The 230686-nt window shown below is 46.3% G+C and carries 215 protein-coding genes, 4 tRNA genes, 1 rRNA gene and 4 pseudogenes (1 of these 224 cut by a window edge); 99 read left to right on the top strand and 125 right to left on the bottom strand.

The features are described from left to right. Positions 1–594, top strand: the end of a protein-coding gene (locus BMX14_RS01115; protein WP_092671512.1) for an MFS transporter. 786 nt of this gene lie to the left of the window's left edge; 594 of the gene's 1380 nt are visible here — the last part of the coding sequence; its start codon lies off the left edge, out of view; its stop codon occupies positions 592–594. A gap of 52 nt (positions 595–646) precedes the next feature. Here BMX14_RS01115 and BMX14_RS01110 read toward each other — a convergent pair whose 3' ends face one another. Genes BMX14_RS01110 through BMX14_RS01100 form a run of 3 tightly spaced genes read right to left on the bottom strand, consistent with a single transcriptional unit; the run spans position 647 to position 4495 of the window. Continuing rightward, complete coding sequence (locus BMX14_RS01110) at positions 647–1963, bottom strand: c-type cytochrome (protein WP_092671509.1); 1317 nt, start codon at positions 1961–1963, stop codon at positions 647–649. Positions 1964–1973: 10 nt separating this feature from the next. Continuing rightward, the gene (locus tag BMX14_RS01105; protein WP_092671506.1) at positions 1974–3758 is read right to left on the bottom strand and encodes a GMC family oxidoreductase; all 1785 of its coding nucleotides are present in this window, start codon (positions 3756–3758) and stop codon (positions 1974–1976) included. A gap of 2 nt (positions 3759–3760) precedes the next feature. Next, positions 3761–4495, bottom strand: a complete 735-nt coding sequence (locus tag BMX14_RS01100) for a gluconate 2-dehydrogenase subunit 3 family protein (RefSeq protein WP_092671503.1) — start codon at positions 4493–4495, stop codon at positions 3761–3763. Positions 4496–4771: 276 nt separating this feature from the next. Here BMX14_RS01100 and sbmA point away from each other — a divergent pair, with 276 nt between their 5' ends. Together sbmA and BMX14_RS01090 are read left to right on the top strand one after the other, a co-directional pair. Then, positions 4772–6007 carry a peptide antibiotic transporter SbmA gene (gene sbmA, locus BMX14_RS01095; protein ID WP_092671500.1) on the top strand — a complete coding sequence of 412 codons (1236 nt, stop codon included), beginning with the start codon at positions 4772–4774 and terminating at the stop codon, positions 6005–6007. A gap of 64 nt (positions 6008–6071) precedes the next feature. Continuing rightward, positions 6072–6971 carry a ParB/Srx family N-terminal domain-containing protein gene (locus BMX14_RS01090; RefSeq protein WP_177173063.1) on the top strand — a complete coding sequence of 300 codons (900 nt, stop codon included), beginning with the start codon at positions 6072–6074 and terminating at the stop codon, positions 6969–6971. A gap of 36 nt (positions 6972–7007) precedes the next feature. Here BMX14_RS01090 and yncE read toward each other — a convergent pair whose 3' ends face one another. The 3 genes from yncE to gltP form a co-directional block, all read right to left on the bottom strand. After that, positions 7008–8045 carry a 7-bladed beta-propeller protein YncE gene (gene yncE / locus BMX14_RS01085; RefSeq protein WP_230527206.1) on the bottom strand — a complete coding sequence of 346 codons (1038 nt, stop codon included), beginning with the start codon at positions 8043–8045 and terminating at the stop codon, positions 7008–7010. A gap of 115 nt (positions 8046–8160) precedes the next feature. Then, positions 8161–9072, bottom strand: coding sequence for an N-acetylmuramic acid 6-phosphate etherase (murQ, locus tag BMX14_RS01080; RefSeq protein WP_092671491.1), 912 nt, complete (start codon positions 9070–9072; stop codon positions 8161–8163). Positions 9073–9164: 92 nt separating this feature from the next. Beyond that, positions 9165–10469, bottom strand: a complete 1305-nt coding sequence (gene gltP, locus BMX14_RS01075) for a glutamate/aspartate:proton symporter GltP (protein WP_092671488.1) — start codon at positions 10467–10469, stop codon at positions 9165–9167. A 493-nt stretch (positions 10470–10962) separates the two neighbouring features. Here gltP and acs point away from each other — a divergent pair, with 493 nt between their 5' ends. Next, entirely contained in the window at positions 10963–12918 is a 1956-nt protein-coding gene (gene acs / locus BMX14_RS01070) for an acetate--CoA ligase (RefSeq protein WP_092671485.1), read from the top strand. Positions 12919–12953: 35 nt separating this feature from the next. On the opposite strand, the gene BMX14_RS01065 is transcribed toward acs, so the two are convergent. From BMX14_RS01065 to soxR, 4 genes are all read right to left on the bottom strand, one after another. Beyond that, a complete protein-coding gene (locus BMX14_RS01065) occupies positions 12954–13640 on the bottom strand; it encodes an LrgB family protein (RefSeq protein ID WP_092671482.1) in 687 nt (228 codons plus the stop codon). Then, on the bottom strand, positions 13633–14067 hold the full coding sequence (locus BMX14_RS01060) for a CidA/LrgA family protein (protein ID WP_092671479.1): 435 nt from the start codon (positions 14065–14067) through the stop codon (positions 13633–13635). Before BMX14_RS01060 ends, BMX14_RS01065 begins: the two co-directional genes overlap by 8 nt. 127 nt (positions 14068–14194) lie before the next feature. Then, positions 14195–15844 (bottom strand): Na+/H+ antiporter, encoded by a 1650-nt coding sequence (locus BMX14_RS01055; protein ID WP_092671476.1) that lies wholly within the window; start codon positions 15842–15844, stop codon positions 14195–14197. A 147-nt stretch (positions 15845–15991) separates the two neighbouring features. After that, positions 15992–16513: a redox-sensitive transcriptional activator SoxR gene (soxR, locus tag BMX14_RS01050; protein ID WP_092671473.1), complete on the bottom strand. Its 522-nt coding sequence runs from the start codon at positions 16511–16513 to the stop codon at positions 15992–15994. 95 nt (positions 16514–16608) lie between these two features. On the opposite strand from soxR, the gene soxS reads away from it, so the two are divergent. Together soxS and BMX14_RS01040 are read left to right on the top strand one after the other, a co-directional pair. After that, complete coding sequence (soxS, locus tag BMX14_RS01045) at positions 16609–16974, top strand: superoxide response transcriptional regulator SoxS (RefSeq protein WP_092671470.1); 366 nt, start codon at positions 16609–16611, stop codon at positions 16972–16974. A 200-nt stretch (positions 16975–17174) separates the two neighbouring features. Beyond that, positions 17175–17462, top strand: coding sequence for a YjcB family protein (locus tag BMX14_RS01040; protein WP_092671467.1), 288 nt, complete (start codon positions 17175–17177; stop codon positions 17460–17462). 172 nt (positions 17463–17634) lie between these two features. Here the strand turns inward: BMX14_RS01040 and BMX14_RS01035 are convergent, their stop codons facing one another. Then, positions 17635–20010: a glucose/quinate/shikimate family membrane-bound PQQ-dependent dehydrogenase gene (locus tag BMX14_RS01035; protein ID WP_092671464.1), complete on the bottom strand. Its 2376-nt coding sequence runs from the start codon at positions 20008–20010 to the stop codon at positions 17635–17637. 321 nt (positions 20011–20331) lie between these two features. Here BMX14_RS01035 and BMX14_RS01030 point away from each other — a divergent pair, with 321 nt between their 5' ends. Next, the gene (locus tag BMX14_RS01030) at positions 20332–21351 is read left to right on the top strand and encodes an alpha/beta hydrolase (protein ID WP_092671461.1); all 1020 of its coding nucleotides are present in this window, start codon (positions 20332–20334) and stop codon (positions 21349–21351) included. 18 nt (positions 21352–21369) lie between these two features. Here BMX14_RS01030 and BMX14_RS01025 read toward each other — a convergent pair whose 3' ends face one another. Further along, positions 21370–21795 carry a GFA family protein gene (locus tag BMX14_RS01025; RefSeq protein ID WP_092671458.1) on the bottom strand — a complete coding sequence of 142 codons (426 nt, stop codon included), beginning with the start codon at positions 21793–21795 and terminating at the stop codon, positions 21370–21372. Positions 21796–22023: 228 nt separating this feature from the next. Between BMX14_RS01025 and yddG the strand changes: the two genes are divergently transcribed. Then, a complete protein-coding gene (yddG, locus tag BMX14_RS01020) occupies positions 22024–22908 on the top strand; it encodes an aromatic amino acid DMT transporter YddG (RefSeq protein ID WP_092671455.1) in 885 nt (294 codons plus the stop codon). Between the two features lie 502 nt (positions 22909–23410). On the opposite strand, the gene BMX14_RS01015 is transcribed toward yddG, so the two are convergent. Further along, complete coding sequence (locus tag BMX14_RS01015; RefSeq protein ID WP_092671452.1) at positions 23411–25693, bottom strand: glycosyltransferase; 2283 nt, start codon at positions 25691–25693, stop codon at positions 23411–23413. An 84-nt stretch (positions 25694–25777) separates the two neighbouring features. On the opposite strand from BMX14_RS01015, the gene BMX14_RS01010 reads away from it, so the two are divergent. Continuing rightward, positions 25778–26584, top strand: a complete 807-nt coding sequence (locus BMX14_RS01010; protein ID WP_092671450.1) for a polysaccharide pyruvyl transferase family protein — start codon at positions 25778–25780, stop codon at positions 26582–26584. A 31-nt stretch (positions 26585–26615) separates the two neighbouring features. Here BMX14_RS01010 and BMX14_RS16735 read toward each other — a convergent pair whose 3' ends face one another. From BMX14_RS16735 to BMX14_RS00960, 10 genes are all read right to left on the bottom strand, one after another. Continuing rightward, positions 26616–27248, bottom strand: coding sequence for a hypothetical protein (locus BMX14_RS16735; protein ID WP_230527204.1), 633 nt, complete (start codon positions 27246–27248; stop codon positions 26616–26618). An 829-nt stretch (positions 27249–28077) separates the two neighbouring features. Beyond that, positions 28078–29205, bottom strand: coding sequence for a glycosyltransferase family 4 protein (locus BMX14_RS01000; RefSeq protein ID WP_092671447.1), 1128 nt, complete (start codon positions 29203–29205; stop codon positions 28078–28080). After that, complete coding sequence (locus tag BMX14_RS00995) at positions 29202–30107, bottom strand: glycosyltransferase (protein ID WP_092671444.1); 906 nt, start codon at positions 30105–30107, stop codon at positions 29202–29204. The genes BMX14_RS01000 and BMX14_RS00995 overlap by 4 nt, the downstream gene beginning before the upstream one ends. Continuing rightward, positions 30104–31261 (bottom strand): UDP-galactopyranose mutase, encoded by a 1158-nt coding sequence (gene glf, locus BMX14_RS00990; RefSeq protein WP_092671441.1) that lies wholly within the window; start codon positions 31259–31261, stop codon positions 30104–30106. Before glf ends, BMX14_RS00995 begins: the two co-directional genes overlap by 4 nt. Before the next feature lie 6 nt (positions 31262–31267). Then, positions 31268–33166, bottom strand: a complete 1899-nt coding sequence (locus BMX14_RS00985) for a DUF4422 domain-containing protein (protein WP_092671438.1) — start codon at positions 33164–33166, stop codon at positions 31268–31270. Positions 33167–33174: 8 nt separating this feature from the next. Then, positions 33175–33915 carry an ABC transporter ATP-binding protein gene (locus BMX14_RS00980; RefSeq protein WP_092671435.1) on the bottom strand — a complete coding sequence of 247 codons (741 nt, stop codon included), beginning with the start codon at positions 33913–33915 and terminating at the stop codon, positions 33175–33177. Beyond that, complete coding sequence (locus BMX14_RS00975) at positions 33912–34679, bottom strand: ABC transporter permease (protein ID WP_092671432.1); 768 nt, start codon at positions 34677–34679, stop codon at positions 33912–33914. The genes BMX14_RS00980 and BMX14_RS00975 overlap by 4 nt, the downstream gene beginning before the upstream one ends. A gap of 692 nt (positions 34680–35371) precedes the next feature. Further along, positions 35372–36691, bottom strand: coding sequence for a gluconate:H+ symporter (locus tag BMX14_RS00970; protein ID WP_092671429.1), 1320 nt, complete (start codon positions 36689–36691; stop codon positions 35372–35374). 93 nt (positions 36692–36784) lie between these two features. Then, entirely contained in the window at positions 36785–37813 is a 1029-nt protein-coding gene (idnD, locus tag BMX14_RS00965; protein WP_092671426.1) for an L-idonate 5-dehydrogenase, read from the bottom strand. Positions 37814–38286: 473 nt separating this feature from the next. Then, positions 38287–38898, bottom strand: a complete 612-nt coding sequence (locus tag BMX14_RS00960; RefSeq protein WP_092671423.1) for an NAD(P)-dependent oxidoreductase — start codon at positions 38896–38898, stop codon at positions 38287–38289. Positions 38899–39046: 148 nt separating this feature from the next. On the opposite strand from BMX14_RS00960, the gene BMX14_RS00955 reads away from it, so the two are divergent. After that, positions 39047–39418: a winged helix-turn-helix transcriptional regulator gene (locus BMX14_RS00955; RefSeq protein WP_092671420.1), complete on the top strand. Its 372-nt coding sequence runs from the start codon at positions 39047–39049 to the stop codon at positions 39416–39418. Here BMX14_RS00955 and BMX14_RS00950 read toward each other — a convergent pair. After that, the gene (locus BMX14_RS00950) at positions 39408–40139 is read right to left on the bottom strand and encodes a GNAT family N-acetyltransferase (protein WP_092671416.1); all 732 of its coding nucleotides are present in this window, start codon (positions 40137–40139) and stop codon (positions 39408–39410) included. The genes BMX14_RS00955 and BMX14_RS00950 overlap by 11 nt on opposite strands. A 403-nt stretch (positions 40140–40542) precedes the next feature. Between BMX14_RS00950 and BMX14_RS00945 the strand changes: the two genes are divergently transcribed. From BMX14_RS00945 to BMX14_RS17085, 8 genes are all read left to right on the top strand, one after another. Then, complete coding sequence (locus BMX14_RS00945; RefSeq protein ID WP_092671413.1) at positions 40543–40725, top strand: type II toxin-antitoxin system HicA family toxin; 183 nt, start codon at positions 40543–40545, stop codon at positions 40723–40725. Between the two features lie 25 nt (positions 40726–40750). Then, on the top strand, positions 40751–41200 hold the full coding sequence (locus BMX14_RS00940; protein ID WP_092671410.1) for a type II toxin-antitoxin system HicB family antitoxin: 450 nt from the start codon (positions 40751–40753) through the stop codon (positions 41198–41200). Between the two features lie 453 nt (positions 41201–41653). Continuing rightward, positions 41654–42634, top strand: coding sequence for a DUF1852 domain-containing protein (locus BMX14_RS00935; protein ID WP_092671408.1), 981 nt, complete (start codon positions 41654–41656; stop codon positions 42632–42634). A gap of 27 nt (positions 42635–42661) precedes the next feature. After that, complete coding sequence (locus tag BMX14_RS00930; protein ID WP_092671405.1) at positions 42662–43693, top strand: methionine synthase; 1032 nt, start codon at positions 42662–42664, stop codon at positions 43691–43693. A gap of 179 nt (positions 43694–43872) precedes the next feature. After that, positions 43873–44016 (top strand): hypothetical protein, encoded by a 144-nt coding sequence (locus BMX14_RS16505; protein ID WP_230527203.1) that lies wholly within the window; start codon positions 43873–43875, stop codon positions 44014–44016. 241 nt (positions 44017–44257) lie between these two features. Next, a complete protein-coding gene (locus BMX14_RS00925; protein ID WP_092671402.1) occupies positions 44258–44623 on the top strand; it encodes a tlde1 domain-containing protein in 366 nt (121 codons plus the stop codon). Then, a complete protein-coding gene (locus tag BMX14_RS00920; protein WP_092671399.1) occupies positions 44623–45057 on the top strand; it encodes a hypothetical protein in 435 nt (144 codons plus the stop codon). The genes BMX14_RS00925 and BMX14_RS00920 overlap by 1 nt, the downstream gene beginning before the upstream one ends. 515 nt (positions 45058–45572) lie before the next feature. Next, positions 45573–45662 (top strand): ogr/Delta-like zinc finger family protein, encoded by a 90-nt coding sequence (locus BMX14_RS17085; RefSeq protein ID WP_329957783.1) that lies wholly within the window; start codon positions 45573–45575, stop codon positions 45660–45662. A gap of 946 nt (positions 45663–46608) precedes the next feature. On the opposite strand, the gene BMX14_RS00910 is transcribed toward BMX14_RS17085, so the two are convergent. From BMX14_RS00910 to BMX14_RS00865, 10 genes and pseudogenes are all read right to left on the bottom strand, one after another. After that, positions 46609–46962 (bottom strand): hypothetical protein, encoded by a 354-nt coding sequence (locus BMX14_RS00910; RefSeq protein ID WP_092671396.1) that lies wholly within the window; start codon positions 46960–46962, stop codon positions 46609–46611. After that, positions 46949–47596 carry a lysozyme family protein gene (locus BMX14_RS00905; RefSeq protein WP_092671393.1) on the bottom strand — a complete coding sequence of 216 codons (648 nt, stop codon included), beginning with the start codon at positions 47594–47596 and terminating at the stop codon, positions 46949–46951. The genes BMX14_RS00910 and BMX14_RS00905 overlap by 14 nt, the downstream gene beginning before the upstream one ends. 195 nt (positions 47597–47791) lie before the next feature. Next, positions 47792–48019, bottom strand: a pseudogene (locus tag BMX14_RS16730) (phage portal protein); the annotation flags it as partial. Between the two features lie 143 nt (positions 48020–48162). Then, positions 48163–49420: pseudogene (locus tag BMX14_RS00895) on the bottom strand (tyrosine-type recombinase/integrase). 502 nt (positions 49421–49922) lie between these two features. Then, positions 49923–52250 carry a primase-like DNA-binding domain-containing protein gene (locus tag BMX14_RS00890; protein ID WP_092671390.1) on the bottom strand — a complete coding sequence of 776 codons (2328 nt, stop codon included), beginning with the start codon at positions 52248–52250 and terminating at the stop codon, positions 49923–49925. Between the two features lie 11 nt (positions 52251–52261). Continuing rightward, complete coding sequence (locus tag BMX14_RS00885) at positions 52262–52588, bottom strand: DUF5375 family protein (protein ID WP_092671387.1); 327 nt, start codon at positions 52586–52588, stop codon at positions 52262–52264. Next, positions 52585–52809 (bottom strand): hypothetical protein, encoded by a 225-nt coding sequence (locus BMX14_RS00880; protein ID WP_092671384.1) that lies wholly within the window; start codon positions 52807–52809, stop codon positions 52585–52587. The genes BMX14_RS00885 and BMX14_RS00880 overlap by 4 nt, the downstream gene beginning before the upstream one ends. After that, on the bottom strand, positions 52806–53342 hold the full coding sequence (locus tag BMX14_RS00875; RefSeq protein WP_092671381.1) for a host cell division inhibitor Icd-like protein: 537 nt from the start codon (positions 53340–53342) through the stop codon (positions 52806–52808). Before BMX14_RS00875 ends, BMX14_RS00880 begins: the two co-directional genes overlap by 4 nt. 7 nt (positions 53343–53349) lie before the next feature. Continuing rightward, the gene (locus BMX14_RS00870; RefSeq protein ID WP_092671378.1) at positions 53350–53553 is read right to left on the bottom strand and encodes a hypothetical protein; all 204 of its coding nucleotides are present in this window, start codon (positions 53551–53553) and stop codon (positions 53350–53352) included. Next, entirely contained in the window at positions 53550–53813 is a 264-nt protein-coding gene (locus tag BMX14_RS00865; RefSeq protein WP_092671376.1) for a helix-turn-helix transcriptional regulator, read from the bottom strand. Before BMX14_RS00865 ends, BMX14_RS00870 begins: the two co-directional genes overlap by 4 nt. A 563-nt stretch (positions 53814–54376) precedes the next feature. Between BMX14_RS00865 and BMX14_RS00860 the strand changes: the two genes are divergently transcribed. Then, a complete protein-coding gene (locus tag BMX14_RS00860; RefSeq protein WP_092671373.1) occupies positions 54377–55090 on the top strand; it encodes a phage polarity suppression protein in 714 nt (237 codons plus the stop codon). Continuing rightward, complete coding sequence (locus BMX14_RS00855; RefSeq protein ID WP_092671370.1) at positions 55090–55365, top strand: ogr/Delta-like zinc finger family protein; 276 nt, start codon at positions 55090–55092, stop codon at positions 55363–55365. The genes BMX14_RS00860 and BMX14_RS00855 overlap by 1 nt, the downstream gene beginning before the upstream one ends. A 293-nt stretch (positions 55366–55658) precedes the next feature. Here BMX14_RS00855 and BMX14_RS00850 read toward each other — a convergent pair whose 3' ends face one another. The 4 genes from BMX14_RS00850 to BMX14_RS00835 all read right to left on the bottom strand — a co-directional run bounded on the left by BMX14_RS00850 (position 55659) and on the right by BMX14_RS00835 (position 59972). Continuing rightward, a complete protein-coding gene (locus BMX14_RS00850; RefSeq protein ID WP_092671367.1) occupies positions 55659–56312 on the bottom strand; it encodes a DUF2290 domain-containing protein in 654 nt (217 codons plus the stop codon). A gap of 3 nt (positions 56313–56315) precedes the next feature. Then, positions 56316–58412, bottom strand: a complete 2097-nt coding sequence (locus BMX14_RS00845; RefSeq protein ID WP_092671364.1) for a DEAD/DEAH box helicase — start codon at positions 58410–58412, stop codon at positions 56316–56318. Between the two features lie 57 nt (positions 58413–58469). Next, positions 58470–59723, bottom strand: a complete 1254-nt coding sequence (locus BMX14_RS00840; RefSeq protein WP_092671361.1) for a tyrosine-type recombinase/integrase — start codon at positions 59721–59723, stop codon at positions 58470–58472. 163 nt (positions 59724–59886) lie between these two features. Continuing rightward, positions 59887–59972, bottom strand: a tRNA-Leu gene (locus BMX14_RS00835). Positions 59973–60217: 245 nt separating this feature from the next. Here BMX14_RS00835 and BMX14_RS00830 point away from each other — a divergent pair. From BMX14_RS00830 to BMX14_RS00815, 4 genes are all read left to right on the top strand, one after another. Continuing rightward, the gene (locus tag BMX14_RS00830) at positions 60218–60757 is read left to right on the top strand and encodes a DUF2501 domain-containing protein (protein ID WP_092671358.1); all 540 of its coding nucleotides are present in this window, start codon (positions 60218–60220) and stop codon (positions 60755–60757) included. Between the two features lie 129 nt (positions 60758–60886). Continuing rightward, positions 60887–61564 (top strand): MarC family NAAT transporter, encoded by a 678-nt coding sequence (locus BMX14_RS00825; RefSeq protein ID WP_092671355.1) that lies wholly within the window; start codon positions 60887–60889, stop codon positions 61562–61564. 86 nt (positions 61565–61650) lie between these two features. Then, positions 61651–63153 (top strand): helicase HerA-like C-terminal domain-containing protein, encoded by a 1503-nt coding sequence (locus BMX14_RS00820; protein ID WP_092672426.1) that lies wholly within the window; start codon positions 61651–61653, stop codon positions 63151–63153. A 57-nt stretch (positions 63154–63210) separates the two neighbouring features. Further along, positions 63211–64485, top strand: a complete 1275-nt coding sequence (locus BMX14_RS00815) for a DUF445 domain-containing protein (protein ID WP_092671352.1) — start codon at positions 63211–63213, stop codon at positions 64483–64485. 46 nt (positions 64486–64531) lie between these two features. Here the strand turns inward: BMX14_RS00815 and lptG are convergent, their stop codons facing one another. Next, positions 64532–65608: an LPS export ABC transporter permease LptG gene (lptG, locus tag BMX14_RS00810; protein WP_092671349.1), complete on the bottom strand. Its 1077-nt coding sequence runs from the start codon at positions 65606–65608 to the stop codon at positions 64532–64534. Then, positions 65608–66708: an LPS export ABC transporter permease LptF gene (lptF, locus tag BMX14_RS00805; protein ID WP_092671346.1), complete on the bottom strand. Its 1101-nt coding sequence runs from the start codon at positions 66706–66708 to the stop codon at positions 65608–65610. Before lptF ends, lptG begins: the two co-directional genes overlap by 1 nt. 263 nt (positions 66709–66971) lie before the next feature. On the opposite strand from lptF, the gene pepA reads away from it, so the two are divergent. From pepA to glnQ, 7 genes are all read left to right on the top strand, one after another. After that, on the top strand, positions 66972–68483 hold the full coding sequence (gene pepA, locus BMX14_RS00800) for a leucyl aminopeptidase (protein WP_092671343.1): 1512 nt from the start codon (positions 66972–66974) through the stop codon (positions 68481–68483). A 69-nt stretch (positions 68484–68552) separates the two neighbouring features. After that, the gene (locus BMX14_RS00795) at positions 68553–69002 is read left to right on the top strand and encodes a DNA polymerase III subunit chi (RefSeq protein WP_092671340.1); all 450 of its coding nucleotides are present in this window, start codon (positions 68553–68555) and stop codon (positions 69000–69002) included. A gap of 5 nt (positions 69003–69007) precedes the next feature. Continuing rightward, positions 69008–71863: a valine--tRNA ligase gene (locus BMX14_RS00790; RefSeq protein ID WP_092671337.1), complete on the top strand. Its 2856-nt coding sequence runs from the start codon at positions 69008–69010 to the stop codon at positions 71861–71863. Between the two features lie 77 nt (positions 71864–71940). Further along, on the top strand, positions 71941–72792 hold the full coding sequence (locus BMX14_RS00785) for a MurR/RpiR family transcriptional regulator (protein WP_092671334.1): 852 nt from the start codon (positions 71941–71943) through the stop codon (positions 72790–72792). Between the two features lie 374 nt (positions 72793–73166). Then, the gene (glnH, locus tag BMX14_RS00780; protein ID WP_092671331.1) at positions 73167–73919 is read left to right on the top strand and encodes a glutamine ABC transporter substrate-binding protein GlnH; all 753 of its coding nucleotides are present in this window, start codon (positions 73167–73169) and stop codon (positions 73917–73919) included. Between the two features lie 56 nt (positions 73920–73975). Further along, positions 73976–74632 (top strand): glutamine ABC transporter permease GlnP, encoded by a 657-nt coding sequence (glnP, locus tag BMX14_RS00775; protein WP_092671328.1) that lies wholly within the window; start codon positions 73976–73978, stop codon positions 74630–74632. A 2-nt stretch (positions 74633–74634) separates the two neighbouring features. Then, positions 74635–75360, top strand: coding sequence for a glutamine ABC transporter ATP-binding protein GlnQ (gene glnQ / locus BMX14_RS00770; protein WP_092672424.1), 726 nt, complete (start codon positions 74635–74637; stop codon positions 75358–75360). A 39-nt stretch (positions 75361–75399) separates the two neighbouring features. On the opposite strand, the gene miaE is transcribed toward glnQ, so the two are convergent. Beyond that, complete coding sequence (gene miaE, locus BMX14_RS00765) at positions 75400–76167, bottom strand: tRNA isopentenyl-2-thiomethyl-A-37 hydroxylase MiaE (protein WP_092671325.1); 768 nt, start codon at positions 76165–76167, stop codon at positions 75400–75402. A gap of 54 nt (positions 76168–76221) precedes the next feature. Then, positions 76222–76644: a ribonuclease E inhibitor RraB gene (gene rraB / locus BMX14_RS00760; RefSeq protein WP_092671322.1), complete on the bottom strand. Its 423-nt coding sequence runs from the start codon at positions 76642–76644 to the stop codon at positions 76222–76224. A 155-nt stretch (positions 76645–76799) separates the two neighbouring features. On the opposite strand from rraB, the gene argF (BMX14_RS00755) reads away from it, so the two are divergent. The 9 genes from argF (BMX14_RS00755) to BMX14_RS00715 all read left to right on the top strand — a co-directional run bounded on the left by argF (BMX14_RS00755) (position 76800) and on the right by BMX14_RS00715 (position 85567). Continuing rightward, the gene (gene argF, locus BMX14_RS00755) at positions 76800–77810 is read left to right on the top strand and encodes an ornithine carbamoyltransferase (RefSeq protein WP_092671319.1); all 1011 of its coding nucleotides are present in this window, start codon (positions 76800–76802) and stop codon (positions 77808–77810) included. 580 nt (positions 77811–78390) lie between these two features. Further along, a complete protein-coding gene (gene arcA / locus BMX14_RS00750; RefSeq protein ID WP_092671316.1) occupies positions 78391–79626 on the top strand; it encodes an arginine deiminase in 1236 nt (411 codons plus the stop codon). Beyond that, positions 79623–80540, top strand: a complete 918-nt coding sequence (arcC, locus tag BMX14_RS00745; RefSeq protein ID WP_092671313.1) for a carbamate kinase — start codon at positions 79623–79625, stop codon at positions 80538–80540. Before arcA ends, arcC begins: the two co-directional genes overlap by 4 nt. Before the next feature lie 10 nt (positions 80541–80550). Next, on the top strand, positions 80551–81555 hold the full coding sequence (argF, locus tag BMX14_RS00740) for an ornithine carbamoyltransferase (protein ID WP_092671310.1): 1005 nt from the start codon (positions 80551–80553) through the stop codon (positions 81553–81555). Between the two features lie 42 nt (positions 81556–81597). After that, positions 81598–82992: a YfcC family protein gene (locus tag BMX14_RS00735; protein WP_092671307.1), complete on the top strand. Its 1395-nt coding sequence runs from the start codon at positions 81598–81600 to the stop codon at positions 82990–82992. Between the two features lie 29 nt (positions 82993–83021). Further along, a complete protein-coding gene (locus BMX14_RS00730) occupies positions 83022–83498 on the top strand; it encodes an arginine repressor (protein WP_092671304.1) in 477 nt (158 codons plus the stop codon). 219 nt (positions 83499–83717) lie between these two features. Beyond that, a complete protein-coding gene (gene pyrB, locus BMX14_RS00725) occupies positions 83718–84662 on the top strand; it encodes an aspartate carbamoyltransferase (protein WP_092671301.1) in 945 nt (314 codons plus the stop codon). Beyond that, on the top strand, positions 84659–85120 hold the full coding sequence (pyrI, locus tag BMX14_RS00720; RefSeq protein WP_092671298.1) for an aspartate carbamoyltransferase regulatory subunit: 462 nt from the start codon (positions 84659–84661) through the stop codon (positions 85118–85120). Before pyrB ends, pyrI begins: the two co-directional genes overlap by 4 nt. Before the next feature lie 60 nt (positions 85121–85180). Then, on the top strand, positions 85181–85567 hold the full coding sequence (locus BMX14_RS00715) for a RidA family protein (protein ID WP_092671295.1): 387 nt from the start codon (positions 85181–85183) through the stop codon (positions 85565–85567). Positions 85568–85590: 23 nt separating this feature from the next. On the opposite strand, the gene BMX14_RS00710 is transcribed toward BMX14_RS00715, so the two are convergent. Then, the gene (locus BMX14_RS00710; RefSeq protein ID WP_092671292.1) at positions 85591–86016 is read right to left on the bottom strand and encodes a YhbP family protein; all 426 of its coding nucleotides are present in this window, start codon (positions 86014–86016) and stop codon (positions 85591–85593) included. 15 nt (positions 86017–86031) lie between these two features. On the opposite strand from BMX14_RS00710, the gene BMX14_RS00705 reads away from it, so the two are divergent. After that, complete coding sequence (locus tag BMX14_RS00705; protein WP_092671289.1) at positions 86032–86352, top strand: GIY-YIG nuclease family protein; 321 nt, start codon at positions 86032–86034, stop codon at positions 86350–86352. On the opposite strand, the gene BMX14_RS00700 is transcribed toward BMX14_RS00705, so the two are convergent. Next, a complete protein-coding gene (locus tag BMX14_RS00700; protein WP_092671283.1) occupies positions 86318–86824 on the bottom strand; it encodes a GNAT family N-acetyltransferase in 507 nt (168 codons plus the stop codon). The two genes, BMX14_RS00705 and BMX14_RS00700, sit on opposite strands and share 35 nt — an antisense overlap. Before the next feature lie 260 nt (positions 86825–87084). Between BMX14_RS00700 and BMX14_RS00695 the strand changes: the two genes are divergently transcribed. After that, positions 87085–88110: a luciferase-like monooxygenase gene (locus tag BMX14_RS00695; protein WP_092671281.1), complete on the top strand. Its 1026-nt coding sequence runs from the start codon at positions 87085–87087 to the stop codon at positions 88108–88110. A gap of 45 nt (positions 88111–88155) precedes the next feature. Here the strand turns inward: BMX14_RS00695 and BMX14_RS00690 are convergent, their stop codons facing one another. The 12 genes from BMX14_RS00690 to BMX14_RS00640 all read right to left on the bottom strand — a co-directional run bounded on the left by BMX14_RS00690 (position 88156) and on the right by BMX14_RS00640 (position 100433). Continuing rightward, a complete protein-coding gene (locus tag BMX14_RS00690) occupies positions 88156–90009 on the bottom strand; it encodes a DEAD/DEAH family ATP-dependent RNA helicase (RefSeq protein WP_143056369.1) in 1854 nt (617 codons plus the stop codon). Next, positions 90002–90082 (bottom strand): protein YrbN, encoded by an 81-nt coding sequence (gene yrbN / locus BMX14_RS17130; RefSeq protein ID WP_099822905.1) that lies wholly within the window; start codon positions 90080–90082, stop codon positions 90002–90004. Before yrbN ends, BMX14_RS00690 begins: the two co-directional genes overlap by 8 nt. Before the next feature lie 104 nt (positions 90083–90186). Beyond that, positions 90187–91071, bottom strand: coding sequence for a lipoprotein NlpI (gene nlpI, locus BMX14_RS00685; RefSeq protein WP_092671275.1), 885 nt, complete (start codon positions 91069–91071; stop codon positions 90187–90189). 116 nt (positions 91072–91187) lie between these two features. Continuing rightward, complete coding sequence (pnp, locus tag BMX14_RS00680) at positions 91188–93326, bottom strand: polyribonucleotide nucleotidyltransferase (protein WP_092671272.1); 2139 nt, start codon at positions 93324–93326, stop codon at positions 91188–91190. 301 nt (positions 93327–93627) lie between these two features. Then, positions 93628–93897, bottom strand: a complete 270-nt coding sequence (gene rpsO, locus BMX14_RS00675; RefSeq protein WP_048911407.1) for a 30S ribosomal protein S15 — start codon at positions 93895–93897, stop codon at positions 93628–93630. A 106-nt stretch (positions 93898–94003) separates the two neighbouring features. Next, positions 94004–94948 (bottom strand): tRNA pseudouridine(55) synthase TruB, encoded by a 945-nt coding sequence (gene truB, locus BMX14_RS00670; RefSeq protein WP_092671269.1) that lies wholly within the window; start codon positions 94946–94948, stop codon positions 94004–94006. Continuing rightward, the gene (gene rbfA, locus BMX14_RS00665) at positions 94948–95352 is read right to left on the bottom strand and encodes a 30S ribosome-binding factor RbfA (protein WP_048911405.1); all 405 of its coding nucleotides are present in this window, start codon (positions 95350–95352) and stop codon (positions 94948–94950) included. Before rbfA ends, truB begins: the two co-directional genes overlap by 1 nt. 66 nt (positions 95353–95418) lie before the next feature. After that, positions 95419–98076, bottom strand: a complete 2658-nt coding sequence (gene infB, locus BMX14_RS00660) for a translation initiation factor IF-2 (RefSeq protein WP_092671266.1) — start codon at positions 98074–98076, stop codon at positions 95419–95421. An 18-nt stretch (positions 98077–98094) separates the two neighbouring features. Continuing rightward, positions 98095–99582, bottom strand: a complete 1488-nt coding sequence (gene nusA / locus BMX14_RS00655) for a transcription termination factor NusA (RefSeq protein ID WP_092671264.1) — start codon at positions 99580–99582, stop codon at positions 98095–98097. A gap of 24 nt (positions 99583–99606) precedes the next feature. Further along, positions 99607–100059 (bottom strand): ribosome maturation factor RimP, encoded by a 453-nt coding sequence (gene rimP / locus BMX14_RS00650; RefSeq protein WP_048911402.1) that lies wholly within the window; start codon positions 100057–100059, stop codon positions 99607–99609. Positions 100060–100254: 195 nt separating this feature from the next. Continuing rightward, a tRNA-Met gene (locus BMX14_RS00645) sits at positions 100255–100331 on the bottom strand. 25 nt (positions 100332–100356) lie between these two features. Further along, positions 100357–100433: transfer RNA gene (locus BMX14_RS00640), tRNA-Met, on the bottom strand. A gap of 406 nt (positions 100434–100839) precedes the next feature. Here BMX14_RS00640 and BMX14_RS00635 point away from each other — a divergent pair. From BMX14_RS00635 to BMX14_RS00605, 7 genes are read left to right on the top strand one after another with little or no spacing between them, the layout of a single operon-like run. Beyond that, positions 100840–101976 (top strand): aminotransferase class I/II-fold pyridoxal phosphate-dependent enzyme, encoded by a 1137-nt coding sequence (locus tag BMX14_RS00635; RefSeq protein ID WP_092671258.1) that lies wholly within the window; start codon positions 100840–100842, stop codon positions 101974–101976. Positions 101977–101980: 4 nt separating this feature from the next. After that, positions 101981–102940 carry an undecaprenyl-phosphate 4-deoxy-4-formamido-L-arabinose transferase gene (arnC, locus tag BMX14_RS00630; RefSeq protein WP_092671255.1) on the top strand — a complete coding sequence of 320 codons (960 nt, stop codon included), beginning with the start codon at positions 101981–101983 and terminating at the stop codon, positions 102938–102940. 20 nt (positions 102941–102960) lie between these two features. Further along, a complete protein-coding gene (gene arnA / locus BMX14_RS00625; RefSeq protein ID WP_092671252.1) occupies positions 102961–104943 on the top strand; it encodes a bifunctional UDP-4-amino-4-deoxy-L-arabinose formyltransferase/UDP-glucuronic acid oxidase ArnA in 1983 nt (660 codons plus the stop codon). A gap of 1 nt (position 104944) precedes the next feature. After that, complete coding sequence (gene arnD / locus BMX14_RS00620) at positions 104945–105847, top strand: 4-deoxy-4-formamido-L-arabinose-phosphoundecaprenol deformylase (RefSeq protein ID WP_092671249.1); 903 nt, start codon at positions 104945–104947, stop codon at positions 105845–105847. After that, entirely contained in the window at positions 105844–107490 is a 1647-nt protein-coding gene (gene arnT / locus BMX14_RS00615; RefSeq protein WP_092671246.1) for a lipid IV(A) 4-amino-4-deoxy-L-arabinosyltransferase, read from the top strand. Before arnD ends, arnT begins: the two co-directional genes overlap by 4 nt. Beyond that, a complete protein-coding gene (locus BMX14_RS00610; protein WP_092671243.1) occupies positions 107487–107813 on the top strand; it encodes an EamA family transporter in 327 nt (108 codons plus the stop codon). Before arnT ends, BMX14_RS00610 begins: the two co-directional genes overlap by 4 nt. After that, positions 107810–108178 carry a DMT family transporter gene (locus tag BMX14_RS00605; protein WP_092671240.1) on the top strand — a complete coding sequence of 123 codons (369 nt, stop codon included), beginning with the start codon at positions 107810–107812 and terminating at the stop codon, positions 108176–108178. The genes BMX14_RS00610 and BMX14_RS00605 overlap by 4 nt, the downstream gene beginning before the upstream one ends. A gap of 151 nt (positions 108179–108329) precedes the next feature. Here the strand turns inward: BMX14_RS00605 and BMX14_RS00600 are convergent. The 6 genes from BMX14_RS00600 to rlmE form a co-directional block, all read right to left on the bottom strand. Further along, a tRNA-Leu gene (locus BMX14_RS00600) sits at positions 108330–108416 on the bottom strand. A 27-nt stretch (positions 108417–108443) separates the two neighbouring features. After that, positions 108444–108779, bottom strand: a complete 336-nt coding sequence (gene secG, locus BMX14_RS00595) for a preprotein translocase subunit SecG (protein ID WP_092671237.1) — start codon at positions 108777–108779, stop codon at positions 108444–108446. A gap of 250 nt (positions 108780–109029) precedes the next feature. Then, positions 109030–110364 carry a phosphoglucosamine mutase gene (glmM, locus tag BMX14_RS00590; RefSeq protein ID WP_092671234.1) on the bottom strand — a complete coding sequence of 445 codons (1335 nt, stop codon included), beginning with the start codon at positions 110362–110364 and terminating at the stop codon, positions 109030–109032. Between the two features lie 3 nt (positions 110365–110367). Further along, complete coding sequence (folP, locus tag BMX14_RS00585) at positions 110368–111201, bottom strand: dihydropteroate synthase (protein WP_092671231.1); 834 nt, start codon at positions 111199–111201, stop codon at positions 110368–110370. A gap of 107 nt (positions 111202–111308) precedes the next feature. Further along, positions 111309–113219: an ATP-dependent zinc metalloprotease FtsH gene (gene ftsH / locus BMX14_RS00580; RefSeq protein ID WP_092671228.1), complete on the bottom strand. Its 1911-nt coding sequence runs from the start codon at positions 113217–113219 to the stop codon at positions 111309–111311. A gap of 56 nt (positions 113220–113275) precedes the next feature. Next, positions 113276–113905: a 23S rRNA (uridine(2552)-2'-O)-methyltransferase RlmE gene (gene rlmE / locus BMX14_RS00575; RefSeq protein WP_092671225.1), complete on the bottom strand. Its 630-nt coding sequence runs from the start codon at positions 113903–113905 to the stop codon at positions 113276–113278. A gap of 125 nt (positions 113906–114030) precedes the next feature. Between rlmE and yhbY the strand changes: the two genes are divergently transcribed. After that, complete coding sequence (gene yhbY / locus BMX14_RS00570; RefSeq protein WP_062812063.1) at positions 114031–114324, top strand: ribosome assembly RNA-binding protein YhbY; 294 nt, start codon at positions 114031–114033, stop codon at positions 114322–114324. 155 nt (positions 114325–114479) lie between these two features. On the opposite strand, the gene greA is transcribed toward yhbY, so the two are convergent. Beyond that, positions 114480–114956, bottom strand: coding sequence for a transcription elongation factor GreA (gene greA / locus BMX14_RS00565; RefSeq protein WP_092671222.1), 477 nt, complete (start codon positions 114954–114956; stop codon positions 114480–114482). 240 nt (positions 114957–115196) lie between these two features. On the opposite strand from greA, the gene dacB reads away from it, so the two are divergent. Then, positions 115197–116630: a serine-type D-Ala-D-Ala carboxypeptidase gene (gene dacB, locus BMX14_RS00560; protein WP_092671219.1), complete on the top strand. Its 1434-nt coding sequence runs from the start codon at positions 115197–115199 to the stop codon at positions 116628–116630. Between the two features lie 30 nt (positions 116631–116660). Here the strand turns inward: dacB and BMX14_RS00555 are convergent, their stop codons facing one another. Then, complete coding sequence (locus BMX14_RS00555; protein WP_092671216.1) at positions 116661–118994, bottom strand: TonB-dependent siderophore receptor; 2334 nt, start codon at positions 118992–118994, stop codon at positions 116661–116663. A 218-nt stretch (positions 118995–119212) separates the two neighbouring features. Between BMX14_RS00555 and fes the strand changes: the two genes are divergently transcribed. Both fes and BMX14_RS00545 read left to right on the top strand, forming a co-directional pair. After that, on the top strand, positions 119213–120433 hold the full coding sequence (fes, locus tag BMX14_RS00550; protein ID WP_092671213.1) for an enterochelin esterase: 1221 nt from the start codon (positions 119213–119215) through the stop codon (positions 120431–120433). Positions 120434–120437: 4 nt separating this feature from the next. Beyond that, positions 120438–124403 (top strand): non-ribosomal peptide synthetase, encoded by a 3966-nt coding sequence (locus tag BMX14_RS00545; protein ID WP_092672421.1) that lies wholly within the window; start codon positions 120438–120440, stop codon positions 124401–124403. 22 nt (positions 124404–124425) lie between these two features. Here the strand turns inward: BMX14_RS00545 and BMX14_RS00540 are convergent, their stop codons facing one another. From BMX14_RS00540 to fepB, 4 genes are read right to left on the bottom strand one after another with little or no spacing between them, the layout of a single operon-like run. Further along, a complete protein-coding gene (locus BMX14_RS00540; RefSeq protein WP_092671210.1) occupies positions 124426–125217 on the bottom strand; it encodes an ABC transporter ATP-binding protein in 792 nt (263 codons plus the stop codon). After that, the gene (locus BMX14_RS00535) at positions 125214–126197 is read right to left on the bottom strand and encodes an iron chelate uptake ABC transporter family permease subunit (protein ID WP_092671208.1); all 984 of its coding nucleotides are present in this window, start codon (positions 126195–126197) and stop codon (positions 125214–125216) included. Before BMX14_RS00535 ends, BMX14_RS00540 begins: the two co-directional genes overlap by 4 nt. Continuing rightward, the gene (locus BMX14_RS00530; protein WP_230527198.1) at positions 126197–127216 is read right to left on the bottom strand and encodes an iron chelate uptake ABC transporter family permease subunit; all 1020 of its coding nucleotides are present in this window, start codon (positions 127214–127216) and stop codon (positions 126197–126199) included. Before BMX14_RS00530 ends, BMX14_RS00535 begins: the two co-directional genes overlap by 1 nt. 1 nt (position 127217) lies before the next feature. Continuing rightward, positions 127218–128177, bottom strand: a complete 960-nt coding sequence (gene fepB / locus BMX14_RS00525; protein ID WP_092671205.1) for a Fe2+-enterobactin ABC transporter substrate-binding protein — start codon at positions 128175–128177, stop codon at positions 127218–127220. A 165-nt stretch (positions 128178–128342) separates the two neighbouring features. Here fepB and BMX14_RS00520 point away from each other — a divergent pair, with 165 nt between their 5' ends. From BMX14_RS00520 to BMX14_RS00500, 5 genes are read left to right on the top strand one after another with little or no spacing between them, the layout of a single operon-like run. Then, on the top strand, positions 128343–129533 hold the full coding sequence (locus BMX14_RS00520; RefSeq protein WP_092671202.1) for an isochorismate synthase: 1191 nt from the start codon (positions 128343–128345) through the stop codon (positions 129531–129533). A 16-nt stretch (positions 129534–129549) separates the two neighbouring features. After that, a complete protein-coding gene (locus BMX14_RS00515; RefSeq protein ID WP_092671199.1) occupies positions 129550–131169 on the top strand; it encodes a (2,3-dihydroxybenzoyl)adenylate synthase in 1620 nt (539 codons plus the stop codon). A 37-nt stretch (positions 131170–131206) separates the two neighbouring features. Beyond that, on the top strand, positions 131207–132055 hold the full coding sequence (locus BMX14_RS00510; protein WP_092671197.1) for an isochorismatase family protein: 849 nt from the start codon (positions 131207–131209) through the stop codon (positions 132053–132055). 6 nt (positions 132056–132061) lie between these two features. Then, the gene (gene dhbA, locus BMX14_RS00505; RefSeq protein ID WP_177173061.1) at positions 132062–132814 is read left to right on the top strand and encodes a 2,3-dihydro-2,3-dihydroxybenzoate dehydrogenase; all 753 of its coding nucleotides are present in this window, start codon (positions 132062–132064) and stop codon (positions 132812–132814) included. Between the two features lie 3 nt (positions 132815–132817). Then, a complete protein-coding gene (locus tag BMX14_RS00500) occupies positions 132818–133237 on the top strand; it encodes a hotdog fold thioesterase (RefSeq protein ID WP_092671191.1) in 420 nt (139 codons plus the stop codon). 35 nt (positions 133238–133272) lie between these two features. On the opposite strand, the gene cgtA is transcribed toward BMX14_RS00500, so the two are convergent. The 3 genes from cgtA to rplU all read right to left on the bottom strand — a co-directional run bounded on the left by cgtA (position 133273) and on the right by rplU (position 135273). Next, complete coding sequence (gene cgtA, locus BMX14_RS00495) at positions 133273–134448, bottom strand: Obg family GTPase CgtA (RefSeq protein ID WP_092671189.1); 1176 nt, start codon at positions 134446–134448, stop codon at positions 133273–133275. A gap of 240 nt (positions 134449–134688) precedes the next feature. Continuing rightward, positions 134689–134946, bottom strand: a complete 258-nt coding sequence (gene rpmA / locus BMX14_RS00490; RefSeq protein ID WP_048911377.1) for a 50S ribosomal protein L27 — start codon at positions 134944–134946, stop codon at positions 134689–134691. A 15-nt stretch (positions 134947–134961) separates the two neighbouring features. Next, positions 134962–135273 carry a 50S ribosomal protein L21 gene (rplU, locus tag BMX14_RS00485; protein ID WP_029686306.1) on the bottom strand — a complete coding sequence of 104 codons (312 nt, stop codon included), beginning with the start codon at positions 135271–135273 and terminating at the stop codon, positions 134962–134964. Positions 135274–135603: 330 nt separating this feature from the next. Between rplU and ispB the strand changes: the two genes are divergently transcribed. After that, on the top strand, positions 135604–136575 hold the full coding sequence (gene ispB, locus BMX14_RS00480; protein ID WP_092671186.1) for an octaprenyl diphosphate synthase: 972 nt from the start codon (positions 135604–135606) through the stop codon (positions 136573–136575). A gap of 19 nt (positions 136576–136594) precedes the next feature. On the opposite strand, the gene BMX14_RS00475 is transcribed toward ispB, so the two are convergent. Next, positions 136595–137203 (bottom strand): fumarylacetoacetate hydrolase family protein, encoded by a 609-nt coding sequence (locus tag BMX14_RS00475; protein ID WP_092671183.1) that lies wholly within the window; start codon positions 137201–137203, stop codon positions 136595–136597. A 298-nt stretch (positions 137204–137501) separates the two neighbouring features. Here BMX14_RS00475 and BMX14_RS00470 point away from each other — a divergent pair, with 298 nt between their 5' ends. Further along, complete coding sequence (locus tag BMX14_RS00470; protein WP_092671180.1) at positions 137502–137801, top strand: helix-turn-helix domain-containing protein; 300 nt, start codon at positions 137502–137504, stop codon at positions 137799–137801. A 74-nt stretch (positions 137802–137875) separates the two neighbouring features. On the opposite strand, the gene murA is transcribed toward BMX14_RS00470, so the two are convergent. The 7 genes from murA to mlaF all read right to left on the bottom strand — a co-directional run bounded on the left by murA (position 137876) and on the right by mlaF (position 142683). After that, on the bottom strand, positions 137876–139144 hold the full coding sequence (gene murA, locus BMX14_RS00465) for a UDP-N-acetylglucosamine 1-carboxyvinyltransferase (protein ID WP_092671177.1): 1269 nt from the start codon (positions 139142–139144) through the stop codon (positions 137876–137878). Positions 139145–139212: 68 nt separating this feature from the next. Beyond that, entirely contained in the window at positions 139213–139467 is a 255-nt protein-coding gene (gene ibaG, locus BMX14_RS00460; RefSeq protein ID WP_092671174.1) for a BolA family iron metabolism protein IbaG, read from the bottom strand. Positions 139468–139567: 100 nt separating this feature from the next. After that, positions 139568–139867 (bottom strand): lipid asymmetry maintenance protein MlaB, encoded by a 300-nt coding sequence (mlaB, locus tag BMX14_RS00455; protein WP_092671172.1) that lies wholly within the window; start codon positions 139865–139867, stop codon positions 139568–139570. Further along, a complete protein-coding gene (gene mlaC, locus BMX14_RS00450; RefSeq protein ID WP_092671169.1) occupies positions 139864–140529 on the bottom strand; it encodes a phospholipid-binding protein MlaC in 666 nt (221 codons plus the stop codon). Before mlaC ends, mlaB begins: the two co-directional genes overlap by 4 nt. An 11-nt stretch (positions 140530–140540) precedes the next feature. Then, on the bottom strand, positions 140541–141077 hold the full coding sequence (mlaD, locus tag BMX14_RS00445; RefSeq protein WP_092671166.1) for an outer membrane lipid asymmetry maintenance protein MlaD: 537 nt from the start codon (positions 141075–141077) through the stop codon (positions 140541–140543). Between the two features lie 4 nt (positions 141078–141081). Next, positions 141082–141864, bottom strand: a complete 783-nt coding sequence (gene mlaE / locus BMX14_RS00440; RefSeq protein WP_092671163.1) for a lipid asymmetry maintenance ABC transporter permease subunit MlaE — start codon at positions 141862–141864, stop codon at positions 141082–141084. 3 nt (positions 141865–141867) lie between these two features. Beyond that, positions 141868–142683, bottom strand: a complete 816-nt coding sequence (gene mlaF / locus BMX14_RS00435) for a phospholipid ABC transporter ATP-binding protein MlaF (RefSeq protein WP_092671160.1) — start codon at positions 142681–142683, stop codon at positions 141868–141870. A gap of 203 nt (positions 142684–142886) precedes the next feature. On the opposite strand from mlaF, the gene BMX14_RS00430 reads away from it, so the two are divergent. From BMX14_RS00430 to npr, 10 genes are all read left to right on the top strand, one after another. Beyond that, a complete protein-coding gene (locus BMX14_RS00430; protein WP_092671157.1) occupies positions 142887–143870 on the top strand; it encodes a calcium/sodium antiporter in 984 nt (327 codons plus the stop codon). A 10-nt stretch (positions 143871–143880) separates the two neighbouring features. After that, positions 143881–144867 carry an arabinose-5-phosphate isomerase KdsD gene (kdsD, locus tag BMX14_RS00425; RefSeq protein ID WP_092671154.1) on the top strand — a complete coding sequence of 329 codons (987 nt, stop codon included), beginning with the start codon at positions 143881–143883 and terminating at the stop codon, positions 144865–144867. A 17-nt stretch (positions 144868–144884) separates the two neighbouring features. Next, positions 144885–145448 carry a 3-deoxy-manno-octulosonate-8-phosphatase KdsC gene (gene kdsC, locus BMX14_RS00420; protein WP_092671151.1) on the top strand — a complete coding sequence of 188 codons (564 nt, stop codon included), beginning with the start codon at positions 144885–144887 and terminating at the stop codon, positions 145446–145448. Further along, entirely contained in the window at positions 145445–146008 is a 564-nt protein-coding gene (gene lptC / locus BMX14_RS00415) for an LPS export ABC transporter periplasmic protein LptC (RefSeq protein ID WP_092671148.1), read from the top strand. The genes kdsC and lptC overlap by 4 nt, the downstream gene beginning before the upstream one ends. Continuing rightward, entirely contained in the window at positions 145992–146543 is a 552-nt protein-coding gene (gene lptA / locus BMX14_RS00410) for a lipopolysaccharide ABC transporter substrate-binding protein LptA (protein ID WP_092671145.1), read from the top strand. Before lptC ends, lptA begins: the two co-directional genes overlap by 17 nt. 5 nt (positions 146544–146548) lie before the next feature. Beyond that, positions 146549–147274, top strand: coding sequence for an LPS export ABC transporter ATP-binding protein (lptB, locus tag BMX14_RS00405; RefSeq protein ID WP_092671142.1), 726 nt, complete (start codon positions 146549–146551; stop codon positions 147272–147274). A gap of 43 nt (positions 147275–147317) precedes the next feature. Beyond that, the gene (gene rpoN / locus BMX14_RS00400; RefSeq protein WP_092672415.1) at positions 147318–148751 is read left to right on the top strand and encodes an RNA polymerase factor sigma-54; all 1434 of its coding nucleotides are present in this window, start codon (positions 147318–147320) and stop codon (positions 148749–148751) included. Between the two features lie 159 nt (positions 148752–148910). After that, positions 148911–149393: a PTS IIA-like nitrogen regulatory protein PtsN gene (gene ptsN, locus BMX14_RS00395; RefSeq protein ID WP_092671139.1), complete on the top strand. Its 483-nt coding sequence runs from the start codon at positions 148911–148913 to the stop codon at positions 149391–149393. Between the two features lie 50 nt (positions 149394–149443). Then, on the top strand, positions 149444–150304 hold the full coding sequence (gene rapZ / locus BMX14_RS00390; RefSeq protein ID WP_092671136.1) for an RNase adapter RapZ: 861 nt from the start codon (positions 149444–149446) through the stop codon (positions 150302–150304). Further along, positions 150294–150566 (top strand): PTS phosphocarrier protein NPr, encoded by a 273-nt coding sequence (npr, locus tag BMX14_RS00385; RefSeq protein WP_092671134.1) that lies wholly within the window; start codon positions 150294–150296, stop codon positions 150564–150566. The genes rapZ and npr overlap by 11 nt, the downstream gene beginning before the upstream one ends. Before the next feature lie 4 nt (positions 150567–150570). Here npr and mtgA read toward each other — a convergent pair whose 3' ends face one another. Continuing rightward, the gene (gene mtgA, locus BMX14_RS00380) at positions 150571–151293 is read right to left on the bottom strand and encodes a monofunctional biosynthetic peptidoglycan transglycosylase (protein ID WP_092671131.1); all 723 of its coding nucleotides are present in this window, start codon (positions 151291–151293) and stop codon (positions 150571–150573) included. A 734-nt stretch (positions 151294–152027) separates the two neighbouring features. Further along, on the bottom strand, positions 152028–154355 hold the full coding sequence (arcB, locus tag BMX14_RS00375) for an aerobic respiration two-component sensor histidine kinase ArcB (RefSeq protein ID WP_092671128.1): 2328 nt from the start codon (positions 154353–154355) through the stop codon (positions 152028–152030). A gap of 629 nt (positions 154356–154984) precedes the next feature. Here arcB and gltB point away from each other — a divergent pair. Together gltB and BMX14_RS00365 are read left to right on the top strand one after the other, a co-directional pair. After that, positions 154985–159451, top strand: coding sequence for a glutamate synthase large subunit (gene gltB, locus BMX14_RS00370; RefSeq protein WP_092671125.1), 4467 nt, complete (start codon positions 154985–154987; stop codon positions 159449–159451). 9 nt (positions 159452–159460) lie between these two features. After that, positions 159461–160879 carry an FAD-dependent oxidoreductase gene (locus tag BMX14_RS00365; RefSeq protein WP_092671122.1) on the top strand — a complete coding sequence of 473 codons (1419 nt, stop codon included), beginning with the start codon at positions 159461–159463 and terminating at the stop codon, positions 160877–160879. 44 nt (positions 160880–160923) lie between these two features. Here BMX14_RS00365 and sspB read toward each other — a convergent pair whose 3' ends face one another. The 5 genes from sspB to zapE all read right to left on the bottom strand — a co-directional run bounded on the left by sspB (position 160924) and on the right by zapE (position 164547). After that, entirely contained in the window at positions 160924–161403 is a 480-nt protein-coding gene (gene sspB, locus BMX14_RS00360) for a ClpXP protease specificity-enhancing factor (protein WP_092671119.1), read from the bottom strand. 15 nt (positions 161404–161418) lie between these two features. Beyond that, a complete protein-coding gene (gene sspA, locus BMX14_RS00355) occupies positions 161419–162048 on the bottom strand; it encodes a stringent starvation protein SspA (RefSeq protein ID WP_092671116.1) in 630 nt (209 codons plus the stop codon). A gap of 287 nt (positions 162049–162335) precedes the next feature. After that, positions 162336–162728 (bottom strand): 30S ribosomal protein S9, encoded by a 393-nt coding sequence (rpsI, locus tag BMX14_RS00350; RefSeq protein WP_048911352.1) that lies wholly within the window; start codon positions 162726–162728, stop codon positions 162336–162338. Positions 162729–162743: 15 nt separating this feature from the next. Then, a complete protein-coding gene (gene rplM, locus BMX14_RS00345) occupies positions 162744–163172 on the bottom strand; it encodes a 50S ribosomal protein L13 (RefSeq protein WP_048911351.1) in 429 nt (142 codons plus the stop codon). Between the two features lie 238 nt (positions 163173–163410). Then, the gene (gene zapE / locus BMX14_RS00340; protein WP_092671113.1) at positions 163411–164547 is read right to left on the bottom strand and encodes a cell division protein ZapE; all 1137 of its coding nucleotides are present in this window, start codon (positions 164545–164547) and stop codon (positions 163411–163413) included. A gap of 199 nt (positions 164548–164746) precedes the next feature. Between zapE and zapG the strand changes: the two genes are divergently transcribed. From zapG to argR, 4 genes are all read left to right on the top strand, one after another. Then, the gene (gene zapG / locus BMX14_RS00335; protein ID WP_092671110.1) at positions 164747–165145 is read left to right on the top strand and encodes a Z-ring associated protein ZapG; all 399 of its coding nucleotides are present in this window, start codon (positions 164747–164749) and stop codon (positions 165143–165145) included. Positions 165146–165161: 16 nt separating this feature from the next. Further along, positions 165162–166535: a Do family serine endopeptidase gene (locus tag BMX14_RS00330; protein WP_092671107.1), complete on the top strand. Its 1374-nt coding sequence runs from the start codon at positions 165162–165164 to the stop codon at positions 166533–166535. Positions 166536–166619: 84 nt separating this feature from the next. Then, positions 166620–167681 (top strand): outer membrane-stress sensor serine endopeptidase DegS, encoded by a 1062-nt coding sequence (gene degS, locus BMX14_RS00325; protein ID WP_092671104.1) that lies wholly within the window; start codon positions 166620–166622, stop codon positions 167679–167681. Between the two features lie 269 nt (positions 167682–167950). Continuing rightward, positions 167951–168421, top strand: coding sequence for a transcriptional regulator ArgR (gene argR / locus BMX14_RS00320; RefSeq protein ID WP_092671101.1), 471 nt, complete (start codon positions 167951–167953; stop codon positions 168419–168421). A gap of 56 nt (positions 168422–168477) precedes the next feature. Here the strand turns inward: argR and aaeB are convergent, their stop codons facing one another. From aaeB to aaeX, 3 genes are read right to left on the bottom strand one after another with little or no spacing between them, the layout of a single operon-like run. After that, positions 168478–170433, bottom strand: coding sequence for a p-hydroxybenzoic acid efflux pump subunit AaeB (gene aaeB / locus BMX14_RS00315; protein ID WP_092671098.1), 1956 nt, complete (start codon positions 170431–170433; stop codon positions 168478–168480). 12 nt (positions 170434–170445) lie between these two features. Then, positions 170446–171378: a p-hydroxybenzoic acid efflux pump subunit AaeA gene (aaeA, locus tag BMX14_RS00310; protein ID WP_092671095.1), complete on the bottom strand. Its 933-nt coding sequence runs from the start codon at positions 171376–171378 to the stop codon at positions 170446–170448. A gap of 7 nt (positions 171379–171385) precedes the next feature. Next, positions 171386–171589 (bottom strand): p-hydroxybenzoic acid efflux pump operon protein AaeX, encoded by a 204-nt coding sequence (gene aaeX, locus BMX14_RS00305; RefSeq protein WP_048912810.1) that lies wholly within the window; start codon positions 171587–171589, stop codon positions 171386–171388. A gap of 265 nt (positions 171590–171854) precedes the next feature. On the opposite strand from aaeX, the gene aaeR reads away from it, so the two are divergent. Continuing rightward, positions 171855–172775 (top strand): HTH-type transcriptional activator AaeR, encoded by a 921-nt coding sequence (aaeR, locus tag BMX14_RS00300; RefSeq protein WP_092671092.1) that lies wholly within the window; start codon positions 171855–171857, stop codon positions 172773–172775. A 23-nt stretch (positions 172776–172798) separates the two neighbouring features. Here the strand turns inward: aaeR and tldD are convergent, their stop codons facing one another. The 7 genes from tldD to mreB form a co-directional block, all read right to left on the bottom strand. Next, positions 172799–174244, bottom strand: a complete 1446-nt coding sequence (tldD, locus tag BMX14_RS00295; RefSeq protein WP_092671089.1) for a metalloprotease TldD — start codon at positions 174242–174244, stop codon at positions 172799–172801. Between the two features lie 60 nt (positions 174245–174304). Beyond that, entirely contained in the window at positions 174305–178135 is a 3831-nt protein-coding gene (yhdP, locus tag BMX14_RS00290; protein ID WP_177173060.1) for an AsmA2 domain-containing protein YhdP, read from the bottom strand. Positions 178136–178167: 32 nt separating this feature from the next. Then, on the bottom strand, positions 178168–179637 hold the full coding sequence (gene rng, locus BMX14_RS00285; protein WP_092671083.1) for a ribonuclease G: 1470 nt from the start codon (positions 179635–179637) through the stop codon (positions 178168–178170). 15 nt (positions 179638–179652) lie between these two features. After that, the gene (locus BMX14_RS00280) at positions 179653–180216 is read right to left on the bottom strand and encodes a Maf family protein (protein WP_092671080.1); all 564 of its coding nucleotides are present in this window, start codon (positions 180214–180216) and stop codon (positions 179653–179655) included. An 8-nt stretch (positions 180217–180224) separates the two neighbouring features. Next, positions 180225–180713 carry a rod shape-determining protein MreD gene (mreD, locus tag BMX14_RS00275; RefSeq protein WP_092671077.1) on the bottom strand — a complete coding sequence of 163 codons (489 nt, stop codon included), beginning with the start codon at positions 180711–180713 and terminating at the stop codon, positions 180225–180227. Beyond that, entirely contained in the window at positions 180710–181741 is a 1032-nt protein-coding gene (gene mreC / locus BMX14_RS00270; RefSeq protein ID WP_092671075.1) for a rod shape-determining protein MreC, read from the bottom strand. Before mreC ends, mreD begins: the two co-directional genes overlap by 4 nt. Before the next feature lie 121 nt (positions 181742–181862). Further along, the gene (gene mreB, locus BMX14_RS00265; protein WP_071433528.1) at positions 181863–182906 is read right to left on the bottom strand and encodes a rod shape-determining protein MreB; all 1044 of its coding nucleotides are present in this window, start codon (positions 182904–182906) and stop codon (positions 181863–181865) included. 637 nt (positions 182907–183543) lie between these two features. Here mreB and aroQ point away from each other — a divergent pair. The 9 genes from aroQ to fis all read left to right on the top strand — a co-directional run bounded on the left by aroQ (position 183544) and on the right by fis (position 190871). Then, on the top strand, positions 183544–183996 hold the full coding sequence (aroQ, locus tag BMX14_RS00260) for a type II 3-dehydroquinate dehydratase (protein WP_048912819.1): 453 nt from the start codon (positions 183544–183546) through the stop codon (positions 183994–183996). Between the two features lie 20 nt (positions 183997–184016). After that, positions 184017–184493 (top strand): acetyl-CoA carboxylase biotin carboxyl carrier protein, encoded by a 477-nt coding sequence (gene accB / locus BMX14_RS00255; protein ID WP_092671072.1) that lies wholly within the window; start codon positions 184017–184019, stop codon positions 184491–184493. Positions 184494–184503: 10 nt separating this feature from the next. Beyond that, positions 184504–185853, top strand: a complete 1350-nt coding sequence (gene accC / locus BMX14_RS00250; RefSeq protein ID WP_092671069.1) for an acetyl-CoA carboxylase biotin carboxylase subunit — start codon at positions 184504–184506, stop codon at positions 185851–185853. A 68-nt stretch (positions 185854–185921) separates the two neighbouring features. Beyond that, positions 185922–186152, top strand: a complete 231-nt coding sequence (locus BMX14_RS00245) for a DUF997 family protein (RefSeq protein WP_092671066.1) — start codon at positions 185922–185924, stop codon at positions 186150–186152. Positions 186153–186156: 4 nt separating this feature from the next. Beyond that, on the top strand, positions 186157–187602 hold the full coding sequence (panF, locus tag BMX14_RS00240) for a sodium/pantothenate symporter (RefSeq protein WP_092671063.1): 1446 nt from the start codon (positions 186157–186159) through the stop codon (positions 187600–187602). A gap of 13 nt (positions 187603–187615) precedes the next feature. Next, entirely contained in the window at positions 187616–188503 is an 888-nt protein-coding gene (gene prmA, locus BMX14_RS00235) for a 50S ribosomal protein L11 methyltransferase (RefSeq protein ID WP_092671060.1), read from the top strand. A gap of 110 nt (positions 188504–188613) precedes the next feature. Beyond that, positions 188614–189342 (top strand): carbonic anhydrase, encoded by a 729-nt coding sequence (locus tag BMX14_RS00230; protein WP_092671057.1) that lies wholly within the window; start codon positions 188614–188616, stop codon positions 189340–189342. Between the two features lie 242 nt (positions 189343–189584). After that, a complete protein-coding gene (gene dusB, locus BMX14_RS00225) occupies positions 189585–190550 on the top strand; it encodes a tRNA dihydrouridine synthase DusB (RefSeq protein WP_092671054.1) in 966 nt (321 codons plus the stop codon). A 24-nt stretch (positions 190551–190574) separates the two neighbouring features. Next, entirely contained in the window at positions 190575–190871 is a 297-nt protein-coding gene (fis, locus tag BMX14_RS00220) for a DNA-binding transcriptional regulator Fis (RefSeq protein ID WP_048912826.1), read from the top strand. A 186-nt stretch (positions 190872–191057) separates the two neighbouring features. Here fis and BMX14_RS00215 read toward each other — a convergent pair whose 3' ends face one another. The 9 genes from BMX14_RS00215 to BMX14_RS00170 all read right to left on the bottom strand — a co-directional run bounded on the left by BMX14_RS00215 (position 191058) and on the right by BMX14_RS00170 (position 197833). After that, positions 191058–191249: a hypothetical protein gene (locus BMX14_RS00215; RefSeq protein ID WP_092671051.1), complete on the bottom strand. Its 192-nt coding sequence runs from the start codon at positions 191247–191249 to the stop codon at positions 191058–191060. A 245-nt stretch (positions 191250–191494) separates the two neighbouring features. Continuing rightward, positions 191495–193156 carry a terminase large subunit gene (locus BMX14_RS00210; protein WP_092671048.1) on the bottom strand — a complete coding sequence of 554 codons (1662 nt, stop codon included), beginning with the start codon at positions 193154–193156 and terminating at the stop codon, positions 191495–191497. After that, the gene (locus BMX14_RS00205; protein ID WP_092671045.1) at positions 193140–193496 is read right to left on the bottom strand and encodes a phage terminase small subunit P27 family; all 357 of its coding nucleotides are present in this window, start codon (positions 193494–193496) and stop codon (positions 193140–193142) included. Before BMX14_RS00205 ends, BMX14_RS00210 begins: the two co-directional genes overlap by 17 nt. A 274-nt stretch (positions 193497–193770) precedes the next feature. Continuing rightward, positions 193771–194199, bottom strand: a complete 429-nt coding sequence (locus BMX14_RS00195; protein ID WP_092671042.1) for an HNH endonuclease signature motif containing protein — start codon at positions 194197–194199, stop codon at positions 193771–193773. After that, a complete protein-coding gene (locus BMX14_RS00190; protein WP_092671039.1) occupies positions 194199–194501 on the bottom strand; it encodes a head-tail connector protein in 303 nt (100 codons plus the stop codon). The genes BMX14_RS00195 and BMX14_RS00190 overlap by 1 nt, the downstream gene beginning before the upstream one ends. After that, positions 194494–194820, bottom strand: a complete 327-nt coding sequence (locus tag BMX14_RS00185; protein WP_230527177.1) for a phage head closure protein — start codon at positions 194818–194820, stop codon at positions 194494–194496. Before BMX14_RS00185 ends, BMX14_RS00190 begins: the two co-directional genes overlap by 8 nt. A gap of 11 nt (positions 194821–194831) precedes the next feature. Further along, positions 194832–196049, bottom strand: a complete 1218-nt coding sequence (locus BMX14_RS00180; protein WP_092671034.1) for a phage portal protein — start codon at positions 196047–196049, stop codon at positions 194832–194834. 1 nt (position 196050) lies between these two features. Next, positions 196051–196614, bottom strand: a complete 564-nt coding sequence (locus BMX14_RS00175) for an HK97 family phage prohead protease (protein WP_092671031.1) — start codon at positions 196612–196614, stop codon at positions 196051–196053. 46 nt (positions 196615–196660) lie between these two features. Beyond that, entirely contained in the window at positions 196661–197833 is a 1173-nt protein-coding gene (locus BMX14_RS00170) for a phage major capsid protein (RefSeq protein ID WP_092671028.1), read from the bottom strand. A gap of 258 nt (positions 197834–198091) precedes the next feature. Between BMX14_RS00170 and BMX14_RS00165 the strand changes: the two genes are divergently transcribed. Continuing rightward, on the top strand, positions 198092–198610 hold the full coding sequence (locus BMX14_RS00165) for a hypothetical protein (RefSeq protein WP_092671025.1): 519 nt from the start codon (positions 198092–198094) through the stop codon (positions 198608–198610). A 79-nt stretch (positions 198611–198689) separates the two neighbouring features. Here the strand turns inward: BMX14_RS00165 and BMX14_RS00160 are convergent, their stop codons facing one another. The 11 genes from BMX14_RS00160 to BMX14_RS16325 all read right to left on the bottom strand — a co-directional run bounded on the left by BMX14_RS00160 (position 198690) and on the right by BMX14_RS16325 (position 205890). Continuing rightward, entirely contained in the window at positions 198690–199031 is a 342-nt protein-coding gene (locus BMX14_RS00160) for a hypothetical protein (RefSeq protein ID WP_092671022.1), read from the bottom strand. A gap of 238 nt (positions 199032–199269) precedes the next feature. After that, positions 199270–200646, bottom strand: coding sequence for a helicase RepA family protein (locus tag BMX14_RS00155; RefSeq protein ID WP_092671019.1), 1377 nt, complete (start codon positions 200644–200646; stop codon positions 199270–199272). Further along, a complete protein-coding gene (locus BMX14_RS00150; protein ID WP_092671016.1) occupies positions 200643–201011 on the bottom strand; it encodes a hypothetical protein in 369 nt (122 codons plus the stop codon). The genes BMX14_RS00155 and BMX14_RS00150 overlap by 4 nt, the downstream gene beginning before the upstream one ends. Continuing rightward, positions 201008–201316, bottom strand: a complete 309-nt coding sequence (locus BMX14_RS00145) for a hypothetical protein (RefSeq protein ID WP_092671013.1) — start codon at positions 201314–201316, stop codon at positions 201008–201010. The genes BMX14_RS00150 and BMX14_RS00145 overlap by 4 nt, the downstream gene beginning before the upstream one ends. Further along, positions 201309–201500, bottom strand: coding sequence for a hypothetical protein (locus BMX14_RS00140; protein WP_092671010.1), 192 nt, complete (start codon positions 201498–201500; stop codon positions 201309–201311). Before BMX14_RS00140 ends, BMX14_RS00145 begins: the two co-directional genes overlap by 8 nt. Then, positions 201493–202245, bottom strand: coding sequence for a host cell division inhibitor Icd-like protein (locus tag BMX14_RS17235; protein ID WP_143056368.1), 753 nt, complete (start codon positions 202243–202245; stop codon positions 201493–201495). The genes BMX14_RS00140 and BMX14_RS17235 overlap by 8 nt, the downstream gene beginning before the upstream one ends. Beyond that, positions 202235–202816: a Rha family transcriptional regulator gene (locus BMX14_RS00125; protein WP_408011854.1), complete on the bottom strand. Its 582-nt coding sequence runs from the start codon at positions 202814–202816 to the stop codon at positions 202235–202237. Before BMX14_RS00125 ends, BMX14_RS17235 begins: the two co-directional genes overlap by 11 nt. A gap of 144 nt (positions 202817–202960) precedes the next feature. Beyond that, a complete protein-coding gene (locus BMX14_RS00120; RefSeq protein ID WP_092671001.1) occupies positions 202961–203245 on the bottom strand; it encodes a helix-turn-helix transcriptional regulator in 285 nt (94 codons plus the stop codon). A gap of 141 nt (positions 203246–203386) precedes the next feature. After that, positions 203387–204226, bottom strand: coding sequence for a hypothetical protein (locus BMX14_RS00115; protein ID WP_092670998.1), 840 nt, complete (start codon positions 204224–204226; stop codon positions 203387–203389). Further along, the gene (locus tag BMX14_RS00110) at positions 204219–205451 is read right to left on the bottom strand and encodes a tyrosine-type recombinase/integrase (protein ID WP_092672409.1); all 1233 of its coding nucleotides are present in this window, start codon (positions 205449–205451) and stop codon (positions 204219–204221) included. The genes BMX14_RS00115 and BMX14_RS00110 overlap by 8 nt, the downstream gene beginning before the upstream one ends. A 307-nt stretch (positions 205452–205758) precedes the next feature. Continuing rightward, positions 205759–205890 carry an IS1 family transposase gene (locus BMX14_RS16325; RefSeq protein ID WP_092670995.1) on the bottom strand — a complete coding sequence of 44 codons (132 nt, stop codon included), beginning with the start codon at positions 205888–205890 and terminating at the stop codon, positions 205759–205761. Positions 205891–206138: 248 nt separating this feature from the next. Here BMX14_RS16325 and hsdR point away from each other — a divergent pair, with 248 nt between their 5' ends. The 3 genes from hsdR (at position 206139) to BMX14_RS00090 (ending at position 212641) form a co-directional block, all read left to right on the top strand. Next, positions 206139–209663: a type I restriction-modification system endonuclease gene (gene hsdR / locus BMX14_RS00100; RefSeq protein ID WP_092670992.1), complete on the top strand. Its 3525-nt coding sequence runs from the start codon at positions 206139–206141 to the stop codon at positions 209661–209663. A 66-nt stretch (positions 209664–209729) separates the two neighbouring features. Beyond that, entirely contained in the window at positions 209730–211349 is a 1620-nt protein-coding gene (locus BMX14_RS00095) for a class I SAM-dependent DNA methyltransferase (RefSeq protein WP_092670989.1), read from the top strand. Next, positions 211349–212641 carry a restriction endonuclease subunit S gene (locus BMX14_RS00090; protein ID WP_092670986.1) on the top strand — a complete coding sequence of 431 codons (1293 nt, stop codon included), beginning with the start codon at positions 211349–211351 and terminating at the stop codon, positions 212639–212641. The genes BMX14_RS00095 and BMX14_RS00090 overlap by 1 nt, the downstream gene beginning before the upstream one ends. A gap of 49 nt (positions 212642–212690) precedes the next feature. Here the strand turns inward: BMX14_RS00090 and BMX14_RS00085 are convergent, their stop codons facing one another. The 4 genes and pseudogenes from BMX14_RS00085 to BMX14_RS00070 form a co-directional block, all read right to left on the bottom strand. Then, positions 212691–213608 carry a restriction endonuclease gene (locus BMX14_RS00085; protein WP_092670983.1) on the bottom strand — a complete coding sequence of 306 codons (918 nt, stop codon included), beginning with the start codon at positions 213606–213608 and terminating at the stop codon, positions 212691–212693. Between the two features lie 267 nt (positions 213609–213875). Continuing rightward, positions 213876–213986 (bottom strand): annotated as a pseudogene (locus BMX14_RS16715) (acyl-CoA dehydrogenase); the annotation flags it as partial. 165 nt (positions 213987–214151) lie between these two features. Continuing rightward, on the bottom strand, positions 214152–215552 hold the full coding sequence (locus tag BMX14_RS00075) for an APC family permease (protein WP_092672404.1): 1401 nt from the start codon (positions 215550–215552) through the stop codon (positions 214152–214154). Between the two features lie 137 nt (positions 215553–215689). Then, the gene (locus tag BMX14_RS00070) at positions 215690–216526 is read right to left on the bottom strand and encodes a helix-turn-helix domain-containing protein (protein ID WP_408011853.1); all 837 of its coding nucleotides are present in this window, start codon (positions 216524–216526) and stop codon (positions 215690–215692) included. Positions 216527–216720: 194 nt separating this feature from the next. Between BMX14_RS00070 and BMX14_RS00065 the strand changes: the two genes are divergently transcribed. The 3 genes from BMX14_RS00065 to BMX14_RS00055 are packed head-to-tail and all read left to right on the top strand — an operon-like array spanning position 216721 to position 219622. After that, on the top strand, positions 216721–217860 hold the full coding sequence (locus tag BMX14_RS00065; protein WP_092670980.1) for a tyramine oxidase subunit B: 1140 nt from the start codon (positions 216721–216723) through the stop codon (positions 217858–217860). A gap of 21 nt (positions 217861–217881) precedes the next feature. Then, on the top strand, positions 217882–218304 hold the full coding sequence (locus tag BMX14_RS00060) for a RidA family protein (RefSeq protein ID WP_092670977.1): 423 nt from the start codon (positions 217882–217884) through the stop codon (positions 218302–218304). Positions 218305–218326: 22 nt separating this feature from the next. Beyond that, positions 218327–219622 (top strand): NAD(P)/FAD-dependent oxidoreductase, encoded by a 1296-nt coding sequence (locus BMX14_RS00055; RefSeq protein WP_092670974.1) that lies wholly within the window; start codon positions 218327–218329, stop codon positions 219620–219622. Between the two features lie 223 nt (positions 219623–219845). Here the strand turns inward: BMX14_RS00055 and BMX14_RS00050 are convergent, their stop codons facing one another. Then, positions 219846–220085, bottom strand: a complete 240-nt coding sequence (locus BMX14_RS00050; RefSeq protein ID WP_092670971.1) for a DUF1471 domain-containing protein — start codon at positions 220083–220085, stop codon at positions 219846–219848. Between the two features lie 859 nt (positions 220086–220944). On the opposite strand from BMX14_RS00050, the gene BMX14_RS00045 reads away from it, so the two are divergent. From BMX14_RS00045 to BMX14_RS00030, 5 genes and pseudogenes are all read left to right on the top strand, one after another. Then, positions 220945–222087 carry a porin gene (locus BMX14_RS00045; RefSeq protein WP_408011852.1) on the top strand — a complete coding sequence of 381 codons (1143 nt, stop codon included), beginning with the start codon at positions 220945–220947 and terminating at the stop codon, positions 222085–222087. A gap of 440 nt (positions 222088–222527) precedes the next feature. Continuing rightward, a complete protein-coding gene (gene proP, locus BMX14_RS00040; RefSeq protein WP_092670968.1) occupies positions 222528–223994 on the top strand; it encodes a glycine betaine/L-proline transporter ProP in 1467 nt (488 codons plus the stop codon). A 373-nt stretch (positions 223995–224367) separates the two neighbouring features. After that, a complete protein-coding gene (gene fimA, locus BMX14_RS00035) occupies positions 224368–224931 on the top strand; it encodes a type 1 fimbrial major subunit FimA (RefSeq protein ID WP_092670965.1) in 564 nt (187 codons plus the stop codon). Between the two features lie 96 nt (positions 224932–225027). Next, positions 225028–225240, top strand: a pseudogene (locus BMX14_RS17005) (fimbrial protein); the annotation flags it as partial. A gap of 33 nt (positions 225241–225273) precedes the next feature. Continuing rightward, the gene (locus BMX14_RS00030; RefSeq protein WP_230527230.1) at positions 225274–225657 is read left to right on the top strand and encodes a fimbrial protein; all 384 of its coding nucleotides are present in this window, start codon (positions 225274–225276) and stop codon (positions 225655–225657) included. Between the two features lie 441 nt (positions 225658–226098). On the opposite strand, the gene BMX14_RS00025 is transcribed toward BMX14_RS00030, so the two are convergent. Beyond that, positions 226099–227487, bottom strand: coding sequence for a sugar porter family MFS transporter (locus tag BMX14_RS00025; protein ID WP_092670959.1), 1389 nt, complete (start codon positions 227485–227487; stop codon positions 226099–226101). Positions 227488–227516: 29 nt separating this feature from the next. Next, a complete protein-coding gene (locus tag BMX14_RS00020) occupies positions 227517–228134 on the bottom strand; it encodes a nucleoside/nucleotide kinase family protein (RefSeq protein WP_092670956.1) in 618 nt (205 codons plus the stop codon). A gap of 243 nt (positions 228135–228377) precedes the next feature. On the opposite strand from BMX14_RS00020, the gene BMX14_RS00015 reads away from it, so the two are divergent. Continuing rightward, on the top strand, positions 228378–229037 hold the full coding sequence (locus BMX14_RS00015; RefSeq protein ID WP_408011851.1) for an HAD family hydrolase: 660 nt from the start codon (positions 228378–228380) through the stop codon (positions 229035–229037). 81 nt (positions 229038–229118) lie between these two features. On the opposite strand, the gene BMX14_RS00010 is transcribed toward BMX14_RS00015, so the two are convergent. Beyond that, positions 229119–230036, bottom strand: coding sequence for a polysaccharide deacetylase family protein (locus BMX14_RS00010; protein WP_092670950.1), 918 nt, complete (start codon positions 230034–230036; stop codon positions 229119–229121). 331 nt (positions 230037–230367) lie between these two features. Continuing rightward, a 5S ribosomal RNA gene (gene rrf, locus BMX14_RS00005) occupies positions 230368–230483 on the bottom strand. Between the last annotated feature and the right edge of the window lie 203 nt (positions 230484–230686).

Genomic DNA, 230686 nt, shown 5'->3' with positions numbered 1-230686 from the left:
TTTCGCGATATTTGGTCACCGAAATGGCGTAAACGTACCGTCATGTTAATGGTGATGAACTTCTTTCAAGCCATCGGCTTTTTTGGCTTTGGTAACTGGTTACCTACGCTGTTATCGGGCAAGGGTGCCTCGCTGTCACACAGTTTAGGGTATGCATTCTTAATTACTCTAGCCTATCCGCTAGGCTCACTACTTTGCACACTCTATGCCGATAAATTTGAAAATAAATGGCAGATTGTCGGGGCTTCGTTGATGACGGTGGTATGTGGGACAGGTTTCGCGCTCACTCAGCAACCTTGGATGATGATCGTCTGTGGTTTCCTCATCACCTATTCCAACGCATGGTTGACCTATAGCTATCACGCCTATCAAACAGAGATCTTTCCGACGGCGATTCGCGCTCGCGCAGTCGGTTTTTGCTACTCCTTTAGCCGCCTTTCTACCGCCCTCAGTAGCATACTTATTGGCGTTATTCTGACGTCTGCCGGAAGTCGCGCCGTGGTCCTATTTATCGTCTTTAGTATGTTAATGGTCGTGCTATCTGTCGCGATTTGCGGCCCCACCACCCGCGGTAAAGACCTCGAAGATATTTAAAAAAAACGCGGTAACCCTTAGGATTACCGCGCTGTTCTGATAAGAAAAACGATTACTGACGTTTTTCTAGCGTTTCAATGCTATGACTACCTTGCTGACCTTTAACGTCGTCCTGTTCGCGAATTTTCGCGACATCACTGGCCGATACCGTCGAAGACTGGGTATTCCCCCAACTGCTGCGCACAAAATTAACCAGGTCCGCGACCTGCTGATCATTCATCCGCCAACCAAAGGCAGGCATAGTGATCGCAGTAGGTGCCCCAGCCACGGCCGGTAAACGTGCACCCGTTAAGATGATGTGAATCAGCGAGGTAGGATCGTCGGCCAAGACGACTGGGTTACCTTTTAACTGCGGGAAGAAACGCTTGTAGCCAGTTCCATCCGTCTTGTGGCAAGCCGCACAGCTGTCAACATATTCACTTGCACCCGCTTGCTGGTCGTCCCCTTTCCACAGAGCCTTCGCGACAGTATCGTTGGCAGTGAACGGCGGTTGATGGGGATCTTGTGGGGCCAGAGTTTTCAAATAGCGTGCAATCGCCGTGATATCAGCATCGGTCAGGTATTGCAGACTATGCTCGACCACATCAGTCATGCCACCGAAGACGGCGGTTTGGTCATTGCGGCCATAACGCAAGAACTGCTCAAGTTCTTGCTGGCTCCAACGGCCTAAGCCATCGCGATTATCGCCACGCAGGTTACTGGCGGTCCATCCATCAATCGGTGAGCTGCTGCCTGCAAGATAAGTTGTATTATCTTGCCCATTAAGGACTTTCTCTTGCATGGTAATGCTACGTGGTGTGTGGCAAGCGCCACAGTGTGCTAACCCTTCAACCAAATAACGCCCACGGTTAACACTTTCGTCATCCTGAGTGGTGGGTTCAAAAGGTTTTACCTCTGGTGCAAACATTTTACGCCAGATCGCCAGCGGCCAGCGCATTGACAACGGCCATGGGATATCGGTCGCTTTATTCTCTTGATTGATTGCCGGAACACCCTGCATAAAGTAGGCATACAGCGCATGCATATCTTCATCGCTCACGACTGCATAGGAAGGATAAGGCATAGCCGGATAGAGCGTATCGCCGGTTTTCGCAATTCCCTGGCGCACGGCCTTTTGGAAATCATCGTAGCTATAATCACCAATCCCAGTCTGCTTATCAGGCGTAATATTGGTACTGTAAATCGTGCCAATCGGTGTTGCCATCGCTAAACCACCGGCAAAAGGTTTACCCCCTTTCGCGGTATGGCAGGCGACACAGTCCCCTGCGCGCGCTAAGTACTCGCCACGTTTGACCAGCTCCCCCGAGGTTTCGGCTAATGCACCAAAAGAGACCAACGCTAACACTAGGGTTAAAAAAGTCTTTTTCATTCGCCTCTCCTTATGCCTGAACCAGTGGGCCTGGGTTCTTGAGGTACACCTCACGGATGGTTTTAGCCGACCAATACGTCAGGGCCGCCACCAGTCCGGTCGGGTTATAGCCAAGCCCCTGTGGGAACGCTGACGCTCCCGGCACGAAGACGTTATGCACGTCCCAACTTTGCAGATAACGGTTAATAGCACTGGTCGACGGGTTTTCACCCATGATTGCGCCGCCGTTCATATGGGTTGTCTGATAAGAGGTGGTATCGAAATGCGCGCCCTCTTTTTTTGCTGCCCCTAAAATCGCTTTAGGATTCATCGCTTCGGCAATTTTATGCATCTTAGACACCATAAACTGTGCCATTTTAATGTCGTTCTCTTGCCAATCGAATGTCATCCGGAGCAGCGGCTGCCCATGAATGTCTTTGTAGTTGGGATCGAGATCTAAATAGTTATTACGGTATGACTGATGGGCGCCATGAGCATCCATCGAGACATGATGGGTATAAGTGTCTGCAACGGCGGCTTTCCACTCACTTCCCCACGCTGGCGTGCCAGCAGGCACAGGAAGCCCAGAAATGGGTTTCACGCCTGCTTGGTTTACCCAGAGGGGTGACCCACCGACAAAACCATGCGGACCATGGTCAAAGTTGTCCGCGTTAAAGTCATCCACGGCAACACCGGCTCCGCCGGCTCCGATAAACGGGTTGGTGGTGGTATTTTTATCGAACAAGGCTTTAAGGGTCGACATGTTCTGGTAGGCAAAGTTACGACCGACCACCCCTTCATTGGTAATCGGGTTGTACGGCTTACCGATTCCAGATAACAACATTAGGTGGACGTTATGGAATTGGAATGCCGAGAGGATCACTAAATCTGCTGGTTGGATCTGTTCCCGACCTTGTGCATCCACGTAGGTGACACCTGTTGCGCGCTTTTTATCGTCCGTCAGGTTTACTTTCAGCACATAGGAATCGTTTCGCAGTTCAAATTTAGGCTCTTGGCGAAGCGCCGGTAGAATATTAACGTTCGGCGAAGCCTTAGAATACATGTAACAGGCGTAACCACTGCAATAACCGCAGAAGTTACACGGCCCCATTTGCGCCCCATAAGTATTGGTATAAGGTCCAGAGGTATTAGCTGAAGGCAGATCGTAGGGATGATAACCAACCGCTTGTGCGGCCTTATAGAACAATTGTGCAGAATAGGTTCTTTTCTGGGCAGGGAGCGGAAAGTCTTGCGAGCGATCACCCGCATAAGGGTTACCCCCTTTATCTTTACCCACAACATTGCCTTTGATCGACCAGGCGGTGCCTGAGGTACCAAACACTTTTTCTGATTGATCAAAGAACGGTTCGAGTTCGTCGTAAGTTACGCCGAAATCTTGGATCGTCATCCCTTCTGGAATAAAGTTTTTCCCATAACGCTCTTCGTAATGGCTACGCAGACGCAATTCAGCTGGGTCAACGCGCAAGTGGACGCCCGACCAGTGTAATCCTGCGCCACCTGTACCCGTACCCGGTAAGAATGCGGCAAGCTGGCGGTAAGGGACGGCAGTTTGCGCAGGGTTGTGTCGAATGGTTACGGTACTTTTAGACAGATCTTGGAAAAGTTTTTTTCGAACGTTATACGTTAATTCGTCGATCGATTGTGGGTAGGCCCCATCGGGGTATGTATCACGATGGGGACCACGCTCTAGCGCGACCACTGTCAGGCCCGCTTCGGTTAACTCTTTTGCCATAATCGCACCCGCCCAACCGAAGCCGACGATTACCGCATCTACTTTTTTCTGTTCATTAGCCATAATTAGCTTCTCTCACCCCGAATCGATACTGGTGGTAATGGGTAACGTTCACCACGCTCCACCCAATCCATAAAGTCTGCACGCGCGCCTGGGAAATTAATCAATTTCCACCCCACTAATCCTTGGTTACCACCGTGGATAGGGTCGCTAAAGAAGCCTTCGCGAGTATTTTGCAGGAGGAATGAGAAGAAGGTTTTTGACGGCAGCTGTTGGAAATTCACTTTGCCGCTTTCCAAGGACTTAAGAAATTCAACTTGTTGTGCCGCGTTAAGATCCGCAAAAATCTTACCGTATTGCTGCTGACTTTGATGATTCGCCTCGGCAATTCCCAATCGATAAATTTGCTGCGGGACTAATGGCAGCTGATAACCAAACGCTTTATCAACATCAGGCGTGAATGGCCCCTGCATATACCAGTTTGCACCGGTCGCATAAGGCGTATTCATTTGACGGTCTATATACTCAGGAACCCCCGCCTCCAGTGCACCTGGGCCACGCTCATCTTTCGGGATCAGTTGCGTTACGGCGGCAGTAATGAATGCAAATTCTTCAGCCGTAAACCAAGAGGGTTGGTAATCTCTCGCCTGAGAATGGGCAGAACGGGTGCTGTCTGCGGCCAAGACACTTCGACTCTCTAGCGCCCCTATCCCTGCCGTCCCAACAGCCATGGCTGGCGCGATGGCGATAGTTTTCAGCAGAAAATCACGGCGTGACTGGCCGTTTTTTTGTTCTGACATGACATTGCCTTAACACTGCAAATAATGCAGCATGAATAATTGAAAGATAGCGTGACAGTGTTGTTCGGTAACGCTGTCGTATTTTTATAGGCCTGTTACCGGTAACAATTAAATTGTAACACAGTTGAGTAACATCAAAAATCATATCTACTTATTTTTTGTGACGAGATTTAACATCTTTTCATCAGAATATGTTTTTTAATCGCCAGTAAAATCCTTCTCCAGCCGGTTAATTTAGTATAGTCACCGCCGAAGTTAATTTTTCAGGGAGTTATCATGTTTAAGTGCTATTTCCCACGCCCACTGCTCTTTTTCATTAGTGCAGCCGTTTGGAGTTTGGTCGTGGTCCTTTTTTGGTTCGGTGTCGCCGCACAGCTGCCGGCCCATTTTCCGTCACTCGCCAAGACTTTTCTGGCACCGCTACCAACAACCGTCGCGCGGTTTTGGCAACTCAGTTATCTCTGGTTCTACCTCTATTTCTGGGCCGCCGTGACGATCTTCGCCGTCGTGTGGCGTTTGATTGATCACCATCCTTGGCAACGCTGGTCTGTCTGGGGATTGGCCCTCATCATTTTTTCAACGTGGTTTGGCGTTCAAGTTGGCGTCGCGATAAATGCCTGGTATGCGCCCTTTGGCGACCTTATCCAAAAAGCCCTCGGCAAAGCAGGATCGGTAAAAATCGAAGATTTTTATCAACAAATCTACGCGTTTCTCGGCATTGCTTTAGTCGCCGTAGTAGTGGGTGTGTTAAATAATTTCTTCGTCAGCCACTGGGTATTTCGTTGGCGTACGGCGATGAATAACTTCTTTATGGCGAATTGGGGACAGTTACGTCATGTCGAAGGGGCCTCTCAGCGGGTGCAAGAAGATACGATGCGCTTCGCCGATACCTTGGAAAGCTGGGGCGTTAGCTTGCTGCAAGCGATTATGACGTTGATCGCGTTTCTACCGATCTTGGCACAGCTTTCCGTACACGTAAAATCGGTGCCGATTATTGGCGATATCCCTTATGCTCTGGTTATCATTGCCATTGTCTGGTCACTATTTGGGACGGCTTTGTTAGCGGTTGTTGGGATTAAACTACCGGGTCTATCCTTTAAAAATCAACGGGTAGAGGCAGCCTATCGTAAAGAGTTAGTCTATGGTGAGGATGATGCAAATCGGGCTGCGCCACCGACCGTGAAAGCGCTCTATAACCAAGTGCGCTATAACTATTTTCGTCTCTACTTCCATTATCTCTACTTTAATATTACACGTATTCTGTATCTGCAAGTCGATAATATCTTTGGGTTATTTGTTCTCTTCCCAGCCATCGTCGCAGGAACCATTACCTTAGGATTAATGAATCAAATCTCCAACGTATTTGATCAAGTGCGCTCATCGTTCCAATATTTGATCAATTCATGGTCCACGTTAGTTGAATTGATGTCAATCTATAAGCGTCTTCATAGTTTTGAGATGATCCTCAAGGATAAGTCCCACCACGACTTAATCAATGATGCCTCAGACTGATGAATGATAGAGGAAAGGTGAGGCAACTCACCTTTTTTTATCCCCCATTATGAGGAAGAAGATAATGAAACGCGTTACCCCGGTTCTACTTGCTTCGTTAATCACAGCGGGCTTATCGTGCAGCCCCCTCTCTTTCGCCCAGACGGTTAAAACACTCAATGTCAGCGAGATCCGCCCCACTCAACCGGCGATTGGTGCCGATGAAGTTAACTATAAAGTGGCTACATTACAAGGCGATCGACAGGAGCTGTTTGACGATTTCTGTGAAGATATTGGAGCGAAAGGGGTAAAAACATTCGATAGCCAATCCTCTCTCGCACAGCCCACCAGTTTTACCTGTCTTGCTGCGGTTGGGACTGAGCCGGACGACGTGAAAAGTGCAGTCATTGCGCCGGACCATCATATCTATCTTACCGATGGCCACCACACGGTATCGACCTATCGGGCGCTAGCCAATAATCAGGATTTTCCCTTTGCGGTACGCATCACCAATGATTTCAGCCAGCTCGCTTCAATGGATCAGTTCTGGAGTACCATGCAACAACAGCATTTAACCTGGCTGGAAGATCCACAAGGTAAACCGGTTAGCCCTGCGCAGTTACCCCAGCAAGTGAGTCTGCAGACCATGCAGAACGATCCTTATCGCTCAATTGTCTATTTCTTACGGGGCATCGCCTACGATAAGCCAGACCAAGCACCGCCGTTCTTAGAGTTTTACCTAGGTAGCTGGCTGCGCACCCAACAGCCCGTAAACGCTCAGCAGCTCTCGACCAAAGCAGGCTATATGGCCTATCTACAGCAGGCAGCTGCAACCTTGGTCGCCGCACAAGGTAGCCAACATTCCACTGATAAAGCCGACTCCCCGACCTTATCGCAATTGGGGCAACGTAAAACCGTCAATGAGAAGAAGCTAGCCAAATTAGCCGAACCGGGCGGGAAATTATCAATCTTGTTTAAAGAGTGATAACGGAAAAAGGCCTCATAATGAGGCCTTTTTTTATTATAAGGTGATGCGTAAGACAGTGTCTGGCTGGGTCGCTTCTTTCTCACGAGAAGAAGGTTGCTTAACGCTGACATACAGCACATCCCCCTTATCGGATAACGCTAGGCTATTCGGCATACCGTCCGTTTTAACCGTACGTTTTACCTGATAGGTTTTCGTATCGACAATACTGACTGTACCGGCCTTACGATGCGTCACATAAAGCTCTTGGCGCTGCGCATTGAACAGTACTCCTAGCGATTCCGGAACCTTAATGCTCGTCAAAACTTTGTTTGTTTGGGTATCAATAACCACAACTTGCGGCTGTTTAAAATCAGCAATAAAGGCACGATGACCCGCCGTATCCAAGCTGATGTTTAACAGCATATGGTCACCCGGTAAATCCAGTTTTGTCCGTTTGACAATGCTATGAGTTTGCGTGTCAATGTTAATCCATTCTGCATCAGCATTGGAGAGATAGAGCGCATGCTGCTTAGCATCTATCGCAAGTCCCGTCGCCATTTTACCCACGCCAGAAATGGTTTTGATCACTTTCAGTGATTTACCGTCCAATACCCACACCACGCTATCAGCCCCTACCCCGGTGGCATAAACCTGATGCGTAGTGGGATCGACCGCAATTTCACGAACTTGTGGTGGTCTAAAAGACTCGGTACGTTGACGTGTTTCAACCACCTGTTGAGCGATGACTTTTTGGGTTTGTAAGTCAATCGCAGTAATCGAGCCATCGCGCGTATTACCGGTATAAAGAATGTGCTGGGTATTATCGATGGCAACGCCGAAAGGCTTAAGCGGTTCTTTAATGACTTGCTCGGTTTTCAAGCTTTGTGGGTTAAGCACATACACCGCGCCGCCGGTTTCTTGTCGGCTACCCGCACTCGCGACATATAATTGCTGAGAAGATTGGCCATACGCCAGTTCGTAAAGTCCTTTCGAAACGGGTTGAGTCAGCGTTTGTGCTTCCTCGGCAAATACACTCGCTGAAAATAGCGCTGTCACCAGTAACAATGGACGGAAAAGAGAATTGCGTTGCATAGTCATTACCTCTGTCATTGCGCAGTGGACCGTCAAACAGAGCCCTTAGCGCTGATCATGTTGAGAAACGCTAAGAGTGTAATGGATTTTTCAAATGATAAATATAATCATTTCGTTATTTATTCCCGGATGCTATCAGCGCGGAACGAATAAACCCTTTGTGTTCGATTAACAGCGCTTGAGCCTGCTCAGCCGTTAACTCCGCCAAGAGCATGAGTATTGCGGTTTTACACTGTCCATTACAGGCCTTAAGGGCCAGTTCGGCCTCCTCCGTGGAGCAGCCAGTGGCATCGATAACGATATTTTTCTGGCGTTGAATGAGCTTCTGATTGGTGGCTTCAACATCCACCATCAAATTCCCAAACACTTTGCCGCTGCGGATCATTGCCCCCGTCGTCAACATATTCAGAATCATCTTTTGGGCGGTCCCCGCCTTTAGCCGAGATGAGCCCGTTACGACTTCTGGCCCCACTACCGCACTGAGCGCAATATCGGCACACTCCGCCATCGGACTTTGCGCATTGCAACTGATTGCTATAGTGACCGCACCACGCTGTTTAGCCCATCCCAAGGCTCCCAAGACATAAGGAGTACGACCGCTGGCGGCGATACCCACTAAAATATCTTGTGCGCTAAAGTCAATAATCTGTAAGTCTCTAGCCCCTTGCTCTGCATTATCTTCTGCATTCTCAACAGCTTGTAAAATCGCCTTATGCCCGCCGGCAATCAGTCCAATCACCTGCTCAGGCGAAGTCCCAAACGTTGGTGGGCATTCACTAGCATCCAGAACACCTAGCCGACCTGAAGTCCCCGCGCCGCTATAGATTAACCGCCCACCTTGTGCGAAAGCCGCGGTGATCGCCTCTACTGCCTGAGTGATTTCCGGTAAAATCGCCTCAACTGCAAGGGCAACTTTTTTATCCTCATCATTAATAACTTTCAACATCTCAGCCGTCGATAACTGATCGATATTTTCACTGGCGATATTGCGACCTTCGGTCACGAGACGATGGAGAGTAAGGGACATAATCAAGCCTTATTTTGGACAAAAAAAACGGGAGTGATGAACGGTATTGACCCGTATCATGCACTCCCGACTGATTAATGATCAATAGTCAGTTATTTAGCACGCGACGTCCCCAACATTTGTTGTTCGTAAGCCCGCGCTTTATTCACATCAAACTGTTTTTCCCAGCAAGAGATAACCAGTACAGCTAAGGCATTACCCACCACATTTAATGCAGTACGTGCCATATCCATAATACGGTCGACCCCGGCGATAAAGGCCAAACCTTCTAGTGGGATCCCTACGCTACCCAGCGTTGCCAGTAGTACCACGAAGGAGACACCTGGAACCCCTGCGATACCTTTGGACGTCACCATCAAGGTGAGGACTAAAACGATCTGATGCGTCAAGGTAAGCTCGATACCGTAAAGTTGAGCAATGAAAATTGCCGCAATACTTTGATAGAGGGTGGAGCCATCTAAGTTAAACGAATAACCCGTCGGTACCACGAAGCTAGTGATAGACTTTGGTGCACCATAAGCTTCCATCTTTTCCATGATACGTGGAAGAACGGTCTCTGAACTGGAGGTGGAATAGGAGAGGATCAGCTCGTCTTTGAGTAAGCGTATCAGTGTCCAGATATTTAAACCACATAGCTTCGCGACACCACCCAAGATAACGAAAGCAAACAGTAGGATAGCGGCATAGACCAAGATGACTAACTTCGCCAGTGGGTAAAGCGAAGCAAAACCAAAGTTCGCCACGGTCACGGTTAACAGTGCAAACACCCCGACTGGCGCATAACGCATGATCATGTTGGTCACTTTGAACATGGTTTCCGCCGTCGAGCGGAAAACAGAGACCAGCGGATCGCGGTGTTCGGCGGGCAGCGAGGATAAGCCTAAACCAAATAATACTGAGAAGAAGATAATCGCCAACATGTCACCATTCGCAAAGGACACAAAGATGTTTTGCGGAATGACCGACAGGATAGTGGCCACTAAACTGTGTGGTCCATTCTGTACCTGTTGCGTGGTGGCTTCGTATTTTGAAATATCGGTAGTGGTTAACACAGACATATCAATACCGGTTCCTGGATGGAACACGTTGGCTAATGTCAGGCCAACCACGATAGCAATGGTGGTGATCACCTCAAAATAAATGATTGTTTTAAGGCCGATACGCCCCAATTTCTTCGCGTCACCGACACCGGCAATACCGACAATCAACGACGAGACAACAATCGGAATGACAATCATTTTGATCAAATGAATAAAGATGTCACCCGCAGGTTTTAAAATGTTGACCACCAGCCAATCGCGGCTATCTGGTGCATTGTGAAGGATGCTTCCGGCAACAATACCTAAAATCAGTGCAATTAGGATTTGCCAAGCGAGAGTGATTTTGAAGCCTTTCATAGAATAGTGGTTTCCTCAGTCAAACTGCCTTTCACTCTTCAGTGACAAGAGAAGTACGCAGAAATAAAAATGCCAAAAATAAAACGGGCAAGTCTTTTGATGTTTGTGTGCTAAAACCGCCTCCTGCGATTTTGTGTGCTATGTATTACCATTTTCTGTCTGCCGAGCGCAAGCTTTGATAAACATCGGATAATTCCCTTTCAATAATCAATTATCTTATATAGAGGCTCGTTTTTTATAACCCTATCTTCTAAAAGAATAAATTTCACTGCAAAAAAAGCGCACGTTTTGAAAAAAAATTTTTCTAGACCCTGCTAGCAGCTAGGCAATCATGGCTGATTTTGCCAGAATGGCTGAGGATACCGATAAATTCGACTCGTCGGTAAATAACGATGCAATCCCGTGATCTCTGGCACATAACCTAAACAAATCACCGGCTCGGTCTTTTATCATTCACCATTTCACATAAAATCAACAAAAAAGGAGACCTGTCATGAGCCAACCCATTACCCACCCCATTATGGATGCCATTGCTGCCAACACACTGATAAACGAAGAGCAGTATGCTGCGCTCTATCAACAATCCGTAGACGACCCCACTGCATTCTGGCAGGAACACGCACAGATCATTGATTGGATTACCCCTTTTAATACTGTTAAAAACACCCGATTTGAACCAGGTAACATCGACATTCGTTGGTTCGAAGATGGCCAGCTTAACTTAGCCGCTAACTGTTTAGACCGCCATCTGGCCCAACATGCCGATAAAAAGGCGATTATCTGGGAAAGCGATGACGGTACCGAAAGTCGAACCCTGACCTACCGAGAATTACATCAACAAGTTTGTCAGTTCGCGAATGTGCTGACGTCAATGGGGATTAAACCTCAAGACGTCGTCGCTCTCTACATGCCAATGGTCCCCGAAGCCGCGGTCGCAATGCTGGCCTGTGCACGAATTGGTGCCATTCACTCAGTGATTTTTGGTGGCTTCTCACCGGATGCCGTAGCGGGGCGGATTATCGATAGCCAAGCCAAGTTAGTGGTCACCGCCGACCAAGGCTTACGTGCCGGACGACCGATTCCGTTGAAGAAGAATGTCGATGATGCCTTAGCCAATCCTGCCGTGACCAGCGTGAAAAACGTCATCGTCTATTCCCGTACCGGTCAATCACCTAGTTGGCATGCGCCCCGCGATTGCTGGTGGCATGAACTGATGGCCGACGCCCCGATTGAACACCAACCCGTGTCGATGAACGCCGAAGATCCTTTATTTATTCTTTATACCTCTGGGTCTACCGGACAGCCAAAGGGGGTGTTACACACCACGGGCGGTTATTTAGTTTATGCCGCAACCACCTTCAAATATGTCTTTGATTATCAGCCAGATGATATCTATTGGTGTACCGCGGATGTCGGCTGGATCACAGGACACAGCTATTTGCTTTATGGACCACTGGCGTGCGGCGCGACAACCGTTATGTTCGAAGGCGTTCCAAACTGGCCAACCGCCTCGCGGATGGCAGAAGTGGTCGACAAATATCAGGTCACCATCCTCTATACTGCGCCAACAGCCATCCGTGCGTTGATGGCAGAAGGCGATAAAGCGATCCAAGGTACCGATCGCAGTTCACTGCGTGTGCTGGGATCGGTCGGTGAGCCGATCAACCCTGAAGCGTGGGAGTGGTTTTTCAGCAAAATGGGCAATAGTCGCTGTCCCATTGTCGACACTTGGTGGCAAACCGAGACTGGCGGTTTTATGATTGCCCCCTTACCGGGAGCAACACCTTTGAAACCTGGTTCGGCAACCCGTCCTTTCTTCGGGGTGAAACCCGCCTTAGTCGATAATGAAGGGGTCATTCAAGAAGGCGTTTGCGAAGGTAATTTAGTGATCACCGACTCATGGCCGGGCCAAGCACGTACGCTGTTTGGGGATCATCAACGTTTTGAACAAACCTACTTCTCCACCTTCCAAAACAGCTATTTTAGCGGTGATGGCGCTCGTCGTGATGCAGATGGCTACTATTGGATCACCGGCCGGGTAGATGATGTGTTAAACGTTTCAGGCCACCGTTTAGGCACCGCCGAAATCGAGTCCGCATTAGTCTCACATCCTAAAATCGCTGAAGCGGCAGTGGTCGGTATTCCGCACTCCATTAAAGGCCAAGCTATCTACGCTTATGTCACGCTTAATAGCGGTGAAGAGCCGAGTAGCGAGCTATATAGCGAGGTTCGTCAATGGGTACGTAAAGAAATAGGCCCCATCGCGACCCCTGACGTTCTGCACTGGGCAGAGATGCTACCTAAGACACGTTCCGGTAAGATTATGCGCCGTATTTTGCGAAAAATCGCGGCAGGCGATACCTCTAACTTTGGCGATACGTCGACATTAGCGGATCCGGGTGTGGTTGAGAAATTATTAGAAGAAAAGCAGAGTATTAAGCAGCCTTAAGCCTCAAGGGTCACTGCCATGCAGTGACCCGCTTCTTAAAAAAGTAAGCGAATAAAAGGCGCTAACAGCACCGTCATTATGCCCGCCAGCATCATCACTAAACTGGACACCACCCCCTCTTCTGGCCCCAATTGATAGGCTTTCGCGGTACCAGCTCCATGAGAAGCCGCGCCCAAGCTCGCGCCTTTCGCAATGCTCTGTTTAATCATTAATCGCAGGAAAAGAAAGTCTCCAATGGCCATACCAAAGACCCCAGTAATCACTACAAATAAAGCGACTAAATCGGGTTGCCCCCCTACTTGTTTAGCCGCAGCCAACGCAAAAGGAGTTGTGATGGATCGTACCGAGAGACTGCGCTCAACCATTTCTGGTAACGAGAATAGACGGGCCAGCCAGACAGAGCTTAACACGGCCACCACTACCGCCGTCAGCACTCCTGCCCCGAGAGACATCCAATGTCTTCGAATCAGGCCAAGGTTTTCATAGACCGGAATCGCAAAGGCCAGTGTCGCCGGACCTAGCAACCAGATCAACCAATGGTTGTCGCCGATATAGTTTTCCCAAGAGATATGGGTGGTTAGCAGTAAAATAATTAATACTAATGGTGTGAAGACCAAGGGCATCAGCAGTAGTAAGCGCCAACGTCGATAAAGACGTTTATTAAGATAGTAGACAACGACGGTCAGCACTAAGCAGCTAAGATTCGCGAGCATATTACTCATCATTAGCCCCTAACTTACGTTGGGCTCGAGCTATTTCGTAACGGAATACTCGTTCGACCACCAAACCGGTAGCGCCTAGTACCAATAGGGTACTCAACCCTATCACTGCCACAATTTTCCACCCTTCACTGCGCAATAGCGGGCCATAATTGACCACCGCTACGACGGCGGGAATAAAGAAAAGTAGCATCTCTGCTAATAGCCAGTTTCCACCCGCGCGGATCCACTTAACCGGAACGATACGCAACATAATGAGCAGCAGCAAAATACTTAAACCGATAACATTTGCTGGGAGGGGGAGATGGAAAAGAGTCACCAATAAGCCGGCTAACAGGTATAACCAGATATAGATACAGAGCTGCAGCGGGACTTGCCACAGAGAATCGGTTACCAACTTCTGGCGTATGCTGCGCCATAAAGTGGACATACGGGTGCCTCGTAATTGTCTCAATAAGGATTAAGTATATAGCGAGGCGATCCGACAGTGAAATGAATAAAAATTATCGACCTATGCTAAGGTGACTGGCCCCATCCTTGCAGGATGGGGCCAAGAACTACTCTTCTTTTTCGATAAGCAGTGCTTCAAGAAGGTCTAAATCACGAAGGAGCTTACGCATTGATTCATCAGAGATCTGTTTGGTCGCCCGTAAGTGGTAAACCTCTGCTCGTTCGGCACGCAATGCATTGAGCCGCAACCGTCTCTCCAGATTCTCCATAAACATGGCTTGTTCGACATCGTCTTTATCGTCGAGCCGCCGACGTAACTGCCCGATAACCCGAGAACTGACCTCCTTCAATATTTCCGGATCGATATTCTCATTGGTATCTTTTGCCAAGCGCTCTTCCATTTTATACAAGCTATCAATACCCGATTTCGCCATGATAGAGCGGGCATTACGTAGTTCTCGTCCTGTCTCGCCTTTGTCGATCCCGGAAACGCCTTTAAGTAATACCGGCAAAATGACGACACCCGCCAATAGCGAAAAGAGGATAACCCCAGTGGCTAAAAATACCAATTCGTAACGCGCCGGGAAATTTTCCCCATTCGGTAAAAATAAAGGGATTGATAAGACGCCCGCCAGTGTTACCGCACCACGAACGCCCGCAAAGGTCGCCACTAACAACTCGCGTAGAGAGTAGTTGCTGAACTCCATTGGACGCTTCTTAAGTAAGCGTTTACTAATCCTTTGCATCAGCAATAACCAGCCAAAACGTACCACGATTAACGCCAAATAGATCATCGCCACCGCGAACAATAGGATCCAAATATTAACGTTGTTATCAACTTCTGCTTCGGTGAGAGTGGTTTCTAATATCCCTGGTAACTGTAAACCCAGCATTAAGAACACCATACCGTTAAACACGAATTCAAGCATTTGCCAGACACTATTAGCCCGTAGACGCATCGCCAGCGGCGCTTGGCGAATAATACCGGAACGACTAATGGTCATCCCTGCGGCGACAGCGGCCAAGATGCCTGAGGTACCGAGGTGCTCAGCGATAAGATAAGAGGCGAAAGGGAGTAACATTAACAGTACGGTTTGTGTAGCGGGATCGTCACCACTCCAGCGACTGAACAAACGAAGCGATTTACCGTAGAGCCAACAAATCACTACACCGGCCAGTAAGCCCCCCAATGAGACTTTTAAGAATTCCAGCGAGGCGCCTGACCAAGTAAACACCATGGACCCCATGGCAACCGCGATGGCGAAATTCAGGGAGACTAGACCGGATGCATCGTTCATCAAGGCTTCGCCTTGAACAATCGACATGATTTTTTTCGGAATACGCCCCTCACCCACGATACCGGATAGCGCAACGGCATCCGTGGGTGAGAGTACTGCGGCTAAGGCAAAAGCTGGGATTAACGGTACACCGGGTATCGTCCAGTGGATCAGATAACCAATACCCACCACCGTGATCAGCACTAGCACCAGCGCTAAACCAATGATTTCCCGGCCATGATGCAGGAATTCATTGATCGGTGTTTTCCAACCATCTGAAAACAGTAACGGTGGGATAAACAGTACTAAGAATAGTTCAGGGTCAAAATTGACATGTAATCCAAAACTTGGCCAACCCAACAACGCACCGGCAATGATTTGCACAAGCGGTAAGGGAATTTGAAAGGGAATAATTCGCGCAGCAACGCCGGATAGTGATACCACCAGCGTCATGATCAATATGGTGAAAAAAATTTCCATGCTTTCCTTGTAACCTTTCCAGAAGACAATAAAACCTATTGGCTGCAACAGGCTCACTCATTTAACTAAAATACACCGAACACCTTCAATGCGGCGTAAAAAACGTGCTCAATTAGTAGGGTCTGTATGATTTCTTATTATTATCGGTCACAACTTGGTTGAGCCTAACAGCTCATCAGACAAAACCCCAGCTGAAAGCTCTGGATCGTTCGAATCTTGTTCCAATAAGACCGCGCCTTTACCTTGCTCAGCCAAGTGGTCGTCCGCATTACGTAGAGGGCAATCACGCATAGAGAGGCATCCACAACCGATGCAACCATTGAGGTCGTCCCGTAAGCGGATCAAGGTTTCGATACGTTTATCCAACTCATCGCGCCACTGCGCAGTGAGTTGCTCCCACTCCTTTACTGAAATACGTTTATCCGGTGGGTAACTTGCCAGATGCTCGCTGAGGGTCGCCAAGGGTAAGCCAATACGCTGCGCAATTTTAATGATCGCCACGCGCCGTAGCACGTCACGACTATAGCGCCTTTGGTTGGCGGCATTACGGCTGCTAGCAATTAGCCCTTTTGACTCGTAAAAGTGCAGCGCAGAGACTGCAACCCCGCTTCGCTTCGCGACCTCCCCTGGGGAAAGTCTTGATTTTAATTGAGATCGTTCTTTTTTCATTTTTAAGCTTTACCTCAAGTTAACTTGAGGAATTATACTTTAAAAACTTGTTCGAGATCACATTATGTGATGACTAAACAGAGGAATGACATCAGATGCAAAAAGAAATCATCATTTCACTCACTGAGTGGATCGATCAAAATCTCGGGAATAACCTTTCGATTGATGAAGTTGCCGCCAAATCCGGATATTCCAAGTGGCACTTACAAAGAATGTTCCGTGCAATGACGCGCCAAACACTCGGCGACTACATCCGTGACCGACGCTTAGCAAAAGCAGCAGAAGCCTTATGCGTCAGTCAACGCCCAGTCTTTGACATCGCGTTACAATATGGCTACGAATCTCAGCAGACTTTCTCTCGCGTGTTCCGCCGCAAGTTTGACCTGACCCCCACGGCTTATCGCCACTCCCAACGCTGTCGCCCCGTGCCCGCATTCAGTAATGTTGGGTCACTGTCCTAGTGTTAATAAGACTTATTTGCCCCATTTTCTGCTAAGGCTCGTTAACAATGGCGAGCCAAAAAATACAAATTATTTAACATACTCTTCAAATTCCGGCCACCTTTGTCTATAATGCGAGCTAAATCACACTTTATGATATCTTCTCATTGTTCGTTAACTCAACAATGTGTAAACCTTTGGTCAAAAAATGAGGATTGAAGATGAGCGCTCTCGCAACAAGCTTGATCGTTATGCGTTGGGGTTTGTTAAGTGCAGGACTGATGTACATGGCAAGCATGATGAAAATTAAGTGCCAACAAAATAGCCTTAAAACGGCAAGTGCCGTCTTTATAGGACTTGGGCTTTTCACCTCTTGCTGGTTTGTGACTGGACTTCTTGGAATCGATTTCAGTTCGCAAAATTGGCAATCTATGGCAGATATCGCGACCGATGCCTTCAACTATGCGTTACAACAATCCCCTGATATTTTTGTTCCAAACAGTTTTTAAGCTTTGCTGATGAGCATGGGAAGCAACACCTTATCTTTGTTTGGGTAACGCTCCCCCGGTGCCTCCCCTCTTACCTTTTATTCACCCTCATAAAAAAACCCCGAATAAATCCCTTTATTCGAGGCTTTTTATAGTAAGTAGACATCACCACAAGCTGGGTGATGCCAACCTATTACTTCGTGTCAGGAAGTTTATACGCAATGATGTAATCGCCCATGGTCGATCCGAATGAACCATGACCACCAGCATTAATCACCACATATTGCTTGCCATCCACTTCATACGTCATCGGGGTCGCTTGTCCACCAGCAGGTAGACGCGCTTGCCATAACAATTTACCGTCATGCACGCTATAAGCACGCAGGTAGTTATCTAATGTTGCGGCAATGAAGAAGACGTTACCGGCTGTAGTAATCGGTGCACCCAACATTGGGGTACCCACTTTCAGCGGCAGAGGAATCGGCGAGCTATCACGGATGGTGCCAATACGTTTCTTCCAGATAATTTCTTGGTTTTGCAGATTAACCGCAGAAACGAAGCCCCATGAAGGTTCCATACATGGCAGACCAAATGGTGACAGGAACGGATTGAGCTCTACGCCAAACTTCGCGCCGTATTGGTGTTGCAGACCCGCTTCGCTACCTGACCCTTTAGCGCCATTCTCATCCGGCTCCATTGGGTTGTTAGGACCACGAGGGATCAGTTTAGAGACAAACGGCAGTTGCATTGGGTTAGTAATAGCAAACTGTTTATCAGTGTTAACGGAGATACCACCCCATTCAAACATCCCTAAGTTACCTGGGAATACTAAGGTACCTTGAACGGAAGGAGGGGTAAATGGACCTTCATAACGCAGACGGTGGAACATGATACGACAGATCATCTGGTCGAACATGGTCGCGCCCCACATCTTCTTATCTGTCAGGTGCGCGGTTGGCCGATAGCTGAATTCAGAGTAAGGTTGGGTCGGCGAAAGGTGGTCACCTTCTGCTGCACCTTGTGGTACCGGATGTTCATTTGCCGGCACAACAGGTTTACCTGTGACGCGGTTCAGAACAAAAATATCACCCGTTTTCGCTGGCGCATAGATAACCGGTACAGTATTACCTTGTTGATCTTTGATATCCGCTAAGGTGGGTTGTGCCGGAACGTCCATATCCCACAGATCGTGGTGTACCGTTTGGTAGAACCAAGCCAGTTTACCCGTTGACGCATGCAGCGCAAGAATACCGTTCGCAAACTTCTCTTGATCTGGCGTACGGTTACCGCCCCAAATATCTGGCGTACTCACACCCATTGGGATGTAAACGATATCTAATTTCGCGTCATAAGCTGATGGCGCCCATGAGTTCGGTGAGTTAGGCGTGTAGCTTTCACCGTCTGCAGGAATAGCGTTAGGATCTTTAGCACCTGGATCGAAGGCCCAAAGCAGTTGCCCCGTATTGACATCATATCCACGAATCACCCCTGAAGGTTCTTTCATTGATAAGTTATCAGTGACTGCTCCCGCAATAATAATCACCTTATCGGTGATGATTGGCGGAGAGGTTGGCTCATAGCCACCTGGGAAAGCATGAGGTTGCTTATGTTGTAAGTCGATTTCGCCATTGTTCGCGAAGTCTTTACAGACTTGACCGTTTTCTGCGTCAACCGCAAACAGACGGCCATCGTTTACCGGTAATAAAATACGGCGTGAACACGCAGCAGGTTGGCTACCGTTGGTAGGCGTAGCGGACACTTCGTGGTAGGAAACGCCACGACACGTCATATGCTGGAAAGTCGAATCGTATTTGAGTTTTGGATCAAAACGCCACTTTTCTTTACCCGTTGCGGCATCCAGAGCGATAAGGATCTGGTGCGCAGTACAGGTATAGAGCATGTTGCCGACTTTAATCGGGGTAGATTCGTTGGTGATCTCACCTGGATCATCAGCACGCTTAAGGTCACCTGTACGGAATGTCCAAGCAACCTGTAAGTCTTTGACGTTCTGCTCATTAATTTGCGTTAATGGCGAGTAACGTACACCGTCTTGCGTCCGAGCGTATGCTGGCCAGTCTTGCGCCGCTACACTTGGCGCCGCTGGCGCTTCGTTATTAACGTGTAATGTGCCATCGATTTCTTGCGGGTCTTTGACCACAAAACTCGCACCGACCATCAGCAGGTTAACGATAACACCGACTGCCATCGCAGTACGTGGCGTGTTACCTGCGTTAGGACGAGAAATTTGGCGATAAACTGGCGGGAGTAGCATCCAGATACCGAACAATGTCCAGATACCTAAACGTGGCGCTAGTGCCCAGAAGTCAATACCACACTCAACGTAGGACCAAATCGCGGTCGCGATAAGGATTAAGGCGTAGACGAAAAACGCGCCGCCTTTACGTTTAGCCAGTTGCGCGGTGAAAAGCGCCATGACGAGACCGGTAATCAGATAGTAGCTGCTACCACCGATTGCCAACAAGTATCCGCCACCAATGACTAACCATAAGCAGCAGAAGAGAGAGAATAATAACGTAATGAGACGTAAGCCTCTGCGTTCCCTAGACATCGAAATCTACCTTAAATAAACCGCTGTTTTAAAATGTAAAAATCGGAGCAATAAGACCGCCCTAAAGCAGGAAATTTATAATTTTAATTACTCACGTCGGATGAAGCTTGCCGCACCAATCTCCGATTTTCTACATTCGCCTGAGATGAAAAATTCGCCAACATGTAACCAGTTTTTACGAATATTCCATAACGATAGTTAGTATGGCTTATAAATAAAAAATTTCTATACAAAATATGACTAATTGCACAGTTCGTTGACAATTTTTATGAAGCTACCACTGTATATTTAACAATAACTCTACAAACAGGGAGGTAAAGTATGAAAAAACCGCTTTTTATAGCGCTAAGTTCTAAAGGACTCAGGTTACTCGCCATGAGCTTCGTGTTATCGGGTTGCCAGTCTTTCGCCATTTCGTTAACGCATGGTGCGATGGAAAATGAAACCACGAGAAAGAATGTTCAAGCATTAGCTGCCTATGCAGATAAAAATGTTCAGAATGACTTGAGGATCACCACCGATTATCGTTATGGTGAGTTACCGAGTTCAAGAATGGATATTGTGACCCCTAGTATCCGGCCCGAACAACACTATCCAGTCATCGTATTAGTGCACGGCGGTGGCTGGGTGGCGGGTAATAAAGAGAGTATGTTGGCCTATGCAAGGCTCTTAGCCGACCGAGGATTTGCGGTAGTCAATGTTGAGTATAGTCTGGTACCTACCGGAGCCTTCCCAACCCAACTCAAGCAGCTTAACCGAGCCTTACAGGCACTCGGTACCTTGCACGATTTGCCGCTAGACCTTAATCGCCTCTTTCTCAGTGGTGACTCTGCCGGTGCGAATATTGTCAGTAACTATGCCGCTCTACTTAACTCCCCCATCTTACAACAACAGCTGGCGATTACACCTGCGATTCAACCTCAACAGCTCAAAGGCCTAGTCGTGCACAGCGGCGTCTACGATATCGCGAGTTTATATCAAAGTGGCCAGAAACTTCCTTGGACTACGCGCTGGATCATGCAAGAGGTGTTAGGAGCTTATAGCGGAGAAAAACCCCCTAGCCTGAGAAAACTTTATGCTATGTCTGCAACACCTTGGCTGACGACCCACTATCCTCCTGTTTGGATCAGCGCGAGCGATAATGATTTACTGACCCGAGGACAATCACGTCCCTTTATCGAGCGCTTAAAAACACTCAATGTTCCTGTTGAGGCACATATCTATCCTAAGCAATGGCCTGAGCCACTTAACCACGACTTTGAGTTCAGTATGCAGTATCGTGCCAGTCAGCAAGTGTTCGATAATTCAGTCGACTTTATCCGCCGATACTCAGGAGAGTAGTAAATACTAACTAACTCTCTATACCAACTGGAGCAAGCTAAGCAGCTGCTCCAGTGATTGGACTGGCTCATGGTAAGATTGAATCTCAGAGGAACAAGAGGGTGAGGCCGAGCGTTGCAGACAGAAATCAGCAACACATCGATAATGCTCTACCCCTTCCACTAGACCCAAGGGAACCCAAAAGTAAGGAACTTGCGCTAACAGGTTAGGCACTGTACTCCCGCAATGCTGACAAAAATCATTACGATAACCCGACTCTTTCCTCCAAGAGTGAATACTTGCTTCGCCTTCAGACCAGTTAAAATGCAGACTATGGACTAGCGTCGCATAATTGGATTCGGTACCTGTTTGACGACGACACAAGGAGCAATGGCAACGATCGAAAGTGGTTGGGCTATAGGGTAAGGTGAATTTAACTGAAGCACATAAACAGGAGCCTTGCATAGTCTGCTCATCGTGAAGGGTTAAGGGTTAAGGGTTAAGGGTTAAGGGTTAAGGGTTAAGGGTTAAGGGTTAAGGGTTAGCAATATACCTAAAAAAATGTGTAGATCCAGTATGGAGATTGTGTGGAGCCAATACTCATAGAGAGTCTATTGGTAGCGAGTACTAACGTACATTTCCCTGCGGAATGTGTAAAACTCTGACTGACGTATAACAGGCTAAGGATTAATCATGACCTCACCACGTGCCACCTTACTGGGTATCTCAGCGATTTTACTGTGGAGCACCATCGTAGGCCTTATGCGTCAGGTAACGTTTTACTTCGGCCCTATAGGAGGCTCAGCACTTGTCTATTCAGCTGCAAGCCTATTGTTAGTACTTACTATCGGATTCCCTAAATTAAAAACTTTCCCCAAGGCTTATCTGTATCTAGGCACCCTACTATTCGTCGCCTACGAGATCTGTTTATCGCTGTCGTTGGGTTTCTCTACCTCAAATATCCAGGCGATACAGATTGGCCTAATTAACTATCTCTGGCCAAGTATGACCCTACTTCTGGCAGTGCTACTAAATGGACAGCGCCCCAGATTTTTAATGTTACTCGGTATAGCAATTAGCATGCTAGGCATTAGCCAAGTACTCGGACAAGGACAGGGGAATTTATGGCAATCGATGCTAGCCAATCTTACTGCAAATCCATTGAGCTTCACCCTCGCCTTCTCCGGCGCAATAATCTGGAGTCTGTACTGTGTGTTAACCAAAAGACTTGCTAACGGCTGCAACGGTATCACCCTTTACTTTATACTTACCGCCATCGCCCTATGGAGTGGCTTCTTACTCACGACCCAACCCAGTCTACACGTTACCGCGACAGGCTTCGGTGCACTATGCTTACTCGCTTGTGCGATGGGTCTGGGTTACGCGGCGTGGAATATGGGTATCTTGCACGGCAATATCACCCTCCTTGCCACCCTTAGCTACTTTATCCCCGTAGTGTCGAGCCTATTTTCAAGTATTTGGTTAGGGCAACCGTTGACTGGGATATTTTGGATCGGGGCGCTGTTGGTCTGTGGAGGATCGTTGGTGTGCTGGGTGGGGGGATTTGATTTCCGATAAAGGCACTACGCACTATATGAGCTAAGAGTTTCTCGCTAACTGCTCAAGGGTTATTCTCTTTAATACCACTCAACCTAAATTATTAATCACCACAACTTACAAATCTCCCCTAGAACTGAGTTTTAGCTATTTTATCAAAGATTACTCAAGCTTAAAGTGTAAGCAGAACTTCAGGATGTCAAATGAATACAGATAGTTAATTTATTTAATAACTAAAATCTCGTCGTAAGATACTGAAATTATTTTATTAGTAATAATTAAAAACATTAACAACAATGGTTATTTGAGAGAGAATTTTATAACTATTTTAGCGTAGAATTATATTTAAATAGCGAACCTCCCAGGGAAATTATAATGTAACGCCAAAAAAAACGACAAAGATCAAATTTCATGTATAGTTTTTAGTATTTAATAACTACAATTTGAATTAATTTTCAATATAAAAGACATAACCATAAAAAATTCTTTATAAAAAAACGGGCTTAAAAGCCCGTTAATTATACTATTTAAGTAAATTCTTTAACTTCCTAATTATTTTAGAGAAAGCCCCACTATTGTTTTGCTCTGTACTATTCAATTTATTAAATAACACTTCGAATCTATCGTGAGCCCATCCTTCTCGTTGCTGAGAGGTTAGATGATCCAATTGCTCAGACAATATAGTAAAGCGATCGTGTGCCCACCCCTCTCTTTGTTGAGAAATCAATAAATCAACTTTACTACTAATAGTATTAATCTGGTTACTGAGAGAACCCATTCCATTCACATTTTTTAAACGCTGGTTCTCTTCTTCAAGTGTATGGATTTTTTCCAAATATGACGGAATCAGGCTTGTACCATAATTATAGTTTACTCGTTGCGCGAGAAATGGACGTAAACTTCTATAATTATTTTTTTTCTTATTACCCGTTAATAACATTCCAGTATTGGCAACTCTATACCAGAATAATGATTCTGGTACAACTTGTAATTTATACCCTGCCAGTGAAGCTTTAAGAAAAAATTCCCAATCTTCATGACCCAGGCCATAATCCTCAGTAAACCCACCAACTATATCGAAGACGGATTTTTTGACCATTGCATTAGCATCACCAAAACAATTATTAAAACCGGCAATATTCAAATCTGGGCCAAGCGGAAGCCAGCAGTTAGTCATTTTTCTGAATGGAGACGGGAACTCTTCGCCAAATATTAAATCGCTTGGCGTAGTAAGTATATCTGCACCAGAATTTAATGCAGCAATGACAAATGTTTCAATTTCAAAAGGTTTAGCAACATTGTCATCATCCATGAAGAGTAAAAAATCACCACTCGCATGTCTAGCTGCTAAATTTCTTGCCGCACCGAGATAATTATTTGAACTCTTTATGATTTTCCAGTTTCTTAACAAGAAATCATTTTCAATTAAATCAAGATACTGTTTCGATTCTAGAGCTGAGCTCCCATCATCTACAAGGATGACTTCAACGTTTTTATAACTTTGTGTTTTTAATGAAGCAATTGCTTGTTGCAATAAATGATGCCGGTCATGATGCACGAGGCATACACTGACTAAGGGTTGTTGTGACGAATCTATTTTTATAAATCGAGTTGTAGACTTTGCTTCAACAGAATTTTTCCATGAAGCCGTAATCGTATCTTGTTCTGAAATTAACCCAGGCTTACAGCTAAGATTATTGAGACGAGAATGAATTTTACCATGTAGTTCAACAGGATTTGGTGAGAATAAAATATCAACATGTGTCTCTTTAGGTATCAGCTCTGGAATACCACCAACATTAGATGAAATAAAATCTATATCATTAATTAAACATTCATAGACTGTATAAGGTGAGTTTTCTACTAGAGAGGGTATCACAACTAATACATTTTCTTTTTTTAGATAAGCATTCGAACTTGTTCTATCGAGGCCATTGATTATTTTTATTACAGTATTAATTTTTCTTGTACTGCTTTTTATTAATGTACTCGAGTTGGTACCACATAAATTAACATCTTTACCTATAAAGGTTATTCCAGTTAACTTTTCAATATCATTTTCATTAAGTTTATTGATTGATTTGAGGAAGATATCTAGACCTTTTCTTGTCTCCAAACGACCAAAGAAAACAAGCTCAATCCCACTGACATCGGCACCACTATTTGAAACTTTATTTTTTTGGGGTTTAAAACCATTAAACGGAGCGCAATTAAGAATAACCTTACTATTCTCAGGTAGTTGCCATCCTTTTTCTTGCATCCAATCAAGAAGGTATTGAGATGGACTAACCACTTCGTCTGCCATTTCAACGACGGACTTTTCCATATAATAAAGTTCTAGGTGATTTTGATCATCTGGAAGGTGATAGTTTCCTTCATCAGCCCACAAAGTCGAGCCATGCGTATTTACAATGAATTTTATATTTTCAAAATTAGTTCCATTACTTTTACTCAATAAAGAGTAATATAAATCGGCTTGCCACTCACAAGCTATTACTGTGTCATAATCTTGATTTTGTATCAGCCAATTAAAAAGTGCATAACTTTTTTTTCTAAAATAAGGAGCATCAATATTAAATTCTAATTTTAAATATAATTGGAGTAGTCTAACGCCGAATGTGCTATAAAGATTACTCCACTCCGAAAATGATTCGGAGGACTCAGAGTAATCACCACTAGTGTAAAGTATATCCACCTCAATGGATTTACTCGCCAAAGCTGTTGCAAGTGCAGTGAACGCCGTTCCGATTCCGCCGTTTCTTACAGGGCCTTCAATATCCGGAGTGATTATGAGAACTTTCTTCATTGTATTTATTCCTTAACAGCATAAAGTGTGACATAGCAACTTAAAAGATACGAGCACTGATCTTCACTGAGCTAGGCGGACAATATGAGTAATAACGGTTTCGACTTGAGAATTTTACTTGAATCTTATCATTCAAGCCATAAACTTGTCTATAAAGCTAATCCGGGAAACGCTGGTGACGGTGTAATAGCATCTGCGTCTTATGATTTTTTCGATAGGAATGATCTACTTCTTTCAAAATACAATAAAGATGAAGTGTACTCATCCGATCAACACGTTTTAATTTTTGGTGGAGGTGGAAATCTGATTGAAGGACTTTACAGTGAGGGAAAAGAGTTTATTGAGAATAATATTAATAAATTCCATAGAGTAATTATTATGCCCTCAACAATAAAGGGATATGAATATTTTTTCAGGGAAAATATTGATAAGTTGATTGTTTTGTGTAGAGAAAGTATTAGCTTAGAATATTTTAAATCAATTGGATACAATGAAGGCAATAATTTATCACTTACTGATGATATGGCTTTTTATCTTGAAATTAGTAACTATATGTCTTTTGTTGATCCCATAAAGGATACAGCAAATTGTTTTAGAAAAGATTCTGAGTCCTTAAATGGCGAATATAAAGAAAATAATCATGATATTTCTTTAACATGGAATGGTAATTTTTGGGATAATATCTTTCTATCTCGTAATTCTACAAGATGTATGATCAACTTCCTTGAAGAGTACACTATAGTAAATACCGACAGGCTTCATGTAGCAATATTGGCATCACTATTAGGTAAAGAAGTTAATTTCTACCCAAACTCATACTATAAGAATGAAGCAGTTTATAATTACTCACTATTTGATCATTATCCAAAAACAACATTCATTAAAAGTTAATCACTAAGCAGCGCAAAGCGCTGCTTAGTATTCATAAAACTTGCAGAGCTTCTTTAATGACGTTATCCCAACCATTTTTGGAGAGATCATCCGCCTTATGGTATTCTGCAAATCTATCTATATAAGTAACATATAGATTTTCGGTTATTCTCTCTATTCCTTTATTATAGGTAACATCATCACTCTTAACATAGATAAGTTTAGCATCACCATATTTTATTATCTCTTTAGATAGCGCAAGTGCAAAATCATCTAAATTGTTTTCATTATTTTTTATTATGAATATCTTATCTTTATTAGCTAAGCTTAACTTGAATTTTTTTATTAGATAATTAATTTTACCCTTTTCTTCAGCATATATTTCACTAAGCTCGCTCTGCGTTTTAGTCCAGACCCATTTTTCATCAATAAGTTCGCTGTACATTTTCGTATGAAAGCCAAGGTCAAATTTTGTATCAATTACCATATCCTGCCACGATGGCTGTAAATTCTCGAATTCGTATAGACATTGAAAGTCTGTTTCTAATAGTTTTAAGAGTGACCAATAGTTCTTAATTAGTGTCCAGCGGAACAAACTCCCTACATCCATCCCTGATGAACGTAAGTAAAATGCAAATTCACAGTTATCACCAAGACTCTCAAAGCGGCCTATTTCATCATTCATAAATTTCACCTTAATATATTAACTATAAATCCTTAACTTAGCTTTAGGATTCTACATTACCTACCATTGTTTCAGATATATTAAATAATATGCAAGTCGATATACTTATAATAACAAAAAAAGAGTAGAATCCTTATTAAGACCCAAAGTAAGAATTGACTATGTTAAGATATTATCTAAACTGAGTCAACTATGCAGTAATTCAATAAGTAAAAAATATCCCCTTAAACCACAATACGTTTATCCACTACTATTCATCTGCAGAAAAAAAACCATATTAAATTAATAATAACAATATACTCCTATCAATTTATATTGAACTAGTGGCAGATAATTTCATATGAAATAAAACTCAAAACCATATTAGGAAGAACAACCCTTAAATATAATAACTAATATATCGAAATTATGAATTATGAATTATGAATTATGAATTATGAATTATGAATTATGAATTATGAGTTATTAGTTATTTACCTACCATTTCTTAGTAAAATCTTATACATCATAATAAACAGATGAAATAACGTGAAGCTTTGATCACCTTATAAGGATTGAGATTAACTCATTATTTTCACCAAGTATTGATAAAGTTAAAACGTTATCAGTAAATGGTAGAGTGCCTAGGTTAATGTTACTAAAAAGGAAAAAAATTGAGGGGATACCTATGAAAATATTTTTATATAACCGCTAGTTATCTTTTTGGATAAAAAAGTATGTAATGAAATTCTAGCGGTGCGTGATACAGGAATTAGCCTAGAGTTAGCGTAAAGATTATTTTAAAAAATTATTTTTTATTAAAAACCCACCGATAAAATTACGATAAGAATTATAATAACTGATTGTAAATTTCCAGAGTTTTATTAATTACTTTATTGGATGAAAATCTATCAATGACCAGTTTTCTGCCATTAATCCCCATATTGACTCTTAGCTCGTAACTGTTGATAAGACTAATCATTTTTTCTTTGAGTAAAGCGTAGTTATTTTTTTCAACTAAATACCCTGTCACGCGGTCCTTAACAATACTTTTACAACCACCACTATCGTAAGCTATACATGCTCTACCTATAGCGCTCGCTTCAATCAATATTCTCGGAACACCTTCAGGATAAGTGGTCGGTAAAGCGATAATATTACTCTCAGCAATCAATTGATGGATATCTTTCCGCATCCCCAGCCATACTATATCGCCATTTTCACACCATTCTTTTAACAAATGCGATGGAATAGCCTGAGGATCATCATTGACTTCAATTCCAGCCACGACTAGGTTAAAGTTAACATTGTCTTTCTTTAGTTCTCTTCTTAATTTTACTAATGTATTTAATCCTTTATTCTTTAGCATTCTCCCTGCAAAGAATACCACTGGTACAATATTTTTATTTTCACATTGATAGCTGAATAGTGTTGTGTCCACTCCAGCACCATCAATAACAACAAACTGATCATTTTTAAATTTAAGATATTCTTTTAGAATATTTTTATCTTCTTCATGCTCAAAAATAAACCTTGAGTTATTATTAGATAGAATAAATTTATAAATGCCAAGTGTTATTTTTTTAAGAATACTAAAAATGATTCCCTTAGAATCGAATACTCTTCCTAAGCCAACGATATTGGCAACAAAGGAACAGGATGAATTTTTTGCGTAAATCCCTCCCAATAGAATTGGCTTTATAGTTATACTATGGAGAATGTCTGGTTTAATCTGGTTAAGGATTTGAAAAATACTTACAGAACTACTTAAAAATCCAAAAGGGTTCATTGCACGTTCTTTTAACGATATAGGATGGCAGATAAACCCTAGCTTAGAAAATTTATCTAAAAAATCCTGTTCAGTAAACCTTGCAATGATATGTACTTGATAATTATGCCTTTTTGAAGCAAGAGCTCTTTCTAACCAATGAAGGTCAAAATACCAATCCGAGTTAATAAAATAACAAATTATCTTCATAATGTCTTATTATTTAAGGGAGTACGATTATCAAGCAACCCATCCTTAATTGCTTTAAATAATAAACTAATTGAATAGATTGTATTGGGGTTTTTTAAAGCTATAAATAAATACTTTGCTATTCTAAAAAATATAGCACTGGTGCTAAAAAAAGAATTATTTTTGAAAATGATTCTTGAAAGCAACATATTACGTACTAGATAATAGCTTTTCCAAGCGGGAAAATTTCCTGTTGAACGTCCACCAATATCATGGATCATCACCAATTCTGGTTGATAATGGAGTGAAAATCCTTGGAGATAGAGGTAATAACCATAATACACATCATCAAAATAGATGAATAATTCACGATGAATATGGTCATAGGTTTTACTGAGAATCGTTGCATGGACCACACATCCTACGAAAGAGCAGCTGATCACAGCACAAGAATTCAGAGCATCAACCGTAAATTTTTCTGGATGACGAATATATTCTAGATTATCTCTAAAGGTGATAGTTCGTTGTCGCCAAGGAAGATTCATCTGGCATAGGTTACCCTGACAATCAATCACTCTCGCACATACTACTGCGGGCTCAGCAAGTCCCAGCAGACTAAACTTTTCAATGAAATTACTTTCAGGCCACGCGTCGTCGTCATAAAACACGACCCATTCCGTATCAATATTTTTAGCAATATATTCGCTTCCTAGGTAAAACCCCTCAGCTCCTCCTAAGTTACTAGTAGCACGGACTATATGTAGCCGAGGGTCAGTCAAGCTCTTCAACCAACTATCGGTTCCGTCAGAAGAGCCATTATCAACAATAATAACGTGTTGAAAAGGCAACGCTAGGGTTGCCTTCAAAGACTGTTGAAGCTGAGTTAGACGGTTCCACGTCACGATCAGCGCTGTAATATTCATCGAACATTTACCGTAAATACTGGCATTTCTGATTCATTAGCAACAGAAGTAAGATAAGTACGAGCCATTACTAAAGCTTCAGCGATAGTGACATCCATATCTAAATAACGATAGGTACCAAGACGGCCAGCAAAACTAATATGCTTTTCTTGTTCCGCTAGGCTCAAATACTTATTGAGAAGCTCCATCTCACCCATTTGTCGAATAGGATAATAAGGTGTGTCTTCCGGCGTGCAAGTACGGCTAAATTCTCGGTAGCACACTGACCCTTCATGTTGCTCCCAAGGTGCGAAATATTTATGATCAGTTATACGAGTAAAAGGGACTTTCTCTTCGCCGTAATTCATCACAGCAGTGCCTTGGAAATCTTCTTGCGTATGGAACTTCTCAAAATCTAAGGTTCTGTATCCCAGCCGTCCAAATCTATAGTCGTACCAGGAATCTATTGGACCAGTGAAAAAAAGATGGTCAATACCTTGACTGTCATCCTCTTGATACGGGTGTTCTAACTCCACTCTAATATTTGGATGATTGAGGATATTTTCTACGATGGGTGTATAGCCATCTTTTGGCATACCTTGGTACTTATGACTGAAGTAATTATCATCATAATTAAATCGCACCGGTAAGCGCTTAAGAATAGAAGCGGGAAGTTCGCTCGGAGACATCCCCCACTGCTTGATGGTATAACCTTTAAAAAAGGCTTCATACAGTTCTTTTCCAACAAAACGTAATGCCTGTTCTTCAAAAGTTTTTGGGTGCGTTATACTCTGATCGCTTTTACTCTCAATTAAAGTGCAAGCCTCACTCGGAGAACAGGTAGTATCGAAAAACTGGTTGATCGTATGCAGATTAATAGGCAATGAGAAGACTTTCCCATTGACTGTCGTTTTGACTCGATTTACATAGGGCATCATTTCTGTGAAGCGATTTAGGTATTCCCATACTTCTTGATTATCTGTATGAAAAATGTGTGGCCCATAGGTATGAACCATAATTCCGGTCTCTTCATCGCGTTCACTGTAGCAGTTACCTGCTACATGAGAACGGCTATCAATAATACGTACTTGATGTCCTTGCTCTGCAAGTTCGCGGCCAATAACTGCTCCAGTAAATCCAGCACCTACAATGAGAATATTTTTTGAATTATCCACAGACTTTTATCCCAAAATCTTACGTCTAACAATATAGTAGTATTTAATTAAAAAATTACGACGCGGAGACCCTGTAGGCGCAAAGCGGTCTATCATCGGCATTAGTCGTGTTTTTATCCGCGTTTGTAATAATTTTGTTTGTGCGACAGATCTCACTGATGCCACTGAACCTACAACGCTACCCGATAAGTTTTGATACAGTTGATATTGCCAAGGCGTATTGACTAAATTTTTAGCAAAATTATCGAAAAAATCGACTCGGCTAGTATTCCAAGGCTTATTTTCTCCGGCATAATGAATCATCTTCGGTTTTAACCGAGCGCATAAAAATTCGGTATAGGTTGATAAAATCAGATTTGGGAAAAAATCATCGGTATTCCCGTTACCATGGTAAACATTCCATTCAAGCGGCAAATCATAGACTCGATCGTAAAAAACTTTATTCATAATATCTTGATCAAGGAACCAGTACTGGCCACTTTTCATTTCAACCATGAGTTGCTGATATATACCTTCTTTGTTCATTTGTGCAATATTGAATACAATAATACCCGCTTGGAAATATTTTTCAGGTTTATTCATTGCTAGTACTTTATGTAAATATTGCTTCGCTGGCATTATGCCAAAAGAGCTACTCGACATAGCACCGAATTTAACAAAACCTTCCATCACAATATCGCGGACTGCAGCAACCAAATTAGTGCCTAATTCGAACTCATAAAGTTGTGCAATATCATGCTCAACAACAGTGTCTGCATCAATAAAAATTACCTTTGAGTAATCCTTCAATAACCTAGGGATAAAGAGTCGTGCGTAAGTGGCAGCCGTAAAGTGCCCTCTAACGTGAACATCATTAAGTTCTGTAAAAGTATTAACATCAAAAAATCTCAGCGAGAAGTTTTTCTTACCAGAAAATAAATTGATTAATCTTGATTTATTTAATGTGGATATTCTATTTTCAAAAACTATCAGATCATAATTAAAATCATCTTGAGAATTTTTTATTATAGAATTAATTAACGCAGCACCAGAGATAGTATAGTTATCGTCAAAACAAATAACCACAGGGATACTATCATTTTTAAACGCGGGCATTAATTTGCCATTAAATGTTTCTTTTTTAATAAATGTACGCTGTACTTCTTTTATTTTTATTTCAGGATTAACTTCTAGCTCGTGTAAGATAAAAATGTTTAGCAAACGCTCAGAGATATGACCAATAACTCTTTTCTCTTGTGAGTTATAATTGTCAAATGAAATCTTTGACTCAAGTTTCTCGCTGATATCAAATAACCATTGAGAATAACGATCAAATAAATTATATTTCATTACAAACATATTCGTATAATATCCCTCAGAAGAAGCATTGAACTTTTCTGCGGCAGAGATATATTCCGGATAGTCGTTAGCGATGATATTCAACGCTTCATCATAATGCTCAATATGCAAGTATTCACTACGCATGTAATGGCTATAATTAGACCTATTGCCTGCTTGTGTGACAGACCATTTTTTGGGTAAAATTAAATCACAATTTTCTAATGCTGAATTGATCTGCTCAGATGTCAGACCAAATTCTGTCTCGTAGGAAGCATCAAGTTCCTCCGCATTTATTACACCCCAATTATCTTCAGCAACTAACTGATTATCAGAAAAATTGAGATGTCTGCGATAATGCATGAAACCAACAAAATCTGTTGGTTTTTGATTTTTCCACACCCAATAATGGGCAGTAAGCTCACAGTAAAATGGATTTTTGAAAGAGATATTATCACCAGTATCATCACCGATGCAGCCGATATCATTTAAATTTAGAGCTTTTCCCACATGAATTGGCTCAATTAAACTCGATGATAAAAAGGCGCTAGCCTTATGATGACAAGTATATATTTTTACAGTGCTCATAATAATCTCTATACCATCTGTGCACGATACTTGGGGATAACCTGACTGGCAGGACCAATTTCTTTTAAGTTATGATTTTCAATCCAGATAACTTTGTCACAAATTTTTTCTACATCAGATGTGTTATGGCTTACAAAAAGAATAGTCACCCCATTCTCTTTGAATGCACGTATTGTATCGATACATTTTTTTTGGAAGGCTATATCCCCAACGGCTAATACTTCGTCGATGATAAGGATATCCGGTTCCACTTGACTGATAACTGAAAAGCCAAGTTTAGCTAACATTCCGCTTGAGTAAACGCGAATAGGCTCGTCAATAAAATCGCCTAACTCAGAAAACTCAATAATAGCGTCGAGCTTTTCCATCACTAGTTTTTTACGCAATCCCATTAAGGTTGCATTCATGATGATATTTTCGCGACCTGTTAACTCCGAATGAAACCCACCGCCTAGTTCCAACATTGATGCAATTCGTCCAACAGTGGTTACTTTTCCTTGACTTGGCTTAATGACTCCTGTCACCAAGCCAAGAGAAGTACTTTTACCTGCTCCGTTACGACCAATTAAGGCTGCTGCTTCACCCTTTTCAATAGTAAAGCTAATATTTTCAATCGCTTTATACTGCTTACCCTTGAGTAACTTCATCGCTCTATAAGGGTGAAAAATAAGGTCCTTTACCCCTGAGCCAATGTGATGATAGAGAGGATAAGATTTCGTAACGTTTATAAATTCGATAACAGTCATCACAGAATCTCCGCAAAACGGAATTTTAGTTTGTTAAAAATAAAGGTCCCTAAAAGTAAAACTGGAATGGCAATGGCATACATCGTCAACAAGTCAGTAGTTCGTAACACTCCATGCATAAAGAGATCACGCCAAGCTAAAATAATGACTGACATCGGGTTACCAGTAATGAGCCAATGGTACTCTTTAGGGATCAAGTCCGCCGAATAGAGAATTGGTGTACAATAAAACATCAACATTAAAATGAGCGGCACAAAACGCTCCAGATCTCGGAAAAAAAGATTTAGCGATGAAAGCATCAATGATAATCCGAAAATGAGAATCATTTGCGCCATACCGATCAATGGGATACCCCATAACCAGCTCCAGGAGGGCGACATACCATAGATATAAAGAAAAACCACAATGACCGGTATGGTACAAAGGAAATGCAGAAATTCCATAAACGTATTACAAAAGGGGATAATCGAACGTGGAAAAGTGGTTTTTTTTATTATCTGCGCATTCGCAATGTAGGAAAACAATGAGTTGCCTACTGCACTCGTAAACCATTGCCATGGGAACAGGGCAGTTATCAGGAAAAGCGTATAGTTCGGAATTTGAACCCGCATCACCAACTTAAATATGAAGTAGTAGATCATTGCAAAAAGCAATGGATTGGCCATCGACCAGAGGTAACCGAGGAAACTACTTTTATACCTGACCTTCAACTCTTTCTCAGTAATAACTGATATTAAATCAATAAGATACCCTAAAGTTAACTTCATTACTCACTCATCTTAACCGTGAAAATTATTCGCCAGTATAACTACCGACACTTGTTCGCCATCATATCACGTATTGAAAAAAAAAAAGATGGGGTACAAACAATTCAAGAAAAAATCTTATAGAAATGACCGTTTTTGAGGTAGTGTCAATGTCAAGATTTCCTTCCTCTGGATATTCACATTCAGAAAGAAATCTTCCATCTCGAATTTTTATCCAAGTTTTATTTATCAAAAAATTTAATTATTTTTATTTTTTATCAATAACATAATCCCCAACTTTTTCCCCTAGGAATGAAACACCCCCTCTCAAGCTAAAACAGCATGAATATCAATTTTCTATAAAACTAACCGAAATTTATAACCTAGCCCCTTTGATAGGGAACGGCATATCAAATAACCTCTTTAAAATATAAAAATATATTTATCCTTATCGATGAGAAAATCTGTACGCCGTACTATTATCGAGGTTATTACTGCCTATTTTTATTAATAGTTCATAATTTAACTCATTGATAAGTAGTGATTGATTATCATTAATATTTACTACAATAGTATATAAGGATTTAAGCCTATTTTTTCTTACCATCTTTCTAGACTGCCTAGCAGTAACACTCTATTTATCTCGTGGTGCGCTGTTCCATTGACCCGTAAACCATCGCGAGAAGCCAGCCACGCCTCGCGATGTCTCTTTTCTATGTCACAATGACTTCAAGAATTAACACGCCCGCTAACCCAACAACTGAGATAATAGTTTCCATCACTGTCCATGTTTTCAGGGTTTCCACTACACTCAGGTTAAAATACCCTTTGAATAGCCAAAATCCTGGATCGTTAACATGCGATGCGATGACGCTGCCAGCACCGACTGCGAGTACCATTAAGGCTGGATCGGTATGGGTTACCGCAATAATCGGGGTCACAATTCCCGCTGTCGTAATGGCAGCAACGGTGGCGGATCCCAGAGCAATACGTAACATAGCCGCGACGGTCCAACACATCAGTAGTGGTGAAAGCGAAGAATTACGCATCATCTGCGCGATATATTCACCCACCCCGCTATCGACCAATACCTGTTTGAATGCCCCACCCCCCGCGATAATGAACACGATCATGGCGATCGCCGCAATCGACGAGCCGCACATCTCCATCACCTCGTCAATCTTACGTCCATTGCGTAGGCCAAGTGTCACCACGGCAATAATGACCGAGATAAATAATGCCACGGCAGGATTGCCAATAAATTCAAAAAACTGACGAACCGGATTCTCTTTAGCCACCGTCAACTCGAATACGGCGGCCAAGGCCATAAGTACAACAGGGATCACCGCAGCAAAAATACTGGTCCAGAATCCTGGCATCTCAACATCGGTAAATATCTTGGTATTATAGAGCCCCTCTGGTGGTGACTTTTCAAATTTCTTAAGAAATTTAGAGAAGACCGGTCCAGCAATGATGACGGTAGGAAGCGTTAAAATTATGCCATAGAGTAACGTTATGCCTAGATTAGCACCAAAAATGGTGGCTATCGCAGTCGGGCCGGGATGGGGGGGAAGAAAACAGTGTGTCACGGATAAAGCCGCGACCATAGGAACGCCAACGTACAGGAGTGGGATACCTGCTGCTACCACCACGGTATAAACCAGCGGCAGCAATAAAACGAAACCTATTTCATAAAACATTGCCAGACCGACAATAAGTCCCGTCACCATCATCGCCCACTGAACGCGCTGTTTACCAAAGGCATCGATCAAGGTCATCGCAACACGTTGCGCAGCACCGGTATCAGAAACCAATTTACCCAGCATGGCGCCGAAGCCTAAAATCATCGCTAATCCACCCAAGGTACTGCCTACGCCTTTTTGAATAGAAGCAATGACTTGCAGTGGCGTCATCCCTTCAGCGATCCCGACGACGGCAGAGACAAAGATTAACGCAAGAAAACCATTCACCTTAAAGACAATCATTAATACGAGTAACAGTAAAACACCCAGGGCAATGATGGTAATAGGCATATAACCTACCTTATTAAATTATTATTTTGGTGGAATGCGGGGGCGCGATGGCCTTTAGCTTAAGCCTTTAGTCGTCCCGACACGGTGTTAACATCAGAAAACTAACTGGACCTTCGATGCGCGTTGTTTATCCCCGGCGAATTGCAGGGCTTCGTCGACCTCTCGATAGCTATACTCACCGCTAAACAGGGCTAGGGGATTAATTGTGCCACTCGCCAGCCATTCAACTGCCGTGGTAAATTCATGTGTAAAACGAAAGGTCCCGACGATACGCAACGCTTTAGCGATAACTGTCATCATCGGAAATTGTGGGATATCGCCACCCATACCGACTTGGACAATACAACCTTTTGCCCGGGTCACATCGATACAGCGAGTTAAAGCACTGGGATGGCCTGACGCTTCAAAGCTCACGTCGAAGAACCCTTTTTGAGCACGATAAAACATCATCTCATCGTCAGCCAATAAGGTTACAGATGCCCCCAAATTTTCAGCTAACGCCAGCGCACGAGCACTAATATCGCTGCAGATAATCTCTTTAGCACCACTCGCCTTCGCCGCCGCGACCAGTAAACATCCAATTGGCCCCACACCGGATACAAAAACACGCTTATCCGCAACGCCACCGGCCTGATTCAGTGCATGCAGGCAAACTGCTAAAGGCTCAGCGAACACCATGATCCGGTCGTCGAGCGAAGACTCGAAGGGAACACACTGCGCGCTGTCGACAATTTTATATTGGGTGCCCCCCCCATCGACATCTGGACACATCATTGCACTTCCGAAAAAGCGCATCGCTAGGCACTGATTCGTGTCATCGGCTAAACAGTATTGGCATTCACCACAGGCTTTTGACGGATTGATCGCGACTTTTTGTCCAAGCTTAAGTACAGAGATGTTGGTTTTCTCTACCGTTCCGATCACTTCATGGCCAAGGATCATCGGCATCTGAATGGCATAGTTGCCGACCTTCCCATGCTGATAATAGTGCAGATCTGAACCACAAATTACACCACGCGAAATTTTTACCAAGGTTCCTTCTCCTTGATAAGTCACTCTCTGACTAATAACTTCGACCTCATGTTTTCCTTTCACTACGCAGGAGTGAGTAGACAGCGTCATGCTTGCCACCTTATTGAAATGAATAAGGGAGTTATCAAATAGGGAATTTCCATTTTAATCTGTCGATTAGCGCACTAAACCGAAATATCGATGATGAAGATTCTTCACACTGTGACTAAGCCAGAATTTTAACGAGCCGCCAAATCTTGCTACCGACCTCTTAAAACTGATTTTTTTAATTGAACGATTAATCAAATAAACCCATAATCGCCGAAAGTTAAATTAATGTTTCATTTTTGTTTAAAAATTGACTCAGGAAAATGTATGGCGCGACTCAATCCCCCTGTTAAATCGACCTCCCCCGTACGCGTGAATCTCCCTGTATTCTTGTGTTCATCGCTACTGATCCTACTAATGGGGCTCGTTACCATCCTCTACCCTACCGCGAGCCAATTATGGTTAGCTCGGGCACAAACGTCGGTCACTGCCGTCAGGAGTAACGTTTTAGCTTTATGAATAATGATGCCCCTAACTTAATAACCGACAGTAAAACGTTGACGCGAATGTGCTGGGTGTTCAATTTCATCGACGAGAGCGGTTGCATAATCTTCGTACGAGATACGACTACCCTGTTCATTACTTAATAATGTATCCCGGCCTAAACGGAAGTTGCCCGTTCTCTCCCCCGCCTCGAACAACGCCGACGGCGAGATAAAAGTCCAATCCAATGTTTTTTCTTCACGTAAACGATTCAAAAAATCGAGTCCGGCGCGGGCTTCCTGCCGATAGGCTTCGGGGAAATTAGGTTGGTCGATAAGCAACTGGCCTGGTGCCACTTCGAGACTTCCGGCACCGCCGACCACCAGATAACGCGATACACCAGAGGCTTTTACCGCATCGATCAGCGTTTCCGGTGACACCTGGGCAAACTTCACTGCACTGACCACAACCTCATGCCCCGCTAACGTGTCAATAAAGACTTGGGTATCAGTAATATCTCCTTTTACCACCGAGACGTTCGGCAAGTTTGGAATAGACTCAGGCTGACGAGCGATTGCCGTCACCTTGTGGCCGCGTTGTGATAATTCTTTAACAATACGTGAACCTACCTGACCTGACGCCCCAACGACTGCTACAGAAACCATGATAACCCCCTTGATAGAATGAAGACCAGGTCTTAATTGTAGACCAGATAAATTAATGCTACTGTGCCGCTGAAATCTTTGCAAGAGGTTGCCCTCTTGACCCTAAGTCAGGGTAAACTGACTGCCTCAGCAGAAGGAAGGTAGTGTTATGGCAAATAAGTATGCGGAATTTGGACATCCTTGCCCGATTCGTGATGTATTAGATCGTATTGGTGACCAGTGGAGTTTACTGATCTTGGAATCCTTGGCGAATGAAACGTATCGCTTTAATGCGCTGCATCGCGAAATTGGCGATATCTCACGGCAGATGCTGACGGTAACCTTAAAAAGGTTAGAGTTTGACGGCTACATTTCCCGCACCGTTTTCGCAGAGGTGCCGACACGGGTCGAGTATCGGCTCACTGCACTGGGTGAATCTTTCCTACAGCCTCTGCGACAACTGGTTGAATGGGCAGATACCCATCACGAAGCGATTTGCTTCGCGCGAAAAACCAATGGCGATAGCTCACTCACGGGTTAATTGCGGCACGACGCTGAGTTTCGATTAACTCGCCAAGCTTCTGTCGCTGTTGCCCTTGCTTATCTAAATTTTCTGGTGCCAGCCACTGCTGGTAAGCCACCTGTAAGGCGGGAAAATCGCTATCGATAATAGAATACCAAGTGGTATCACGGTTGTGGCCCCGTGCCACCATGGCTTGTCGAAAAAGCCCTTCGTAACTAAAGCCTAATCGCAATGCTGCAGCACGTGACGGATGGTTATGAGCGTTACATTTCCATTCCACACGCCGGTAACCGAGTTCGCCCAAGGTGTAATGCAACAATAGGCTGATAGCCTCTGTCGCTAATCGCGTACGTTTAAGCTGCGGTGAATATGTAACATGACCAATTTCAATCACACCTTGCTGAGCATCAATACGCATCAGCGCAATACTTCCCACCGCTTGTTGCGTACTTAAATCGACAATCGCGTAATGCAAAGGGTCATTGAGTGTTTCCAAACGAGCCAGATAGGTTTGATACTCCGCCAGATCACGAAAAGGTCCAGAGAGTAAATAGGTCCAATCCCGTTCATCCTCTGCTTGCCTCAATGCGTCGAACAGTTCTTGGCTATGTGCGGCGACACTAATCGGTTCGAGCCGACAGTAGTGGCCATCGATCACTGTCTTACTCGGGAGTTGCGCCCCTTGCCAATTCTCTACCGGTTCACCAATCGGTTGCTGAAATACGTTAACTCGCGTCATGTTGGTCCTTAACATTAACTATTTTGATGGAGATAACACTCATTGCGCGGGGTCACTGATGAGGTCACTCGTCACACCTGCGATTTCGTTACGGCCACATTATGAATGTCTACTACGCTATGCTTTCGCTGCTATTGAGGGCTTACCCTACTCACACTATTGATAACACATTAAAAGTTATCAGTGCATCTGTGAGTAACCGCTCAGCGGCAATAGCCAGATGCAGTTCTCGCCGGAATTCAGCCATCCGTTGATGCTAAAAATAAAACTGTGAACACCCTCTGAATTAGACAGTAACCACTTTGCTAGACGCTCAGACAATCTTGATCCTACACATAAAATCAGTCAAAACACTTTTTATACACACATATGTGTGTATACTCATTAAGAGTAGGGAGAAGAAATGAAATCCGCTGAGCTAATAAAGGAATTAATGACAGTGGGGTGTAAGCTGAAACGACATAACGGTGGAAGTCATCAGATTTGGTGGTCTCCGATAACCGGGAAAACGTTCCCAGTGCCGCATCCAAAGAAAAATCTCCCGCCAGGAACAATCAACTCAATCAGAAGAATGGCAGGCATTTAATCCCTGTAATCAATGGAGGTAAAAGATGTTTTTTACAGTCGGTATCGAAACACCTCACGAAGCAAATACTGCATATGGCCTGTCTATTCCCACTTTCGATAAGTACGGCTACGGTTGCGTCTCTGCTGCCGATGAACAAGCGGATATTCCGGTTATGGCAAGAGAAGCTATCCTGACTATTATCGAAGAAATAATGCTAGCAGGCACCTATTCCATCGAGGAGATTACCGATGATGGCGTAGCATCTTATTCAAAATCTGTCGATTACCGTCACTGCGAGACATGGTTTATGCTCGACATCGACTTATCTCTTTTCGAAGGCAAGCAGCAGCGACTTAATATTACGCTACCCGATATTCTCGTAAAACGTATCGACGGTTTTGTTGCCGGACATCGTTTAGATTATAAAGATAGAAGCCATTTTCTTGCTCAAGCAGCAAGACGTGAGTTGGCTAACCGCATAGTGAAAGCATAGAACCCTCGCACCGCCAGAAATACACTGCCCACTTAACCATCTCTATCGCGAGGTATTCTGGCTTATTCTCAACATGAAGCGTCGTCATGATACTTTTTTACAGAAACCGGCCCGGGTAGAGGCTGTTGCGATGAGCTGAGTAGTCGGACCGCCTAGGGTGGTGGCTGACGCATGAACTATTCTCATACGGTAAAAAAACCATAATAAACTTTAAGAACAGAGAGTTATATCAGTTCAACACACCACAATCCTCTTATCCCCTTCTAAACATGCAACAACATGAAGATGACTCATACAGAAGTGAAATTAAGTCACTTCCCCTGTCGTCTCGACTCTGGCATAAATAAGTCATTGGCGACAGACAGTATGTTTCACTGAACTCAACGCGCTTAGAAAATAATTATAGTCAGCGTGCGAATCAGGCATCACAACAGAATTAGGATACCAATAATAATGAATAACGCATTTTCCTTCAGTATCAGTAGCCTTAAGTTAGATGAGCATTACAATCCCTCAGCAAGTACGCGTATCACCACCAATTTCGCTAACCTTGCCCGCGGCGAAAAACGCCAGCAGAATCTTCGTAATGCATTAACGATGATTAATAACCGTTTTAATTCATTGGCGACATGGGATAACCCAAAGTCAGACCGTTACACGGTTGAGCTGGAAATTGTTTCAGTCGGCATGAAAATCAATGCCAGCAGTCAAGAGAGTTTCCCGGTGATCGAGATTTTAAAAACCACAGTTGTGGACACCGAAACCGGACAGCGTATTGAAGGCATTGTAGGGAATAACTTCTCTTCCTATGTGCGCGACTACGATTTTAGCGTCGTACTGCCAGAATTTAATAAAGACAAAGCCCAGTTCTCAATTCCCGAGAATTACGGTGTGTTGCACGGTAATATTTTTAAAGCATTCGTTAATTCTGACACCTATTCGCAGCATTTTAGTAAACAACCCGTTATCTGTTTAAGTGTTTCCAGTAAGAATGTTTATCACCGTACCGGTAATATTCACCCCATACTAGGAATCGAGTACCAACAAGATAACCCGTCGTTAACCGATGATTACTTCGGCAAGATGGGGCTGAAGGTGCGTTATTTTATGCCTGCCAACAGCGTTGCGCCACTGGCTTTCTATTTCCACGGTGACTTACTCAGCGATTACAGCAACGTTGAGCTTATTAGTACCATTAGCACCATGGAAACGTTCCAGAAAATTTATCGCCCAGAAATTTATAATGCCAATTCACCGGCAGGGTTATGCTATCAACCGGCATTGAATCATCAAGATCACTCATTAACGGTGATTGAATATGACCGTGAAGAACGTACGCGTTTGGCGACCGAGCAAGGTAAATTTACTGAAGAACATTTTATTAAACCTAACCAAGCACAACTCGAACAATGGTCAGCTCAGCAAGCTTACTAATAAATCAAAACGATAAGGTCACCTGTTATGAAAATTTTATTACCTACCTCCACAGCGGGCAGCTTACCAAAACCGTCTTGGATTGCTGAGCCAGAAAAATTATGGTCGCCTTGGAAGCTAGAAGGCCAAGAGCTGGTTGATGGTAAAAATGATGCGTTACGCCTGTGTTTAGATGACCAAGTGCGCGCTGGTATTGATATTGTCAGTGATGGCGAACAAACGCGCCAACACTTCGTGACGACCTTTATCGAACACTTAGACGGCGTTGATTTTGAAAAACGCGAAATCGTCAAAATCCGTAACCGCTACGAAGCGAGCGTTCCTTCCGTGGTCGGCCCCGTTTCTCGTCCTAAATCGGTATTTGTTGAAGATGCGAAACGCTTACGTCAGCTGACTGATAAGCCGATTAAATGGGCACTCCCTGGTCCAATGACCATGATTGATACCCTCTATGATGGGCATTACAAGAGCCGTGAAAAATTGGCATGGGAATTCGCAAAGATTCTGAATCAAGAAGCGAAAGAACTGGAAGCGGCGGGTATCGATATCATCCAGTTCGATGAACCTGCGTTTAACGTGTTCTTCGATGAAGTCAACGAGTGGGGTATTGCCGCGTTGGAGAAAGCGATCGAAGGCTTACAATGCGAGACGGCGGTCCACATTTGCTATGGCTACGGTATTAAGGCAAATACCGATTGGAAAAAGACTCTCGGTGAAGAATGGCGTCAATACGAAGAGATTTTTCCAAAGTTACAACAATCGAATATCGATATCGTCTCTCTGGAATGTCAGAACTCCCGAGTACCGATGGAGTTAATCGAATTAATTCGTGGTAAGAAAGTAATGGTCGGCGCCATTGATGTCGCGACTAATACTATCGAGACGCCAGAAGAAGTGGCCGAAACACTGCGTAAAGCCCTACAATTTGTTGATGCAGATAAGCTTTACCCTAGCACCAACTGCGGAATGACGCCTCTGTCTCGTGACGTCGCCAATGCGAAGTTACGTGCGTTAAGTGCCGGTGCGGCTATTGTGCGTAATGAGTTATTGAATAAATAAGTTACCCACTTATCGCCCAGTGAAGTCAGTCATCATGGCTTATATTTACTGGGCGATACTTCACCCACAATCTTTACCCCTTCCCTGATCGTTTTATCCAAAAAATTTATCTTATCGATAAACGTCCTATCGATAAATTCTTCATTACTCTCTATAGTGAACGAAGTCAGGGGATTATGATGAAGCAATTCTCTTTTTTTCAGCCAGCAATGTTGCCCATTGAAGGAGCAGGTTATTTGCAGGGTGGATACTCAGTTACTATTAATATTGAAGAAAAAAACATAGATACTGGGAAGAACATATACTTGTCAGCAGTAGGTTAAATAACGAAAGAAGCTCAAGATATCATCGAATGGATAAACAGGATTTTTTGAAGACTTTCTATCCTTGATCTATATAGATAACTATCTCACTTACACTACTTTCCGAGATTAATAGCAATAACATTTTAGCTATTAAGATTAAGTCCAATAAATAATCGTACTTCGAAAATATTCAAATATACAATAGTACATCTACGCTATATAACACCCTGATGATACCCCAAATGATAGGGATAACGTTATGGCATGGTTATATCGAGTCAGTACTAAGCAGTTTTTTCTTAATGGATATTACCGGTTTTCAGCAAGATATTCAGGCCGTCCCGGCTACCAAGATAATAGTGACAACCAATGTGTGAAAGCAAAAGGCCCCATTCCTAAAGGCACTTATACCATTGGTAAACCTTTCCATCACCCCAAAACAGGCCGTTTGACGTTGAGACTGACGCCTTCACCCTCCAATCAGATGTGTGGTCGAAGCGGTTTTATGATTCACGGTGACAGTCAAAAACATCCTGGCGAAGCTTCGGAGGGGTGTATTATTTTGGATTTTGCTTTTAGAAAATTATTAACTGACAGTAATGATAATTTATTAGAGGTTGAGTAATGAATAAATTTATTGGGCTGCTTTTAGTAATGTTATCCACCCAATCAGTCGCCAGTAACAATGTTGGCTGCGCTAAAATCGGTGCCTCGATGTATATAGGGTTAACCGACGCAATCGTTGAGGATATGAATATTAGTAGAGATCAGATTATCCAGAAAAATGTCAGCGTTGAGGTTATTTCAGTATCACCTATCACGAAAATTTATGCTGAGCAACTGGCCAAAGAGGACTATAAAAAACTGAACACTCATATACTCAGTCTTAATAATTATATCGAAGGTTACTCTACAGACAATACCGAAGTAATCATTGCAAAATATATCTATAGAAATGAAAAAAATCAAAAAAACACTTTCATTACTTCTAGCCTACAAAATAAATATGAGTGCTCTGTAAGGTTCAATGGGTACTTGATTGTTGAGAGAGAGTTTTGAGGGATTGTTTAAACTTATCAATATCATCGTTATTATTAATAAGTAAACTGTCCTATACGTCGCTCACTACTGAAAAAAGGATTACTCACTGGTATCTATCAACGATAGCATTGAGTGATTAAACTATAAAAAGACGACATTTTCACTATTGTGTTATTCCATGAGTTTTTCAAGTTGACTACCTTGCTCTTTTGCTCTGGGAGATTTGCAATTGTCTCTTGTATTTTTTTCTTCTAACAGGCGTTTAGAATCTTTAGCTTCCTTAATGTATTTTTGGTTTATTCCTGCCAATTGACTTAATTCAGGATCAGTAAAAGCGCGTTAACCAATTTTGTTAATAGTAAAATTTTGTCACGAGCCTTTGGTAACGACGAGTTACCAAACGACCCTGCGTTTACCTTAGTAGGCCACTACCCTGAGTCAGCTTCTCATTATGACTTTCATAAAGGGGGAACACCTGCTGCAAGAAGTAGAATCAAGACTCGCAGAGCAATGAAGAAGCAAGGAGGCAAATAATGGCGATAAAGTGCCCTTTTTGTTTACAGATGGCGCATTGCCGTTCAAGCCAGTATCTATCTGATTCAGTGAAGCGGATTTATTACTAATGCACAAATTTCGATTGTTCTTGCACGTTTAAGGCTTTGGAAAATGTAGAGAAAATTATCAGCAAGCCTGAACGGCTAACGGAGGAGAAAACAGTCGAGGAAACGAAAATGCAGATGCGCAAAGGCCAATCATTAGGCCGTTACGGGTCATCATTCAATTTACCTGACCGACACGCTCAAACCTAATCTAATGGGTATCAATTCTGACTCTCATTCTCTCCTCAAGCCCAAATAAATTGGGCTTTTTTACACCTCCTTTCTCTGGCTAGCATTTTTTTCGTGAGTGCATGTCTACGCTGCATGAAAACGCATGAGTCTCATGCACTCAAATTCTCTCTATAACCCTTGGTATATGGGCTTTAGCATAAAAACGCATTATTAAGTGAAGTGCGCAGGCGGGCGGGCGCAGAGGGGTAAAGCGCCGGATTTGACGCTCCGCAGAAAACGCAGGTGTAAGGCCATATTATAGTTTGATATTTTGTTGTCATACAGTTATGGAATCAGCGGCTACTCAGTTGGATATATAACGATTCATGGCATCAGAATTCATCTAAGTCATTTTTAGCGGTTTTAAGAGCGGAAGACGTATAGTTATAATGGATTACGCATATAATCTTTTATAAAGCATTTGGGCGGTACTTGTAATATATTTAAATGGCCTTCCAGATATCTTAGGTATTTAAACAGTTTTCCTGTTATTCATCTAATCCCCCACACTCGAATTTAGATTAAAAGAAATGCCGTTACCAACTATGATTTGTCTGTTTAGTTTTAAAACCACCTATCCTGATAGTGTATCCAATCTGATGATGTCCATTTATCGAAGCTCGATAACCTTTTCCATCGAAAACCTAACAATAACCTATTACACCCTGACAGCATTGAGAAAGTAAGTGGTATTTTTACAAAAATCATGAGATGTTTTTCACGCACCTCACATTGTCAATTAATAATTCAAACCGTCAAAGAAATCCGCTTCTAATTTGTATTCAGAGTATAAACATAAGTTTTCCTCTGCTATTTCTGCGTCTGTATTTATTGACTCAAATATTGAAAGCTTACATTTTTTATTAATGGTTTCGCTCCATGATTTATTCAGGTCAATTATTTTATTCTTTTGTTCTGGGAGGTTTTTTATTGTTTTTATTATGATCAATTCGAGATTTTTTTTCTCCCTTTTTGTTTTTTCAATGGAATTTTTATTTATCTCTGCTAATTGACTCATTTCTGGTTCTGTAAAAGCTGCACAAACATTAAACGAATATATTAACAAAAAGAGAATCGCATTATTCATTTTCATAAAAATCAATCCTTCTTTTGAACCTGTCATACGGAACTTCAACCCAAACTTTCCTATCTGAGATCACTTTCCCGAATCCTTTTATGTCTCCATCGTATGCCAATTTTTGTATGTACTTTCTGGTTCTTTTGCTGTAGTCACCACGGAAGCGTAAGTCTACTAGTACTTCTTTTATTTTATCTGGGATGTTACCCCAGGCTTCAGCTGGTGATGTATTAGGTTTTGAGTGGTACTTTTGTATTGTGAATATACTTTTACATATTCTCTCAACGTCTTTTCTTGATTCATTGTAGTTTATAATTAATAAATTTAATTGCTGCCTTTCCGTAATTTCATTAATAGCATTCCTTTGGTTAGCAACAAAGTTATTAGCTAAACATCCTTTTAATTTCGCACCTTCAGCTATGAATTCTGCTTTTTCTTTTTCTATCCCCGCTTTTTTTAAAATTATTAATGCCTCTACCTTTGTTCTATCACCAAGATCAAACCCTCTACCAATAGTGACCCCTGAGTTATTCTTTTTGCATGATAATGAGCTTCCAGGCCAGTGTATGATTCTTGAATAATCCCTACTTGATTTTAAATTATTGCCTTCAGCCTTGAATGTCAGCATTCCTTTTTCTGGTCCTAGCATTTTTTCATCCTTTATCTATTCAGAGTCAAACATACTACGAACTTTTTTTGGCACTTCATTGATTTTGATCGGGAATTTGAAGGTTTTTTTTAAAAAAATTAATAGGCATCTTGAAATCTTTTTTCTAGGCATAATCTCCTTTCATGTGAAAAAATTCTAAAGGCTGGTTAGTTAGTCCGATTAAAATATTACGTTTACTTGAATCGGTGAGCTGTGATGCACGGCGCTGCGGAATGTGCGGGCTAACCAGTCAAAACTGATAGGTGGCTCATACCAATGCTCATATCGCCCGCATTCGACGTAATCAAGTAACTCTCTTCTGTCGAGTACTGGAATGGGATCACCAAATGTAAAGCACTCCGTAGCGCTAACACCCTCGACAAGGGCGGAAGCGTCAGGAACGCCATTGAGGGTTTTGCTCATATAATTTCTCACTGTGAATAAGAATAAGCGTTAATTGTGCCGCGGTCAGGACAAAACTAACGCCTTTACTTACCTAATTCATGCCCTAGGGCTTGTAGGATTATCTACACAATAATAAACTGAAAAGGACGGTACAAAACCAGTTACGCGCTTTTTTTTGCAAATTCGTAAGGCGTTAAGTATTTATTTGTAATACTGGATAAATAATCAGCCCACCACTGCACCATTAAACGCGTTCTTCTAAATGCTCAGAAGTATGAATATAAGCCGCTCTAACATTATTGCGTTCCGTATGGCTGAGTTGCCTCTCTATAGCGTCACCAGTCCATAAACCTGATTCCCCTATAGCTCCTCTCGCCATAGTTCTAAAACCGTGTCCGCAAACTTCGGTTTTGGTGTCGTAACCCATTGTATGAGGCGCAGTATTAACCGTATTTTCGCTCATCACTTTTCTTGCATCATGATCCCCCGAAAATAAACGAGGGTTATCACCACTAATCTGTCTAAGCTCATAGAGTATAGCGAGGGCCTGTGTGCTAAGAGGGACTATATGCTCTTCCTTCATTTTCATCCCACGGTGAGAATGGCGAATACCCTCCACTTCTTCACGCTTTGCAGGAATGCGCCATAACGCACGCTCTAAATCGAATTCAGACCAACAAGCAAATCTAAGCTCGCTAGACCTTACAAAGGTTAGAAGTGATAGCTGAACTGCAATACGAGTTATCTTGCGACCTCTGTATCGGGCAAGCCTCTCTAAAAACTCTGGGAATCTGTGGAAGGGTAAAGCTGGATAGTGGCGAGCCTTGGTTGTAGTCAATGCGCCAGCCATGTCCATTGCAGGGTTTGAATCGATATAGTCATTCTGTACTGCATAGCGCATTATTGCCGTCACTCTTTGCTGTAAACGCTGTGCGACATCATGTTTACCACTGGCATCAACTTTTTTATTGGCGCTAATAAATGGCTTGTCTTGAGTAGGCGTACATCTTCATTGCCGATAAACGGAAAAATGTATAACTCTAAATATCGCAAAACGCGGGCGCTATGGCCACTGCTCCATCACTTATTATTGGCATGCCACTCTCGGGCAATAGTCTCAAACTTATACGCACCAGAGTTTTCAGATTGAGCCTCTTTCTGTTCTGCTTGGGGATCAATACCCTGACTGATTAATTTTTTAGCTTCATCTCGTTTCGCTCGTGCTTGCGCGAACGTAATAACAGGCCACACCCCAAAAGCTAAGCGATCTTCTTTTTTATCAGTTGGGCGGCGATACTTCATACACCAATATTTAGAACCTTTCGCTGATACCTCAAGATATAGCCCTCCACCATCAGCTAATTTATAAACCTTATCTTTTGGCTTTGCAGTCTCTACCTGTCTGGCGTTCAGCTTCATTTGGGGGCACATTTGCCATCGAAGTTAATATGCCCCCAGAAGGGTCTGGATTGCAACGGAACTTCTCGGACATACTCAGGCGAGGAACTGATGATAATATATGATTTAAAATGATTTTTTTGACTTTCTCGGACGTTGCCGGAAGAGTGATTGGTGCGAAGGCCGGACTCATAAAACAGGTTAAGTATATGTATTTAACCGATTTTAATTTCTTTTTATTTTTATATGCCCCTTAATGTGCCCCCTGCAATTTTCTTATAACAAATGTGACCTATTAGCTTGAATCCCATTTGAGAAGACAATTTCAAATACCGGATATGTGTTTTGATAGAAAAAATAAAAAAATTAGTTTTTTTTATGAAAAATCCTACACACTGTTCACCTTTGGTGATTTATTCATATTTTTCATGACGTTAAAGGGTGAACAATGAGGTGAAGAGTGAACAATCATCCTACACCTTTTAAAGCAGGTAAAAAAAACCGGCTTTCGCCGGTTCAGATACTACAACATGGGTTCATCGCATTTCGGCAGCCAATCGCCGTTGCTCTCTTCTTTCAGGTCTAAATTCGTCTGTATACCGTTCTTTGTCCGGCGACTAACATACTTAAACCCATATTCGCGCAAGATACTCTCTAATGCTTGGCTAAAACTCTTCATACTTAACGGATTACGAAAGTTATTCGCTTCCATAAAGGTTAAGTAAGCGTGATAGAGGTAGCGTCTTGGCTGCATCGGTCTAATACTCGCATTGCCCATATAAAGCCCAGTTGCTTCCGGCGTAGAAAAGAGGTAGCCGCAAAAATCAGCCATTGGATCGGCTTCACGCTTAATGCCTATCGCCTCCGGTGAGTTTTGGTGATTCTGTAACAGGGTTTTTGCTTGATTGGGATCAGCAAAACGTTTCATTAGCTGGCGAACGATGATAGGTAGCTCTTCACGGATTTTGTCGGCGAGTTGGTGATCGCGTTCGCGGGCAGGAATTATCTGTGCGAAATGTAATATCACTCGACGGCGTGAAATACCTCCGCTGCGATCGGTAAATCGCATCGGGTTATTATTACTGGCGATGATAACCGCTGGAATGTGAGCGGAATACGCATCTTTATATTTAGGGTCAACCGACACGGCATCGCCCCCTGTTATCGCTTTAATCCCTGCGCCATCACCTGACCATTTCTCTTGGTCAGGTAACAGTATGAGTGAACGCCCCACGATTGGCGCACGTTCGCGCGATAGCTCCAAGTTTTCGATTTTTGCTGAGAAGGTGTTGTCATTACCTGCCAGCATAGTGGCTATTTCACTTAACAGGCTTTTACCCGTGCCGCCTGGTCCCGTTATCTCAAGGAATAACTGCCAATCATAGCGGTTAGCGAGCACCATAAATAAGGCCGCTAAAATAACATCACGCTTAACTGTGTTGTTTGCGGCGGCGAAGTTTAACCATTTCCAAAAATGAGGCGCATTACTTTCTATCGACTCTTCGGGTAATGGCGTGGTGTAGGCGACATTATTGACGGTACGCAACCAGTTTTGACGCTGATGCGGTTTGAATGTGCCGGATTGGGTATCAAGGACACCATTAAGAAAGCCAATCAGTTGGCGTGAAGGGGCTTTCTGCTGAGGTAGAATGAGTTTTAGCGTACTAATCAACGCAGAAATTTTACCTGCTGAGAACGATGCGCCAATCGCTTGATAGAGTTGCACAACATCGCGTTCAAATTGATTTCCGGTAATCACTTTCCATGCGCCCCCTTCATAGCGGCTGAGTATCTCGCCACTTTCATCAATCGCAAGGTTATTGTGGTAATGCTCTGCAATGGCTGTGGCTTTCGCATCAACACTCATCGCAGTAAACTCCGAAGAACTCATGACTTCAAAAGGGCTTTGCTTTTGAGTGAGAATAGCCTGACGTAATGCCTGTGTCGTCCTCTCAGCACCGTTCTCAATATAGGCATCATTCCAATCACCAAATAACGGTGGCAATGCCAGCATAGCGTTAAACTCGTCCGCCACCTTTTGAGCCTTCTGCTGTCCTACCTCGTTCAAGTCTCTGTCAGCGGCAATAATCAGCGGTAGCGTTGGGTGCTTTTCTTTAATGCAGCTAGCCAGAGAAAGGAAGTTGGCAGACGAGAACGCGACCCACACTTGTTCGCCTGTGAGCTTGTGCACGGTTAACGCCGTTGCATAGCCCTCAGCCAGCCAAATACGTTTTGCGGGCTTGTCGGCACCTAAGATGTGGCTTGCGGCTTTAATTTGACCGCCTTTTAAGGTGCGTTTTTCACCTTCAGTGTTAATCAACTGAACATTAACTAGCTCACCGTCCATATTGTGCAGAGGGATAATCAAATCCCCTCGACGATACTGGGTGAGGGCGATTTTTTGCGCTTTAGTCAATGTTAAACTGACGACTGATTGCCAGCCTTTGCGCGTTAAATAAGCGCTATTCTCCGACTCAATAGCACTACTCACAATCTCCTGCGCTATCGTTGCCGCTTGCGCCTGTAATTGCGCTTTATCGTGAGTAGGTGTGGGCATTATGGTTGTAGGATTAGCTTCACACTCACCAATAACCTCTCTCACTCGGCGGGCAGCTTCGGTAATATTAACACTCAGGTATTTAGAGGCTAATTCCAGCCCATCGCCCGCACCGCACTGATTACAAATCCACGTTCCACGCTCGCCTTCATCATCAAAACGAAAGCGGTCTTTACCGCCACATAACGGGCATTCAGTATGGCGATTTTTAATAAGATTTAAGCCCAACGCAGGGAAAACCTGCGCCCAGCTACCCCGTGCCGCACTCGCGGTTTCCGATACAAAGTTTTTCATCTGTCTTCTCCTTAGTGAACGGTCACAGGTGCAGGGTTAATGCGGCTGCTTAACTCATCCATCACAACATTGCCAAGAAAACTCAGGCAGGGCGTAGCGTTAACAGGCGTTGTCACCAGTAAATCATTCAAGAACGCACAGGCAATCTCTTGGCCTTGTTCCACGCCGTATTGACGCAGATAGAAGTTCTCGAGTTCCATTTCAATGTAAGACTCAAGACGCACAAGGGTAAGGCGAAGATAGCGCTGTTGTTCATGACAAACAGTTAACCACGCACAGGCCACGGCACGACGGGTTAACGCCAGTTGTAATGCTGTATTAGGAGATTGTGCTTTCATGATTTCACCTCTTCATTCATCCAATTATCATGGCAGCGCGTCACCACGCCATTTAACTGTTCAGTCATAAGGAAAATGAGCGAGGCCAGTTGGCTACGCTGTAACGGGGAAGAGATTTGCTGGGCTTCTTGCTCGACGATACTTTCGTTAATAAAGCGCCCTGCATTGCGGATATGCTCAAGGCACACTAAATCACGAGTAGAGAGGATGTGCTGACTCATGCGATACCTCCCGATAAAGGCAAACGGGCGGCCAACGACAGAACGTATTCACGCACAAGCTGCATACGGGCGCTACGTTCATCACAGGCAGTAATGCGAAGCATACAGACGCGAGCTTGGGTATCGATTCGACGAATAGCGGCAAAGACAAAGATAAAATTCGGGTGTGATAATACGGAAGGGTTAGCCATAGCGACAATCTCCATTGAGTAGCGATTATTGCCACCACCGGAGTTCCTACGCTCATTGGTGGTGACTCGAACGGGGGTAGGAATACCGGCCTCAATGGATACCGGCCAGTCCGAAGACTGCCCCGCCCGAGCCACCATAATTTTGCTCAGACAGCAGTTTACTTGCGGTCTAAAAATAAGGTGCGCTAAGGCATAGACACAAAAAAAGACGCATGGCGCGTCTGGTGTCACCAATGAGTTACACGGGTTCCTACGCCCGACTATCGATTTTGCGACAGTGAAAATACTGTAGCAGAGAACATCCTCGGCGTGCAAGCCGAGGAATGAAATCAATGAGGTCATTGCTACCTCAACAGTTCGTTAAGTCAGTTGAGTCCGGCATTGCGGATGCCTCGACATCCTTAGAGCGTTTGACGGAAAAACGGTGTGATTGAGTATTAAAGGTTTGAACGCCGCCAGTACCATCTACCTCATGGGCAATTGATAAGGCGAGATTTTTTGCTTCTTCAAGCGACAATTTGTGTGTCTGGTTATCAATAAATAACGTAATCATTGCGTGCCTCCTTGAGTGCGTGCAGCCATACGCGTTTTTACCCACGCATTGATTTCGCTTTCAGGCCAAGCAACATTGCGACCGCCGAGCGATACGTTTTGCGGGAAAGCGTCTTTGCGCATTAACTCGTAAATCGTGGCACGAGAAAGGCCGCTGACACGGATAACTTCGGGTAAACGCATGAAGCGTTCTTGCACGGGTGAAGGCAAGGGAATTGCAGGTAATGGAGTTGAAAATGACGGCGATGATTGTCCTAACATGAGCTACCTCGTAATCGTCTAGTAAGTGCTAAGGACATCTCCCTAGCATCTGGTAGCTCTTTATTTTCAGCATATTTAAAGGGAAAGCAACAAGGTCGGATTGTGTGAGTCACTAGAAAAAAACACTTGAAAAAAACTGATTTTGGCCTGAGGTTTTATGAGGTTTCCAAAGGTTTGACAGTGTTTGCCAAATCGCTGACATTACGGAAAAATCTAATGATATAAAGTGATTAATATTGATTTTTATATAAGAAAAAAGATTAAAAATAATTCCTTTACCCAAAGCAATGAAAATAATTGAGGGTGAAGAGTGGTGAACAATGGGTGAAGGATTATTTTTAATTGTTCACCCTATAACTATATGTATTTAATATCTTTTCTTTAAAGGTGAACAATGGTGAACAATTATAGTTAAACTTTAAATTGATTAAGCCCTTGAGCACCTTCTTTTGGCTAGCCAGAAAGGGAATTGTTTTATCGATGATACAATTTCATCTGCTCGAACCTTTGTGCCTGCTCCAGCACAATTAACTTACACAAAGTAAACTGACTGGAGCATGACCATGAGCACCCCACAAAACGACCTCATTAATTATTTACCCGCCGCGACACAAAACGCCATTGCAGATGTTGAAAAGACAAAGAGCGCATGGTTAGCCGCCCGAGCAATTGAAAGTAAAGCGACTGCCCGCGTGGACACAATTAAAGCCCGTCGTAATGAGGCGGCTGCGAATGCTGAGGCGCAAAACAAACGCTGGCATGAGTTGTTCCGCGCCAACGAAGGTGAAATGACAAAAGAAATGCGAGCACTCCGCTCGGAGGTAGCCTTAGATCGCGAATCGTTAGAGGTATTTGACGAACTTATTTCAACTACTGAGGAAGAAATCGAGACTATCCCTTGGGATACTGCCGATAGAGCATTCGAATATATTGGTGCACACAGACATTTTAAACGAATTCGGGCCAACCAGCTCTGGGCCGAGTTTATGAGTCAGCATGGGGCGCAATTAACACAGCTACTCACTCTAATGAATGAGACGTTACGGGATTCGACTGAAAACCATTATGACGAGAAAACCGCATTGACTAATTTCGTCAAAAATGAAGTTTTATCACGAGTATTTAGTAATGACGAGTTACCAAATGACCCTGCGTTTACCTTAGTAGGTCATTACCCCGCATCCGCTTCGCATTATGACTATCGTAAGGGCGGAACGCCTGCGGCAAGAAGTAAAATCAGAGCTCGTAGAGAAGCGAAGAAGCAAGGTGGCAAATAATGGCGATAAAGTGCCCCTTTTGTTTACAAATATCGCATTGCCGATCAAGTCAGTATCTATCTGATTCGGTGAAGCGGATTTATTACCAATGCAAAAACCTCGATTGCTCCTGCACATTTACGGCTTTAGAAAATGTAGAGAAAATTATCAGCAAACCAGAACGGCTAATAGAGGAGCAAACAGTCGAGGAAACAAAAATGCAGATGCGTAAAGGTCAATCATTACGCCGTTATGGCTCATCATTCACGTTGCCCGACCGACACGCTCAAACCTAATTAATGAGCCTCCAGCCTGCCTCTCACTATCTTCCACGCCCAATTAAGTTGGGCTTTTTTACACCTCCTTTTTCTGGCTAGCGTTCTTTTTCTTGAGTGCATGTCTATGCTGCATGAAAATGCATGAGTCTCATGCACTCAAATTCTCTCTATAGCCCTTGATATATGGGCTTTAGCATAAAATCACAGGTGCATGAAAAATGCATTGTTAAGTGAAGTGCGCAGGCGGGCGGGCGTGTGCACTGCACACTCTTAATCTCAACATGCAACGAATAGTCAATTTGATATGTATGTTATTCAATTGACAAATGGAGCACATTTCTTTCACTTGGAAAGATGGTATGGTCATATAGATGATGCGATAAAGAAAATTTGCTTTCAAAAAAAGCTGCACCATAGAATGAACTTAAAATAAACTTCATAAATGTCACAGGACATAAAGGAGAAGTCATCGGTATCCTACAATTTTTATACTGTCCTAAAGTAAGATGTGAAATAGGATGAATTATCTCCTTACCATCATCAGGTGCAAAATCTACTCTAATAGGTACTGGTAAAATCGATCTATTGACAACATCAGCATACATATTTCCTTCATCAAGATATAACTCTGGATCATTCTGAAATGGTTCAAAGTTAGGCGCAGGAAAGTAGCATAGGCGTTGTTTAGAAAAACCTGTTGATTTATCGAAAGTGTAGAGTAAATGAACTAATGCACCATCAATTAGCTTGAAATTATATTGATTATTCTCGTCTAAATAATCATATATTTCAGTATAATCAATATTTTTTAAAGACTTTGAAATATCTGAAAACCCCGAGTAATCAACATAAAAATTCCTATTATCTTCTAAAAGCCGAGGGTAATTCTGGCTATCACTAAAACCTTCCCTAATCAAATAAGATGAAATTTTATTGATAGACATCACAGTTTCTCTAGGTGTCATACATTATCCACCAGTTAGCTTTCTAATTAAGGCGTTCCTCAAGTCTTCAGGAATGTCTTCAATTTTGACTTGCCCATCAAGTAAGTTACTAAGATTTTGAGCATTCAACTTAGCTGCACTTACCCTTTTCCTTTCATGAACAGTCATATCCCTATTAACGACTTTCATTTTATCGCGTTCTTCTGCAGTTGGATAACGAAAGTCCAATGAGAAGTTTTTATTTCTAACCGTCTCGAATTCTGTTACCAAACCATCGAAAAATTGACCTATTCCACAGACTCTCAACCATGCCTTTGTTCTAGTCATCGCCGTGAAAAGGATATTTCTTCTCTTTGATAGTTCATAGTCAACGTTACAATAATCAGCATCCATTATATAAACCATAGCTGCTTCATTACCTTTAGCTCTAAATATTGAAGTAAATGTTACAGAGTTATCAGAGAAAAACTCATCAGGTGAGCTAGTTATACCTGCAATAGAGTTATTAATACCATTATTAAAAAGGAGATCTCTTAAATAACCAACTTCCTTACGCATCCGCATAGTATCGGGGTGAATAACGACAATATCACTTGGTAAGAGCTCTTCTTCTTTTATATTTTTTATAATTTGCTGAGCAATCCAATTAGATTGATCAATTTTATTAACAAACTTATTAAAATTAATCATTTCATCAATTGAATTATGCGAACTTAATAAAGATGGGCTTGATTCTTGAGTTCTTGAAAGAATTACATCCTTGCCCTCAACCAATTCACCATCAATTTTTTGATAACCTATTTCTGTCCACAACCCCTCAAAATCAAACATTTGGATCATAGGAGTATGGTAGATACCAAATCCTAAGGCATGAGCTGTAGTAAGAATAGGTCCAGGATTTCGGTAACAAATATCTAAAGTTATGTCTTGTTCTTCAGAAGTGAATGAGACTACTGGTGTACCATCTTCTTTCTTACCCCATATTTGTTCAGGAGATGGCATGGATTGGTCACCTAAGTTTTGTAATTCATCATAAGCATAGACTAATCTTTTTTCATCTTTTAAAAGGCTGTAACAGATTCTTAGGAATTCTACAGAAAAATCTTGTGCCTCATCCACTAATATAAAATCATATAATGGTATATCTTCTTTTTTAGCTTCTAGAAAATTCCTGCAAACAGCTTGAAATGGAGTATCACCTTCTTCCATTAAACTTTTAGATTCGCCAAAATCATAAAAAGGTACATTATGCAGAAGGCATGCTTTATAATACATACCATGTATTTTTGTTCCTCCCCAAGCATGTATTATCTCAACGTTATCCCAATCAACTCCATCTTCACCTGAAAATGCTGTTATCAAAAATTTTAATTGTTCTTTTAGCGATCTACTGTTGAACGTTACAGCTATTTTCCAATCAGGATTTTGTGAATGGATATGTGCTATTTTTCTAGCTAGAACAATTGTTTTTCCTGAACCCGCCAGCCCTCTAATTCTCTGGACACCATCTATATTAACAAGAACAGCAGTTGTTTGACTGGAGTCCAGTGTTGCAAGGGAACTATCTAACCTTTTTAACACACTTCCCTTCGAATCATTTTTCTTGACATAAAACCGTTTTTTCTTAGACTTCAACTTAGATAATGATTGGATGTTGGATAATAAGGTTTCTAATAACCCACCATCCCCCCAATTAATTGAACTCATAAATTCTGAAATAACTTCTGCTCTATCTGATAAAAAAAGTCCTTCATCAAAATCGATATTTTCGTGGTTACTAGAGTTAGGGCAAAAAACTATACTGTTTAAAGGAAGGTTCAACATTCTATTTTTTGTTAATGATTTTACTTCTGAAATCTTAGATATAAATTTCATATGAATTTCATCGATAGACTCAATGTAATCATCAGTTATTTCACTTTCCTCTGTGAAATGAAATATAATTAACCCATGTTTTTCGGAGCATAATATTCCATCTAAAGATATTCCGCTATCAGAGAGGGATATAACAGGAAACCCCCTATAGTAATATCCTTTGGTACCCTCTATTTTACTTATCTCTTCCTCAATCATATTACCTAAGTAATGATTCCTAGGTTTCATTCCCAATATTTCGATCATAGATACTTTCCTAATTTTAAAAATTTTCAATTAATATTTTAATTATCAATATTTTTTCTATGGATGAGAGAATTCATACGGACTTATATACTCATCAATATTCTTATCTAAATAATTGGCCCACCACTGTACCATTAGACGGCGTTCTTCTAAATGTTCAGATGTATGAATATAGGCCGCTCTAACGTTATTACGTTCCGTATGACTAAGTTGTCTCTCTATAGCGTCATCACTCCATAGGCTCGACTCACCTAAAGCCCCTCTGGCCATAGTTCTAAAACCGTGTCCACAAACTTCGGTTTTGGTATCGTAACCCATTTTTCTTAGAGCAGCATTCACCGTATTTTCGCTCATCACTTTTCTTGCATCATGATCCCCCGGAAATAAACGATGGTTATCACCACTAATCTGTCTAAGCTCATAGAGTATGGCGAGTGCCTGTGAACTAAGAGGGACTATATGCTCTTCCTTCATTTTCATTCCTCTGTGGGAATGGCGAATACCCTCCACTTCTTTACGCTTAGCAGGAATACGCCATAATGCACGTTCTAAATCGAATTCAGACCAACAAGCAAATCTAAGCTCGCTAGACCTTACAAAGGTTAAAAGTGATAGCTGAACTGCAATACGAGTTATCTTGCGACCTCTGTATCGGGCAAGCCTCTCTAAAAACTCTGGGAATCTGTGAAAGGGTAAAGCTGGATAGTGGCGAGCCTTGGTCGTAGTCAATGCGCCAGCCATATCCATTGCGGGGTTCGAATCGATATAATCATTCTGTACTGCATAGCGCATTATTGCCGTCACTCTTTGCTGTAAACGCTGTGCGACATCATGCTTACCACTGGCATCAACTTTTTTTATTGGCGCTAGTAAGTTACTTGTCTTGAGTAGACGTATATCTTCACCACCGATAAACGGAAAAATATATAACTCTAAATATCGCAGAACGCGGGCGCTATGGTCACTGCTCCATCGCTTATTATTGGCATGCCACTCTCGAGCAATGGTCTCAAACTTATAGGCACCGGAGTTTTCAGATTGAGCCTCTCTCTGCTCTGCTTTGGGATCAATACCCTGACTAATTAATTTTTTAGCTTCGTCTCGTCTCGCTCGTGCTTGCGCCAACGTAACAATAGGCCACACCCCAAAAGCTAAGCGATCTTCTTTCTTATCAGTTGGGCGGCGATACTTCATTCGCCAATATTTAGATCCTTTCGCTGATACCTCAAGATATAGCCCTCCACCATCAGCTAATTTATAAGTCTTATCTTTTGGCTTCGCAGTCTCTACCTGTCTGGCGTTCAGCTTCATTTGGGGGCACATTTTCCATCGAAGTTAATATGCCCCCAATTATGCCCCCAGAAGGGTCTGGATTGCAACGGAACTTCTCGGACGTCCTCGGACGCTAAAATGATGGTAATGTATGATTTAAAAGGATTTTTCAGACTTTCTCGGACGTTGCCGGAAGAGTGATTGGTGCCGAAGGCCGGACTTGAACCGGCACACCCAAAGGGCGGTTGATTTTGAATCAACTGCGTCTACCGATTTCGCCACTTCGGCACTGAAGGGGATGTGTAAACGTGGCCGATTATACCCGCCTTACTCGCAGGCGCAAGGGGATTCACACTAAGTCGTGTTTGATTGCTGAAAAAAACGGCGAATCGTTTTTAACGCACTCTGGGTAGAAGGATGGTTAGACAGATAAATCCGATAGGACTAGGCTTAGGTTAGAAATTCTGAACTTAATTTGCTACAACGGCCCTAATCACTATTGGACTTACTCTCTACTGCAATGAGGCAACATTATGCGTTCTCCATCTAAAACTCTTCTCGCCCTAGGCTTTGCTGCTGCTGCCTTCACCTCTTTCGCGCAAGCGTCAAGCTGGCAAGATAAGCTTAGCAGTACCGCTTCAGACCTGATGAATAACTCAGGGAATAGCCAAACCAGCACATCGGGTACGGCAGCAAATGGTGGCCTATCGCTCGGCTCGATCACTCAGCTGCTAGGTGGTGGAAATAGTGCGGTCAGCGCCAACAGCATGTCGAACGTTACTGGGATCCTGCAATATTGTGCGAAAAACAATATCGTTGATAACAATGTCAGCTCGGTAACGGATCAACTAAAAAGTAAATTGGGCTTGACGGATACCGCCAGCCAATCAACGCAAACAGCAGGCTCGCAGCAAGAAAACGGCTACCTGCAAGGGCTACAAGGATTACTGACCACCGGTAATAACCAGAAAATCGACCTAAAATCCTTGAGTAATACCCAAATGGGTAAAAAGCTTAAAACTAAAGCCTGTAACGTGGTGCTAGACCAAGGTAAGAAATACCTCGGGATGTAAAGACTGGGTGGCGAGCGCCCGCTCGCCACACTAAACCGCCGTTTTGTGCCTAATCTTTTTACCCCTTATTGTAACTGCCCTCCTGGCGTTCTAGGCTTACTTAACCTGTTCTCTCGTTAAGGATTGACTATGATGACGCTGCTCGATGCTATCGGCTGGGGACTCCTGATCCTTTTGCCGCTGGCTAACCCATTGACTGCGGTGGCGATGTTTCTCAGTCTCGCCGATGACATGAATTTCCAACAACGTAATCGTCAGGCCTTACAGTCGGCAATCTATGTTTTCCTCATTATGCTTATCACCTGGTTTGCGGGCAGTGCGGTATTGAATACCTTTGGTATCTCGATTCCTGGGTTACGTATTGCTGGCGGGATGATTGTGGCCTTTATTGGTTTTCGTATGCTGTTTCCGGTACAGCAAGTACATGAAGCGCCTGAAGTCCAGCATAAACAAGACGAATTGGATGCTACGCCGCATAGCCCTCAGACCGTCAATATCGCCTTTGTGCCGATCGCCATGCCGGGCACTGCGGGTCCGGGGACCATCGCGGTGATTATCAGTACCGCGGCGTCGGTAAAATCGGGAATCGACTATCCAGCCTGGATCCTGATGGTCGCGCCCGTCATCTGTTTCCTCCTGGTGGCCATCATGCTCTGGTTAGCGCTGCGCTGTTCCGGTTCGATCATGCGATTAGTAGGTAAAGGCGGGATCGAAGCGCTCTCTCGCTTAATGGGATTTTTGTTGGTCTGTATGGGCATACAATTTGTGATCAATGGCATCGTCGACGTTGCCACTCATTTACATTGATAAGTCTTGGTTACAGATCCTACTGATTGACACCTACCTCGAGATCATTGCATGCTTAGGATTTGTCCATGGATGAGATCCTAATTATGACAGAACCGCTACGTATTGCATGCACCAACACGCTATCGCTCGACTTACTGCCAGCCCTTGCCAACCGCCACGGACTTATTACTGGCGCGACGGGGACAGGCAAAACCGTTACCCTGCAAAAATTAGCTGAGTCCTTTTCATCAATTGGTGTTCCCGTCTTTATGGCTGATGTGAAAGGCGATCTAAGCGGGGTGGCAACAGCAGGCAAAGCTTCAGAAAAACTCACCAAACGGTTAGAGGCGATTGGGGTCACTGACTGGCAGCCCGTTACTAATCCGGCCGTTTTTTGGGATATCTTCGGTGAGAAGGGTCACCCCGTTCGTGCAACGGTCACCGACTTAGGCCCTTTACTGCTTGCTCGCTTGCTTAACCTTAACGAGATCCAAACCGGTGTCCTTAATATCATCTTCCGTATTGCCGATGAGCAAGGACTATTACTGCTCGATTTTAAAGATCTGCGTGCGTTAACACAGTACGTTGGGGATAACGCGAAATCGTTTACGACTGAATACGGCAATATCAATAGTGCGTCGGTCGGAGCCATCCAGCGAGGATTATTAAGTTTAGAGCAACAAGGCGCTGAATACTTTTTTGGCGAGCCTATGCTGGACATTAAAGATTGGATGCGGACCGACGATCGAGGCAAAGGTGTCATCAATATTCTTGCCTCAGAAAAGCTCTATCAAATGCCTAAACTCTACGCCACCAGCTTGTTGTGGATGCTCTCTGAACTCTATGAGCAGCTGCCTGAAGTGGGTGATGTCGAGAAGCCGAAACTCGTATTCTTCTTCGATGAAGCACACCTACTCTTCAATGGTGCCCCAGACGTCCTGCTTGAGAAGATTGAGCAAGTGATGCGCTTGATCCGTTCAAAAGGCGTCGGGGTCTACTTTGTCAGCCAAAGCCCGTCCGATATTCCCGATAATATCTTAGGACAACTCGGTAATCGGGTGCAGCATGCCCTACGTGCCTTCACCCCTCGCGATCAGAAAGCCGTTAAAGCGGCGGCCAACACTATGCGGGCGAACCCTGAGTTTAATACTGAAGAAGCGATTCAATCCCTCGCGACAGGTGAAGCGCTTATTTCATTTCTTGATGAAAAAGGTAGTCCAAGCGTCGTGCAGCGCGCCATGGTGATTGCGCCGGGTTCACGTATGGGACCACTGACCAGTGATGAACGTAATGACCTGATTAATCATTCGCCGCTGTACGGTAAATATGATGAGGCGGTCGATCGAGAATCAGCCTTCGAAATGCTCCAAAAAGGCGTTGCGAACAGTGATGCCCAGCAGTCGTCTAGTGCATCAGCGCCACGGTCTGAAGTCAAAGAAGAAGGCGGTATCATGGATGAAGTGAAAAAAGTCGTGTTCGGTTACACCGGGCCGCGTGGCGGACGCCATGACGGTGTCGTTCAAGGGATGGCAAAAAGTGCAGGCCGACAAGTCGCGAACCAGATCCTTCGTGGAGTGTTAGGGAGTCTGTTCGGAGGTCGTAAGTAGGTTATTTTTCAGGTGGCAGCCGGCCGGTTGCCACCGCTCATCGACTAAGCAGGTGCTATGCAAAAATCTCATGCACTCCGTCGTACTAAGCGAATCGCCCTATCCCTTCTGCTTTGTGCGACAGGACTCTTTATTCTCAGTCTATTCCTGCCCCCCACATTGGGTTCGCAAGCCCTTAAGTCCGTCGCTGAGGCGGCCATGGTGGGTGGCTTAGCCGACTGGTTTGCGGTCAGTGCGTTGTTTCGACGCATCCCTATTCCGTTTATTAGTCGGCATACCGCCATTGTGCCGCGTAATAAGCAGCGTATTGCCGATAACTTAGGCGTATTTGTTGAAGAGCGTTTCCTCAATGCAGAGGCTCTTTCTCGCTTGGTGAAACAGCACGATCTTTCACAAAAAATGGCCGATTGGCTGACGTTACCTGCAAACCAGCAACGTTTCGCCCAAGCCCTAAAGGCCGTCCTACGCGGGTTACTGACCGCCAGTAATGACGATGCAATCAACCGATTTATTCGTCAAGCGGTGAATCGCGCCATTGATCAGGTCGATTTTCGTCATAGCGCAATTATCTTACTGGAGAGCCTAACCCGTGAGAATCGCCACCAAGCGGTCCTCGATACCGTCATCAGACAGGTGGTTAAGCTACTTGAAAAACCCAAGACCCGCCAATTTGTTGCTAGCCAGATAGCGGCTTGGTTTCAACGAGAATACCCAACTATTTCGCGAGTTGTCTCCAGCGAATGGCTAGGCGAAAAAGGGGCTGTCAAAGTCGCCAAACTCACCGATCAGATTTTACTAGACGTTGCCCGTGATCCAGATCACCAGCTACGCAGGACGTTTAATCGTGCCGTACAGCTGTTCATTCACAACCTGCAGCATGACCCGAAGATGACCGAGCGTATGGTGCGTATGAAGACATGGTTGAAAGAAGATGAGCACTTCGCCCTTTATATTGGTCAGATTTGGCAAGATCTTCGTAGCTGGTTAACTAACGATTTAGATCAAGAAGATTCACGTATCGGCGTACAGCTACAACGCGCTGCTGGATGGATGGGGGAGACGCTCAGCCGTGATCCGCAGCTACGTCAGGCGTTTAATCAACATATCGAACAGACTGTACGCACGGTCGGTCCAGAAAGCGCCCGTTTCTTAACCCGCCATATCAGCGACACGATTAAAGGCTGGGACGATAAATTACTAGTGGAACAGATCGAGATGAATATCGGTAAGGATCTACAGTTTATTCGTATCAACGGAACGGTGGTGGGTGGGTTAATTGGATTAGTACTTTTTGCTCTATCGCAGTTACCTTGGTTAATTCAACTACTCTAGTTTCTTATCCCTCAATGTAAAAAGCCCCGACGACGGGGCTTTTTTTCTATTTCCGTTTAATGAGTAACACTAAACTCAATGCAAGAAACACTGCACTCGGCACAATCGCGCCAAGCATTGGCGGTAAGCCTTTTACTAAGCTTAATTGGCCGAAAATTTTATCCAATACATAAAAGACAAAACCAAAGCTTATCCCTGTTACTACTCGCTGACCCATGGAGACACTGCGTAACGGCCCAAAGATAAAGGAGAGCGCCATCAGCATCATCACGGCAACCGATAAGGGTTGTACAATCTTACTCCACATATTCAGGCGATAAATATCTGATTTCTGTCCGGTCTGGTCGAGATATTGAATGTAGTCATGTAACCCGCGAATCGATAGCGAGTCCGGATCGAGCGCCACGACTTGTAACTTATCCGGGGTGAGCGCCGTTTTCCAAATACTACTGACTTGTTGGCTACCCGTAATTTGCTCTGGATTGGAGAGATTCGACTCATCGATTTGCGATAAATTCCACTCTTTACGACGCTTATCCCATTGAGCACTCGCTGCATAGCGTACGCTCTCAAGTCGACGTTGATCATTGAAATGGTAGACTGTTACACCGTTTAAATGACGCTCATCTTGTAATTTTTGGATAAAGATAAAATCATTACCGTCCTTCGCCCATAAGCCACCTTGCGCTGCCAGAAGCGAACTGCCATCGATCTGTTCTGAACGGTAATTATGCGCCAGTTGATCACCGGCAGGAGCTAAGAACTCACCGACCGCCATTGATAAAAAGACTAAAGGAATAGCGGTTTTCATCACCGATGCCGCGACTTGTAAACGCGTAAAACCTGCTGCTTGCATTACAACAAGCTCACTGCGCTGGGCTAAGTTACCGAGGCCTAATAATGCACCAAGTAATGCCGCCATCGGGAAAAACAGCTCTAAGTCAGTCGGAACACTGAGAAGTGTGAAATAGCCCGCATCCCAGACGCTATAAGCCCCTTTCCCCGTCTTTCTTAACTGTTCAACGAATTTAATAATGCCGGATAACGACACGAGTAAAAACAGTGTCGTCATGATGGTATTGAAGATGGTTTTACCAATGTAGCGGTCTAATACGCCAAACATTACGCGACTCCTTTTCGGCTAATTTTCGCGCGTAGCCGACGGACAGGTAAGGTATCCCATGCGTTTAAGACTACCGCTAGGCCCAAATAGAGAATATTCACGCTCCACATCCATATCGCTGGATCTAACCTTCCTTTACTGGCATTGGTTCTAAACGAACTCTGTATCAGGAAGAAAATGAGATAGAGTAAAATCGCCGGTAGCATCGACAGTACTCGCCCTTGACGAGGGTTCACCTCGCTTAGCGGTACGACCATCAGCGCCATGGCTAACACCGAGAAAATTAACGTTAAACGCCAATGTAATTCAGCTCTAAACTGCGGCGTATTGCTGTGCCACAGCGTGGTAAATGTGGCTTCGTCCGCATCATTGGGATCAAGTACGGACTCTTTATAACCGACGTAAGCGCGATATTGGGTAAAGTCGGTGATCCTGAAATCACGCAACATGGCAGTCCCTTCGAAGCGAGTGCCGTTATCGAGGGTAATGACTTGGCTACCGTCTTTATGCTGCGACATATGCCCACGGTCCGCGACCACGACTGAAGGACGGGTGTTATTACGTGGATGAAGTTGCGCCAAGAAGACGTCGCTAAAATGGTTACCCCGTGCGTTATCAATAAACAGCACGAAACTCCCATCACTGGATGGACGGAACTGCCCTGCCGCTAGCGCTGCACTTCCAGGGTTGGCCTGCGCATTCTGTATAATTTGATCTTGATAGCGTGCCGACCAAGGGCCAGCCCAAATCACATTTATCGCGGCAACCGCAGAAGTAAAGAGGATTAAGACCAGAGCCGCTTTCACCAACACGCTCTTTCCTAAGCCGCAGGCGTGCATCACGGCGATTTCACTGTCCGTGTACAGTTTGCCCAACGTCATTAAAATGGCGAGGAAAAGGCTTAACGGTAGAATGAGCTGTGCCATTTCTGGTACACCCAAACCTAAAAGCGTTAGAATCAAGTTTGCAGGGGTATCGCCGTCGACGGCAGCCCCTAAAATACGTACTAACTTCTGGCAAAAGAAGATTAGTAACAGGATAAAGAGAATCGCTAATTGACTCTTAAGCGTCTCACGAACCAAATATCTGATTATTATCACGCTAAATACGCCTGTGAAAACTTGTCTTTTTGCAGGAAAGTCGATAATTTCAACGCTTATTTGCTGGTTTTCTTCATCAACACATTTTTGCTGTTACAGTGTATCATACACCTTATGCATCAGTGGTGAGGGCTTCTGCTCACTCACCCTTCAATATAAACGACAATAGCATAAAGTTGAGTATTGACGGTCATTATACACTTAAGCCGTTATGTATGTTAATTAAGTGTCACGGTCGTTGTCTTTAAGATTCAGGAGAATACATGGAGTTCAGTGTAAAAAGCGGTAGCCCAGAGAAACAACGCAGTGCCTGCATCGTTGTTGGGGTGTTCGAACCTCGTCGGTTATCCCCGATCGCGGAACAACTAGATAAAATCAGCGACGGATACATCAGCGCTCTACTGCGTCGTGGTGAGCTTGAAGGGAAAGTCGGTCAAACGCTGCTGCTTCATCACGTGCCTAATGTACTTTCCGAGCGTATCTTGCTGATCGGTTGCGGCAAAGAACGTGAACTTGACGAACGTCAATACAAGCAAATTATTCAAAAAACCATTAGCACCTTGAATGAAACGGGTTCAATGGAAGCCGTGTGCTTCTTGACCGAATTACACGTTAAAGGCCGGAACAATTATTGGAAAGTGCGTCAGGCCGTTGAGACGGCGAAAGAGTCACTGTACTCTTTTGACCAGTTAAAAAGTAACCGTGTCGAGCCACGTCGCCCGCTGCGTAAACTGGTGTTCAACGTCCCAACTCGCCGTGAATTAACCAGTGGCGAGCGCGCAATCCAGCATGGATTAGCCATTGCCGCGGGTGTTCAAGCCGCGAAAGACCTCGGCAATATGCCACCTAATATCTGTAACCCAGCCTACCTTGCCTCACAAGCCCGTCAATTGGCGGATGCGAACAGCACCCACATCACCACCCGGGTAATCGGCGAGCAGCAGATGAAAGAGTTAGGCATGAATGCCTACCTCGCGGTAGGGGCGGGATCGCATTTTGAATCCTTAATGTCGGTCATTGAGTACAAAGGCCACCCAGACGCAGAGAGCCGCCCGATTGTCTTAGTCGGTAAAGGGTTAACCTTTGACTCCGGCGGTATTTCCATTAAGCCTGGCGAAGCCATGGATGAAATGAAATACGACATGTGTGGTGCGGCCACGGTTTACGGCGTAATGCGTATGGTTGCTGAGCTTAAGCTACCTCTGAACGTAGTCGGGATCCTTGCGGGGTGTGAAAACATGCCGGACGGACGCTCACTCCGCCCAGGAGATATCCTGACCACCATGTCAGGCCAAACCGTTGAGGTATTAAATACCGATGCGGAAGGCCGCTTGGTGCTCTGTGATGCCCTAACCTATGTCGAACGTTTCGACCCTGAACTGGTTATCGACGTTGCGACCTTAACCGGCGCTTGCGTGGTGGCACTGGGTCATCATATTAGTGGGTTACTCTCTAACCATAACCCGCTGGCGCATGAATTAGTCAGTGCATCGGAACAAGCGGGCGACCGCGCGTGGCGTTTACCACTCGCCGATGAGTACCAAGAACAGCTGGAATCTAATTTCGCCGATATCGCTAACATTGGTGGACGAGCTGGCGGCGCGATTACGGCGGGCTGTTATCTGTCACGCTTTACCCGCAAATATAATTGGGCGCATCTGGATATCGCGGGTACGGCATGGCGTTCAGGTAAGGCGAAAGGCGCAACCGGTCGACCGGTTCCACTTCTTTCTCAGTTCTTACTGAATCGCGCAGGCTTGACCCCAGAAGAGTAATCTGGTCCCACTTCATTCAGGAGCTCTTCGCTGGGTTCCTTTTCTTATTCTTAGGGTTCACACGCTAATATGAAAAATGCGACGTTTTACCTGCTTCCTGCAAACGCTGCTGATCAGCCGCTTAGCGCAGCTGAGAGTGCGACCTGCGACCTCGCCGCGCAGTTTTGGCGTGAAGGTAAACGTATCCTTATCGCCTGTCAGGATGAAGCGCAAGCCTTACGACTGGACGAAGCACTCTGGCAACGTCCAGCAGAAGCTTTCGTTCCGCATAATTTAGCGGGTGAAGGACCGCGTCAAGGTGCGCCGGTTGAACTCGCTTGGCCACAGAAGCGTGGAAGCAGCGCCCGTGACTTACTGATTAGTTTACTTCCCCACTTCGCAGACTTTGCCACCGGATTCTATGAAGTGGTAGACTTCGTCCCCGAAGATAACACCTTAAAACAACTGGCCCGTGATCGTTATAAAGCGTATCGCAGTGCTGGATTTCAATTGAATACTGTAACGGCAGCATCGGCGTAATTCCTATGGAAAAAACATATAACCCGCAAGAGATCGAACAGCCGCTTTATGAGCACTGGGAAAAGCAAGGCTACTTCAAACCACATGGCGATCTAAGTAAAGAGAGCTATTGCATTATGATCCCACCGCCGAATGTTACCGGCAGCTTACATATGGGACATGCTTTCCAACAGACCATCATGGATACCTTGGTGCGTTACCAGCGCATGCAAGGCAAAAATACCCTGTGGCAAGCCGGTACCGACCATGCCGGTATCGCCACCCAAATGGTTGTTGAGCGCAAGATCGCTGCGGAAGAAGGTAAAACCCGTCAAAATTATGGCCGTGATGCGTTCATTGATAAAATTTGGCAATGGAAAGCGGAATCAGGAGGCAACATTACCAATCAGATGCGCCGTCTCGGTAACTCTGTTGATTGGGAACGTGAACGCTTCACCATGGATGATGGGCTTTCCAATGCAGTAAAAGAAGTCTTTGTCCGCCTGTACAATGAGAACCTGATCTACCGCGGTAAGCGCCTAGTTAACTGGGATCCTAAACTTCGTACTGCGATTTCTGATCTGGAAGTCGAAAACCGTGAATCGAAAGGGTCGATGTGGCATATCCGCTATCCACTCGCCGATGGCGTTAAGACGGCTGACGGTAAAGACTACATCATCGTCGCCACGACGCGTCCCGAAACCTTACTGGGCGATACCGGTGTTGCCGTTAACCCTGAAGATCCCCGTTATGCCGACTTAATCGGGAAAGAACTCGTCCTGCCCCTCATCAACCGTCGCATCCCTATTCTAGGTGATGAGCACGCTGACATGACTAAAGGGACGGGCTGCGTGAAGATCACGCCAGCGCATGACTTCAATGACTATGAAGTTGGACGCCGCCATAAACTGCCAATGATCAATATCTTGACCTTTGATGGCGATATCCGCCAACAGGCACAAGTGTTTGATACTAATGGCGAAGAGTCTACTGCCTACTCGAGCGATATTCCTGCAGCCTTTGCGGGGCTAGAGCGTTTCGCTGCGCGGAAAGCCATCGTTGCCGCGGTTGAAGAGTTAGGGTTATTAGAAGAAATTAAGCCACACGACTTAACCGTGCCATACGGTGACCGGGGTGGCGTCGTCATTGAACCCATGCTGACTGACCAATGGTATGTCCGTACAGCCCCGCTGGCTAAAGTCGCGGTTGAAGCGGTTGAAAATGGCGATATCCAGTTCGTCCCGAAACAGTACGAAAATATGTACTACTCGTGGATGCGCGATATTCAAGACTGGTGTATCTCTCGTCAGCTATGGTGGGGACACCGTATCCCAGCATGGTACGACGAAAGTGGCCGTGTCTATGTTGGACGTAATGAAGAAGAAGTTCGTCGCGAACATAACCTTGCCGATAATATTGTCCTGACCCAGGACGAAGACGTTCTCGATACTTGGTTCTCTTCTGGGCTATGGACCTTCTCGACATTAGGTTGGCCAGAAAATACTGACGCGCTACGCACTTTCCACCCGACCAATGTTATCGTCAGTGGCTTCGACATTATCTTCTTCTGGATTGCTCGCATGATCATGCTGACCATGCACTTCATGAAAGACGAGCAAGGTAAGCCGCAAGTGCCTTTCAAAACCGTCTACATGACCGGTCTGATCCGTGATGAAGAAGGCCAGAAGATGTCGAAATCTAAAGGGAATGTGATCGATCCTTTAGATATGGTCGATGGGATTTCCTTAGATGCGCTACTTGAGAAGCGTACCGGCAATATGATGCAGCCTCAGTTGGCTGAGAAAATCCGTAAACGCACTGAAAAACAATTTCCGAACGGTATTGAGCCTTCAGGAACGGATGCCCTGCGCTTTACCTTAGCGGCGTTAGCCTCGACGGGTCGCGATATCAACTGGGATATGAAACGACTCGAAGGTTATCGTAACTTCTGTAATAAGTTATGGAATGCCAGCCGCTTTGTGCTGATGAATACCGAAGAGCAAGATTGTGGTTTCCAAGGTGGCGAACAAGTTCTCTCCTTGGCGGATCGCTGGATCCGCAGTGAGTTCAACCGTACCGTCAAAGCTTACCGCGAAGCCTTAGATACTTATCGTTTCGATATCGCCGCTAACTTGCTGTACGATTTTACGTGGAACCAATTCTGTGACTGGTATTTAGAATTAACCAAACCTGTCATGAATAACGGAAGTGAAGCGGAACTGCGCGGTACCCGTAACACCCTTGTCACCGTACTTGAAGCGTTATTACGCTTAGCGCACCCGATCATTCCATTTATTACGGAAACCATCTGGCAGCGTGTCAAAGTATTGAAAGGGATCACTGATGATACGCTGATGCTGCAAGCCTTCCCAGAATGGTCTGCGGAGAAAGAAGACGCGCAGGCGCAGAGTGATATCGAGTGGATCAAGCAAGCGATCATTGCTGTACGTAACATCCGTGCTGAAATGAATATCTCGCCAAGTAAGCCACTGGAATTATTACTGCGTGGTGCAACCTCTGACGTGGAACGTCGTGTCTGGGCAAACTTAACCTTCTTGAAGCGTTTAGCGAAGCTGGAAACGATCACTCTGCTTAACGCTGAAGAGAAAGCACCAGTCTCGGTCACCAAACTGGTAGAAGGCGCCGAACTTCTCATCCCAATGGCTGGCCTAATCAATAAGGACGTTGAATTAGAGCGTCTAGCGAAAGAGTTAGGGAAGGTTGATGTCGAGATTGAGAAAATCGCAACTAAGCTTGGCAACGAAGGATTTGTCGCACGAGCGCCTGAAGCCGTTGTCGCGAAAGAGCGCGAACGTCTTGCCGACCTAGAACACTCTAAAGCAAAAATTATCGAGCAACAGGGCGTGATTGCCGCGCTGTAATCGATGATTAATTAATAAATAGCCGGGCATCGTCCCGGCTTTTCTTTGCTCTACCGCGATGTTACAGAGGCTAATGTATGGACCTTCGCAAACTCATCATTGATCACTACCCTGCTCTCACCCCTGAACTCCAGCGAGCAGCAGCTTTTGTCCTAGAAAATATTAATGATGTCGCGTTAATCTCGATGCGAACCATTGCGCATAATGCCGATCTCAAACCCGCGACGCTTTCGCGCTTAGCCAAAAAATTGGGTTATGAGGGCTGGGAGGCCTTAAAAGCGGAATTTATCTATTCGTTAAAATTAACGCGTAGCAGCTATGCCAGCCGAGCGGTACGCTTACAACAAAACTTGCAACAAGAGTCAGCCTATGACGCTGTGTTCTCGACGTTGAGCCAGTCGTTGGAAGATACCCAAGCCTTAAATCAAGACTCTCTACAGCGCGCGGTCACCTTATTGGACGACGCCAAGCAAGTTTATGTCTGCGGCTTTCGCGCCAGTTTCTCGATCGCTTGGTCGATTTATTATGTTTATCGGCTCTTCCAACAGCGGGTAACCTTGATCGATAACCTCGCTAATAGCCAGCAAATATTCACTCGTGAATTAACCGACCAAGATAGTGTGTTACTGGTCAGCTTCTCTCCTTATTCACGAGAAACGCTACAGATCCTAGAGACTGCCCAACAGGTGGGGGCCAAAATTGTTGCCATCACAGACTCTCCCTCCTCACCTCTGGCACAAGTCGCTGACTGTACGCTGCTCTTTTCGATCGACAGTGCTTCGTTCTTCCCCTCAGTCGTTTCAGGTATGGCCATTGCCGAAGCACTGCTGGCAAGCTTAGTCGCCAAACATGGCGAACCCGCGGTCCAGAGTATTGAGAAGTCAGAAAAATATTTATTCGATTCTGGAAGCTATATCGCTAATCGTTAGAATACTCTTTGGGTCATGGGCTGTTACCGCGAAGAGAATCTATGATGGCTATAGCGTCACGCTTATACATACCCCCTGCTTAGCGCGACTTGCCCTAAAACGAGGAAAAGATAAGTGGGCCTGCACCATTTTGGAATGGCGACTCGTTGGCCGTTTTTCCCGAGGAAAAAGAATACCACCCACCTACTTTTCTCTGATAATTCTCATTATTAGCCGTAACGCAGTTAAGGTAAATACCACTCTTCCTCCCAAATTTATGCGTAATGCTTGTTTATAGATGACTTTCCGCCACCTCTGCCGTGCCATTTATTCACTTTGGCATAGCTTTTGCTTTAAGGAAGTTAGCTCTCGTTAACACCTTAAAGGAAATAAACATGTTCACGACCATCAAGAAAATAAGTGTAGGCTTCACATTACTTTCAACGTTATTCAGTGCCAGCGTGTTAGCGAAGGAGACCCTCAATGTCGGCGTCGATACCGCATTTGTCCCTTTCGAATTTAAACAAGCAGATAAATATGTCGGCTTTGATGTCGATCTTTGGGACGCCATTGCTAAAAAAATGGGCGTCGATTACCGATTACAACCGATGGACTTTTCAGGGCTAATTCCCGGTCTTCAGTCCCGTAATTTGGATGTCGCCATGGCAGGGATCACTATTACGCCAGTGCGTGCTCAAGCCGTTGATTTTAGCGCGCCTTATTATGATGCAGATTTACTGATGGCGGTTAAAAGCAGTGCAAACGGTATTACAAAGTTCAGTGATTTAGCCGGAAAAAAAGTGGGGCTTAAACAGGGAACCTCTGGGGCGACCTATATGAAAGCTCACGTTAAAGCGGATTACGTTGAATTCCCGAATATTGATAACGCCTATTTGGATTTACAGGCGGGTAATATCGATGCCGTGGTTCATGACTCCCCTAACGTCATGTATTACATCAAGGTTTCAGGGAATGGAAAAATTAAAGCTACTGGCCAAAATGATAGCGTCTTACCTCAACAATATGGTTTCGCCTTACAGAAAAATAGCCCTTACACCGCGCAAGTCAATAAAGCGCTTGCCGCGCTTAAAGCGGATGGCACTTACGCGAAAATTTATAAAAAGTGGTTCGATAAAGCGCCTAAGTAGTCTTGTTGGCCAGCGCTGCTGGCCAACCTTTTTGTTATTGTTGACGGACACCGCTTATGAATTTTGATTTTACCTACGTGTGGCAAGCTATTCCTATACTGTTACAGGGGCTTAAACTCACTCTTTTTATCTCTTTGGTTGGCTTGTGTGGTGGGTTTTTTATCGGTTTAATTGCCGGGATTGCTCGCGCATTAGGTGGCCGTATAAGTAAAACGATTTCGCTGATTTTTGTCGAATTGATCCGCGGCACCCCTATCATGGTGCAGGTCATGTTTATCTATTTCGCCCTGCCACTACTACTGCCCATTAGAATTGAACCGATCACCGCCGCGGTCGTCACCATTATGATTAATTCGGGTGCCTATATTGCCGAAATTACCCGTGGAGCAATCCTGTCGATTAATAAAGGCTTTAAAGAGGCAGGCTTAGCCATGGGCCTTTCTTCCCGAGCTACGCTATGGCACATCATCATGCCGCTGGCGCTACGAAGGATGATCCCGGCGTTAGGTAACCAATGGATTATCAGTATCAAAGATACTTCACTGTTTATTGTTATTGGTGTGGCGGAACTGACCCGAGAAGGGCAAGAAATCATCGCCGGTAACTTTCGTGCCTTAGAAGTGTGGACGGCCGTTGCCGCACTCTACTTGGTGGTAACACTCTGCTTAAGCTTCTTACTGAAAGTGCTAGAGAAAAGGATGCATATCTTATGAATATGGTGGAATTTCAAAACGTCTCTAAACATTTTGGTAAAACAGAAGTGTTGCACGATATCTCCCTGCAGGTAGAAAGCGGCGAGGTTGTGGTGATTATTGGCCCTTCCGGTTCCGGTAAGTCGACACTGCTACGCTGTATCAACAAGCTGGAAGAGATCAGTTCTGGTACCCTTGTCGTTGCGGGGATGCATATGACAGACCCACACCTCAACGAGTGCGACATTCGCCGAGAAGCAGGCATGGTCTTTCAGCAATTTCATTTATTCCCTCACCTGACCGCGCTAGAGAATGTCATGTTTGGCCCGTTACGAGTCCGCCATAGTAGTAAAAGTGACGCTAAACGCATAGCACTAGAATTACTCGAACGAGTGGGATTGAGCAGTCGCGCGGATCACTATCCTGCTGAATTATCAGGCGGGCAACAGCAACGTGTCGCCATCGCGCGAGCTTTAGCGATAAAACCCAAAATGATGTTGTTTGATGAGCCAACTTCCGCGCTCGATCCAGAATTACGGCATGAAGTTTTGCAAGTCATGCAGTCTCTTGCCGAAGAAGGGATGACCATGGTAATCGTGACTCACGAAATAGGTTTTGCACGCGATGTGGCTTCTCGCTTAATTTTTATTGATGGCGGAACCATTGCCGAAGATGGCTCCCCCCAAAAACTACTGAGTGAAGGGCAAGGTTGTGAACGGCTGCAGACATTTTTACGGCATGTCTCTTGAGCCCGATAGTAACGACTCCGGCGAGTCGTTACTATCCGTTCACAATAAATGGATAGGGCACCCACTGTGAAAGCGTAGCTCAGGATCAGGCGAGCTAATCAGCTGTGCTTCGGCACGCCCAATCGCCTGTACTCGAGCGGTAATATCAAACTCGGCAATTTGCTGGGCTAAGTGCAGATAGTCTTGATAATGGCGTGCTTCAGAGCGGAGTAGCGAGGTATAAAACTTTTCTAACTCCGGGTCTAAATAAGGAGCCAACGCTGCAAAGCGTTCGCATGACCGCGCTTCAATGTAGGCACCACAAATGAGTTTATCCACCAGCGTCATCGGCTCGTGAGTGGTCACCTCACGCATGAGCGATTTTGCATAGCGACTGGCGGTCATCTTTTGGTAGGCGATCCCCCGCTGCTGCATAATTTCCCATACTTGGTAAAAGTGATGGAGCTCTTCTTTGATCAATAACATCATCTTTTCCACCAGCTCCCCTGCCCACGCGTAGTCAGTGGCGGTGGTGACCGGGCGACTCAGCCCCTTGTGCGCACGGATAAAATCAGGATCGGGCATCTCACGGTAAACGAACGCTTCATAGGGTTTGAGCCAATCGAGAATCGCTTCGCCACTGGGTTTATCCGCCACATATTTGCGAACAAGCCATGTCGCAGTGAGCGCTGCTTTCAATTCACAAACCAGGTGATCCGTTAAAAGTAGCGGTAAATTTTCCGGTTTACGCGCTTCGTTAATCCAAGCTTCTGGGGTCTGGCAGTGGAGGAATTGTTGAATGGGTTGCAGTAACGTTTGGGTATTCATAGCATCGTGTTGGCTGAGAAAAACACAGCAGACTTTGCTGCTGTGTGCGAAATATTAATGGCGAACACCATTATCGTCTTCATCGATAGCGTCGTCTTCGTCATCCTCTTCGTCTTGCGCGTCCGGATCTTCGAAGTAAGTGCCCCAACCGTCATAATCAACGTTATGTTTACTGGCGATAGAGACAAGTTGAGCAACTTGCACATCGATTAATTCAGGGTTTAGTGCGGATTCGCTAATGATGTCCACGCACATCACGGTGGTACCATCTTCAAGTTCTAATTCTTCCGGCTCCGTTACTTCATAACCCGCTTTAAAGGCATCGACTGCGGCTTTTTCAAGTGCGTCAAAGCTATCACAAGAAAAATGATGTTCAATTGTGTAAAGCGCATCTGGATCGCTGCCGTCTTCCAGTAACTCTTCGATAATCGCTAACGTTTCTTCACGTTGCTCGGCTAATAATTCTTCACTGGACATACAATACCTCTTTCGCTACACGCTGGAATATTGGGGCTATTTTCCCACACACCGCGCCTTGGCACTACTCCCTAAATCGATAATCATCGAAATAAGTTGAAAGTGAATTATTAGTCATATAAATTGAATATCAATTCAATATTAGGGAGTGCGTCATGTCTTCACTGTACCAGCGGTCGATTCTACGATTACTCGATTGTTCCCAGCAAGAGTTAACCCATCTTCTCACCCTTGCCGCAGACTTAAAACGTGCAAAAAAACAGGGAACCGAGCACCGTTATCTCGCAGGTAAAAATATCGCGCTGATCTTTGAGAAAGACTCGACGCGTACCCGCTGCTCTTTTGAAGTCGCCGCCTACGATCAAGGGGCCGGAGTTACGTATTTGGGGGCAAGCGGTAGTCAAATTGGCCATAAAGAATCAATCAAAGACTCGGCGCGGGTGCTGGGCAGAATGTATGACGGTATTCAGTATCGGGGATATGGCCAATCGATTGTTGAAACCTTGGCAAAGTATGCACAAGTGCCGGTATGGAATGGCTTAACCACCGAGTTTCACCCGACGCAGTTACTGGCCGATTTACTCACTATGCAAGAACATCTCCCTGACACACCGTGGAATAAGATTAAGCTGGCCTATCTAGGGGATGCGCAAAACAATATGGGTAATACCTTATTGGAAGCCGCTGCACTGACCGGATTACAGCTAGTGATGGTGGCACCACAAGCCTGTTGGCCCGCCGCTGAGTTAGTGGCGGAGTGTCAGGCATTGGCTTCACAACACGGCGGAACAATCACCTTAACCGAAAATGTGGAAGAAGGGGTTAACGGGGCTGATTTCCTCTATACCGATGTCTGGGTGTCTATGGGCGAACCGAAAGAAGTGTGGGAAGAGCGTATAGCACTATTGCGCGATTATCAGGTGAACCAACAGGTGATCACTGCTACAGGTAATCCGCAGGTTAAGTTCCTACACTGCTTACCCGCCTTCCATGACACCGAGACCGTAGTCGGTAAGCAGATTGCGGAACAATACGATTTACCGCAAGGCATCGAAGTCACGGATGAGGTTTTCGAATCGTCACACAGTATTGTCTTTGATCAAGCCGAAAACCGGATGCACAGCATCAAAGCCTTAATGGTGGCAACTTTAAGCGCTCAGCTCTAAACACTAATGTCGAAAAAGAATAGCCTTATAGGAGGCTATTCTTACGCGAATCTCTATTCAACTATTTCCCCTCTGCTAACGCTGAAGGGTCTACGCTGAAATCCATAAGAAATTTTATGCGAATAAAATCATTATCTGATGGAACGGTATAGATGAGATCGTCGATAACGTATTTATTTGCCAAACTATTTATAAATACCTAATCCCTCATCACAAAAATATAATCTTATATAATCTTAATATTCTGCGTAAATTTTCATTTTATGGATCAGTGTCTCTCCGCTTACAGAAAATCCCTTAAACTCCTACCTGAATAGCGCTATGTACCCATCAATACCCACTGGATTCAACGGGTGTCTTCCTGAGAATAAAATCTTTTTTATTAAATAGTTACCCATTTTATAATTAAAAAAAATAGCTACTTTTCTGACTTAAATCAGACCCGGTTCAGATAGCGAACAAGGCCCATTTTAATGTGATCCACCTCTCTTTTTCTCACCTGCGTGAATCGCATACTCCGCGATATCGCTCTTATCCCATGCGGGGATCACCCGCCTTATCTTGAGAAGAAGGAATTTCTATGGAACGTCATTATGTAGGTTCGGAAATTGGTCAACTGAGAACAGTCATGCTGCATCGACCTCTTTTAAGTTTGCAGCGTCTCACCCCGTCAAACTGCCAGGAATTACTGTTCGATGATGTACTTTGTGTTGAACGTGCCGTGGAGGAACATAATCAATTCGCCCAACTCCTCCGCGATCAAAATATCAACGTCTTACTCCTTGGCGAACTCTTAGCCGAAACGTTACAAAACACTGAAGCGCGTGACTGGCTGCTGTCAGCCCAACTCTCTGATTACCGATTAGGGCCAACCTTGGCATCCCCCCTTAGAGAGTGGTTAGCGGATCTCCCTGCCGATCAACTCTCACGTTATCTGACGGGTGGACTCACTTGGCAGGAAATCCCCGAAACACTTCTTAAATCACGCACTATCTCGCCCATGCAATCGCCGTTTATCACTCGGCCGCTCCCTAACCACTTATTCACTCGCGATACTTCATGTTGGATCTATCAAGGTGTCAGTATCAATCCTATGGCAAAACCAGCTCGGCAACGAGAAACCGATAATTTGCGGGCGATTTACCGCTGGCACCCACTTTTCCAAGATAATCAGTATATCAATTACTACGGTAATGAAGAGCGGCGCTACGATCATGCCACCCTTGAAGGAGGAGATGTCTTAGTTATTGGCCATGGCACAGTATTGATTGGCTTATCCGAACGAACCACGATTCAAGGCGTTGAATTCCTCGCAACCTCGCTTTTCCACCACCAACAAGCGAATAAAGTCATTTTAGTTGAGCTGCCAAAACATCGTGCTTGTATGCACCTCGATACGGTTATGACTCATCTCGATATTGACACCTTTTCGATCTATCCTGAGATTATTCAAGCCGATATGCCATGTTGGATGCTGACTCCAGATGGAAAAGGTGGAATTAAGCACCATTCCCCCCGTCCTCTCGTTGCCCTTCTTGAGGAAGCTCTTGCCGTGACTGAAATCCGTTTTATCACCACGGGTGGCGATATTTTTGAGTCAGAACGTGAACAGTGGAACGATGCTAATAATGTGCTCACCCTCAGACCGGGTGTGGTAGTCGGCTATGATCGGAATTTACGCACCAATGAAAAATACGATAAGGCCGGAATAAAGATCTTAACCATTCGTGGGGATGAGCTAGGGAGAGGGCGTGGTGGAGCGAGGTGTATGAGTTGCCCACTAGAACGTGATGATTTAGAGGGAGTCCGCTCATGAGTACAAAACCCACGCTGGTTGTTGCCCTTGGCGGTAACGCACTATTGAAGAGAGGTCAGCCTTTAGAGGCTGATCTACAGCAGAAAAATATTGAATTGGCGGCTCAACAACTTGCGGTACTCAGCCGAGATTGGCGTATTGTGTTGGTTCATGGTAATGGCCCACAGGTCGGGTTATTAGCCTTACAAAATGAAGCTTACCAAGCTACATCGCCCTACCCCCTTGATATATTAGTGGCTGAAACTCAAGGGATGATTGGCTATCTATTACAACAAGCCTTGCACAATTATCTTCCAAACTGTTCCGCAGTTTGTGTGATAACACAAGTATTAACTGACAGTGATGATCCCGCTTATCACTCCCCCAACAAATATATCGGCCCCAGTTATCAGCAGGAGCAGCTTCCCTATTTAGATACTACTTGGCAGATTAAGCCTGATGGCGACACTTTCCGCCGAGTCGTCGCGTCACCGCGCCCGAAAAAAATCCTCGAGACTCCGGCGATTGCCCGCCTACTTGAAGACGACCATTTAGTGATCTGTTGTGGAGGCGGTGGCGTACCGGTGATCGAACAAGGGGCCCGTTTACAAGGTACGCCTGCGGTAGTGGATAAAGATCTCGCCGCAGCACTGTTGGCTGAGGAGTTAGACGCAGATGCACTGCTTATCCTCACCGATGCAAAAGCAGTGTATCTCGATTGGAACACGCCTCAACAATCTGCGATCAGCGATATTACTTGCCAAGAATTAAATACTATAACGTTTGATCAGGGGTCAATGGGTCCGAAAGTACAAGCCTGTTGTGCATTTGTCGAAAAGACCCAAGGAATTGCCGCAATCGGTGCGCTAGATGATGCACTCGATATTTTAAACGGTAAGCAAGGGACACGTATTTATCCATCCCATTCATCATAAGGAAATGACCATGACACACTCACTCAAAAATCGACATTTTTTAAAACTTCTCGACTTTAATGCAGATGAAATAACCCAGTTAATTGACTTAGCGCTAGAGCTCAAAGCAGACAAAAAATCCGGTCACGAAAAACAGCGGCTTTTACATAAAAATATCGCCCTTATCTTCGAGAAAACCTCGACGCGGACACGCTGCGCATTTGAGGTCGCCGCTTTCGACCAAGGCGCACAAATCACTTATCTGGGGCCTTCGGGCTCTCAAATTGGCCATAAAGAGACGATGAAAGATACTGCCCGAGTACTTGGCCGGATGTATGACGGCATTGAATACCGTGGTTATGGTCAGGAAATCGTGGAGGAACTTGCACAATTTGCTGGCGTTCCTGTTTGGAATGGCCTGACCGACCAATTTCATCCCACTCAAATTTTAGCTGATCTGATGACCATGCTGGAACATTCACCAGGTAAAGCCCTAGCAGATATCCGTTTCGCCTACCTTGGCGATGCGAGAAATAATATGGGTAACTCTCTTCTGGTCGGTGCTGCGATAATGGGGATGGATATTCGTCTGGTGGCCCCCACAGCCTTTTGGCCAGAAGAAGGTCTCGTCAACACTTGCCGGGTCATAGCCGAAAAGAGTGGTGCAAAAATAACGCTTACCGATCAAGTCGAAGACGGTGTTGATGGGGTCGATTTCCTTTATACCGATGTTTGGGTCTCCATGGGAGAAGCCGAAGAAGCTTGGCAGCAACGTTTATCGATAATGCAACCTTATCAGGTCAATCAGAAAGTAGTAGAAGCGACTCAAAATCCGCAAGTTAAATTTATGCACTGCCTACCCGCCTTCCATAATGCAGACACCGCAATAGGACAAAAAATAGCCCAACAGTTTGGGTTAACCGGATTAGAAGTGACTGAAGAGGTTTTCGAATCTTCACACTCTATCGTGTTTGATCAAGCTGAAAATCGGATGCATACCATTAAAGCGGTTATGGTTGCGACGCTCGCTGACTAAATTAAAACGGTAGGGTGAAATACCCTACCGTGGAGCTCAGTTATGAAAAGTTTTAAATTCCCTTCTGCTTACTCGATACTCTTCATATTAATTATTATTGTCGCGATACTAACGTGGATCATTCCCGCGGGTCATTATCAGCTCGAATTAAACCCCCTTCTAGGGTCTGAAGTACCGGTCGCCGGGACCTATTCGGTGACGCAAGCTAATCCGCAGGGTATTACCGATATCTTATTGGCTCCGATAGACGGCTTATGGAACCATCGAACTGGACAAGCGGCAGCTATCGATGTCGCGCTCTTCATACTTATTATTGGCGGGTTCTTAGGGATCACCACCAAAACCGGTGCGATTGATGCCGGGATCCAGCGGGTAACAGGGAGGCTAGCAGGGAAAGAAGAGTTAATGATCCCCATTTTAATGGGATTATTTGCGTTAGGTGGAACCATCTATGGTATGGCAGAAGAATCGCTCCCCTTCTATTCGCTACTGGTTCCTGTCATGGTCGCTGCCCGTTTCGATCGTCTCGTTGCCGCAGCGACTGTTTTGTTAGGTGCAGGGATCGGTACCTTAGGATCGACAATTAACCCTTTCGCGACCGTGATTGCGGCGAATGCAGCAGGTATCCCTTTCACACAAGGCATGGGGCTGCGTATTGTACTGTTGCTCCTATGCTGGTGTCTCGCCGTCGCGTGGGTACTCCGTTATGCCATTGCGGTAAGAAAAGATCCCAAAGCTTCCTGCTTGGCGAACCTCGCTGGAGAAAAGGGTAGTGAAACTCTTGCTCCTGTCCATATCGCGTTCACTCGAACACATAAGGTTATCCTCACTCTATTTACCTGCGCTTTTGCCATCATGATCTACGGCGTGTCTGCTAGGGGATGGTGGATGGGTGAAATTTCTGCCATGTTTTTAGGCTTTTCGCTCCTGATAGGGATAGTCGCACGAATGAGTGAGAGTCTTTTTATCGAGACCTTTATCGAAGGAGCAAAAGAGTTACTGGGCGTTGCATTAATCATTGGTATCGCGCGAGGCATAGTGGTAATGATGGATAATGGCATGATCACTCATACATTACTGTATGCTGCAGAAAGTATAGTAACTGGACTCCCCGCACTCATTTTCGTCTTTGTCAGCTGGGGATTGGAAGCGCTTCTCTCTATTCTTATTCCCTCCTCTTCCGGCTTAGCGGTGATGAGTATGCCTATTATGGCACCACTCGCCGACTTCGCAGGTTTACCTCGTAATTTGATGGTCACTATCTATCAATCCGCCTCGGGTATTGTCAACCTGGTTACCCCCACCTCGGGAGTTGTAATGGGGGGGTTAGCCATCGCTAAAGTCCCTTATGGTCAATATCTTCGTTGGGTCGCACCACTACTACTCGCCCTGATAATAGTTAACCTATTTATCTTGAGCCTCAGTGCGCTGCTCTAAGCGTGAACTTATTATGGAGAGAGCATGAAATGGAACGTAAAAGTGTGACCGAAAAAGGCCTAGTCGCCCTTTGTCAGCAGCTGATTGTCAGAGGCGCCTATACCCATCAGACGGCTTTACAAAAAGATCTTGAAAAGATCGTAGGCCGTATTAGTTTAGCGACCATTTCTCGATTATTGCATCAACTCGGCGTAACCAAAATTCAGAATGCTCGAGGAGAACGTATCTATGCTATCGATAGCTTGCACCAGCCCAGGCTCACCCCGCAGCATCCTTTAGCCGAGATGGTCATCGATATCGTCAATAACGAGAGTTTTGTGTTGATTCATACAGCCCCCGGTTACAGTCAAGCGATTGCTAGGCTCATCGACTGCCAACATGCTGATAACATCTTAGGCATTGTGGCAGGTAACGATAATGTCTGGATTGCCCCGAAGGATTGTCAGTCAACAGCACAGCTATGTCATGGGCTACGCGATTGGTTGCGAGTGGGGAGCAAAAATTGAAGATTAACTATTCTCCAACCTCGGCTCTCTGCGTATAATGCCGAACATCAAGCTTAGAGAACTTTGTTATGCCAACGACGATTCGAACACATCACACGCTCAACCTGCCTGTCAGCGGGAATACGTGCTGTGGTTTTCTAAGCCCCATTATTCAGAAGAAAAGCTCCTATTTTAGGGGCTTTTTTTTTGCCATCACACCCCCAGTTGAGGATATCTCCCATGGCAAACCCCCTATATGGAAAACATATCATTTCAATCAATGATTTCAGTCGTAGCGAGCTGGAACTGGTTTTAGAAACGGCAGCCTATCTAAAAGCAAATCCACAGCCAGAACGATTGAAGCATAAGGTGATTGGAAGCTGTTTTTTTGAGGCCTCAACCCGTACACGCCTCTCCTTTGAGACCGCGATCCAGCGGTTAGGGGCTTCAGCCGTTGGCTTTGCCGATGGCGGTAATACTTCCTTAGGTAAGAAAGGTGAAACACTTGCCGACACCATCTCGGTGATTAGTCACTATGTCGATGCTATCGTTATGCGTCATCCGCAAGAAGGTGCCGCACGGCTAGCCACTGAATTTTCGGGTAATGTTCCCATCTTAAATGCCGGTGACGGGGCTAACCAGCACCCAACGCAAACCTTATTGGATCTCTTCACCATTCAAGAGACCCAGCAGTGCCTCGATAACCTGCATATTGCGATGGTCGGTGATTTAAAATATGGCCGAACCGTTCATTCTTTGGCACAAGCCTTATCTAAATTTACCGGTAATCACTTCTATTTTATCTCTCCTAATGCCCTCGCAATGCCGACGTATATTACGGATATGTTAGATGAGAGCGGTTGTCCTTGGTCACAGCATGACAGCATCGAAGAAATTATTCCGCAGGTTGATATCCTCTATATGACGCGGGTGCAGAAAGAGCGCTTAGATCCCTCTGAATACGCTAACATGAAGGCCCAATTTATTTTACAGGCCTCACATTTAGCCGCCGCGAAACCGAACATGAAAGTGCTCCACCCTCTACCCAGAGTGGATGAAATTGCGACAGATGTCGATGAGACCCCCCATGCATGGTACTTCCAACAAGCTGGGAACGGGATCTATGCTCGACAAGCACTGTTGTCTTTAGTATTAAATAATACGTTAGTAGGAGAGGCGTCATGAATCAGGATAAATTACAGGTTGAAGCAATTAATAACGGTAGTGTAATCGACCACATACCTGCTCGACTCGGCTTTCGCCTTCTGACCCTATTTCGCCTCACCGAAACGGATCAGCGAGTCACCATCGGTTTAAATTTACCTTCTGGCGAAGGTCGTACTAAAGATCTGATCAAGATTGAAAACACTTTCCTGACGGCGGATCAGATCAACCAATTAGCGATCTACGCCCCCAATGCTACGATCAATAATATTGAGAATTTCAAAGTGGTGGCTAAGCTGCGCCCAACGCTACCGGATGAGATCCGCACAGTGTTGGTCTGCCCAAATGCTAACTGTATTAGCCATAATGAGCCTGTGGATTCACGCTTTGCCGTTAAAACGCGCCGTAATGATCTCTATTTACGTTGCCATTATTGCGAAAAAGAGTTTTCTCGTCAGGCCGTGATTGGACACTGGTAATCAACAGCCTGCTCCCTATAATGAATCTTACGCTATTCGTTATCGTCATGAGGAAGAAGTATGTCACGTGAAATTAATACCGACCATGCACCCGCCGCCATTGGCCCCTATGTACAAGCTGTCGATCTCGGTCAGCTTGTTCTGACCTCTGGCCAAATCCCTGTCGACCCGAAAACGGGTGAAGTTCCTGCAGATATTGCGGCACAGACTCGCCAATCGTTGAATAACGTGAAAGCGATTATCGAACAAGCGGGTTTGAGCGTGAAAAATATCGTGAAAACCACCGTCTTCGTTAAAGATCTCAACGATTTTGCGACAGTTAACGCAACTTACGAGCAGTTTTTTACTGAGCACCAGGCTCCCTTCCCTGCGCGCTCTTGTGTAGAAGTCGCCCGCCTACCGAAAGATGTCGGTATCGAAATCGAAGCCATCGCATTACGCAGTTAATGCAAGCCTGGGCAGAGGCACTGTTATGGCCTCTGCCAACGTAGTTTTGTTCCAAACCCCAGTTGGTTATCAGTCATCTTCAATCGTTCGATCTTTAACTGCCACAGCGGTGCCGATTTCTGTTTAGCGATGGGAAAGCGTTGCTGGTATGCCTCAAGGCCCCGTTGACCAACATCACCTTCTGCTAGGGTGATGACTCCCTGAAACTGTACACCTTGTAATTGGGAAACCGAGGCTGTTTGCGCGCTGACGGTACCAACCACCAGTGGGGAGGCGACCATTAACCGTCCATGCTGCGTACTCGGTTCTGTCATAAGCCAAAAACTGATATTCTCACTATCCAGTGCATAGAAACAGTTAGCCGCCCAGAACTCATCACCATGTTGTGTGCATAGCGTCAGCACATGCTGGCCAGCTAAATAGTTAAGGCAGTGCGCTAATTCATCCACGAGGATCTCCTGACAATGCATCAAGACAGGGCCGTAGAACAGGCCGACTGCCAGTGGTATCTTTACCTAATTCAAACAGCGAGCGGGGTACTCTATACGGGGATCACCACCGATGTCCCTCGCCGCTTAGCGGAACATAGCTGTGGTCGCGGTGCGAAAGCGTTACGCGGTCGAGGCCCGCTGACCGTTGTCTTTCAAAGTCCGGCAGGCGATCGTGCTAGCGCACTCCGTGTTGAATACCGTGTTAAGCAGCTAAGCCGCTTAAAAAAATTGGCTATCGTCAAGCAACAGCCATCCAGTATTAATGATTGGTTAATTCAGTCAGATCGACACTAGGTAAGGTTAATACTGCTTGATGTTGCGCAGCATCTTGCTCTTCAAGAGGGTAAATTACGACCTCTTGTTCGCCCAATGACTCCAGAGATAATCCTGATGCGGGTTGAAAACCCTGATCCTCTAACCAGCGTAATGCCTGATAACCTACCACCGCCCGGTAACCAAACTCATTTAAACTGTCTAATCCTTCGAACAGTAGGTCCTTCGCCAATGACGTCGAACTATGCTGAGGGTCAATAACCGCTGCACTAATCACAACCCAGTTTACGTCTTCACCATTCACTTGAATCGGGCTAAAGGCCTGATAGCCTAGTACTTTTCCTTCATCATCAGTCGCCACCACGCCAAGCGTAATGAGCCCCGCTTCACGCAGTGCCTGAATATGCTCCGCCAATTGCGGATCTTGAGCACCGTGTCGAATAAGCGTATCAATCCCTGCTGCGTCGAGACCAATTTCAGTACGAAGAAGCATAGTTTTTCCTCTGCTAAGCGTGAAAATGTAGGCAACGGGTAAAAGGAAGGGCTCAGACAAACTTCGATTTACCTTGATGAAAGTCAGCATAGCACACTCCATCTCATCTCGGTAACTGCGCAGAACACCGCTACGCTATGTCGTGAAACCTGCGCCAAATCAATACCTCAGAACCCCAGTTCGCACAAACTGCGAGTCACTTTTTCTTGGCAATGCGTAGAGTGTAGGCATATCAGCCCCCTTTTATATGAAGGTATCCTATGTCTGAAAATCGCCCATTTAAACTATCGGTGCTAGATCTCGCTCCCATTCCGCAATCTTGTGACGCGAGAGATGCTTTCAAACGTTCCTTAGCATTAGCTCGCTTCGCAGAGCAAGCGGGATATCATCGTTATTGGTTAGCCGAACATCACAACATGCCGGGTATTGCCAGCGCAGCAACGAGTGTACTGATCGGTTATTTGGCTGCTAACACCCGCCATATACGCTTAGGATCAGGGGGGGTGATGTTACCTAATCACTCCCCCTTAGTCATTGCTGAACAATTTGGGACCTTGGAATCTCTCTACCCTGGGCGAATCGATCTCGGCATCGGTCGCGCGCCGGGTAGCGACCCCACCACCATGCAAGCTTTGCGTCGTCATAGCACGCCACAGAGTGAAGAGCGTTTCCCAGAAGACGTTCGGCAGCTGATTACCTGGTTTGATACGCAAGACAATAACACTTTCACAGTCCGACCAGTGCCGGGGGTTGGCTTGAATATCCCCATCTGGCTACTGGGCTCTAGCATGTACAGTGCTCAACTCGCAGCAAAGTTAGGATTACCCTTCGCTTTCGCATCGCATTTCGCCCCAGATGTCATTAGCCAGGCGATAAACCTTTATCGTAACGAGTTCGTGCCATCGGCCCGGCTGTCGCAGCCCTATGTGATGATAGGCGTGAATATCATCGCGGCAGAAAGCCGTGCGCGGGCACGATTTCTCTTCACCTCGCAACAACAGCAATTTATTCATTTACGTCGTGGCGTGCCGGGAAAACTTCCCGAACCGGTGGAAACAATGGATAAAATCTGGACGCCGGCCGAGAAGTTTGGCGTAGAGCGAGCGTTAAGCCTCTCATTAGTCGGGGATCTTGCGGGAGTGACTCATGGACTGCGCGCTATTCAGCAGCAATATCAAGTGGATGAGGTGATGGTTAATGGTCAGATTTACGATAATGACGCCCGGATCTATTCTTACCAACTTGCGATGGAAGCCCATCACGCCATTAATTCACTTTCAGCATAAAAAAAGGGAGCCAATTGGCTCCCTTAGTCGTTATAACAGCGTTAATTAACGGCGTGATTCTTCACGGCGTCCACGATGACCTTCACCGCGGTTACCTTCGTTACGGTTACCGCCGCCGAAACGACGTCCACCTTCACGACCACCACGGCCTGCGCCAGCGCCAGCACCGTCACGGCTTCCGCCATCACGACCGCCACGACCACGACGTGGTTCGCCTGGCTGTGCATCACCCATTAACTGCATGTTCATAGGTTTGTTCAGAATGCGAGTTTTAGTGAAGTGTTGTAACACTTCGCCCGGCATACCTTTTGGTAACTCGATCGTCGAGTGACCATCAAACAATTTGATGTTACCGATGTAACGGCTGCTGATATCACCTTCGTTTGCAATAGCACCAACGATATGACGCACTTCAACACCATCATTACGGCCAACTTCAATGCGGTAAAGCTGCATATCACCGACATCACGACGTTCACGACGTGGACGATCTTCACGAGAACCTGCGTCGCGGTTACCACGACGGTCATCGCTACGGCGGTCATCACGCTCACGGAATTCACGACGTGGAGGACGTGGTGCTTCAGCAGGAACGATTAATGAACGCTCACCTTGTGCCATTTTCAGCAGGGCTGCCGCCAGTGTTTCCATATCAAGATCTTCTTGAGGAGACAGCTTAGTCAACAGACCACGGTACAGGTCAAGATCGCTACTTTCTAGTTGCTGTTGTACACGCGCAGCAAATTTTTCTTGGCGACGAGTACTCAACAGTTCTGCATTCGGCAGTTCAACTTCAGGGATCGTCAGCTTCATGGTGCGTTCGATGTTACGCAGTAAGCGACGCTCACGGTTTTCAACGAACAGTAAAGCGCGACCTGCACGTCCTGCACGGCCAGTACGGCCAATACGGTGAACGTAAGACTCTGCATCCAATGGAATATCGTAGTTAACGACTAAGCTAATACGCTCAACGTCTAGACCACGCGCCGCAACATCCGTCGCGATCAGAATATCTAAACGACCATCTTTTAGACGCTCAAGCGTTTGCTCACGTAACGCTTGGTTCATGTCGCCATTTAACGCTGCGCTGTTATAACCGCTACGCTCTAACGTTTCTGCCACTTCTAAGGTTGCATTTTTAGTCCGCACGAAAATAATCGCTGCGTCAAAATCTTCCGCTTCTAAGAAACGGACTAATGCATCACTTTTACGACCGTAAGCAGTCCAATAAGATTGGCTGATGTCTGGGCGCGTTGTTAAGCTCGATTGAATACGAACTTCTTGTGGGTTGTTCATAAAACGACGCGTAATGCGACGGATCGCTTCTGGCATCGTTGCCGAGAACAGCGCCGTCTGATGACCTTCTGGGATTTGCGCCATGATGGTTTCAACGTCTTCGATGAAGCCCATACGAAGCATTTCATCAGCTTCGTCCAGCACTAAACCACGCAGATTTGACAGGTCAAGGGTGCCGCGTTTTAAGTGATCAAGTAAACGTCCAGGGGTTCCCACAACAATCTGTGGACCTTGACGTAATGCGCGCAGCTGTACGTCGTAACGTTGGCCACCGTAAAGTGCCAGAACGTTAACGCCACGCATATGTTTTGAGAATTCGTTACATGCTTCACCTACTTGTACCGCCAACTCACGCGTTGGTGCTAGCACCAGAATTTGTGGCGCTTTTAAAGTAGGGTCGATGTTATTTAATAATGGCAGTGAGAATGCTGCCGTTTTACCACTTCCGGTTTGGGCCATACCCAATACATCACGGCCAGCTAGCAGGTGAGGAATACACTCCGCTTGAATAGGTGATGGTTTTACGTAGCCCAGGTCGTTCAATGCAGAAAGAATGGATTCGTTAAGGCCTAGATCGGAAAAAGTGGTTTGAATATCAGTCATGTAGTACAAGTGCCTCGTAGATTGCGGCGGCCAGTCTACATAACTCGTCATGAAAACTTTCAGGTCTTTTCATTGATAAGTGTGAACCGGCTCAAATTAGAAGTTTTTGACAAAAAAACACCCTCATCCCAAAAGGATGATGGAAAGTTAATTCCTAGATGAAAAGTTTTTTGTCAGCTATTGCTGGTCAGATTCTGATAAGTCGTCTTGTGCTTGGCCGAGTAGCGCCAGCTCCAACAATGCATATCGGTGCTCAACAAAGTTATTCACGTTGTTAGCGACCGTCAGTTTGAATAACGCTTCTGCGTTATCCTTCTCCCCCAGACTTAGGTAATGTTTACCTAAATAGAAGTTGGTTTCACTGAGATGTTCAGCGAGCGAGGTGTTATCCGTAGCATCTTCCTGAAGACTCTGCATCAGCTGCTTTTCGCTGATTTTGCCCAGGTAGAATTCGACTATTTTCCATCCCCATTGATCTCTTTTCGCTGCATTATAACGTTGCTGCAACGCAGTAGTTGCTTTGTTGGCATCAATATTCTTTTCCGCCAAGTAAAGCCATAAACTCCGAAAAGGGTCATTAGGATCGTCGTGATAAAACGCCAGCAGATCATCTTGCGCTAACTTATACCGGCCACCATAGTAAAACGCGATGCCACGGTTAAGATGCGCATAATTGTAAGTTGGATCAAGTTCCAGTACAGAATCAAACGCTTCATAGGCAGCATCATAGTTGCCTGCCTGCGTAAGATAAATACCTAAATAATTGAAGACTTCAGGCATATCTGGTCTTATGGACAATGCTTGGGAAAAATCGTTCCGCGCTAATGCCCGCAAACCTAAACTATCATACAACACTCCGCGCTCATATAACAACTGTGCGCGTTCATCTTCTGTCAGTGAACGACTGGCAAGTATTTGTTCCATACGTGCAAGCATCACTTCTTGTTGCAAGGTTGGCTGTAAAGGAACGGCTAATACTTCGTCCTTACGCCAATTTGCGTTGCTACATCCAGCCAGCAACAAAGCTGTCGCAATAAAACCCCAGCGTAAATAAGGCTTCATTCTTCCACTCCCAGGTACCAGCATGCGGATGCAGTCAACATTAAGGCGTCTCAATACTTTGACACCTTAAGAAATAAATCCTGCTTCACTATTGAAGCAGGAAAGGAAGACAACGATTACTCGGCGTCAGTCGCTGGTGTGTCGGTCGCTTCAGAGGCTTCAGCTTGTGGTTTTTCCACCGCTTCTTTCATGCTTAAGCGTACACGGCCTTGGCGATCAATCTCTAATACCTTAACTGGCACTTCTTGCGCCATTTGCAGGTAATCAGAGACTTTCTCTACGCGCTTGTCGGCGATTTGAGAAATATGTACCAGACCTTCTTTACCGCCACCGATCGAAACGAATGCACCGAAGTCAACAATGCGGGTCACTTTACCGTTGTAGATACGACCTACTTCGATGTCTGCCGTGATCTCTTCGATGCGACGAATCGCTTCTTTCGCTTTATCGCCATCTGTCGCGGCGATTTTGACGGTACCATCGTCTTCGATTTCGATAGTGGTGCCCGTTTCTTCTGTTAACGCACGGATAACTGAACCACCTTTACCGATAACGTCCTTAATTTTATCAGGACTGATACGGATGGTATGGATACGTGGAGCGAACTCAGAGATATCACCACGGTGAGTACCGATCGCTTCTTCCATCACACTCAGAATATGTAAACGAGCGCCTTTCGCTTGGCTAAGGGCTGCTTGCATGATTTCGCGAGTGATACCTTCAATTTTGATATCCATTTGCAGTGCAGTGATACCTTCTCGGCTTCCCGCAACTTTAAAGTCCATATCACCAAGGTGATCTTCATCACCTAAGATGTCAGACAGTACGACAAAACGCTCGTCTTCTTTCACCAGACCCATAGCAATACCGGCTACCGCTGCTTTAATCGGTACGCCTGCATCCATCAGCGCTAACGATGCGCCACAGACAGAAGCCATTGATGAAGAACCGTTTGATTCAGTAATCTCAGAGACCACACGAACGGTATACGGGAATTCATCTTGCTTAGGCATAACGGCTAATACGCCACGTTTCGCCAAACGACCGTGACCGATTTCACGACGCTTAGGTGAACCGACCATCCCTGTCTCACCGACTGAGTACGGAGGGAAGTTGTAGTGGAACAAGAATGAATCTGATTTTTCGCCCATCAGCTCATCCAGGCTCTGCGCATCACGTGCAGTCCCTAAGGTCGCCGTGACTAATGCCTGGGTCTCACCACGAGTGAACAGTGATGAACCATGAGTACGCGGTAAAACGCCAGTGCGAACATCTAAGCCACGAACCATATCTTTTTCACGACCATCAATACGTGGTTCACCGTTTAAGACACGGCTACGTACGACGTTTTTCTCGATCGCGTGCAGAATATCGCTGATTTCACCTTCGTCTAAGCTTTCGTCTTCTGCTAATAACGTTGCGGTCGTTTCGCTTTTAATAGCATCAATCTGCGCATAACGCTGTTGCTTTTCAGTAATACGGTAAGCTTCGCTTAAACGGCTCTCTGCCAGCGCTGCGATACGGCTGTTAAGACTTTCGTTGACGGCTTCTGGCTGCCAATCCCAACGTGGTTTACCCGCTTTCTCAACGAGTTGCTTGATGTTCTCGATAACAACTTGTTGTTGGTCGTGACCGAAGACAACCGCACCCAACATTTGGTCTTCTGACAGGATTTCGGCTTCAGATTCAACCATCAATACTGCATTTTCAGTGCCCGCTACGACTAAATCTAAGCGGCTTGTCGCCAGCTCATCAGCCGTCGGGTTTAAAACATATTGATCATTGATGTAACCAACACGTGCTGAACCAATTGGGCCGTTGAACGGAATGCCTGATAGCGATAGCGCCGCTGAAGCACCGATCATCGCAACGATGTCAGGGTGGACTTGTGGGTTAACAGAGACGACGGTTGCAATAACCTGTACTTCGTTAACGAAGCCTTCTGGGAATAATGGACGCACTGGACGGTCGATAAGGCGAGCAATTAACGTTTCGCCTTCGCTTGGACGGCCTTCACGACGGAAGAAGCTTCCCGGAATACGGCCAGCGGCGTAAGTACGCTCTTGGTAGTTGACCGTCAGTGGGAAAAAGTCTTGACCTGCTTTCGCTTTTTTCTGGCCTACAACAGTAACGAATACACAAGTATCGTCCATGCTTACCATGACCGCTGCGGTCGCTTGGCGAGCCATCATGCCGGTTTCGATGGTTACGGTATGTTGACCGTATTGGAATTTTTGGATTGTCGGATTAAGCAAAATCGTTTCCTTTATCGAGGAGTGTAACGCAATAAGTCATCATTAATGTGATCGGTTTGCATCCTCGCGACTAATGATAAGGCTCAATAAACGCCATAAGCCCTATCATTAGCCGCGCGAATCGTGCAACTTTCTTTCACTGAATAACAGTATAACACTGTCGTGCCTGTTACAAAATGGACAACTACTATTCAAAAAAAGGGGCCTTGCAGGCCCCTTACACACAAAGTGCGTTGTAATCTTAACATTGATTCTGCAATTTGTATAAATACAAGGCAGTTTCGCGTAAAGACTTTTTAACTTAGCGACGCAGACCTAGGCTTGCGATTAGGTCAGTGTAACGCTTAACATCTTTACGCTTCAGGTAATCCAGTAGCTTACGACGTTGTGAAACCATACGCAGCAGACCACGACGGCTGTGGTGATCTTTCTTGTGCTCAGAGAAGTGACCTTGCAGGTGAGTGATTTGAGCAGTTAATAGCGCAACTTGTACTTCAGTTGAACCACTGTCGTTAGCATCACGACCATATTTAGCAACGATCTCAGCTTTAGCTTCTACGCTTAGAGACATAATATACTCCAATAAAATTAAATGAATTCGAACCGCCGATCTCTAATTCAGCGACCCACTTTTAGCGCAGTCATTCTACTCTGCGCTAGGCCAGAGTGCAAACGCCTCAGAGAGGAAATTCCACCACCAAGCGTTTTGGAGCAACCCGACCTTGGTCATCGATCTGCGCCATACCGAGAAACTTATCTGTATCCATTTCGTATACACGCACCAGACCCTTGCTGGGAGCACCAGCGACCTGAACGGCTTGACCTAATGTAAACCAATGACTGCTGACTTGCGGCAAACTCACCGTCGGGTAAGCCGCGGCAGGGGTATCCATAGGTAAAAGTAACGGATCCAATTGCTCAGCAGCAGAAGTGCCAGCAGCGTCAGCGTCGGCAACCCACTGTTGGAGTTGTGCCAGCGTGACCATTTTCTCCGCTGGGTAACGATCAACCTGTAGACGACGCAACATACTCACATGCGCCCCACAGCCCAATCGCTCACCCAAGTCATCAATGATGGTACGAATGTAGGTACCTTTCGAGCAATGAATTTCCAGCTCTAACTCATCCCCTTCCCACCGAATAAATAGTAATTCATACACAGTGATAGGACGGGCTTCGCGAGGCACGGTGATCCCTTGCCGCGCGTATTCGTAGAGTGGTCGCCCTTGATATTTTAACGCAGAAAACATCGTCGGCACTTGCTGAGTATCACCCCGAAAATGTTCTAAGGCTTGCTCGAGCTGCTGTTGGGTAAACTGGATCTGCCGCTCTTCAACAATATTACCGTCGGCGTCAGAGGTATCGGTGCGCTGCCCTAACCGAGCAATCACACGATATCGCTTATCCGCATCAAGCAGATATTGTGAGAATTTTGTCGCTTCACCTAAGCAAATCGGTAGCATTCCAGTTGCCAAAGGATCTAAGGCGCCAGTGTGACCGGCTTTATTCGCGTTATAGAGTCTTTTGACCTTCTGAAGGACATCATTCGATGACATACCTTGTGGTTTATCCAGCAACAGCACACCATGAATGTCGCGCCCGCGACGACGTGGACGACCCATTAGTCCTCCTTATCCTCGCTCTTCTCATCAACGTGACGTTCGTTGTCTTTGTTCACGACGCTGGTCACCAGATTCGACATACGCATTCCTTCAACTAATGAGTTGTCGTAGAAGAATGTCAGTTCAGGAACGATACGCAGACGCATCGCTTTACCCAGTAGAGTGCGGATAAAGCCCGAAGCATCTTGCAGCGCTTTTACGCCTTGCTTCACGGCATCTTCATCTTTGTCGTTTAAAAAGGTCACGAATACTTTTGCATAGGCGAGGTCACGAGAGACCTCAACACCCGATACTGTCACCATCATACCCACTCGTGGATCTTTAATTTCACGTTGGATGATAACTGCCAGCTCTTTTTGTAATTCTTGAGCGACGCGCTGGGAGCGTCCAAATTCTTTTGCCATTTTTTATTCCTTTCAAACAATTCGGGAGGCCAAAGGCCTCCCAAATACTGCTAGCTTCGCCAACAATTAATCGATAGTACGTTTGATTTCAATGATTTCAAACACTTCGATTTGGTCACCGGCACGGACATCGTTGTAGTTCTTCACGCCAACACCACACTCCATACCGTTACGAACTTCATTCACATCATCTTTGAAACGACGTAAGGATTCCAGTTCGCCTTCGTAGATAACAATGTTATCACGCAGAACGCGGATAGGGTTGTGGCGCTTGATGATCCCTTCAGTCACCATACAACCGGCAATCGCACCGAATTTCGGTGATTTGAAGACATCACGAACTTGTGCCAGACCGATGATTTGTTGTTTGTACTCAGGCGCCAACATACCGCTCATTGCCGCTTTCACTTCATCGATCAGGTTATAGATAACCGAGTAGTAACGTAGGTCTAAGCTTTCGGCATCGATCACGCGGCGCGCTGAAGCATCCGCACGAACGTTAAATCCGACCAAAATTGCGTTAGAAGCTGCCGCTAGGGTGGCATCCGTTTCGGTAATTCCCCCCACACCTGACCCGACGATTTTCACTTTAACTTCATCAGTAGACAGTTTCAGTAGTGAATCGCTGATTGCTTCAACAGAACCTTGAACGTCTGCTTTCATTACGATATTCAGCTCAGAGACATCGCCTTCAGTCATGTTAGCAAACATATTTTCCAGCTTAGATTTCTGCTGGCGAGCTAACTTAACTTCACGGAATTTACCTTGGCGATATAACGCAACTTCACGTGCTTTCTTCTCGTCACGTACGACAGTCGCTTCATCACCTGCTGCCGGAACACCTGACATACCAAGGATTTCCACAGGAATCGAAGGACCCGCAGTCATCACTTCGCGGCCTAGCTCGTCACGCATCGCACGAACGCGTCCGTATTCGAAGCCACACAGTACGATGTCACCTTTGTTTAAGGTTCCCGCACGAACCAGTACGGTTGCAACCGGGCCACGACCTTTATCTAGGAAAGATTCGATTACGACACCACTTGCCATGCCATTACGGTTAGCCGTCAGTTCTAATACTTCGGCTTGTAATAAGATTGCTTGCAGTAAATCATCGATCCCTGTACCCGCTTTCGCAGAGACGTTAACGAACATGTTTTCGCCGCCCCACTCTTCCGGCACGATACCGAATTGAGTCAGTTCGTTTTTAACACGATCTGGATCAGCTTCTGGCTTATCACATTTGTTCACTGCAACGATAACAGGAACGCCAGCTGCTTTCGCATGCTGAACCGCTTCGATCGTTTGTGGCATCACGCCATCGTCAGCCGCAACAACAAGGATTACGATATCAGTCGCTTGAGCACCCCGTGCACGCATTGCGGTAAACGCGGCGTGTCCAGGAGTATCTAAGAAAGTGACCATGCCGTTATCTGTTTCAACGTGGTAAGCACCGATATGCTGTGTGATCCCGCCGGCTTCACCAGAGGCAACACGCGTTGAACGGATGTAATCCAGTAACGAGGTTTTACCGTGGTCAACGTGACCCATGATCGTTACCACCGGTGCACGTGGCTCTAATTCAGCCGTTGTGCCGGTATCACGGTCACTCATTACCGCTTCTTCTAATTCGTTCTCACGACGTAAGAAAACTTTGTGGCCCATCTCTTCCGCCACAAGCTGTGCAGTCTCTTGATCGATAACTTGGTTAATGGTCGCCATTGCGCCCATTTTCATCATCACTTTGATCACTTGCGAGCCTTTAACGGCCATTTTATTCGCCAGTTCAGCAACAGTAATGGTTTCACCAATTTGTACATCACGGTTTACGGCTTGCGCAGGCTTGTTAAAACCTTGCTGCAGTGAACTCTTACCGCGTTGTTTACCCTTACCGCCGCGTCCCGCTGCACGCGCTTCTTCACGATCAGTCTTCGCTTCAGAATGCTTGTTGCCTTTCTTAGCGCGAGGCGCTTTCGCCGTACGAGTACGACCACGACCGCCTTCGACTTCACGATCATTTTCGTCTTCAGCTTGGCGAGCGTGTTGCGAAGTGGTGACGTGATAGTCAGTATCCTCTTCGGTTTTCTGACTGGCTTTTTCCCACTCTTCGCCTTTCTCTTCAGCAAGACGACGCGCTTCTTCTGCTACACGTTGCGCTTCCGCTTCAATTTTACGGCGCGCTTCTTCTTCGGCTTTACGCTTCAACTCAGCATTTTCAGCTTCGCGGCGTGCTTTTTCTGACTGTGCGTCTTTATTCATAGTTTGATTCTGTTGGGTCACTTTATTTGATTCCACCGCCTGACGCTTAGCGGCTTCTTCCGCCTCACGTTTAGCTTTTTCTTCCGCTTTACGCTTCGCTTCTTCTGCTGCCTGCTTAGCTTTTTCTTCCGCTTCACGCTGTGCTTGCGCTTCCGCTTCCGCTTGAGCTTTACGCTCCGCTTCAGCGTCTTCTTTCACATAGGTACGTTTTTTGCGGACTTCAATCTGCACCGATTTACTTTTTCCACCGGTGCTTGGAACGTTAAGCGTACTACGAGTTTTACGTTGAAGCGTCAATTTACTCGACGCTGTATTTTTCTGATGAGCACGCAAGGTGTCTTGCTCTTCTTGCGTCACAGAATCGTTATCGGATTTACGAATACCCGCATCAGCCAATTGCTGAACTAAGCGATCGACCGGAGTATTCAGTTGTGTTGCCAGCGCTTTTACTGTTACATCAGTCATGCTTTTCCTTCCTGTGTGTTATGCGTCGTCGCCAAACCAGCAGATATTACGAGCCGCCATAATCAGCGTACCGGCTTTTTCTTCGTCCAGTTGTTCGATATCTGCTAGATCGTCAACACCTTGCTCCGCAAGATCTTCCAGGGTGGAAACACCAATAGCCGCTAAACGATTCGCTAAATCCGGAGTCATGCCTTCTAAGCCCAGCAGATCTTCTGCAGGGGGTTTGATGGCTCCGCCAGTAGCAGAATCTTGGGCAAAGGTGGTCAACGCAGTCTTAGCGCGTTCACGCAAAGCTTCTACCATCTCTTCGTCAAGGCCATCAATTTCCAGCAATTCATCAACCGGAATATAAGCCAATTCCTCGAGAGAAGAGAACCCTTCTTCGACTAGCACAGTGGCGAATTCTTCATCAATATCGAGATATTTGGTGAAGGTCGCAATAGCGGCATGTGCTTCCGCTTGGTGCTTAGCCTGTAAATCTTCTACCGTCATCACATTCAGATCCCAACCACTCAGTTGAGACGCTAAACGGACGTTTTGGCCATTACGACCAATAGCTTGCGCTAAGGTGCTCGCTTCAACGGCGATATCCATGGTATGGTTGTCTTCATCAACAACAATTGAAGAGACATCCGCTGGAGCCATTGCATTGATGACGAACTGCGCTGGATTATCATCCCACAGCACGATATCAATACGTTCACCGCCCAATTCACTTGAAACGGCCTGCACGCGTGCACCGCGCATTCCTACGCAAGCACCAACCGGGTCGATACGCTTATCGTTGGTTTTCACCGCAATCTTCGCACGCGAACCTGGATCACGGGCCGCGCCTTTGATTTCGATAACTTCTTCACCGATTTCTGGCACTTCGATACGGAACAGCTCGACCAGCATTTCTGGTTTAGAACGTGTCACGAAAAGTTGAGCGCCACGCGCTTCTGGGCGTACTGCATACAATACACCGCGAATTCTATCGCCAGCGCGGAAGTTTTCACGTGGCAGCATGTCTTCACGTAGGATCACCGCTTCGGCGTTGTTCCCGAGGTCAAGAATGATGTTATCGCGATTCACTTTCTTGACGATAGCAGTAATGATTTCGCCTTGCTGCTCGCGGAATTGGTCAACCACTAACGCACGCTCTGCTTCACGGACTTTCTGAACGATAACTTGTTTCGCCGTTTGCGTCGTGATGCGGTCAAAGGTCACCGATTCGATTTGATCTTCAACATATTCACCAAGCTGGAAACTTTCATCTTCGAAGCGTGCTGCGTCCAGCGTGATTTCTCGGGTTGGCATCGTCACTTCATCAACGATCACCCAACGGCGGAACGTATCAAAATCACCGCTTCTACGGTCGATTTCTACGCGAACTTCGATTTCTTGTTCATATTTTTTCTTGGTCGCTGTCGCCAGCGCACTCTCTAACGCTTCAAAAATTTTCTCACGCGGCAGGGCTTTTTCATTCGAAACGGCTTCAACAACCGCTAAAATTTCTTTATTCATCCTGGTTAGCCTCAATCAGAACGTTTAAAAACGAGGGATAATGTTTGCTTTCTGAATATTGCTCAGTGCAAACACTTCGTCTTTGCCATCAACGGACAATGTGACCATCTCACCTTCTACGGATTTGATAGTCCCCTGCCATTTGCGACGATTTTGTACAGCGATACGTAATACCACACTGACATCTTGGCCAGCGAAACGTTCATAATGCGCTGCGGTAAATAATGGTCGATCCAGCCCCGGGGAAGACACTTCAAGGTGATACGCCACAGTAATGGGATCTTCTACATCCATGACAGCACTAACTTGATGACTGACATCGGCACAGTCGTCAACATTGATACCATTTTCGCTATCAATATAGATACGAAGCGTAGAGGTGCGAGCCCGCACGAACTCTATCCCCACTAACTCATAACCCAGTGCTTCAACTGGCGCTGTAATCAACTCTGTTAACTTCTGTTCTAACGTGGACAAAGCCACCCCCAAGACATAAAAAAAGGGCTAACGCCCAGTATGACAACGCTTTTCTGATAATAAAAAACCCCGAAAAATCGGGGTTTTAATCAGAATCCTGTATGGGCCTGTCGAAGGACAGGAGCCATTTTCGATAGACATTTTTCTAAAACCCGTCGTCCTGACGACGTCGATTTGGAAAAAGAACTAGGAAAATGGTTGCGGGGGCCGGATTTGAACCGACGACCTTCGGGTTATGAGCCCGACGAGCTACCAGGCTGCTCCACCCCGCGTCCGAGAACGACTTTCATACTGTATTGGTTGCGGGGGCCGGATTTGAACCGACGACCTTCGGGTTATGAGCCCGACGAGCTACCAGGCTGCTCCACCCCGCGTCCGAAAAACATCTCAATATTACGCCTAGACGAGCATAAATGCAAATCTAACTGTTCAGCCATTCAAGGATATTGCTGAGGTGTCGATATAAATATTAACAAGGAGCTACCCGCTATTATTCACAGCGAGTTAACTTCAAGCTAAAGGTAACTTAAAAATAGTAAATTTAATTTATTAATTATGGTAACGCACTTTCTTTCATTCCCTTCCCCAATAACCCTGTGGAAAAGTAAAAAGATAATAATTATCAAGTTATTATTTTTATTGCTACAAAAAATTACCTAACACTTTCTCGTCGTTTATTTAGCGTTTAAATGCGAACAAACACTCTATCATCGCTAATTCACTCTCACACTGAATATATTGCGAGTATGAATAACCACTTCTACTCCCTAAGGAAGAACTATGCGTGATTTTTTACCGTTCGCTAAGCCTGCGTTCGATGAAAAGGAATTACTTGCTGTTAAAGAAGTTCTCGATTCAGGTTGGATTACTACCGGTCCGAAAAATACTGAACTGGAGCTGTGCTTCCGCCACTTTACGGGTAATAAACAAGCTATTGCCGTCAGCTCTGCCACTGCTGCACTGCATATCAGCTTATTAGCCCTAGGCATAAAGGAGGGTGATGAAGTCATTACTCCCTCTTTTACTTGGGTATCCACACTCAATATGATCGAGCTGCTGGGCGCTAAGCCGGTCATGATAGATGTCGATCGCGAGACCTTGATGGTGACACCACAAGCCATCGAAGCCGCAGTGACTCTCAGGACAAAAGCGATTATCCCTGTACATTTTGCCGGAGTCCCCGTTAACCTTCCCGCTATTTACGAGATCGGTTTACGATACCAGATCCCTATTATTGAGGACGCAGCGCATGCTTTAGGCACTTGCTACCATCAGCAAGTGATTGGTAGGCAAGGTACCGCGATATTCTCTTTTCACGCCATCAAAAATATTACTTGCGGCGAAGGCGGTATGATTGTTACCGATGATGAGGATTTTGCCCAGCGTGTGAAAAGCCTAAAGTTTCACGGCTTACAACTTGAAAGTGCCTCAAGAAAACAACCAGGGCGCTCTCCCCACGCGGAGGTGATACAGCCTGGATATAAGTACAATCTCCCCGATATTAATGCTGCAATTGCGCGAGTACAGATGCAAAAATTGGCAATGTTTAACCAACAACGACAGCATCTTGCTGAACAATACTTATCCTTATTAGACGACCTGCCGTTACTTCCTTTACAACGCCCTGACTGGCTACATACCCATGCGTGGCATCTTTTTATCGTACGCGTCGATAAGTCACTTTGTGGTATGGATCGCGATACCTTTATGAGTAAACTCCATGAACGGGGGATTGGAAGTGGTCTACACTTTCGGGCTGCACATACCCACGCTTACTACCGCCAAAAATACCCACACCTCTCCTTACCGAATAGCGAATGGAACAGTAATACGGTCTGTTCTCTCCCCCTTTTCCCCGGTATGACAGAAGAGAATATCCTAACGGTTAGCCGTGTAATCCACGATATTTTGAGGTAATAACATGTCAATCAACTCACCACTGACCCTTGTATCGATTGTTATCCCTGTGTTCAATGAGGAACAATGCCTGCCCGAGCTAATCTCTCGTACCTTAACGGTGTGCCAAAACTTGGCTTACCCCTTTGAAATTATTATGGTCGATGATGGTAGCCGGGATGGTTCTGGCCCAATTTTAAGTGATGCCGTCCATAAAATAGATAAGGCGATTAGTGCTGTTTTCTTGAATCGTAACTATGGACAACACTCCGCGCTAATGGCCGGCTTTAGTCAAGCGAAAGGCGATTTGATCATTACGTTAGACGCTGACTTACAAAACCCTCCCGAAGAAATTCCCCGTTTGGTCAACAAAGCGGCTGAGGGATATGACGTAGTCGGTACCATTAGAATAAATCGACAGGATAACGTTTTTCGAAAAATAGCGTCACGCGCAATTAATCAATTAATTCGACGGTCAACGGGCCAAGAAATTGGAGATTACGGGTGTATGTTGCGCGCTTATCGTCGTCACGTCATCGATGCCATGCTGACCTGTCATGAGCGGAGCACCTTTATCCCGCTGCTCGCGAACACCTTCGCTCACAAAGTCATCGATATCCCGGTTAATCATGCGGAAAGAGAGTTTGGCCAATCAAAGTACACAACAATGCGGCTTATCAATCTAATGTATGATCTGGTCACTTGCATGACGACGACACCGCTCAGGTTACTGAGTATATTTGGTAGCGTGATTGCCCTAATCGGTTTCCTATTTTCTATTTTTTTGATCACCATGAGAATTATTATGGGCCCACAGTGGTCAGCCGAAGGAGTATTTATTCTTTTTGCTTTATTATTTATTTTTATTGGTGCGCAATTTATTGGCATGGGATTGCTCGGCGAATATATTGGCCGGATTTATCATGATGTAAGGGCTCGACCTCGCTATTTTATTCAACGGATCGAAACAACGGATAAAAATTAATTAATAAAGGAATAATATTAATGAAAGCTATCGTTTTTGCCTATCACGATATCGGCTACACGGGGATAATTTCTTTACTCTCAGCCGGAATAACTATCGAAGCTATATTTACACATACTGATAAACCTGATGAAGTCATCTTTTATCGTTCCGTAGCAAAATTAGCGGCGGAGAAAGGCATTCCAATTTATGCACCAGAAAATGTTAACCACCCCTTATGGGTTGAAAAAATAAAAAAAATTGACGCTGATATTATTTTTTCATTTTATTACCGCCAACTTATTAGTAAGTCGATTATCGATAGTGTGCCGGCCGGTGCATTGAACCTGCACGGGTCATTGCTGCCAAAATATCGAGGCTGTGCCCCGCTGAATTGGGCGATAGCAAACGGTGAGACAGAGACAGGCATGACACTTCATCGTATGGTAGAGCGGGCTGATGCTGGAGATATCATTGCTCAACATCGCATACCGATTGATGAGAATGACACTGCCCTGACGCTCCATCATAAATTATGTTTGTTGGCACAAACACTTTTACAGCAAGTCTTACCCTCCCTTATTCAAGGGACTATAGCTTCAACCCCACAAGATGAGTCGCTGGCGACGTATTACCGCCGAAGAAACAAACAGGATGGACGACTTAACTGGTACAGCTCTGCCGATGAATTGCATAATTTAGTGAGAGCGGTGACGCAACCATGGCCCGGTGCATGGAGTTATTCAGGAAACCAACCCTTTGTTATTTGGCAGTCTAAGGTCTGTCAGATGACTCATCAATCAACGCCCGGTACCGTACTATCCCTCTCACCGCTTCGCATTGCCTGCCAACAAAATGCCCTTGATATTATTACTGGTCAGACACCGCAAGGGCTTTATATGCAAGGCCCTCAGTTAGCCGAACATCTAGGTTTAGTCGTGGGTGCTCGTTTACACCTTGCCCCACCTGAAAAAAAGAAGGGGCTTACGAAAGTCCTGATTTTGGGTGTGAATGGTTTTATTGGTAATCATCTTACAGAGCGCCTATTGGCAGAGAGTCACTATGAAGTATACGGCTTAGATATCGGTTCTGAAGCAATCGAACGTTTTCTTGACTCCCCTCGCTTCCATTTTGTTGAAGGCGATATCAGTATCCACTCTGAGTGGATTGAATACCATATAAAGAAATGCGATATCATTTTACCCTTAGTCGCTATCGCGACGCCCATTGAATATACCCGTAATCCGCTGCGTGTCTTTGAGCTCGATTTTGAAGAAAACTTGAAGATTATTCGCCATTGCGTCAAATATCAAAAACGCGTTATCTTCCCATCGACCTCGGAAGTCTACGGTATGTGTACTGATGAGGAATTCAACGAAAACCATTCTCCGCTAGTGGTTGGACCCATTAATAAACAACGTTGGATCTATTCAGTCTCAAAACAGCTATTGGATAGAGTGATCTGGGCTTATGGTGATAAACATGGATTGCAATTTACACTATTTCGACCCTTTAACTGGATGGGGCCTCGCCTAGATAGCCTCGATGCAGCGCGTATTGGAAGTTCACGGGCCATCACTCAATTGATTCTCAATCTGGTCGAAGGAACCCCGATAAAGCTTATCGAGGGTGGAAACCAAAAACGCTGTTTCACGGATATCGACGATGGAATTTCTGCCTTATTTCGGATTATTGAGAATAAAGATAAGGCGTGTGATAGAAAAATTATTAATATCGGTAATCCACATAATGAGGCCAGCATACGCCAGCTGGCACAGATGCTATTAACCTCCTTCGAAAAACATCCTTTACGCCGCCATTTCCCACCTTTTGCAGGGTTTAAAGCGGTTGAAAGCCGGCAATATTATGGCGACGGTTATCAAGATGTTGAACACCGAAAGCCAAGCATTGCTAACGCGCAACGTTATCTTGACTGGCAACCTTCTATTCCCTTAACACAAACGATCGAACGCACGCTGGACTTTTTTCTCCGCTCCGTGGTCACCGGCGAAGGCGAGGAATGAGATGAAACGTGTCGGACTACGCATCGATGTCGATACACTCCGCGGCACACAACACGGAGTACCTTCTCTCCTTAATAACTTGGCTCAACATCACTGTACCGCGAGTTTCTTTTTTAGTGTCGGTCCGGACAACATGGGCCGACATCTGTGGCGGCTCATCAAACCGGCTTTTTTAGTGAAAATGATCCGTTCTCGCGCCGCGACACTCTATGGTTGGGACATTCTCTTAGCAGGAACTTGCTGGCCGGGAAAAAAAATTGGCCGACGGTGCGAAACGATTATTCAAGATGCAGCAAGGGATCATGAGATCGGCTTACACGCTTGGGATCACTATGCTTGGCAAACGCAGGTCGAAACGTGGAGTGAAGACCAATTATGTGAACAATTCGCCACAGGCTTAAACGAACTTTCTCGCATCATTGGCCGGCCCGTTGATTGTTCTGCCGCACCGGGCTGGCGGGCAGATCAACGCGTTATTGAGTTCCAACAACGGTTTGGATTGCGCTACCACAGTGATTGCCGAGGAACGGAGATTTTTCTCCCCAAACTTTCTTCATCCGCGTTAGCAACGGTACAAATTCCTGTGACATTACCGACATGGGATGAAGTCGTCGGACCGCGAGTCCCTGCAAAAACCTTTAATCGCTATTTGCTTGATGCTCTTCATCAGGCTAAAGGCGATCCGGTCTACACTATCCACGCTGAAGTGGAGGGTCTTGTCGCAGCAAATACCTTCGCGCAACTCTTACAAATGGCTGCTGATGAAGGTATTCAGTTCTGCCCTCTTGGTGAATTACTCGCCCATAAACCAGCTCCTCTGCCGATAGGATCCATTATCCGCCAGACAATCCCAGGACGAGAAGGCTGGGTTGGCCATCAACACTTTACGGATCAGACATTATGAGTCGCCGTCATTCTTCACTGCTATTCCTCTTAGCGATGGTCGTTCTCTATTACATCCTACCCATTAATGGCCGCTTACTTTGGCAGCCTGATGAAACACGTTACGCCGAGATAAGTCGTGAAATGTTGGCGACAGGGCGCTGGGCGGTACCGTATTTTCTTGATATCCGTTATTTCGAGAAGCCGGTTTTAGGATATTGGGTAAATAATATCGGCCAATGGGTGTTCGGTGAGAGCCCTTTTGCCGTGAGGTTCGGGTCTATCGCCTCAACATTACTTACCAGCTTGCTTCTCGCACGCTTTGCTTGGTCTTTATGGCGCAGTCGCCTAGCCGCCTATTTAACGGCATTAATCCATCTGACGTTTTTCATTGTCTACGGGATCGGTACCTACGCCGTACTCGACCCGATTGTTTCCCTTTGCCTCGTTGCCGCAATGGTGAGCTGTTGGCACGCTTACCAAGCACCCAACCACAGCAAGAAAATCTTTTACTATGCCCTATTAGGCGTCTGTTGTGGATTAGGCGTCATGACCAAAGGATTTATTGCCCTCGCGGTGCCTGGGGTCAGCGTTGTTGTTTGGTTACTGTTTGCCCAGCGTCGGGCCGAGGTCATACTCTATAGTTTTCTCGCTATGTTAGGTTGTTTGCTGACGTTATTGCCTTGGGCCATCACTATTGCTCAGCGAGAACCTGACTTTTGGCACTACTTCTTTTGGGTCGAGCATATTCAACGCTTCGCTCAGAGCAACGCCCAACATAATGCTCCTTTCTGGTATTACTTTCCGTGGCTTATTGCCGGCTCGCTACCCTGGCTAGGTCTACTACCCGGTGCTTTAGTACATGGGTGGCAGCATCGACGCCATGAGGCCGGATATCTCTTAGCCTGGACGCTTATGCCATTACTCTTTTTTAGCCTAGCGAATGGGAAGCTACTCACCTATATACTGCCCTGTTTCGCTCCCTTGGCACTCTTAATGGCGCGCTATCTTCAGGAAAGTATTGAGAGTGGGCGGGCGAGTATCAGAGCCACTGCATGGATTAATATTCTGTTTGCAAGCTTAGTCATTATTGCAATCATGGTTGCCTCACCTTGGGGGCTGCTCAAAAAACCCTTTTGGACAGATTCTGAGTCTTTAAAATGCCAAATTGCTCTACTCGCTTTTACTGTCTGGCTCCTCTGTGCTTGCTTGTCCCTGAAATACTTACGCATTTGTTGGACACTCATCGCCTGCTGTCCATTGGGTGTGGCGCTCACCTTTGGGATGATCATTCCAACCTCTATCTCACTCACCAAAACACCACAACTCTTTCTGCAACAGCATATCGATGCACTCCAATCGAGCCAATTTATTTTGAGTAACGATGTCGGGATTGCCGCCGGAATTGCCTGGCAGTTGAAACGCAGTGATGTGATGATGTTAAAAAATCGTGGAGAGTTGGCTTACGGCCTCAGTTACCCTGATGCACAGCATAAATTTGTTTCATTAGCCGATTTTCCAGCTTGGCTCGCGGCGCATCGTACCGCTGGAACAGTTTCACTTTTCCTTAAAGTTGAAAATAATCAGCCTCATCAATCCTTACCTGCTGCCGACCAGGTTATACAGCAAGGAAGGATAATGTTAATACAGTATCTTCCGCAATGACGGTCTGGTGGCAACTACTCATAACCAGCCTACTAAGCGGCATCGCGCAGTTATGCCAAAAACAAGCGGCATTAAGTGAACATCGTCGCAATTTTTACTTATGGATGCTAATCGCGTTAGGGCTATTAGCCCTCGCGATGCTGTGCTGGCTACAGGTATTACGAACCTTACCCGTTGGGATTGCTTACCCTTTGTTGAGTCTTAATTATTTATGGGTCGCGATACTTTCACGCTTACTTTGGGGTGAGCCTATTCTTCAACAACAATACCTAGGGATCTTTTCAATCATTTTAGGAACCTTGTTATTAGGGGGGGCATATTGAAAAAGTACCAATGGGTGATAGCCAGTATTGTATTCGTCACTGTGGCTCAACTACTCTTGCGCTTAGCCATGCAGGGTGATTCAACTCTGTTTTCTTTCACATGGCTTACCAGTGGCGCGGTTGAAATATACTATCTGTTACTGGGTTTAATCAGTTATGTTTTATCGTTGTTCAGTTGGGTCCAAGCATTACGCCATCTCTCTCTTTCCCATGCTTATCCACTGCTCAGTATCAGCTATATCTTGGTATGGGCTTCCTCGTTTTTTCTTCCCAGCGAACAACAGCTATTAAGTTGGCAAGCGGTGTTAGGACTTGGGTTTATTGTGAGTGGAGTATGTTTAATTGTCTCAGTAAGACCTAAATAAAGTCCGCTGGATAATGAAGGGAACGGGCGTCAGTAAGGGCTGCGGCAGTCGGCCCTTAAAAGTAAACACTCAGATTTAGAATGTAAATACGGAGAGTAGCTGTCGGCCAGAAACAAAAAAAGACGCTATTAAGCGTCTTTTTTCTCAAGATTGGTACCGAGGACGGGACTTGAACCCGTAAGCCCTATTGGGCACTACCACCTCAAGGTAGCGTGTCTACCAATTCCACCACCACGGCACTGCTGATACTTGCAATCAGTTGGCGTTACTGCGGGATATCACTTGCTGGCGAAGAGGTTTTCGCTGGCTGTTGAGTTTGCTCAGACTTAGCTGGGGCACTCAGATTATCCCACTCACTGCCTTTATGTGTTTTATTACTGTTTAGATTACCAAGCACCAGGCTAATAATGAAAAACAGCGCAGCAAGAATACCGGTCATACGAGTCAGGAAATTACCTGAACCGCTTGAACCAAATAATGTTCCAGAGGCACCTGCACCGAAAGATGCTCCCATATCAGCGCCTTTACCTTGCTGTAACATCACCATAGCGATTAATGCAATAGCGACTAGCAGGAAAATAACTAAAAGAGCTTCGTACATAATTAACCTGTTTCCTTGTACATAATCGTACATTTAAAACGCATCTACCTTCGTGAGGAAAGAACTCCCCAGAAGTGGATGTGAATACTAACCAAAGGTAACGCACTCTGCAAGTGCAATTTTCGTTGCTGGCTTTGATCGCGGAAAAAAGCAGCAACCCCGATTTAAGGCTGTCCAAATTAAGCGGCAAAAGCCTCTCTACATATTGGAATACCGGACCATCGACCGCTTTCCGCGATAAGAACACGCGTTATAAACGCTTTACGATCTCCGCGATAGACTGGGCCAATTCTGTCACTTCCCCTTTGTTCTCCCCTTCAACCATCACGCGAATTAAAGGTTCAGTGCCAGATTTGCGTAATAAAACCCGACCACGGCCAGCCAGTTGCTGCTCAGCCTGGTGCAACGCCGCTAACACATCAGGATGTTGAAGCGGATCACTGTCCGCTGAGAAACGTACATTGACCAAGACTTGTGGCAACAGCTTCATTCCGCTGCATAAATCGTGAAGAGATAGCTTGTTCCCCACCACCGCCGTTAACACTTGTAAACCTGCGATAATACCGTCACCGGTAGTCGTTTTGTCGAGTAGAATAACATGCCCAGAATTCTCGGCCCCGACGAACCACCCGCGTTCTTTTAGTTTTTCCAACACATAGCGGTCACCGACTTTCGCGCGCTCAAAGGGGATGCCTAACTGCTTCAGCGCTAACTCCAGCCCCATATTACTCATCAGTGTGCCAACGACCCCACCGCGTAGATTCCCTTGTCGTAAACGCTCGCGCGCGATGATATAGAGAATTTGATCGCCATCAACCGCCTGACCAAGATGGTCAACCATCATGATACGATCACCGTCGCCGTCGAGAGCAATACCGAGATCGGCCTTTTCAGCTAACACTCGCTTTTGAAGTTGACCTAAATCGGTCGCCCCGCACTCTTTATTGATGTTCATTCCATTTGGCGAGGCACCAATCGTAATCACCTCAGCACCAAGCTCTCGAAGGACATCCGGCGCAATGTGGTAAGTCGCACCGTTCGCACAGTCGACAACGATTTTTAAGCGATTTAAGCTAAGCTCGCTGGGAAAAGTCCCCTTACAGAATTCGATATACCGTCCTGCTGCATCAACAATTCGGCTCGCTCTTCCCAGTTCGGCAGAGGGTACACAGGTGATTTCTTTCTCAATTTCCGCTTCGATCGCAGCTTCAACATCGTCTGGGAGCTTCGTACCCTCGGTCGAAAAGAATTTTATCCCATTATCATCAAATGGGTTATGAGAGGCTGATATCACCACACCTGCTTCAGCGCGGAATGTTCGCGTTAAATAGGCAATCGCTGGGGTCGGCATGGGGCCCGTGAAGGCAGCCGATAATCCGGCAGCGGCCAAGCCGGCTTCTAAAGCCGATTCGAGCATATAACCCGATATACGGGTATCTTTCCCGATAATAACTTTTTTGGAACCTTGCCCGGCAAGCACTTTACCTGCAGCCCAGCCTAATTTTAAGACAAAATCAGGCGTTATCGGCGATTCGCCAACCTTTCCGCGAATACCATCGGTACCAAAATATTTACGTTCACTCATGGATTATCCTTTTGCTCTAAGAGTCGCTTCGACCACGCGTATCGCTTCAACGCTTTCTTTAACATCATGCACTCGAATGATTTGTGCTCCCTGCATCGCGGCGATGACTGCACAGGCCAGACTACCACTCAATCGCTGAGTTGGCCCGACATTAAGGAGTTGACCAATCATAGACTTTCGAGACATTCCCACTAATAACGGCAGATCAAAATGATGAAAATGGCCTAGATTAGCCAATAGCTCATAATTATGTTGGAGATTTTTACCAAATCCGAAACCTGGATCGAGCAGAATATTTTCCCGACGTATTCCCGTAGCCACACAGCGCTCGATTTCGGTGGCTAAGAAGCCATCAACTTCGGTCATAATCTGCTGATAGCTCGGGCTATTCTGCATCGATTTCGGCTCGCCCTGCATATGCATTAGGCAGACAGGTAGATCAACTTCAGCTGCGGCTTCACGCGCACCGGGTTCATTTAATGAGCGGATATCGTTGATCAAGTGGGCACCTGCTGAGGCAGCGGCACGAATGACCTCCGATTTAGAGGTATCCACCGAAATCCACACTTCGAATCGTTGAGATAATGCTTCCACTACAGGGATAACGCGCGCTAGTTCGTCTTCTACCGACACTTCGTCGGCACCAGGTCGAGTAGATTCGCCACCAATATCGAGGATAGTTGCACCGGCAATCACCATTTCATTAGCATGAGTAATCGCATCGATCAGCGTTTTATGGCGGCCACCATCGGAAAAGGAGTCTGGGGTCATATTTAAGATTCCCATGATATGGGGAAAAGAGAGATCTAACTCACTCCCTCTGGCGCGCAATTTCATTCGGTATCCTCTTTTACGCTCTATCGATATGGTACAAAAAAAAAGCCCCGCATTAGCGGGGCTTTATTGTAGCGCGAACTGGCACTATTTATCGAATGATTCAGACATTACATTGGGTTGCCTGGATCATTATTCTCTGGTGCATCGACAGGGCGAGCTGCTTGCGGCGGCGCGACAGACTCTTCTTCTTTCACTGCCGGTTCAGTCCAACCTGCTGGAGCACGAACTTCTCTACGCGCCATCAAATCATCAATTTGTGGGGCATCGATGGTTTCATACTTCATCAGAGCATCTTTCATCGTATGTAGGATGTCGATGTTCTCATTTAACAGCTGGCGAGCGCGTTGGTAGTTACTATCGATCAAGTGTTTGATTTCTTGGTCAATGATACGCGCGGTTTCGTCGGACATATGTTTTGCTTTGGCTACAGAACGACCTAGGAACACTTCACCTTCTTCTTCCGCGTACAGCAGAGGACCTAACTTCTCAGAGAAGCCCCACTGGGTAACCATATTACGTGCGAGGTTAGTCGCCACTTTAATATCGTTAGAAGCGCCAGTAGACACTTTTTCTGGGCCGTAGATAATCTCTTCAGCTAAACGTCCGCCGTATAGCGTCGAAATTTGACTTTCTAATTTCTGACGGCTTGCACTGATTGCATCACCTTCAGGTAAGAAGAATGTCACCCCCAACGCACGTCCACGCGGGATAATTGTCACCTTATGGACTGGATCATGTTCCGGTACTAAGCGACCAATAATCGCGTGTCCTGCTTCGTGGTAAGCCGTTGACTCTTTTTGCGCTTCCGTCATGACCATTGAACGGCGCTCTGCACCCATCATGATCTTGTCTTTAGCCTTCTCGAACTCAACCATCGAGACAACACGTTGGTTGCTACGCGCAGCAAACAGTGCCGCTTCATTGACGAGGTTTGCTAAATCTGCACCGGAGAAGCCTGGCGTACCACGAGCGATGATCGCTGAATCAATATCTGTCGCCAAAGGAACGCGACGCATATGCACTTTCAGGATTTGCTCACGGCCACGGACGTCTGGTAACCCGACGACAACTTGACGGTCAAAACGGCCTGGGCGAAGCAACGCAGGGTCAAGAACGTCAGGGCGGTTAGTCGCCGCAATAACGATGATCCCTTCATTACCTTCAAAACCATCCATCTCAACAAGCATTTGGTTCAACGTTTGCTCACGTTCATCATGACCACCGCCTAACCCAGCGCCACGTTGACGGCCAACCGCATCAATCTCATCAATGAAGATGATACAAGGCGCAGACTTCTTCGCTTGTTCGAACATGTCACGGACACGTGATGCGCCGACACCGACAAACATTTCAACGAAGTCTGAACCGGAAATAGTAAAGAATGGGACTTTCGCTTCACCCGCAATGGCTTTAGCCAGTAGCGTTTTACCGGTACCAGGAGGGCCTACCATCAAGACGCCCTTAGGAATTTTTCCGCCTAGCTTTTGGAAACGCGAAGGTTCACGGAGGTATTCCACCAGCTCGCTGACTTCTTCTTTCGCTTCGTCACAGCCAGCGACATCGGCAAAAGTAGTTTTAATCTGATCTTCCGTCAACATACGAGCTTTGCTCTTACCGAAAGACATGGCACCTTTGCCGCCGCCCCCCTGCATTTGACGCATAAAGAAGATCCATACGCCGATCAGCAGCAACATTGGGAACCAAGAAATAAAGATAGAGGTCAGCAGACTTTGACCTTCTGGTGGTTCACCAACAACTTTTACCTTCTTAGATAAAAGGTTTTGCAGTAATTGCGGGTCATTGACAGGAATATACGTAGTGTATTTATTGCTATCGTTAGTGGTTACGTTAATCTCACGCCCATTAATACGCGCCTCGCGAATCTGGTTTTGATTCACTTCTGTCACGAAAGTTGAATAATCGACTTTCTTGCCATTTGACTCGCTGGGCCCAAAGCTTTGGAATACAGTCATCAGCACAACGGCAATGACTAACCAAAGAATTAGGTTTTTCGCCATGTCACTCAAGGGATTAACCTCTTATTTACAACGATGTTAACAGAAAGCGTAGGGAGCTATACTTTGCGCCCAGTCGCTACAATGTACACTTCGCGAGAACGTGAACGCGAAGCGTCTGGCTTACGAACTTTTACTTTCGTAAATAAGGAGCGGATTTCGCGTAGGTAATCATCAAAACCATCTCCCTGGAACACCTTTACTACAAAACTACCACCTGGTGCCAACACATCGCGACACATTTCAAGTGCGAGTTCTACGAGATACATCGCGCGAGGAATATCCACCGCGGGAGTGCCACTCATATTTGGTGCCATATCTGACATTACTACCTGCACCTTACCGTCACCGACACGATCGAGCAACGCTTTTAGTACAGCTTCTTCTCTGAAGTCACCTTGAAGAAAGTCTACACCAACAATTGGATCCATTGGCAAAAGATCACATGCGATAATTCGGCCGCTTGCTCCGATCTGCTCAACCACATACTGTGACCAACCACCCGGTGCTGCACCTAAGTCGACTACCGTCATGCCGGGTTTGAACAGACGATCACCTTGTTGGATCTCATCCAGTTTAAACCATGCTCGTGAACGTAGACCTTTTTTTTGTGCTTGTTGCACGTATTTATCGCTAAAGTGTTCCTGTAACCAGCGGCTTGAGCTGGCTGAACGCTTCTTTCCCGTCATACTTTTTCCAACATTTTTGTATCGCAGCGATAAATCATTACGCAAAATGCTGCGTTGATTTGGCGATATACTAGAGATGGCGGTACAATGACCTGTTTTCAATCCCTGAGTAAGTAAATAATACGATGAATCTAAGTACTAAACAAAAACAGCACCTAAAAGGTCTCGCTCATCCACTGAAGCCAGTCGTGATGTTAGGCAACAATGGATTAACCGAAGGTGTTCTCGCTGAACTTGATCAAGCTTTAGAGCATCATGAACTGATCAAAGTAAAAATCGCGACTGAAGACCGTGAAACCAAAGCTTTGATTGTGGCAGCAATTGTTCGTGAAACTTCAGCGGCTGAAGTCCAGGTTATCGGTAAAACACTGGTGCTCTATCGTCCTTCTAAAGAAAAGAAAATTTCTTTACCGCGTTAATTCTGGAAGAAAATATCACTATTTTACCTCCAGTTAAAAGGCTGTTTTACAGCCTTTTTCTTTTCTTAAGATATATTAGCACGGTTAATCCGACTTGCGGCACCGAAATGGCGAAAAGCCCATTCCTTGAGTAACATATCGTCGTATTCTGATGATTAGAAGTACTCGACCTTAATCACTTCATATTCAACATCACCCCCTGGTGTTTTCACGACGGTGACATCATCGACTTCCTTCCCAATTAATCCCCGCGCCATCGGCGAGTTTACCGAGATCAGATTTTGCTTAAAATCAGCTTCGTCATCACCCACTATGCGATAGGTTGCTTCTTCTTCCGAATGGGTATTATAAACGGTCACTGTGGCCCCAAAAATGACGCGACCCGTCGCCGCCATTTTGGTCACATCAATGATCTGCGCATTAGATAATTTTGCTTCAATCTCTTGAATACGCCCTTCACAAAAACCTTGCTCTTCGCGTGCAGCGTGATATTCGGCATTTTCCTTTAAATCCCCGTGCTCTCTCGCATCCGCGATAGAGGCGATGATACGAGGACGCTTAACATTTTTAAGCTCATTAAGCTCTTCACGCAGCTGTTCTGCGCCGCGAAGTGTCATAGGAATCTGGCTCATTGTGTACTCCTCATTAATCTGTTATTCAGTCAATCATCCTGATTCGATACCAGCTTAATCGAATAAGCTGCACTTAAATTTGAAACAAAACAACCCCGCCTCAGATAGTTTGCTATCCAAGACGAGTGAATTTTTCAGTTTGATACATATTTTACCCGAGAGTTCCGCCCGGATCATCGTTTACTTTGCCCCTCAAGGGGACGTAGTATTGCGGACTCCACTGTTAACGACGCCGAGATTATGCGACTTTCAAGACTTATTACAGCACTTACCCTTGCGGTAACGCTTCAAGCCTCCGCAACGCCTGTCGAGGATTATACCCAATACCTTCCTGATGGTACCAATCTCGCGTTCATGGCGCAAAGGGTAGGCGATACTACACCGATAGTCGATTATCACGGAAAACAAATGGCACTGCCTGCCAGCACGATGAAAGTGTTCACTGCACTGGCAGCACTGTTAGAGCTTGGCAAAGATTTTCGCTTCCAGACAACCTTTGAAAGTCACCAAAAAATCGCCGGTGATACCTTACAAGGTGATTTAATCGCACGCTTTGGTGGCGATCCCACTTTTACGCGTCAGGACTTACGTAATATGGTCGCACAGCTCAAACAAAAGGGCGTTACCCATATTCAAGGTAACTTAGTCATCGATACCTCGGTCTTCGCGAGCCACGATATGGCACCCGGCTGGCCATGGAATGATTTAACGCAATGCTTTAGCGCGCCACCGGCAGCGGCTATTGTCGATAAAAATTGTTTCTCCATCTCCCTTTATAGTGCGAAAACGCCAGGAGAAAATGCGTTTATCCGTATCGCGTCTTACTATCCTGCCCATATGTATAGTGAGGTGAAAACGCTAGGCCCTAACTCAGGCGAAGCGCAATATTGTGAGCTTGACGTAAATCCTGGGGAATTAAATCGCTATACCTTGACTGGGTGCCTACGTCAGCGCAATGATCCTTTGCCTCTTGCCTTCGCCGTACAAGATGGCGCCGCGTGGGCTGGGGAGATTTTACGTGATGAGTTACGCAAAGCCGATATCGACTATCGCGGCCATTTAGTCCGACAAACGCAACCCAGTGAACCCGGTACTGTATTGGCGATCGAACAATCCGCCCCACTCCATAGCCTATTACATACGATGTTGAAGAAGTCAGATAATATGATCGCCGATACCGTTTTCCGAACTATCGGCCACCATTATTTCAACGTGCCGGGTACATTCCGCGCAGGATCGGATGCCGTACGCCGTATCCTTCGTGAGAAAGCGGGCGTGGATATGGGAAATACGATTCAAGTTGATGGTTCAGGATTGTCACGCCACGATTTGGTTACACCAGACACCATGATGCAAGCCCTACAGTTTATTGCTAAGAATGACAGCAGCCTCGATTTTATAAGCATGCTTCCTTTAGCGGGTTATGATGGCACCTTACAATATCGTGGGGGATTGCACGAAGCGGGGGTCGATGGAAAGCTTTCCGCGAAAACCGGATCGCTGCAGGGAGTGTATAACTTGGCGGGCTTCTTAACGACGTCACGCGGAACGCGTATCGCCTTCGTACAATATCTTTCAGGGTATGCGGTGCCGCCTGAAGACCAGCGGACTCGACGCGTACCCCTCGTCCGGTTTGAGAGTCGGCTTTATAGTGATTTGTATCGCAATTACTAACCAAAAAAACCCGCTTGCGCGGGTTTTTTATTAGAAGTGCGTATTCAGACTCATGTAGAAGGTTCGGCCTGACTCGTTGTAAGTGTATGCACCGGCACCGTATAGGTAGCTTGTGACTCCTGTTTTAGAATTCAGTGTTCCGGTAGTTTGTGCGTTACCTTCACGGAAGTGACGTTTATCAAAGAGGTTATCAATCCCTGCCGTGACACTGACATTCTTAGTCGCATCCCACGTCGCGCTGGCACCAAAGATACTGTACGGGCTGACTTCTCGGGTATCAGGATAGCTAACTTTATTACCTTGATAATTACGGCTCTTCGGTTTCTGCTTGCCGTACCAGGTCCACGTCGCTTGTACCGACAGATCCTGACGAATCTGCCACTCGACATTGGAGTTCAACGTAAATTGAGGAATGACGGAGAGACGATCATGATTCGTCTTATCCTTACTTTGCAGCATCCACGTCATATTGTTATTCCAAGTAACGGTATCGGTGACTGGAACATTGAAGGTTCCCTCTAAGCCCTCTACTACCGCGCGCGGTACATTCTCCCATTGATAAATACGGGTACCACTACTATTAGTTGAGGTAACATCATTACCCGATTCAATTTTATTATGGTAGTCATTCCGGAAGTAAGTCAGCCCAGCCTGAAGCCCAGCAAGGTCTTTATACTCCAAGCCAATCTCTTTGTTGACACTAGTTTCTGCTTTAAGGTCGCTATTACCTTGCAAGTAACATCCCGTACTCGAGCTGCCGTAACACCCTTGTCCTTTACTATAGAGAATATAGTTTGGATTGGTTTGATATAGATTTGGCGCTTTATAGGCACGAGCAATCCCCATCTTTAACGTCCACTCATTGGTGAGCTGCTGAGTTAAGTTAAGTGATGGGCTCCAGTTAGTGCCGACAACAGAGTGGTGATCAAAACGGATGGCCGGGGTTAATACCGTAGAATCCGTAATATCCATATTGTCTTCAGCAAACATAGAGAAGATCTGTGCTTGAGAGTACGGTGATCGCGTGCCAGTACCCACACCATCGATCGCCCCGCCGGTATTGCTACCGGTAAGCGCTTGGCCGGTCGAGGTACCATCTTTCATCTTCTGCTGGTTCCACTCAGTCCCCAAGGTAAGGTTCTGGTCTACCCAAGCAGTAAACGGAATACTGACTTCACTATGCAGCAGCACATCGCTCAGATCGATATCAGAGAACCCGGCATTATTATTGAAGATCCCCTCGGTTCCCCCGGCTAATCCTTCCGTGATCCTTGAGTTGCGCGTTCTTTCATATTGCGCATAGGTATTGGTGCTAACACCATTGTCCCAGACGCCTGTCCAGGTTAAGGCATAATCTTGGCGATAAATACGGTTAGTCTCATCACCATATTTGCTTTTCACATAAGCTGTGGTGTTGGTATTCTGCGTATCGCCAGCATAAATATTGCCTTGGCGACTGGTACCGGCTTCGAATTCAAGGTGCTGATTAGGCGCAAACTCCCAGTTTAGTTTGCCGTGAAGGTCTTTATCTCTAACCCCCTCTCGGCCAGCAGGATAGCTCCCTGCATAGGTACCGGTTCGCGACGCTGAATGGTTTTGGTTAATATCGTAAGCATCCGCCTGTGTCTTGTCGATATTTCCCCAGATACTTAAGGTTAGGCTATCGGTTGCCGGGCCCATCAAGCTGAAGTTGGTTCGTTTGGTCGACCCTTCAGATTTATGTTGTGGAACGTTGTAATACGCGTTCCATGAGCCATGCCACGCTTTATTCGCTTGCTTGGTGATGATATTGACCACCCCACCCATCGCCCCGCTACCATAACGTGCCGCAGCAGGTCCGCGGATGACTTCAATGTGATCAATCATTTCAGGTGGCACCCAGTTGGTATCACCACGTGAATCTCGCTCACCCCGCCATCCGTAACGCACTGAGTTTTTACTACTTACCGGACGGCCATCGATCAAGATCAAGGTATTTTCCGGTCCCATGCCTCGAATATCAATTTGGCGGTTATTGCCCCGCTGACCACTGGTCGAGTTACCCGTCAAGTTAACCCCAGGCATGGTACGAATAATTTCCGAAACATCACGAGCCGGGGGATGTTTACGAATCGCCTCGGATGAGATCGTCGACACGCCTGGCGCTTGAAGCGTTTGCTGACGTGCCGTGACGACGATGGAATTGTGTGAACTTTCCTCTGTAGACAACGCTTTGTCTTCAGAGGTTTTGGCTGAGGTTTCATCTGATACCGGAGTGTTTACGGTGACATCCGTTTGTGCCGCTGAAACCGGCGCGCAATAAATAAAAAATGAGCTACCGAGCTCAAGACAAACTGCAGCAGAAAGAAATGATAATTTTTTCATTTTTATAATCCCAGTTCCCTAGGCCAATGCTATGTGTGTTAGTTCAAGAAGCTCTTTAGTACTTGGTCATACTTTGCGAGTAACAGAGCAATAAATGACAAACTACGTAAAGAGAGATTGCAATCTATTGCAGATGAAAATAATTATCAATACTATTATCAACAAATCTCGATTCTGATCGCTATCTGCGGATAGCTTCTATAAAAGATAATTTGCACATGCTTATTCCTGAATGGTTTACCTCTGATACCGGTTCTGATCTGTGGTGGCAAGCACAACAACAGCAGGGTATCCCGCGTATTGAGCGAAGTTCTTCTCAGCAATGTCGAGTCACTTTTCTGTGGCGCCAACCTGCTGAGGCTAACGATTCTCAACAAGTGCAAGCGGTGTGGCTCAACATTACAGGGATCACTGATCACCACCAGCCCAATCCCCCAGTATCCTTAGTGCATTATCCCGCTAGTGATGTTTGGTATCTGTCACTCACACTCCCCACGCATTGGCGAGGAAGCTACTGCTTGATTCCTGATTCAACGAACGATGTAGGAGTATTGAACCAAGATATTTTCCAGCGTCGTGAATGGTGGCGAGAACAGTTTCAGCATGCCCAACACGACAGCCTCAACGCATTACGATCCTGGTCTGCTGGCCGAGGAATGTCTGTCTCTCCCCTTCACCTCCCTGATGCGCCTCCCCAAACTGAATGGCAAGCATGGGATCGAGGAGAACAACCAACGTTGCCCCTCAAGGTCATTGTCTGGAAGAGTGCTCGGCTGGGGAATGAACGTCGCGTTTGGTGCTACGGTACGGCGAAAGGTGAGGCTGCGTCATATCAGCATTTAGCCTTACTACTCGATGGTCAGTTCTGGGCCAATACCCTACCTATCGCCAGTCCTCTGCAACAATTAACCGATAAGGGGAAGCTACCTGCTGCGCTCTACATCATGCCTGAAATCATCGATCGTCAGCATCGCGGACGGGAATATCCCTGTAATGCCGATTTTTGGCAGGCTATTAACGAAGAGTTACTCCCGCTAATCAAACAGACGTTTAATTGGCAACAAGACCCCGCTCGCACCCTTGTCACCGGACAAAGCTTTGGCGGACTGGCCTCGGTCTATGCTTGCCTTAATTGGCCGGAATTTTATGGCAAAGCCCTCAGTCTCTCTGGGTCATTTTGGTGGCCAAATAGAGGCCAAGCCGCAGGTTATTTGATTCAACAGTTACAACAACAAGCCCCATCCATTGCTCCTCGACAAATTCTATTAGAGGCGGGTTGTCGCGAGGTATTAATTTGCGAGGCCAATCGGGAACTGGATAAGTGGTTAAGTCACTACCATATTCCACATCGTTTACACTATGTCGAAGGTGGACACGATGCACTGTGGTGGCGAGGAAGTTTATTAGGCGGATTACAAGCATTATGGCAGGACGAATAATATGATGAATATCGATGACAGCGTAGCACAACACCCTCTCACCGATGAGCGCAATGCAGCCTCATCTCCAGTGAAGACTCGTCGGTTACCGTTGGTTGCCGCACAACCCGGGATCTGGGTTGCCGACCAACTCTCCCCTTTTAACAATGCCTTTGCCGTGGCACACGCCATAACCCTACCGGGAACGCTTAACCTTGAACTGATGCAACAGGCTATTCAGCAAGGGTTAGCGGAAGCCGATACCGTTAATTTTCGGTTTGGGGAGCACGACGGTGAAGCTTTCCAATATCGTGATGCCAATACCGCTTTTACGGTGGAGTCTATTGATCTACGTGATGATCCTCAGGCGTTGGCGACGGCGCATGCCTTGATGGAAGCCGATCTGCATAGCCCTTTACGCATCACCGATAAAGGTGCCAACGTCAGACAAATGCTAATGCGTATCAGCCACGAACAGTGGATATGGTATCAACGTTACCACCATCTGATGGTCGACGGCTTCAGCTTTATTGCTCTGACCAAACGGATCAGCGAAATTTATGCTCATTTACGTCAACAGCAACCCCTATCGGCCTCGCCTTTTACTGCGTTCGATGAGGTTGTTGAAGAGTACCTTAATTACCAACATAGCGCGACGTACCAAAAAGATAAGCGTTATTGGCAAGAAAAAGTCCCGCAACTGCCTGATCCGCTAAGCCTTGCACAATCGCCGCTGAATGGTGAAACAGCCAGCCCGCAGGTAATACGTCACACGACACATTTTTCCGTTCAACAGCTTGCTCCCTTGCACCAACACCTCGCTGAAGCTGGCCTGACGCCTGTCGATGCTGCCGTAACGCTAGTAAATACCTGGCTCGCACACCTGACGGGTCAGCAGCCCTTTAGCGCGGGCTTTATTTTTATGCGGCGGATGGGATCGGCAGCCCTCAGCGCAGTCGGCCCTGTCATTAATGTGTTACCCATGAGTGTTGGGTATCAACCCACCTATACCTTCATGGAATTTGCGGGTCTACTAAGTAAAGAGATTAAGAAAAATCGACGTCATCAGCGTTACGATGCGGAGCAAATTAGCCGCGATTTAGGCTTAGCCGGGGATAGCGCCCCCCTGTTCGGGCCAGTATTGAACGTCAAACTTTTCGATTATCAACTAGAGTTTGAAGGTCAAAGCGTTCACACCACACACTTGGCCTCAGGACCGGTACGCGATATTGAAATAGCGTTAATCCTCGATAATCAAGGTGCCTTAACCCTGGAGTTCCTCGCCAATAGAAATCGCTACGATGAACGAGCGTTGTTGACCCATATTCAACGCCTGCCGCTGATTATCGATCAGTTAACCGCTCAGCCGACGTTAGCACTATCAGAACTGAGTCTTCTGAGCGAGCAAGAGCGACATCAACTAACAGAGGTTAATGCTACTGAAATTGCACTGCAGGACGATACGCTATGGTCGATGATCGCGACACAGTGTCAACTCACCCCAAGCAATGTCGCGCTGGCTGATACGCACGTTGCGCTGACCTACGCACAGATGGAACAGCAGGTCATTGCCTTGGCTGCCACCCTTCAGCAACACGGGGTGCAAGCTGGCGATATCGTTGCCGTTGCGCTTCCTCGCTCTATTTATCTATCTCTAGCCTTGCAAGCCATCGTACGGCTGGGCGCAATTTGGCTGCCGCTTGATACCGGCTATCCCGATGACCGTTTAGCCATCATGTTGGAGGATTCAACCCCGCGTTTAGTGATCACCGAGCAGGCGTTAAGCGACAGATTTACACAGATCAGCGACACACCACACTATTACTATCAATCGCTATTCAACGAACATCCTTCACTGTCGGCAGCCGTCCCCGCTCCGACACAAGGGGCGTACTTAATTTATACCTCAGGCTCGACAGGCAGACCTAAGGGCGTTCTGGTCAGTCACCAAGCCATTGTAAATCGCTTAAAATGGATGCAAAACCACTACCCACTTCACCATCACGATGTCGTTATTCAGAAAACCCCGAGTAGTTTTGATGTGTCAGTATGGGAGTTTTTCTGGCCATTACTAACTGGGGCGAAACTGTTTATGGCTCCCCCCGACAGTCATCGCGATCCTGAGTGGTTACAACAAGTCATGGTGGAACAACACGTAAGCGTGACTCACTTTGTGCCGTCAATGTTAGCCGCCTTCTTAGAAAGTCTCACTGAAGCCACTGCCGCGGCACTACGACAGCGGTTACGTCTCGTCTTTTGTAGTGGCGAAGCCCTACCCACCGCACTCGCCCGTCAGTGGGAACAGAGCGTAGCGATCCCTTGCCATAATTTATATGGCCCCACTGAGGCCGCGGTTGACGTCAGCTGGTTCCCGGCATTTGGCCCAGAGCTCACCGCGGTAAAAGGCCATAGCGTCCCGATTGGCTGGCCGGTGTGGAACACTCAGCTTCATATTCTCGATAGCCAGCTCAAACCTGTCCCCTATGGTATCGCGGGTGAATTGTGGCTGGGGGGGGGGCAACTGGCAGAAGGCTATTTAGGTCGACCAGAACTGACCGCCGAACGTTTTGTTCCCGCGCCTTGGGACGCAACGCAACGCTTATACCGCAGCGGTGATGTCGCCCGCCGCCTCGACAACGGTGAAATTGAGTACTTGGGACGTAACGATGACCAACTCAAAATCCGCGGTCAGCGGATAGAACTCTCTGAGATTGATGCCGTTCTGCTTTCGTTACCCGGTATTAAGCAAGCGGCCTCCGTTGCCGTGAGTTTAAACCAACAATTAGCTGGGCTGGCTGACGACCGACAATTGGTAAGCTATATCATCGCTGAAACACCACAACAGAGTGATCTTATCCGTCAACAATTGGCCGAACGGTTACCGGCTCATATGGTCCCCGTGATCATTATTCCAGTAGAGGTCTTCCCTCTCAGCAGTAACGGTAAGTTAGACCGCAAAGCCTTACCCGTCCCGAAACTTGATGATCACCACACTACGCGTGAGCCTCAAGGCGCGTTAGAAGTTCAATTAGCCGCGCTATTTGCTGATCTATTACAGTTACCACAGGTCGCTGCAAATCAGGACTTCTTCGCGTTGGGTGGGCACTCGCTCTTAGCAATGCGTTTAGCTGCGCAAATCCGTAAACAGATGGATTACCCGCTTACCGTTGGCCACGTTATGGTCAATGCAACGGTTGAAAAACTCGCCCAAATTATTCAACAGAGTCCTGAACATGCGGACAGTGGGTTACAGACGTTACTCCCTTTGCGACAGACGCAAGGACCTCGTCTCTATTGCTTCCACCCGGCGTCCGGATTCGCTTGGCAATTTAGCGTATTACAACGTTATCTTGACCCGACATGGTCAATTATTGGTATCCAATCGCCAGATGAGCAAGGCGCTCTCGGTAATGCACACCATATTGATGATGTATGTGATCGGCATCTCGAGACGCTTCTGGCAGACCAACCCTCTGGCCCCTATTACTTTATTGGCTACTCGCTGGGCGGAACCTTGGCCCAAGGTATCGCCTCACGGCTTGAAGCGCGAGGAGAAGAGGTCGCGTTTTTAGGCCTGCTTGATACCTGGCCACCTGAAACCCAGAATTGGGATGAGAAGCAGGGGAAAAATGTCTTGGATGAGCAAGTGATCGAAGAAGTGAATCGTGAACGTGAGCAATTTGTTCAAAGCCAACGGGCCCAAGCAGGCGAAGAGCTTTCCCACCTTTTTGATCAGGTTGAAGCTAATTACGCCCACTCCGTGCGTTTATTAACGACCGCACGGAGCCGTAAGACGCAAGGACACGCGACGCTCTTCTCCGCATTGGAAACACAACAGCCTGCCTTGAATGCGCAACAGGCTTGGGCGCCTTTTATCCAAACCTTGGATATTGTGCCCATCGACTGCGCCCATGTGGAGATCATCTCACCCGCGATGTTTGAAATTATCGGCCCCGAGATCAATCGCCGTTTAACGCGGTTACTCTCTTAATACTTGAGGGGGCTATGCCCCCTCACCTTCCAATAGGGACGATCATTGGCGTGCCGGCAATCGGATCGGGAATAATGACGGCTTTTAACCCATAGACCTGCTCAATCAACTCTGCGGTGATAATCTCACTTGGCTTACCTTCCGCAATAATCTCCCCTGCACGCATCGCAATAAGATGACTGGCATAGCGACAGGCTTGGTTTAACTCATGCAGTACCACGACTAATGTACGGCCATGGCGTTGATTAAGTTCACGCAAGAGTTCCATTAGCTCGATTTGATGCGTGATGTCCAACCACGTAGTCGGTTCATCGAGCAGCAAGAGCGGGGTTTGTTGTGCCAATACCATGGCGATCCAGACACGCTGCCGCTGCCCACCAGAAAGCTGCTCAACGGGACAATCCGCCAGGTGTTCGATATTGGTCGCCGCCATCGCTTCCGCCACGGCTTGGCTATCTTCGGTACGCCATCCACCGAATAGCGACTGGTGCGGATACCGTCCACGTCCAACTAAATCAGCAACGGTGATCCCTGCTGGGGTATGACTGTTTTGTGGAAGCAAACCGAGTTGCCGTGCAACCTCTTTCGCCGGTAATTGGTGGATTGCCTGTCCATCCAGAATAACTTGACCCGCCACCGGTTTTATCACTCGACTGAGCGCTTTTAACAGCGTCGACTTACCACAGGCATTAGGGCCGATAATAACGGTGAATTCCCCATCGGGGATCGCTACCGATAACTGCTCTACGACCGTTTTCTTGTCATAAGCCAATGTAAGGTCACTGGCTGCAAGACGAGAAGAAGATAAACTCATGAACGTCTGGCCTCTCTAACCAAAAGTGACAGTAGATAGATGCCGCCAACACTGACGGTGATCACCCCAACCGGGAGTTGATAGGGCAGGAAAGCGTGTTGGGCCAGATAATCCGCGGCCAACAGTAATAGACTGCCACATAATGCCGTATTCCATAAAACACCAGAAGGACTGTGAGCCAGACGCCTTGCAATTTGTGGTGCTACCAGTGCCACGAAGGAAACCGGGCCTATCACCGCCGTTGGCACGGCGGTCAGTACTGTGGCCAGTAACAAAAGTCCTAGTCGGGTTCGCTCGGTTCGGATGCCCAGCGCACAGGCTAAATCGTCACCCATCTCCATCAGTCGCATCCGTTTGGCTAACATCGCAACCCCAAATAATGCAATCACTATGGCCGGAAAAACCATTGATACACTTTGCCAATTTACCCCATTTAATGACCCGGCACTCCATAATCCGGCACTCATCGCGGTACTCAAGGCGGTTGACGTCATCACCCAGCCGTTAAACGACATGAGTAGTGCACGGATACCAATTCCTATCAAAATTAATCGATAAGGGGTGATACCTTGACGCCAAGCTAATAGATAAATAATTGCCCCGGTCAATGCGGCGCTGATTAGTGAGGCCAAGGTCATGGCAAACAGGTTACCGGGCCATAGTAACATGACAACTAGGACGCCCGAAAAGGCACCAGCATTAAGACCCAGCACATCGGGACTACCCAAAGGGTTACGTAAAATTGATTGGAAAATCGCACCACTTATCCCAAGTGCCGCTCCGCACAATAACGCGATAAGGACACGCGGTAGCCGCCACTCGACCACGACTAACCGCAAGGCCGCCGGCCCGTTTCCCTTGAGGATATGCCACAGCTCTTGTAGCGACAGCGGGAGTGCCCCTCGACATAGTGCGCCTAGCATCACTGTAACGACAGCAAGCAGCAATAAGCAAAAAATAATCAGTGGACGTTTCTTCATTACATACCACGCCCTATCCGATGACGAACGAGAAAAATTAAGGCTGGAGCGCCAATCAGTGCAGTAATAATCGAGACTCTAATCTCACCCGGAGCAATGCTACGGCCAATAATATCGGCAAGCAGTAAAACGGCCGGAGTAATCAGAACCGTACCCGGTAAATAATAACGATGGTCACTCCCCAATACGCCACGAGCGAGATGTGGGGCAACCAGCCCAATAAAAGCGATGGGGCCGGTCAGAGCCGTTGCACAGGCTGATAATAACGCGATAAGCAGTAACCCAGACAGCTGCACCAGCCCGACTCGTGTCCCTAAGGTCCGAGCAAGATCCTCGCCCATACTGATCGCATTTAAGGAACGGCTCAGCACCAAAGTACAGAGGCTAGCGATCGCCACCACAGGGCCGAGTAACGTGAAGATAGTGAGTTGTCGTACATCTAACGACCCGGTTTGCCAGAAGCGTAGGTGGTCGTATATATCTGGATTTAATAGAGAAACACCACTGGTCAACCCTTCCAAGATAGCCGCTAACGAAACCCCTGCTAACGTCAGACGGATTGGATTCAATCGGCCGCCCCGCCCTGCGCCGGTAATCGCCACGATGATGGCCGCCAGGAGTGCCCCTAAGAATGCTAAAGAAAAACTCTGCCAGAAAGAGAACGTTCCCCAGAAACTTAGTCCCATTACGGTGACAAAACTGGCTCCCGAGTTAACGCCCAAGAGGCCCGGATCGGCGAGCGGATTACGCGTAAGGGATTGCATCAGTGCACCCGCTAGCCCCAGCGCACAGCCTGCTACCAAGCCAGCCAAGGTCCGCGGGAGCCGTGAAAACCGGATAATATCGCAATTCTCACTGTGACAGGATTGCCACAGTGACAAGCTAGACCAGCTTTCTGATAGGGAAATCGTTTTGGCTCCGGTCAGTGAACTCGCGATCACTAAGCCAAATAAAACGATCAGCAACCCGGAGAACAGGCCAAAGGGTTTACACCACGGAGAAAATTGAGCGTTTTTCACCTTAATGCACAAAAAGTTTTTCTAGTATCGCCAAGGTATGTGTCGCACTGTAGTAATCTAAACGAAAATTATCGTTACCCAGCGGGTAGACATGTCCTTCCTTAACAGCGGGAGCTTGTTGTAAGAAACGATCACTATTCACTTGTTTAACCGTCTCGCCATCGGCCACGAACATTAACCAGCTCTTACCACTCAGCCCTTCACTCATTTTTTCACCTGAAAGCTGAATAATGTCTTTTCGCTGGCCCATACTATGGCTAGTCGCCAATTCTTTCGGGGTTGGCGCTAGCGTGAACCCTAGCTGTTGCAGTAGTTTTCCTTGGGCGGAGTCAGCCGTCCAGAGATTGACTTCTTTCCCTCCGCCATTCCAAACAAATGCCGAAACAGGCTGAGGAGGTAATTTCAGGGTCGGTTTTAATGCGGCAACACGCTGGTCAAACTGGTGAATTAAGATGTTTGCTTGATCTTCATGGCCAGTAGCTTGACCTAGGAGGGTCACTATCTGTTGCCAGCTCTTATTGTCGTAATTCACGACAATCACCGGCGCAATGCTAGAAAGTTGATTCACTAACCGTAGCGCGCTGTCGTGCCCCGTGGCACTGACAACAATAAGATCCGGGGCTTGTGCAGCCACCATTTCGGCATTGGCTTCACCAATATATAAGCGCTGTACATGCTTTTGCTTCGCCACGGCACCCCATTGGCTAAAAAATCCTTGGCTATCGGTAAAACGGCTATTAGGAACCCCCGCACCACTGGCAATCACTGGCGCATCAATCGCGAGTAACGATCCGGTTAGCGTAACACTGGTGGAAACGATTCTTTTCGGGGCACTTTTCAGTGTTACCGTTCCATTATTCGTCACCACTTGCCTTGGCCAACTTGCAGCTTGACTCAGTCCTGCTAAAGGTAATAACACACTGACTAAGAGAATATTGAGCAGTCTTGAGCGTCGGATCATAATGACTTTCCTATATGAGCATCTAGTGCGTAATCGTATGGTCTACGTGAGAAGTCAACCTAAAGCTGGCTTCATCAGTTGACAGGTAAGGGAGTTAAGCGTAGCTTACCGACAAAATTCAAATGATAATCATTATTAACTATCTTATCATTTAATGGTGCTATTATGGTCGAAATCACTGCCGTTGAAAATATTCTTCACCGTAAAATTCAGCAACAGAGCGCATTAAAAGAACGTTTTCTGTTTACCTCTCAAGAAACTAGCCTACTTAGCGATGGCTGCTTTAAACGTATCACTCAACCCCTGCTCGATAGCGAGGGAAGCCAAGACGCCTTCCAACGCACGCTTCGGGAACAATTTCGCTTGGCTCGTGCAGCAGGGATAAAAGATCCGTTAGTCGTGGGGGCAATCCCCTTTGATTCTCATCAACCGACAGCACTGTTTATTCCCCAGCACGTCACCCGTACTGACCGTAATCAGTTGATGACCCAGCTCAAGCCCTATCAGCAGCAGCCCTTGGCGCCAATTACCCGTCAGCAGGCTTATCCTGATAAACCACACTTTATGAAGATGGTGAGCGATGCCGTTGCGGCGATGAATCGAGGCGAGATGGATAAAGTCGTCCTTTCAAGGCTGCTAAAATTAACCACTGAAGACAGTATTGATAGCACTACGCTGATGAGCCTAATCATGGCGCAAAACCCGGATAACTATCATTTCCATGTTCCTCTTGCGAATAACGAGGTATTGCTGGGGGCAAGCCCTGAGCTCCTCCTGCGTAAGCAAAAAGACCAATTTAGCTCTCGTCCTTTAGCCGGTTCAGCAAAGCGTCAACTAGACCGAGAGGACGATCATCGTGTAGGTCAGACGCTACTTGCGTCGAGCAAAGACCGCCATGAGCACCAGTTAGTGATAGATGCGATGGCCAAGGTATTAGCCCCTGTCGCTGAACAGTTACAGGTGCCGCAAGTCCCAGAACTGGTCACCACGTCGCAACTTTGGCACCTTGCGACCACCGTACAAGGGATAACACATAATGCTGAAGAAAATGCCTTAGTGCTAGCAGGATTACTCCATCCCACCCCTGCACTGAGCGGCTACCCACATCAGTTAGCTTGCCGTCTTATTCAGCACTTAGAGCCTTTCCCGAGAGAACTGTTTGGTGGCATGGTAGGCTGGTGCGATGACGAGGGTAATGGAGAGTGGGTCGTGACGATACGTTGCGCGCAACTGAACCAACAACAGGTCACCCTCTTTGCCGGTGCGGGCATCGTCCCCGCCTCCGATCCCCTTTCGGAGTGGCAAGAGACCGGTACCAAACTCAGTACCATGCTAAAAGCCTTTGGTTTACATTAATTTTAGGTAATCATTCATGAGCATTTCTTTTACGCCTTGGCCCGCAGAGCTGGCGGCACGTTATCGTGAAAAAGGCTATTGGTTAGATATTCCCCTAACTGATATTAGCAATCGTCATCGTGATAGCGATCGCCCGGCCATTATCGATCCGGTACAGACGCTCAGCTATCGTCAGCTGGCGCAATACAGTGACCAACTGGCTGCACAGCTACAAAAACGCGGTATTAAACGAGGAGATACGGCCTTAGTTCAGCTGGGTAATCGCTGTGAATTTTATATTGTTTTCTTCGCCCTATTAAAATTGGGCGTGGCACCCGTCAATGCCCTTTTCAGCCACCAGCGCAGTGAATTAAGTGCTTACGCTACACAGATCAAGCCACGATTATTAATTGCCGACCGACAACATCCAGTCTTTACCGATAATCGCTACGTTGACGAACTCAGTGCACAGTATCCAGAGCTTCAACATCAACTATGGCACAATGCTTTTGACGATGAGAGTAGTTTGTTATCGCGCTATACACAGGAAGCCGAATCGTTCACCCCGACGCCAAGTGCCCCGGATGAGGTCGCCTTTTTCCAATTGTCGGGTGGCAGTACCGGAACGCCTAAACTGATCCCTCGTACCCATAACGATTATTATTACAGCATTATTGGCAGTGTCGATATTTGCCAATTTACTGAGCAAACTCGTTATTTATGCGCGCTACCGATTGCCCATAATTACCCCATGAGCTCACCCGGTATTCTTGGGGTGTTATACAGCGGCGGACTTAGCGTGTTGGCGCCCGACCCAAGCCCGACTACCTGCTTTAGTTTAATCGCCGACCACCTTATCAATGTCACTGCTTTGGTACCGCCTGCAGTAAGCCTCTGGTTACAGTCGATGCAAGAGTGGAACTGTGCGCACCAGCTCAGCTCACTGCGTTTACTACAAGTCGGCGGCGCCAAACTGAGCGAGAGTTTAGCCGCGCGAATTCCTGCTGAAATAGGCTGCCAATTACAGCAAGTATTTGGCATGGCGGAGGGCTTGGTAAACTATACGCGTCTCAATGACGATCAACAGACTATCCTTACCACTCAAGGCTGTCCTATTTCACCCGATGATGAAGTCTGGGTTGCGGATGAAGCAGGTCAACCACTCCCGGTCAATACTACCGGTCGTTTAATGACGCGTGGCCCTTATACCTTCCGCGGGTATTACAAGAGTCCTGAACATAATGCGGCTTGCTTCGATCAACAGGGATTTTATTGCTCCGGCGATCTCATTTCAATTGATGAACGCGGCTATATTACCGTTCAAGGCCGTGAAAAAGATCAGATCAATCGTGGCGGCGAAAAGATTGCTGCTGAAGAAATTGAGAATCTTTTACAACGACACCCAGACATTATTCATGCTGCGCTCGTATCGATGAGTGATGAGTTATTAGGTGAAAAAAGTTGTGCCTATATTGTCGCGAAACAAGCGGTAAAAGCTGTGCAGCTGCGTCGACATTTACGTGACCAAGGGATAGCCGAATTTAAATTACCCGATCGATTTGTCTTCAGCGACGTCCTACCGCTGACCCCCGTCGGCAAAGTGGATAAAAAATTATTGCGTCAGCAACTGATTGAAGAAAATAAGAAAAAATCTTGATTCCCCCTATTATAGTGTATCGATTTTTGGAGTTGTAATGAGTATCCCTAAATTAACGGCCTATGCCTTGCCTACAGCCGATGAGCTACCGAATAACAAAGTGAACTGGACCTTTGAGCCACAACGCGCTGCGTTATTAATTCACGATATGCAAAATTACTTCCTTAATTTTTGGGGAGAAAAGAGTGAATTTGTCGAGACTGTGGTAAACCATATCGCGGCATTACGCCAACAGTGTAAGGCGTTAGGTATTCCGGTGTTCTATACCGCTCAACCCAATGAGCAAAGCGATGAAGACCGTGCATTACTTAACGATATGTGGGGGCCGGGATTAAACCGTCATCCTGAGCAACAAAAAGTGACCGCAGCCTTGGCTCCGGATGAACAAGATATTGTGCTCACCAAGTGGCGTTATAGTGCTTTTCAGCGCTCGCCTCTTGAACAGCAGCTCAAGGCGATGGGTCGTGATCAATTGATCATCACCGGTGTCTATGCCCATATTGGCTGCCTGACCACCGCGACAGATGCCTTTATGCGGGATATCAAACCCTTTATGGTTGCGGATGCCTTAGCCGATTTCAGCCGAGAAGAACATCTTATGGCGCTAACCTACACAGCTGGTCGCAGTGGAAAAGTGGTCATGACAGACGATCTGTTATTACTGCCTGCCTCAAAACAAGCTTTGCGTGACGTAATTTTACCGTTGCTTGAAGATGACGATATTCCCGAGGATGATGAAAACCTGATCGATTATGGCTTAGACTCAGTACGTATGATGGCGCTGGCTTCACGCTGGCGTCAGGCTATTCCTAGTATGGACTTCGTTACCCTCGCGAAAACCCCTACTTTCGACGCCTGGTGGGCGCGACTTTCCGGGGATAAATAACTGACGATGACTATGGATTTTCGCGATAAATATGTCTGGGTGACCGGTGCTGGCCAAGGGATAGGTTATGATGCAGCCTGTGCTTTCCATCAGGCCGGGGCAGTCGTTATCGGCTTCGATAAGCAGTTTTCCAGCGAGCACTATCCTTTTCGCTGTTTAGTCATGAATGTAGCGGATCCCCAACAGGTCGCCAACGTCTGCCAAGCGCAATTGGCGCAGCAACCCCGACTCGATGTGTTAGTCAATGCCGCTGGCATCTTGCGTATCGGCGCGACTGATGCCTTAAGTTTTGAGGATTGGCAAGCCTGCTTTAACGTTAATGCCGGTGGGGCGTTTAACCTCTTTTCGCAAACCCTTCCGCTATTTCGTGAGCAAGGCTTTGGCGCTATTGTGAGTGTCGCTTCCAATTCCGCCCATGCCCCACGTCTTGGCATGTCTGCGTATGGTGCATCCAAAGCGGCATTACGCAGTCTTTGCCAAACAGTTGGTTTAGAAATGGCACCCTATGGTGTGCGCTGTAATATCGTTTCCCCAGGTTCGACAGATACCGCGATGCAACGAAGCTTATGGCATACCCCTGAAGCCGAGCAGGAAATGATTAATGGTTTTCCTGATCAGTTTAAGCTAGGTATTCCCCTGAAGAAGATCGCTACCCCCCGTGAGATCACCAATGCGATCCTATTCCTTGCATCCGATCTCGCGAGCCATATCGTATTACAAGATATCGTCATTGACGGCGGGGCAACCTTAGGCGCATAGCGGATGCAGACGATTTGGAAAAAAACCATCGATCTTGACGCCCTCAATGATATGGGGAAAAACTGTCTGATCGAGCACCTCGGCATTGTCTTTACTGCCCTACATCCCACGCACCTCGAAGCGGAAATGCCCGTTGACAGCCGTACTTGTCAGCCCTTTGGTTTACTCCATGGCGGTGCGAGTGTGGTGTTGGCTGAATCGATGGGATCGATGGCCGGTTGGCTGACCTGTCGCGAGGAGCAAAATGTGGTCGGTATTGAGGTGAATGCTAGCCATCATCGCGCGGTCGCGAGCGGCAAAGTCACGGCGGTATGCCAGCCTCTGCATCTTGGTGGTCAGATACAAGTTTGGCAAATAGAGATTAAAAACCTGCGGGGTAAACTCTGTTGTAGCGCTCGACTGACGGTAACCGTATTGGGATAAAATAAAAAGGGGCAACACTTGGTTGCCCCTTGTTTTTAGCGTTGATAAATAATTTCAACGCCTTCTTCGTCTTCGTCGTCCCAGTCATCCCAGTCTTCATCTTCTTCTTCTTCGACGGTATGCTGCTCGAGTGTTTCACGGTGGTAATCGTCCCACATAAACTCGACTTTCTCTGCGGCTTTCTCTGCCTTGACTTCTTCTTTAGGCTGAGAATTAATAAACTTCATCACATCCCAGCAGAGATCTTTTACACCCTGTTGGCTTGCTGCAGAGATCAGGTAGTAATCACCTTCCCACCCCAGATCGTCAGCGATCTGTTTTGCACGTTCAGCCGCTTCTTCTGGATCAAGTAAATCCACTTTATTGAACACTAACCAACGCGGCTTTTGGTAGAGCTTATCGCTATATTTTTCCAGTTCACCGAGAATGATCCGAGCATTATCCACTGGATTACTTTCATCGATCGGCGCCAGATCGATAAGGTGAAGCAATACACGACAACGCTCGAGGTGTTTCAGGAAGCGGATACCCAGGCCTGCACCATCCGCAGCACCTTCGATCAAACCAGGGATATCAGCGACGACAAAACTCTGCTCGTTATCCATACGGACTACACCTAAGCTTGGGACTAAGGTGGTGAAGGGATAGTCTGCTACTTTAGGTTTCGCAGCGGATACGGCACGGATAAACGTCGATTTTCCGGCATTAGGAAGTCCTAACATTCCCACATCAGCCAGGAGCATTAACTCCAGCTGAAGATCACGTTCTTCACCCGGCGTACCGTTAGTTTTCTGGCGTGGCGTACGGTTAACGGAAGATTTAAAACGAGTATTTCCAAGCCCATGCCAGCCGCCTTTAGCGACCATCAAGGTTTGTCCATGCTCGGTCATATCCCCTAGCGTTTCGCCGGTGCCTTGATCGATGACTCGGGTTCCCATCGGGACCTTTACCGTCACGTCTTTACCGCGTTTACCGGTACAGTCACGGCTTTGGCCATTTTGACCACGTTCCGCGCGGAAGGCTTTCTCAAAACGGTAGTCAATTAGGGTATTAAGGTTTTCATCGGCAACGAGCCAGACGTCACCGCCATCGCCGCCGTCACCGCCATCGGGGCCACCTTTAGGGATATATTTTTCGCGGCGGAAGCTAATACAGCCATTCCCACCGTCGCCAGCAACGACAAGGATCGTGGCTTCATCAACAAATTTCATTTCTTCTCTCCGTCATGCATACGCCGTCCAGAGTCAGGTCGGCGGGTCCGCCAGGGTCATATCAGCTGACCGGCAGCGGATCGTAATGTTTGATCTCAATAATAGTGAGCAGGAATAGGCGATCAAACAAGGGCTTCGTTCGTGTACTCAACGATCTTTTACAACAGAATGTAAAAAGCCCCGCAAAGCTGCGGGGCTTTAATTCTTCAGTCCTACAGGAAAACCTGCAGAGAGAACCGATTACTCAGCAACGATGCTGACGTATTTACGGTTTTCTGGACCTTTAACTTCGAATTTGATTTGACCTGTTGCGGTAGCAAACAGAGTGTGGTCACGACCACAACCAACATTGTTACCTGCGTGGAATTTAGTTCCACGTTGACGAACAATGATGCTACCTGCTAGTACAGTTTCTCCGCCAAAGCGTTTTACGCCAAGACGTTTAGCGTTTGAGTCACGACCGTTACGAGTCGAACCACCAGCTTTCTTGTGTGCCATTTGTTAAATCTCCTCTTAAGCGCTGATGCCAGTAATTTTCACATCAGTGAACCACTGACGGTGGCCTTGCTGCTTACGATGGTGTTTACGACGACGAAACTTAACAATTTTAATTTTCTCGCCACGACCATGAGCTACGACTTCAGCTTTGATAACACCACCAGAAACTAACGGTGCACCAATAGTCACTTCTTCGCCATTAGCAATCATCAGAACCTGATCAAACTCAACAGTTTCACCGGTTGCAATGTCTAATTTTTCCAAGCGAACGGTCTGACCTTCGCTTACTCGGTGTTGTTTACCACCACTTTGGAAAACCGCGTACATATAAACTCCGCTTCTGCGCTAGCCTTTTAGGTTAAATAGGCGGCGCGATAAAATATTCACATAGGGCGCGAATTCTACGCAACTATCCTGCAGAAAACAAGTGAACTTTTCAGGTATTGCAGAAAAAAAAGCCAAGTCACGCTCCAAGGTTTCGCAATACGAAATTTCTAGTACAATAAGTTTATTCTTAGTGATCATTATTGATAAATTAACGCTCGATGAGAGTGTTACACTAACTCTTTGCCGTGGTTCTGGACACCAGCAGAATTTCCGCGACTTTTACCCGAAATGCCGTTAAAGATGGCTCACAGAGATAAACTGACTAATTGTATGAATTTAGAGCAGATAACAGAACTTACCGCCCTAGATATGGCAGCGGTAAATCAAAATATTCTCAAGCAGCTTGATTCAGATGTCGTACTCATCAGTCAGCTAGGCCATTACATCGTTAGCGGTGGCGGTAAACGAATTCGACCCATGATTGCGGTACTTGCTGCACGCGCACTGAATTACGAGGGTGAGAAACACATCCTCAATGCCGCCCTGATCGAATTTATCCATACCGCAACCCTACTTCACGATGACGTTGTCGATGAATCTGATATGCGTCGGGGCAAAGCCACCGCTAACGCAGCCTTTGGTAATGCGGCAAGCGTCTTGGTCGGTGACTTTATTTATACTCGTGCCTTTCAGATGATGACTCAATTAGGATCCTTGAAGATCCTTGAATTAATGTCGGAAGCGGTAAATGTGATCTCTGAAGGCGAGGTCTTGCAGTTGATGAACTGTAATGATCCGGATATCACCGAAGAGAGTTACTTACGTGTTATCTATAGTAAGACGGCACGTTTATTTGAGGCCGCTGCACAAACTTCAGCCATGCTCGCCGATGCCACGCCCGAGCAAGAACAAGCACTGAAAGATTACGGTCGTTATATTGGTACCGCCTTTCAGCTGATCGACGATCTGCTTGACTACAGCGCCGATAACGAAGCGCTAGGCAAAAATGTCGGTGACGATCTGAGTGAAGGTAAACCCACCCTTCCTCTGCTCCATGCGATGCGTAATGGTACCTCAGAACAAGCCGCGATGATCCGCCGCGCGATCGAGGAAGGGAATGGCCGTCATCTATTGGATCAAGTGCTTGAAACCATGCAGCAGTGTGGCTCCCTTGCCTGGACACAGCAGAGAGCGGAAGAAGAAGCTAACAAGGCAATTCAAGCCTTGGCGATACTTCCGGCCACTCCTTGGCGTGAAGCGCTCGAGGCCCTTGCGCAAATGTCGGTACAACGCGACCGCTAATCGACTACGAGCTACAAGCTTAATCCACTTGTAGCTCAGCCATTACCTTACCTTCTAGCATCAATCTCAGTTTATCTCCCGTTTCCAGCTTTCCCACGCCCTTCGGTGTTCCAGTGAAAATAATATCTCCTGGCTGCAGGGCGATATAGCGACTGATGAACGCAATAATGTGCTTAATACTGAATACCATTTCACTGCTCACGCCTTGCTGAACGGTCTGACCATTGATATCCAACGCAAAGTGGATCGGTTCTTGTACCGTCTGTTTCGGAACAAAATCACTGACATAGCAGGAGCCATTGAATCCTTTAGCCAGTAACCACGGTAATTTTTTGCTCTTTAAGTCGGCTTGTAGATCACGGGCAGTAAGATCTAACCCTATGGCAATAGTGTCGTAGTACGCATCAGCGTGATCGAACTCGATCTGAAAAGCGGTTGCAGAGATCCTCACAACAAGCTCTGTTTCGTAATGGACATCTTGGGAAAAAGTCGGCAACACGATGGTGTTGCCCACAATCAATGAGCTATTGGGCTTACTAAATACCACCGGATCTTCTTCAACACGATTACCTAGTTCTTGGGCATGTTCAGCATAATTACGGCCAATACAGTAGATGTTATTGATCATTATCGACTCCAGTTAAAGTTAACCAATAGGTTATCGTTATTGTGATCCTCTCTACGCTTGAACATAGCAGGGCTGCGTGCTCTTTTCCTCATAAATACTCTGCGCCCTAACACGTAATAACCCATTTTTTGGAATTAATAGGAGCTTTAACGTCTTGCATTAATTACGATAATTTTGCGATATATCCTGCATCCAAAATTAAACTAATGATATTTATATGGAAACTTTAGGTAATTTTCTGCTATAAATTCTATAGCATAAGAATTAAATGGATAATTCACATAGCATGGAGAAAGACATGGAAAAGTTAAAAAATGACTGGCACAGCGCAGATATCATTGCAGCATTACGTAAGAAGGGGACGTCGCTAGCCGCGGTCTCAAGAAATGCAGGTCTCAGCTCTTCAACCCTTGCCAATGCCCTTTCACGCCCTTGGCCAAAAGGCGAGCTATTAATTGCACAAGCCATTAATATTCACCCCGCCGAAATTTGGCCCAGTCGATACTACGATCCGATTACCCACGAATTATTGGATAGATCACAATTGATTCGATCAAAAAGAAAGAAAAAGCATAGCGAACCAGATGTGGGCTCTTAATCCCAACACTCACTACAAGTAAAAAAAAGCCCCGATACTAAGCAGTATTCGGGGCTTCTTCTAGCATTACAGCGTTATTCGCTGTCGCCAGGGACTCGATCAATGGTAGCACCGAGTCCACGGAGTTTATTTTCAATATGCTCGTAACCGCGATCGATATGATAGATACGCTCTACATAGGTTGTCCCTTCGGCGATACATCCCGCTAAGACTAAGCTTGCCGAGGCGCGTAAATCGGTCGCCATTACCTGAGCGGCAGACAGCTTTTCGACACCATAGCAAATCGCGGTATTACTCTCGATCTCAGCGTGCGCTCCCATACGAATGAGTTCTGGGATATGCATAAAACGGTTTTCGAAGATCGTTTCAGTAATGATCCCAGTGCCTTCTGCCACTAGGTTCAGTAGCGTGAATTGCGCTTGCATATCGGTAGGAAAGCCTGGATGAGGAGCGGTACGTATGTTCACAGCCTTTGGTCTACGCCCATGCATGTCCAATTTAATCCAATCTTCGCCCGTCTCAATCGTTGCACCAGCGTCACGAAGTTTCGCCAGTACAGCATCCATGGTATCGGGACGTGCTTTCTTACACAGAATGTTTCCGCCGGAAATCGCCGCTGCGATGAGGAAAGTTCCTGCCTCGATACGGTCAGCCACTACGGTGTAGGTGCCTCCGCCCAGACGTTCAACCCCTTCGATGGTAATTTTATCAGTACCTGCTCCGCTAATTTTCGCACCCAGCGTTTTTAAAAATTCAGCTGTGTCGACAATCTCTGGTTCACGAGCGGCGTTTTCGATAATTGTCGTGCCTTCTGCCACCGTTGCTGCGCTCATTATCGTAACGGTTGCCCCCACACTGACTTTATCCATGACGATGTGCGCACCCTTTAAGCGCCCATCGACCGTTGCTTTCACGTAGCCTTCTTCAAGCTTGATCTGTGCACCCAGCTGCTCAAGACCCGTAATGTGTAAGTCAACAGGACGCGCACCAATCGCACAGCCGCCAGGAAGAGAAACCTGCCCGTGGCCAAAACGCGCGACTAAGGGGCCAAGTGACCAAATGGATGCACGCATGGTTTTTACCAATTCGTACGGGGCGCAAAAGATATTTACTTGACTGGCATCAACCAGAACCGCACCATTTTTGCGCTCGACTTTAGCCCCTAATTGGGTCAACAACTTCATGGTCGTATCGATATCACGCAGTTCAGGAACATTTTGGAGTATTACAGGTTCCTCAGCGAGCAAAGCGGAAAATAGAATGGGTAGCGCCGCATTTTTTGCGCCAGAAATAGTGACTTCACCGCTTAAACGTGAAGGCCCCTGTACTCGAAATTTATCCATTGATACGGTTCTCAATTAACACTCAATATGCAGGATAGTGACCGCGGATGATCCGCCATCACTATAGTTTAGAAGCCATTTAATTTACGATCACGCGCCCATTCGGCGGGAGTATAGGCTTTAATGGAGACAGCGTGAATACGGTTATCCGCAATATATTGCATTAAGGGCGCGTAAACAGCCTGCTGCTTCTTAACACGGCTAAGTTCAGTAAACATCTCACCTACCGCTATCACTTGGAAGTGACTGCCATCGCCGGTGACATGGACTTCATCTAGCGTCAGTGCCTGTTCTAGCACCGCTTGGATTTCATTGGTTTCCATTGCGCTTTCCTACTCCTCAATTTAGGGCCGTTATCTTAGTCCAATTTGCCCTCATCATAAACAAGGAAAGCTCCTGAATCTATCAGCCAAATTTAATTGTTTACCCACTGACCTCATAAGGCAAAACACCTTGTAGATTATAAAGTGCAATCAGTGAACGTAGTGCGGGCTGCACACCTTGCAATAACAGTGGGTCTTTCGCGTCAACAGACGATGAAAAATGCACCAATAAGGCGAGGCCCGCAGAATCGACGCGTGAAAGCTGTGAAAGGTCGATAGCGCGGATGCCTGTTAATACCTGATGCCGCTGCTGCCATAGGCCTGCCAACGAGTCGTGCACTAATTCGCCCTGTAAGGAGAGTATACTCTCCTCACATTGCCAATGGAGTGTCTGGCTCATTTAGCGCCCTGGCCTAAGGTAATCGGTTGGTTGGCATAGACTTTTAATTGCGCAGTCAGCCCATCAATCCCCTTAGTACGCAGTAGATCTGCCCACTCGTTTTGCTTAGTAGTGATCATACTAATCCCTTCCGCAACCATATCGTAAGCTTGCCATTTTCCGCTTTGTGTATTCTTACGCCATTGAAAATCTAAGCGAACTGGCGGCCGCCCATCAGGATCGATAATGGAGACACGGATTGCTAGCATTTTTGCGTCACCCACCGGTTGTGCCGGTGCAACTTGATAAGTTTGCCCATGATAAAGCGCTAACGCTTGACCATAAGCTTGCGCGAGGTAATCCCCGAAAGCGTTAAAGTAGGCTTCTTTTTGTGCCGGCGTCGCTTGACTGTAGTAGCGACCGAGTACCAATGCCCCAGCGTATTTTATTTGTACGTAAGGCAGTAACTCTTGGCGCACAACATCGCGCAGATAGTTTGGATTTTGCTTAATTTTAGGCTGTTCATTTTTTAAACGGTTAAAAGTTTTTTCCGCAGCCTGATTCATCAAGGTATAAGGATTAGTTTGATCCACTTGCCCTTCAGTGGGCGCCGCCGCATACGCTGCGCCTATTGTCATCGGCATTACAGCCAGTACGCCTGCGAGAAGTAGTGATTTAGACATCTTATTTCCTCTTAGTGAGCGACAGGAGTCGGTTGGGGAGCAGCATTGTCTGACGCATCGTTGTCAGAAGATTTGCTATCGTTACTCTTATACAAGAATTGACCAATCAGATCTTCAAGCACCATCGCCGATTTGGTATCGGTAATTTTCCCGCCATTCTGTAACATGCTGGTTCCCAATTCAGGATCGCTAAAACCTAAGTTTAGCGCGAGATATTGCTCCCCTAATAAACCTTGGGTGCGAATAGCCAAACTACTGCTGTCTGGGATCTTGTTCAGGTATTGATCGTCAATCGCTAGGGAAACGGTTGGGGTCAAGGTGGCATTGGCAAGAGAAATATGGGTAACCCGGCCAATCACAACCCCGCCAATTTTGACCGGTGACCCTGCTTTCAATCCACCTATATTGTCAAATTCAGCGCTCAATGACCATGTTGGAGCACTGCGCCAAGCGGTGATATTTGCAACGCGTAAGCAGAGAAATAATCCTGCAAGTATCGCCAACAATAGAAATAACCCTACCCAGATTTCACTTTTTTTATTTTGCATAACCTTAATTCCCAAACATCAGTGCAGTAAGCACAAAATCTAATCCAAGGATCGCTAATGAAGCATGGACGACCGTTCGTGTTGTGGCACGGCTAATCCCTTCAGACGTCGGTGTCGCATCGAAACCATTGAACAGAGCTATCCAGGTCACCGTGATCGAGAAGACGATACTTTTGATCACACAGTTAACGAGATCAGTCTGAAAATCGACACTACTCTGCATCGCTCCCCAGAAGAACCCTGCATCGATTCCTTTCCAGAGAACCCCCACCAGCGCTCCTCCAAGTATGCCTACGGCAGTAAATATGATGGAGAGAAGCGGCATACTAATGACACCCGCCCAAAAACGTGGCGCCACGACTCTGCGCAGTGGGTCCACCGCCATCATTTCCATACTGGATAGTTGCTCGGTCGCTCTCATTAAGCCAACTTCAGCGGTTAACGCAGACCCCGCACGGCCAGCAAAGAGTAGTGCAGTGACCACCGGCCCTAATTCTCGGAGTAGAGAAAGGGCTACCACCATCCCTAAACTGGTTTCGGCACCATAGGTTTTTAATACCATGTAACCTTGAAGGCCAAGCACCATACCAATAAAAATACCGGAAACTAGAATTATCAGTAATGATAAAACCCCTAGACTATAGAGCTGTTGCAGGAGTAAACGCCCTTGTTGTAAGGGTTCAGGTTTACCGATGAGGGCGTGGAACAGCATCAATCCGGCGCGTCCCAGCGCTTGGCAGCGTGTAATTCCCCAGCGGCCAAGCTTCGCAAATACAGTTAACACCATGGTTTAGACACTCCTCGTCCCAACTAAATCTGTCAGATAATCTCCGGCAGGATAGCGGAAAGGTACCGGCCCATCAGCTTCTCCATTAATAAACTGCCGTACTTGCGGATTATCGTTCGCGCGTAAATCAGCTGGCTTTCCTTGGGCAACAATCCGTGCCCCCGCCACAATATAAGCATAGTCGGCAATACTTAACACCTCAGGCACATCGTGCGAAACCACGATACAGGTCACCCCCAAGGCTTGATTGAGCTCATCAATCAACTTCACTAACACGCTCATCGTAATGGGGTCCTGTCCAACGAACGGTTCATCGAACATGATCAAATCAGGCTCTAAGGCAATGGCCCGCGCGAGCGCGACACGCCGAGCCATACCGCCAGATAACTCTGCGGGCATCAACTTTTCTGCTCCGCGTAAGCCGACTGCCTCGAGTTTCATCATGACTGTGGTATGCAATAGGGCGGGAGGTAATTGCGTATGTTCCCGTAACGGCCATGCCACGTTGTCGTAAACGGTTAAGTCGGTAAAGAGTGCCCCCGATTGGAAGAGCATACTCATTTTTTTTCGAGCTTGATAAAGCTTACTTCTCGATAATGTTGGGATATTCTGGTTTTGAAACAATATTTCTCCAGAATCAGGGGTTAACTGCCCACCAATTAAACGTAATAAGGTGGTTTTACCAATACCGGATGGCCCCATAATCGCGGTAACTTTCCCTTTAGGAACCGTTAACGAAATATTGTCGAAAATAGTCCGGTTTTCCCTCTTAAACGACATATTACGAATATCCACAATGGGAGTTTGCGACTGCACCATAACGACCTCATTTCATGGATAGTGGTGATTAAGACTAGCGTAAATTTACCTAGGTAAACGAATTCTACCGAAAGGAGAAAATTTTTTTTAATTAATTACGGCTTAAAATTTACTTTTAGACAAAGTACCTTCAAAATTCTTAAAATTAAGCGGCTAATCGCCCCATAACCCTCTCGTTTGTTTGCGCTTACCAAGGAATATTGATGTTAATCTCAGCCATGCTGTTTATTGTTGGCTTATTTTTGCTCGCCTATGGCAGTGATCGGCTGGTCTTTAGCGCAGCGGTATTGAGTCGTATGCTGGGAATTTCTCCACTGATCATTGGCGGTGTCATTGTCGGGTTAGGAACCTCGCTTCCGGAGATTATTCTCTCTTTCTCAGCCTCCCAGCAAGGATTACGGGAACTCGCTGTCGGGCTCGCGTTGGGTTCGAACATTACCAATGTGTTATTCATTCTAGGTATTGCGCTCGTCCTGCGCCCGATCTCCTTACACTCGGCGCTGTTACGTCATGAATTGCCGTTAATGTTATTGGTAACCCTCCTTGCTGGATTGGTACTGGTAAATCAGCAATTAACCCTTTGGGATGGTTTTGCGCTGCTGTTTGTCGCGCTAGTGTACCTTTACGGTATGCTGCGTCTGATTAAACGTACCTCGAGCGACGCACCTGATCAGCTCACTCAAGAACAGTTATCAGTCTTACCCGATCAGCAAATCTCTTTTGCCGTCGCACTATTATGGTTGGGTGTGGCACTCATTCTATTACCGATTGCTACCCGTATGATCCTTGATAATACTTTGGTCGTAGCCGATTTTTTTGGATTAAGTCAACGTGTTGTCGGTCTCCTGTTTTTATCCGTCGGCACCAGCCTGCCCGAATTGGCGACTGTTATCGCGGGTATAACCCGTGGACAACAACATCTAGCGATAGGGAATTTAGTTGGCGCACATATTTATAATCTTGCTATCGCGCTAGGATTACCGGCACTCATTGATCCGGGCAAAATTTCCGAAAAAACAGTCAATCACGATTTTTGGCTAGTATTTGTCGCCAGTTCACTATTAACTTTACTTTGTCTGAAACAAAATAAGGTTAATGGGCGTAGTATAGGGTTACTATTGCTAACTGGATTTTTAATCTGGGCAATTTGGCTGTGCTGTCCATTCAGGCCAACGATGACATCTTAAGGATAATACTATGGGTTTTCAGCCTGAACCAAAAAACATCAATTTTATTGATGCGGGCAAGAAAGTGCTGCGTATTGAACGAGAGTGCTTAGAGCAATTAGAAGAATTTATTAATCAAGAGTTCGCCATCGCCTGTGAAATGATGTTCCATTGCTCAGGAAAAGTTGTTGTGATGGGAATGGGAAAATCGGGTCATATTGGCCGTAAAATTGCTGCGACGCTAGCCAGTACCGGCACGCCTGCTTTTTTTGTTCATCCTGGAGAAGCCAGTCATGGCGATTTAGGGATGATCAGCCCGAACGATATCGTCTTAGCGATCTCGAACAGTGGAGAGTCCCAAGAAATCCTTTCTCTAATCCCTGTGATTAAGCGATTAGCGATCCCATTACTCTGTATGACAGGAAGACCTGAAAGTACCATGGCGCGGGCTGCACAAGTCCATCTTTGTATTAAGGTTCCGTTTGAAGCTTGCCCACTCGGCTTAGCACCAACCAGCAGTACGACGGCGACCCTAGTAATGGGCGACGCCCTGGCAGTCGCCCTATTAGAAGCGAAAGGATTCACGCAAGAAGATTTCGCGTTGTCGCATCCTGGCGGAGCCCTAGGTCGAAAACTACTGCTTCATGTTAGTGATATAATGCACTCGGGCGGCGAAGTCCCTACCGTAACGGAGCATGCCTCGTTACGTGATGCGCTTTTTGAGATCACACGGAAAAAAATGGGGATGACCGTCATTGTCCAGGCTGAAGGCCAAATTGCGGGAATTTTTACGGACGGCGATTTACGCAGGGTGATCGATATGAATATCGACCTACAATCGACCCCTATCGCTCAAGTTATGACGCATGGAGGTATTCGCGTACCTCCGCAAATCTTGGCTGTGGATGCGCTGAATATTATGCAACAAAAAAATATTACCTCTCTCCTGGTTGAAGAGCAGGGGAAGTTGATAGGTGTTGTACACTTGCACGATATGCTACGTGCTGGCGTCGTATAAACAGGACAGATTATTTAATGAATGTAGAAAGCCACTTCGACTCATGTTATGGCCCCATTCCACACGAAGTGATGGAACGCGCAGCGGAGATAACACTCCTTATCTGTGATGTGGACGGCGTAATGTCCGATGGTAACGTCTATCAAGGGAATTCTGGTGAAGAACTCAAAGCCTTTAATGTTAGGGACGGCTATGGGATCCGCTGCTTGTTAACGAGTGAGATTGAGGTCGCGATTATTACCGGGCGAAAAGCAAAACTACTTGAAGATCGTTGCACTACCCTCGGTATCCAGCATTTGTACCAAGGGCAATCTAATAAAGTCATTGCCTATCAGCAGTTACTCGACAATCTCCGATGTGCTCCGCACCAAGTCGCCTACATTGGCGATGACTTGATCGATTGGCCAGTCATGAAGCAGGTTGGATTAAGTGTCGCAGTCGCCGATGCTCACCCGCTTATTCAACAACGTGCACATTACACAACAGGTATTGCGGGCGGACGAGGCGCAGTCAGAGAACTTTGTGATATTATCCTTATGGCACAAAAAAAATTTGAACAAGCCGAAGGGTTATCAATATGAATAACGCGCGTAAATGGATAACGGGTCTTCTCGCGGTGGTCGCGCTGGTGCTGATCGGCTGGAACATTACCTCATCGGATAATAAAAACGCATCGCCAGCCTCTAACGCTCAATCTCCTACCTATACCAGCGAGACATCGAAAACGGCTGTCTATAACCCGCAAGGGTCGTTGGCCTATCGGCTAGTGTCAGAACAAGTCGAATATTATAATCAGCAACAATTGACTTGGTTTATTCAACCCGTATTAACGACTTATGACGATTCAAAACGTGCAACTTGGGTATTAACTGCCGATAAGGCAAAACTCACGCAAGACAGAATGCTCTACCTTTATGGGCATGTCGTCGTGCAATCTCAACTTTCAGACTCGCGCTTACAACGTCTCACTACTGATTCCGCAGAAGTTAATTTAGTAACACAAGATGTCACCTCTAGTGATAAAGTGAAGCTTCAAGGCATTGGATTTGAGTCTAACGGAATGAAATTACGCGGTAACTTACGCGCGAAAACAGCCGATCTACTTGAAAAGGTAAATACTTCTTATGAAATTCAAAAATAAATCTTCTTTACATCTGCTGCTAGCAAGCGGATTACTTGCGCTAAGTCTCCCTGCATTAGCCGTTACAGGCGACTCAGATCAGCCTGTCCGTGTTAATTCGATCAACCAATCTTTGGATATGGACGGTAATATTGCCACCTTCACTGGTAATGTCATTATTACGCAAGGGACGATTAAAATCCAAGCGGACAAAGTCGTCGTCACCCGCCCTGGGGGGGATAGTAAAAAAACCTTAGTCGATGCTTACGGTAATCCAGCGACCTTTTACCAAATGCAAGACAATGGTAAACCCGTGAAAGGCAGCGCCAGCAAACTTCACTATAACTTAGCCGCAGATTCCATCGAACTGACCGGTAAAGCCCACGTCCAACAACTTGATAGTAATATCAACGGTGACCGCATCACTTATCTGGTTAAAGCACAGAAAATGCAAGCTTACAGCCAAGGTCAGTCAAAGCGTGTTACAACGGTATTGATGCCGTCTCAGCTACAGGATGACAAAAAATCCTCCCCCCCTAAAACCAGAGGTCAATAAGTCCTATGGCAACGTTAACGGCAAAAAACTTAGCGAAGTCTTATAAAGGCAGACAAGTGGTGGGCGATGTCAGCCTAGACGTTAAATCCGGTGAGATAGTCGGCTTATTAGGGCCCAACGGTGCAGGAAAAACCACCACCTTTTACATGGTTGTCGGCATCGTTCAACGTGACGCCGGGCGAATCATTATTGATGATGAAGATATTAGCTTGCTACCCTTACATGCGCGTGCACGTCGCGGTATAGGTTACCTTCCTCAAGAAGCCTCTATCTTCAGACGGTTAAGCGTCTACGATAACTTAATGGCGGTGTTACAGATCCGCGACGATCTGAACAACGAACAGCGTAAAGCGCGGGCCGACGAACTTCTGAAAGAGTTTCATATTGAACACTTAAGAAAAAGTTTAGGCCAATCGTTGTCCGGTGGCGAGCGCCGCCGTGTAGAAATCGCACGTGCTTTAGCGGCTAATCCTAAATTTATTTTATTGGATGAACCCTTTGCAGGTGTTGACCCGATCTCGGTGATTGATATAAAAAAGATTATCGAACATTTACGCGACAGTGGCCTAGGTGTGTTGATCACAGACCATAATGTGCGAGAAACCCTCGCGGTGTGTGAACGTGCCTATATAGTAAGCCAAGGACAACTGATTGCTCACGGGACTCCAGAAGAGATCCTCGAGGATGAGCAAGTGAAACGGGTGTATTTAGGAGAGGAATTCCGACTGTAGTCTCAGGCTGTTTTTTTACTTTCTGGCAATTGGGTCTATGATGATGAAACAAAGTCTGCAATTCAGACTCAGCCAGCAGCTGGCAATGACTCCACAGTTGCAGCAGGCGATTCGCTTGCTGCAACTTTCTACTCTTGAACTGCAGCAAGAACTGCAACTCGCCTTAGAGAGTAATCCATTACTGGAACAAACCGACTCTCTCTCTGAAATTGATGCGGTGGAAGATACAGAAAGTGCCTCGCTTGATACGCGTGAAGCTCTAGAACAGCATGATATGCCGTCTGAGCTTCCTCTTGATACCGAATGGGACTCTATCTATACCGCAGGCACGCCGTCCGGTACTGGCAGCGATTATCATCAAGATGAACTGCCTGTTTATCAGGGAGAAACGACGCAATCTCTGCAAGATTACCTAACATGGCAAGCGGATCTAACGCCCTTTTCGGAAACGGACCGTGCGATCGCCACCTCTATTATTGATGCAATTGACCCCACTGGATATCTCACTGTCCCGCTTGACGATATCTTAGAAAGCGTGGGTATCGACGATTGCGATATCGAGGAGGTCGAGGCGGTATTGAAACGTATCCAACACTTTGACCCTATTGGTGTTGCCGCTCGGGATCTACAAGAGACTCTGCTGATACAGCTCTCGCAATTCGCGGTGGATACCCCATACCTGCCTGAGGCGCGGAGTATCATTCAACAACATCTCGACCTCCTCGCTAACCACGACTTTAGAGGGTTGATGCGGGTCACTCGGTTAAAAGAGGATGTGTTAAAAGCCGCTATACAGCTGATTCAAACATTGGATCCTCGACCTGGTCAGTCGGTCAACACGGGCGATTCAGACTATGTTATCCCTGATGTGTTGGTCAAAAAAATCGGCAAAAAATGGGGAGTTGAGCTCAACTCAGATAGTCTACCCCGCTTGGGCATTAATCAGCATTACGCTGCGATGAGCGGCGGTTCGACCAACGAAAGTGATAATCAATTTATTCGTAGCCACTTGCAAGAAGCCCGTTGGTTAATCAAAAGCGTGGAAAGTCGTAATGAGACCCTGCTTAAAGTTTCTCGGTGTATTGTCGAACAGCAACAGGCTTTCTTCGAGCTAGGAGAAGAGCATATGCGTCCGATGGTCCTGGCGGATATTGCCGACGTGATAGAGATGCATGAATCAACGATCTCGCGGGTCACGACACAGAAGTTTTTACACAGTCCGCGAGGCATCTTCGAGCTTAAATATTTCTTCTCAAGCCACGTCAACACGGACAATGGTGGCGAGGCATCCTCGACAGCCATTCGAGCGCTCGTTAAACGCTTTATTGCCGCCGAAAATCCCGCTAAGCCACTGAGCGATAGTCGATTGACCACCTTACTGTCTGAGCAAGGAATTATTGTCGCCCGTCGGACTGTTGCCAAGTACCGTGAGTCCCTGGCCATCCCTCCCTCTAATCAGCGAAAACGGCTCGTCTAAGCATATTGCGCAACGTTAATAAAAAGCGCATAGTGATTTCAGCTATGTAAATTATTTGCCTGCATAAAGTGTTCTGTTACCATGCAGGCCAATCAATGATCGTCCTTAACCACGGTGTATGTGTCTGACTCAACCTCAAACCGTCAGCAAGTGAATACTATGAATAGCGACCTCCCTTTAGAATTAGGTAATGTGCTCACGCTTGATTGCACACGCAGTAATGTTAACTGCCAAAGTAAAAAACGAGCGTTAGAGATAATTAGCGAAATTGCGGCGGGCCAGCTTAATCTGCCTCATCAACTTATATTTGAAACGATTCTCAATCGTGAAAAGATGGGGAGCACTGGTATTGGCGGCGGGATAGCCATTCCTCACGGTAAGCTTGAGCAAGATACGTTACGCTCAGTCGGCGTTTTTATTAAGCTCGAACACCCTATTGCTTTTGATGCTGTAGATAACCAACCCGTCGATCTGCTTTTTGCGTTATTGGTGCCTGCTGGGCAATGCAAAATACATCGTCATACCCTATCGTTAATCGCTAAACGCTTAGCGAATAAAGCCGTCTGCCGACAACTTCGCCAAGCCGACAGCGACGAGATGCTCTATCAAATTTTGATGGGCGATGAAGATGATGAAGAGTGATAACCCTTAACCCAGACTGACTCGTAAGGTTCGCAGGAGAAAATAAAGTCATGGCACTGATGATCGTCAGCGGTCGTTCCGGCTCCGGTAAATCGGTCGCGCTGCGCGCGCTAGAGGATATGGGGTTCTATTGTGTCGATAACCTCCCCGTTGAGCTATTACCGGAACTTGCGGCTACCTTAGCCAAGAGAGAGATATCAGCGGCGGTAAGTATCGACATCAGAAATATGCCCGAGTCCCCGCAGCTTTTTGAAGCCATATTGGACCGGCTTGATGTCGAATTCTCCCCTCAACTTCTATTCTTTGATGCCAATACCAACACGTTAATCCGTCGCTATAGTGACACCCGCCGACTACATCCATTGAGCGCAAGAAATCTTTCGCTAGAAGATGCTATCCAACACGAGTCTGAACTACTCGAACCCTTGCGTTCCCGCGCCGATCTGGTGATCGACACCTCGGAAATGTCCGTGCATGAACTGGCGGAGATGTTACGTACTCGGCTCTCGGGTAAGCCAGAGCGAGAGCTTACCATTGTCTTCGAATCCTTTGGATTCAAGTATGGTTTACCCGTCGATGCAGACTATGTGTTTGATGTAAGGTTTCTACCCAATCCACACTGGGATGCAAAGCTCCGCCCGATGACCGGGAGGGATCGCCCGGTCTGTCAGTTTTTGGAACGTCATACCGATGTTCACCAGTTCATCTATCAAACGCGCAGCTATCTTGAATTATGGTTGCCGATGCTGGAACGTAATAATCGTAGCTACCTTACCGTGGCAATCGGCTGTACCGGAGGAAAGCATCGTTCCGTCTATATTGCTGAGCAATTAGCAGATTACTTTGCTTCTCGCGGTAAGAATGTTCAACGTCGACATCGTACCTTGGAAAAGAAGAATCATGACCGTTAAACAAACTGTTTCTATCCAAAATAAGTTGGGAATGCATGCACGCCCTGCAATGAAGCTGTTTGAATTAGTTCAGAGCTTCGATGCTGAAGTTCTACTCAGAAATGAGGCGGGAACCGAGGCTGAAGCGAACAGCGTTATTGCCTTACTGATGTTAGACTCAGCCCAAGGTGGCAAGATTGAGGTGGAAGCAAGCGGCCTGCAAGAAGTTGAAGCCTTACAGGCCGTTGTCGAACTTTTCGCCTCAAGGTTTGACGAAGAGTAATGGGTTAGTAGAGGTGATGCTGTGTTAAAAAAGGCTGCCCGCCCAGTTGGCGCATTTGACGCATTATCCATTGCTGTCTCATTTGGATATAGCGCGAAGGAGCCTGCGCTTTGTAGCGTAGTGGTGAAGGTAATACCGCTGCAAGTAATGCTGCCTGCCCTTCAGTTAGTTGCTTAGCAGGCTTATGGAAATAGGCTTGCGAAGCGGCTTCCACCCCGAAGATCCCTGGCCCAAACTCCGCCACGTTAAGATAGACAGTCAGGATGCGTTTTTTACGCCAAATCGCTTCAATACCAAGCGTCATTACCGCTTCAATTGCCTTACGTACCCAACTGCGCCCATCCCATAAGAACATATTTTTGGCTGTTTGCTGTGACAACGTCGAAGCCCCGCGTAAATGAGTCTCTCCTTGCTGCGTGAGGGCCGTGCTCACAGCGCCAAAATCGATTCCCCAATGCTCAGGAAAACGTTGATCCTCCGACGCAATCACGGCGAGAGGCATCCACGGAGAGATCTCGTCCATAGCGACCCAATCAGAATGTGCACGGTATGAGAAGTTACCTGACGCCCAGGCACCGATTTGCCGCTCAACCATTACCGCAGAATAAGGGACTGGAAGAAAAGTCCACAATAAGACAGCGAGAAACCAGAGGCCTATGCAGGCTAAAAGAATCTTTGAGAGGCCTTTCTTTATCGATCCGAGCCTTGTTGTGCGTTTTGATTTCATTGTCACCGTTCACCCTAACAGGAGATCTTCACTTTCTAATCGTCCTATTATAAAGATTCACGCCTTTAAGAGGTATCCATCTCAACAACTTTCACAACAAGGTTAAAAGGAAACGGTTCCAGTCTTTCATCTTGAATCGGTCTGCAGGATAGTGACTCCGTGAATTATGAATAAAATTTAATCATATTGAATTAGACATCGCCAATATCGCTCTCATTTGCTAAACTATAACTTAACAGAATGATAACTTACTGGTAAAAATACCGCGCTAAATTTTCTTTAGCGATTACTCATCGGTCGCATAGATGAGGAAGATTAAACTGTATTTTAGTAATTTAACCTTTTAATCTCCTAAAGCATTAGCAAAACCCATCATTTACTGAAGATTAAAAGGTCTACCCCGATAAAAATAAGCTAATCTTTTGGGAAAATGGTTGCCTACCCTGTATATCCCTTGATAGTATAAGGTTATTAGGCATTAGCAAGGCTTGAGTATCAACTTAACAGGCGTTATCGGCGTTTTTTTGGTCGCTTTGATATTAAATGCATTACTTATGCTAATGTCTTCTAGAAATCGGTACCATTTATTTGTTACAGTAGTGGCAGTACCCAATACCACTGAATAGCAACGCGATTACTCTCAAAAAAAGAATGATTTTTTTCGCTATTCGGTTCAGTTTCCCTGGTGTTGGCGCAATCTTCGCGCACCCCGGTTTATCCGGGGTAATTTTTCTCTACGACTTTCTACTCACCCACTCTTTCAACACAGCAATATCGTTCTGCCAAGTGCTATGTAGCTCGTCTACCCAATCTTGAACATTGTCCCACCATGCCGGTAATTCAGGTGACTGTATCTGTTGAGCAATCTTTTGCAGATGTTTAAGACCGATAGCTCCTGCCGCTCCCTTAATCTTATGTCCCTGCTCAGCAATCTCGGTTTGGTCTCGTGCTAACATATTCGAATCCAGCGCCTCAAGATAGCCCGGCATCATTTTCTCGAACATAGTGAGTCCATCGTGAATGAGCGAAGGTCCGACTAAACTCAAATACTGCTCTAGCATTTCGGTATCCAGCCTACCCGAATGGTCAGGCGTTAGCGGCACGATGAGGTCCGCAGCCTCTGTCGCTTGAGGATCCCAAAACTGTTTAATGGTTGCCGTTAAGGCGGGAACCGAAAGGGGCTTGCTTAATACCCCATCGAGTCCAGCGTTGAGATACTCGCTCTTGTTCTTTAACACATTCGCGGTCAACGCAACTAAGGGAGGAAGCTGTTGTGCAGTAAAGCGTTCTTTTAATGCTCTTGCGACGTCTAATCCCGTCATATCCGGTAATTGAATATCAAGTAACACCATATCAAACTCATCAGGCTCGAACAGATCTAACGCCTCTTGTCCGGTCATTGCAACATCGATCGAACAGCCTAAGTTTTCAAGCACTGAGCGGGCGACCACAACATTTAGCTCAATATCCTCGACAAGTAATATATGCAAAGCCGGTAGGAGCCACTCTTCTTCCTCCTGCGTCTCGGAAGCTTCGGTAACCACCTCAGGGGCACAGACATCGAGCGTAAAGCATGCTCCGTGATGAGGTTCACTCTCCACACTGAGACTCCCTCCCATGGCTTCGGCGATACGAGCCGACACAGCCAGGCCTATCCCGGTTCCGGTTGCAGGTTTACCACCGTGCTCATCTTCTACTTGATAATACATGGCAAAGATTTTGTCCTGTTCAGACTGTGGGATACCTATACCCGAGTCTTGAACCGCAAACGTAAGATGTTGTGACTGATAACTGACATGGATGGAGATTTCCCCTTCTTTTGTGAACTTGACCGCATTGCTGATCAAATTCCATAAAATTTGGCGAAGACGCGTCCCATCCGTCAGGACGGTTTGCGGTAGTGGGGCATCAGCCTGCATCGAGAATAGCAGTCCTTTGGGTTGGACCAATAGCCCAGTCAGATTTTCAAGATCAGCGATAAAATCTGTAAAATTGGTCGATTGGCGATCCAGTTTAATATTCTGACGTTCGATTTTGTCCATCTCGATAACGTCGTTAAAAATATTCCCTAAAGTAATGGCAGAAACATGGATGGTTTTTAAGTAATTCAACTGCTCAGAGTCTAATTGAGTATCTAACAGGATCCGACTTAATCCAACAATGCCATTCAAGGGAGTGCGCAGCTCATGGCTGATGGTCGAGATGAAGGTCGTTTTATCACGACTCGCATTTTCTAACGCTTCTTGGTAACGCTTACGCTCAGTAATGTCTCGGCCAAAGCCCATCAAGCCATTACGCTTCCCTATACGGTCGTAGTAAGGCACCTTACGCACCTCAAAGCAGGCTTTTTTACCATCAGGGTAATGTAACCATTGCTCATAGGTGAGTGCGATATTGTGGCGAAAAACCTTTTCATCGGTGGCGAGGATTTTCTCCGCCGCTTCCGCCTCGTAGACATCTTGTGGTGTTAACCCCACAAGCTGCTGTTCGCTTTTTCCGGTTAACAGCTCTAATGCACGGTTGCACCCAGAAAATTGGCGATCGATATTGCGGTAAAATACCAGGTCTGGTGAGGCATCTAAAAAAGATCGCAGAAATGAGGATTGCTGCTCCAACTCAGTTTGCGCCTTGATCCGCCCTTCCATCTCTTCTTCGAGTTTAAGGATCGCTCGTTCACGTGCTTGCTCAGCATTGCAGCGCTCAGCAATTTCTTGGTTGAGCTGCGTAATGGTTTGTTGCATCTGTTGATTAAGCTGTAAGTCACGGTCACGCATCTCTTCTAATTTATCGACTAACCTCGCCAAGCGCTGACGAGACTCTTCAAGTTGATCAACGACTACGGACAGAAAATAGACAGCCCAAGGGGTGATCAATAACCCAAAGAATATGGAGCGCACGACATCAATCGATTCGACATGACCGTGTAGCAGAAGCGTTACCGCCATTTGCACGATCATCGCCAATACCACTAACGCAGACGCCAGGAGAAGGGAAAAGCGAACGAGGCCAAGTTTGACCATTAAATCAACGTAATACTGCGCTAGTAGGCGGATATGTTTCATAATCACTCCATCGTCGAGAAGTGAACATGATAGCGTAAAAATAAAGCGGTAAGCAGAAGATTAGCACATGGATTTAAATGCTAATCATTTGAATTTACATTCATCTTTTTTTACTCCACCGCGCAATTCGTGCAAGGAGAAAAATAAAAAAAATTGTATTGATAAAAATAGTTAAAAAATTCATTTATCACTACCTAGACGATATATATCACTGTCATTACTCCCTCTAACAGAATCCAACGCTTGAAATCGGGCTGCACCATAGTGATACAGCTCACATAAAACGACTGCACCATAACAATGCAAACGAATAAAAATAAGATAAAAAACAAATATAATCATGATGATACAATAAAATCAGCAATGAAACATTTGTTACCTTACCAATTTGACCTCGGTCATAATTCCCGATAAGTTGGAATTCAACTGGTAGCTATCTGTGCGGAAGGCAGTATCCCCGCTTAATTTTTCAGTAATTAAACGTTCCCTGCTGACATCATCATCTTGGTCCGCCAAGGTCACAGGCGCTAACGCGAATTTACGCTCCTAACCATTACCCTAGCCCATGCAGCGTTACCTGTAGAAAGTGCTGGAAGAAAAGGGCCGCAGAGCCCGTGGAGGTTGACTCAATGTTGTATGATAAATCCTTTGAGAAGGATAACTGTGGCTTCGGACTTATTGCCCATATAGAGGGTGAACCCAGCCATAAAGTTGTCAGAACGGCAATCCATGGTCTCGCACGTATGCAACACCGTGGCGCAATTCTTGCGGATGGCAAAACGGGTGATGGTTGCGGACTCTTGCTGCAAAAACCCGATCGCTTCTTTAGATATATTGCGGAAACGCAAGGGTGGGGCCTGGCGCGTAACTACAGCGTTGGGATGCTGTTCCTGAATAACGATCCTGAAAAAGCGGCGATTTCGCGTAAAATCATCGAAGAAGAAGTCTTACGTGAAACGCTCTCTGTCGTCGGTTGGCGCGAAGTGCCGATCAATCGCGATGTACTCGGCGAAGTCGCTCTATCGTCCCTCCCCGTTATTGAGCAACTTTTTATTAATGCTCCTGCGGGTTGGCGTCCACGTGATATGGAACGTCGCCTATATATGGCACGCCGTCGTATCGAAAAACGTGTCGAGGCGTTAGGTGACACTGAATTCTATATTTGTAGCTTCTCTAATCAAGTTAACATCTATAAAGGCTTATGCATGCCTGCCGACTTACCGAGATTCTATCTCGATTTGGCTGACTTGCGCTTAGAATCCTCTATCTGTCTGTTTCACCAACGTTTCTCGACCAATACCGTTCCACGCTGGCCGCTGGCTCAGCCTTTTCGTTATATGGCCCATAACGGTGAAATTAATACCATTGCGGGTAACCGCCAGTGGGCAAGAGCCCGTGCTTACAAATTTAATACGCCATTGATCCCTGATCTGCAGACTATTGCTCCGTTTGTGAATGAAACCGGCTCAGATTCAAGTTCAATGGATAATATGCTAGAGCTATTCTTAAACGGCGGGATGGACTTGGTCCGTGCCATGCGTTTACTGGTTCCGCCAGCCTGGCAGAATAACCCCGATATGGACCCCGATTTACGTGCCTTCTTCGATTTCAACTCTATGCATATGGAGCCTTGGGATGGACCGGCGGGGATTGTGATGTCAGATGGTCGCTATGCTGCCTGTAACCTTGATCGTAACGGGTTGCGTCCGGCACGCTACGTAATCACTAAGGATAAGTTAATCACCTGCGCCTCCGAAGTCGGTATTTGGGATTATCAACCCGATGAAGTGGTCGAGAAAGGCCGGGTTGGTCCAGGCGAGTTAATGGTGATTGATACCCGTAATGGCCGTATCCTCCACTCAGCAGAAACCGATAATGACCTGAAAAGTCGCCATCCTTACAAAACGTGGATGGAGAAAAACGTTAAACGCTTGGTTCCTTTTGAAGAGCTTCCTGAAGACCAAGTGGGGAAACGTCAGCTTGATGATACGCAGCTCGCCACATGGCAAAAACAGTTCGGCTACAGCAGTGAAGAGTTGGATACCGTCATTCGTGTGCTGGGTGAAAATGGACAAGAAGCTGTCGGATCAATGGGTGACGATACTCCCTTTGCCGTACTGAGCAGTCGTCCACGTATTATTTATGACTACTTCCGCCAGCAATTCGCGCAGGTGACTAACCCACCTATCGACCCCTTACGTGAAAATCATGTAATGTCGTTGGCCACCTGTATCGGACAAGAGATGAACGTGTTCTGCGAGGCAGAAGGACAAGCACACCGTGTAAGTTTCAAGTCACCCATCTTACTCTATTCAGATTTCTCACAGCTGACGCAATTAGACACTCAGTACTACCGTGCTGATACGATCGATTGTACCTTTAATCCGGCTGAAGAGACGTTAGAAGCCGCTATCTATCGCTTAAACGACCAAGCAGAGGAAAGGGTTCGCAGCGGCACCGTATTACTCGTCCTGTCAGATAGGCATATTACGGCAGAAAGGCTCCCCGTCCCGGCGCCAATGATCGTCGGTGCGGTACAAGCGCGTCTCGTAGAGAAAAGTCTTCGCTGTGATGCCAATATTATTGTTGAAACGGCTTCGGCCCGCGACCCACATCATTTTGCTGTTCTCCTGGGCTTTGGCGCAACCGCGATCTATCCCTGGTTAGCCTATGAAACCTTAGCGAAAATGGCGGACTGTGGCATCATCGATCATGATTATCGTAAAGCAATGTTGAATTACCGTAACGGTATCAACAAAGGCTTGTACAAAATTATGTCGAAAATGGGAATTTCAACGGTTGCCTCCTACCGTTGTTCGAAGCTATTTGAAGCCGTGGGACTGCATACTGATATTACTAAGCTTTGCTTCCAAAACGTGACCAGCCGTATCGGCGGTGCGAATTTTAGCGACTTCGAACAAGACCTCGTGAATCTGTCTAAACGTGCATGGTTAGCCCGTAAGCCTCTCGATCAAGGTGGATTATTGAAGTATGTCCATGGCGGCGAATATCACGCTTATAATCCGGATATTGTTAACAGCTTGCAGCGTGCGGTAGAAAGTGGTGACTATGCGGATTATCTCAACTACGCCCAACATGTGAATAACCGCCCTGTGGCGACGTTACGCGATTTACTGGCGCTGAAACCAAGCGAAAAAGTCATCAATATTGATGAAGTTGAACCGGCAACCGAACTCTTCAAACGCTTCGATACCGCTGCAATGTCGATTGGCGCACTGAGCCCAGAGGCCCACGAAGCGCTGGCTGAAGCGATGAACAGCATCGGTGGTTTCTCGAACTCCGGTGAAGGGGGAGAGGATCCCGCGCGCTACGGCACGAATAAGGTGTCGCGGATTAAGCAAGTGGCTTCGGGACGTTTCGGTGTGACACCCGCCTACTTAGTTAACGCTGATGTGATTCAGATTAAGGTTGCACAAGGGGCTAAGCCAGGTGAAGGCGGTCAATTACCGGGCGATAAAGTCACGCCTTATATTGCACGGTTACGCTATTCTGTTCCGGGTGTTACCTTGATCTCACCTCCGCCACACCACGACATCTATTCGATTGAGGATTTGGCGCAGCTTATTTTTGACCTCAAGCAAGTTAACCCTAAGGCGATGATTTCCGTCAAGCTGGTATCAGAGCCAGGCGTAGGAACCATCGCGACCGGGGTTGCAAAAGCCTACGCCGATTTAATTACCGTTGCAGGGTACGATGGCGGCACGGGGGCAAGCCCGCTGACCTCAGTGAAGTATGCCGGTTGTCCTTGGGAACTAGGCTTAGTGGAAACACAACAAGCGTTGGTTGCTAACGGACTACGTCACAAAATCCGTTTACAGATTGATGGTGGATTAAAAACCGGCCTCGATATCATCAAGGCTGCCATTCTTGGTGCAGAAAGCTTCGGTTTCGGTACGGGCCCAATGGTCGCTTTGGGCTGTAAATACCTGCGTATTTGTCACCTTAATAACTGTGCGACAGGCGTTGCAACACAAGATGAGAAATTACGTAAGAACCACTATCACGGTCTTCCTTTCAAAGTGACAAACTACTTTGAATTCATTGCCCGTGAGACACGTGAAATCATGGCTTCTTTAGGTGTAAGTCGCCTAACCGACTTGATAGGGCGAACAGATCTATTGACCGCATTGGAAGGTTTCACGGCAAAACAGCAAAAGCTGAATCTAGGTCCGTTACTCGAGACAGCAACCCCGGTTGCAGGCAAGGCATTGTATTGTACGGAATCGAACCCGCCTTTCGATAAGGGAACGCTGAATAAGGCGCTATTGGAACAGGCACTGCCCTACATTGAGACAAAACAGAGCAAACATTTTTACTTTGATGTCAAAAATACTGACCGCTCAATTGGCGCAACCTTATCCGGTGCGATCGCTCAACGTTACGGTGACCAAGGACTGGCAAGTGATCCTGTTCAGGTTCATTTAACCGGTACAGCAGGACAAAGCTTCGGTGTCTGGAATGCCGGAGGACTTGAAATGATCCTGACGGGTGATGCCAATGACTATGTTGGAAAAGGGATGGCTGGCGGCCTCTTGGCGATTCGCCCACCTATCGGCTCAGCCTTCCGTAGCCACGAAGCCACCATTGCGGGGAACACCTGCTTATATGGTGCGACAGGCGGCAAACTGTTTGCAGCGGGCCGTGCAGGTGAACGTTTTGCGGTACGTAACTCCGGTGCTATTACGGTTGTCGAGGGAATTGGCGACAATGGCTGTGAGTACATGACAGGAGGCGTGGTGTGCGTGATCGGTCGTACTGGCGTCAATTTCGGTGCGGGCATGACCGGTGGCTTTGCGTACGTTCTTGATGAGGACGGCGAATTCCGTAAACGTGTCAACAGCGAGTTGGTCGAGGTCTTAGACGTCGCCACCCTGCCTATTCATGAAGAGCATCTGCGAGGCTTAATCACCGAGCACGTGCAATATACACAATCCAGTCGTGGTGAAGAGATCCTTGCACAATGGTCGAACTGGTCAGAGAAATTTATGCTGATCAAACCCAAATCGAGCGATGTGAAAGCACTGCTAGGACACCGCAGCCGGTCAGCGGCAGAATTACGAGTACAGGCGCAGTAAGGAGCGACAATGAGCCAAAATGTGTATCAATTTATTGACTTACAGCGCGTTGATCCTCCAAAGAAACCGCTGCAACTTCGTAAAATAGAATTTGTTGAAATCTACGAGCCCTTCTCTGAAGGGCAAGTCAAGGCGCAAGCCGACCGCTGCTTAGATTGTGGTAACCCCTATTGTGAATGGAAATGTCCGGTACATAACTACATTCCAAACTGGTTAAAGTTAGCCAATGAAGGGCGGATCATCGAAGCGGCAGAACTCTCACATCAGACCAACAGCCTGCCCGAGGTCTGTGGCCGTGTTTGCCCACAGGATCGTCTCTGTGAAGGTTCTTGTACGCTAAATAATGATTTCGGTGCCGTGACCATTGGCAACATCGAACGCTACATCAACGATAAAGCAATGGAAATGGGTTGGCGCCCAGACATGTCGCACGTTAAGTCAGTAAATAAACGTGTTGCAGTCATTGGTGCCGGTCCTGCCGGGCTTGCCTGTGCCGACGTACTGACACGTAATGGTGTGAGCGTGACCGTCTTTGATCGCCACCCAGAGATTGGCGGGCTTTTAACCTTTGGTATCCCTTCTTTCAAACTTGAAAAAGACGTGATGATCAAACGTCGGGAACTGTTCGAAGGGATGGGGATTGAGTTCCGGTTAAACGTCGAGGTTGGCCAAGATATTACGATGCAAAGCCTGGTTGATGAGTATGACTCCGTCTTCTTAGGGGTTGGCACCTATCAATCAATGCGAGGTGGACTCAGCAATGAAGATGCAGAAGGTGTTTACGACGCCTTACCTTTCCTTATCGCGAATACCCGCAAAACCATGGGTTTCGATGCGCTGGCTGAGCAACCTTACTTAGATATGAACGCGAAGCGCGTTGTGGTACTCGGTGGGGGTGATACCGCAATGGACTGTGTCAGAACCTCGATTCGTCAAGGTGCGACCAACGTCATTTGTGCGTATCGTCGCGATGAGGTCAACATGCCTGGTTCACGTCGGGAAGTGAAAAATGCACGCGAAGAAGGCGTCGATTTCCAATTTAACCTACAACCATTAGGCGTCGAGATCGACGGCAGCGGGAAAGTGATTGCTGTTAAAATGGTTAGGACCGAGATGGGCCCCGCTGATGCCGCCGGTCGCCAACAAGCTCAACCTGTAGCAGGATCAGAGCATGTTATCGCAGCCGATGCAGTGATTCTTGCTTTTGGGTTCCGTCCACACAGCATGCCTTGGCTCGATGAGTTCAACGTTGAATTTGATGCGACCGGACGAATTGTGGCACCTGAAACGGCTGACATTGCATTCCAAACTAGTCACCCCAAGATCTTTGCAGGCGGTGATGCGGTAAGAGGATCTGACCTCGTCGTGACCGCGATAGCGGAAGGCAGAAAAGCGGCAGAAGGTATTCTCGATTATCTTGAAGTGTAGAAAATGAAAAAGAGCGCTGATAGCGCTCTTTTTTTTAGCCAATATTATTTTACGACACGTAACGCTGGGCGACCACCTTTAGGAGGAGGGGTATCATCATCGCCATCGGTATGCTCAGTCTCACCATCGCCATCTATTAATGACATTTTAGGCTCATGAGTCACCTCGATGTCGACATTCGCCTCAACATCATCATACTGCGGCTCAGGTTCGAACGTGGTGCCAGCACCATTTTCACGGGCATAAAGTGCCATAACGGCAGCGAGAGGGACGAATACTTGACGCGGAACGCCCCCAAAGCGCGCATTGAAACTGACGAACTCATTGCCCAGTTCCAAGTTCCCCACGGCACGCGGAGCAATGTTAAGGACAATTTGTCCATCACGTGCAAATTCCAAAGGCACTTCCACACCAGGAAGATTAATATCAACCACCAGATGTGGCGTTAGCTCGTTATCTAACAACCAATCATAGAATGCCCGCAGTAGATACGGACGACGTGCCGTTAAATTTGTCATATCCATAAGTATAAGCCTCGATTAGAGACGCATTTCACGCTCAACTTCTGTAAGAGAAGCGAGGAACGAATCACGTTCAAAGACACGATTCATATAGCCTTTAAGATCTTTAGAGCCAGCTCCAGATAAATCAACGCCTAAAGAAGGTAAACGCCATAGCAGTGGAGCAAGATAACAATCGACCAAGCTGAATTCTTCGCTCAAGAAGTAAGGCGTGCGTGCGAATAATGGTGCGATTGCTAATAACTGCTCACGTAATTGTTTACGCGCATCATCCGCTTCTTCATTTGAACCCTGTTCAATCTTGAACAGCAGGCTATACCAATCTTGCTCAATACGATGCATCATCAAGCGGCTTTCACCGCGTGCAACGGGATAGACTGGCATTAATGGCGGATGCGGAAAACGCTCGTCCAAATATTCCATAATGATTTGTGATTGATATAACGTCAGCTCACGATCCACTAAGGTTGGAACAGTGCAATACGGATTTAGATCGATCAAGTCTTGTGGAAGATTTGACTTATCCACCTGTTCAATTTCTACACTCACACCTTTCTCAGCCAGTACAATACGTACCTGATGGCTATAGATATCAGTGGGTCCAGAAAACAGTGTCATTACCGAACGTTTGTTGGCAGCGACAGCCATGAAAACCTCCACATATACTTATAAGAGCTGCGATTAACCATCTCAATGACCGATGGCAGATAATAGACCATAAACTGCGCGATAGTTTACCAGAAATTGAAGCCTTTGTGGGCAACCTTTCGATTTTGCTGCGAATTCTGGTTACTTGAAGAGTTTTTGAGAGGAAAAAGTAACAATTGTCGCTAAACGGGTAAGCGTGATGACATGCTCAGCGCCCGCTTATCGGCAATAAAAAACCCGCCGGAGCGGGTTTTTTCGAAAAGACATCGCTGCAGAGCAGCCATGAATTAACGCTTAGAGAACTGTGGACGACGACGTGCTTTACGCAGACCGACTTTCTTACGTTCAACTTCACGCGCATCACGAGTAACAAAGCCCGCTTTACGTAGTTCAGAACGCAGAGATTCGTCATATTCCATCAGAGCGCGAGTGATACCGTGACGGATCGCTCCTGCTTGACCAGAAATACCACCACCTTTAACAGTGATGTACAGATCTAATTTACCAATCAAATCAACCAGTTCCAGAGGTTGACGCACGACCATGCGTGCAGTCTCACGACCGAAATATTGCTCTAAAGAGCGTTGGTTGATTACGATGTTTCCGCTACCCGGCTTGATAAAGACGCGTGCGGAAGAGCTTTTGCGGCGACCTGTGCCGTAGTTTTGAGTTTCAGCCATTGCCATTGATCCCGATTAAATGTCCAGAACTTGCGGTTGCTGTGCCGCATGGTTGTGCTCGTTGCCCGCGTAAACTTTCAGTTTACGGAACATTGCACGGCCCAGAGGGCCTTTCGGCAGCATGCCTTTTACCGCGGTTTCAATGACACGCTCAGGAGCACGAGCAATCATTTCTTCAAAGGTCGCTTGCTTGATACCACCGATGTGACCAGTGTGGCGATAGTAGATCTTGTCGCTACGTTTGTTACCTGTTACAGCAACTTTGTCAGCGTTAAGAACGATGATGTAATCACCAGTATCTACGTGCGGAGTGTATTCCGCTTTATGTTTACCACGCAGACGACGAGCCAGTTCAGTCGCTAAACGACCTAAGGTTTTGTCAGTTGCGTCAACAACATACCAGTCGCGTTTGACGGTTTCTGGTTTAGCTGTAAAAGTTTTCATCTAAAAGCTTACCCAAATATAAGTTACACGTTGGTGAAATCCCAAACGCTATTAACGGTTGAGGCTCACACGACCATTTTGCCAGTAAGCCTACCCCTTCGGATAGAACTACCGGAACACAAAGGTTTTTGGGAATAAAACCATTTGTTGTAACGTGGGGTCGCAAGATTATAAAGAAGTCGACATCAAAAATCGACCTCTTTTATCATTAATTCGCAACTCCACGAATATTTCTGCCTTACGGCAAATGAGGAAGACGCAAATACTCTTCGCTTTGCATCTCCTGAAGACGAGATAAGCAACGTTGGTATTCAAATTTCAATTGATTACCTTGATAGATAGCTTCCAACGCCACTTCCGCAGAAACGACAAGTTTAACATGTCTTTCGTAGAATTCATCTACCATTGCAAGAAATCGACGCGCATGGTCTTCAGTCTGGCTGGTTAAGGGTGGGACATCGAGCAATAGTACCGTATGAAACTGCTGAGAAAGCGCGATATAGTCATGTTGACTACGGTTTTCACCACACAACACGCTAAAACGAATCGCGAGAACACCCTCTGCTACGTGTTCCGTCTTCATCGCCCGGTGATTGATCTCCAATACCGGCGAAGGGGCCTGCACGAAATCAGTGCCTGATAGATTTTTAAATAATGCGCTAATGGCCGCATGCGTCTCGTCGTTGAGCGGCGATTTCCAAAGGTGAGCCGCTGTCAGGGCGCGTAAACGGTAATCTACCCCGGCATCAACATGCATCACTTGGCAATGTGTTTTTATTTGCTCAATCGCGGGTAAGAAGCGCGCTCGCTGTAATCCATTGCGATAAAGGTGATCAGGGGGGATATTCGAGGTCGCCACCAAGGTGATCCCTCGCTGAAACAGTGCTTCCATTAACGTACCCAGTAGCATCGCGTCGGTGATATCTGAAACAAAAAACTCATCAAAACAGAGCAGATCAGTCTGCTCACGAAAGCGTTCGGCAATAATAAGGAGTGGATCGCTATGCCCTTGAAGTTGGCTCAATTCCTCATGGACCCGCAACATAAAACGGTGGAAATGTAACCGTAACTTACGGTCGCCTGGAACGGATTGGTAAAACATATCCATAATCCAGGTTTTGCCGCGCCCTACTCCGCCCCACATATACAAGCCTTGAACCGGTTGTTCGCTGCTCTCACTGCGCTGGAAAATTTTTGAAAAGCGACCTAAAAGTCCTTTTTTATCCGTCGAGGTAGTGGTCGTTTGCTGACGGGCGATTAACGCTTTTTGGATCTTATCAAGCTCCGTTACCGCGGCTTTTTGTACATCGTCAGGCTGATAATCGCCTTGTTCAAGTGCTTGTAGGTAACGTGTCAGTGGAGAAATGGTTTGCATAGTGGGTACCGTTAAGATAGTCGAAGACGACAAACACAACATTGAAAACCGCTATACAGTACGCCAGGTTAACTCAGGATTCCACATCCTGAGCATTAACAGGTATAGTGAGGGAAACTATTTTCGACTAGCATCTTACTTAAAATGAGTAATTGCTTATCGTCTTCCCCTTAGAACAACGGATATTATGGGAGTCATTATGACCTGGGAATATGGGCTTATCGGATTAATTGTCGGCGTAATCGTTGGGGTTGTTATCACACGTTTTGGTAGCCGTAAACTGCGTGATCAACACGCGCTGCAGTACGAATTAGAAAAAACCAAAGATGAACTCAAAGAGTTAAAACAAGAACTAAATGGTCACTTTGTTCGCAGCGCTGAACTGCTTGAAAATATGTCACAAAATTATCAAGAGCTTTATCAACATATGTCGAGCACGACTAAAGAGCTGCTGCCTGAGCAAGCGGCACAGAGTAATCCGTTCATCTGGCAACAGAGTGCAAAAGATGCTGAATCTGAGAATGGATTAGCTGAAATGCCCCGGGATTATTCTGAAAAATCATCAGGCTTATTAAGAAGTTCTAACACCGAAAAATAATCGTTGAGGGTCAATGATGAAAAAAAATCGTACACCCTTGGCGCTAGCAATAGCGCTAAGTATGAGTTTGGGTATGGCCTATTTACCTGCTTCGTATGCGACGCTACCTGCTCAAGTGGGTGATCAACCTTTACCTTCGCTTGCGCCAATGCTTGCTAAAACGCTGCCTTCTGTCGTCAGCGTAAAAGTCAGCGGAACGACGACGGAAAGTCAAGATCAGCAACTTCCTGAACCGTTAAAACGCTTTCTTGGCCAGGCTCCGCAACCGCAACAGCCAACGCCGTTTCAAGGGTTAGGGTCAGGTGTCATCATTGACGCTAAAAACGGTTACATTCTTACCAACAACCATGTGGTTAACGGTGCAGATAAAATAACGGTTCAGCTAGGCGATGGGAATGAATACCCTGCGAAACTGGTTGGTCATGATAGCCAAACAGACATCGCCCTTATCCAAGTTAAGAATGCGAAAAATTTAGTCCAAATTAATATTGCGGATTCCGATACCTTACAAGTCGGTGATTTCGCGGTTGCTATCGGTAATCCTTACGGGCTAGGGCAGACAGCCACCTCTGGCATCATCTCTGCGCTAGGCCGCAGCGGCTTAAATATTGAAGGGTTAGAGAACTTTATTCAAACCGATGCAGCGATTAACCGCGGGAACTCGGGCGGTGCCTTAGTCAACCTGAGAGGTGAATTGGTGGGGATCAATACCGCTATTTTAGCCGCCAGTGGCGGAAATATTGGTATCGGCTTCGCTATCCCCTCCAATATGGCGATGAACCTTGCCCATCAGCTGATTAAGAACGGTAAAATTACTCGCGGCCAGCTTGGTCTGAAAGGCACTGAGATGTCCTCTGATATGGCGAAAGCTTTCCATGTCGACGTGCAGCGTGGAGCATTCGTTGCAGAAGTATTACCGAATTCTGCCGCAGCAAAAGCGGGGATCAAGGCTGGCGACATCATTACTGGCTTAAACGGTAAACCTATCACCAGTTTCGCCGAGCTTCGCGTGAAAGTCGGTACCAGCGCGCCAGGCGATAAAGTCATGTTGACCTTATTGCGCGACGGTAAATCGATCAATGCCGAAGTCACTTTAGAGCAAAGTGCCCCCGAAGTCGTCCCTACCACCATTGATCTCCCAGCTTTACAAGGTGCAGCGTTCAGCGATGGAACGACACTGAGTAAAGCGAAAGGCGTCAAAGTAGACAGCGTTACCCCGTCTAGCCCTGCTCAGCAAATCGGTTTGCACGCTGGGGACGTCATCACGGCCATTAACCGCCAACGGGTTGATTCTCTCGATGCGATGAGTAAGATTTTAGCGACCAAACCTCCGGTTATCGCCATGAGTGTTATGCGTGGTAAAGACAATCTGTTTTTACTTCTTCGCTAACCCCAATAAGGATAGGTACAGAGGTGCGTACCTATCCTTCTCATGGTATTCTGCAGCAACCTCTCCCTTGGCAACTAAATTAGCATGTTATTTAAATTACTTCGTTCAGCGCTTATCGGCCTTGTTGTCGCCATAATTCTACTTCTCGGTATGCATTTTATGCGTAACGGTGGCGCACTATTTTCGAATAACGAGGCACCTGCTAATACCCAAGAATCTGTGTTCAGTTTCAGCCAAGGAGTGCGTCGAGCCGCTCCAGCGGTGGTCAATGTCTACAACCGCAATTCACAGACGCAAGGTAAAAGAGACTTCACTACCTTAGGGTCGGGAGTGATAATGAACCAACGTGGCTATATTCTGACGAATCGCCACGTTATCAGTAATGCCGATCAGATTATCGTGGCTTTACAAGATGGACGTTTTTACGAAGCAACTTTAGTCGGTTCTGATGCGATGACCGATCTCGCTGTACTTAAAATCTCTGCGCCGAGCTTGCCCATTATCCCGATTAATGACGAACGTAATCCGCATATTGGTGATGTCGTCATGGCGATAGGTAATCCCTATAATCTCGGACAGACCGTAACCCAAGGGATCATTAGCGCCACAGGCCGTGTTGGCCTGAGTTCTTCCGGACGCCAAAACTTCCTGCAAACCGATGCCTCGATTAACCAAGGTAACTCGGGGGGAGCATTGATAAACTCATTGGGTGAACTGATGGGAATCAATACACTTACCTTCGATAAGAGCAATGATGGTGAAACACCTGAAGGAATTGGTTTTGCCATCCCAACCCCGCTAGCGATTAAGATCATGAATAAACTTATTCGTGATGGTCGGGTTATCCGCGGCTTTATCGGGATTACTGGTCGTGAAATTCCCCCGATGCATGAACAAGGGAATAGCTATGAAAAATTACAAGGCATTATTGTTACCAAAGTGACAGGTCCGGCCGAGTTAGCGGGAATTAAGCCGAATGATCTTCTGCTGAGTGTGAATAACAAGCCCGCCGTTTCCGCACAGGAGACCATGGACCAAGTAGCAGAAATTCGCCCCGGTTCCGTTATTGACGTACAAATCCTTAGACAAGGTCAGAAAAAAATCCTGCCCGTGACGATTCAAGAGTTTCCTCAGGATAGTAATTAATTATCGCCCTCAGTCATCGCGCGTTTTATGAATAATCAGTCGGTTTACTGAGGGCGCTGATTTGAACGGCTACCGTGCTTTCACATGTAAAGCGATCGGTCACTGTAGTATTCAACCCTATTTTTATTTATAGAGAGAATATAATCCGTAGGTATTATCATTTATTAAGATTAATTCTCTATAAGCTATTTTTCACTGCACAGAGATTATTGAATAAAAATGCAGCAAGATGCATAATAATCTCACTTCCCCTATTTCAAAGGTTTTTTATGCGAACCCCTTCTAAACAAGATGATCTGGTACGAGCCTTTAAGGCGCTTCTTAAAGAAGAAAAATTTAGCTCTCAAAGTGAAATTGTTCATGCCCTGCAAGAAGATGGTTTTCAGAATATCAACCAATCGAAAGTGTCACGTATGCTGACGAAATTTGGTGCGGTAAGAACCCGTAATGCCAAGATGGAAATGGTTTACTGCTTACCCGCTGAATTAGGCGTTCCGACCACTAGCAGCCCACTGAAAAACTTAGTGACAGATATTGACTACAATGACGCATTAGTCGTCATTCGTACCAGCCCGGGGGCCGCGCAGCTGATTGCTCGTTTATTAGATTCGTTAGGTAAGTCAGAGGGGATCCTAGGGACGATTGCCGGTGATGATACGATTTTTATTACGCCTTCCCGCGGCTTTACCGTGAAAAAACTCCATACCGTGGTACTGACTCTTTTCGAACAAGAGCTTTAACCTGTGTGGGAGTTGCGAAACTGGCAGACAACCTTAGGCGACTGCCAGTTGTTGGGTTAGATGTTGATCATCGTGGATTGGTAACGGGTTAAAATATCCGTTAAGCGGCGAACCGACTCTTGCATAGAAATAGAAGCCTGATACTCACTCAGTAATTGTTCGTAATCCGTTAACTCTTTGAGCAACCTTGTATAGTAATACTCTTTCTTTTCGACACTGTGCGCGGCTATCACCTCATCGCCCGTTAACCTGAGTTGCTGATGGAAATGAGATAATACGGGATTAGGTGGTATCGCGAAGCTGCGCAGCCGCTGCTGGCTAATAATCAGTGTTAGCGCTAATCGGTATTTATTCAGATCCCCTGGAAACATATTGAGCAACATAAACAGCTGTTGATAGAGTGCTGGCAGATGGTTTTCTCTACGACGAGAAGGATTGGTCGTCAATGACGCAACGGCGGCATACATCAAACGGTTAAGTATTTTTCGTCCCGTCTTCGCTTTTGATTTATCCCTAATCAGTAGTATCACCATCAAGGATAAGAAACACCCAATCACTTGGCCCAAAGCGTTTTCCAAAAAGGACTCAATCGGAAAGGTAATAGGGTTACTCAACACAATAACATTCAGAGTACCAATGAATCCCCCCAATGCTCCAACTTGGCGACGCTGGATCAGCACACCCGCAACAAAAGCTAAGGCACCGATGATGAGACAGAGTAAGAAAATACTCTGTTGAGTATTGGGCATTAAATAAGCGTAATATAGTAAACCAATGGGGAACGCTGCGGTCATCCCGTAGAGGAAATCTTTTGCCATCATCAAGGGGTTGGGAATTCGCATCGCTAACGCAGTAACCACTGCCAACATAATCATACAACCACTTCCCGCGTTCCAGCCGGAGTAGAGCCAGAATAACACCCCAGAAAACGTTGCAACGAAGGTACGAATACCGTTAATCATCGCATGATGGGTTTCTGCTGACTTTGGTGCCACGATGACCTCGCGGCGAAGGATGGCCTCTTCAGTACCATTGATTTTAACGTTACTACGGATCCCTTTCGATAATAAGAGGTATTCCGATGCGGCACTCACCCAGGTCGAGAGCGCTAAAGGAACGGACTCCGCCGGATACTCATTGAAAAGCTTACGTAACTCACGGACTTTAGTCCGCAAGTCGCCAATCGTCTCAACTTTCTGCTCGATCACTTCTACAAAAGCACTGGAAAGATATTCAGGGTGCGCCTGAAGATTTAAATAGGTTTCCGTGGAATGGGTAATCATCGTTAAGGAGAGGGTGTTTAGCATTTTTAGCCGACGGCTACTATTTTGCCAATGCGACGATTCCATTTTTAACTGGCTACGCATTCCGCTAAAGGCGCTACTGCGTGCCACCAAGCTACTCCAAGCTTTATCAACGTCTTCTTTCTCGCCTAGCCCCACACACAATTGTAGGAGTTGATATTGCGCTAACAGCAGTTGGTCAACTTCTTGGTCGATCACCCGTTTGATAGAACGCGGAGAGAAAAAGGTGTCTGCTAAAATCGCACAGATAATGCCGATAAAAATCTCGCTACAGCGTTCAACCGCTAACCGAGGCATTAGCTCCATGGAACCTGAAGCGTTCGAAGAAATAATGATAATTAACGCGGTATAGCCAGCCAAGCCAAAAGCGTACGAGTTATCCACTTTGACCAGCGACGAGATCCATACACAAAAGCCTGCCCAGAGACAGCTAAGAAACAGCATAATCATCGGCGCTCTAATCGTCGTCATCACGATTGCCAACGCCGCGATACAGCCTAAGAAGGTACCGATTATACGTAATAATCCACGGTAACGTAGTGCGCCGGAATAAGGATCCCCCCCGGCAGCAAACGCTTGCCCACCGGCAACAATACCGGCGGTCATTACCGCCCAACGTGGGGTTTCTAAATTAAAATAGAACCCCAGCAACATCGCTAATAGAACAGCAAAGGTTAATTTAACTGGGAAGCGTAAGAACTGAATCATACCGCCTCCAGATTATCCAAATTCGCGAAGTCGATTAGTCAACTTTTCCAAAGGAGAAGGTTCACGATCTTGACGATCTTTTTCGCCTGTAATGATCACTGTTGCCGTCGTTCCTGCTGGAAAACGATTACCGACTTGTTCATCAAGATGGATGCGGACCGGTACACGCTGTGCTAGACGGACCCATTCCAAGTTAGAATCAATATTAGCCATCCCTTTACTATCATTACTGCTACTACTATTGGTGACGCCAGCGGCGACACTTTCCACCGTACCCCGCAGTGTTAAATTACTTCCCAGTGGGGTAATTTCTGCACGTAGGCCCCGGCGTACCGCATGAAGCTTCGTCTCTTCAAGATAGGCCGTGACATAGAAGGTGTGATCTTTCACTAATGCTACCGCAACTGAACCACGGTTAATAAATTCGCCACCATAAACATTTAAGTTAGTGACCCAGCCATCGGCAGGGGCTTTAACCGTTGCACGCACCAGGTCGAGCTGAGCGAGATCCCGTGCTGCAGTAGCTTTCGCTAGCTGATGTTCACTGGTTTGCAGATCATTATTCGCTTGCTCAACGGCTTCGCGTGATAACGCCACGGTACTCAGTTGATTACGCCGTGCCGCTTCACGTCGTTTTTCGGCGACGACCGCTTGGTAGTAATCGACGTCGGCTTGTGCTTCATCTAAGGCTTCTTTAAAGCGCGGTCGGTCGATTTCAAACAGTATCTCGCCTTGCTTAACATACTGGTTATCATGAACATTCACTTGTGTGATCAGACCCGTAACGTCGGGCGCAATAGCGACCACATCAGCGGAAAATTTTGCGTCACGTGTCCAAGGGGATTCGGTGTAATACACCCATGTACGAAAAACAATCACAATGGCAATAATCACTAGCACAAAGGTAATCGCGTAGCGGGCCACTTTTTTTATTAACGTTTTCACTGAAACCTCAGACTATTAAACTCGAAACGAGATAAAACACACAGCAGTAAAGGGCGGTATTAACCAATGCGGGGTGCCAAACCAGATCGTAGATACCCGTTGGTGTAAGCACTTTTTTCACTAGCCAAAACACAATGAGAGATAAGATAAGCTCAACAAAAATGGGTGGAAATGAGAGCCCAAATATCACCAAAACTGGATGCACACTCATGTAAAATCCTTTAACACATTAGCCAGCGAGCCACTCGGCATGGGTTACTGGAAAGCTTTAAGATCCATAATGGCGACTTACTTGGTTAAAAGGTAACGTAAACTGTACCATTGCCCCTCGGGGACCGAACCAAAAAATCACTAAAGATAGAGACGACGATGCGAGAATAGAGAAATAAACTCCTATTTATAGCGCTATAGTAACGTGTCTTTGCGATCATTTTCTATATTTTGTGAACTAAATCACTTTTAACTCAGAGTTAATAATGGAACGATTAAAACGAATGGCTGTGTTTGCCAAAGTTGTTGAACAAGGCTCATTTACCGCCGTTGCACAGCAAATGCAGGTCAGCGTTTCTTCAATCTCACAGACCATTTCCCGATTAGAAGATGAGCTGAATATTAAGCTACTCAATCGCAGTACGCGGCGTATCGGCATGACCGAAGCGGGAAAAATTTATTACTTGGGTTGTCAACGAATGCTTAACGAGGCCACCCGCGTTCACGAGCAGCTCTTTGAGTTTAACAATACGCCAGTGGGCACATTACGTATTGGCTCGAGTACCACGATGGCACAAAATGTTCTCGCGCCTATCGCGATGAAATTATTAGCCGATTACCCTGGGCTGGAGATCGATCTGATCACCGATAACCCTACCCCCGATTTGATTACTCATGGACTGGATCTGGTACTAAGAACCGGACACCTAGAAAATTCTACGCTTTTCTCTCGTCAGATCGGCGCGATGCCGATGGTGATTTGCGCCAGTAAAGAGTATCTCAGCCAAGTATCGCTCCCCACCCATCATAGTGAGCTGGCATCACTGTGCTGGCTAGAGTACACCTTGTCGCCTTATAATGAGATGGAGCTCACCGCTCCAGATGGCGAACAGATTCATCTTTCTCTCCGCGGGCGTTTCGCCACCAATGATCCACAAACCTTGGTGCATTGGCTTAAATCAGGAGCCGGCATCGCTTATATGCCGATGATGTGGATAATGGATGAGGTTAAACAGGGGAACATCAGTATATTACTGCCCGACTACAGTTCGAAGCCACGTCCTGTCCATGCGCTGTACACAGAAAAAGACAAATTACCGCTAAAAGTCCAAATCTGCTTATCTTTACTCGCTGACTATTTTAAAGAAATGGAAACGCGCTACGAACTCTTTTTAAGTAAAAGGTAGCTTTAGGCTACCTTTTAAATTGCTTAGGCCGTGCCACCCACCGTCAAACGGTCGAGTTTCAAGGTCGGTTGGCCGACGCCGACTGGGACACTTTGTCCCTCTTTACCACAGACGCCAACGCCTTTATCAAGAGCAAGATCGTTACCGACCATCGAGATTTGCTGCATCGCTTCAATCCCTGAACCAATCAAGGTAGCCCCTTTAACTGGAGAGGTTATCTTCCCTTTTTCGATTAGGTACGCTTCTGACGTCGAGAATACGAATTTGCCCGATGTAATATCGACTTGACCGCCACCAAAATTAGGCGCGTAAATACCGTAGTCGACACTTTCAATAATCTCTTGCGGAGTCGATTTACCCGCTAACATATAGGTATTGGTCATTCTTGGCATAGGAAGATGCGCATAAGACTCTCGACGACCATTCCCGGTCGGTGGAAGCCCCATCAGGCGCGCATTCAGTTTATCTTGAATGAAGCCTTTCAAGATGCCCTTTTCAATCAGTACATTGTATTGGCCGGGAACCCCTTCGTCATCGATAGCGATCGAGCCACGTAAGCCATCCAAGGTACCATCATCCACGACGGTACACAGTTCTGACGCTACCGACTGCCCCATTTGGCCGCTGAACATCGACGTACCACGACGGTTAAAATCCCCTTCTAAACCATGACCTACGGCTTCGTGGAGTAACACACCCGGCCAGCCAGCACCGAGAACCACTGGCAGCGTACCTGCCGGCGCTGCGACAGCAGAAAGATTGACCAATGCCATCCTTACCGCTTCCTTCGCCCAGCCGTCACAGCGCGTCTCGCCCTGTTCATCAAGTAAGAAGAACTCATAGCCCGTCCGTCCACCCCCGCCACATGAACCATGTTCGCGCTTCCCTTGATCCTCAACCTGTACGCTAATCGATAAGCGTACTAGGGGCCGAATATCTGCTGCAAACGTACCGTCTGTCGCGGCGATCAGGACTTCTTCGTAAACGCCAGATAAGTGAGCGCTTACCTCTTGAACTCGTGGGTCTGCATCACGCGCAACGCGGTTTACTCGGTGTAACAGGGCGATTTTATCTTCACGAGTTAAGCTGTCTAATGGGTTAATCGCAGCATATAACGCCTTGTGTTCAACCGCAGCTAAGGTCCGTACTTTGCCATCACCTTGCTCTTGAACGATACTGCGTGCGGCGCCGGCACTTTGCTCAAGGGCCTTTAACGTCAGTTGGTCCGCGTAAGCAAAACCGGTCTTCTCGCCGCTAACGGCACGGATCCCTACGCCTTGGTCAATATGCCAAGACCCTTCTTTAATAATGTTATCTTCAAGTCCCCACGATTCATGCATGCTGGACTGAAAATAGAGATCACCGTAGTCCAAATGGCGCTCTGAAAGCTGGCTGAGTACGCGTGAAAGATCATCGTGCGTAATTGTATTTTGAGTTAGTAAATGCTCGCTAACCAGGTTCAGTTTCATAAGTTCTCACTTTTAATTTGCGCCATCGAGGTAATTACTCATTATGGCTTTTTTCATTCTTTACTTACGCAGGACTTCTTTGACGTCCGGTTTGTCTATGGGTCCAGTGATACTGTAACGTAATAAGGATATTTTACTCCAGATCGGGGACAATACTTTACTTGCCACAACGACTGAAGCGCCCACAATAGGATTGATTGCGAAGGCCGCCGCAACGCCAACCGGCACTGAAATTTCAGGCGCAACCGTTGCTAAGAGATCGAACTGACGGTTAGTGAAATTCACCTCCCCACGCATACCAATATCCGCTTCTAATCCATCAATATTGAGATTTTCAGTATGTAAAATCCCCTTATCCAACCAAGCTGTTCCTGTAATGCTGTCATAATAGAAGCCGCTATCTAATGTGCCTCTAAAATCCAAACTGACTTTGCGTAGTAGCGCATCGAGGCTTAGTAAACGTAATACTTGCCCAGCCGTGCCAGTCTCTATATGGCGGAACGACCCCTTACCTGCATTCAGTGTCAGTAATCCGCTCAACGTCTTAATAGAGGGCCGCCAAGGAACATCTTTCCAATGCAAATCGTAACCAAGATGCAGCGGGGTATCACTCACGGGAACCTCGACACCAAACCAATGGGCGGCATCCTCAACGTTATCGGTACGTAAGTGACCTTTAAGGGCCGTGCGTTCTTGTCCAGGAACATTACTCCACTCACCCATCACGGATAATCGACTACGCCCCGTGTCGACCGTCCCCTCGCGTAGGGTTAGGGTTTGCTGGTTAACGCTAAATTTACCCTTAATTTGGCCAAAGTTCTGCCCCGCAAACCAACAGGAGGAACAGGTCGCATCCAGTTTTGGCCATTGGCTGAAATCAATATGATTATCTTGTATCGATTCTGCAACCTGTTGTCCCGTGCGGCTAGCGGAGAACTGTGGATTATAATAGAGGTAATCCATATTAAGCAGCCAAGGCTGCCCCGGCCTAATCTGGAGGTTACCTCTCGCCTCATCACTGTTCAGCGATAGAAGGGGTTGTGATAGCAACTGTTGACCCTTAAGGCTGAGGTTACGCCATTGCTGCCCATAAAGGGTTAACGCTGGGGTTGTTACCTGCAGTGTTGTAGGCAGCTCAACGGGAATCGCCGTTCGCCAATCTTGTGCTGCCGGGGGATGCTGCGCCGTTTTTTTCGCTGAGCTTGACGTGGCCGAAGGGAGATTCTGTAATGTCGCCATCAGCTTATCACCCTCGAGGGCCGGTAACCGAATATCCATCATCGACTGCATGGGTAATGATGGATGCTCATCGGCCTGACTGGTCCACTGTCCTTTTTCGAGCGCCAATTTAGGTGACAGCTTCCACTGCGTGGTAAACCGTTGCTGGTTATCAATCACGCCCGACACTTGCAGTGTTGATAAATTACCTGTGGCATCAACAGAGAGTGGAAAAGGTTTATTTTGGACGCCTAATGCATCGGGCAGTTTACCGCTGACCTGTGTTGCGTCACTGACCACCTTAACCCGATAAGTGGCCCCACCCTGGTGAGGAAGTGCTATCGCAACTTGGCTATGCCAAGGTAACCGCCCGATTAACTGCTGATGCAACGTTTTTGGGAAGGCATTAATTTTCTCTAAAGCCCAATCTCCACTGGCCTGAACATCAATCGCAAACTGTTGTGCTTGTTCTTCCGTAGAGAAATTCACCTTGATCGGCTGCCCAAACCATCGGGCCGATATCGGGGTACTCTGCAAGCGCCCATTATTGTAAGTAAACCGACCCGTCACGCCTTTCATTTGCGTTTGCAGTGGCACAATGGTTAATTGATTATTTTTTAAGTTAACATCCCCCTTCGCGATGACTTCTTTGCCATCCAAAGGAATCGTTAACCCTAAATGCCCGTATACTTCCCCATCAACCTTAAGTTGGTCTAATGCACTGCCAACACTCTTCGCTAAAGGCGTCTGTTTCATATAACGGTGAATATCGTCCCCTTGCCCCCGAATATCACCCTCTATTAGCAGTTGTTCTTTATGATAATCGGGGATATCGGCCGTTACCTGTGTGACGGGAACATTCCCTAAACGGATTGCATCGGCCTTCATCCATAGTCCGTTATTGACAAAGTTAAGATCAATATCGAGAGGCGACAACGCAGGCCATCCAGGCTGAAAAGCAAATTTCGCTTGTTTCAACGGCACGGTGACTTGGAATGTCCCTTCGTTATGAGTAAACGGAAACTGATGAGGATTCCCCGCGAAGACCAAAGTAGCATCCTTTGCCTTGCCGCCTTGAATTGCGGTACTCAGATAATGCACTAAGCCTTTCGGCATGATTTTTATGGGGAAATAGCGCCAAGCATCGGCGCCATCTGTTGCGTTAATCCCCGCTAGAATCTGTAGATTTGGCGGACGGTGTTCCGACTGTTGATAGGAAAAATCACCCTTAGCGGCGACAGATTTCGCGCTGACGTCGATATCCTGTCCTGAAAGGGCAAGATTATCATTATCCCGCTTCCACGAAAAAATACCGGCAAAATGGTTAAGTTCGAGGGGAGCCTGCAATTGCCCCTGAGACGCTAAGGTTTGTGGGCCTAATTCGAGTACTGATTCACCTTGTGCCATCCCCCCGGTCAACGAGCCAGAAAATCCGATGACCGCAGGCAGCTTCTGAAAGGCTTGCCAACTCAACTGCTGCCACTGCGCAGCAATACGGGTCTGCTTCATATCTTGTAGGGGGATATCGGCAGCAAGGCGGGTAACACGCCCTTGGGGATTGGCCTGCTGCCAAAATTTGGCATAAGTAGACTGTAAGGGAGAGAGCAAGGGCACCAGCGGGGTAAGCCGTGCGAGTTCGATATTGGCTGCACGAACGCGGATCGCTGAATTTTCTGCCGGCAACCAAGGCTGTTTACTGTCAGCTTGCCAATTTAGGGCTAAGCTGCCTCGTGGCCAGCGCGTATTGTCGATAGTGATCCCCGTATCGGGAAGCGTTAATACAAAACCTTTACCGACGCGTGATAACTTAGCCGACAGCTGCGTCAGCGTTAACTGATGAGCTGCTTGATTGGCTTCTTGCCACTCAGCATCACCACGATTAATGATCACCTCGCCAGAGGATAGCGACCCCTCTGCCATGTTCAGCCAAACCATCAAACTAAGGTGGGCTTTTTTTAAGTTGGTATTCTTATTGACCCAATTGCCTAACCAAGGTTTGGCGTCAATATCATCCACTTTGATCCAGATAGTGCCTTTATCCAGTAACTGCTGTTTATCCTGCAAGTTGACCCGTAATTGAGCGGTACCATGTTGGCCGGTAAAGCTGCTCAGGTTCACTAAACCTTCTGCTCGGTGTAATTTCCCCTCATTAAACCAGGTCAATGTTGGGATATTCAGCGTCACACGCTGTCCTGAAGGAGAAGGGAAATCGATCGTACTTTCGCGAAGAATAAAATGGTCGAAGCGCTGCAAAAAGAGATTCTTCACTTTATTACTGTCGTAACCGTTATGCGGTGAGGACCCTTTTTCTGGGAACTGCTGCACAAAGAAATGGAGCTGCCAGAAGGTCAGGTCACGAAATTGCAAGTTAGCATGAAGCAGTGACTGCCAGATATCTAAGGCTAGTGTGACTCTCTTTATCTGTAATTTACCGCCATCGGCTAACTCAGCAGAAAAATTATCGACATTGAGTGTGGGGCCAAAACTCTTCCACTCACCTTGGAGTTTATCGGCTGAGAAGTGAATACCTGTTGCGGCAGAAGCCGCACTGAGCAGTTGTGAACGATAAGGGTCCATGTAAGGCATAGCTAAGCGTAAGGCCGTCACAAAAAGTGCAGCAATTACAATCAGCGCGGTAATTATCCGTAATGTCCATTGCGATAGCCTACTCACTGTCCCCTCACTCCACGATCCATCGACTGCAATTACATGAGTACTACATCAAACTGCTCTTGAGTATAGAGGGGTTCGACTTGTACTTTGACCTGTTTACCTAAAAATATTTCGACTTCCGCCAAAGCGTGGGCTTCTTCATTCTTCAACGCCTCGCAGACTATCGGCGACGCATAGACTAAATAGCTGTCCGAATCGTAACTGTGATGTACACGCACAATCTCGCGCATGATCTCATAGCAAACCGTATCGGCGGTTTTGACACTGCCGCGTCCTTGGCAGGTCGGGCATTTGCCACACAAAATATGTTCCAGGCTTTCGCGGGTACGCTTACGCGTCATCTCCACCAGCCCTAATGATGAGAAACCGTTGATACTGCTTTTGACTCTATCCTTACTCATCGCGATTTCTAACGTTTGCAACACTCGGCGACGATGCTCTTCATTACTCATATCAATAAAATCGATGATGATAATGCCGCCTAAATTCCGCAATCGAAGTTGTCGGGCAATGACTTGTGTGGCTTCAATATTCGTGTTGAAAATCGTTTCTTCCAAATTACGATGCCCTACAAACGCCCCAGTATTAATATCGACCGTAGTCATGGCCTCTGTCTGGTCGATAATAAGATAGCCGCCAGACTTCAACGCTACTTTTCGTTCCATAGCTCGGTGAATTTCGTTCTCGACATCAAACAGATCGAAAATAGACTGCTTACCGCTATAGTGCTCAAGTTTTTCGGTCAGTTCAGGCACATATTCGGCGGTAAATTCTAACAACTTTTCATAGGTGGCTTTAGAATCGACACGAATATGATCGAGAGGGGCCTCAACGAAATCGCGCAATACTCGCGCCGCTAACGCAATCTCACCATAAAGCTTGATCCGTGTCTGATTTCGCTTCTTACGCTTGCATACCTTAGCCCACAGACGCTTTAGAAATGCGGCATCTCGCGCCAGCTCAGTATCACTGATCCCTTCTGCTGCGGTACGGATAATAAATCCACCTTGTTCATCACAATATTGATGAACCGCCTGCTTGAGGCGCGCACGTTCCGACTCACTCTCAATACGTTGTGAAACCCCTACATGGGATGCCCCAGGCATAAAAACCAGATAGCGGGAAGGCAGCGTGATATCTGTCGTCAGCCTAGCCCCTTTGGTTCCTAGAGGATCTTTAACCACTTGTACCATCAAATCTTGGCCTGGCCGAACTAATTCAGAAATATTTTTAACATGAAATTTCTTCTGCTCTTCTCCCGCCACACATTCAGTATGTGGCACGATATCGGAAGCATGAAGAAACGCAGATTTATCTAAGCCAATATCGACAAAGGCCGCTTGCATTCCAGGCAGTACACGGCTCACGCGACCTTTGTAGATATTTCCGACGATCCCTCTTTTCGCTTCTCGCTCAATATGAATTTCTTGCAAAATCCCGTTATCAAGGTAAGCAACACGTGTTTCAGAAGGCGTAACATTGATGAGCAGCTCAGCAGTCATTAACACTCCTTATGACTAGGATTGAAAGTCAGTCAGTAGTTCAAAGGTTTCCACCAGCGGTAATCCGACCACTGCAGAATAACTGCCCTGAATCTCACGGACAAAATTTCCACCCAGCCCTTGGATACCATAAGCCCCCGCTTTATCCATGGGTTCCTGAGTCTCGATGTATTGGCTAATTCGCTCGGGCGACAAATGACAAAAAGTCACCGTCGTCTGTACACTTCGCGTTGTTATTCTGAGTGAATCCGCGAGGGTAACGGCAGTGATCACTTGGTGAGAACGGCCTGATAGTTGGGTCAGTATCTCAAAGGCATGCCTGGGTGATAACGGTTTTTCGAGCACAAGATCACCGATAACAACAATCGTATCTGCACCCAGCACGGGTCGGTTATCTGGGGCAATCTTTACTCCTGCCAAGGCTTTATCTTGCGATAGCCTTGTCACGTAGTCGAGCGGTGACTCATTCGGTTTTTGTTGCTCGACAACCTCAGTGGCTAAGCGAGTAAAGGGTACGCCTAATTGTGTTAACAGCTCGGCACGACGAGGCGAAGCAGAAGCAAGATAAATGGGGGACATAAACAGCCTTACTGAATCGAGAATTGATAACGTATCTTACGCATCAATAAAAATAGCCAAGGCCACAATAATCCATCGACCAATGCACCCATAAAAATTTCTGGACGGAAGGTGATATCGGTCACCATAAACTGTACCCAGAAAACCATGACGTCACTGACCAGCGAGAACAGCACAACAACACCAGCTTGTTGCCATAGCGCCAAATTGCGAAATAGCTGAAAACGGTAAACAATCAGGTAAGCGATAATGCTGAACGTTAAGGCCCGAATTCCTAGGGTTGACCCATAAACTAAGTCCATCACTGTGCCAATGAAGAAACCTGTGCCGATATTCACGCGATGGGGTAATGCCAAAATCCAGTATAAGAGCAGCAGTAACATCCATGACGGCCGAAACATGTAATACTGTTCCGGCCACGGCATCACTTGTAAAACTAAGGCAATGACAAATGAAAGCCAGATGACCCAACCCCCTTGGCTACGATAGCGACTCAAGGACGCCCTCCAGACGGAAGAGGTTGTCCCGTGGCCGATGGAACAGTCGCTGCAGGCGTTGTTCCACTAGCCGAAGGGGCCGTTGACGTAGGAGGCGTTGCCGCAGGCGATGTCCCAACTGGGGTCGGTATTTGCGGCATCATCTGCTGTAAACGCTCGTTCGCCACTTGGTTCACCTCTTGAGGGGTTGCCGATACGCCGGATTTACTATCATTGTTCCACAATAATAATAGATAGCGTAAACGTTGCAAGTCCGCCGCAGGCCGTACTTCAATCACTGTTGTCGCACGCTTCATATCCGGCGTGACAGAAGAGACTACACCAACAGGATACCCCTCAGGGAAGCGTCCACCTAAACCGGACGTGACTAACACATCCCCAACTTTCACATCGGCATTCCCAGTCAGGTGCTCAAGTTGTAGATTCTCGGTACAGCCATTACCCGTTGCAATGGCCCGCAGATCATTTCGCAGTACTTGAACGGGTAGAGCATGTGAACCATCACAGATCAGTAATACGCGGCTGGAGAATTGGGCGACCGCTATCACCTGTCCAACCACGCCTTTATCGCTGATCACTGGCTGACCTTCATACACGCCACTGCGCGAACCTTTGTCGATCACCACTTGATGACTATAAGGATCGGTGGCTTCCGAAATCACTTGAGTCACCATTTTATGTTCGTCTTGACGAAGTGGAGAACCCAGAAGTTCCCTTAGGCGTACATTCTCTTGACGATATTGGCCCAATAGCAGCAATTGACTATTTTTTAGTCGCAACTCTCGCTGAAGCACTTGGTTTTCTTGTTCAAGGGTCTGACGGGAGGTGAGAGCATCTGCTGTACTGTCGAGGAAACGACGAGGGCCATCAGCCATAAAGTAAAACGGGCTGACTGAGGTGTCGAGGTAGTCGCGTATCCCTCGAAAGGAACTCACATGACTATCGGTTATGATCACTGCAATAGCCGCCAATACAGCTAATACTAAGCGTACCTGCAGAGAAGAGCCTCTACTAAAAATCGGCTTCATAAAATCCTGCGTGTTTTTCACAAAAAACAGGGGAGCGCGTTTCTATGCACTCCCCAAGGCCGGAAAGGTAATTCTGCTGAAATAAGCGTAGTGCAAGATCCCTTATTCAGCGAACAAACCGCTACTCTTCGCTAAAGAGATCGCCGCCGTGAATATCAATCATCTCAAGTGCTTTACCTCCCCCACGCGCAACGCATGTCAGGGGATCTTCAGCAATGACGACAGGGATACCGGTTTCTTCAATCAATAAACGGTCAAGGTTACGTAATAATGCACCGCCACCTGTCAGGACCATACCACGCTCTGAAATATCTGATGCGAGCTCAGGTGGGCACTGCTCTAAAGCGACCATGACCGCGCTCACAATACCCGTTAGCGGTTCTTGTAGCGCTTCGAGGATTTCATTCGAGTTCAGGGTAAAGCCACGCGGGACACCTTCAGCAAGGTTGCGCCCACGCACTTCAATTTCTAACACTTCATCACCCGGGTAAGCCGATCCGATTTCGTGTTTAATCCGCTCGGCGGTCGCTTCACCGATTAACGCGCCGTAATTACGACGTACATAGTTGATAATCGCTTCATCAAAGCGGTCACCGCCTACGCGTACTGAGGCAGAGTACACCACACCGTTAAGTGAGATCACGGCAACTTCTGTCGTACCGCCACCAATATCCACAACCATAGAGCCTGTTGCCTCGGAAACAGGTAAACCTGCACCAATTGCTGCGGCCATAGGTTCTTCGATCAGAAACACCTCGCGCGCACCTGCGCCCAATGCCGATTCACGAATCGCCTTACGTTCAACTTGGGTCGCGCCTACTGGCACACAAACCAATACGCGAGGGCTTGGACGCATGAAGCTGTTGCTGTGAACTTGCTTGATAAAGTGCTGAAGCATTTTCTCTGTAACGAAGAAGTCTGCGATCACACCGTCTTTCATTGGACGAATTGCCGCGATGTTACTAGGCGTACGACCAAGCATTTGCTTAGCCCCATGCCCCACCGCTGCAACGCTTTTTGGCGAGCCCGCGCGATCTTGGCGAATAGCTACAACGGAAGGCTCATTCAGAACGATGCCTTGCCCTTTTACATAAATCAGGGTATTGGCTGTACCCAGGTCAATGGACAGGTCATTAGAAAACATGCCACGAAATTTTTTAAACATACTAGGGGGTAATCCTGCAAGCTGGGGGCGAAAATAAAATCCACCTACTCTACCAACCACTCGAAGCAGCGACAAGGCGCAAAATCTGGCGCTTCGGTGAAAATTTTAAGTTAATTGACATTCAGTACTCGTTAACCATTAATGATTGAACAAATACCTTTAAAAACAATTCGTTACCCAAATATTTAGAATCTGCAAAAACGTATCGAGAAACAAAATCTAACACTTAACCTTCATTTCTTCGTCCGCCTTCATAGTAGAGAAATTCAACAACGCTTTGCTATGGACAAACGCTGGGGCATTCTACCCTTATTTGGTGATATTTGCTCAACTTTTAGCGTAATTATTCAACATAATATTGACACTAAACACTAGCTTTCATTCAATTGAAGTTTTTCTAGGCAGAATCTTTCGGAACATTCTTTACGGTGAAGCGCGATTAAGTGACAATTAATTGGAAATCTCCCACCAATATATCCTCAATCCTTAGCGGCTTTAGGGGCTAAAATCGCCAAAACTGCACGACTCAATCACTAAATGACGTTAAATTCGGCTTTTTTTTGGCGTAACGAGTGACAAATAGATTCGGGCAGAGTATTTTACGCAGTGCTTAACTATTGCAGGAGATACCCGCAAGATGGCTAATAAATTTCACATTTTGCTCTTGAACGGTCCAAACCTTAACTTATTGGGGACCCGGGAGCCAGAAAAATATGGTCATGACACGTTGGACGATATCGTGTCATCACTGCAGATTCAGGCCCAGGATTTGAATGTGCAATTAAGTCATTACCAATCGAATGCGGAATCTGCGTTGATCGATCAAATCCATCTTGCCCGAGGCAACGTGGATTATATCATCATCAATCCTGCAGCCTTTACGCACACCAGTGTAGCAATACGTGATGCGTTTTTAGCGGTCAGCGTTCCTTTTATCGAAGTGCACCTCTCTAATGTGCATGCGCGTGAACCTTTCCGCCACCATTCATATCTTTCAGATATATCATCCGGCGTGATCTGCGGCCTCGGGGCTGACGGATATCGTTGGGCTTTACATACAGCGGTAAAACGCCTGTTAAATTCAAATTAATATAGAGTACGGAACCCACCATGGATATTCGTAAGATTAAAAAATTAATCGAACTGGTTGAAGAATCAGGCATTGCTGAGCTAGAAATTTCAGAAGGTGAAGAGTCAGTACGTATTAGCCGTTCTCCGGCAAATACCGGTTATCCGATGATGCAACACGCCTATGCTGCACCGATGCAACATGCACCAGCCTTGGCTGCTGCGGTCGCGCCAGCAGCAACCGAAGCGGCTGCAGCGCCAGTTGCTGCGGCACCAGAAGTGACCGGTCACACTGTTCGCTCACCGATGGTCGGGACGTTCTACCGTACACCAAGCCCAGATGCTAAGCCTTACATCGAAGTTGGCCAAAAAGTTAACGTTGGCGACACCCTCTGCATCGTTGAAGCGATGAAGATGATGAACCAAATCGAAGCGGATAAAGCCGGTGTGGTAAAAGCGATCCTCATCGAGAGCGGTCAACCGGTGGAATTCGACGAGCCAATGGTCATCATCGAATAACGAGGTCCCTATGCTGGAAAAAATTGTTATCGCAAACCGCGGTGAAATTGCACTGCGTATTTTACGTGCATGTAAAGAGCTCGGTATCAAAACGGTGGCGGTTCACTCCACCGCTGACCGCGAGCTAAAGCACGTGCTGATGGCTGACGAGACTGTCTGTATTGGTCCAGCCCCATCAGTTAAAAGCTATCTGAATATCCCTGCACTGATCTCCGCTGCTGAGATCACGGGTGCAGATGCGATTCACCCTGGCTATGGATTTTTATCTGAGAACGCCGATTTTGCTGAACAAGTAGAACGTTCAGGATTCGTGTTTATTGGTCCAAAAGCTGAGACGATTCGCCTGATGGGCGACAAAGTGTCCGCGATCAATGCCATGAAAAAAACCGGTGTTCCTTGCGTACCGGGATCCGATGGATCACTGGGCGATGATATGGATAAAAACCGTCAAATTGCTAACCGTATCGGTTACCCGATTATCGTCAAAGCCTCCGGCGGCGGCGGCGGTCGCGGTATGCGCGTGGTGCGTAGCGACAAAGATCTGGAAACTTCCATTAAAATGACCCGTGCTGAAGCCAAAGCGGCCTTCAATAACGATATGGTCTATATGGAAAAATATCTCGAAAATCCACGTCATATCGAGATCCAAGTTCTTGCTGATGGCCAAGGCCAAGCCATCTACCTTGCAGAACGTGACTGTTCAATGCAGCGTCGCCACCAAAAAGTGGTCGAGGAAGCGCCAGCACCAGGGATCACGCCAGAACTCCGTAAGTTTATCGGCGATCGCTGTGCGAAAGCGTGTATCGATATTAACTATCGCGGTGCAGGAACCTTTGAGTTTCTTTTTGAAAACGGCGAGTTCTATTTCATCGAAATGAATACCCGTATTCAGGTAGAACACCCAGTGACCGAAATGATCACCGGTGTCGATCTGATCAAAGAACAACTGCGCATTGCCGCAGGGTTACCTTTAAGTATTAAGCAAGAAGATGTTGAAGTAGTGGGCCATGCCATTGAATGTCGTATCAATGCTGAAGACGCTAATACCTTTTTACCAAGCCCCGGTAAAATTACCCGTTTCCACTCTCCGGGTGGCTTTGGCATTCGCTGGGAATCGCATATCTATTCTGGCTATACCGTTCCCCCTCACTATGACTCCATGATCGGTAAACTGATCACTTATGGAGAAACTCGTGCGGTTGCGATTGCGCGGATGAAGAATGCCCTGGCAGAGTTGATCATCGACGGGATTAAAACCAACGTTGATCTGCAACTTCGCATTATGAACGATGAGAACTTCGAAAAAGGTGGTACTAACATCCACTATTTAGAGAAGAAACTCGGTCTGCAAGAGAAGTAATTGCCTAGCAACCTTTTATTAAGGCCGGTCTGACCGGCCTTTTTCTTTGGTCTACCGTGAGGGCAAAGATGGATCCTCGTTTTATACAAGCACATAAAGAAGCACGCTGGTCTCTGTTACTCAGCATAGGTTGGGTCGTAGTCTGGATCACAACCGCTTATACCGGCGGTCAGGAGTTAGGTCTGTTTGGCTTCCCCCGCTGGTTTGAATGGTCATGTTTGTTCGCTCCTGCCCTATTTATTTTCCTCTGCTGGATGATGGTTCGATATCTCTTTGCAGACCTCCCCTTAGAGGACTAACGCAATGAACACGCATGTGCTCATTCCACTCATTATCTATCTATTACTGGTCGTCATGATCTCAATCGTGGCCATGGTGCAGCAGAAACGCGCTAAAGGTCCTTTCCTCACGGAATATTTCCTAGGGGGACGAACGATGAGCGGCTTTCTGCTTGCCATGACACTCACCACCGCTTATATCAGTGCCAGTTCATTTATCGGTGGCCCGGGTGCCGCCTATCAATATGGCTTAGGCTGGGTGATGATTGCGATGGCGCAAGTGCCGACAGTATGGCTTTCTCTGGGGGTTTTGGGGAAAAAATTTGCCATCCTCGCCCGACGTTATCAAGCGATCACATTGAACGATATGTTGTACGCCCATTACCGTAGCCAGTGGGTCGTGTGGATAGCCAGCATCACCTTGCTCGTCGCATTTATCGCAGTCATGACGGTACAGTTTATCGGCGGGGCACGGTTACTGGAAACCGTTGTCGGCATTCCCTATACCCAAGGATTATTGATCTTTGGGGTAATCATCGCGTTATACACCTCACTGGGCGGCTTTAGAGCGAGCGTTCTCAATGATGTGTTGCAAGGTGTGGTGATGTTGGTCGGGACTTTTCTGCTGCTTTATGCCGTCATTCATGCGGCAGGGGGCACGGCACAAGCCGTTCATCAACTGAAACAGATTAATCCACAGCTGATCGAATTACGCGGTGCGGGGCATATCATTACACCTAGCCTGGTTATTTCCTTTACGGTACTGGTCTGCTTCGGTGTGCTCGGCTTACCCAACACAGCGATACGTTCCATCTCCTATAAAGATAGCCGCTCCCTACATCGCGGTATCTTGTTAGGGACTGCACTATTGACCGTCTTAATGCTCGGGATGCATCTCTCCGGCGCGTTAGGTCGAGCTATTCTGCCTAATCTCACCGTTCCCGATCAAGTCATCCCCACACTGATGATGAAAGTATTACCGCCTTTTGCCGCAGGTATCTTTCTCGCCGCGCCGATGGCAGCCATGATGTCGAACATCAATGCTCATCTCTTGCAAGCCTCGGCAACGCTGGTAAAAGATCTTTATTTACGGCTACGCCCGGCTGCGGCAACGCAAGAGAAGCATCTGCGTCGCCTCTCCGTTAGCTTTACTTTCGTGTTGGGCGTTGCGGTGATCCTTGCGGCGTGGCATCCACCACAAATGATTATTTGGCTAAACTTACTCGCCTTCGGTGCGTTAGAAGCCGTATTCTTATGGCCGTTGGTGCTAGGACTTTACTGGCGAAATGCGAACGCCTATGGTGCAATAAGTGGCATGTTGGTCGGTGCCGTGCTTTATAGCCTTCTCGCCAGTTTTTCAATACGCCTTGTAGGCTTACACCCCATCGTTCCGGCGTTAATCGCGAGCTTCCTCGCATTTGTTATCGCGAACCGTGTGGGACAGCAGGTCGCACCTGCCACCCCTAATTAATAATGGAAATGCTATGCCTTGGATTCAAATTAAGATCAATACCACTGGAAGTCATGCGGAACAGCTCGCGGAGGCCTTGGAGGAGACAGGTGCCGTGTCTGTTACCTTTCAAGATACCCATGATAATCCGGTCTACGAACCGCTACCGGGTGAAACGCGCCTATGGGGCGATACCGACATCATCGGCCTGTTCGATGCTGAAACGGATATGGCAACAGTCGTGACGATGATGGCGGCTCACCCACTGTTAGGTGAAGGATTTCACCACAAAATAGAACAGATCGAAGATAAAGATTGGGAACGCGAATGGATGGATAATTTCCATCCTATGCGTTTTGGTGAGCGTCTGTGGATTTGTCCTAGCTGGCGCGATGTTCCCGATGCGAATGCGGTCAATGTTATGCTCGATCCTGGATTAGCCTTTGGCACTGGAACGCATCCAACCACCTCACTGTGCTTAACCTGGTTAGATGGATTGGATCTTGAAGGAAAAACCGTGATCGATTTCGGCTGCGGTTCTGGGATCTTGGCGATCGCTGCCCTGAAATTAGGGGCTTCACGTGCCATCGGGATTGATATCGATCCTCAAGCCATTCAAGCAAGCCGTGATAACGCTGCACGTAATGGCGTTGCAGATAAACTTGAGCTCTATTTGCCCCACGAGCAACCGGAAAATCTGCAAGCGGATGTGGTAGTGGCTAATATTCTCGCGGGGCCATTACGCGAGCTAGCACCGTTAATCCGCGTATTACCGGTAGCCGGGGGTGAACTCGGTTTATCCGGTATCTTAGCGAGCCAAGCAGAAAGTGTTTGCGAAGCCTATGCGCAACATTTCGTGTTAGACCCGGTCGCCGAGAAAGAAGAGTGGTGTCGTATTACCGGTAAGCGTCATCACCCTTAATAAGCCTAAAGCTTTACATATTCTTTGCTTAACCGAGCAATAAGCTTACCCAGAGTATGCTTAGATCATCGCGGCACTAATAGTGGTGCTGCGATAATACAGGAACGCCCATGAAAGGATTTTTCCCCCTATTTTTTACCTTCGCCTTAATCGCCCCCTCAGCCCATGCCATTCCGTGGTCCTACGAAGGAAATAATTCCCCAGAGAACTGGGGGACGCTCAGCAGTGAATACCAGATGTGTAAAGAGGGTGCTTATCAATCCCCTATTGATATAAAAGGGACAATTGATGCAAAACTCCCTCCCCTAGCACTTCACTTCCGCACCCATACCACCTCCATCATCAACAATGGTCATACTCTGCAATTGAACGTAGATGACGAAGACAATTTCGCCTTAGATGGTATCAACTTCAAACTTAAACAATTTCACTTTCATGCGCCGAGTGAGAATACTATCAATGGAAAATCTTTCCCTTTAGAGGCTCATTTTGTCCATAGCGACGCTGAGGGTAACTTGGCGGTATTGGCAGTGATGTTTGAAGTGGGTGATAAAAACCCAGCGTTACAGCAGATTATCGATCAAGCCCCAGTGCGTAAATATGAAACGCAGCCTCTCGATAAAACCATTGATATTACGTCACTCTTTCCAGCCTCCACTCACTATTATCGATTTAGTGGCTCGCTTACCACACCACCCTGTACCGAAGGGGTTCGTTGGCTAGTGATGAAAGAGAGTGTTTCTCTCTCTGCCCAACAGCTTGAAAGTATTAAGTCGTTGCTGGGTATGACCAATAATCGCCCAATACAACCGTTGAATGGACGAATGGTCGTGCAATAATGACGTAAATGATGCGGGGGGGATAACTTTTTTAACGCCTTTCACCCCCCTTACCAGTGATATTTTAAGCCAAAATAATCAACTAAGTAACTGTTTACACTAGCTATTAGCCACCTCTCCTTAGGACTAACTCAAACAAAAGTGGGCTTTAAAACAAATTGTTCAAAGTTTGGCCTTTCATCTTCCATAAAAAATGCGTAATATACGCCGCCTTGCGAACATTTAAGGCCACTTTCTACCCTATGCGCATTGGACAATACCAGCTTCGAAATCGCCTGATTGCCGCGCCGATGGCCGGGATCACTGATCGTCCTTTTCGTACGCTTTGTTATGAAAATGGGGCTGGATTGACCGTGTCAGAGATGTTGTCGTCGAACCCACAGGTGTGGGCGAGTGATAAATCTCGACTACGTATGGTACATAGTGACGAGCCGGGTATCCGCTCGGTACAGATAGCAGGGTGTGATCCTGATGAGATGGCCGCCGCAGCAAGAATCAATGTAGATTCTGGTGCGCAAGTTATCGATATCAATATGGGTTGCCCAGCAAAAAAAGTGAATCGTAAGATGGCGGGTTCTGCCCTACTCCAACATCCCGATATTGTAGAATCGATTCTACGTGCCGTGGTAAATGGGGTTGACGTACCTGTTACGCTAAAGATCCGTACCGGATGGGATACCGATAATCGCAATTGTGTTGAAATTGCCCAATTGGCTGAGCGCTGTGGTATTCAAGCATTAACCATACATGGCCGGACTCGTGCCTGCTTGTTTAATGGGGAAGCTGAATACGACAGTATTCGGACAGTTAAGCAGAATGTTTCTATTCCTGTTATTGCGAATGGAGACATCACTGACCCGCATAAAGCCAGAGCAGTTCTGGACTACACTGGGGCTGACGCCCTAATGATAGGCCGTGCCGCTCAGGGAAGACCATGGATCTTCCGGGAAATCCAGCATTACCTGGACACAGGGGAGCTACTTGCACCGAAACCACTCGTTGAGGTGAAGTCAATGCTAATCGGACATATACGGGAGTTGCACGGCTTTTATGGCCATGCCAAGGGATACCGTATTGCCCGCAAACATGTCTCTTGGTACCTACAAGAACATGCCCCTGATGACCAGTTTCGGCGCTCATTCAACGCTATAGAGGATGCCAGTGAACAACTGGAAGCGTTGGAAGCATACTTCGAAAACCTGGCGTAAACGAAAAAAAGAGCTTAAAGAACTATGTTCGAACAACGCGTAAATTCTGACGTACTGACCGTTTCAACTGTTAACTCACAAGACCAAGTCACCCAAAAACCATTGCGTGACAATGTAAAACAAGCTTTGAAAAACTATTTTTCACAGTTAAATGGTCAAGATGTTAATGAACTCTATGAACTGGTCCTGGCTGAAGTAGAACAGCCCCTGTTGGACATGGTAATGCAGTACACCCGTGGTAACCAGACTCGTGCAGCACTGATGATGGGCATCAACCGTGGTACCCTGCGCAAGAAATTGAAAAAATACGGCATGAACTAAGTTTCTTTAGTAACTGATTCAAAGGAAAGGCATTATTCTTAATTGAATGGTGCCTTTTTAAGTTTTGTGCCCCACCTAGTACCCCACCGTATTCTGCACAGCCAGCAAAACACCAGAACAACTTATAGGGCGATACCCAATATTTGGGTTACGGTTCAGATAGGTAAACTGCGGTGATCCCCGTAGTTATCGTTTAGGCTGTGGTTTTTTCCATTCAAACTGCCCCTTACTGTGTACACTCCTTAAGAACCTCTTCCTATCTGCATCTCCTTGGGCTACACCATTACGGACCATAAGCCGTTGTTGTCCATTCATCGGCTCACCACCAGCAAGAACCATTGCTGATAATGTGTCATTAATAGCTTTATTCGATTTCATAGAACCTCTATTAAATGTGGCACTAAACGCGCTATATGCGGCAGTTTGTGTGAATTTTATGCGGATGCCGCACTTAGCCTGTATATATGCGAGCTAAGTGCGGCACATTAAACAAAGCCAGTAATACCAAGGGTTACAGCGATATTCGTAAAAACAAAGTGCGGCACCCCGCGCGCGCTTTCTTCGCGCGGCACTAAGTGCGGCAAGTTTCCGTTATTCAAACGCCAGATATGGCGTTAGATGATTCAGACGCCTGTAAAATTGCGGAGCCTTTCTTTATGTTGGCCACCCATATCGAAACTAAATTCCTCGTGCTCTGCCTGCCAAGTGCCGAAGGCCATCAATGACGCGATCACTGGGTCTATCTTATTGGCTGACTTTTTCTTATTAGGCTTAATGTTGGCATTGGCATCGGACTCCATCACTACGTTACTAATCGCCCATGCTAGGACCGGGTCCCCGTTATGCCGGATAACTTTGCGGTTAACGAAGACCTCGAAAGATTTCGATACAGGGCTAAATTTCATGTAGGTTTGAGGAAATGGCTCAACATCGAGCCCAGCGCCTTGAAGTTGAGTCCTAAGGTGCGTGGCGTTCCATATATCAAAGCCCACCAGTTTTATTGAGAAGGCGTTAGCATCTTCGATTATGTCGTCTCGGATGCGATCGTAGTCAATACAATCCCCTGGTGTTGTCCTAATCCATCCCGCTTGCACCCACTGGCGATAGATTGCGCGGTTTTTATTGGCTACGTTCTGTAGTTGGAATTCAGGCAGATAATGACGAGTGACTAATCTTATTTCGTCGCCGTATGGAAAGGCATAACACACGCTAGTAATATCGCCAGTCGATGATAGATCAAGCCCCGCATAACACTCTTTGCCGTATAAGTCCCGTTCCTCGTAACTATCTGCGCATCGCTCCCAGGCACCGGCACCCATCCAAGGTGTTGAACCCTGACACCAAATATTAAAACGCTTTGTCATCATCTCTACCCATTGGGAAGGGATGCCGCGGGCTTTTTGGATGGTCGAGTCTAATTTAGCTTCATCAACGGAAACATTGAGGTTTGGGTTGGCTTTGATCCATAGCTCTGGCTGGTCTATCTCGCTCTCATCATCAAGCTCATAAATTAGAATGAATAGCGATTCATTCACTTCTTCCCCCGCGAGGATCTGGCAACAATAGTCGTAATGTTGCTTACAAGCTGAGACTACGTTGCTGCCGGCCGTGGTGATTGCAAATAATATGGCCTCAGGGCGGGCACCCATCCCGAGTTCTAGCGCTGAGTAAACGCTGTTATCAGGGTGAAGGTGATACTCATCGACAATTGCGAGGCTTGGGTTGGTCCCTTCAATGGTTGCCGCTTTAGCCGCTAAGGGTTTCAGTATGCTGTTAGACTTTGGGTAAATCATGCGGTGCTGCATGACGTTAAGACGTTTTTTTAGCGGCTTTGAGAGTAGGCACATTTGCCGCGCATCATCGAACACGATACGGGCCTGATCACGGCTCACTGCGGCGGTGTAAATATCTTGTTGCCCCGGCTCCATGACAAGAAACCAATTAGCTAGCATTGCGGCCACAGTGGACTTTGCATTCTTACGCGGCACTTCAATAAAGGCACTACTGTACTTTCTTCGCCCTGTAGCGATCACCTTGAAACCAAGAAGGCACGCAAAGGCGAATTGCTGCCACGGTTCCAAGACGATTGGCTGGCCTCTTAGCGGCCCTTTAACGTGCGGACAAAGAAGAGAAAAGCTAATAAATCGCTCTACTGTGGCCTGATCAAACTCATAAAGAGGGTTGTTCAGGTCTGAAAAGTAGCGTTCAACGGCTTGTTTTACACGCGTACAGGCGGGAATTTCACCCGATTTTATCGCGTTTGCGTAGTTATCCCAGACGGTCAAGGTCGTCTTCCTCTTCAGTTTCAACCGGATTTTTACGGCGGCTAACAGGATCAAAACCAAGGAGTGAGGACATTTTTATCATGATTTTTTCTGCGTCAGCTTTAGCGCTTAACGCTGGGTTTCGACTCTCACCGCCCTGACTGTTGATAATGCTAAACCCACGAGTGGCAAGGTCTGCAACCGCTTTGCGGTACATCGAATAATTTACACAATACAATTCGAGATTGTTCCAATCGGCGGGAGTCAGATCCCCACGCTCGGAAAGCTGCTTTGCTTTTTGTTTCCATTGTTGAGCCGCCAGCTCATCAAGATAGCTCGGCGGCTTTGGCGGTCTGGCCATAAAATTTTTTTCCTTCCACGCGGCTTATTTCCCAAAAAATCACCGCGCGTAAAAATCTGATGGGGGGCGCGGTGACTGGCGAACGGCCTTTTGTCCTGAAAACTCCCCCCACCCGTGTTGTGCGGCCTGTCAGCGGTTGCGAAAGCACTCGTTGAGCTCTCGGTCACGCTGGCTCTTGCGCCGCACAGAGTTACTCTCAGTCACTCTGTTGCGGCCTGACATGAAAGCTTCACGGCTGCGAGTCAGTGATCCGTATAGCTGCAAGGTTTCTTGTTCACTCATAGAACACGACTCCTCTTACGGCTTTAATCTCCAGCTCACGAAACTCACCAGCTTCGCGGCGAGCCTTGGTGATAGGGTCTTGCTTCACTGTCTTCTGGTTATGGTGAGTTTGGCATAGCGGTTGATGGTTCCACTCAGGCCAGAACAGGACATCATCACCACCACTGATGGGGATGATATGGTCCACTATCTTGGCTGGAATGAGTAACCCCTGTTGCTGGCACTCAACACAGAGAGGGTGTGCTTTCAGATACTGGAGTCGATACTTATCCCAAGCATTGGTATAGCCACGCTCGCGCCTGTTACCACGCCGCTTGTCTTCTGCCCGCCAGTACACACGCTGATGCTCTTCACACTTACCGGATGTAACACGCTTATTGCAGCCAGGCTCTGTGCATCGACTTAATGGTTTCCACGGCATCACATCACCCCTAAGTCACGGTAGACGGACCATAGCGATTCAATAGCAAAAGGAACGCGCTTAGCCTCAACATCACTGATTGATGTGCGATACTCATAGAGCATTGAGATAAACATCAGGCAACCGGCTTTAATGCCCGGCGTGAAGGGTTGCTGTCCGGCTTCATCACCAATCGCTTTACCTATGTGCTTACTACACGCCTCAAGCGAGGCGGCGATGTAAACCGTAATCAGCGGATCATCTTCACTGGAATCAATACGGCAATGTAGCTTTGCCTCATCAAGCGTAATTAACTCAGCCATCGTTTACCCCGCCTTTGCTCAATATCTCTAACCGTGTACGCTTTCCGTCTGGGATGATTGAAGTAATGTCATACACCAACGCTGAAACGCCCGGCTCTTGGTAGAGGATCCTGTCTTCAGTCGTGAGCCCTTTCTGGTAGCGAATCCAAAACCTCACAGTGACTTCACTTTGTTCTGTTTGGGCGGCAATGAGCTCACGCCCTGAAATAAAGCTAATATCAGCCCACACCGTAGAGAGATCAGTCCACTGCTTGCTAATTGATCCCGTCATTGGGTTTTGAGTTTCAGTAAATCGCTGGATAGTTATGCGTCGATTCATGCGTCCGGGTATCATTTATCATCACTCCCGTTATTGCTGATTTTTACTTCTTGCTTCCATGCCTGGCTGAATTCATCACCGCCTTCACGAGGTGGCAACCCTTCAGTTGCTCGCGCATCATTCGGGCTTAGAATGCCGTTCTTGATACCTTTTTCGTAAACTGAATAGCGGTCAGCCGGAGTTGCTCGGAGTAAGTCTGAGGAATCGAATTCGACCTGATAGCGGGTGCCAGGTGACGGTGGCGCCATAACCAGTGCCGACTTAATCTGTTGTTCGAAATTTGCCAGCCAAGGGCGCATGGTCATTGTGAGAAAGGCACGACTGGCCTCACTAAAGTTACTGTAGGTGCTGTTTGAGTAGTCCTGCAGGAAGATAGGCGAGACATTAAACATGCGGGCAATATCTTCAATCGTGAACCGTCGGGAGGCGAGCCACTCGGCATCCTGATTGCTCATACCGTATTGCTCAAATGTCATGCCCCCCTCAAGGATAGGCGTTTTACCTGCATTCCTAGCGCCTTTGTAACGCTCAAGAGACTCGAGAGCCTTTTGCCCTTTGACACTATCGAACCAATCAGGCGTTTTAATCACTGAGGACGCCATTAAGCCATTTTTCATCACGCTGGCACCGTGGCGCTGCTGTGCTAAACCGAGCCCTAACGTTTCACGGCAAATAGTGATCGGCGACTTACCCATAAAACCATCATCAGTGGAGTAGCGAAGGTGCAATATTTCTTCCTGAAGGTAGGTTCTTACGGCTCCGGTGAATGGCTCAGTGATAGTGTAATTATAACGATGCTCAGAAATACGCCGAGGGACGACCGCCCCGGAAGGATAGGCTCGTATGCTCTGGGGTTGCCCCTCATTGTCCCAAGTGATCACCGCGTAGGCATTACCATTCAATAAGCAATGGCGCATCATCGTGCGCTTAAACTGGTAAGGAGTTTGGTTATCGTTTGGGTTTTCATTGAGAAGATAATCAACCGGATGGCTACTTAACCACTCTCGGGTTTCTTTTCCGTTAATGTGACGCAGCTTGTAGAGGTAGCAGGGCATTGTGGCCACTGCTTCCGCTATAACGGTGATCGCGTTCAATACTGCCGGCAATGATTCTGCGGTACCGGATGAAACGTATTCACCAGATCCCGTATTATGTATACCTGACAATGCGAGGAAATCGTCTATCGTCATGCTACGTTGTTCAGAAGCTCGGCGTTTAAATGGCCACATATCACAACCCCGCGAGATCAGCCCAGTAACGGCGATTATCAGCCTTTAACTGGTTTAATTGCGGATGCTGAGCAAATAACGAGCGCTGTGCAATCGCTACACCGCTTTCGGGATAAGCTGGTAAGCTAGTTACCGTAATTTCGCTAAGGTCTGCCTGACTGACAGTGCGTAAGTAAGGTGCCTGACTAATATCCCAGGTATCTTTTAACGCGCGGAAACCAAAGCTCATGCCTGATAAATCGCCGCGCTCAACTTGCTTTAGAACGTCATTGCCGAGCTGTGTATCCGGTGGCGAGAGTTCAAAGCGTAGCCCTATATCATCTTCAGCTAGAACCAGTGTGCCTGATTTGGTTCTGCCTAATAGCTGAGTCGGGTTGTGCTCGAATAGAGCTCGGACATCTGCGCCACCAGCAAGACTATTAGCAAAAGCGCCAGGCGAGAATTGCTCGATAAATTCATCCCAGATCACTTCTGACTTACTATTCCAACGCACAACATAGCCAATCAACTTACGTTCGCTGGTGGTTATCTCAGAGGTGCGGATCTCAAAATCATTCTTTTTCAATGTGGACTCCTTAAAGACCAAAAAGGGGCCGAAGCCCCTAACTGAATTAAGATGCTGCTGCCATCTCAAGAACCTTGATAGCATTGGAGTCCACGACACCCCCGCCCAGATACTTATCAGTGTGAACCTTATAGAAACCAGGCTCTGTGATATTGTCTGGTTTGGTACGCACACCGGTAGTGTGATCGACAATGAAATAGCCGCGCTTGAAATCACCTACGGCCAGAAATGCTTTGCCAGCCTCTGCGTCAGGCATTGTCTCAACGAATTTGACCGGAAGGCCTAATAGGGTATTTGGTGATCCCGCCACTAGACCGTCACGCCAGATATAATCACCATTGCCGTTTTTGAGTTTCTGTAAAATAGCGCCAGTATTGGAGTTCATTGCCCACGATGAATTTTTACGATACTTCGACTTTAGCTTGTACAGAATGTCGATCAGACCATCAGCAGTAACGCCGGAAGTTACGACTTTCTCTAGCGTACCGAATGGGCGAGTTTTATCCCCAGTTTCCGCGCGAGGGTAAGTGAGGAAGCCTTTAGCTTTTTTGGTGCCATCACCATTAACAAAGTCATCTTCTTCGGTATTAGTGAACGTGTCGGCAATTTCAGAGGTCAGCCAGCCCAAAATATCCACTTCTGAGAAGTCGAGGATCTCTTGAGTCGTTCGAGGGTAGGCATAGATTGGGAAGAGCTTAATGCTAACCTCTTCCAGCTTAGGCGTACTGGTTTCTGTCCGGGTTTCACCTTCGGTACCACGATTCACCGTAGCACCGCCGACAGAGACCAGTTTCTGATATTCGTTGGTCTTGGTAGTTTTTACCGTAGCTAATTGACGCATGACGCTATCATCTTGTAGCTGGCGCATTACCTCAGTGTCCAACTCAGGGATCACCGTGTAACCACCATCAGTACCTGTTGCCGTTGAGAGTCCGCGGGTTTCGCCAGTCAAAATATAAGAACGTAATTCTGCGTTAGTATTTTTACTACGCTCGTCTTGGCTAGCTGGTTGTCCCGGTGCTTGACGTTCCTGATCGGCTAAATCCTCGAAACGTTTAATTTCAGCATTAAGGCTGTCTACTTGCGTTTTGATAGCATCAAACTGTTTTGCTTCATCTTCGGAAAGACTGCGTTTCTCTTGTTCTGATTTATCCAGCATCGAACGCATTTGGGAAGTGAGATCGGCTTTCTTCTGGCGTAATTCTAAAAGTTTCTTCATTGATGTGGTTTCCGTAATAGTAACGTGAAGACGTGAAACCAGCTCTGGAGGGGTGCCCGCTTGGAAGGATCCGTCTGACAGGGGCAAAAACAAGCGGGCAGTGGCGGCTCACGTCTGAGTGCCACTCTTAAAAATATACACATTTCAAATAAAGAAAACCCCCTCTAAATCAAGGGGTAAACATGGGTAAACATGAGTACAATATATTTACAAATCTGATATATTTTTTATCTCTAATATGAAAAGTTAAGGTGATTTATGAGTCTTAGAAACAGTATTAATGCTTACCCTCAAATTTTTATCATCGATGGAAAAGAAATGCATGGTTCTAGGAATACAGCGAAGGGAACTGTGCTCGTGCCTTACACATTGATACCTAAAATTCGGATTGGCGATAGTATCTTATATAAAACTGGAGGAGGGGAGATAAGCCTCACTGTCACTGATTTGGAGGAGGTTGAAGATGGGACACTAGGTGTCGGCACTATCCATCCACATCTTTTAACTTTGTACGTAGAAAATAAAAGCTCCAGTGCCTATAAAAATCAGCCATCCACCACAACATTTAATATCCAATCTGTGTCTGGTCAACAAGTTCAGGTAGGTGAAAGCAATAATCTTGTTGTGAATATCACGTTACAAGAATTGGTTGAGAAAATTTCAAAATCTGATGATCCTGAAGCTAAATCATTGCTAAACAAGTTGCTAAATAACTCTACTGTATCTGGTGTTGTTGGTGCTGGTGCATCAGCGTTATTTTCGTATCTATCTAAATAATCGATAAAAAAAGATGTAATTATTTAGGCAACGATAATTACATCTTTATCTGATAAAGCATCAATATTATTAACTCGAACTACAATAAAGCGCCTTCATCTGATTGCTGGTAATTGCTGATCCAGTAAGAAACCGTTGATTGGGTGTTATAAACTTTATTCAGTAATTCTTCATTGGGCTCCATATCGTGAATATCGGTAGCCCAAGCATCGTTTAACGCCGGTAGAACATGAGCCTGTTCTTCTTCGGTCATTTCACTTTCAGACAGTCTGTCGATCTCCGTCTTAACGTATACTTTTAGTTCTTCTAGCTGCTTGCTTACTTTCCCATCCTTTGCGTAGATACCGGCCGAACCTTCTTGTTCCAAGATTGCGGACTCTAGCCACTCTAAACGGTTTTTTAATTCTTCAACTCTTTTCATGTTTAATACCTTCTGTTGGTTTACTGAGTAAAAATAATTGCTCTGTTGAGTGCCGCGCTTGCCGCACTTACTGCCGCGCGAAGAAAGCGCGCGCGGGGTGCCGCACTTTGTTTTTACGAATATCGCTGTAGCCCTTGGTATCACTGACTTTATTTAATGTGCCGCACTTAGCTCGCATATATACAGGCTAAGTGCGGCAATAGTACATAAATCACACAAATTGCCGCACTTGCCGCGTTTAGTGCCGCGCGTGTTGCACTAGAGGTGTAAGATATTCTCCTTCAACACGGATAATGTTTTCACTCTCCAACTTATCCAGCCATCGGTGAAAAGACTTCCTGACCTTCTCGATACCTAACGTGGCTTTCAAGTCGTCTTTAATGACAGGAATAGTGCACGGATCACCCTTAGCTGTCCGACTTCTCACTGCTTGCCATAATGCTTGGTGATTGTCAGTCAGTCGAGAGACACTGGCTAGTTCAGCCTCAACCTCGTTAGGTTCACGGGGCTTGTCGTATACCACCAGAGAGCACACCATTTCCCCGTCTTCGTCTTCATACAGTTCGGCGGTTCTGAGGTCATAGGCTTTACGCTCCGGCTCTTCTGCATCCTTCATCTTGGTGCATGACAGGATGAGTGCTTTACCTTCTCCTTCACGCTTAACGTTAAACTCAACATCAAGCGCCGCCCGTAATGAACTAGATCCCCTAGCGCCTTTCGCTTCGTCTTTACCTGAGTGATGGACCACCAGCACAGTAGCGCCTGTTTTCTGCTTGATAGTGTCGCACCCTTCGATAAATGCCCCCATATCACGCGCATCGTTCTCGTCATTACCGCCAAAGCATCGCGCTAGCGTATCAATCACCACCAGCCCAACGGGGATCCCGCTTTTTTCCTCGACCTCTTTTACTGCTAGCAATACCTCATCAACTTCTGACGGTCTTACCGGAAATACCGGGCGATTGACTAGCCAGAGATTATCCGCCGTTCTACCAGTAGCCTGTTCCCAGGCTCTAATTCTGCGCGGGACACCTACACCACCTTCCCCCACGACATACAGTACCGAGCTGTGGGTGACTTTCTTATCTGCCCATGCTTGGCCACTAGCAATATGACAAGCCCAAGACACCGCTAAGAAACTTTTGTAAGAGCCGCTTGGTCCATAGATACCGCAGAATGACTGCGCCGGTAAAAAGTGCTTGATGATATAACTCTGCCGCACGTTAAAACCGTCTGAGCCACGAGATAACGGTAATTTAGTTTTTTTCGTAGTGATAGCCCCTTCGGGAAATAAACGCGCAATACGATTAACGTCCGTTAGCCATGATTTAAGCTCTTCTCGACCCGCCAGAGATTCCAGCTCCTCACGACGGAAAGCGATAGCCTTATCAGCGTCAGTATTTACGTACCCTTCATCACAAAGCTGCTCGTAAGTCTTCTCGCCAATCTCTTTCAGTCGAGCTGCTAGGCGACCGTAACGCGTGGTTGAATCCCTATGTGCCAGCAGGGCTTTATCAATATCGCTCTTCGTGTAAGGGCGACCATGAGACCAGTTATACACACAGGCAAATAATTGATCTGAGACAGTCTCAATAGTGGTTAATTGTGGTTTCACTTCGGTAGCCCTCCACTCATTTGAAACTTACCTAGTAATGGATGGTACCAATACGCGGATCCTATCTTTCGTTTAGCAGAACGTAATACCAGCCTTGCAGCCTCCCTGAATTTCTCATCAGGTACGATATAACCCCCTGACTTCTGCTTAACCAGCAACACACCGCTATTTTTTGCCAGCTCTTCCCCTTTCTTGGTAGAGATACCGAACTCAGCCGCTAAGGTAGTCAGTGGAGTCATGCCCGCAGGGATATTCCCACCATCACGATCACTCAATGAACGGACGATAACTTCCAGTTCAGCTATACGGCCTTCCATTACCACGACCTTATTAGCCAACTCATTAAATTTAACGTTGCTTATCATTGGCTAACTCCTTTACGGCGTTTAAGTTCGAAATCAATCTCTCTAGCATTGAAATTTAAGGCTTGGGCTAAGCGGGGTAGGCTTCGCAATACTCGACCAACCTCACTGAGATCACGGCGTGATTCCTCATTGGAATAACAATCGCTTTGCTCAGCTTCCAGAATGAGATTACCGATCAGCTTTAAAGCGCTAGTGACTGCGATCTCTGCATCATCGAAACAGTCTCTGTGCTTCATCAGGGTTTCGTCATGCTCATTAGATAAGTGGTAAGCATTAGTGGCGATTGCGTTATAAATATCAGTCACGGCTCACCCCCTGACATTCAAGTTTTTGATGGAGATTACGACAACGCAGCAGAACAGCGTCGATGATTTCTAGTGCCACTGTACTTTCATCCTCTTTTCGGTAATCCATTTCCTTTACTGCACAAAGGAGAACGCTGAGAGAACGGAATTCATCACTGATGTCTAAAGCAGTTAACTTATCCATGACGAACTCCCTCATTAAAACGCCCAGCGAAAATGATCACATGGCCAGCAGGGGATAACGCGCGGGCTTCTTCTTCCGTTCCCGCTTCAATGTGAACAATATCAAGACCATCAGCGCTTAAAGCCATAAAACGCCATGTAAATTTGGGGTGAGTTTGGGTATGCTGTATTACAGCCATATCTGTTACCTCGTATAACTGATTGTGGTTAGACGCCTCAGTACTGCTCCCACAGTCTGGGGCGTTGTCTTTTACATCCCTTGATATACTCAAGGTGCTAACCACCTTACACAAAGGTGCTAACCACCTCAATAGTTTTTTTATTCTTTTTTTCGTGTATAGTGCTAACCACCTAATTAATGGAGGATTAAGCATGGCAACGGGTAGAACCAATAATAAATCAACACAAATAGCCTCTCGGGTTCCACATGATGTAATTGATAAAATGGAAGAAGTGAAAGAGGAATCAGAGAGCACAGCGCAATTCATAGTTGCAGCACTACGTGGGGAGATCCAGCGCAGACAACGTAAGCTCGCTAAGAAATCATCTGAGGAATAACTATCCAGCCCTGTTTGTGCGTTACCCACGGTAACTCTCAAGATTTGTGAGTCAGTATTGCTGACCTGCAACCCACAATTTTTCGCGGGTGATTGGTTGACCAGGCTGATCAGTATGGTATCTTTACACCGTTCTTCTGTTACGATGCTAGGGCGGCTCTGCAAAGCCGCTGTAGTTTTACTTATCATCGCCAGACTCCTTCCCAAAACTCAGCTTCAATTGCCCAAGACTCTCTACCAGATACTCAGCCTTATTAAGCAGTGGTAAATCGTCCTGTCTCTTTCTCAATCGACGACCTGCATCGCTAGAGTCCTCATCTGAGTGCTTTCTTGCAGCCGTAACGATTTGCTGCAGTTCGCTGATAGTATGGGAAAGGTATCCCCCCCTTTGACGGTCCAGCTCTTCCATGTAGTCATAGATAGCGGCCTGTAATTCATAGCTATAACTCATGGCCATAAGACAGGCTTCACGCTTAGGGAAGTTATATATTTCACGCTTAACCTTACCGCCGGTTCCATTGACGTATGTATCAGTTGCAAAATATTTTGCAGCTGCATCCCCCAAGACCTTTGTAACTTTACTCATAAAGCTACGGTGCTCTAGCTTGCGGTATTTTTTGCAAGGGAACTCAAGACCTTCTTCAGTTGCTTTGGATTGGCGATCGCTATTTATATACGAAACCATATCTAAGCTGCTCATAGTCACTTCTTGATTTTGGGCGTAAGGACGCCCCTGACCGATTAAGGTCATTTTATTAATAGTCATATTTAAAGCCCCGAATTGAGTTATTTAGAGCCGCCGCGACAGCAACCCAGATACTGCAAGATTAGTTATGCAAGTTCCCGCAAAATCGATCTCATTGGTGATAAATAATATTTTGCGTTTAATTGCAGTGTTCCTGTGTTAAGTGGGCTTTCGGCTGTGCGGGTTGTTTACGTTCTCAACTACGGGAGGATTTCTAACCCACCAGAGAACTTCAGAAAGAAGCCAGGCACAACTGTTTCGACCAAAGTGGCAACGATTAGGGAAGCGCCCCTCATTTTCCATGTTGAAACGAGCTGACCGTGAGACGCTAGTGATTTCATAGCACTCCTCCTCACGAATACGGCGATCATATTTGAAGCCATATTCTTCGAGAATTGTTCTACGTTGTTCAGGGGTTGGGTGATTGTATTGGTGCTTACTCATAATAACTCCACTGTTTCTGTGTTTTGTGGAGTTATTATTAATCATGTTTAAGATGTATGTAATTGGCGATATTTCAGCTTTTTTATGTTGAAAACCACCATTGGCGTAAAACGCAGTCTGACACCTTATTTTACGCCAATGTCATCTAATCGTAGAACGGACTTCCTCTATCGATATATCTTCATCGAGAAATACAGAACAAATGGCAGCAGTGATACTGTGGAGTGGTGTATCAAAATATTCTTGGAAGAAGGCCGATAATTTCCTTATAAAATAAGATCTTCGAACTTGACTCTTTCTTTTTATCACTGACTCATAATTAGAGTTTTTTGCTTTTGAATATATATCTTGAAGCAACGAGCTAACACTAGGCCCCATTACGCCAATATCAGCCCAAGAGTTAGCTACAGCATTTTCTAAATTTTCTTGCTTTTTAATATAAAAGTTGCCTTCTAACTTACAAAAAGCACTCAAACTAAAATCAATTTTTTCCCTATACTTATTGCTCATACAGCGTTGTTTAAAATTATCAAAATACATTTTATGATTAGCATATTCCATTACATTACTATCGAGAGGTGTATTAGCTATCTCTTGACATAAAGATAATGCAAGCTTACTAATTTTATCCAACTTTCTCTTTTTTTCATTGGGTGTCAGTAAACTCCAGTCGTCAGGGCCTGGGTATATTTCAGATATTTCGATGCACAGAGCCATATAGAATAATGACCTTATCGGGCACTCGCTTGCTCTCTTTGTTAGAGCAGGCCAAGCCATCTCCATTCGCTTATCAGTAAGCATTTTATACATTACTTCTCTGACTGATATTTGCTCTCCCCAATCACGAGAATCTAATATGCATCCCATAGAATATAGCGAGTTCTTATCTTGATCCTGTATCTTTTTTTTATAATCGGGCAAGAGTCCTGAATCGTATAATGTAATAGCCACTTCATCTATTTGATTAGAATACTTATTCATTTTGACATCCCTTAAACAAAATCACTTTTGAATTATTATCTCCAATAATATTAAGTCGATCACACCATTTATTAAGGGCATCGAGTTTTTCTGGTAGATATACACTTCGGTTATAGATTGCCATAACACCTGGCATTGAGTGACCCAGCAATTGCTCTACCACGTGTGGAGCAATCCCCATGTTATTGAGGTGTGTTGCTAGGGTGCGCCGTAGATCGTGTAGAGTCCAAGGCTCAGCATGGTCAAATCTCTTATAGAGCGTCCTCCCCCACTGGCTAACCGCCTCACTCCCTTTTAGCTCCCCAAGAAATAAGCCTGTTGATTTATTCTCTTCATGCAATTTTTGGATAAAAGGCCTCATGGCTTCAGGAACAGGGCGAATGATTTTCTCTCCACCCTTACTGTGCGCTTTCGGTACGGTCCACACCCAAGCGCCCATATCCCACTCATTCAACTCTGAGAGCCTAATTTCCTGCGTTCTACAACCGAAGACCATAGCGACCTTGAGAAGATTGGTATAGTAGGGCATGAAGCGGGTACCGTCGATTATGGCCGACCAGAGATCACCGGCTTCTTTATCGCTAAGTACCCTATCCCTTTTCGCCTGTTTTTTACCAACATCAGGGATGGACAAATCTTCAAGAGCCAAGCTAACGGCATACCGGCGAACGCGACAAAATTTTAAGGCTTGCTTGCACATTTGGAACACATAACCAGCAGCTACAGGGGTCTGCTTCTTCATTCTGTCAAAACAGCCTAGCCAGTACCGAGTCTCACAGTCTGATAAGGCCATTTTGCCGATGTAAGGGTATATGTGTTTCCTTAGCTCAGCTTTATGCCTCTCGACATTCGCCCTGTTATCTTCGGCGTACTCCCTTATCCAGTATTCAATCGCCTCTTGAACTGTCACTGGTTTAAGGCTTTCTTCCATAGTGAGATTGAGCTGCAAGCGGGGATCTTTACCATCGGCGAGCCAATTACGGCATTTATCGCGGGAGTCTCTGGCTTGTTTAAGTCCCATATCTGGATATTTACCTAGTGTAAGGATGATCGCTTCACTTTCTCGACCGCCTAAGCGGTATTTAAAAGCCCAGCTAATCGATCCCTTTGCTGACACGCGGATAAGTAAACCAGCCCCGTCAGAGAGTTTATAGGGCTTCTGACAGGCTACTCCATGAATAGCTTTTAGCTTTCTATCAGTCAGTTTATTAAGACCACCAGCCATAATTAGTTCATCCCAGTTTTTGTACCCCACCGAGTACCCCACGGTTTATTGCATAACAGGATAAACAAGAGAAAGCACTGGAACAATGTACAGTATGAAAAATATACTAAGTGACTGATTATATTGATTATTTAATATAACATGAGAAAGCATGAGGACGTGTAATATGACAGTACGGCATGAACTAATCTTCATTCGTAACTGATTCAAAAGAAAGGCATTATCTGCAAGGAGAGTGCCTTTTTTTATGGGGGTGACTTTAGGGTATTTTATAACGTCCTCCCTAACACTCAGACATCCTCTAACCCTACTTATTATTCCTTCCCCCTGTTGTATTTATTCCCATTTCCCCAAACACATGAGCGACAACTATCTTACGGATACTATCATCCGCATAAAACAGCCATCTAGGTGGAGATTTAGCCCTTATAGGTATCATAAACTAAATCAATAATTATTAGCATTATCGATTTTCACTTCCGGTCTATGAGCTGTACCTTGCCGCGTTTATCGATAAGAAAAATAATCGTCTTTTGTATTATTTCCTACGATATTGATACTCAATCAAGGTTAATCGCTTGATTAAAAACAGCACAGCGTTATGATTTTGAGATATATTTCCCATAATCGAACGTTTCAGCCGTTGCATAGCAGCAAAAAGTGACGGGTGATTGCGAGAGGAGCCTGATGTTGACCACCTCGATCCCCCCTTTATCAGCGAACTTTGCTTTTCTGGAAGAATATGATCCGCTGTTTGTACAGATAACCGCAACGGCTGAGCGGCTATTTGCCAGTGACCCGAATACCACGCTGATGAAATTACGCCAATTTGGTGAGGTTCTTGCTCAGAATATTGCTGTGCGGTTAAATATCAATCTGGAAGATAACCCCAGTCAACAAGAACTGCTTTATCGATTGGACAGAGAGCTACAGCTCGACCCCGCCATTCGCCAGTTATTTCATACCTTACGTATTGAAGGGAATAAAGCGACCCATCAGTTTCAGACCAAACACCGGGAAGCTATGGATGCCTTACGCATCGCCCGTGCCTTAGCGATTTGGTTTCATCAAACCTTTGGCAATGCTGGAAGTGGGTTTAATCCCGGCCCCTTTACCGCGCCCCATGACCCTAGTACTCAGTTAACCCAGTCTCAGCTCGCCATTGAAAAGCTGAAACAGACATTGCTGGCCACCAATCAAAAGCTGGAAAGCAGCGAACAACTACAGGCGTTACTCAAACAACAAAAAGAAGAGTATGCCCAACTGGCCGAGGCGATGGATCAAGAGGCACGCGAACAACAAACCCTGCTGGAAATCAATCAGCAAGATTTGCTGCGCTTGCAAAAGGAGTATGATGCTAAGTTAAAGGCCCTTCAGGAGCAGCTTGCTCAACAGGCGCAACAGGTAGTCACTGCCCAGCGTAAAGCGTTTAATCGTAAGTCCAGTTCAGCTCGCAAGCAGGTAATGACCGAAGAGCTGACACGTATTCTGATTGACCAGCAGTTGAATGAATGGGGCTGGCTGGCAGATACTCAAGAACTGACCTACCAAAAAGGCGCTCGACCAGAAAAAGGGATCAATAAAGCCATTGCTGAATGGCCTACCTCCCTGAATGGTGAACGTGGCAGAGCCGACTACGTTTTATTCTGCGGGCTAATCCCTGTTGCGACGGTTGAAGCGAAAAAGAAAAATGAAAATGTTGCCGGAAAGATCCCTCAAGCTGAGCGTTATAGCAAAAGCTTTCAGTTTGATGCCTCATTAACGCCTGCCTGGAAACAAGAGGGGTTAACGGCAGGCTGGGATGACGGTACCGGAGAGGTGTTCCAAATCCCCTTTGTATTCTCCTGCAATGGACGCCCCTATATTAAGCAGTCGGCAGAGTTTTCCGGGACTTGGTTCCGGGATGTTCGCTCTCCGGATAATACCCGCTACCCGTTAGAAAATTTTATTACCCCTGAAGGGCTGATAGACCGCCTCCATCGCAGCCGAGCCGAAGCTGAAGCCAAACTACATAATGAACCTTTTGGCTACCTTGGCTTACGCGATTATCAGGAAAAAGCGGTTAAAGCGGTGGAAACAGCTCTGGAAGACGAGGCACGAGAAGTCCTACTGGCGATGGCCACTGGCACCGGTAAAACCCGGACTATTATCGGCCTGATCTATCGCTTTTTAAAAGCTGACCGTTTTAAACGTATTCTGTTTCTGGTTGACCGTTCAGCCCTCGGGGAACAGGCTCAAGATGCTTTTAAAGAGACTTCATTAGAGCAGAACCAGACGTTATCCCAGATCTACAATATTGCTGAACTGGGGGATATGGCGGCAGAGGCGGAAACCCGTGTTCAGGTGGCCACGGTGCAGGCGATGGTCAGTCGTATCTATCGTTCAGGCAATCCGCCCGCGGTGGATACCTTTGACTGCATTATTATTGATGAGGCGCACCGGGGATATACCCTCGATCAGGAGATGACCGAGGGCGAACTGGCTATCCGTGATAATGCCCAGTATCTTTCCAGCTATCGTCGGGTGCTGGACTACTTTGATGCGATAAAAATTGGCTTAACAGCTACCCCAGCCAAGCATACCAGCGAGATTTTTGGTCATCCGGTCTATACCTATTCTTATCGCGAAGCGGTGGCGGAAGACTGGCTTATCGATCATGAACCGCCGATTCGCTATACCACAGTGCTGAGTAAGCATGGTATTCACTTTGAGAAAGGGGATGAGGTCAGTGCGATTGACACCGAAACCGGTGAAGTGGATATCAGTGAACTGGAAGATGAACTCGATTTTGATATCGAGGCCTTTAACCGCCGAGTGATTACCGAAGAGTTTAACCGAGTGATTTGTGAAGAGCTGGCGAAAGAGATCGATCCTGCTGGGAATGAAAAGACCTTAATTTTCTGCGCCACCGATACCCATGCGGATATGGTTAAGCGTTTATTAGATAAAGCCATGGGGGATGTTAATCCCGATTTTAACCAGGCTTCGATACAAAAAATTACCGGTAAAAGCGATCAGGTAAGCAAGCTGATTAAACGCTTTAAAAATGAACGCTATCCAAGTATTGCCATTACGGTTGACCTTTTGACTACTGGGATTGATGTCCCGCCTATCACGCATTTGGTATTCCTACGGCGCGTGAAGTCCCGCATTCTCTATGAGCAGATGATTGGCCGGGCAACACGGCGCTGTGATGAAATCGGTAAAACCGTATTCTGGATCCACGACCCAGTGGATCTCTATGCCACGCTAAAAGATGTCAACACCATGAAACCGCTGGTCAAAAATGCCGGGATCAGTATTGAACAGCTGGTTGCAGAGCTCGCCGATGATGATGTGCTAGCCACCGCCCTCAACACGCCGGGGGACAGCGCCATCGAAACGCAAGCAGATAGCCTTCTTAATCAACTGAGTCAGAAAGTGATGCGTGTGCTGCGTAAAGCCGAAAGCAAAGCCGACAGGCAGCCAGAGGTGCGTGAAAAGTTAAATGAGTTGGAAGCCTTATGGGGTGTTGAGCCGAAAAATCTGCATCAGCATCTGCATAAAATCGGCCCGCAGCAAGCCTCTGTGTTTCTAAAACAGCACCGTAATCTGATTACACAGCTGGAAGATGTAGGGGCCCTGCTGGGGAGTGAATACCGCCCGGTGATCTCTGACCATAAAGATGAGCTGCTCAGTAAAGAGCAAAACTACGGGCGCTATCAAAAACCGGCGGATTATCTACAGAGCTTTAGCGAGTTTATCAAAAATAACCTCAACCAGTCCGCAGCCCTATCGGTAGTGATAAATCGTCCGAAGGACCTGACGCGAGAGCAGCTTAAAGAGATCCGCTTACTACTGGATGAGGCGGGCTACAGTGAGGCTAGCCTGCGCTCTGCCATTCGCACGGAGAGCAATCAGGATATTGCCGCTACCATTATCGGCCATATTCGCCAGGCGGCTTTGGGGGAATCACTAATGCCGTTTGAAGAGCGCGTTAAGCAGGCACTGGATGGCATTTATGCCCGGCATCGCTGGACCACTGTGCAGAAAAAGTGGCTGGAGCGTCTGGCTAAACAGCTGGTACATGAAGTGGTATTGGATAAACACTTTGTGAATCAGTGCTTTTCTGATGCCGGTGGCGCGAAGAGGATCAATGTGTTACTGGATGACCAGTTAGACAGTATTCTCGAGCAGATGAGCGACACCTTATGGTCTCCAAAAACTGCCTGATTGTGCTACCCTTCCCCATAATTTTTCAGCAAACAGGCCGGGTTACCGGCCTTCTTCGGAAGACCTATGAGTAATAATAACGAAATCGTCCAGAAACTCTGGAACCTGTGTGATGTGCTGCGTGATGACGGCATTAATTACAGCGACTATGTCACTGAGCTGGTATTGCTGCTGTTTATCAAGATGGTACATGAGAACACCGAAGCTGAGACACTGGATAAACACACTCTGCCAGAAGGTTGCCGCTGGACCGATTTAAACGCGAAATCCGGTATTAACCTGCTGAATGATTACAAACAGATTTTGCTGAAACTCTCTACCGGTAAAGATGCTGAAGGTAACGTGGTGCATGCCGACCCGCTGATTACTGCTATCTATGCCGATGCCCAAACCCGCCTGCGTGAACCACGCCACCTGGAACAACTGATCCGCTCGCTGGACCACATTGATTGGTTCAGTGTTCAGAAAGATGGGCTGGGTGATTTATATGAAGGTTTGCTGGAAAAGAACGCCGGTGAAACCAAGTCCGGCGCCGGGCAGTATTTTACCCCGCGGGTACTGATTAACAGCATGGTTAACTGCATCAAACCCCAGGCGGGGGAAGTGGTGCAAGACCCGGCGGCAGGCACCGCCGGTTTCTTAATTGCTGCCGATCAGTATATTAAGTCTCATACCGATGATCTCTATGATTTGACCGCCAAAGAACAGCAATTTCAGAAAAACAAAGCCTTTGTCGGTATTGAATTGGTACCCTCAACCCGCCGTCTGGCGCTGATGAACTGCCTGCTGCACGGCATGGAAGGGGATGATGAAGGGGTAGTGCATCAGGGTAATGCTTTGGGGATGGCCGGGCAGGCGCTGGCGAAAGCCGATATTATTCTGGCTAACCCGCCTTTTGGTACCGCGAAAGGGGGCGAAGCCAGTATTACTCGGGATGACCTTACCTACCCGACTAGTAATAAGCAGTTGGCCTTTTTACAGCATATCTACCGTAATCTAAAACCAGGCGGCCGCGCGGCCGTGGTTTTACCAGATAACGTATTGTTTGAGGCCGGAGTCGGCACCGATGTGCGCCGGGACCTAATGAATAAATGTAATCTGCATACCATTCTGCGCTTACCTACCGGGATTTTTTACGCCCAAGGCGTGAAAACCAATGTGCTATTTTTCACCAAAGGTACTGAGGCAGATAACTACCAGGAAGAGAACTGTACACAAAATATCTGGGTCTATGACCTGCGCACCAATATGCCGAGCTTTGGCAAGCGCACCCCCTTCAATGAGAACCATTTAAAACCTTTTGAAAATATATTTGGTGACTCGCCGAACGGTAACAGCCCTCGCCAGGAAGGGGATTGGAGCTTTAACGCTGAAGACATTGAGGCCCCTGATACGGCTGAAAATGACAATGTGGCTGAGCGCATCACAACTAGCCGCTGGCGGGTCTTTACCCGGGAGTGGATTCGCGACACCAAAGGCGATTCGCTGGATATCTCCTGGCTACGAGATAATAGCAGCGTGGATGCAGCCAGCCTGCCAGAACCCGCCGTATTAGCCGGAGAAGCCATGAGTGAACTGGTACAGGCTCTCGGTGAGTTGGATGCATTGATGCGGGAGCTGGGCGCTAGCGATGAAGCCGATATGCAGAAGACGTTGCTGAATGAGATATTAGGTGGGGTTAAGTGATGGATTCAACATCCTTTATATCTGTGAATCTTCTAGACATATGTAATGTTAAAACCGGGAAGGTTGACGCTAACCATGCATCAATTGATGGTGCTTACAAATTTTTTACTTGTGCTTTAGAACCGCTAAAAGCTGATACATATAGTTTTGAAGGTGAACTCATTATACTTCCCGGTAATGGTGCTAATGTCGGCCATGTTGCTTACTTTAAAGGGCGGGCTGAAGCGTACCAAAGAACCTATATTCTTTATGATTTTCGATGTGAGCCGAAATTCATTTACTTTAACCTTTTATCCAATTGGGAAAAGAACAGTAAAGAAAAACAGTATGGCTCTGCTACCAATTATATAAAGATGGGAAATTTTGAAGATTACTCTTTAAATCTTCCACCTTTAGCCGAACAAAAAATCATCGCTGATAAACTCGATGACCTTTTGGCTCGCGTGGAGAGTATTAAAACACGTCTGGAAAATATCCCTAAAATTTTGAAAAGATTTAGGCAGTCGGTGTTGAGTGCGATCATAATTAAATATTCTTCTGATAAAAATTCTAAAGAGCAATTCTCAACATCGCTTGGTAGCATTTCTGAAGATATTCGATATGGAACATCAAAAAAATGTTCAGAGACTGAAGGAGATACTGCTGTTCTTCGTATACCTAATATTGGTTCAGGTCATATAACAGATTCAAATTTGAAATATGCTTATTTTGACGAAAAGGAGCTATCTACTCTATCCTTAAAAAAAGGAGATTTATTACTAATTAGATCAAATGGGAGCGTTGACTTAGTAGGTAAAGTAGCTATGGTATCTGAAAAAGACACTGGGTTTTTATATGCAGGATATCTTATTAGAATTAGATTGAATTTAGAAATAGCAGTTCCAGAATATGTGACTTATTGCTTGCAAAGCCCTCAGATACGTCAGATTATAGAAAACATCGCGCGCTCAACATCTGGTGTGAATAATATAAATAGTAAAGAGCTATCTTCATTAATTTTACCTATTCCATCATTGGAAGAACAAAACGAAATAATTAAAGATGTTGATAAACATCTCAGCTGCATTAGTATTTTTGAAACGATGACGGATAATGCTTTATCACGGATAAATAATCTAACCCAATCCATCCTCGCCAAAGCTTTCCGCGGTGAATTAACCGCCCAATGGCGCGAGGAAAATCCCGAGCTGATTAGTGGGCTTAATAGTGCGGAAGCATTACTGGAAAAAATAACCGCTGAAAAACTGGCTACTGGTACGGTAAAAAAACGCGCTAAAAAGACTTCTCACTAAAATCAGCCCACGCTGGTGGGCTGTCATTAAGATAATCAAGCGTCGGCTATTACTGCTCAAAATAATCCATATCGATTTTGGGCAGTTTAATCTGTTGCGAAGTCACCCCTACTTCATTATCCATCATTAAGTTAACCAGTCGATTGCCATCAATCAGTACCAGTCCTTCAACGGATCGGGAAAATTCCACAGCATGAGCAGTAAAGCCTGAGGTGGTGATAAAAATACCGCGTTTGGCTTTTTGCCCCGCCAGTGCGCCATAAAAAGCCTGTAGTTCTGGGCGGCCAACGGTGCCTTGCCAACGCTTCGCCTGGACATAAACTTTCTCTAGCCCAAGTTTATCCAGAGAAATAATGCCATCGATTCCACCGTCGCCGGTGCCCCCGACACGCTGAAGATCATCCCTATGGCCGCCGTAACCAAGTTTATGCAACACATCTAAGACAATCACTTCAAAGCGATTCGGTGAGACCTGCAGTAAATTTTCCAGCAATTCGGTGGCTACAGCACTGCGGATTTCTGCCAAAGCTTCCGCTAAGCGGTCATCCGGGCTGCTGGTTTGGAGAGAGATAGCCGAGTCCGGTGCACCATCATCGTCCAGCATAACCGCATCCGTAGGAGTGGTCAGTCGGACGTTGATAAAATCAAACGCCAGATGATCAACCTGCGCTTTACTCAGGGGAAAAGGGTGTTGCTTAAGCCAGTTAAATCCAGCCTCGGTTAAACACCACTTTCCTCGTGATAGGCTCTGGGATAGCCCGGCGCGTTTGAGTCGGTCATGAGCCCACCCGGCCCGATTTTTGTAAACCGGTTGGCCACTGGGGATAAGTTCATTACGCTGGCTATCATCGAGATGCAGTAAGTTGGCTGCTCCCTCGTAAACCTCTTTCGCGGCGACACCTGTAGGTGATTGCTGCAAGACCCGTAATACGGGCTCAATAAAGTTATCATAGGTAGGAACCGGCATGGTTTTCTCTTTCTATCTTAAGATTTAATATTTTTATTCAGAATACCAAGATAACGCAGTTATCTGGTTGGATATCAAATTTTTTTGATTTTTAGCTCACCTTAACGCCACCACATTTCCCCTGTGGCTCAGCCATTAACCTCAGCTTCTCATACCACAGATTTAATACCGCCGGCGTCTAGGATAGATAAAACGGTGTGGCCCACTATCTGCCTAGCAACCTCACCGTTAGCTCATTAGGACATTAGATGACTGACCCTTTTCTCCTCAATCCCCCCCTTTGCCTATCTGCCAAATAAAGGTCGGCGCGTTCTTGTTGACGTGCCAATCCCCGATATCTCTTGTCTTATAAATGACCGGATTATGAGAAGACAGCGTGCTAGTGTCATAAATCTGGGATAAGTTTATAAAAATAAAAATCTTATCCGTAAAGTAAAAAATCTTATTAGACGATGGCTTATTTAAAAAAAACTTAATCTTTAACGATAAAGTCTTTCATTATGTATAGCGTGAGTCATAAGTCGTTACTATGCCAGCATAGTGTTAATTTCTCTGGGCACACCCCCTTTTAAGCGCCACCCTCTTCGACCATAAATACCCCAACACACTACACATCGCGATAACGCCCGGAATAACTCGGGTCATCATGCTTTCTCCGCCTACTAGGATTGGCAAATTATTAATCACTAAAAGAATAGTGAATAACATCGCAAAAAATGACAGAAGAGGCGCCCAAAAGGTTGACCAAGCTCCCCGCTGATGGCGTTGGTGACGGAAGAAATTGATGACGGCGGCACAAACTCCCAGCTGTAAAAGTAGGACACAGAGCGTGGAGATCGCCGAGCCTAGTGCAAAAATATGCATCATAGGATCCACATTCATCGCCCCGAGACCAATAAGCAATAGCAGCATGATAACGCTATGAAGGTGGCTGGCATTATGCGGTGTACCGTTATTCGGGTGAATTTTACAGAGCTCCTGCCAGATCAACCCATCACGACTCATACTAAATAAATAGCGCGAGATATTATTATGAAAGGCAACGGTCGCAGCAAATAAGCTACTAATTAATAATATCGACATCGCAGTGACTGCCCATTGCCCGACATTGTCGCGTGTAATCATCAGGATTAAATTTTCGGGTTCTTTACGAGCAAGACTAATTAATTGCTCTGCGCCATAGGTTTGTACCAAACACCAGCTCGTAAAACAGAAAAAAGCCGTGATCAATAATAATGCGCAAATCGTTGCTCGAGGGATTGTTTTATGAGGATCTTTGCACTCTTCGGCATAAATAGCGGTCGTCTCGAACCCGATAAAGGCAGCAATAGTAAAAATAAAGCTGATCCCGAGATTACCGTGTAGAAAGACGGAAGGCTGAAAAGGCTGTAAGCTATGATGGTGACCATGTTTAATAAGTAAAACAATATCCGTTAAGAGCACAATTCCCACTTCAGCGAGCATCAATATTCCAAGTATCTTCCCTCCAACCTCTACCCGCTTAATACTTAAGCACCAGGTTATTAAAAGAAACGTTATGCTACATAACCACCAAGGAACCGCCAGTGAGAATTGATCGGCGATGAGTTGCGCGGAAAAGAAACCTAACATCGCAACAATGGCGATTTGAATCGAAATATAGGCAAGTATCGCAATTATCGAGGCTGAAGAGCCCCAGTTTTCGCCCAACCCTTGCCGAATATAAGTGTAAAAGGCACCGGAATTTTTCACGTATTGGCTCATCGCCAAAAAACCAATCGAAAATAAAATCAAAATGATGCAGGAGAGTAAATAAAACGTCGCAATTCCCGCGCTATTTCCCCCGGCAATTGCAACGGGCAGCCCCCCGACGACCCCAGTAAGGGGTGAGGCAGCCGCCACAACAAAAAATATTAACGAAAATAATCCCAATGTATTTTTACGTAAGCCCGACTCTTTTTCCATCATCATTGCCCCTTAGTGAGAAAGGCGCGCTAATGAGTCTTCCCTCATTAGTCTGCCATGATGAATTCATCATTCTCCAGGCGTTCAGATACTGATAGAAAAATTGCGACATACCCCGAGTGCAGACCTGCACTGCTTTAGTGCTGCGGCTCGACCAATCGTCGACCGTAATGTTGCGCCGTAATATGGTTCAAATAATGTGTCGGTGTTGTACTGCTAAAACGCTTAAATTCCCGTAAGAAATGGGATTGATCACTAAAACCCAAATCATAAGAGATGTCGCCATAAGAGCACATTCCCGCATCATGAATGCGACTCAAGGCTGATTGACAGCGAATAATTCGACTGAATATTTTTGGCGACAAGCCGATATCGTGCTTAAACTGGCGCTGAATTGTCCGGCAACTATAGCCCGTCATAGTCGCCAATTGATCGATACGGATATTCCCCTCTGCAGCATGAATACCCTTAATAACTGATTGCGTTACCGCAGAGTTTTTCCGTGTTAAATAACGACTGAAGTACTGCTGGAATAACGTAATTTTCGAGGTGAAGTCTTTGGCCTCAATAATCCTTGAAAAGATCGTTTTTCCTTGGGGCGCGGCATCGAGAAAATTAAACTCATTATCTGGAATATCATCAGCATAAGCATCCAAGAAATCAGGGATTACTCCTGCAGTAAAGCGTATACCGAAATAGAGCCGTTCTTCCGATAAATAGGCATTACGGGCCTCCAACGTTGTACCGCAAATTCTAGCCGTTGGAAACTGTGGATGACAATCAAATAAGATATCAACACAGCCGTCAGGAATCGCCAGAGTAAGTATTGCTTCTTTGCTGGTCTTAAAACTATAGAAATGTGAGATATCGGGTAAGGTTGCCTGCGTTTGCCAAAAATAATGCGACGTGTTTAGGACAAACCACGGCTGTTCAGGATGGAATTTTTTCTCTTTGAAAACGGGGCTATTTTTCATTGTCATACCCATCATAAAAGTCTACTTACTTATTCCCAATGCAACATCCACACCACTAATCAAAACTCTGTCGCAAATATTCAATACATCCCGAAACTCATCAGGCTATTTCTATAAAGAGCTGCTGTCACTGACTTGGGACAGAGCTAAAAAATTTCCTTTCTGGCGGATAAATCCTGAGTGAGGTGGTGGCAATGACCGATTCAACAAGAATTGATTTTTTATATCTTTCTGAGCAAGACATGATCCGCGCTGGCGTTACCGATATGCCAGCCTGCATTGCGAGTATGGAAGAGATGTTCGCGTTACTCTACCACGGTGACTACCGTATGGCGGGACCGAATAATGATTCGCATGGTGCGATGGTCACATTTCCGGAAAATTCACCCTTCCCAACGATGCCGAAACCCACGGCAGACCGACGCATGATGGCAATGCCTGCCTACCTCGGCGGTAATTTTGGAACAGCTGGCGTTAAATGGTATGGCTCCAATATCGCTAATCGAGAAAAAGGCTTACCGCGCTCGATATTGATGTTTACGTTGAACGATGCGGATACTGGTGCACCATTGGCTCATATGTCGGCTAATTTATTATCAGCGTATCGAACGGGGGCAATCCCAGGCGTCGGTGCTAAATACCTTGCCAGGCGTGATGCTCGAGTAATTGGGCTATTAGGACCAGGCGTCATGGGTAAAACAACCGTTGCAGCATTCCTATCCGTCTGTCCCAACGTCGATACAGTGAAAGTTAAAGGCCGCGGTGTTGCAAGTCTCGATGCATTTATAACGTGGTTAACACATACCTACCCTCAAGTCACCACAATCCAAATTGTCGACACGCTTGAAGAGGTCGTTCGCGACAGCGATCTGGTCGCTTATTGCAGCTCAGGTGAAACAGGCGATGCCGCCACCTATCCCATTGTGAAACGCGAATGGGTAAAAGCGGGAGCCTTTTTAGCGATGCCCGCTCTCTGTGCACTGGATGAGGGAATGGAACAGACTGATGTGCGAAAAGTCCTTGATAACACGGGTCTTTATAATGCTTGGTTCGAAGAAGTGCCTAAGCCCGCCCACAACACCATACCTATTATCGGCGTCCGCTTTATGGATATGCTCGCGGAAGGTGCTCTGACCGCAGATCAACTCGAGGATATCGGCCAGATTATCGCAGGGGAAGCACCCGGTAGAAAAAATGACGATGAAATCATCATCATGTCTGTCGGGGGAATGCCAGTTGAGGATGTGGCATGGGGGACCGTGCTGTACCGAAATGCGCTGCAACGCAACATCGGCGTGAAATTAAATCTTTGGGAAACGCCTGAACTGGCTTAATCACTTTACGAAGGTACCGCTATGACCACAATTATCAAAGTAAAATCCGGTTCTCTCTTTGAAGAGAAAGCCAGTTACTCACGTTTGGTTGCCGTCGATAACTGGATTTACGTTTCAAATACTGCTGGCCGCCATCCTGTCACAAAAGAGATCCCAGAAGATGTTATCGATCAAGCCGCACAAGTTTTTGCCAACATCGAAGCGGCCTTAAGTGCTGTCGAGGCTAGCTTAGAAGATGTGGTGTGTTCAAGAGTGTTCATCCAATCACCAGAAGACGTGCCAAATGTAATGGCTTTTATTGGTGAAAAATTCCGTGGTATCGATCCCGCATCCACCGTCACCTGTCCGCCGCTAGGATCGACCGTGTATAAAGTGGAGATAGAAGTCACCGCTTACCGTGGTGCGGGACACACTAAAGCGACCTCACTCACTATATCGCAATAATATTCGCGAGGAGATCCCCGTTATGGCCCCACGTATTGATCCAGTGAGTACCTCAGCAATCCTGCCCGCCCAAAGTCCTGTCGTGATTATAGGGGGCGGAATCATCGGGTTAGTGGCAGCCCTCAGCCTCGCAGAAAGAAATATCCCCGTCGTTGTGATTGAAAAGGGGAAATTAGCGGCCGAACAATCCTCACGTAATTTGGGCTGGGTACGTAAAACCAGTCGCCTCCCTGAAGATATCCCTTTAGCACAGGCGGCTGATCGGTTATGGGCGACAATGGCGGAAAGAGTCGGCGGCGATGTCGGCTATCGCCAAGCTGGCATCATGTTCGTCGCGCGTCAGGCTGAACAAATGGCGACACATGAACATTGGTTCGAACACGTCAAGCACCTCCAACTTGATTCAACACTCTTAAGTTCAGCAGAGGTTGCCCGGCGCGTTCCTGGGGGCAATAGCACGTGGGCCGGAGGGATTTTTACTCCGTCCGATGGACGTGCCGAGCCAACTAAAGCGGCCAATGCAATAGCGAAAGCGGCTCAACGGTTAGGTGCGGTGATCGTGGAAAATTGCGCGGTGAGAAGCCTAGTCACCAGTGCTGGACGCGTTAGCGGGGTATTGACTGAACAGGGCGAGATAAAGTGCGAACAGGTTTTACTTGCCGCAGGGGCTTGGTCACGACGGTTTTTAATGAATCATCATATAGATCTCCCTACACTGCCATTGATCTGTTCAGTGTTACAGACGAAACCCCTTAATGGCCCCACCGATGTCGCGGTTGGCGCGCCGGATTTCTCGTTTCGACGCCACCATACAGGGGGATTTATCATCACACAGCGTGGTGCGTTAGATGCGCCGCTGACGTTGGACCATATGCTAATTGGCTTGCGTTATCGCCAACAGCTTAAACAGGGTCGTGGGAATTTACGTATCGGCTTTGGGCGCTACTCTTTCCAAGATCTGCGGCTTGCCCGCCACTGGAAGGAAAATCAACGTTCACCTTTTGAACAGATACGAACTCTCGATCCACACGTCAATACCGGCCTTAATCAGGAGGCACTCAAAAATTTGATTAAGGCATGGCCCGCCTTTAAGGCTGCAGAAATTGCTCAGGAGTGGGCAGGCGTTATTGATGTGACTCCCGATTCGAACCCGGTTATTGGGCCAGTCAATACCCTCCCCGGATTAGTCCTGGCTACGGGATTCTCCGGGCATGGCTTCGGAACCTCACCTGCAGCGGGTCAATTAGCCGCAGACATTCTTAGTGGTCAATCACCGTTGGTCGACCCTTCCCCCTATCGGTTCGAACGACTCAATTAGGGCGGGGGGAGGCGTTACAAGTCCTGATTTCCTGTTCACGAAATACTGATTTGAGGAATTACTTTTTTACGGATTGGGCTGCCTCACGAAGCTAGGGCTTGGTCAACAAAGGAAGGGACTTAGGCCACTACCGAAGCACGCACGCTTCGGTAGTGGTGACTGATTGTGGCCTAATCTTGCGGGTATCAAAGGTCGTTAAGGTCGGAGATGGCTAAAGGATGCCTTAGTTTTTCAATCCGTGTGAGGGTGCGCTATTAATTTCTGCGGTCATACGCACAAAGTTATTGGAACTCGCGCCCGTAATTCTATACTGACTACCGGTCTGATGGGCCATCGCAGCAATCTGAGACTCTGCACCATCAAGCGTAGAATCGGTGACTGAAACGCTTTGCGCAAAACTACCAAATGAGAGTAAAGATAAGGCTGTAGCAGAGGCTAACGCAAGAGTTTTTAAGGTTTTCATGTACATGTCCTCGATGGTAAAAAGGGTAATTTGTTTCACTGAGATAATAATAACTATAGTTACTATAACCAGATTAACTATATGTGCGATTTGAATAATTAGTGATCGAGTGTGTGGTAGCTGGCAGCCCTTCACTCCCCCATCAAGAACCTTGCCCATAGCCGCCTACTCATTTCGGGTATCTGTGTTTTGACCGAAAAAATGAAGTGGATGATTATCGAAGGATGTGATTGAGTGCTTACCAAACGGGTAGGGTAGGGTAGCTACGAGGGTAAGCTGTGAGTTGGGCTAGATTTTCTTAGTTATGCGGGGAGAATTAGTCAACAACTTGAAAGTGAATATTGTTTAGAAAGGAAATAACGGTGCTTCCACTACCACTTGAGGCAAAAATACCGACAGAATCCAATCCAGTGAATGTGCCACTTCACAATAGGCTTTTTTTACAAGATTAGTCTTGCATCTGCCACTTACGCGGGCGCAGACTCACCGAATTAACGCCCCTCATATTGTCTAGATCTAAAAAAAATTCACTCCTCTCGACAAAAATTTTTATCCATACAAAATTCCAATAAAACACTACGTATTCAATGAATAGTGACGAACACCATATATTTATAATTGCTTTACATTTCTTTAAACTAAATATACTTAATTATTAATCACATAAGACACAAATGTCACTTTATGTCAAAAAATCTTGTTGCATCATTTACTGTTCTAACGTTATGTTCATCGGGTAAGTTCTAAATAAATCGGTACAACAACAATAAAACCGAGTCAGTGGCGTATTTTACCTGCTGATAAGCGTGGTTTAACGATTAACTCTATGAATATATTATCGCTATGGAGACAGGAAGTGGTGAACAAACAAAAAATTATTGCCATGAGTGGCAGCTTGATAGCATTAGCAATAACCGCGCCTTCACACGCAGAAATTACCCTTCTGGATAAAAATCCACAAAGTAATACACTCCTCGCGCCGTTAAGCTTACAAGTCGGCGGAAGCATCCGTCCTGAGTGGGTTTTCACTAATGGCCCCGATGCAAATAAATCGAATAAACGTGGCCATGATGGCGGATCACGCGTACGTTTCCGTGCTGACTATAAATTAACTGATCATACTTCTGTTATTGGCTATTACGAGTGGGGATTCAACGTTCCGCACTTCTTAGGGATGAAGGGGAACTATCAACCAGGCTCCTTGCGTGATCGCCAACGTCAACTTTATGCAGGAATTAAAGATGATCGCTACGGTACGCTAACCTATGGTCACCAATATGGCATTTACTATTCCGTAGTCGGGATCAAAAGTGACGTATGGGATAACGATGGTCATGCGGGTGCAACGGGTATTGGATTTGGTGGTGACTATGATGGTGCGAGCAGACCTAAAAATAGCATCATGTATAAAAATACATTTGGACCGGTTACCCTTTCTGCGAACTACCTATTGCCAGAAGATGAAAAAGACGATGGCAGCGACAATGGCCGATCTTACCGCCGTAACCATGGTGCGGGCTTTGGTTTTGACTACGCTATTATGCCGACCTTATCATGGGCCGCAGCTTATAGCAGTACTGAAGCAAATGTAAAAAATAGCACCACGCAGAAAAGTTACAATCAACAAGTCTCCGGTACGGCATTAACTTGGCAACCGGGGAACTGGTATTTGACCTCTACGGCTAGCTACTATAAGGATTTCGTGCCCTCAACTTGTAACCATACTGTTTCGCATTACTTCGCCGGTAGCGGTTATGGCCTAGAAGAGTTCGTGGGTTATACCTTTAATATTGATAAGCCATTCCTAAAATCAATCCAACCTTATGTTGCGGTTGACTCCTTACGCCTTAAGGGTGATGAGAATTACCACGCTAATCACGTCTACTTAGGTGCAGGGACAGAGTTGGGCCACGGCTTAAGCGTCTATCTTGAAAGAACTATCGCGACGACCACCGATAACGAACCTGATAGTACTTGGATCACCGTGTTCTACAACTTCTAGTCATCAAGCCAACTTACCTTCGGATAAGTTGGTTTTTTCTCATCTCACCTTAATCATTAACGTAAAACCCTTTTTTATGTACGGATCAGCCACCCGCAACAATATTTTTCTAATTTAAAATCAGATAGTTATCGAACCTTCACTCTAATGCTTTAGTCCTCTAAGTAGTCTGCCAATCTCTATCAGATATATTAAAATTAAATAATTTTATTATTAATCAGACAGTTACAGCCATGCAACCTGTTGCCCTCTACGTAGAAATGAGACAGTCATCCCACTTTTCTTGAAATCTAATCGAAAGCATGTTTACAGTATTAATCTTAAATTGACCTAAACTTAAGAATATGGGGAAGCTATTTATATCTTTCTTTTCCCACTGAGACGGGATGTCTGGCTAAGAAAGCTATACATTGCTCCATCGTTCCATCGTGAGGATCACAATGTCTGTAGAACAAACAACAACTCAGAAACCAAAAAAACATTTTTGGAATCGTAGAAAAGAAAAAGAGCTGACGCTCGATGATATTACTATCGTCGACAACGACATGCTAAAACGTGCCGTCGGCGCTGCGGCGCTGGGTAACGCCATGGAATGGTTTGACTTTGGGGTATACAGTTATCTGGCTGTCACTATTGGCAAAGTCTTCTTTCCTGCAGCAAGCGGGCCCGCGCAGCTGATCGCGACCTTTGGCGCCTTTGCAGCCGCCTTCTTAATACGCCCAATTGGGGGATTAGTATTTGGACCGCTAGGCGACAAAATCGGCCGTCAAAAGGTACTCGCCATTACTATGATCATGATGGCGATTGGTACTTTCTGTATCGGTTTGATTCCTTCCTATCAATCAATCGGTATCGCCGCCCCGTTATTGTTGCTTGCAGCTCGTCTGCTACAAGGCTTCTCTACGGGAGGCGAATACGGCGGCGCGGCGACATTTATCGCTGAGTACTCAACCGATAATCGTCGCGGATTTATGGGGAGTTTCTTAGAGTTCGGGACATTAGGCGGTTATCTTATCGGGGCAACGCTTGTGACTGCGATGACGTCTGTATTCACCCCACAACAAATGCTGGATTGGGGATGGCGGATCCCCTTCTTTATCGCAGCACCTTTAGGTATTTTCGGCTTATATGTGCGATTAAAGTTGGAAGAAACGCCCGCTTTCCAACAACATATGGAGAAGCAGGAAGCTTTGGAGCACAGTAAGCCTCGTTTAGGTTTATTCCAGCTACTAAACAAATACCGTGGTCAGATGCTTAAATGTATTGGCTTAGTGCTACTGTTCAATGTCTCAAACTACATGCTGACCTCCTACATGCCGAGCTACTTAACCGGTATCCTTGGATTGAGCGAACTGAGCAGTCTGCTACTGATCATGGTAGTGATGTTTGTCATGATGCCATTAACGCTGATGTCAGGGCACTGGACAGACAAGCTTGGTCGTCGACCTGTGATTGCGGGAGGGGCTATTGGCTTAATCCTCTTCTCAGTACCCTGCTTACTACTGATCAGCTCTGGAAATATGTGGTTAGTCTTCTTAGGACTCATTATCTTAGGGCTAATCCACACTTGCTTTAGTGGAACGATGCCGGCGACATTGCCCGCATTATTTGCGACCGATATTCGTTACAGTGCTTTGGCGATCGGTTTTAATATCTCGGTATCGCTATTTGGTGGGACAACACCGTTAATCACCGCATGGCTGGTGGATACCTCTCATAACCTGTTAATGCCAGCCTATTACTTAATGGGCGCGGGCGTGATTGGCCTGATTACCGTGTACACCTTGCGTGAGACGGCTCGTAAGCCACTCGCGGGATCAGGGCCTGCTGTGGCGAATAAAGCGGAAGCGATGAGTTTGTTAAAAAAAATTAAACAGAAAAAATCGAAGCAGCCTGAACCTAAATAATACGAAATCTACACATGAAAGCCATAACGTTGTTATGGCTTTTTTTTGTTCACACTTCATAAATAAAAAATCATATATCATTGATTAATAACAAACTTATTAGAAAACAAGACATAAAAAAACTCAAATGATGATCTAAATCAAAGAAATTAGAAGAGATATACTCCTATTGATAGAGCCGAATTCATCGTTATCACTGATTAATGCAAATTAAGAATTATCTTACAATTCGTTTCTTTGCAAGGCGGTATCGAGTTCAGAACTTACGACTGAGTCCCTAATGCACAATAACCGGTTTTAAAAAAACCGAATAATTTGGTGCTGGAGTATACGACTACCTTGCGCCGCGCGTCTCTTAATAAGGATCGAACACATGAAAATGAAAACTCTTGCATTAGCTTCTATCACTGCTTTCGGTTTAGTCTCTGCTGCTGCGCAGGCTGCTGATCCTGCACCTGTTACCGTCAATGGCGGAACCGTACACTTCAAAGGTGAAGTTGTTAACGCCGCGTGTGCCGTTGACGCAGGTTCAATCGATCAGACAGTTCAACTAGGTCAAATTCGTGCAGCATCACTGACCTCAGGAAAAACCAGCAATCCAGTAGCATTCAATGTTCAACTTGATGATTGCGATACAACTCAAGTGACTAAAGGTGTGAGCTTAATTTGGAACGGCGCAACTGTTACAAGCAACAATAAAGCACTTTCTGTACAAAGCTCCTCTTCAGCAGTTGCCGCAGCGACTAACGTAGGCATCCAGATTTTAGACCCACAAAGTAATTTGGTGACGTTCGATAACGCTACCCCTACTTCTGTTTCTAAACTGACTAAAGGTACCAACACACTGACTTACAAAGCGCAATACATTGCTGTGAACGGCGATGCTGGTGCAGGTGTTGCTAACGCAGACACGACCTTTAAAGTTCAATATCAATAATGTTGTAATTAGCAAGGATGTTAATGTGGCCAGGATAGCCCATTATGCTTGAATCAAGGGGCTACCCATGAAAATTAGCTTTTTAGGGATTTTAGTGGCTCAGTCGTCTACAATGGGCAAAACTACGCCTTCCCCACGACCTCCGAGACGCTTAAAGTTCTTTATACATCAACGCAAGATCAACCTTGGCCAACGCGATTATTATTAACGCCCATCAGCACAGCACAAGGGGTCGTGGTAAACGCCGGCACCCTCATTGCCTCTCTGGTCCTACATCAAACCAATAACGAAAATAGGGACTCACACTATTATACGTGGAATATTTACGCCTCTAACAACGTTGTGGTACCCACCGGCGGCTGCGATGTTGATTATAGAAATCTCACGGTTGATTTGCCTAATTACCCAGGCAGTAAAGATTTCACTATAAATGTTCACTGTGCGACTGACAAAGACCTGAACTATTCATTAAGTGGGACCACTGCTGACGCAAATGGGTACATTCTCAAAAATTTACTTGAAGGGAATACTGATGCGGCATCTGGCGTGGGTGTGCAAATCCTAAAAGATAACACCCCCATCAAATTCGGTAATAATTTAGCGATTGGTAAGGTAACGACCTCAGGAGTCGGGATAACGCTCACGGCTCGTTATCAGGCAACCTCAGGCCAAATGACTGCAGGTAAAGTACAATCCATAGTCGGTATGAACTTTACTTATCAGTGATACTGGTAACTTTCTGCAAGCTTACCGTGCCATGCTGGTCATTCACGGTGATCAGCATTTTATCTTACTACTGATTCGCAGATTCCCTTTTCAGAAAATCATTTTCCTATCTCGATGAGGGTAAAATTCGCAGTATCAGTTACCCCTTATATCGATGGCAAGCTGACAAGGTAAATGATTAGAACTGATAGGTAAGCACACACGTCGACTCTAAGCCTTTTTATCACTAGCCTATTTTATGGGTTTAAACGGGAATGTATCCCACATTCATCTCGGCGATTTCGGGAGAAGTTAACATACTATTTCGATTTAAGAACCCAAATTATAGGGAGGAGTTCAAAAAAGGCCTTAGGTCGATATTATCCTTTTTTGAACTGATGACTGTTACCGTTAATCCTCTTTTAAAGACGGCAACCCCTCACGGATAAACCGTTGTGGTACTTACGCCTTATTCTGAAAAGCATAGAATTTCTTATTCTTCAGATCTTGCTCGATCTGCTCTAAACTTTTTCCTTTCGTTTCTGGCACGAGATAAATAATGAAGACCAGTGCACCAATCGAAATAAGGGCGTACAACCAGAAGGTATAAGAGGCCCCTAACCACGTGACGAGGCTTAAGGTGGTAAGTGTCACTAATAGATCGAAAATCCAGTGGCTGAACGCCCCTAGACTCGCGCCTTTACCCCGTACGAACAACGGATACACTTCTGCATTGATCAACCATATGCAGACGCCAAACCCGCCACAGTTCAACATTAGGTATGCCGCTAAGCAGACGACTACCATAATTTGGCTAACCTGGTTTTGAGGCCCATTCCCTAAAAAGAGGTATCCCATCACGAGTAACGCAACAATCGAACCGGGAATTGTCCAGAGGAGGTAGCGACGGCGCCCTATTTTATCGACCAAGATACTCCCGATTACGGTCATGATCACGACGAGCAAAGTACTGAGGCCGGTGCCAAGGATCGCGGCCTGATTAGAAAAGCCAGCGTGGGTAAGGATGGTCGGTGCATAATAGATTAATGCATTGTTACCGGTGATTTGCGAAAACATCGCTATTGCGGCACCCACCACCACGGCTGGACGAATCCATGGTTGTGCCAAGTCACGCCATGATCCTTCTGGTTGATTGGCTACCGTATGTATCTCTTCAATCTCTTGCTGAGCTAAAGAGCTTGTGCCCCGAACACGGGTTAAAATACGCAGTGCTTCATCGTCGCGTTTACGCATCACCAACCAGCGTGGACTCTCAGGTAGGAACACCATACCCGCTAATAAAATTAACGCTGGAACAACCCCCAAACCAAACATCCAACGCCAATGGTCACCCAGCACAAAGCCACTGGCGTAGGCTACGGTTATTCCAAATACGACCATAAATTGGAATAAGACCACCATCTTGCCACGATGCTTGGGTGGCGCCACTTCAGCGATATAGACGGGAATGATTTGTGTAGAACTTCCCGCAGAGAGGCCAAGAATGAAACGCGAAATGATTAAGATAATCACATTCGGCGACATGGCTGAAGCGATGGAACCTATCGCGAAGAGGATCGCCACAAAGATCACCATCTTCCGACGACCTAGGCGGTCTGAGAAAGGGCCGGTTCCTAAACACCCAAATATGGCGCCAAAGATAATCGCTCCGGTGACGAGTTGTTTAACTGTGTCATCCATCGCGAAGGCTTTACCCAATCCCAGTAGTGCAACACCAATCACACCCGTATCATACCCAAATAAAAGCCCACCTAATGCCGCTATCACGGCAATCCATACTACGATGGCAGGATTAGGCTTTTCGAGCTGCCTCTCCATTGTTTTTTCCATAGCGTTCCCCTAAATTTTATTTGTCGTTATTATTTAATAAAAAATTGTTTATCCGCACGATGAGCGGTAGCCTGAATAAGCTCTGCATTGGGCTGGTCGGTCGTCGTAATCCACTGTTCAGCCTCTTGCTCACTACGACCAAACTCCATATGTCTTCGTTTGAGTTGCCGTAATCGTTGTGGTTCGTCCACATGAATGAACCAAGTTCGATCTAAGAAAGAAGGCGTAGCGGCCCAGCCATTCTCTTCTGATAACAAATAATTCCCCTCGGTAATAATTAAGCGTGTATCCGCCGGTACAGCGATTTCCCCGGCGATCGATTCCTCTATTTCTCGATGAAAACTTGGGGCATAGACCGTTTCTTGCTGATAAGCCTGTTTTACGCGATGCAGTAACGCGTGATAACCGCTTACATCAAACGTGTCGGGTGCTCCTTTACGCTGTAAACGACCTAAGCGTTTGAGTTGGTTATTTGCAAGGTGGAATCCATCCATAGGGATAACGACTATTTTTTCTGCAAACTGTTTTTTTAACCAATCGGTCAATGTTGATTTACCTGCTCCGGGTAAGCCGATAATGCCGAGGATGTAGCGGTTATCGCCTTCGCTCCACTGGCGGAGTTGTTCTAATACACTGTCATCAATCATAGGAGGTCTATCCGGATGGAAATAGGAAGCTGTAGAGTGCTAATAACTTAAATAACATTTATAAAACACTCCAATAACAAGGGCGGAATTGTGAGCTGGATCATAATGTTTAGGTTAACTTTGTCGACCAAGCTGAATCGTGTCAAATAAACAGCTACTCCCTAAATTAGATACGAGATTCACCCTTAGAGGGGGTTCTGCTATGATCACCTTATTAACGGACTTTTTTCTGGGATGGTATCTATGGCTGGCAAGACATTGGGGAACGCACCAACGCTCTCTGTATTCGATTTCGATGGGACATTAACGCGACACGATAGCTTTATTCCCTTCCTACGTTTCGCCTTTGGCCGTCGACGCTTCACGCGAAAAATGCTGCATTTAGTTTTCCCGACGCTTCGTTGCTTGCGCCGTAAATTGACCCGCGATGAGCTTAAAGAAGTCCTTATTCATACTTTTATGAAAGACATCGATGAAAGATGGGTTAAAGAGAAAGCGGATGCCTACTGCCGTAAGTATTTTAAAAAACTCATGCGTCCGAAAGGGCTGCTCGCCGTCGCAGCCGAGTTAAACACAGGTGCAACCGTAACGCTTTGCTCTGCCTCTCCTGAGATCGTATTACGTCCTTTTGCCGATCAGCTAGGGATCAATTTGATCAGTACGCAATTAGAAGTCATTGACGGAAAGCTCACGGGTAAAATCTCGGGTAATAATTGCCGTTGTGCACAGAAAGTCGCTCGTTTAGAGCAAGTCTATGGCCCTTTGGAAAACTATCATTTGCGTGCTTGGGGCGATACCCGCGGCGACTATGAGCTACTCTCTGCGGCGCAGGACCCTCATTGGTGTCATTTCCACTCTTCTTCAGCCCCAAAAAAATCGCCACTAAATAAAATCAAAACATAATAACGGAGAAACCGCTGTCATTATCGGCCAGCAAACTGCTCAAGAGTTCACTCATCGTGAAAACCCTTGAGCTGGCTCGGCCTAATACATCGGTTCTTCATCCCTTTCAAATGCCAATGAGTAATGCTCGGCAATCTTTCCTGGTGTGGTTAGCCAATACTCTTCACGACGTGCTAATAGTTTTCTTAACGTTTGTTTTAAACGAAAAAATCGAAAAGGCTGACCCACGATATACGGATGTAGAGCTATCCCCATCACTTGAGGTGAATATTGGCTGCGCGCCAATAACTCTTCAAATTGGTACTCGATCATCTGACAGAAAGTATCTATTGAGGCCCCATTAGGGATGATAGTGGGTATATCATTAATTTCTTGTGGGTAGGGAATAGAGAGTAACGGCCCATTCTCAGTAGCAAATGAGGTTGGCATATCGTCGTGCGCCCAATTCAAGGTGTAGCTGAACTGATGTTTAGCAAGTAGCTCAGGAGTATGAAAACTCTCTGATATCCACGGCGATAACCAGCCTTTTACCGATTTATTATAGGCGGTGAGACGCTGCTGACAAGATGCAATCATCTTATCCTCCTCGCTCAACGGTAGTTCACCTTGTCGCTGAGAGTTAGTATGTCCATGACCGATCAGCTCACTTTCGGGTATTGCTAGCCATCGTTCGAGCAGCATTGGGCAATAATCGATAATCGACGTATTCGCGATAACCGCAGGAGGGATGTCTAACGTTTCAAACAATTCGGCTAAATGCCAGCCTCCTACCCTATTCCCGTAATCCCGCCAACTGTAGTTCAATACATCTGGATAGTTAGCATTAGCCGATAGCTTAGCCCCTTCCAAAGAATCGAACGCAAAGTGCTCGAGATTCATTGCGACATACACCGCTAAGCCTTTGCCATTCGGCCAACATTTGGTAGACGCTGGCGTTGTTGCCCTATAAGGATAACGCTGAGGAGTGGTAAGGGTATCCAGTTGAGCTTTCTTTGACATAGTTGGCCGACCTAAAATTGAGGTAAAAAGCCAGTATAGTCATTTCTACGACAATTCGACGAGATGAGCGGTATTGCATGCTAAAATTACGGATATATCGATAAGGAATGAAATAATGAAGAAGATAATCTTTTTATTTATCGCGGTTCTATTAGCGAGCTGCGCAGCAAAGAAGGAAAAAACACCGGAGCAACCAACATTGCATAATGGTAAATGTGCCAATGCGGGCAAAGTCATTAATTGTACGTGGAATGATGTATCTATTTAAAAATTTTCGAGCAGCCAATGCAAAAAGGCCATCCGTTAGGATGGCCTTTTTGACTTATTGGATGCCTGGCAGTTCCCTACTCTCGCATGGGGAGACCCCACACTACCATCGGCGCTACGGCGTTTCACTTCTGAGTTCGGCATGGGGTCAGGTGGGACCACCGCGCTAGTGCCGCCAGGCAAATTCTTGCTGCTAAAAACGTTCCTTTTTGACGTACTCGGCGTTAACTTCCCTCGTGCTGCTCTGTCACATACCTCTGTATGCTCCTTCACATCCCTTGGTCGTCGCCTTGATTACGATAAAAATTAATCGTTTCTTTACTTCGCAATGCTTTAAATAAACGAACGTGTTCGCTTACCTTTCTATTCGTTAATCTGTCAAC

This window comes from Rosenbergiella nectarea (genome assembly GCF_900111105.1).
Taxonomy (GTDB): domain Bacteria; phylum Pseudomonadota; class Gammaproteobacteria; order Enterobacterales; family Enterobacteriaceae; genus Rosenbergiella; species Rosenbergiella nectarea.
Note: the sequence above shows the minus strand (reverse complement) of the source record. Positions and strands in the feature narration are given on the sequence as shown.

Coding starts and splice junctions, on each gene's coding strand:
- BMX14_RS00070 (WP_408011853.1), bottom strand. CDS start 216,526: ATGAAAAATAGCCCCGTTTTCAAAGAGAAAAAATTCCATCCTGAACAG.
- yncE (WP_230527206.1), bottom strand. CDS start 8,045: ATGCAACGCAATTCTCTTTTCCGTCCATTGTTACTGGTGACAGCGCTA.
- degS (WP_092671104.1), top strand. CDS start 166,620: ATGTTATTTAAATTACTTCGTTCAGCGCTTATCGGCCTTGTTGTCGCC.
- BMX14_RS01040 (WP_092671467.1), top strand. CDS start 17,175: ATGAGCGCTCTCGCAACAAGCTTGATCGTTATGCGTTGGGGTTTGTTA.
- mreC (WP_092671075.1), bottom strand. CDS start 181,741: ATGAAGCCGATTTTTAGTAGAGGCTCTTCTCTGCAGGTACGCTTAGTA.
- soxS (WP_092671470.1), top strand. CDS start 16,609: ATGCAAAAAGAAATCATCATTTCACTCACTGAGTGGATCGATCAAAAT.
- lptA (WP_092671145.1), top strand. CDS start 145,992: ATGAAATTCAAAAATAAATCTTCTTTACATCTGCTGCTAGCAAGCGGA.
- BMX14_RS00195 (WP_092671042.1), bottom strand. CDS start 194,199: ATGCCGTGGAAACCATTAAGTCGATGCACAGAGCCTGGCTGCAATAAG.
- aaeB (WP_092671098.1), bottom strand. CDS start 170,433: ATGATTCAGTTCTTACGCTTCCCAGTTAAATTAACCTTTGCTGTTCTA.
- BMX14_RS00555 (WP_092671216.1), bottom strand. CDS start 118,994: ATGAAAAAATTATCATTTCTTTCTGCTGCAGTTTGTCTTGAGCTCGGT.
- BMX14_RS00695 (WP_092671281.1), top strand. CDS start 87,085: ATGTCTGAAAATCGCCCATTTAAACTATCGGTGCTAGATCTCGCTCCC.
- argF (WP_092671310.1), top strand. CDS start 80,551: ATGACACACTCACTCAAAAATCGACATTTTTTAAAACTTCTCGACTTT.
- BMX14_RS00890 (WP_092671390.1), bottom strand. CDS start 52,250: ATGAAAAACTTTGTATCGGAAACCGCGAGTGCGGCACGGGGTAGCTGG.
- BMX14_RS00330 (WP_092671107.1), top strand. CDS start 165,162: ATGAAAAAAAATCGTACACCCTTGGCGCTAGCAATAGCGCTAAGTATG.
- yhbY (WP_062812063.1), top strand. CDS start 114,031: ATGAATCTAAGTACTAAACAAAAACAGCACCTAAAAGGTCTCGCTCAT.
- glmM (WP_092671234.1), bottom strand. CDS start 110,364: ATGAGTGAACGTAAATATTTTGGTACCGATGGTATTCGCGGAAAGGTT.
- arnD (WP_092671249.1), top strand. CDS start 104,945: ATGAAACGTGTCGGACTACGCATCGATGTCGATACACTCCGCGGCACA.
- BMX14_RS00280 (WP_092671080.1), bottom strand. CDS start 180,216: ATGTCCCCCATTTATCTTGCTTCTGCTTCGCCTCGTCGTGCCGAGCTG.
- BMX14_RS00715 (WP_092671295.1), top strand. CDS start 85,181: ATGTCACGTGAAATTAATACCGACCATGCACCCGCCGCCATTGGCCCC.
- BMX14_RS01035 (WP_092671464.1), bottom strand. CDS start 20,010: ATGTCTAGGGAACGCAGAGGCTTACGTCTCATTACGTTATTATTCTCT.
- BMX14_RS00470 (WP_092671180.1), top strand. CDS start 137,502: ATGGAAAAGTTAAAAAATGACTGGCACAGCGCAGATATCATTGCAGCA.
- BMX14_RS00910 (WP_092671396.1), bottom strand. CDS start 46,962: ATGAAAATGAATAATGCGATTCTCTTTTTGTTAATATATTCGTTTAAT.
- infB (WP_092671266.1), bottom strand. CDS start 98,076: ATGACTGATGTAACAGTAAAAGCGCTGGCAACACAACTGAATACTCCG.
- BMX14_RS00995 (WP_092671444.1), bottom strand. CDS start 30,107: ATGAATATTACAGCGCTGATCGTGACGTGGAACCGTCTAACTCAGCTT.
- mlaF (WP_092671160.1), bottom strand. CDS start 142,683: ATGGTGCAGTCGCAAACTCCCATTGTGGATATTCGTAATATGTCGTTT.
- mlaC (WP_092671169.1), bottom strand. CDS start 140,529: ATGTCTAAATCACTACTTCTCGCAGGCGTACTGGCTGTAATGCCGATG.
- pyrI (WP_092671298.1), top strand. CDS start 84,659: ATGAATCAGGATAAATTACAGGTTGAAGCAATTAATAACGGTAGTGTA.
- BMX14_RS17085 (WP_329957783.1), top strand. CDS start 45,573: ATGGCGATAAAGTGCCCTTTTTGTTTACAGATGGCGCATTGCCGTTCA.
- aaeX (WP_048912810.1), bottom strand. CDS start 171,589: ATGAGTGTGCATCCAGTTTTGGTGATATTTGGGCTCTCATTTCCACCC.
- BMX14_RS16325 (WP_092670995.1), bottom strand. CDS start 205,890: ATGATACCTATAAGGGCTAAATCTCCACCTAGATGGCTGTTTTATGCG.
- ptsN (WP_092671139.1), top strand. CDS start 148,911: ATGAATAGCGACCTCCCTTTAGAATTAGGTAATGTGCTCACGCTTGAT.
- arcB (WP_092671128.1), bottom strand. CDS start 154,355: ATGAAACATATCCGCCTACTAGCGCAGTATTACGTTGATTTAATGGTC.
- BMX14_RS00190 (WP_092671039.1), bottom strand. CDS start 194,501: ATGGCTGAGTTAATTACGCTTGATGAGGCAAAGCTACATTGCCGTATT.
- BMX14_RS00010 (WP_092670950.1), bottom strand. CDS start 230,036: ATGTCAAAGAAAGCTCAACTGGATACCCTTACCACTCCTCAGCGTTAT.
- accC (WP_092671069.1), top strand. CDS start 184,504: ATGCTGGAAAAAATTGTTATCGCAAACCGCGGTGAAATTGCACTGCGT.
- BMX14_RS00885 (WP_092671387.1), bottom strand. CDS start 52,588: ATGAAAGCACAATCTCCTAATACAGCATTACAACTGGCGTTAACCCGT.
- BMX14_RS00735 (WP_092671307.1), top strand. CDS start 81,598: ATGAAAAGTTTTAAATTCCCTTCTGCTTACTCGATACTCTTCATATTA.
- BMX14_RS01090 (WP_177173063.1), top strand. CDS start 6,072: ATGAAACGCGTTACCCCGGTTCTACTTGCTTCGTTAATCACAGCGGGC.
- BMX14_RS00925 (WP_092671402.1), top strand. CDS start 44,258: ATGGCATGGTTATATCGAGTCAGTACTAAGCAGTTTTTTCTTAATGGA.
- truB (WP_092671269.1), bottom strand. CDS start 94,948: ATGGGTCGTCCACGTCGTCGCGGGCGCGACATTCATGGTGTGCTGTTG.
- BMX14_RS16735 (WP_230527204.1), bottom strand. CDS start 27,248: ATGAATGATGAAATAGGCCGCTTTGAGAGTCTTGGTGATAACTGTGAA.
- BMX14_RS01015 (WP_092671452.1), bottom strand. CDS start 25,693: ATGAAGAAAGTTCTCATAATCACTCCGGATATTGAAGGCCCTGTAAGA.
- lptG (WP_092671349.1), bottom strand. CDS start 65,608: ATGTTTGGCGTATTAGACCGCTACATTGGTAAAACCATCTTCAATACC.
- BMX14_RS00515 (WP_092671199.1), top strand. CDS start 129,550: ATGAGCATTTCTTTTACGCCTTGGCCCGCAGAGCTGGCGGCACGTTAT.
- accB (WP_092671072.1), top strand. CDS start 184,017: ATGGATATTCGTAAGATTAAAAAATTAATCGAACTGGTTGAAGAATCA.
- acs (WP_092671485.1), top strand. CDS start 10,963: ATGAGCCAACCCATTACCCACCCCATTATGGATGCCATTGCTGCCAAC.
- BMX14_RS01065 (WP_092671482.1), bottom strand. CDS start 13,640: ATGAGTAATATGCTCGCGAATCTTAGCTGCTTAGTGCTGACCGTCGTT.
- BMX14_RS00520 (WP_092671202.1), top strand. CDS start 128,343: ATGGTCGAAATCACTGCCGTTGAAAATATTCTTCACCGTAAAATTCAG.
- rbfA (WP_048911405.1), bottom strand. CDS start 95,352: ATGGCAAAAGAATTTGGACGCTCCCAGCGCGTCGCTCAAGAATTACAA.
- BMX14_RS00985 (WP_092671438.1), bottom strand. CDS start 33,166: ATGAGCACTGTAAAAATATATACTTGTCATCATAAGGCTAGCGCCTTT.
- BMX14_RS00690 (WP_143056369.1), bottom strand. CDS start 90,009: ATGACTGATATTCAAACCACTTTTTCCGATCTAGGCCTTAACGAATCC.
- BMX14_RS00025 (WP_092670959.1), bottom strand. CDS start 227,487: ATGGAAAAAACAATGGAGAGGCAGCTCGAAAAGCCTAATCCTGCCATC.
- fis (WP_048912826.1), top strand. CDS start 190,575: ATGTTCGAACAACGCGTAAATTCTGACGTACTGACCGTTTCAACTGTT.
- rpmA (WP_048911377.1), bottom strand. CDS start 134,946: ATGGCACACAAGAAAGCTGGTGGTTCGACTCGTAACGGTCGTGACTCA.
- zapG (WP_092671110.1), top strand. CDS start 164,747: ATGACCTGGGAATATGGGCTTATCGGATTAATTGTCGGCGTAATCGTT.
- BMX14_RS00975 (WP_092671432.1), bottom strand. CDS start 34,679: ATGAAGTTAACTTTAGGGTATCTTATTGATTTAATATCAGTTATTACT.
- BMX14_RS00085 (WP_092670983.1), bottom strand. CDS start 213,608: ATGCCGGTTCCTACCTATGATAACTTTATTGAGCCCGTATTACGGGTC.
- BMX14_RS00785 (WP_092671334.1), top strand. CDS start 71,941: ATGGACCTTCGCAAACTCATCATTGATCACTACCCTGCTCTCACCCCT.
- BMX14_RS00110 (WP_092672409.1), bottom strand. CDS start 205,451: ATGGCTGGTGGTCTTAATAAACTGACTGATAGAAAGCTAAAAGCTATT.
- BMX14_RS00850 (WP_092671367.1), bottom strand. CDS start 56,312: ATGACACCTAGAGAAACTGTGATGTCTATCAATAAAATTTCATCTTAT.
- dusB (WP_092671054.1), top strand. CDS start 189,585: ATGCGCATTGGACAATACCAGCTTCGAAATCGCCTGATTGCCGCGCCG.
- mlaD (WP_092671166.1), bottom strand. CDS start 141,077: ATGCAAAATAAAAAAAGTGAAATCTGGGTAGGGTTATTTCTATTGTTG.
- BMX14_RS00955 (WP_092671420.1), top strand. CDS start 39,047: ATGGCAAATAAGTATGCGGAATTTGGACATCCTTGCCCGATTCGTGAT.
- rplU (WP_029686306.1), bottom strand. CDS start 135,273: ATGTACGCGGTTTTCCAAAGTGGTGGTAAACAACACCGAGTAAGCGAA.
- BMX14_RS16505 (WP_230527203.1), top strand. CDS start 43,873: ATGAAGCAATTCTCTTTTTTTCAGCCAGCAATGTTGCCCATTGAAGGA.
- secG (WP_092671237.1), bottom strand. CDS start 108,779: ATGTACGAAGCTCTTTTAGTTATTTTCCTGCTAGTCGCTATTGCATTA.
- BMX14_RS00970 (WP_092671429.1), bottom strand. CDS start 36,691: ATGCCTATTACCATCATTGCCCTGGGTGTTTTACTGTTACTCGTATTA.
- BMX14_RS00095 (WP_092670989.1), top strand. CDS start 209,730: ATGAGTAATAATAACGAAATCGTCCAGAAACTCTGGAACCTGTGTGAT.
- aaeR (WP_092671092.1), top strand. CDS start 171,855: ATGGAACGATTAAAACGAATGGCTGTGTTTGCCAAAGTTGTTGAACAA.
- panF (WP_092671063.1), top strand. CDS start 186,157: ATGAACACGCATGTGCTCATTCCACTCATTATCTATCTATTACTGGTC.
- BMX14_RS00165 (WP_092671025.1), top strand. CDS start 198,092: ATGAGTCTTAGAAACAGTATTAATGCTTACCCTCAAATTTTTATCATC.
- BMX14_RS01000 (WP_092671447.1), bottom strand. CDS start 29,205: ATGAAGATAATTTGTTATTTTATTAACTCGGATTGGTATTTTGACCTT.
- BMX14_RS00475 (WP_092671183.1), bottom strand. CDS start 137,203: ATGATCAATAACATCTACTGTATTGGCCGTAATTATGCTGAACATGCC.
- BMX14_RS00185 (WP_230527177.1), bottom strand. CDS start 194,820: ATGAATCGACGCATAACTATCCAGCGATTTACTGAAACTCAAAACCCA.
- ftsH (WP_092671228.1), bottom strand. CDS start 113,219: ATGGCGAAAAACCTAATTCTTTGGTTAGTCATTGCCGTTGTGCTGATG.
- BMX14_RS00950 (WP_092671416.1), bottom strand. CDS start 40,139: ATGACGCGAGTTAACGTATTTCAGCAACCGATTGGTGAACCGGTAGAG.
- BMX14_RS00180 (WP_092671034.1), bottom strand. CDS start 196,049: ATGTGGCCATTTAAACGCCGAGCTTCTGAACAACGTAGCATGACGATA.
- BMX14_RS17235 (WP_143056368.1), bottom strand. CDS start 202,245: ATGATAAGTAAAACTACAGCGGCTTTGCAGAGCCGCCCTAGCATCGTA.
- mtgA (WP_092671131.1), bottom strand. CDS start 151,293: ATGAAATCAAAACGCACAACAAGGCTCGGATCGATAAAGAAAGGCCTC.
- BMX14_RS01055 (WP_092671476.1), bottom strand. CDS start 15,844: ATGGAAATTTTTTTCACCATATTGATCATGACGCTGGTGGTATCACTA.
- BMX14_RS00160 (WP_092671022.1), bottom strand. CDS start 199,031: ATGAAAAGAGTTGAAGAATTAAAAAACCGTTTAGAGTGGCTAGAGTCC.
- rlmE (WP_092671225.1), bottom strand. CDS start 113,905: ATGACGGGAAAGAAGCGTTCAGCCAGCTCAAGCCGCTGGTTACAGGAA.
- arnT (WP_092671246.1), top strand. CDS start 105,844: ATGAGTCGCCGTCATTCTTCACTGCTATTCCTCTTAGCGATGGTCGTT.
- BMX14_RS00940 (WP_092671410.1), top strand. CDS start 40,751: ATGTTTTTTACAGTCGGTATCGAAACACCTCACGAAGCAAATACTGCA.
- murA (WP_092671177.1), bottom strand. CDS start 139,144: ATGGATAAATTTCGAGTACAGGGGCCTTCACGTTTAAGCGGTGAAGTC.
- BMX14_RS01060 (WP_092671479.1), bottom strand. CDS start 14,067: ATGTCCACTTTATGGCGCAGCATACGCCAGAAGTTGGTAACCGATTCT.
- BMX14_RS00960 (WP_092671423.1), bottom strand. CDS start 38,898: ATGGTTTCTGTAGCAGTCGTTGGGGCGTCAGGTCAGGTAGGTTCACGT.
- nlpI (WP_092671275.1), bottom strand. CDS start 91,071: ATGAAGCCTTATTTACGCTGGGGTTTTATTGCGACAGCTTTGTTGCTG.
- sspA (WP_092671116.1), bottom strand. CDS start 162,048: ATGGCTGTCGCTGCCAACAAACGTTCGGTAATGACACTGTTTTCTGGA.
- BMX14_RS00730 (WP_092671304.1), top strand. CDS start 83,022: ATGGAACGTAAAAGTGTGACCGAAAAAGGCCTAGTCGCCCTTTGTCAG.
- BMX14_RS00540 (WP_092671210.1), bottom strand. CDS start 125,217: ATGAGTTTATCTTCTTCTCGTCTTGCAGCCAGTGACCTTACATTGGCT.
- mreB (WP_071433528.1), bottom strand. CDS start 182,906: ATGTTTAAAAAATTTCGTGGCATGTTTTCTAATGACCTGTCCATTGAC.
- BMX14_RS00635 (WP_092671258.1), top strand. CDS start 100,840: ATGCGTGATTTTTTACCGTTCGCTAAGCCTGCGTTCGATGAAAAGGAA.
- sspB (WP_092671119.1), bottom strand. CDS start 161,403: ATGGATATGACAAATTTAACGGCACGTCGTCCGTATCTACTGCGGGCA.
- BMX14_RS00430 (WP_092671157.1), top strand. CDS start 142,887: ATGTTAATCTCAGCCATGCTGTTTATTGTTGGCTTATTTTTGCTCGCC.
- rraB (WP_092671322.1), bottom strand. CDS start 76,644: ATGTCCAGTGAAGAATTATTAGCCGAGCAACGTGAAGAAACGTTAGCG.
- pepA (WP_092671343.1), top strand. CDS start 66,972: ATGGAGTTCAGTGTAAAAAGCGGTAGCCCAGAGAAACAACGCAGTGCC.
- BMX14_RS01030 (WP_092671461.1), top strand. CDS start 20,332: ATGAAAAAACCGCTTTTTATAGCGCTAAGTTCTAAAGGACTCAGGTTA.
- BMX14_RS00065 (WP_092670980.1), top strand. CDS start 216,721: ATGACCGATTCAACAAGAATTGATTTTTTATATCTTTCTGAGCAAGAC.
- glnQ (WP_092672424.1), top strand. CDS start 74,635: ATGGTGGAATTTCAAAACGTCTCTAAACATTTTGGTAAAACAGAAGTG.
- BMX14_RS00865 (WP_092671376.1), bottom strand. CDS start 53,813: ATGTTAGGACAATCATCGCCGTCATTTTCAACTCCATTACCTGCAATT.
- BMX14_RS00090 (WP_092670986.1), top strand. CDS start 211,349: ATGGATTCAACATCCTTTATATCTGTGAATCTTCTAGACATATGTAAT.
- BMX14_RS00120 (WP_092671001.1), bottom strand. CDS start 203,245: ATGAGTAAGCACCAATACAATCACCCAACCCCTGAACAACGTAGAACA.
- rng (WP_092671083.1), bottom strand. CDS start 179,637: ATGACTGCTGAGCTGCTCATCAATGTTACGCCTTCTGAAACACGTGTT.
- argR (WP_092671101.1), top strand. CDS start 167,951: ATGCGAACCCCTTCTAAACAAGATGATCTGGTACGAGCCTTTAAGGCG.
- BMX14_RS00230 (WP_092671057.1), top strand. CDS start 188,614: ATGAAAGGATTTTTCCCCCTATTTTTTACCTTCGCCTTAATCGCCCCC.
- proP (WP_092670968.1), top strand. CDS start 222,528: ATGTCTGTAGAACAAACAACAACTCAGAAACCAAAAAAACATTTTTGG.
- BMX14_RS00815 (WP_092671352.1), top strand. CDS start 63,211: ATGCAAAAATCTCATGCACTCCGTCGTACTAAGCGAATCGCCCTATCC.
- yddG (WP_092671455.1), top strand. CDS start 22,024: ATGACCTCACCACGTGCCACCTTACTGGGTATCTCAGCGATTTTACTG.
- glnP (WP_092671328.1), top strand. CDS start 73,976: ATGAATTTTGATTTTACCTACGTGTGGCAAGCTATTCCTATACTGTTA.
- pyrB (WP_092671301.1), top strand. CDS start 83,718: ATGGCAAACCCCCTATATGGAAAACATATCATTTCAATCAATGATTTC.
- BMX14_RS01025 (WP_092671458.1), bottom strand. CDS start 21,795: ATGCAAGGCTCCTGTTTATGTGCTTCAGTTAAATTCACCTTACCCTAT.
- folP (WP_092671231.1), bottom strand. CDS start 111,201: ATGAAATTGCGCGCCAGAGGGAGTGAGTTAGATCTCTCTTTTCCCCAT.
- argF (WP_092671319.1), top strand. CDS start 76,800: ATGTCTTCACTGTACCAGCGGTCGATTCTACGATTACTCGATTGTTCC.
- BMX14_RS00880 (WP_092671384.1), bottom strand. CDS start 52,809: ATGAGTCAGCACATCCTCTCTACTCGTGATTTAGTGTGCCTTGAGCAT.
- BMX14_RS00825 (WP_092671355.1), top strand. CDS start 60,887: ATGATGACGCTGCTCGATGCTATCGGCTGGGGACTCCTGATCCTTTTG.
- BMX14_RS00500 (WP_092671191.1), top strand. CDS start 132,818: ATGCAGACGATTTGGAAAAAAACCATCGATCTTGACGCCCTCAATGAT.
- BMX14_RS00920 (WP_092671399.1), top strand. CDS start 44,623: ATGAATAAATTTATTGGGCTGCTTTTAGTAATGTTATCCACCCAATCA.
- dacB (WP_092671219.1), top strand. CDS start 115,197: ATGCGACTTTCAAGACTTATTACAGCACTTACCCTTGCGGTAACGCTT.
- gltB (WP_092671125.1), top strand. CDS start 154,985: ATGTTGTATGATAAATCCTTTGAGAAGGATAACTGTGGCTTCGGACTT.
- BMX14_RS00020 (WP_092670956.1), bottom strand. CDS start 228,134: ATGATTGATGACAGTGTATTAGAACAACTCCGCCAGTGGAGCGAAGGC.
- rpsI (WP_048911352.1), bottom strand. CDS start 162,728: ATGGCTGAAACTCAAAACTACGGCACAGGTCGCCGCAAAAGCTCTTCC.
- arnA (WP_092671252.1), top strand. CDS start 102,961: ATGAAAGCTATCGTTTTTGCCTATCACGATATCGGCTACACGGGGATA.
- BMX14_RS00790 (WP_092671337.1), top strand. CDS start 69,008: ATGGAAAAAACATATAACCCGCAAGAGATCGAACAGCCGCTTTATGAG.
- BMX14_RS00245 (WP_092671066.1), top strand. CDS start 185,922: ATGGATCCTCGTTTTATACAAGCACATAAAGAAGCACGCTGGTCTCTG.
- fimA (WP_092670965.1), top strand. CDS start 224,368: ATGAAAATGAAAACTCTTGCATTAGCTTCTATCACTGCTTTCGGTTTA.
- BMX14_RS00050 (WP_092670971.1), bottom strand. CDS start 220,085: ATGAAAACCTTAAAAACTCTTGCGTTAGCCTCTGCTACAGCCTTATCT.
- greA (WP_092671222.1), bottom strand. CDS start 114,956: ATGAGCCAGATTCCTATGACACTTCGCGGCGCAGAACAGCTGCGTGAA.
- BMX14_RS00015 (WP_408011851.1), top strand. CDS start 228,378: ATGGCTGGCAAGACATTGGGGAACGCACCAACGCTCTCTGTATTCGAT.
- BMX14_RS00935 (WP_092671408.1), top strand. CDS start 41,654: ATGAATAACGCATTTTCCTTCAGTATCAGTAGCCTTAAGTTAGATGAG.
- tldD (WP_092671089.1), bottom strand. CDS start 174,244: ATGAAACTGAACCTGGTTAGCGAGCATTTACTAACTCAAAATACAATT.
- nusA (WP_092671264.1), bottom strand. CDS start 99,582: ATGAATAAAGAAATTTTAGCGGTTGTTGAAGCCGTTTCGAATGAAAAA.
- glnH (WP_092671331.1), top strand. CDS start 73,167: ATGTTCACGACCATCAAGAAAATAAGTGTAGGCTTCACATTACTTTCA.
- yrbN (WP_099822905.1), bottom strand. CDS start 90,082: ATGAAAAGACCTGAAAGTTTTCATGACGAGTTATGTAGACTGGCCGCC.
- lptB (WP_092671142.1), top strand. CDS start 146,549: ATGGCAACGTTAACGGCAAAAAACTTAGCGAAGTCTTATAAAGGCAGA.
- hsdR (WP_092670992.1), top strand. CDS start 206,139: ATGTTGACCACCTCGATCCCCCCTTTATCAGCGAACTTTGCTTTTCTG.
- rpoN (WP_092672415.1), top strand. CDS start 147,318: ATGAAACAAAGTCTGCAATTCAGACTCAGCCAGCAGCTGGCAATGACT.
- cgtA (WP_092671189.1), bottom strand. CDS start 134,448: ATGAAATTTGTTGATGAAGCCACGATCCTTGTCGTTGCTGGCGACGGT.
- miaE (WP_092671325.1), bottom strand. CDS start 76,167: ATGAATACCCAAACGTTACTGCAACCCATTCAACAATTCCTCCACTGC.
- rplM (WP_048911351.1), bottom strand. CDS start 163,172: ATGAAAACTTTTACAGCTAAACCAGAAACCGTCAAACGCGACTGGTAT.
- BMX14_RS00945 (WP_092671413.1), top strand. CDS start 40,543: ATGAAATCCGCTGAGCTAATAAAGGAATTAATGACAGTGGGGTGTAAG.
- soxR (WP_092671473.1), bottom strand. CDS start 16,513: ATGAAAAAAGAACGATCTCAATTAAAATCAAGACTTTCCCCAGGGGAG.
- BMX14_RS00215 (WP_092671051.1), bottom strand. CDS start 191,249: ATGAAATCGAATAAAGCTATTAATGACACATTATCAGCAATGGTTCTT.
- fepB (WP_092671205.1), bottom strand. CDS start 128,177: ATGATCCGACGCTCAAGACTGCTCAATATTCTCTTAGTCAGTGTGTTA.
- BMX14_RS00705 (WP_092671289.1), top strand. CDS start 86,032: ATGCATCAAGACAGGGCCGTAGAACAGGCCGACTGCCAGTGGTATCTT.
- arnC (WP_092671255.1), top strand. CDS start 101,981: ATGTCAATCAACTCACCACTGACCCTTGTATCGATTGTTATCCCTGTG.
- BMX14_RS00905 (WP_092671393.1), bottom strand. CDS start 47,596: ATGCTAGGACCAGAAAAAGGAATGCTGACATTCAAGGCTGAAGGCAAT.
- mlaE (WP_092671163.1), bottom strand. CDS start 141,864: ATGGTGTTAACTGTATTTGCGAAGCTTGGCCGCTGGGGAATTACACGC.
- mlaB (WP_092671172.1), bottom strand. CDS start 139,867: ATGAGCCAGACACTCCATTGGCAATGTGAGGAGAGTATACTCTCCTTA.
- BMX14_RS00365 (WP_092671122.1), top strand. CDS start 159,461: ATGAGCCAAAATGTGTATCAATTTATTGACTTACAGCGCGTTGATCCT.
- murQ (WP_092671491.1), bottom strand. CDS start 9,072: ATGTCCCTTACTCTCCATCGTCTCGTGACCGAAGGTCGCAATATCGCC.
- aroQ (WP_048912819.1), top strand. CDS start 183,544: ATGGCTAATAAATTTCACATTTTGCTCTTGAACGGTCCAAACCTTAAC.
- BMX14_RS00930 (WP_092671405.1), top strand. CDS start 42,662: ATGAAAATTTTATTACCTACCTCCACAGCGGGCAGCTTACCAAAACCG.
- lptC (WP_092671148.1), top strand. CDS start 145,445: ATGAATAACGCGCGTAAATGGATAACGGGTCTTCTCGCGGTGGTCGCG.
- BMX14_RS00150 (WP_092671016.1), bottom strand. CDS start 201,011: ATGATAAGCAACGTTAAATTTAATGAGTTGGCTAATAAGGTCGTGGTA.
- kdsD (WP_092671154.1), top strand. CDS start 143,881: ATGGGTTTTCAGCCTGAACCAAAAAACATCAATTTTATTGATGCGGGC.
- rpsO (WP_048911407.1), bottom strand. CDS start 93,897: ATGTCTCTAAGCGTAGAAGCTAAAGCTGAGATCGTTGCTAAATATGGT.
- BMX14_RS01100 (WP_092671503.1), bottom strand. CDS start 4,495: ATGTCAGAACAAAAAAACGGCCAGTCACGCCGTGATTTTCTGCTGAAA.
- sbmA (WP_092671500.1), top strand. CDS start 4,772: ATGTTTAAGTGCTATTTCCCACGCCCACTGCTCTTTTTCATTAGTGCA.
- BMX14_RS00545 (WP_092672421.1), top strand. CDS start 120,438: ATGAATATCGATGACAGCGTAGCACAACACCCTCTCACCGATGAGCGC.
- BMX14_RS00055 (WP_092670974.1), top strand. CDS start 218,327: ATGGCCCCACGTATTGATCCAGTGAGTACCTCAGCAATCCTGCCCGCC.
- dhbA (WP_177173061.1), top strand. CDS start 132,062: ATGACTATGGATTTTCGCGATAAATATGTCTGGGTGACCGGTGCTGGC.
- idnD (WP_092671426.1), bottom strand. CDS start 37,813: ATGACGCTGTCTACTCACTCCTGCGTAGTGAAAGGAAAACATGAGGTC.
- BMX14_RS00840 (WP_092671361.1), bottom strand. CDS start 59,723: ATGAAGCTGAACGCCAGACAGGTAGAGACTGCGAAGCCAAAAGATAAG.
- zapE (WP_092671113.1), bottom strand. CDS start 164,547: ATGCAAACCATTTCTCCACTGACACGTTACCTACAAGCACTTGAACAA.
- ibaG (WP_092671174.1), bottom strand. CDS start 139,467: ATGGAAACCAATGAAATCCAAGCGGTGCTAGAACAGGCACTGACGCTA.
- kdsC (WP_092671151.1), top strand. CDS start 144,885: ATGAATGTAGAAAGCCACTTCGACTCATGTTATGGCCCCATTCCACAC.
- BMX14_RS00820 (WP_092672426.1), top strand. CDS start 61,651: ATGACAGAACCGCTACGTATTGCATGCACCAACACGCTATCGCTCGAC.
- BMX14_RS00535 (WP_092671208.1), bottom strand. CDS start 126,197: ATGAAGAAACGTCCACTGATTATTTTTTGCTTATTGCTGCTTGCTGTC.
- BMX14_RS00170 (WP_092671028.1), bottom strand. CDS start 197,833: ATGAAGAAACTTTTAGAATTACGCCAGAAGAAAGCCGATCTCACTTCC.
- gltP (WP_092671488.1), bottom strand. CDS start 10,469: ATGAAAGGCTTCAAAATCACTCTCGCTTGGCAAATCCTAATTGCACTG.
- BMX14_RS00510 (WP_092671197.1), top strand. CDS start 131,207: ATGAGTATCCCTAAATTAACGGCCTATGCCTTGCCTACAGCCGATGAG.
- BMX14_RS00870 (WP_092671378.1), bottom strand. CDS start 53,553: ATGATTACGTTATTTATTGATAACCAGACACACAAATTGTCGCTTGAA.
- BMX14_RS01010 (WP_092671450.1), top strand. CDS start 25,778: ATGAGTAATAACGGTTTCGACTTGAGAATTTTACTTGAATCTTATCAT.
- BMX14_RS00845 (WP_092671364.1), bottom strand. CDS start 58,412: ATGATCGAAATATTGGGAATGAAACCTAGGAATCATTACTTAGGTAAT.
- BMX14_RS00140 (WP_092671010.1), bottom strand. CDS start 201,500: ATGGATAAGTTAACTGCTTTAGACATCAGTGATGAATTCCGTTCTCTC.
- fes (WP_092671213.1), top strand. CDS start 119,213: ATGCTTATTCCTGAATGGTTTACCTCTGATACCGGTTCTGATCTGTGG.
- BMX14_RS00700 (WP_092671283.1), bottom strand. CDS start 86,824: ATGCTTCTTCGTACTGAAATTGGTCTCGACGCAGCAGGGATTGATACG.
- BMX14_RS00860 (WP_092671373.1), top strand. CDS start 54,377: ATGAGCACCCCACAAAACGACCTCATTAATTATTTACCCGCCGCGACA.
- BMX14_RS00830 (WP_092671358.1), top strand. CDS start 60,218: ATGCGTTCTCCATCTAAAACTCTTCTCGCCCTAGGCTTTGCTGCTGCT.
- prmA (WP_092671060.1), top strand. CDS start 187,616: ATGCCTTGGATTCAAATTAAGATCAATACCACTGGAAGTCATGCGGAA.
- BMX14_RS00610 (WP_092671243.1), top strand. CDS start 107,487: ATGACGGTCTGGTGGCAACTACTCATAACCAGCCTACTAAGCGGCATC.
- BMX14_RS00060 (WP_092670977.1), top strand. CDS start 217,882: ATGACCACAATTATCAAAGTAAAATCCGGTTCTCTCTTTGAAGAGAAA.
- rapZ (WP_092671136.1), top strand. CDS start 149,444: ATGGCACTGATGATCGTCAGCGGTCGTTCCGGCTCCGGTAAATCGGTC.
- ispB (WP_092671186.1), top strand. CDS start 135,604: ATGAATTTAGAGCAGATAACAGAACTTACCGCCCTAGATATGGCAGCG.
- BMX14_RS00075 (WP_092672404.1), bottom strand. CDS start 215,552: ATGGAAAAAGAGTCGGGCTTACGTAAAAATACATTGGGATTATTTTCG.
- BMX14_RS00205 (WP_092671045.1), bottom strand. CDS start 193,496: ATGGCCAGACCGCCAAAGCCGCCGAGCTATCTTGATGAGCTGGCGGCT.
- npr (WP_092671134.1), top strand. CDS start 150,294: ATGACCGTTAAACAAACTGTTTCTATCCAAAATAAGTTGGGAATGCAT.
- BMX14_RS00875 (WP_092671381.1), bottom strand. CDS start 53,342: ATGACCTCATTGATTTCATTCCTCGGCTTGCACGCCGAGGATGTTCTC.
- arcA (WP_092671316.1), top strand. CDS start 78,391: ATGGAACGTCATTATGTAGGTTCGGAAATTGGTCAACTGAGAACAGTC.
- BMX14_RS00115 (WP_092670998.1), bottom strand. CDS start 204,226: ATGAATAAGTATTCTAATCAAATAGATGAAGTGGCTATTACATTATAC.
- BMX14_RS00855 (WP_092671370.1), top strand. CDS start 55,090: ATGGCGATAAAGTGCCCCTTTTGTTTACAAATATCGCATTGCCGATCA.
- BMX14_RS01105 (WP_092671506.1), bottom strand. CDS start 3,758: ATGGCTAATGAACAGAAAAAAGTAGATGCGGTAATCGTCGGCTTCGGT.
- BMX14_RS00795 (WP_092671340.1), top strand. CDS start 68,553: ATGAAAAATGCGACGTTTTACCTGCTTCCTGCAAACGCTGCTGATCAG.
- BMX14_RS01110 (WP_092671509.1), bottom strand. CDS start 1,963: ATGAAAAAGACTTTTTTAACCCTAGTGTTAGCGTTGGTCTCTTTTGGT.
- arcC (WP_092671313.1), top strand. CDS start 79,623: ATGAGTACAAAACCCACGCTGGTTGTTGCCCTTGGCGGTAACGCACTA.